209 protein-coding genes, 4 tRNA genes and 1 riboswitch (1 of these 214 only partly in view) are annotated in these 230,686 nt (G+C 60.2%); of the genes, 79 read left to right on the top strand and 134 right to left on the bottom strand.

The features are described 5' to 3' along the window. Positions 1-576 carry the 5' end (the start) of an APC family permease gene (locus ACP3TE_RS14655; protein WP_426734040.1) on the bottom strand. It extends 1,419 nt beyond the left edge of the window, so the window shows 576 of its 1,995 coding nt (coding positions 1-576); its start codon is at positions 574-576; its stop codon lies off the left edge, out of view. A gap of 145 nt (positions 577-721) precedes the next feature. On the opposite strand from ACP3TE_RS14655, the gene ACP3TE_RS14650 reads away from it, so the two are divergent. Both ACP3TE_RS14650 and ACP3TE_RS14645 read left to right on the top strand, forming a co-directional pair. Next, positions 722-1,399 carry a potassium channel family protein gene (locus tag ACP3TE_RS14650; protein WP_332731217.1) on the top strand — a complete coding sequence of 226 codons (678 nt, stop codon included), beginning with the start codon at positions 722-724 and terminating at the stop codon, positions 1,397-1,399. A gap of 16 nt (positions 1,400-1,415) precedes the next feature. Beyond that, positions 1,416-2,081, top strand: a complete 666-nt coding sequence (locus ACP3TE_RS14645) for a potassium channel family protein (protein ID WP_105656752.1) — start codon at positions 1,416-1,418, stop codon at positions 2,079-2,081. Here the strand turns inward: ACP3TE_RS14645 and ACP3TE_RS14640 are convergent. The 4 genes from ACP3TE_RS14640 to dut all read right to left on the bottom strand — a co-directional run bounded on the left by ACP3TE_RS14640 (position 2,078) and on the right by dut (position 4,447). Beyond that, a complete protein-coding gene (locus tag ACP3TE_RS14640) occupies positions 2,078-2,809 on the bottom strand; it encodes a DUF3159 domain-containing protein (RefSeq protein ID WP_426734038.1) in 732 nt (243 codons plus the stop codon). The genes ACP3TE_RS14645 and ACP3TE_RS14640 overlap by 4 nt on opposite strands. A 61-nt stretch (positions 2,810-2,870) precedes the next feature. Continuing rightward, the gene (locus tag ACP3TE_RS14635) at positions 2,871-3,245 is read right to left on the bottom strand and encodes a hypothetical protein (protein ID WP_105656753.1); all 375 of its coding nucleotides are present in this window, start codon (positions 3,243-3,245) and stop codon (positions 2,871-2,873) included. A 3-nt stretch (positions 3,246-3,248) separates the two neighbouring features. Beyond that, on the bottom strand, positions 3,249-3,950 hold the full coding sequence (locus ACP3TE_RS14630) for a DUF3710 domain-containing protein (protein WP_105656754.1): 702 nt from the start codon (positions 3,948-3,950) through the stop codon (positions 3,249-3,251). Positions 3,951-3,988: 38 nt separating this feature from the next. Next, on the bottom strand, positions 3,989-4,447 hold the full coding sequence (dut, locus tag ACP3TE_RS14625) for a dUTP diphosphatase (protein ID WP_426734036.1): 459 nt from the start codon (positions 4,445-4,447) through the stop codon (positions 3,989-3,991). A 140-nt stretch (positions 4,448-4,587) separates the two neighbouring features. On the opposite strand from dut, the gene ACP3TE_RS14620 reads away from it, so the two are divergent. Further along, positions 4,588-5,121 carry a DUF3093 domain-containing protein gene (locus tag ACP3TE_RS14620; protein ID WP_133834266.1) on the top strand — a complete coding sequence of 178 codons (534 nt, stop codon included), beginning with the start codon at positions 4,588-4,590 and terminating at the stop codon, positions 5,119-5,121. Between the two features lie 87 nt (positions 5,122-5,208). On the opposite strand, the gene ACP3TE_RS14615 is transcribed toward ACP3TE_RS14620, so the two are convergent. Continuing rightward, on the bottom strand, positions 5,209-5,508 hold the full coding sequence (locus ACP3TE_RS14615) for a DUF4193 family protein (RefSeq protein WP_105656757.1): 300 nt from the start codon (positions 5,506-5,508) through the stop codon (positions 5,209-5,211). 260 nt (positions 5,509-5,768) lie between these two features. Here ACP3TE_RS14615 and sepH point away from each other — a divergent pair, with 260 nt between their 5' ends. Further along, positions 5,769-6,836 carry a septation protein SepH gene (gene sepH / locus ACP3TE_RS14610; RefSeq protein WP_426734034.1) on the top strand — a complete coding sequence of 356 codons (1,068 nt, stop codon included), beginning with the start codon at positions 5,769-5,771 and terminating at the stop codon, positions 6,834-6,836. Positions 6,837-6,925: 89 nt separating this feature from the next. Here the strand turns inward: sepH and ACP3TE_RS14605 are convergent, their stop codons facing one another. From ACP3TE_RS14605 to ACP3TE_RS14595, 3 genes are read right to left on the bottom strand one after another with little or no spacing between them, the layout of a single operon-like run. Further along, on the bottom strand, positions 6,926-8,110 hold the full coding sequence (locus tag ACP3TE_RS14605) for an alkaline phosphatase family protein (protein WP_426734032.1): 1,185 nt from the start codon (positions 8,108-8,110) through the stop codon (positions 6,926-6,928). A 2-nt stretch (positions 8,111-8,112) separates the two neighbouring features. After that, positions 8,113-8,700 (bottom strand): DUF5998 family protein, encoded by a 588-nt coding sequence (locus tag ACP3TE_RS14600; RefSeq protein WP_105656760.1) that lies wholly within the window; start codon positions 8,698-8,700, stop codon positions 8,113-8,115. A gap of 51 nt (positions 8,701-8,751) precedes the next feature. After that, entirely contained in the window at positions 8,752-11,412 is a 2,661-nt protein-coding gene (locus tag ACP3TE_RS14595) for a GNAT family N-acetyltransferase (protein WP_332594680.1), read from the bottom strand. A 98-nt stretch (positions 11,413-11,510) separates the two neighbouring features. On the opposite strand from ACP3TE_RS14595, the gene ACP3TE_RS14590 reads away from it, so the two are divergent. Continuing rightward, positions 11,511-14,144: a DNA gyrase/topoisomerase IV subunit A gene (locus ACP3TE_RS14590; protein ID WP_426734029.1), complete on the top strand. Its 2,634-nt coding sequence runs from the start codon at positions 11,511-11,513 to the stop codon at positions 14,142-14,144. Between the two features lie 71 nt (positions 14,145-14,215). Here ACP3TE_RS14590 and cydC read toward each other — a convergent pair whose 3' ends face one another. Genes cydC through ACP3TE_RS14575 form a run of 3 tightly spaced genes read right to left on the bottom strand, consistent with a single transcriptional unit; the run spans position 14,216 to position 20,221 of the window. After that, complete coding sequence (gene cydC, locus ACP3TE_RS14585) at positions 14,216-17,545, bottom strand: thiol reductant ABC exporter subunit CydC (RefSeq protein ID WP_426734026.1); 3,330 nt, start codon at positions 17,543-17,545, stop codon at positions 14,216-14,218. 27 nt (positions 17,546-17,572) lie between these two features. After that, positions 17,573-18,598: a cytochrome d ubiquinol oxidase subunit II gene (cydB, locus tag ACP3TE_RS14580; RefSeq protein WP_105656764.1), complete on the bottom strand. Its 1,026-nt coding sequence runs from the start codon at positions 18,596-18,598 to the stop codon at positions 17,573-17,575. A gap of 24 nt (positions 18,599-18,622) precedes the next feature. After that, a complete protein-coding gene (locus ACP3TE_RS14575) occupies positions 18,623-20,221 on the bottom strand; it encodes a cytochrome ubiquinol oxidase subunit I (protein ID WP_105656765.1) in 1,599 nt (532 codons plus the stop codon). A gap of 397 nt (positions 20,222-20,618) precedes the next feature. Here ACP3TE_RS14575 and ACP3TE_RS14570 point away from each other — a divergent pair, with 397 nt between their 5' ends. Continuing rightward, positions 20,619-20,990 (top strand): BlaI/MecI/CopY family transcriptional regulator, encoded by a 372-nt coding sequence (locus ACP3TE_RS14570; RefSeq protein ID WP_066144398.1) that lies wholly within the window; start codon positions 20,619-20,621, stop codon positions 20,988-20,990. A gap of 155 nt (positions 20,991-21,145) precedes the next feature. Here the strand turns inward: ACP3TE_RS14570 and ACP3TE_RS14565 are convergent, their stop codons facing one another. Beyond that, positions 21,146-21,325 (bottom strand): hypothetical protein, encoded by a 180-nt coding sequence (locus ACP3TE_RS14565; protein ID WP_426736264.1) that lies wholly within the window; start codon positions 21,323-21,325, stop codon positions 21,146-21,148. On the opposite strand from ACP3TE_RS14565, the gene ACP3TE_RS14560 reads away from it, so the two are divergent. After that, complete coding sequence (locus tag ACP3TE_RS14560; protein WP_332727150.1) at positions 21,248-21,976, top strand: M56 family metallopeptidase; 729 nt, start codon at positions 21,248-21,250, stop codon at positions 21,974-21,976. The two genes, ACP3TE_RS14565 and ACP3TE_RS14560, sit on opposite strands and share 78 nt — an antisense overlap. Before the next feature lie 70 nt (positions 21,977-22,046). On the opposite strand, the gene ACP3TE_RS14555 is transcribed toward ACP3TE_RS14560, so the two are convergent. Then, positions 22,047-24,155: a DNA gyrase/topoisomerase IV subunit B gene (locus tag ACP3TE_RS14555; protein ID WP_105656859.1), complete on the bottom strand. Its 2,109-nt coding sequence runs from the start codon at positions 24,153-24,155 to the stop codon at positions 22,047-22,049. Between the two features lie 221 nt (positions 24,156-24,376). Here ACP3TE_RS14555 and ACP3TE_RS14550 point away from each other — a divergent pair, with 221 nt between their 5' ends. Beyond that, positions 24,377-24,601 (top strand): DUF7455 domain-containing protein, encoded by a 225-nt coding sequence (locus ACP3TE_RS14550; RefSeq protein WP_105656767.1) that lies wholly within the window; start codon positions 24,377-24,379, stop codon positions 24,599-24,601. 125 nt (positions 24,602-24,726) lie between these two features. On the opposite strand, the gene ACP3TE_RS14545 is transcribed toward ACP3TE_RS14550, so the two are convergent. The 4 genes from ACP3TE_RS14545 to ACP3TE_RS14530 form a co-directional block, all read right to left on the bottom strand. Next, the gene (locus ACP3TE_RS14545; protein WP_105656768.1) at positions 24,727-25,938 is read right to left on the bottom strand and encodes an RNA polymerase sigma factor; all 1,212 of its coding nucleotides are present in this window, start codon (positions 25,936-25,938) and stop codon (positions 24,727-24,729) included. 254 nt (positions 25,939-26,192) lie between these two features. Continuing rightward, positions 26,193-27,296, bottom strand: a complete 1,104-nt coding sequence (locus ACP3TE_RS14540) for a DUF4192 family protein (protein ID WP_105656769.1) — start codon at positions 27,294-27,296, stop codon at positions 26,193-26,195. 85 nt (positions 27,297-27,381) lie between these two features. Then, complete coding sequence (locus ACP3TE_RS14535; RefSeq protein WP_105656770.1) at positions 27,382-28,644, bottom strand: MFS transporter; 1,263 nt, start codon at positions 28,642-28,644, stop codon at positions 27,382-27,384. Continuing rightward, complete coding sequence (locus ACP3TE_RS14530) at positions 28,641-29,603, bottom strand: proteasome assembly chaperone family protein (RefSeq protein WP_105656771.1); 963 nt, start codon at positions 29,601-29,603, stop codon at positions 28,641-28,643. Before ACP3TE_RS14530 ends, ACP3TE_RS14535 begins: the two co-directional genes overlap by 4 nt. 254 nt (positions 29,604-29,857) lie before the next feature. On the opposite strand from ACP3TE_RS14530, the gene ACP3TE_RS14525 reads away from it, so the two are divergent. The 4 genes from ACP3TE_RS14525 to ACP3TE_RS14510 all read left to right on the top strand — a co-directional run bounded on the left by ACP3TE_RS14525 (position 29,858) and on the right by ACP3TE_RS14510 (position 35,348). Further along, entirely contained in the window at positions 29,858-31,372 is a 1,515-nt protein-coding gene (locus ACP3TE_RS14525; protein WP_105656772.1) for a leucyl aminopeptidase, read from the top strand. A 283-nt stretch (positions 31,373-31,655) separates the two neighbouring features. Beyond that, on the top strand, positions 31,656-33,035 hold the full coding sequence (gene lpdA, locus ACP3TE_RS14520) for a dihydrolipoyl dehydrogenase (protein WP_105656773.1): 1,380 nt from the start codon (positions 31,656-31,658) through the stop codon (positions 33,033-33,035). Between the two features lie 117 nt (positions 33,036-33,152). Beyond that, positions 33,153-34,886, top strand: coding sequence for a 2-oxoglutarate dehydrogenase, E2 component, dihydrolipoamide succinyltransferase (sucB, locus tag ACP3TE_RS14515; protein ID WP_426734022.1), 1,734 nt, complete (start codon positions 33,153-33,155; stop codon positions 34,884-34,886). Between the two features lie 111 nt (positions 34,887-34,997). Then, the gene (locus ACP3TE_RS14510; RefSeq protein WP_105656775.1) at positions 34,998-35,348 is read left to right on the top strand and encodes a hypothetical protein; all 351 of its coding nucleotides are present in this window, start codon (positions 34,998-35,000) and stop codon (positions 35,346-35,348) included. Positions 35,349-35,426: 78 nt separating this feature from the next. On the opposite strand, the gene ACP3TE_RS14505 is transcribed toward ACP3TE_RS14510, so the two are convergent. Further along, the gene (locus tag ACP3TE_RS14505) at positions 35,427-36,971 is read right to left on the bottom strand and encodes a serine/threonine-protein kinase (protein WP_426734020.1); all 1,545 of its coding nucleotides are present in this window, start codon (positions 36,969-36,971) and stop codon (positions 35,427-35,429) included. A gap of 45 nt (positions 36,972-37,016) precedes the next feature. Here ACP3TE_RS14505 and lipB point away from each other — a divergent pair, with 45 nt between their 5' ends. The 3 genes from lipB to ACP3TE_RS14490 all read left to right on the top strand — a co-directional run bounded on the left by lipB (position 37,017) and on the right by ACP3TE_RS14490 (position 39,640). Beyond that, positions 37,017-37,691 (top strand): lipoyl(octanoyl) transferase LipB, encoded by a 675-nt coding sequence (lipB, locus tag ACP3TE_RS14500; RefSeq protein WP_286134117.1) that lies wholly within the window; start codon positions 37,017-37,019, stop codon positions 37,689-37,691. A 34-nt stretch (positions 37,692-37,725) separates the two neighbouring features. Continuing rightward, entirely contained in the window at positions 37,726-38,724 is a 999-nt protein-coding gene (lipA, locus tag ACP3TE_RS14495; protein ID WP_426734018.1) for a lipoyl synthase, read from the top strand. Positions 38,725-38,890: 166 nt separating this feature from the next. Further along, a complete protein-coding gene (locus ACP3TE_RS14490; RefSeq protein WP_105656779.1) occupies positions 38,891-39,640 on the top strand; it encodes a DUF4191 domain-containing protein in 750 nt (249 codons plus the stop codon). 70 nt (positions 39,641-39,710) lie between these two features. Here ACP3TE_RS14490 and ACP3TE_RS14485 read toward each other — a convergent pair whose 3' ends face one another. Beyond that, positions 39,711-40,148: an RDD family protein gene (locus tag ACP3TE_RS14485; RefSeq protein WP_400288256.1), complete on the bottom strand. Its 438-nt coding sequence runs from the start codon at positions 40,146-40,148 to the stop codon at positions 39,711-39,713. A gap of 274 nt (positions 40,149-40,422) precedes the next feature. On the opposite strand from ACP3TE_RS14485, the gene glnA (ACP3TE_RS14480) reads away from it, so the two are divergent. After that, complete coding sequence (glnA, locus tag ACP3TE_RS14480; protein ID WP_105656780.1) at positions 40,423-41,847, top strand: type I glutamate--ammonia ligase; 1,425 nt, start codon at positions 40,423-40,425, stop codon at positions 41,845-41,847. A 162-nt stretch (positions 41,848-42,009) separates the two neighbouring features. Here the strand turns inward: glnA (ACP3TE_RS14480) and ACP3TE_RS14475 are convergent, their stop codons facing one another. The 4 genes from ACP3TE_RS14475 to glnA (ACP3TE_RS14460) form a co-directional block, all read right to left on the bottom strand. Then, complete coding sequence (locus ACP3TE_RS14475) at positions 42,010-42,480, bottom strand: nucleoside deaminase (protein WP_426734016.1); 471 nt, start codon at positions 42,478-42,480, stop codon at positions 42,010-42,012. Between the two features lie 105 nt (positions 42,481-42,585). Continuing rightward, positions 42,586-43,068 (bottom strand): DUF1990 family protein, encoded by a 483-nt coding sequence (locus tag ACP3TE_RS14470; RefSeq protein WP_332594673.1) that lies wholly within the window; start codon positions 43,066-43,068, stop codon positions 42,586-42,588. Positions 43,069-43,076: 8 nt separating this feature from the next. Next, positions 43,077-46,103, bottom strand: a complete 3,027-nt coding sequence (locus ACP3TE_RS14465) for a bifunctional [glutamine synthetase] adenylyltransferase/[glutamine synthetase]-adenylyl-L-tyrosine phosphorylase (RefSeq protein ID WP_426734014.1) — start codon at positions 46,101-46,103, stop codon at positions 43,077-43,079. A 52-nt stretch (positions 46,104-46,155) separates the two neighbouring features. Then, complete coding sequence (glnA, locus tag ACP3TE_RS14460; RefSeq protein ID WP_105656784.1) at positions 46,156-47,496, bottom strand: type I glutamate--ammonia ligase; 1,341 nt, start codon at positions 47,494-47,496, stop codon at positions 46,156-46,158. A gap of 136 nt (positions 47,497-47,632) precedes the next feature. Here glnA (ACP3TE_RS14460) and panB point away from each other — a divergent pair, with 136 nt between their 5' ends. Then, positions 47,633-48,469 (top strand): 3-methyl-2-oxobutanoate hydroxymethyltransferase, encoded by an 837-nt coding sequence (gene panB, locus ACP3TE_RS14455; RefSeq protein ID WP_133834276.1) that lies wholly within the window; start codon positions 47,633-47,635, stop codon positions 48,467-48,469. 110 nt (positions 48,470-48,579) lie between these two features. Here panB and ACP3TE_RS14450 read toward each other — a convergent pair whose 3' ends face one another. After that, the gene (locus tag ACP3TE_RS14450; RefSeq protein ID WP_105656786.1) at positions 48,580-48,774 is read right to left on the bottom strand and encodes a hypothetical protein; all 195 of its coding nucleotides are present in this window, start codon (positions 48,772-48,774) and stop codon (positions 48,580-48,582) included. A gap of 133 nt (positions 48,775-48,907) precedes the next feature. Between ACP3TE_RS14450 and map the strand changes: the two genes are divergently transcribed. Beyond that, complete coding sequence (gene map, locus ACP3TE_RS14445; protein WP_105656787.1) at positions 48,908-49,783, top strand: type I methionyl aminopeptidase; 876 nt, start codon at positions 48,908-48,910, stop codon at positions 49,781-49,783. 82 nt (positions 49,784-49,865) lie between these two features. On the opposite strand, the gene nrdR is transcribed toward map, so the two are convergent. The 24 genes from nrdR to dinB form a co-directional block, all read right to left on the bottom strand. Further along, positions 49,866-50,354 carry a transcriptional regulator NrdR gene (gene nrdR, locus ACP3TE_RS14440; protein WP_105656788.1) on the bottom strand — a complete coding sequence of 163 codons (489 nt, stop codon included), beginning with the start codon at positions 50,352-50,354 and terminating at the stop codon, positions 49,866-49,868. A gap of 84 nt (positions 50,355-50,438) precedes the next feature. After that, positions 50,439-51,791, bottom strand: coding sequence for a histidinol dehydrogenase (hisD, locus tag ACP3TE_RS14435; protein ID WP_105656789.1), 1,353 nt, complete (start codon positions 51,789-51,791; stop codon positions 50,439-50,441). A 77-nt stretch (positions 51,792-51,868) separates the two neighbouring features. Beyond that, entirely contained in the window at positions 51,869-55,432 is a 3,564-nt protein-coding gene (dnaE, locus tag ACP3TE_RS14430) for a DNA polymerase III subunit alpha (protein ID WP_105656790.1), read from the bottom strand. A gap of 106 nt (positions 55,433-55,538) precedes the next feature. After that, positions 55,539-56,483 carry an RluA family pseudouridine synthase gene (locus tag ACP3TE_RS14425; protein ID WP_105656791.1) on the bottom strand — a complete coding sequence of 315 codons (945 nt, stop codon included), beginning with the start codon at positions 56,481-56,483 and terminating at the stop codon, positions 55,539-55,541. After that, positions 56,480-57,061, bottom strand: a complete 582-nt coding sequence (gene lspA / locus ACP3TE_RS14420; protein ID WP_105661481.1) for a signal peptidase II — start codon at positions 57,059-57,061, stop codon at positions 56,480-56,482. The genes ACP3TE_RS14425 and lspA overlap by 4 nt, the downstream gene beginning before the upstream one ends. 96 nt (positions 57,062-57,157) lie before the next feature. Then, complete coding sequence (locus ACP3TE_RS14415) at positions 57,158-57,907, bottom strand: DivIVA domain-containing protein (RefSeq protein ID WP_105656793.1); 750 nt, start codon at positions 57,905-57,907, stop codon at positions 57,158-57,160. 230 nt (positions 57,908-58,137) lie between these two features. Beyond that, positions 58,138-58,434 (bottom strand): YggT family protein, encoded by a 297-nt coding sequence (locus ACP3TE_RS14410; RefSeq protein WP_105656794.1) that lies wholly within the window; start codon positions 58,432-58,434, stop codon positions 58,138-58,140. 23 nt (positions 58,435-58,457) lie between these two features. Further along, positions 58,458-59,009, bottom strand: coding sequence for a cell division protein SepF (locus ACP3TE_RS14405; RefSeq protein ID WP_105656795.1), 552 nt, complete (start codon positions 59,007-59,009; stop codon positions 58,458-58,460). Positions 59,010-59,134: 125 nt separating this feature from the next. Further along, positions 59,135-59,857, bottom strand: coding sequence for a polyphenol oxidase family protein (locus ACP3TE_RS14400; RefSeq protein ID WP_133834279.1), 723 nt, complete (start codon positions 59,855-59,857; stop codon positions 59,135-59,137). 20 nt (positions 59,858-59,877) lie between these two features. After that, the gene (ftsZ, locus tag ACP3TE_RS14395; protein ID WP_105656797.1) at positions 59,878-61,077 is read right to left on the bottom strand and encodes a cell division protein FtsZ; all 1,200 of its coding nucleotides are present in this window, start codon (positions 61,075-61,077) and stop codon (positions 59,878-59,880) included. Between the two features lie 219 nt (positions 61,078-61,296). Further along, complete coding sequence (locus tag ACP3TE_RS14390) at positions 61,297-62,031, bottom strand: cell division protein FtsQ/DivIB (protein ID WP_105656798.1); 735 nt, start codon at positions 62,029-62,031, stop codon at positions 61,297-61,299. 62 nt (positions 62,032-62,093) lie between these two features. After that, positions 62,094-63,491: a UDP-N-acetylmuramate--L-alanine ligase gene (gene murC / locus ACP3TE_RS14385; RefSeq protein WP_105661483.1), complete on the bottom strand. Its 1,398-nt coding sequence runs from the start codon at positions 63,489-63,491 to the stop codon at positions 62,094-62,096. A gap of 4 nt (positions 63,492-63,495) precedes the next feature. Then, positions 63,496-64,617 carry an undecaprenyldiphospho-muramoylpentapeptide beta-N-acetylglucosaminyltransferase gene (gene murG, locus ACP3TE_RS14380; protein WP_105656800.1) on the bottom strand — a complete coding sequence of 374 codons (1,122 nt, stop codon included), beginning with the start codon at positions 64,615-64,617 and terminating at the stop codon, positions 63,496-63,498. Between the two features lie 99 nt (positions 64,618-64,716). Next, a complete protein-coding gene (gene ftsW / locus ACP3TE_RS14375; RefSeq protein WP_388022471.1) occupies positions 64,717-65,970 on the bottom strand; it encodes a putative lipid II flippase FtsW in 1,254 nt (417 codons plus the stop codon). Between the two features lie 43 nt (positions 65,971-66,013). Further along, entirely contained in the window at positions 66,014-67,558 is a 1,545-nt protein-coding gene (murD, locus tag ACP3TE_RS14370; RefSeq protein ID WP_105656802.1) for a UDP-N-acetylmuramoyl-L-alanine--D-glutamate ligase, read from the bottom strand. Beyond that, positions 67,540-68,643, bottom strand: a complete 1,104-nt coding sequence (mraY, locus tag ACP3TE_RS14365) for a phospho-N-acetylmuramoyl-pentapeptide-transferase (RefSeq protein WP_105656803.1) — start codon at positions 68,641-68,643, stop codon at positions 67,540-67,542. Before mraY ends, murD begins: the two co-directional genes overlap by 19 nt. After that, the gene (locus ACP3TE_RS14360) at positions 68,640-70,097 is read right to left on the bottom strand and encodes a UDP-N-acetylmuramoyl-tripeptide--D-alanyl-D-alanine ligase (protein WP_426734008.1); all 1,458 of its coding nucleotides are present in this window, start codon (positions 70,095-70,097) and stop codon (positions 68,640-68,642) included. Before ACP3TE_RS14360 ends, mraY begins: the two co-directional genes overlap by 4 nt. A 50-nt stretch (positions 70,098-70,147) precedes the next feature. Next, on the bottom strand, positions 70,148-71,740 hold the full coding sequence (locus ACP3TE_RS14355; RefSeq protein ID WP_426734006.1) for a UDP-N-acetylmuramoyl-L-alanyl-D-glutamate--2,6-diaminopimelate ligase: 1,593 nt from the start codon (positions 71,738-71,740) through the stop codon (positions 70,148-70,150). Further along, complete coding sequence (locus tag ACP3TE_RS14350) at positions 71,734-73,548, bottom strand: penicillin-binding protein 2 (protein WP_332485975.1); 1,815 nt, start codon at positions 73,546-73,548, stop codon at positions 71,734-71,736. The genes ACP3TE_RS14355 and ACP3TE_RS14350 overlap by 7 nt, the downstream gene beginning before the upstream one ends. 74 nt (positions 73,549-73,622) lie before the next feature. After that, positions 73,623-74,393 carry a hypothetical protein gene (locus ACP3TE_RS14345; RefSeq protein ID WP_105656806.1) on the bottom strand — a complete coding sequence of 257 codons (771 nt, stop codon included), beginning with the start codon at positions 74,391-74,393 and terminating at the stop codon, positions 73,623-73,625. Position 74,394: 1 nt separating this feature from the next. Continuing rightward, entirely contained in the window at positions 74,395-75,387 is a 993-nt protein-coding gene (gene rsmH, locus ACP3TE_RS14340) for a 16S rRNA (cytosine(1402)-N(4))-methyltransferase RsmH (protein WP_181148802.1), read from the bottom strand. Positions 75,388-75,557: 170 nt separating this feature from the next. Beyond that, positions 75,558-75,971 (bottom strand): division/cell wall cluster transcriptional repressor MraZ, encoded by a 414-nt coding sequence (gene mraZ / locus ACP3TE_RS14335; protein WP_038990697.1) that lies wholly within the window; start codon positions 75,969-75,971, stop codon positions 75,558-75,560. A gap of 529 nt (positions 75,972-76,500) precedes the next feature. Continuing rightward, positions 76,501-76,884: a DUF3040 domain-containing protein gene (locus ACP3TE_RS14330; RefSeq protein WP_105656808.1), complete on the bottom strand. Its 384-nt coding sequence runs from the start codon at positions 76,882-76,884 to the stop codon at positions 76,501-76,503. A gap of 182 nt (positions 76,885-77,066) precedes the next feature. Beyond that, the gene (gene dinB / locus ACP3TE_RS14325) at positions 77,067-78,233 is read right to left on the bottom strand and encodes a DNA polymerase IV (RefSeq protein ID WP_426734003.1); all 1,167 of its coding nucleotides are present in this window, start codon (positions 78,231-78,233) and stop codon (positions 77,067-77,069) included. A gap of 162 nt (positions 78,234-78,395) precedes the next feature. Here dinB and ACP3TE_RS14320 point away from each other — a divergent pair, with 162 nt between their 5' ends. Next, positions 78,396-79,502 (top strand): polyprenyl synthetase family protein, encoded by a 1,107-nt coding sequence (locus ACP3TE_RS14320; protein WP_332485974.1) that lies wholly within the window; start codon positions 78,396-78,398, stop codon positions 79,500-79,502. A 100-nt stretch (positions 79,503-79,602) separates the two neighbouring features. On the opposite strand, the gene ACP3TE_RS14315 is transcribed toward ACP3TE_RS14320, so the two are convergent. Further along, positions 79,603-79,956 carry an Rv2175c family DNA-binding protein gene (locus ACP3TE_RS14315; RefSeq protein ID WP_105656811.1) on the bottom strand — a complete coding sequence of 118 codons (354 nt, stop codon included), beginning with the start codon at positions 79,954-79,956 and terminating at the stop codon, positions 79,603-79,605. A gap of 206 nt (positions 79,957-80,162) precedes the next feature. On the opposite strand from ACP3TE_RS14315, the gene ACP3TE_RS14310 reads away from it, so the two are divergent. Continuing rightward, entirely contained in the window at positions 80,163-81,890 is a 1,728-nt protein-coding gene (locus tag ACP3TE_RS14310; protein WP_426734001.1) for a LysM peptidoglycan-binding domain-containing protein, read from the top strand. 76 nt (positions 81,891-81,966) lie between these two features. On the opposite strand, the gene ACP3TE_RS14305 is transcribed toward ACP3TE_RS14310, so the two are convergent. The 5 genes from ACP3TE_RS14305 to ACP3TE_RS14285 all read right to left on the bottom strand — a co-directional run bounded on the left by ACP3TE_RS14305 (position 81,967) and on the right by ACP3TE_RS14285 (position 90,943). Beyond that, positions 81,967-83,454, bottom strand: coding sequence for a sensor histidine kinase (locus tag ACP3TE_RS14305; RefSeq protein WP_105656813.1), 1,488 nt, complete (start codon positions 83,452-83,454; stop codon positions 81,967-81,969). Positions 83,455-83,463: 9 nt separating this feature from the next. Continuing rightward, positions 83,464-88,257: an NAD-glutamate dehydrogenase gene (locus ACP3TE_RS14300; RefSeq protein ID WP_332730610.1), complete on the bottom strand. Its 4,794-nt coding sequence runs from the start codon at positions 88,255-88,257 to the stop codon at positions 83,464-83,466. A gap of 125 nt (positions 88,258-88,382) precedes the next feature. Next, positions 88,383-89,630: an AAA family ATPase gene (locus tag ACP3TE_RS14295; RefSeq protein ID WP_388022491.1), complete on the bottom strand. Its 1,248-nt coding sequence runs from the start codon at positions 89,628-89,630 to the stop codon at positions 88,383-88,385. Beyond that, positions 89,627-90,292, bottom strand: coding sequence for a hypothetical protein (locus tag ACP3TE_RS14290; RefSeq protein ID WP_426733997.1), 666 nt, complete (start codon positions 90,290-90,292; stop codon positions 89,627-89,629). Before ACP3TE_RS14290 ends, ACP3TE_RS14295 begins: the two co-directional genes overlap by 4 nt. 90 nt (positions 90,293-90,382) lie before the next feature. Further along, positions 90,383-90,943, bottom strand: coding sequence for a hypothetical protein (locus tag ACP3TE_RS14285; RefSeq protein ID WP_400288292.1), 561 nt, complete (start codon positions 90,941-90,943; stop codon positions 90,383-90,385). Between the two features lie 123 nt (positions 90,944-91,066). Here ACP3TE_RS14285 and ACP3TE_RS14280 point away from each other — a divergent pair, with 123 nt between their 5' ends. Both ACP3TE_RS14280 and ACP3TE_RS14275 read left to right on the top strand, forming a co-directional pair. Beyond that, positions 91,067-91,789 carry a hypothetical protein gene (locus ACP3TE_RS14280; protein ID WP_426733995.1) on the top strand — a complete coding sequence of 241 codons (723 nt, stop codon included), beginning with the start codon at positions 91,067-91,069 and terminating at the stop codon, positions 91,787-91,789. A gap of 40 nt (positions 91,790-91,829) precedes the next feature. Further along, the gene (locus ACP3TE_RS14275; protein ID WP_426733993.1) at positions 91,830-92,354 is read left to right on the top strand and encodes an Rv3235 family protein; all 525 of its coding nucleotides are present in this window, start codon (positions 91,830-91,832) and stop codon (positions 92,352-92,354) included. On the opposite strand, the gene secA is transcribed toward ACP3TE_RS14275, so the two are convergent. The 13 genes from secA to ACP3TE_RS14210 all read right to left on the bottom strand — a co-directional run bounded on the left by secA (position 92,351) and on the right by ACP3TE_RS14210 (position 109,477). Next, positions 92,351-94,999, bottom strand: a complete 2,649-nt coding sequence (gene secA, locus ACP3TE_RS14270) for a preprotein translocase subunit SecA (protein WP_426733990.1) — start codon at positions 94,997-94,999, stop codon at positions 92,351-92,353. The genes ACP3TE_RS14275 and secA overlap by 4 nt on opposite strands. 133 nt (positions 95,000-95,132) lie before the next feature. Further along, positions 95,133-96,305, bottom strand: coding sequence for a winged helix-turn-helix domain-containing protein (locus tag ACP3TE_RS14265; RefSeq protein WP_426733988.1), 1,173 nt, complete (start codon positions 96,303-96,305; stop codon positions 95,133-95,135). 20 nt (positions 96,306-96,325) lie between these two features. Beyond that, the gene (gene hpf, locus ACP3TE_RS14260) at positions 96,326-97,024 is read right to left on the bottom strand and encodes a ribosome hibernation-promoting factor, HPF/YfiA family (RefSeq protein WP_426733986.1); all 699 of its coding nucleotides are present in this window, start codon (positions 97,022-97,024) and stop codon (positions 96,326-96,328) included. A gap of 169 nt (positions 97,025-97,193) precedes the next feature. Then, positions 97,194-97,982, bottom strand: coding sequence for a ComF family protein (locus tag ACP3TE_RS14255; RefSeq protein ID WP_332498147.1), 789 nt, complete (start codon positions 97,980-97,982; stop codon positions 97,194-97,196). 69 nt (positions 97,983-98,051) lie between these two features. Then, positions 98,052-99,755, bottom strand: a complete 1,704-nt coding sequence (locus tag ACP3TE_RS14250; protein WP_426733984.1) for an LpqB family beta-propeller domain-containing protein — start codon at positions 99,753-99,755, stop codon at positions 98,052-98,054. Beyond that, the gene (gene mtrB / locus ACP3TE_RS14245) at positions 99,755-101,575 is read right to left on the bottom strand and encodes an MtrAB system histidine kinase MtrB (RefSeq protein WP_426733982.1); all 1,821 of its coding nucleotides are present in this window, start codon (positions 101,573-101,575) and stop codon (positions 99,755-99,757) included. Before mtrB ends, ACP3TE_RS14250 begins: the two co-directional genes overlap by 1 nt. Next, positions 101,572-102,252, bottom strand: coding sequence for an MtrAB system response regulator MtrA (gene mtrA / locus ACP3TE_RS14240; protein WP_105656824.1), 681 nt, complete (start codon positions 102,250-102,252; stop codon positions 101,572-101,574). The genes mtrB and mtrA overlap by 4 nt, the downstream gene beginning before the upstream one ends. A 136-nt stretch (positions 102,253-102,388) precedes the next feature. Beyond that, positions 102,389-103,453, bottom strand: coding sequence for a hypothetical protein (locus ACP3TE_RS14235; protein ID WP_332485962.1), 1,065 nt, complete (start codon positions 103,451-103,453; stop codon positions 102,389-102,391). Beyond that, positions 103,446-103,817, bottom strand: coding sequence for a chorismate mutase (locus ACP3TE_RS14230; RefSeq protein WP_105656864.1), 372 nt, complete (start codon positions 103,815-103,817; stop codon positions 103,446-103,448). Before ACP3TE_RS14230 ends, ACP3TE_RS14235 begins: the two co-directional genes overlap by 8 nt. 110 nt (positions 103,818-103,927) lie before the next feature. After that, on the bottom strand, positions 103,928-105,622 hold the full coding sequence (locus ACP3TE_RS14225) for a dipeptide ABC transporter ATP-binding protein (RefSeq protein ID WP_400342187.1): 1,695 nt from the start codon (positions 105,620-105,622) through the stop codon (positions 103,928-103,930). Then, complete coding sequence (locus ACP3TE_RS14220) at positions 105,619-106,605, bottom strand: ABC transporter permease (protein ID WP_426733980.1); 987 nt, start codon at positions 106,603-106,605, stop codon at positions 105,619-105,621. The genes ACP3TE_RS14225 and ACP3TE_RS14220 overlap by 4 nt, the downstream gene beginning before the upstream one ends. A 2-nt stretch (positions 106,606-106,607) precedes the next feature. Next, on the bottom strand, positions 106,608-107,699 hold the full coding sequence (locus ACP3TE_RS14215; protein ID WP_105656828.1) for an ABC transporter permease: 1,092 nt from the start codon (positions 107,697-107,699) through the stop codon (positions 106,608-106,610). 146 nt (positions 107,700-107,845) lie between these two features. After that, complete coding sequence (locus ACP3TE_RS14210) at positions 107,846-109,477, bottom strand: ABC transporter substrate-binding protein (RefSeq protein WP_332498154.1); 1,632 nt, start codon at positions 109,475-109,477, stop codon at positions 107,846-107,848. A gap of 227 nt (positions 109,478-109,704) precedes the next feature. On the opposite strand from ACP3TE_RS14210, the gene ACP3TE_RS14205 reads away from it, so the two are divergent. After that, complete coding sequence (locus tag ACP3TE_RS14205) at positions 109,705-110,064, top strand: hypothetical protein (protein ID WP_426733977.1); 360 nt, start codon at positions 109,705-109,707, stop codon at positions 110,062-110,064. 679 nt (positions 110,065-110,743) lie between these two features. On the opposite strand, the gene mnmA is transcribed toward ACP3TE_RS14205, so the two are convergent. Genes mnmA through ACP3TE_RS14190 form a run of 3 tightly spaced genes read right to left on the bottom strand, consistent with a single transcriptional unit; the run spans position 110,744 to position 113,951 of the window. Continuing rightward, the gene (mnmA, locus tag ACP3TE_RS14200; protein WP_105656831.1) at positions 110,744-111,880 is read right to left on the bottom strand and encodes a tRNA 2-thiouridine(34) synthase MnmA; all 1,137 of its coding nucleotides are present in this window, start codon (positions 111,878-111,880) and stop codon (positions 110,744-110,746) included. Beyond that, complete coding sequence (locus ACP3TE_RS14195) at positions 111,877-113,112, bottom strand: cysteine desulfurase family protein (protein WP_105656832.1); 1,236 nt, start codon at positions 113,110-113,112, stop codon at positions 111,877-111,879. Before ACP3TE_RS14195 ends, mnmA begins: the two co-directional genes overlap by 4 nt. A gap of 29 nt (positions 113,113-113,141) precedes the next feature. Then, positions 113,142-113,951, bottom strand: coding sequence for a hypothetical protein (locus tag ACP3TE_RS14190; protein WP_426733975.1), 810 nt, complete (start codon positions 113,949-113,951; stop codon positions 113,142-113,144). A 112-nt stretch (positions 113,952-114,063) separates the two neighbouring features. Between ACP3TE_RS14190 and folP the strand changes: the two genes are divergently transcribed. Then, the gene (folP, locus tag ACP3TE_RS14185; RefSeq protein WP_332503499.1) at positions 114,064-114,990 is read left to right on the top strand and encodes a dihydropteroate synthase; all 927 of its coding nucleotides are present in this window, start codon (positions 114,064-114,066) and stop codon (positions 114,988-114,990) included. 12 nt (positions 114,991-115,002) lie between these two features. Beyond that, positions 115,003-115,761 (top strand): pyrimidine reductase family protein, encoded by a 759-nt coding sequence (locus ACP3TE_RS14180; protein ID WP_105661497.1) that lies wholly within the window; start codon positions 115,003-115,005, stop codon positions 115,759-115,761. Here ACP3TE_RS14180 and ACP3TE_RS14175 read toward each other — a convergent pair. After that, the gene (locus ACP3TE_RS14175; protein WP_166650798.1) at positions 115,730-116,629 is read right to left on the bottom strand and encodes a diacylglycerol/lipid kinase family protein; all 900 of its coding nucleotides are present in this window, start codon (positions 116,627-116,629) and stop codon (positions 115,730-115,732) included. The two genes, ACP3TE_RS14180 and ACP3TE_RS14175, sit on opposite strands and share 32 nt — an antisense overlap. Positions 116,630-116,680: 51 nt before the next feature. Here ACP3TE_RS14175 and ACP3TE_RS14170 point away from each other — a divergent pair, with 51 nt between their 5' ends. The 3 genes from ACP3TE_RS14170 to ACP3TE_RS14160 all read left to right on the top strand — a co-directional run bounded on the left by ACP3TE_RS14170 (position 116,681) and on the right by ACP3TE_RS14160 (position 118,833). Beyond that, the gene (locus ACP3TE_RS14170) at positions 116,681-117,646 is read left to right on the top strand and encodes a J domain-containing protein (RefSeq protein ID WP_146112240.1); all 966 of its coding nucleotides are present in this window, start codon (positions 116,681-116,683) and stop codon (positions 117,644-117,646) included. Between the two features lie 44 nt (positions 117,647-117,690). After that, the gene (locus tag ACP3TE_RS14165; protein ID WP_105656838.1) at positions 117,691-118,152 is read left to right on the top strand and encodes a tRNA (cytidine(34)-2'-O)-methyltransferase; all 462 of its coding nucleotides are present in this window, start codon (positions 117,691-117,693) and stop codon (positions 118,150-118,152) included. A gap of 123 nt (positions 118,153-118,275) precedes the next feature. Further along, positions 118,276-118,833, top strand: a complete 558-nt coding sequence (locus ACP3TE_RS14160) for a hypothetical protein (RefSeq protein ID WP_426733971.1) — start codon at positions 118,276-118,278, stop codon at positions 118,831-118,833. Between the two features lie 91 nt (positions 118,834-118,924). On the opposite strand, the gene ACP3TE_RS14155 is transcribed toward ACP3TE_RS14160, so the two are convergent. The 4 genes from ACP3TE_RS14155 to ACP3TE_RS14140 all read right to left on the bottom strand — a co-directional run bounded on the left by ACP3TE_RS14155 (position 118,925) and on the right by ACP3TE_RS14140 (position 123,175). Beyond that, positions 118,925-119,686 carry a PIG-L deacetylase family protein gene (locus ACP3TE_RS14155; RefSeq protein WP_332728058.1) on the bottom strand — a complete coding sequence of 254 codons (762 nt, stop codon included), beginning with the start codon at positions 119,684-119,686 and terminating at the stop codon, positions 118,925-118,927. After that, positions 119,683-120,627, bottom strand: coding sequence for an electron transfer flavoprotein subunit alpha/FixB family protein (locus ACP3TE_RS14150; RefSeq protein WP_332485957.1), 945 nt, complete (start codon positions 120,625-120,627; stop codon positions 119,683-119,685). The genes ACP3TE_RS14155 and ACP3TE_RS14150 overlap by 4 nt, the downstream gene beginning before the upstream one ends. A gap of 12 nt (positions 120,628-120,639) precedes the next feature. Beyond that, a complete protein-coding gene (locus ACP3TE_RS14145; RefSeq protein WP_332498157.1) occupies positions 120,640-121,461 on the bottom strand; it encodes an electron transfer flavoprotein subunit beta/FixA family protein in 822 nt (273 codons plus the stop codon). A 190-nt stretch (positions 121,462-121,651) separates the two neighbouring features. Continuing rightward, on the bottom strand, positions 121,652-123,175 hold the full coding sequence (locus ACP3TE_RS14140) for a S1C family serine protease (RefSeq protein ID WP_105656842.1): 1,524 nt from the start codon (positions 123,173-123,175) through the stop codon (positions 121,652-121,654). Positions 123,176-123,494: 319 nt separating this feature from the next. On the opposite strand from ACP3TE_RS14140, the gene ACP3TE_RS14135 reads away from it, so the two are divergent. Further along, a complete protein-coding gene (locus ACP3TE_RS14135) occupies positions 123,495-125,480 on the top strand; it encodes a TPM domain-containing protein (RefSeq protein WP_426733968.1) in 1,986 nt (661 codons plus the stop codon). A gap of 70 nt (positions 125,481-125,550) precedes the next feature. Continuing rightward, on the top strand, positions 125,551-126,282 hold the full coding sequence (locus ACP3TE_RS14130) for a PspA/IM30 family protein (RefSeq protein WP_105656844.1): 732 nt from the start codon (positions 125,551-125,553) through the stop codon (positions 126,280-126,282). Between the two features lie 116 nt (positions 126,283-126,398). Here ACP3TE_RS14130 and ACP3TE_RS14125 read toward each other — a convergent pair. Then, positions 126,399-126,472, bottom strand: a tRNA-Met gene (locus ACP3TE_RS14125). Positions 126,473-126,830: 358 nt separating this feature from the next. Continuing rightward, a tRNA-Met gene (locus tag ACP3TE_RS14120) sits at positions 126,831-126,904 on the bottom strand. Positions 126,905-127,154: 250 nt separating this feature from the next. Between ACP3TE_RS14120 and ACP3TE_RS14115 the strand changes: the two genes are divergently transcribed. Further along, positions 127,155-128,354, top strand: coding sequence for an IS1249 family transposase (locus ACP3TE_RS14115; RefSeq protein WP_426733966.1), 1,200 nt, complete (start codon positions 127,155-127,157; stop codon positions 128,352-128,354). 161 nt (positions 128,355-128,515) lie between these two features. On the opposite strand, the gene ACP3TE_RS14110 is transcribed toward ACP3TE_RS14115, so the two are convergent. The 4 genes from ACP3TE_RS14110 to ACP3TE_RS14095 all read right to left on the bottom strand — a co-directional run bounded on the left by ACP3TE_RS14110 (position 128,516) and on the right by ACP3TE_RS14095 (position 133,397). Continuing rightward, positions 128,516-128,589, bottom strand: a tRNA-Met gene (locus tag ACP3TE_RS14110). A gap of 465 nt (positions 128,590-129,054) precedes the next feature. Continuing rightward, a tRNA-Met gene (locus tag ACP3TE_RS14105) sits at positions 129,055-129,128 on the bottom strand. Positions 129,129-129,190: 62 nt separating this feature from the next. Further along, the gene (locus tag ACP3TE_RS14100) at positions 129,191-132,226 is read right to left on the bottom strand and encodes a UPF0182 family protein (protein WP_105657496.1); all 3,036 of its coding nucleotides are present in this window, start codon (positions 132,224-132,226) and stop codon (positions 129,191-129,193) included. 130 nt (positions 132,227-132,356) lie between these two features. After that, entirely contained in the window at positions 132,357-133,397 is a 1,041-nt protein-coding gene (locus ACP3TE_RS14095; RefSeq protein ID WP_146112270.1) for a S16 family serine protease, read from the bottom strand. A 256-nt stretch (positions 133,398-133,653) separates the two neighbouring features. On the opposite strand from ACP3TE_RS14095, the gene ACP3TE_RS14090 reads away from it, so the two are divergent. Then, positions 133,654-135,081: a zinc-dependent metalloprotease gene (locus ACP3TE_RS14090; protein WP_105657498.1), complete on the top strand. Its 1,428-nt coding sequence runs from the start codon at positions 133,654-133,656 to the stop codon at positions 135,079-135,081. 61 nt (positions 135,082-135,142) lie between these two features. On the opposite strand, the gene ACP3TE_RS14085 is transcribed toward ACP3TE_RS14090, so the two are convergent. From ACP3TE_RS14085 to nudC, 3 genes are all read right to left on the bottom strand, one after another. After that, entirely contained in the window at positions 135,143-135,754 is a 612-nt protein-coding gene (locus ACP3TE_RS14085; protein ID WP_105657499.1) for a M48 family metallopeptidase, read from the bottom strand. 125 nt (positions 135,755-135,879) lie between these two features. After that, positions 135,880-138,003, bottom strand: a complete 2,124-nt coding sequence (locus ACP3TE_RS14080) for an ATP-dependent DNA helicase UvrD2 (protein WP_332489282.1) — start codon at positions 138,001-138,003, stop codon at positions 135,880-135,882. Next, positions 138,000-138,836 carry an NAD(+) diphosphatase gene (gene nudC, locus ACP3TE_RS14075; RefSeq protein ID WP_286134575.1) on the bottom strand — a complete coding sequence of 279 codons (837 nt, stop codon included), beginning with the start codon at positions 138,834-138,836 and terminating at the stop codon, positions 138,000-138,002. The genes ACP3TE_RS14080 and nudC overlap by 4 nt, the downstream gene beginning before the upstream one ends. Before the next feature lie 277 nt (positions 138,837-139,113). Here nudC and ACP3TE_RS14070 point away from each other — a divergent pair, with 277 nt between their 5' ends. Continuing rightward, a complete protein-coding gene (locus ACP3TE_RS14070) occupies positions 139,114-140,433 on the top strand; it encodes a phosphotransferase (RefSeq protein WP_332499226.1) in 1,320 nt (439 codons plus the stop codon). A gap of 23 nt (positions 140,434-140,456) precedes the next feature. Here ACP3TE_RS14070 and ACP3TE_RS14065 read toward each other — a convergent pair whose 3' ends face one another. The 3 genes from ACP3TE_RS14065 to ACP3TE_RS14055 are packed head-to-tail and all read right to left on the bottom strand — an operon-like array spanning position 140,457 to position 147,369. Beyond that, positions 140,457-143,774 carry an ATP-dependent helicase gene (locus ACP3TE_RS14065; RefSeq protein WP_105661508.1) on the bottom strand — a complete coding sequence of 1,106 codons (3,318 nt, stop codon included), beginning with the start codon at positions 143,772-143,774 and terminating at the stop codon, positions 140,457-140,459. Beyond that, the gene (locus ACP3TE_RS14060) at positions 143,771-146,983 is read right to left on the bottom strand and encodes an ATP-dependent helicase (protein ID WP_133833705.1); all 3,213 of its coding nucleotides are present in this window, start codon (positions 146,981-146,983) and stop codon (positions 143,771-143,773) included. The genes ACP3TE_RS14065 and ACP3TE_RS14060 overlap by 4 nt, the downstream gene beginning before the upstream one ends. Further along, positions 146,980-147,369, bottom strand: coding sequence for an MGMT family protein (locus tag ACP3TE_RS14055; RefSeq protein ID WP_166650728.1), 390 nt, complete (start codon positions 147,367-147,369; stop codon positions 146,980-146,982). Before ACP3TE_RS14055 ends, ACP3TE_RS14060 begins: the two co-directional genes overlap by 4 nt. Before the next feature lie 88 nt (positions 147,370-147,457). Here ACP3TE_RS14055 and ACP3TE_RS14050 point away from each other — a divergent pair, with 88 nt between their 5' ends. The 4 genes from ACP3TE_RS14050 to ACP3TE_RS14035 all read left to right on the top strand — a co-directional run bounded on the left by ACP3TE_RS14050 (position 147,458) and on the right by ACP3TE_RS14035 (position 151,001). Continuing rightward, positions 147,458-148,141: a 3'-5' exonuclease gene (locus tag ACP3TE_RS14050; RefSeq protein ID WP_105657505.1), complete on the top strand. Its 684-nt coding sequence runs from the start codon at positions 147,458-147,460 to the stop codon at positions 148,139-148,141. Positions 148,142-148,387: 246 nt separating this feature from the next. After that, entirely contained in the window at positions 148,388-149,380 is a 993-nt protein-coding gene (locus tag ACP3TE_RS14045) for a methionine ABC transporter ATP-binding protein (protein ID WP_426733962.1), read from the top strand. A gap of 3 nt (positions 149,381-149,383) precedes the next feature. Then, on the top strand, positions 149,384-150,049 hold the full coding sequence (locus ACP3TE_RS14040; protein WP_105657507.1) for a methionine ABC transporter permease: 666 nt from the start codon (positions 149,384-149,386) through the stop codon (positions 150,047-150,049). A 103-nt stretch (positions 150,050-150,152) separates the two neighbouring features. Beyond that, on the top strand, positions 150,153-151,001 hold the full coding sequence (locus ACP3TE_RS14035) for a MetQ/NlpA family ABC transporter substrate-binding protein (protein WP_105657508.1): 849 nt from the start codon (positions 150,153-150,155) through the stop codon (positions 150,999-151,001). Positions 151,002-151,177: 176 nt separating this feature from the next. Here ACP3TE_RS14035 and hemL read toward each other — a convergent pair whose 3' ends face one another. From hemL to hemE, 8 genes are all read right to left on the bottom strand, one after another. Next, complete coding sequence (hemL, locus tag ACP3TE_RS14030) at positions 151,178-152,485, bottom strand: glutamate-1-semialdehyde 2,1-aminomutase (RefSeq protein ID WP_400288341.1); 1,308 nt, start codon at positions 152,483-152,485, stop codon at positions 151,178-151,180. Positions 152,486-152,489: 4 nt separating this feature from the next. Next, the gene (hemB, locus tag ACP3TE_RS14025; RefSeq protein WP_105657510.1) at positions 152,490-153,473 is read right to left on the bottom strand and encodes a porphobilinogen synthase; all 984 of its coding nucleotides are present in this window, start codon (positions 153,471-153,473) and stop codon (positions 152,490-152,492) included. Positions 153,474-153,535: 62 nt separating this feature from the next. Then, positions 153,536-154,327 (bottom strand): uroporphyrinogen-III synthase, encoded by a 792-nt coding sequence (locus ACP3TE_RS14020; RefSeq protein WP_332498425.1) that lies wholly within the window; start codon positions 154,325-154,327, stop codon positions 153,536-153,538. A gap of 9 nt (positions 154,328-154,336) precedes the next feature. Beyond that, the gene (gene hemC, locus ACP3TE_RS14015) at positions 154,337-155,311 is read right to left on the bottom strand and encodes a hydroxymethylbilane synthase (protein ID WP_133833703.1); all 975 of its coding nucleotides are present in this window, start codon (positions 155,309-155,311) and stop codon (positions 154,337-154,339) included. Beyond that, positions 155,308-156,513: a ferrochelatase gene (locus ACP3TE_RS14010; RefSeq protein ID WP_426733959.1), complete on the bottom strand. Its 1,206-nt coding sequence runs from the start codon at positions 156,511-156,513 to the stop codon at positions 155,308-155,310. Before ACP3TE_RS14010 ends, hemC begins: the two co-directional genes overlap by 4 nt. Then, a complete protein-coding gene (hemQ, locus tag ACP3TE_RS14005) occupies positions 156,510-157,196 on the bottom strand; it encodes a hydrogen peroxide-dependent heme synthase (RefSeq protein ID WP_105657676.1) in 687 nt (228 codons plus the stop codon). The genes ACP3TE_RS14010 and hemQ overlap by 4 nt, the downstream gene beginning before the upstream one ends. A gap of 92 nt (positions 157,197-157,288) precedes the next feature. Beyond that, positions 157,289-158,881: a protoporphyrinogen oxidase gene (gene hemG / locus ACP3TE_RS14000; protein ID WP_426733957.1), complete on the bottom strand. Its 1,593-nt coding sequence runs from the start codon at positions 158,879-158,881 to the stop codon at positions 157,289-157,291. Positions 158,882-158,987: 106 nt separating this feature from the next. Then, positions 158,988-160,043, bottom strand: a complete 1,056-nt coding sequence (gene hemE, locus ACP3TE_RS13995; RefSeq protein WP_332488638.1) for a uroporphyrinogen decarboxylase — start codon at positions 160,041-160,043, stop codon at positions 158,988-158,990. Positions 160,044-160,191: 148 nt separating this feature from the next. Between hemE and ACP3TE_RS13990 the strand changes: the two genes are divergently transcribed. The 6 genes from ACP3TE_RS13990 to ACP3TE_RS13965 all read left to right on the top strand — a co-directional run bounded on the left by ACP3TE_RS13990 (position 160,192) and on the right by ACP3TE_RS13965 (position 166,980). Next, positions 160,192-161,511, top strand: coding sequence for a glutamyl-tRNA reductase (locus tag ACP3TE_RS13990; protein WP_105657516.1), 1,320 nt, complete (start codon positions 160,192-160,194; stop codon positions 161,509-161,511). A 139-nt stretch (positions 161,512-161,650) separates the two neighbouring features. Further along, entirely contained in the window at positions 161,651-162,274 is a 624-nt protein-coding gene (locus ACP3TE_RS13985; protein ID WP_105657677.1) for a TetR/AcrR family transcriptional regulator, read from the top strand. A 64-nt stretch (positions 162,275-162,338) separates the two neighbouring features. Next, positions 162,339-162,560 carry a DUF3107 domain-containing protein gene (locus ACP3TE_RS13980; RefSeq protein ID WP_105657517.1) on the top strand — a complete coding sequence of 74 codons (222 nt, stop codon included), beginning with the start codon at positions 162,339-162,341 and terminating at the stop codon, positions 162,558-162,560. 121 nt (positions 162,561-162,681) lie between these two features. Next, a complete protein-coding gene (locus ACP3TE_RS13975; RefSeq protein ID WP_105657518.1) occupies positions 162,682-164,127 on the top strand; it encodes an RNB domain-containing ribonuclease in 1,446 nt (481 codons plus the stop codon). A gap of 264 nt (positions 164,128-164,391) precedes the next feature. Next, the gene (locus ACP3TE_RS13970) at positions 164,392-166,017 is read left to right on the top strand and encodes a DEAD/DEAH box helicase (RefSeq protein ID WP_105657519.1); all 1,626 of its coding nucleotides are present in this window, start codon (positions 164,392-164,394) and stop codon (positions 166,015-166,017) included. Between the two features lie 78 nt (positions 166,018-166,095). Beyond that, positions 166,096-166,980 carry a DNA-methyltransferase gene (locus ACP3TE_RS13965; RefSeq protein ID WP_105657678.1) on the top strand — a complete coding sequence of 295 codons (885 nt, stop codon included), beginning with the start codon at positions 166,096-166,098 and terminating at the stop codon, positions 166,978-166,980. On the opposite strand, the gene ACP3TE_RS13960 is transcribed toward ACP3TE_RS13965, so the two are convergent. Continuing rightward, entirely contained in the window at positions 166,965-167,810 is an 846-nt protein-coding gene (locus ACP3TE_RS13960) for a PHP domain-containing protein (RefSeq protein WP_133833698.1), read from the bottom strand. The two genes, ACP3TE_RS13965 and ACP3TE_RS13960, sit on opposite strands and share 16 nt — an antisense overlap. A 65-nt stretch (positions 167,811-167,875) precedes the next feature. Between ACP3TE_RS13960 and ACP3TE_RS13955 the strand changes: the two genes are divergently transcribed. Continuing rightward, the gene (locus ACP3TE_RS13955; RefSeq protein ID WP_133833697.1) at positions 167,876-169,423 is read left to right on the top strand and encodes an aminopeptidase P family protein; all 1,548 of its coding nucleotides are present in this window, start codon (positions 167,876-167,878) and stop codon (positions 169,421-169,423) included. An 86-nt stretch (positions 169,424-169,509) separates the two neighbouring features. On the opposite strand, the gene ACP3TE_RS13950 is transcribed toward ACP3TE_RS13955, so the two are convergent. Continuing rightward, complete coding sequence (locus ACP3TE_RS13950; RefSeq protein ID WP_208294236.1) at positions 169,510-170,367, bottom strand: general stress protein; 858 nt, start codon at positions 170,365-170,367, stop codon at positions 169,510-169,512. 132 nt (positions 170,368-170,499) lie between these two features. Here ACP3TE_RS13950 and ACP3TE_RS13945 point away from each other — a divergent pair, with 132 nt between their 5' ends. The 3 genes from ACP3TE_RS13945 to ACP3TE_RS13935 are packed head-to-tail and all read left to right on the top strand — an operon-like array spanning position 170,500 to position 173,508. Beyond that, entirely contained in the window at positions 170,500-171,750 is a 1,251-nt protein-coding gene (locus ACP3TE_RS13945; RefSeq protein WP_105657522.1) for a magnesium transporter MgtE N-terminal domain-containing protein, read from the top strand. A gap of 42 nt (positions 171,751-171,792) precedes the next feature. Then, positions 171,793-172,401 carry a DUF1003 domain-containing protein gene (locus ACP3TE_RS13940; RefSeq protein WP_105657523.1) on the top strand — a complete coding sequence of 203 codons (609 nt, stop codon included), beginning with the start codon at positions 171,793-171,795 and terminating at the stop codon, positions 172,399-172,401. A 3-nt stretch (positions 172,402-172,404) separates the two neighbouring features. Continuing rightward, positions 172,405-173,508 (top strand): Mrp/NBP35 family ATP-binding protein, encoded by a 1,104-nt coding sequence (locus tag ACP3TE_RS13935; RefSeq protein ID WP_133833696.1) that lies wholly within the window; start codon positions 172,405-172,407, stop codon positions 173,506-173,508. A gap of 12 nt (positions 173,509-173,520) precedes the next feature. On the opposite strand, the gene ACP3TE_RS13930 is transcribed toward ACP3TE_RS13935, so the two are convergent. Both ACP3TE_RS13930 and sigE read right to left on the bottom strand, forming a co-directional pair. Then, positions 173,521-173,925 (bottom strand): sec-independent translocase, encoded by a 405-nt coding sequence (locus ACP3TE_RS13930; protein ID WP_133833695.1) that lies wholly within the window; start codon positions 173,923-173,925, stop codon positions 173,521-173,523. Positions 173,926-174,002: 77 nt separating this feature from the next. Further along, complete coding sequence (gene sigE, locus ACP3TE_RS13925) at positions 174,003-174,620, bottom strand: RNA polymerase sigma factor SigE (RefSeq protein ID WP_105657526.1); 618 nt, start codon at positions 174,618-174,620, stop codon at positions 174,003-174,005. Positions 174,621-174,758: 138 nt separating this feature from the next. Here sigE and ACP3TE_RS13920 point away from each other — a divergent pair, with 138 nt between their 5' ends. After that, positions 174,759-175,424: an O-methyltransferase gene (locus ACP3TE_RS13920; RefSeq protein WP_105657527.1), complete on the top strand. Its 666-nt coding sequence runs from the start codon at positions 174,759-174,761 to the stop codon at positions 175,422-175,424. Between the two features lie 96 nt (positions 175,425-175,520). On the opposite strand, the gene ACP3TE_RS13915 is transcribed toward ACP3TE_RS13920, so the two are convergent. The 3 genes from ACP3TE_RS13915 to ACP3TE_RS13905 form a co-directional block, all read right to left on the bottom strand. Continuing rightward, positions 175,521-175,688 (bottom strand): DUF3117 domain-containing protein, encoded by a 168-nt coding sequence (locus ACP3TE_RS13915; RefSeq protein ID WP_013349509.1) that lies wholly within the window; start codon positions 175,686-175,688, stop codon positions 175,521-175,523. A 123-nt stretch (positions 175,689-175,811) separates the two neighbouring features. Then, the gene (locus tag ACP3TE_RS13910; RefSeq protein WP_105657528.1) at positions 175,812-176,156 is read right to left on the bottom strand and encodes a DivIVA domain-containing protein; all 345 of its coding nucleotides are present in this window, start codon (positions 176,154-176,156) and stop codon (positions 175,812-175,814) included. A gap of 3 nt (positions 176,157-176,159) precedes the next feature. After that, on the bottom strand, positions 176,160-176,945 hold the full coding sequence (locus ACP3TE_RS13905) for a TIGR00730 family Rossman fold protein (RefSeq protein ID WP_105661516.1): 786 nt from the start codon (positions 176,943-176,945) through the stop codon (positions 176,160-176,162). Positions 176,946-177,122: 177 nt separating this feature from the next. On the opposite strand from ACP3TE_RS13905, the gene ACP3TE_RS13900 reads away from it, so the two are divergent. From ACP3TE_RS13900 to ACP3TE_RS13885, 4 genes are all read left to right on the top strand, one after another. Next, positions 177,123-177,854, top strand: coding sequence for an amino acid ABC transporter ATP-binding protein (locus ACP3TE_RS13900; protein ID WP_181148852.1), 732 nt, complete (start codon positions 177,123-177,125; stop codon positions 177,852-177,854). A gap of 31 nt (positions 177,855-177,885) precedes the next feature. Then, entirely contained in the window at positions 177,886-178,716 is an 831-nt protein-coding gene (locus tag ACP3TE_RS13895; RefSeq protein ID WP_105657531.1) for a glutamate ABC transporter substrate-binding protein, read from the top strand. A gap of 139 nt (positions 178,717-178,855) precedes the next feature. After that, positions 178,856-179,533 carry an amino acid ABC transporter permease gene (locus tag ACP3TE_RS13890; RefSeq protein WP_426733950.1) on the top strand — a complete coding sequence of 226 codons (678 nt, stop codon included), beginning with the start codon at positions 178,856-178,858 and terminating at the stop codon, positions 179,531-179,533. Continuing rightward, positions 179,530-180,441 (top strand): amino acid ABC transporter permease, encoded by a 912-nt coding sequence (locus tag ACP3TE_RS13885; RefSeq protein WP_105661517.1) that lies wholly within the window; start codon positions 179,530-179,532, stop codon positions 180,439-180,441. Before ACP3TE_RS13890 ends, ACP3TE_RS13885 begins: the two co-directional genes overlap by 4 nt. 87 nt (positions 180,442-180,528) lie before the next feature. Here ACP3TE_RS13885 and dapE read toward each other — a convergent pair whose 3' ends face one another. Next, positions 180,529-181,605, bottom strand: coding sequence for a succinyl-diaminopimelate desuccinylase (gene dapE, locus ACP3TE_RS13880; protein ID WP_105661518.1), 1,077 nt, complete (start codon positions 181,603-181,605; stop codon positions 180,529-180,531). An 82-nt stretch (positions 181,606-181,687) separates the two neighbouring features. On the opposite strand from dapE, the gene dapD reads away from it, so the two are divergent. Then, positions 181,688-182,641, top strand: coding sequence for a 2,3,4,5-tetrahydropyridine-2,6-dicarboxylate N-succinyltransferase (dapD, locus tag ACP3TE_RS13875; protein ID WP_105657535.1), 954 nt, complete (start codon positions 181,688-181,690; stop codon positions 182,639-182,641). A gap of 62 nt (positions 182,642-182,703) precedes the next feature. On the opposite strand, the gene ACP3TE_RS13870 is transcribed toward dapD, so the two are convergent. The 4 genes from ACP3TE_RS13870 to fdxA form a co-directional block, all read right to left on the bottom strand. Then, positions 182,704-183,252 carry a hypothetical protein gene (locus ACP3TE_RS13870; RefSeq protein ID WP_133833694.1) on the bottom strand — a complete coding sequence of 183 codons (549 nt, stop codon included), beginning with the start codon at positions 183,250-183,252 and terminating at the stop codon, positions 182,704-182,706. Between the two features lie 202 nt (positions 183,253-183,454). Continuing rightward, positions 183,455-184,741: a citrate synthase gene (locus tag ACP3TE_RS13865; protein WP_105657537.1), complete on the bottom strand. Its 1,287-nt coding sequence runs from the start codon at positions 184,739-184,741 to the stop codon at positions 183,455-183,457. A gap of 98 nt (positions 184,742-184,839) precedes the next feature. After that, positions 184,840-185,955 (bottom strand): succinyldiaminopimelate transaminase, encoded by a 1,116-nt coding sequence (dapC, locus tag ACP3TE_RS13860; protein ID WP_105661519.1) that lies wholly within the window; start codon positions 185,953-185,955, stop codon positions 184,840-184,842. Positions 185,956-185,967: 12 nt separating this feature from the next. Next, positions 185,968-186,291 carry a ferredoxin gene (fdxA, locus tag ACP3TE_RS13855; RefSeq protein ID WP_013349521.1) on the bottom strand — a complete coding sequence of 108 codons (324 nt, stop codon included), beginning with the start codon at positions 186,289-186,291 and terminating at the stop codon, positions 185,968-185,970. 214 nt (positions 186,292-186,505) lie between these two features. Between fdxA and ACP3TE_RS13850 the strand changes: the two genes are divergently transcribed. After that, entirely contained in the window at positions 186,506-186,748 is a 243-nt protein-coding gene (locus ACP3TE_RS13850) for a hypothetical protein (RefSeq protein WP_133833693.1), read from the top strand. Between the two features lie 125 nt (positions 186,749-186,873). Further along, positions 186,874-187,383 carry a helix-turn-helix domain-containing protein gene (locus ACP3TE_RS13845; RefSeq protein WP_133833692.1) on the top strand — a complete coding sequence of 170 codons (510 nt, stop codon included), beginning with the start codon at positions 186,874-186,876 and terminating at the stop codon, positions 187,381-187,383. Between the two features lie 63 nt (positions 187,384-187,446). Here ACP3TE_RS13845 and ACP3TE_RS13840 read toward each other — a convergent pair whose 3' ends face one another. The 7 genes from ACP3TE_RS13840 to thiO form a co-directional block, all read right to left on the bottom strand. Next, positions 187,447-187,884 carry a hypothetical protein gene (locus tag ACP3TE_RS13840; protein WP_105657541.1) on the bottom strand — a complete coding sequence of 146 codons (438 nt, stop codon included), beginning with the start codon at positions 187,882-187,884 and terminating at the stop codon, positions 187,447-187,449. Continuing rightward, a complete protein-coding gene (gene typA / locus ACP3TE_RS13835) occupies positions 187,865-189,772 on the bottom strand; it encodes a translational GTPase TypA (protein WP_105657542.1) in 1,908 nt (635 codons plus the stop codon). Before typA ends, ACP3TE_RS13840 begins: the two co-directional genes overlap by 20 nt. 147 nt (positions 189,773-189,919) lie before the next feature. Then, entirely contained in the window at positions 189,920-190,462 is a 543-nt protein-coding gene (locus ACP3TE_RS13830) for a GNAT family N-acetyltransferase (protein WP_426733942.1), read from the bottom strand. Between the two features lie 67 nt (positions 190,463-190,529). Next, complete coding sequence (locus tag ACP3TE_RS13825) at positions 190,530-191,675, bottom strand: ThiF family adenylyltransferase (RefSeq protein ID WP_426733940.1); 1,146 nt, start codon at positions 191,673-191,675, stop codon at positions 190,530-190,532. After that, positions 191,672-192,493, bottom strand: coding sequence for a thiazole synthase (locus ACP3TE_RS13820; RefSeq protein ID WP_426733938.1), 822 nt, complete (start codon positions 192,491-192,493; stop codon positions 191,672-191,674). The genes ACP3TE_RS13825 and ACP3TE_RS13820 overlap by 4 nt, the downstream gene beginning before the upstream one ends. Positions 192,494-192,495: 2 nt before the next feature. Next, positions 192,496-192,741, bottom strand: coding sequence for a sulfur carrier protein ThiS (thiS, locus tag ACP3TE_RS13815; RefSeq protein ID WP_105657546.1), 246 nt, complete (start codon positions 192,739-192,741; stop codon positions 192,496-192,498). A gap of 26 nt (positions 192,742-192,767) precedes the next feature. Then, complete coding sequence (gene thiO / locus ACP3TE_RS13810) at positions 192,768-193,865, bottom strand: glycine oxidase ThiO (protein ID WP_105661579.1); 1,098 nt, start codon at positions 193,863-193,865, stop codon at positions 192,768-192,770. Beyond that, positions 193,863-193,967, bottom strand: a riboswitch (TPP riboswitch). (Overlaps the previous gene by 3 nt.) Positions 193,968-193,977: 10 nt before the next feature. Here thiO and ACP3TE_RS13805 point away from each other — a divergent pair. Next, complete coding sequence (locus ACP3TE_RS13805) at positions 193,978-195,006, top strand: GNAT family N-acetyltransferase (protein WP_105661523.1); 1,029 nt, start codon at positions 193,978-193,980, stop codon at positions 195,004-195,006. 83 nt (positions 195,007-195,089) lie between these two features. On the opposite strand, the gene ACP3TE_RS13800 is transcribed toward ACP3TE_RS13805, so the two are convergent. The 6 genes from ACP3TE_RS13800 to ACP3TE_RS13775 form a co-directional block, all read right to left on the bottom strand. Further along, positions 195,090-196,310, bottom strand: a complete 1,221-nt coding sequence (locus ACP3TE_RS13800) for a mechanosensitive ion channel (protein ID WP_426733936.1) — start codon at positions 196,308-196,310, stop codon at positions 195,090-195,092. Between the two features lie 294 nt (positions 196,311-196,604). After that, positions 196,605-197,036, bottom strand: coding sequence for an OsmC family protein (locus ACP3TE_RS13795; RefSeq protein WP_105661525.1), 432 nt, complete (start codon positions 197,034-197,036; stop codon positions 196,605-196,607). Positions 197,037-197,067: 31 nt separating this feature from the next. Next, the gene (locus tag ACP3TE_RS13790; RefSeq protein WP_181149015.1) at positions 197,068-197,502 is read right to left on the bottom strand and encodes a GNAT family N-acetyltransferase; all 435 of its coding nucleotides are present in this window, start codon (positions 197,500-197,502) and stop codon (positions 197,068-197,070) included. A gap of 78 nt (positions 197,503-197,580) precedes the next feature. Beyond that, a complete protein-coding gene (locus ACP3TE_RS13785; protein ID WP_426733934.1) occupies positions 197,581-198,417 on the bottom strand; it encodes an alpha/beta fold hydrolase in 837 nt (278 codons plus the stop codon). Next, positions 198,408-199,127 (bottom strand): lysoplasmalogenase, encoded by a 720-nt coding sequence (locus ACP3TE_RS13780; RefSeq protein WP_426733932.1) that lies wholly within the window; start codon positions 199,125-199,127, stop codon positions 198,408-198,410. The genes ACP3TE_RS13785 and ACP3TE_RS13780 overlap by 10 nt, the downstream gene beginning before the upstream one ends. Before the next feature lie 60 nt (positions 199,128-199,187). Beyond that, a complete protein-coding gene (locus ACP3TE_RS13775; protein WP_105661528.1) occupies positions 199,188-199,874 on the bottom strand; it encodes a VOC family protein in 687 nt (228 codons plus the stop codon). 275 nt (positions 199,875-200,149) lie between these two features. On the opposite strand from ACP3TE_RS13775, the gene ACP3TE_RS13770 reads away from it, so the two are divergent. From ACP3TE_RS13770 to ACP3TE_RS13760, 3 genes are all read left to right on the top strand, one after another. After that, complete coding sequence (locus ACP3TE_RS13770) at positions 200,150-202,261, top strand: FAD-dependent oxidoreductase (protein WP_426733931.1); 2,112 nt, start codon at positions 200,150-200,152, stop codon at positions 202,259-202,261. Positions 202,262-202,389: 128 nt separating this feature from the next. After that, positions 202,390-203,277: a GNAT family N-acetyltransferase gene (locus ACP3TE_RS13765; RefSeq protein ID WP_402734751.1), complete on the top strand. Its 888-nt coding sequence runs from the start codon at positions 202,390-202,392 to the stop codon at positions 203,275-203,277. After that, on the top strand, positions 203,274-203,768 hold the full coding sequence (locus ACP3TE_RS13760) for a DinB family protein (RefSeq protein WP_105661530.1): 495 nt from the start codon (positions 203,274-203,276) through the stop codon (positions 203,766-203,768). The genes ACP3TE_RS13765 and ACP3TE_RS13760 overlap by 4 nt, the downstream gene beginning before the upstream one ends. Here ACP3TE_RS13760 and ACP3TE_RS13755 read toward each other — a convergent pair. Continuing rightward, positions 203,765-204,469, bottom strand: coding sequence for a hypothetical protein (locus ACP3TE_RS13755; RefSeq protein WP_105657555.1), 705 nt, complete (start codon positions 204,467-204,469; stop codon positions 203,765-203,767). The two genes, ACP3TE_RS13760 and ACP3TE_RS13755, sit on opposite strands and share 4 nt — an antisense overlap. Before the next feature lie 183 nt (positions 204,470-204,652). On the opposite strand from ACP3TE_RS13755, the gene ACP3TE_RS13750 reads away from it, so the two are divergent. Genes ACP3TE_RS13750 through ACP3TE_RS13740 form a run of 3 tightly spaced genes read left to right on the top strand, consistent with a single transcriptional unit; the run spans position 204,653 to position 206,036 of the window. Beyond that, the gene (locus ACP3TE_RS13750; protein WP_105657556.1) at positions 204,653-205,084 is read left to right on the top strand and encodes a hypothetical protein; all 432 of its coding nucleotides are present in this window, start codon (positions 204,653-204,655) and stop codon (positions 205,082-205,084) included. A gap of 5 nt (positions 205,085-205,089) precedes the next feature. Next, entirely contained in the window at positions 205,090-205,377 is a 288-nt protein-coding gene (locus ACP3TE_RS13745; protein ID WP_105657557.1) for a transcriptional regulator, read from the top strand. 41 nt (positions 205,378-205,418) lie between these two features. After that, complete coding sequence (locus ACP3TE_RS13740; protein WP_332503777.1) at positions 205,419-206,036, top strand: NAD(P)-dependent oxidoreductase; 618 nt, start codon at positions 205,419-205,421, stop codon at positions 206,034-206,036. Positions 206,037-206,263: 227 nt separating this feature from the next. On the opposite strand, the gene ACP3TE_RS13735 is transcribed toward ACP3TE_RS13740, so the two are convergent. The 4 genes from ACP3TE_RS13735 to ACP3TE_RS13720 all read right to left on the bottom strand — a co-directional run bounded on the left by ACP3TE_RS13735 (position 206,264) and on the right by ACP3TE_RS13720 (position 208,582). Next, positions 206,264-207,025 (bottom strand): isocitrate lyase/PEP mutase family protein, encoded by a 762-nt coding sequence (locus ACP3TE_RS13735; RefSeq protein ID WP_426733927.1) that lies wholly within the window; start codon positions 207,023-207,025, stop codon positions 206,264-206,266. A 129-nt stretch (positions 207,026-207,154) separates the two neighbouring features. Continuing rightward, complete coding sequence (locus tag ACP3TE_RS13730; RefSeq protein ID WP_332489190.1) at positions 207,155-207,592, bottom strand: GNAT family N-acetyltransferase; 438 nt, start codon at positions 207,590-207,592, stop codon at positions 207,155-207,157. Positions 207,593-207,659: 67 nt separating this feature from the next. Beyond that, positions 207,660-208,046, bottom strand: a complete 387-nt coding sequence (locus tag ACP3TE_RS13725; RefSeq protein ID WP_426733926.1) for a VOC family protein — start codon at positions 208,044-208,046, stop codon at positions 207,660-207,662. A 56-nt stretch (positions 208,047-208,102) separates the two neighbouring features. Then, complete coding sequence (locus ACP3TE_RS13720; RefSeq protein WP_332489188.1) at positions 208,103-208,582, bottom strand: GNAT family N-acetyltransferase; 480 nt, start codon at positions 208,580-208,582, stop codon at positions 208,103-208,105. A 235-nt stretch (positions 208,583-208,817) separates the two neighbouring features. Between ACP3TE_RS13720 and ACP3TE_RS13715 the strand changes: the two genes are divergently transcribed. Together ACP3TE_RS13715 and ACP3TE_RS13710 are read left to right on the top strand one after the other, a co-directional pair. After that, the gene (locus ACP3TE_RS13715) at positions 208,818-209,111 is read left to right on the top strand and encodes a Fe-S cluster assembly protein HesB (protein ID WP_105657563.1); all 294 of its coding nucleotides are present in this window, start codon (positions 208,818-208,820) and stop codon (positions 209,109-209,111) included. Positions 209,112-209,291: 180 nt separating this feature from the next. Further along, on the top strand, positions 209,292-209,870 hold the full coding sequence (locus ACP3TE_RS13710) for a CDP-alcohol phosphatidyltransferase family protein (RefSeq protein WP_166650721.1): 579 nt from the start codon (positions 209,292-209,294) through the stop codon (positions 209,868-209,870). On the opposite strand, the gene ACP3TE_RS13705 is transcribed toward ACP3TE_RS13710, so the two are convergent. Genes ACP3TE_RS13705 through ACP3TE_RS13695 form a run of 3 tightly spaced genes read right to left on the bottom strand, consistent with a single transcriptional unit; the run spans position 209,867 to position 211,683 of the window. Next, positions 209,867-210,394 carry a 2'-5' RNA ligase family protein gene (locus ACP3TE_RS13705; RefSeq protein ID WP_426733922.1) on the bottom strand — a complete coding sequence of 176 codons (528 nt, stop codon included), beginning with the start codon at positions 210,392-210,394 and terminating at the stop codon, positions 209,867-209,869. The genes ACP3TE_RS13710 and ACP3TE_RS13705 overlap by 4 nt on opposite strands. Then, the gene (locus ACP3TE_RS13700; protein WP_332489187.1) at positions 210,387-210,932 is read right to left on the bottom strand and encodes a GNAT family N-acetyltransferase; all 546 of its coding nucleotides are present in this window, start codon (positions 210,930-210,932) and stop codon (positions 210,387-210,389) included. Before ACP3TE_RS13700 ends, ACP3TE_RS13705 begins: the two co-directional genes overlap by 8 nt. Next, the gene (locus ACP3TE_RS13695) at positions 210,925-211,683 is read right to left on the bottom strand and encodes a class I SAM-dependent methyltransferase (RefSeq protein WP_402695940.1); all 759 of its coding nucleotides are present in this window, start codon (positions 211,681-211,683) and stop codon (positions 210,925-210,927) included. Before ACP3TE_RS13695 ends, ACP3TE_RS13700 begins: the two co-directional genes overlap by 8 nt. A 647-nt stretch (positions 211,684-212,330) precedes the next feature. Between ACP3TE_RS13695 and ACP3TE_RS13690 the strand changes: the two genes are divergently transcribed. The 4 genes from ACP3TE_RS13690 to ACP3TE_RS13675 all read left to right on the top strand — a co-directional run bounded on the left by ACP3TE_RS13690 (position 212,331) and on the right by ACP3TE_RS13675 (position 216,826). Further along, positions 212,331-213,479, top strand: coding sequence for an acetyl-CoA C-acetyltransferase (locus ACP3TE_RS13690; protein ID WP_426733919.1), 1,149 nt, complete (start codon positions 212,331-212,333; stop codon positions 213,477-213,479). A 30-nt stretch (positions 213,480-213,509) separates the two neighbouring features. After that, positions 213,510-215,102 (top strand): fatty acyl-CoA synthetase, encoded by a 1,593-nt coding sequence (locus tag ACP3TE_RS13685; protein WP_332498456.1) that lies wholly within the window; start codon positions 213,510-213,512, stop codon positions 215,100-215,102. Further along, on the top strand, positions 215,099-216,298 hold the full coding sequence (locus ACP3TE_RS13680; protein ID WP_105657569.1) for an acyl-CoA dehydrogenase family protein: 1,200 nt from the start codon (positions 215,099-215,101) through the stop codon (positions 216,296-216,298). The genes ACP3TE_RS13685 and ACP3TE_RS13680 overlap by 4 nt, the downstream gene beginning before the upstream one ends. A 63-nt stretch (positions 216,299-216,361) precedes the next feature. After that, positions 216,362-216,826 carry a phage tail protein gene (locus tag ACP3TE_RS13675; RefSeq protein ID WP_332728550.1) on the top strand — a complete coding sequence of 155 codons (465 nt, stop codon included), beginning with the start codon at positions 216,362-216,364 and terminating at the stop codon, positions 216,824-216,826. A 66-nt stretch (positions 216,827-216,892) separates the two neighbouring features. Here ACP3TE_RS13675 and ACP3TE_RS13670 read toward each other — a convergent pair whose 3' ends face one another. Beyond that, on the bottom strand, positions 216,893-217,756 hold the full coding sequence (locus tag ACP3TE_RS13670) for an MBL fold metallo-hydrolase (RefSeq protein WP_426733915.1): 864 nt from the start codon (positions 217,754-217,756) through the stop codon (positions 216,893-216,895). A gap of 29 nt (positions 217,757-217,785) precedes the next feature. Then, complete coding sequence (locus ACP3TE_RS13665) at positions 217,786-218,751, bottom strand: RluA family pseudouridine synthase (RefSeq protein WP_402695935.1); 966 nt, start codon at positions 218,749-218,751, stop codon at positions 217,786-217,788. A gap of 368 nt (positions 218,752-219,119) precedes the next feature. Between ACP3TE_RS13665 and ACP3TE_RS13660 the strand changes: the two genes are divergently transcribed. From ACP3TE_RS13660 to ACP3TE_RS13635, 6 genes are all read left to right on the top strand, one after another. Next, positions 219,120-219,803 carry an MSMEG_4193 family putative phosphomutase gene (locus ACP3TE_RS13660; protein ID WP_332727113.1) on the top strand — a complete coding sequence of 228 codons (684 nt, stop codon included), beginning with the start codon at positions 219,120-219,122 and terminating at the stop codon, positions 219,801-219,803. Positions 219,804-219,813: 10 nt separating this feature from the next. Further along, positions 219,814-220,353, top strand: a complete 540-nt coding sequence (locus ACP3TE_RS13655) for a DUF3090 domain-containing protein (RefSeq protein ID WP_133833662.1) — start codon at positions 219,814-219,816, stop codon at positions 220,351-220,353. Beyond that, complete coding sequence (locus ACP3TE_RS13650; protein WP_402695933.1) at positions 220,350-221,117, top strand: SCO1664 family protein; 768 nt, start codon at positions 220,350-220,352, stop codon at positions 221,115-221,117. The genes ACP3TE_RS13655 and ACP3TE_RS13650 overlap by 4 nt, the downstream gene beginning before the upstream one ends. A gap of 73 nt (positions 221,118-221,190) precedes the next feature. Further along, the gene (locus tag ACP3TE_RS13645) at positions 221,191-222,030 is read left to right on the top strand and encodes an alpha/beta fold hydrolase (RefSeq protein WP_332498461.1); all 840 of its coding nucleotides are present in this window, start codon (positions 221,191-221,193) and stop codon (positions 222,028-222,030) included. A 48-nt stretch (positions 222,031-222,078) separates the two neighbouring features. Beyond that, positions 222,079-222,456, top strand: a complete 378-nt coding sequence (locus ACP3TE_RS13640) for a hypothetical protein (protein WP_332489177.1) — start codon at positions 222,079-222,081, stop codon at positions 222,454-222,456. A 280-nt stretch (positions 222,457-222,736) separates the two neighbouring features. Next, complete coding sequence (locus ACP3TE_RS13635) at positions 222,737-223,030, top strand: DUF4287 domain-containing protein (protein ID WP_332489176.1); 294 nt, start codon at positions 222,737-222,739, stop codon at positions 223,028-223,030. A 397-nt stretch (positions 223,031-223,427) separates the two neighbouring features. Here the strand turns inward: ACP3TE_RS13635 and ACP3TE_RS13630 are convergent, their stop codons facing one another. Both ACP3TE_RS13630 and ACP3TE_RS13625 read right to left on the bottom strand, forming a co-directional pair. After that, entirely contained in the window at positions 223,428-224,015 is a 588-nt protein-coding gene (locus tag ACP3TE_RS13630) for a GNAT family N-acetyltransferase (RefSeq protein ID WP_332489175.1), read from the bottom strand. Positions 224,016-224,364: 349 nt separating this feature from the next. Next, positions 224,365-225,696 carry an NtaA/DmoA family FMN-dependent monooxygenase gene (locus tag ACP3TE_RS13625; protein ID WP_105657682.1) on the bottom strand — a complete coding sequence of 444 codons (1,332 nt, stop codon included), beginning with the start codon at positions 225,694-225,696 and terminating at the stop codon, positions 224,365-224,367. 155 nt (positions 225,697-225,851) lie between these two features. On the opposite strand from ACP3TE_RS13625, the gene ACP3TE_RS13620 reads away from it, so the two are divergent. The 5 genes from ACP3TE_RS13620 to ACP3TE_RS13600 all read left to right on the top strand — a co-directional run bounded on the left by ACP3TE_RS13620 (position 225,852) and on the right by ACP3TE_RS13600 (position 229,472). Continuing rightward, positions 225,852-226,244 carry a MerR family transcriptional regulator gene (locus ACP3TE_RS13620; RefSeq protein ID WP_426733908.1) on the top strand — a complete coding sequence of 131 codons (393 nt, stop codon included), beginning with the start codon at positions 225,852-225,854 and terminating at the stop codon, positions 226,242-226,244. 594 nt (positions 226,245-226,838) lie between these two features. Then, positions 226,839-227,414, top strand: a complete 576-nt coding sequence (locus ACP3TE_RS13615; protein WP_332594885.1) for a TetR/AcrR family transcriptional regulator — start codon at positions 226,839-226,841, stop codon at positions 227,412-227,414. Beyond that, positions 227,411-228,013 carry a GNAT family N-acetyltransferase gene (locus ACP3TE_RS13610; RefSeq protein WP_332594886.1) on the top strand — a complete coding sequence of 201 codons (603 nt, stop codon included), beginning with the start codon at positions 227,411-227,413 and terminating at the stop codon, positions 228,011-228,013. The genes ACP3TE_RS13615 and ACP3TE_RS13610 overlap by 4 nt, the downstream gene beginning before the upstream one ends. Positions 228,014-228,240: 227 nt before the next feature. Next, entirely contained in the window at positions 228,241-228,486 is a 246-nt protein-coding gene (locus ACP3TE_RS13605; RefSeq protein ID WP_332594887.1) for a hypothetical protein, read from the top strand. Continuing rightward, a complete protein-coding gene (locus ACP3TE_RS13600) occupies positions 228,483-229,472 on the top strand; it encodes a Clp protease N-terminal domain-containing protein (protein WP_402695929.1) in 990 nt (329 codons plus the stop codon). The genes ACP3TE_RS13605 and ACP3TE_RS13600 overlap by 4 nt, the downstream gene beginning before the upstream one ends. A gap of 102 nt (positions 229,473-229,574) precedes the next feature. On the opposite strand, the gene ychF is transcribed toward ACP3TE_RS13600, so the two are convergent. Continuing rightward, positions 229,575-230,660, bottom strand: a complete 1,086-nt coding sequence (ychF, locus tag ACP3TE_RS13595) for a redox-regulated ATPase YchF (protein ID WP_402695927.1) — start codon at positions 230,658-230,660, stop codon at positions 229,575-229,577. Between the last annotated feature and the right edge of the window lie 26 nt (positions 230,661-230,686).

The raw sequence follows: 230,686 nt of genomic DNA, 5'->3' as shown, positions 1-230,686 counted from the left end.
CCCGCCGATAGCGACCAGCAGCAGCATGCCGATCACGAAGAGGTAGACCGGAATGGCCAGGGTCCAGCGCCCTTGTCCCCTGCCGCGCAGATTACCGACCACGAGGAATGCGACAAGTCCAGCAGCCACCCAAGCCTTGTACTCGGCCACTGCAGGGAAAATGGCGGCGAGGTACAGGGCAGCTGATGAGCTGGACACAGCAACGGTGAGCACGAAGTCGACCAGCAGCGCAGCGGCGACCGCTGTTCCCGGGCGCGCACCCAGGTTCTTCTTCACGATCTCGTAGTCGCCACCGCCAGAGGGGTACTCCATGACCGATTGCCGGTAGGACAGCACCAGCACCACCAGCACGGCAAGGACAGCAAGTCCGACCATCGGCGAAAGCGCGGTGGCCGCGATGCCCGCAATGGCCAGCGTCAGCAAGATTTCGTCTGGCGCGTACGCCAAGGACGACAGGGCGCTGGACGAGAAAATCGGCAACGCGACGTTAGGTGGCAACGGCTTCTTTTTCAGCTGTTCAGTTCTGAAAGGCCGGCCCACCAAGATCCGCTTCAGACCGTCAAATAATGCAGGCACGACACAACGTTATCGCAGGGTGCAAGGCACATGGGTGCTGCACCACCGATAAACTGGGTGCGATCAGCGCTATTGTTGCATTCGGAGCACACAGCTTGTGTGCGCCACTGGACATGCAGCAAGCAGTAGACCCAAGGAGTTCTCGGTGGCACATTTCGTGATCATGGGGTGCGGACGCGTCGGTGTCTCGCTCGCCCACACGCTGGATTCAGCGGGGCATTCCGTGGCAGTCATTGACCAGGACCCGCATGCCTTCCGCCGGCTGAGCAAAGGCTTCTCAGGTTCCACGGTGACCGGCATGGGGTTCGACAAGGATACCCTGGAAGCTGCCAAAATCGATGAGGCCTATGCCTTCGCCGCCGTATCCAGCGGTGATAATTCCAACATTCTCGCCACTCGCGTATCGCGCGAAACCTATAACGTCCCCCATGTCGTGGCCCGCATCTATGATCCAGGGCGCGCCGAGATCTACCAGCGCCTGGGTATCCCCACCGTGGCCGCGGTCCGTTGGAGCACCGATCAGGTGCTGCGCCGGATCCTGCCCGACTATTCGATGCGCGGTGACTTCCGGGAGCCATCGGGGCGCCTGGTGCTTTCCGAAGTTGCCCTGCACCGCGACTGGTATGGACGGCTGGTCAAGGAGCTGGAAGCGGCCGCCGGGGTACGAGTGGCCTATCTGACCCGCTTCGGCGAAGGCACCATCCCCGAGGGCCGCACCCGATTGCAGGGCGGCGACCTGGTGCACGTGATGATGCGGCTCGATGAGTCCAAGGACATCGAAAAGATCCTTGCCAGCCCGCCGGCTGCGCAGGCCAACGAATAATCTGAGAGGCACCCCCATGAAGGTCATGATTGCCGGGGCCGGCTCGGTCGGTTCCTCCATTGCCCGCGAACTTGTGATCAACCATCACGAAGTCCTGCTTATCGACCTGCAGCCGGAAATGGCCGAGCGCGCCGACCTGGAAGCGGTGAAGTGGCTGATTGGCGATGCCTGCGAATTAGCTGTCTTGCAGCAGGCACAGCTTGAAGAGTACGACGTGGTCGTTTCGGCAACCGGCGATGACAAGGTGAACCTTGTGGTCTCGTTGCTGGCCAAGAGCGAATTCGGGATCCGTCGTACCGTAGGCCGCGTGAACAATCCGAAGAATGAGTGGATGTTCGATGACGCCTGGGGCGTAGATGTAGCGGTCAGCACCCCGCGGCTGATGACCGCGCTGGTGGAAGAAGCCGTGGAGGTGGGCGACCTGGTGCGGCTGCTGACGCTGAAGACCGGCGAGGTCTACATGGTCGAGTTCACCGTCCCGCACGATTCGGCGTTGATTGGCCGCAGCATCGGGCGCATCTCCTGGCCCGAAGACACCACCATGATGGCAGTGGTTCGCGATAAAACGCCGTTCCCGCCCAGTGCCGATGATGTGATTGAGGGTGGCGATGAAATCTTCTTCATCACCACCCCGCAAGCCGAAGCCTTGTTGCGCCGCACGCTGCGCGACGCCACCCGCTAGACGGCTTGTGCTGGAGGGCTGGTCCCGTTGCTGGCTTCTGCTGCAGGCTTCGAGACCAGCCAGGCAAACCAGAGCCCCGCTGCATACAGCGGCACCCCCATCAAGGCGCGGGCCAAGCCCAAGGCCACGACGTCATCTGCGATGTACATCGGGATCTGCACTGCAAGGCGCAGCGCGAAAACAGCAATGATGATCCAGGTGGCCACCTGGTAGCGGCGCAAGCGCGCGGGTTTCTTGCGCCACTCGGTGCCTTCATTGCGGATGAACCCGAAGAGCAGGCCGATCAGCGGCCAGCGGGCCATCACCGAAATCAGCAATCCCGCCAAGTAGGCGGCCGATACGTAGAACCCTGGAATGTAGTAGTCCTTGGCATTGCCTGAATTGCGTGCGGCGAAGGCGCAGATCAGGATGCCGATCAGCCCGGAGCCGGCCTGGATCAGCGTCGAGCGCTTGGCTAGGCGGATGATCATGAACACCACGCCAAGACTGATCGAAGCGATCAGCCCCCAGCCCAGATTGGAGGTCAGCGCGAAGACCATGATGAACACGAAACCGGGAAGCACCGTTTCCAGGATTCCGCGCACGCCACCGACGGTGGAGAGCAGATCTATCCCGCCGTCGGCATTTTGCGCGATGTTGGCGTTCGAGCCAATCATTTCCGCGAAGCTTGGATGCTTTACTTCCGGCGTGGATCCATCTTCCGGACGCGATTCGTCGTTGTTCATCATGTTTTCTTCCAGTTAGACGCCAGCATGCTCTCGTTCCCAAGACCTTGAGGGAACGCGCGGATCACCCGCGGGCCTCCGGCACGATTACGTAGCGCGGATTAAAGATCGTCGGAACTTGATCCACGGGAGCGACCATTCCCGAGTATTCCACCTTCACGCCCGGCTTGATTCCCGGAACGGATTTCTGGCCCATGAACGCCAAACGCACATGCGGTACAGTCCCGCGACGAGCAGACACCGCACCGAGCCGGTCGACCACCACCGCGGTCAGCGTGGGTGCGACGTGTGGCGCGGAATAGCTAACCGATTGGATGTAGCCCGTGTGCTCCACCCTGCCCTTGACAGGCAGCTGTTCCAAGCTGTCCAGCCGCTGGTAGCTGAGCTTTTGGCCCGAGGGGCCAAGCAGCGCAGTGACGGGTTTGTCCTTCAGCGACATGCATTAGCCGATCTGGGTGATCTCTGGTCCGCGTTCTGGACGCTTCAGCTCAGAGTTCTGCTCAGGGTTCTGCTCAGTGCCTGCCGGGCGGGCCTGCGCATTGGCCGGAACACTCAGGGGCAGGAGTTCGGCCGGTGGCAGTGGCTTGTCGCCGCGGTTGACCACGACAGTGCGCAGGATCCCGTCAACGATGCCAGCCGCTTCTTCGTCTCCAATGGCAGCGCCGCCAATGACCGCGCGCAGGAACCAGCGGTGGCCGTCGATGCCGACAAAGCGCAGGGCGACATGCCCGGCGCGACCATCAGGCAGCTGCTGCGGCACCTTGGCGAGCAGCTCCTGGCCGTAATCGCCGTCGCGGGTGAAAATTTCGCCGTTCTGGGCACTGATATCGCTCTTGATCTTGTCGCTGATGCCAGGCCACAGCGATTCGGACTTCGAGGAAGAGAAAGCCATCAGCTGGATACGCGACTCGGCGATCTCCAGCGACACCGCGATGACACGCTTGTTGGACTCTTCAACGTCCATGCGGACCTTCAAGCCTGCTACTGGCTTGATCAGGATCGAGCCGAAGTCAAGGTATTCCTGCGTATTCTCGACCTCGCTGTAGTCGAACGGGCCGTCCTTCGGCTCGGCCTCGCCCTGGCCTGCCTCAGCAGCTGGTGCGTCGACTGGCTGGTCTTGGGCTTTCTTGCGCTTGAAAATCATGGTGTCCTTAGAAAATCTCGTCTTGCACTCAAGGGTACTTACTTGGAGCTGAATCCGCCGGTCGAACCGAACCCGCCAGCGCCGCGAGCACTGCCGTCCAGCGAATCGACTTGGATGAACGCTGCCTGCTCGACTTTCTGGATTACCAGCTGGGCGATTCGGTCGCCTCGGCTGACTTCGAAAGACTCAGACGTGTCGGTATTCAGCAAGGTGACCATGATCTCACCACGGTACCCCGCGTCAACAGTACCCGGTGCATTCACAACGGTAATGCCGTGCTTAGCAGCCAAGCCGCTGCGCGGATGCACGAGACCGACATAGCCATGCGGGATGGCCAGCGCAATGCCTGTTGGAATGAGCGCGCGGGCGCCAGGCTCCAGCACCAGCGACTCGCGAGCATGCAAGTCAGCACCGGCATCTGACGGATGCGCGTAGCTGGGAACCGGCAGGTCGGTGTCAAGCATCTTGATGGCAATGGAAATTGATGGCTCACTCATCGGTGTAGGTCTTCCCCCGGAGTTATGTGAAATAGTCACTCGATAGTTTCTCGTGGCTAACTCTATCGCGCGCGCAGGGCAATCCCCTGCCGCCAGCCCCGAGGTCATGGAACCAGGAAATATTGCCTAAACTTGGAACCATGAGTAATTCCAGCCCCGAGGGTTCGAACGTCCTGTACAGCGAAAAGCTCTGGCCATCGGCCAGCACCTGGATTTGGCCGATCATCATTTCCATCACCGCAGGTATCGCAGTAGCACCGATTAACAGCATCCTTGGATGGGTTGCCGGTGGCGTAGTTTTGATTTCACTGGTCGCGGTGTTCCTGCTGCGCGTGCCAGCCATCGAAGTCACCGATGATCTGGTCACCGTTGGCCGGGCCAGCATTGAACGCAAGTACATCGGCAACGTCGTCGGCTACCGTGGCGACGAAGCTTTCAAGCAGCGTGGACAGAAGCTTCACGGCTTGGCCTACATGCTGTTGCGTGGCTGGATCGACGGTGCCGTGCGCATGGAAGTGACCGACGAGCGAGACACCACGCCGTACTGGCTGACTTCCACCCGCCGTCCCGAAGAGCTGGCTGCCGCACTCTCGGGCGTGATGTACGAATTCACCGAGGAAGGCAAGGCCGAAGCAGCCAAGCAGGAACAGGCAGAAGACGCTTCAGGCGAATAGCATTCACGGCTCCATGGAATAAAGCGATGGCGTCCTGGACCTTCCGGTCCAGGACGCCATCGCTGTCAGAACTGTTGCGTAAGCTTCCTACCCTTCGCACTCGCTGCAGAATTTCTGCCCGTTGTCTTCACGGGCCAGCTGCGTGCGGTGACGCACCATGAAGCAAGATGCGCAGGTGAACTCGTCTGCCTGCTCCGGCAGGATCTCGATGCTCGCTTCTTCCTGCGATGCTTCGCCGCCGGGCAAAACATATTCCTCAGCCAAGGGTGTTTCGGCCTCATCGACCAGGTTGGCCATGGCTGCGGTCTTGCCTGCCTTGAGCTGAGCGATTTCCTTGGCTCGTTCCGCTTCTGACATTGCCACGGGTGCAGCAGATTCATTTGCCATAATCGTTTTTCGCTCTTTCCTGCAGGTCTTCGTCCTAGCCGGCTGCTTCACAAGGTGAAAACTTATACCGGCATAGAAGTATAGCGTTATTCCGGGTCATCCATTCCCGTTCTTGCCACGCTATGCCATGGGCGGAAGGTTCAAGGAATTACTGCGTGAGGTTGATGACTAATCTTGCGCCACACCCTGCGCGGTGGTAGGAATTCAGGCCTCGAGGTGGCAGAGTTTTACACAGGAAATAGAGCGTGTGGAGGGTAGGAATGCGTCAGCTGAGACTGGTAGGAATTCATGAAAATGGTTCCAGCCTGCAGGTCAGCAGCGACGACGGGATGAGCTTCGAGCTACCTGTTGACGATGCACTGCGCAGTGCAATGGCCGAAATTGCCCGTTCGCGGGCTCCAAGGAACCGTGAGGAGTCCTCGGTCCATTCGCCGCGCGAAATTCAAGCGCGAGTGCGCGCTGGTGCTTCCGCCTACGACCTGTCTCTCGAGTGGGATATCCCAGTCGAGGACATCGTCAAGTACGAAGGTCCGGTACTGGCTGAGCGCGAGCACATCGCCGAGCTAGCACGTCGTGTCGAGGTTTCAGGACCACAAACCGATGCCGAATACCGCGAAGTATTCGGCGAAGAGCCTGCGGATCTTGGTTCCATGGTGGTCCACCGCCTGCACCAGCTGCACATCGACGCCGACTCGGCTCGATGGAACGCATGGAAAGATCCAGAAGGCCAATGGATCGTTACCGTGCAGTTCGATTCCCCGCTGCCGACCGAGAATGTCGAGTCCCTGGGCTCGGATTCCACTGAAGCTTCCTCGAACAGTGCGCGGTGGGCATTCACCCCGGCACGCAAGTCGTTGAAAAATCTGAACCGCTGGGCACAAACCTTGAGCGAACAGGTGGCCCCTGAATACTTTCGCCCGGTCTCTGCGCTGAACCAGCCAGAGCCTGAGCCGGCTCCTGCAGCCAGCACCCCGGAACCGGATGAGACCGAAGAACTGGTCACGTTGCTGAACGCTCGTCGTGGGCAGCGCACGAAGGACCAGGATCCGGAGCGCGAGTCACGCTACAACGAGATCATCGAACGCAGCATGAGCAAGTACGACGCCGACGATGAGGACTCGCTGCCGCACCTTCCGCAAGGAATTTCGGCACGCACTTCGCAGCTGGTGGTCGTCACCGATCAGGATGCCGGCGGTGCGAGCAGCGCTGAGGACAAGCCGTCCGAGCAGAATGCCGAGGAGTCCGCTCCGCGCAAGGCCAAGCGGTCTTCGGTTCCCAGCTGGGATGACATCATGTTCGGCAAACGCAAGAAGGACACCGATTCCTGACGCGCCGCCGAGCTAGAGCGCATACGGGTGCGGGAGCAGCATTGATTCAATGCTGCTCCCGCACCCGTATGCGCTCGTTCCGTTGAGAACTAGGTGGTGCGGTGCACCAGCAGCGGGATGAAGCGCTCCCCCGCAGTGAGCGATCCGTGCTGCCCTACCATGTCAAACGCCATCGGCGTAACGCGTCGGCCGTCGTAGAAAGCGATAGCTTCCGCTGCCAGAATCATCAGATCACCCAGCCGGGCTGCATGCTCTTCGTTAATGGCGCCGAAGTAGCCCAGTTCAATGGCTTCCTCGCGCGTCATCACCCAGGCTTTGGTGCCGTAGGCCTGCTGCCAGGCCTCGCGTACGCGTAACCGGCTAGCCGCGTCGGTCTGCGTGTCGAAGGTCAATTGGACTCCACGAGGTTCGCCGCTGGTCAGCTCCACGCCTTCGATAAGCTCCGGCTGCTGGCTGTAGTCGATGCGTTGGGATGCGGGGATGTCCACCATTCCATGGTCACCGGTAATCAGCACCGTGGTTTCTTCTGGCAGCTTGGACACCAGGTTTTTAATGACGTAATCCAGTTCTTCGAGCGTGTCCCGCCATTGGCTGGAGTCCACGCCGAATTTGTGTCCGACCTTGTCCAATTCATTGAAGTACGTGTAGACCAGCGAATTGCGATTCGACTCGAAGATGGTTCGGGTAGCACGCGCACGGGCCGCAGGCTGGTTCGCCGGCACGAATTTGGGGCCGCGCAACGACGCGCGAGTCAGGGCCGACTTGGCGAACATCGGAATAGACACGGTGGCCACGTGGATGCCGTGCTCGGCGACTTTCTGGAAAACGGTCGGGCGAGTCTGCCACGCTTCGGGGTCCAAGTCCCCTGGCCATCCTCCGAGCTGGTTAACTACACGGCGCTTGGCCGGATCGATGACGTCATAGCCAACCATTCCATGTTCACCGGGAGCCAGGCCCGTGGCCAGGCTGCTCAGGGAAGTCGCGGTGGTCGAGGGGAATCCCGTTCCCAGCTTCTGCCCCTTTTCGAACAAGCCGCGCAGAAAGGGTGCATGCCCGAGATGGCTTTTGAGCTGGTTCCAGCCCAGTCCGTCAACCATAATCAGTGCCACACGTTTTGTCGGGGCAAAGCCCAAAGCGTTCTCGTAGCCCGGAACGCCCATTGCAGCGGCTGCCGACGGAAGGATCTCCGACAGCGTAGCTTGGCCGTATTTCGGCGCGTCCGGGATTTTCTGTGCCGGGACAGGCAGGTTGCTGCGTTTCTGTTCCTCGATCATGCTCAGGCGATCGTGGCCAGGCGCAGGCGGACAGCGAATTCCCGGGCCTTGTTCACGGCCTGCTGGCCGTCGGCCTCGGCGCTGACGCGGATGACCAAGTCCTCAGGCTGCGAGGTGCCATTCAGCCCATGGTCGGCATCGCACTGCGGATCGGCGCAGGCGGCAGGGGCCAGATCAATCCGCTTGGTTCCGTTCCAGGACAGTCCAAAGGTCAATTCCTTGACTGGATCAGCGGCCGAGTAATGCTGCGGCTGGTGGTAGACGTAACTGGTGGCAACCGAGGCGATGCGGGCCAGGGAAATCATTTCGACGGAGACCTGCGCCATGACGTCCTTGCCGTGGTCGTCAAGCTGCTGGTCATCGACGTGCACGATGAAAAGCACCTTTTCACTCATCACCATAACGGTGATATGGCGGTGCACTTCGGTATGGTCGAAGTGAGTTTCCAGATGTACATAGTGGTCAAGCACTGGTTGGCCCATCATGGCTTCAGCCAGTACATCCTGGACCATCTGCGGATAAAAACCCGCACGGACCAGATCATGCTGAAGCTCAGCGCCAGGAGTGGTCGAATACGTTGGAGAACTCATGCCCCAATTCTACTCAGTCGCCACAGGCAATTCACGTTTCGGCGATTGCACTCAGTTACGCAATGCCCGGCGGACGCTATCGGTGCGTTGCTCAGCGTTGCTGATCTGGATGTTCACCGCCAGCACGCTCAACGAATCGGTGGCAACGGTGATCGGCGCGAATTTGGCAACGGTCACTTCAGGATGGTTGTCCTTGAACAGCGAAACGCGGGTGATGAAGTCCTTCAGGGCATCAAGATCCACCGCCGGCAATCCCTGGTAGCCGAAGAGCCGCACGCTGCTGCGCGGACGGCGGATGAGCTGTTCCAGGTCATGGGTGGAGAACGGCGCCACGCCGTGGGCCCAATCATCGAGCAGGTTTACCGGATCGCCGCTGAGCCCGAAGGAAATGACTGGACCAAGCAACGGGTCTTCCACGGCCTTGACCACGCAAGCCTGGCCAGCAGGAGCCATGCTCTGCACTTCCAGGGAGTCCACGCCGTAAACCGCCATCAGCGACTTCATATGCGTGAAGTTCGCTTCCAGGCTCTGCTTGTCCGGGATGCTCAAGCGCACGCCGCCCAAGTCCAGGCGTTGGCGCAGATCAGGGTCGTTGGCTTTCAGTGCCACCGGCCAGCCGAATTCTTCGGCCGCCGCAACAGCTTCTTCTGCGGTGTGCACCACCCGATGGGACAGGAACTTGATCCCGTAGAAGTCCAGCAGCTTCTGCACCTGCGCGTCGTCCAATTCCAGCAGGTTGGTCCCCGAGATGGTCTGCACCAATTCATCAAGGTACTCCGCGGCACCGTCCACGTCGATTCCAGCTGGATCCTTCATCGGCTCGTAGGGAACGTCAACCCACTGCTGGTATCCATAGGCCTTGGCCAGGGCGCCGATGACGGTGGTTGGCGAGGTGTATACCGGAATCCCCTGCTTCAGGCCGCCAGTAATTTTCGTATCCGCCAGGCCCGGAACCAATGCCACCACTGGTTTTGGCTGGCCAATGAACTCCTTGGCGACCTTCAGAACTGCGCTGGTATCCAGCTCCGAGTAGGGCAGGTGCGCCAGCAAGATGGTGTGGACCTGCGGGTCTTCCACCAGTTCCTTGATCCGGGCGCGCAGCACCGGAATGGCCTTGGACTGGCCAATGCTGTAGTCCAGCTCTTCGCTCTGCACGACGGTGTTCAGGTTCCTGTCCTCGGCGACGTCGCACACCACCTCTGCGATGGTCGAGGAGTTGGACAGGATCGCAACGTTCGGGCCCTTCGGCGCAGGGAAGACCGAAAGCAGGGCCGTGACATCCAGCAGCTCTTCTGATGAACGCACGCGAATCACGCCAGACTGGCGAAGAATTGCGTTCATTGCACCTGGTGGCGCTTGGCCTACGCGCACCGAGTGGCCCGGTGGAAGCCGGCGGCCCATCACATCAGATTTAGCCACGATCACAGGCTTGCTGCGGGCCAGACGCCGGGCGATGCGTGCGAACTTGCGTGGGTTGCCAAAGGATTCCAGGTACAACGCGACGACATGGGTACGCGGGTCGTCTTCAAAGAACTGCATCGCATCGTTGCCGGATACGTCAGCGCGCAGGCCTGCGGAAATGGCGCTGCTGGGGCCAACACCTTGCTGCAAGGCCACACCCTGGATGATTGTGCCCATGGCGGCCGACTGGGTGAAGAATCCGACGTTTCCGGATGGCGGAACGTGGTGGCTTCCGGTGGCATACAGCTTCACCTGCGGGTCAGTATTCATCAGCCCGGCGGAACCCGGCCCTACCACCCGCATGCCGTTGGCACGAGCCAGCGACACAAGTTCACGCTGGGCACTCAACCCTTCCGGAGTTTCGTAGCCGGTGGTCATGATGACCAGGGATTTGACCCCGTGGGTGGCGCAGTCCCCGATGGCTTCCATGACCCCTTCGCGCGGAATGCACAGGAAGGCGACATCCACCGGTCCCGGGATTTCGGTGATCTTCCCATAGGCCACCATGCCGCCCACTTCCAAGGCCGCATCGTTCACCGCATACACGGCACCGGTGTACCCGGATTCCACAATTTGTTCCAGCACGTCGTGCCCCAGCTTGCCCCAGGTGCGGCTGGCTCCGATGACGGCAACGGACCTAGGCGCCAGGAGAGCAGCAACACTGCTCGCCTCGGCGCGGTGTTCTCGCGCCTCGGTCACTTCGCGGGATTTCTCGGTGGGACTGATGGAAAATTCGAGCATGACTACGCCGTCTTCAAAATGCCGTGCGACCGCGTACCCGGCATCGGAGAAGACGGTGAGCATCTTCCGGTTCTCTGGAAGAACCTCGGCCGAGAACTTCTCGATGTCGTTTTCACGGGCCGCCGCGGCCAGATGCTCCAAGAGGATCGAGCCGATACCAGTGCCCTGGTATTCGTCCGAGACGTTGAAGGCGACTTCCGCCTCCCTCGGGTCATCCAAGCGGTCGTAGCGGCCGACGCCGATGATCCTTGCGCCACGAACCACTGTGAAGGCGACGCGATTCACATGGTCGACATTGGTGAACCGTTCGAGCTCTTTAGGGGTCAGTGACGACTTATACGTAAAATAGCGTAAGTAGACTGACGTCTCAGACTGCTGCTTGTGCATCTCCTGGAGCGCTTGGGCATCCTGCGGAGTAATCGGCCGCAGGTGTGCAGTTGTCCCATCGCGAAGCACAACATCTGCTTCCCAATGCGCCGGATATGCCGCCGAAAGTTTACGATCCACCATAGGCTTAGGATAGTCGGCAGTTCGGCGTTGCGCCCAGATGCAACACGAAGATTCGGCAGTTCCGGCCCTAAGACAGTAGATGAAGGACGAACAGAGTAATGGCTCGTAAGAAGTCTGAAGAGATTCCAGCGGATTTCGTTGAAAATATCGTCGATATAGACGTCACCAATGAAATGGAATCATCCTTCTTGGAGTATGCCTACTCGGTGATCTACTCCCGCGCGCTTCCCGATGCCCGTGATGGGCTGAAGCCAGTTCAGCGCCGCATCCTCTTCCAGATGGCGCAAATGGGCTTGCGCCCGGAGAAGGGCCATGTCAAGTCCGCCCGCGTGGTCGGCGAAGTGATGGGCAAGCTGCACCCCCATGGCGACACCGCGATCTACGACGCCATGGTCCGCCTGGCCCAAGACTTCTCCCTTCGGCTGCCATTGATCGATGGCCACGGAAACTTCGGATCGCTCGATGACGGCCCGGCAGCCCCGCGTTACACCGAGGCCCGTCTGGCAGCCTCCGCTGTTGCCATGACCGCTAATCTGGACGAAGACGTCGTGAACTTCGTCCCGAACTACGACAACCAGTTCATGCAGCCCGAAGTGCTGCCAGCAGCATTCCCCAATCTGCTGGTGAATGGCACCACCGGCATTGCCGTGGGCATGGCCACCAACATGGCTCCCCACAATCTGGGCGAAGTTGTCGCTGCTGCGCAACACCTGCTCAAGGAACCGGACGCCACCGTCGAAGAACTCATGAACTTCATTCCGGGCCCGGATTTGCCCTCGGGCGGCAGCATTACCGGTTTAGACGGCATCAAGGATGCCTACCGCACCGGTCGTGGCCTGTTCCGCACCCGAGCTACCGTGGCCCTGGAGAAGGTCTCCGCACGCAAGTCGGGCCTGGTAGTCACCGAACTGCCTTATGGCGTGGGCCCTGAAAAGGTCATCGAGAAGATCAAGGATGGCGTCAACAGCAAGAAGATCTCCGGCATCTCCGATGTTGTCGACCTGACCGACCGGCATCACGGCCTGAAGCTGGTTATCGAGCTGAAGAACGGTTTCAACCCGAACGCTGTCCTGGCCAGCCTGTACAAGTACACCCCGATGGAAGACTCCTTCGGCATCAACAACGTTGCCCTGGTCGACGGCCAGCCACGCACCATGGGGCTGGGCGAGCTGCTCACCGTGTATGTGGACCACCGGCTGGATGTTGTACGCCGTCGCACCGCGCATCGCCTGGCCAAGCGTGAAGACCGTTTGCATCTGGTGGAGGGCCTGCTGATTGCCATCGTTGATATTGACGATGTCATTGCCATTATCCGATCCTCCGAGCAGACCGCAGAAGCACGCGAACGCCTGATGACGGTCTTCGACCTGAGCGAGCCGCAGGCCAGCCACATCCTGGAACTGCGGTTGCGCCAGCTGACCAAGTACTCCACGCTGGAGCTGGAAACCGAAGCCGAGCAGCTGCGCAACGAAATCGAGGAACTGCGCGCCATTTTGGAGTCCGATGAGCTGCTGCGCACCCTGGTTTCCGATGAGCTCGGGGAAATGGCCGACACTTTCGGCACCCCGCGCCGGACCAAGCTGCTGAAGTCTGCTCAGCTGGCACCGCTGAAGGGCACCGCGTTGCCTGAAGAAGTCGGGACAGGCAAGAAGGCCAAGTTGGCCATGGAAGTCTCCGACAGCCCGTGCTGGGTATTGCTCTCGGCCACGGGGCAGCTCGCCCGGACTCCTGATCGGGACGTCGTGGACTACTCCGCGGCGCGCATCAAGCACGACGTGCTCACCTCGCAGGTTGCTTCCAGCGCCCGTGGTGAGATCGGAGCACTGACGAGTACCGGACGGATTATTCGCATCTCGCTGATCGATGTTCCGGTGCTCCCGGAATCCCATGGCTTCCCGCAGCTGGCCCATGGCGTGCCGATCTCCGAATTCCTCAAGCTGGGCAAGGGCGAAAGCGCGGTGGCCCTGGTTCCGCTGAACCAGGTGATTGCCGTGGGCACCAAGAACGGTGTGGTCAAGCGGGTCACCCCGGACTACCCGCTGAACCGTGACGAGTTCGAGGCGATCACGCTCAAGGACACCGACGTCGTGATTGCCGCGGCGCCGGCCGAGGATGCCGATGAGCTGGTGTTCATGACCAGGCAGGCTCAGCTGCTGCGTTTCAGCGCTTCGGCGGTGCGTGCCCAGGGCCGCACCGGACAAGGCATGGCCGGCATCAAGCTCGCCGCCGATGACCAGGTGATCTTCTTCGGTGTGGTTCCTGCCGGTGCTGGCGACGCGGTGGTAGCCACGATCGCTACCGGTTCGCAGACCCTTCCTGGCACCTCGGGCCAGTCGGTGAAGCTCACCGACTTCTCCGAGTTCCCGGCGAAGGGCCGCGCCACCGCGGGCGTGCGCGCTCACCGTTTCGTCAAGGGTGAGGACTACCTGCAGCTAGGCTATGCCGGCCAGGGTCCTGCGCGTGCCAGCTCCACGGCAGGCGTAGTGCGTGCTTTGCCTACCGAATATGGCAAGCGCGATGGTTCGGGCGCGCCTTTGGCCCAGTCAGTGAACATCATTGGCGGAACCATTGCCGGCGGGCACGATGCTTCTGCAGCACCTGCTGCCCAGGACCTCCAGGCAACCGCGCGGCAAGAAGCGTTGATTCCCGAGCCAACCAAGGCAAAAGCGGCCCCGGCCATCACGCCGGGCGAAGACGCGCTGCCTTTCGACGACGGCGGAGTAATCCTCTAATCCAGCAGCGCCAGAACTGAACGCGGCGTCGTTTCCACCTCCTATCCGTGGGTGGAAGCGACGCCGCAGTCCTATGCGCTGACCCTGGGCTTCTGGCTTCCCAGTTCAATGCGGTGGGTGCACTGCCCGGCAAGCATCTGGTCATGGGTGATCAAGACGACGGTTCGTCCGGCAAGGGCGAGATGCAAGGTGGAAAGCAGCTCCTGGGCTTCATCCACCCCCAGATGGGCAGTCGGTTCATCAAGCAAGATGATCTGGTGGCCGCCCACCATGGCACGGGCCACGGCGAGCTTGCACCGCTGACCGCCGGAGAGCTGGTGCCCGCCGGAACCGATGCGTGCCTCGAGGCCTTCTGGCTGTGTTGCCAACCAGTCCGACAGCCCGACTTGCTCCAGCACTTCTTCCAGCTGCGCATCGCTGCGCAGCTGGCCTTCAGTGACGCCCAGCATCAGGTTCCGGCGAATCGAAGAGTCGAAGAGGTGCGCCTCTTGCGGGCACCAGGCAACCGATGACAGGTCTGCCTGCTCTAGATCCAGCAGGTTCCCGCGGGCATCGATGCCCTTCAACTTGCCCGATTGCGCTGGCAACGCGCCCAGCAACGCGGTGAGCAACGTCGATTTGCCAGAACCCGATGGACCGGTAATGGCCGTCCATTGCCCTGCCGGGATGCGGGCGTTCAGATTCTCCAGAACTGGCGTTCCCTGCTCGTACCCGAGGCTCAGCGCTTGCGCATCGAAGCCGGCGATCCTGCTTTGCTTCACCGGCGGGTTGTGCTGCGCTGCTCGTGCGCCGTGGCTTTGCATGCCGCGTTCTTCCAGCTTCGATGACAGTACCTTCAGCGCCCGCCCCTGCTGCACCGCCAGCAGGGCATTGCCAGCGCTCTCCCCCAAGGCCAGGCCCAGGAGCACGGCCAGTGCCGTAAACGATGCGCTGCTGTGCGATAGCGCGGTGATGGCAATGGCAAGCAATACGCTGGTCAACGTGGCCAGGGCCGTGGCGCTGCCTTGGCCCAGGGCATGCCGGCGAGCGCGCTGCGTATTGCGTGCTTCGGCGTCCTGGAACCGGCCAATGGTCCGTTCCATGGCCTGATTGCTGCGCAGTGCGGACTTGTGCCGCAAGATGCCCAGCACGCTCTGGTTCATCTGCATCCGGTGGCTGAGCTGATGCACGAGGTGTTCGCCTTCAATGCGCTGCACAAGCCAACGCACCGGGAAGACCAGCACCAGCAGCGCACCGAGGGCCAGATATCCGAATTCGGGCTGGATGAAGTACAAGGCCGTTGCTGCTGCAACCCACACTACGATTGCCTGCAGCGGCGGGAACAGCACCCGGGCCAATAGGTCGCGCAGTTCATCGACCTCGGCCAGCAAGAATCGCAGGATGACCGAGGAACGGGTCAGCAAGCCCCACTGTGCGGGGTTGGCCACCATCGCGTTCCACATCTTCTCGCGCAAATCCGAGGCATAGGCCAGCACCGCGTCGTGAATCGCGAGCTGTTCCAGGTAGCGGAAGGCAGCTCGTCCGATTCCCAGGCCTCGGACCATCGCGAAGGCTACGGTCAGGTGCAAGATGGGAGGCTGGTAGCTGGCTTCAACGATCAGCCAACCGCTCAGGGCCGCGAGCGCCACGGCGCATAGCACGCTGACTGTCCCCCAGAGCACGCCCTTGGGGGCAGCTTTGTACCCGGCAAGCAAGTCGCGCATCGGGGTGAACTTGGACTTCACCGGCCGTTGGCCAGTGGCGCCAGGCTGCGTTGCCGCGGTGGCTCGCGACCGGTTGCCTGCGGATTCTTCACGGTGGGCAGGGCCAGCACCATGCGCTATGCTGCCCGCACGTTCGTCCTGCCCGAAGGCGGGGTCGTGGCTGGCGACCAGCATCGCGCAGCGGGCTGGAAGTTCACTCAGCAGTTCGCGTACTTGCTGGGCGTTGCGCTCATCGAGGTGCGCGGTAGGCTCATCGGCCAGCAGCACGGTGCAGTGGTCGTCGCTGTGAACCCGCAGCAACGCGCGCAGCACTTCCAGGCGGCGCAGCTCGCCGGGTGAATATTCACCGATCGGGCGCTCGAGCATGGACTCCATCGATAGCCGGGAGCTGAGCTCTCGGCGCAGTTCAGCCGATGCCGCGGGGGCGTCCTGGTCCAGTTGCCCGTTGCCGGTTGCTGCGTTGAATTGCGGATGCTGGCTAATCACTGCAAGCTGGCCGGCTATGAAGACCCGCCCGGTGGCCAAGGCCGGATCGAAGGTGTTGTCGCTGCTGTGCGCCTCGGCGATCAGCTTGAGCAGCGTGCTCTTGCCCGAACCGCTGGCAGTGGACAATACCAGGCGCTCCCCCGCGCGCAACTGAATATTCACGGCTTGGTGGATTGGATGCATGCCATCGTAGCTGATCCGCAGGTCCGCGACGTCCAGGACGCTATCTGCGTTCCTGGCCGTGCTGGCACGAAGCTGATGGACCGGGGTGGCAGCGGTGATGGCTGTGTACTTCTGGTAGGCAGCCAGCCCGTCATCGGCCGCATGGTAGGCAGAGCCCACTTCGCGCAGTGCCGAGAACAGCTCGGGTGCCAGAATGAGGATTATCAGCCCGGCGGCGAGATCCATATTCCCGCTGACCAGTCTCACGCCGATCATCACCGCGAGTACCGCCACCGAAAGGGTTGCGATCAGTTCCAGCCAGAAGCTGGACATGAATACGGTTTTCAGGTTGGCCATGGTGGCCGCCCGGTATTTGCTGCTGACGGCGGCGATGGCGCTGCCGTGCGCCCGTGCCCGGCCCAAGCCCAGCAGTGCGGGCAAGCCCTGGGCGAGTTCGTAGAGCTGGTGGGCAAGCCGATCCAAGGTGGCTTGGGATTCGTTGAGGGTGTCCTGGGTGTGCATGCCGATCAATGCCATGAACACCGGCACCAGCGGGATCGTCAGGAGCAGCACCACTGCGCTGATCCAGTCCAGCTGCAGAATGTAGAGGCCAAGCAGTAGCGGGACGGCCAGGGCGCCGATGAGCGCAGGAATGAATTTGGTGAAGTAGTCATCGAGCTTCTCAAGGCCATGGCTGGCCAAGGTGGCGGTGACCGGTATGGAATGCTGTTCCGCCGCGGGGACGATGGCCGGTTGCGCGGCTTGCCTGCGCACCAGGTTCAGCCGTAGCCGTTCCTTCGCGCCCAGGCCCATGCGGCGGGCGCCGGCGTTCAATCCCCATGCGCTGAGCGCTCGAAGCGCGGCGCCGGCCAGCGCCAGGATCAGCAGGTGCGATTCATTGGCCCCTCCATCGGCCATGGTGGCGATCCATTGGCCCAGCGCGTAGGCGACGAATACCAGCCCGACGACTTTGAGCGCGGAGAACAGCGCCAAAACCAGGAATTGTCGTGGCGTGATCAGTTCACGCGGCAGGAATCGCGGGGCTGGCATTACTACTTCTTTCCCTCGGAAATGCGGTTACTTGATGATGGAGACGACTCGATGAGTTTCTGGAATGTGCTCTTCGCGCAAGCGCTTGCGGAAGACCCAGTAGCTCCAGGCCTGGTACGCCAGGACCATTGGCACGCCGAAGGCGGCCACGACGCTCATGAGCTTCAGGGTGTAGGCAGTGCTGGACGCGTTAGCCACGGTCAGGTCGAAGGCCGGGTCGATGGTCGATGGCAGCACTACCGGGTAAGCGGCGGTGAAGATCGCTGCGACCCCGGCGAGCAAGGTGGCGCCCAGGGCGATGAAGGAGAGTCCCTCGCGCCCAGCGCGGCCGCTGGCTATCGAAATGGCCAGGCAGACCGCTGCCAGGCCCAACACCGCCCAGGCGATGGTGGAATCGTTGTCCAGCAGCACCAGCAGGACCCACGCAACTAAGGGCAGGATTGCTAGCGGCAGCCAGCGGCCTACGAGCTTTCCTGCTTCATGGCGGACTTTTCCGTCGGTTTTCAACCGCAGGAATGCCAACGCATGGATCCAGCAGAACGCCACCACTGCTGCGCCGCCGAGGACGGCATGCCAGTTCAGCCACGCGAAGGCCCCTCCGATTCGGTCGCCGTTCTCGTTCAAAGGCAGGCCCAAGGTGGTCAATGCCAGCATGGCACCGACACCGAAGGCGGCCACCAGCGATCCGATTCCCAAGGCCAGGTCCCAAGCTTTCCGGGTTGCTGCGGTGATCGCCTTGCCTCGGTACTCAATGGCAACGGCACGGAAAATCAACGCCAGCAGGACAAAGGTCAGCGGAATGTAGAGGGCCGAGAACAGCGAGGCGTACCAGTGCGGAAACGCTGCGAAGGTCGCACCGCCGGCGGTCAGCAGCCATACCTCATTGCCATCCCAGACCGGGCCGATGGTATTGAGCAAGAGCCGTTTGCGCTTCTCGGTGGAACGGCCGAGACCGATGAGCATGCCCACCCCGAGGTCAAAGCCTTCGAGGAAGAGATAGCCGCACCAGAGCAGCGCGATCACAATGAACCAAAGTGTTGGAAGCCAATCCATTGATGTTCTCCTTAGTCCGTGCCGCTAGTAGGCGAAGGCCAGTACGTCGTCGTCATCGTTGTCCGGGTCCGAGGGGCCGTCCGCTGGTGAATGATCTGACGGTTCAAGCTCCGGCATTGCCGATGCCACGCCGCCACGAATGTAGCGGCTGAGCAGCACCAGTTCCACGACCAGCAGCACACCGTAGATTGTCGTGAGCGCGATCAGCGAGAAGAGCAGTTCTCCTGCGCTCACTGTCGGAGAGACCGATGCTGCGGTGTACATGAACACCTGGTCCACGCCACCCATCTGCGGGTTGGGGACTACAGTGAATGGCTGCCGGCCCATTTCGGTGAAAATCCAGCCAGTGGCGTTTGCGCCGAAGGGTGCGGCAATGCCTAGCAGGGCAAGGCGCGAGAGCCATTTGTTTTCTGGGACGGTGCCCTTGCGAGTGATCCATAGCGCAACGCCAGCAGCCAATGCCGAGAGCCCGCCGAGGGTGATCATCAAGCGGAAGCCCCAGTAGGTCACTTCCATCACTGGCAAGTAGTTGATTTCCTGGCCTGCGTACTTGCCGAAGGATTCATCGTTCGGATAGTACTTGCCGTATTTTTCCTGGTATTCCGGAATCAGCGTGTTCACGCCCTTGATTTCGGTGGTGAAATCCCCATTGGCCAGATACGAGAGAATGCCCGGGATTTCGAAGACCGCTACGACGTTGTCGCAGTTGGTTGAACCCTTGGCGGTGATATCTCCCAAGGACAGCACCGAGAAGCCTGTTCCATCGTGGCAAGCTGCCTCCGCAGCAGCCATTTTCATCGGCTGCTGCTCGAACATGAGCTTTGCTTGTTCGTGCCCGCTCAGTGCCACACCGAGGAACGCGACCATTGCTACCGCGGCGCCGATGCGCAGGGACTTGATCCAGACTTGGTAGTCCACCTTGTCACGGCTTTTACCGCGGCTGGGATCTTCGCCCACGACAACATATCCGTTGGCATCCACCGAGTCGATGCCTTCTTTGCGTCGGCGGTAGAGATGGAACCATGAGATGCCCAGCAGGAAGCCGCCGGCAACGGCGAAGGCACCGAAAATAGTGTGCGGGAACGTCACTAGCGCCGTGTTGTTGGTGAACACCGCCCATGCGTCGGTCATCACGGCTCGGCCGTCAACTATTTTCGTTCCAACCGGGTGCTGCATCCATGAGTTCGCAACAAGGATGAAGTAGGCGGAAAAGATCGTTGCCAGGGATGCGCACCAGATGGTTGCCAGGTGCACGCGTTTGGGAAGCTTCTTCCAGCCGAAGATCCAGAGCCCCAGGAATGTAGATTCTACGAAAAAGGCCAGCAGTGCTTCCATGGCCAACGGCGCTCCGAATACGTCCCCTACATAGCGGCTGTATTCGCTCCAAGCCATGCCGAACTGGAACTCTTGGACAATGCCCGTGGCGATGCCCATGATGAAGTTGATCAGGAAAAGCTTGCCCCAGAATTTTGTCATTCGCAGCCAGTGCTCGTTGCCGGTGCGATGCCACATGGTTTGCAGCGTGGCCACGGTCAGGCCTAGTCCAATGGTCAGGGGCACCATCAGGAAGTGGTAGACCGTCGTAATGCCGAATTGCCAGCGGGCAATCTCTAGAGCATCCATGGATTCCTCAACTATCGTGGGATCGAAGTTCAATCACTTTTCTACGTTCCGTAGAAAAGTTCTCCAAGGCCACCATAGACGATTTCGACAGCGTGTAGAAATCGAGACGATAAGCAATTTCAGAAACTGGAAACTTCGCCAGTGCGCACGTGGGCGCAAATACTAAGCCTATTGACAGGGTTGTGTCTACGGTTCTTAAAAAACCCAAGTCAACAAGTTTCACCCGCGACATTCTCGCACCTCATTGCGAAACGGGTAAAGCATGTACTCACCCCTCTCTTTTACATGCCGTAGAAATATTGTGGAAAGATGGCTACAATTAAGAACCCAAGCAGTGTGCTTGCACTCCATGAGTCAAGCAACCGCGTCAAAACTAATGCAAGTGAGGTACGACCTAGTGGCCAGCCTTGGCGATCTGGAACGCTCCGTCATGGATCTTCTGTGGGATTCTGCAGAACCACTCACCGCGAATGACCTTCGTGATGATTTGGCGGCGCTTGGCACCGACGCGAAAGAACTCGCAGTCACTACGGTGCTGACTGTGCTAGCCCGTCTCGAAAAGAAGGGTTTGGTAGAGCGCGAGCGCACTACCCGCCCTCACCGGTACGCAGCTTCATCCTCCCGTGAGGATCACACCGTTGGACTGCTCAACGACGCCCTGGGCACCGCCCAGGACCGTGAAGCAGTCCTGGCACGATTCATCGGAGGCATCTCCCCCGACGAGGCAGCATCCCTGCGTGCTATCTTGGACTCAGTAAAGTCCGCATAATTTAGAAGAACTTCGGGGACTGAGTGCTTCTCACCTCATATTTCCTAGCGGCGTTGGCTATCGCATTGGCGTGGCCGACGCCGTTGGCTTTATCCAAGGCTAAATGGACCGCCCGCTCACCAGTGCAAGCGGTACTCCTTTGGCAAGCCATCGCATTAGGCGGTGGACTTTCCATGATCGGCTCGATGCTTGTTTGGGGCTTGGCCCCATTGGGCGATGACCTCATCTCCGCGCTTCATGGCGGCTGGCTCCTGATAATGGGAGATCCCAGTGTGCCCGACCCCGGCGAAGTGCACCTGTTCGCCTTGAGCGCAGCACTGCTCTTCGGATTTCACCTGGTATTAACCCTCATACGAGCGGCTTGGCGCATCTCTCGCCAACGAGCCAAGCACCGGCATCTGCTGCGCCTCTTGAGCAACCCGTCCCAGACGCGGCCAAATACCCTAGTGATTGATCACGACATGCCTGTTGCATATTGCGTGCCGGGGATTTCGCAATCGGTGACCGTGCTATCGCGCGGATTGCTCACCCAGCTCTCTGCCGAAGAGCAACAGGCGGTTATTGCCCATGAACGCTCCCATTTGGATCAACGGCATGATCTGCTGATCCTGGCATTCACGGCGTGGCACGAAGCGTTGCCTTGGCTACCGACTTCACGCCTTGCCCTCGACGCAGTGCGCCAACTGATAGAAATGCTCGCCGACGACAAAGCACTGGAAAAGGTCAATAGGCACACTTTGCTCAAAGCCATTGTCACTGTCGCCACCGCCGCAGCAATGGATGATTCGTCGTCAAAGAATCATTCGTCCAGTGCCGGCCTAGTTGGCATGCCAGATGGTGAAGTCTCCTCCCGCCGGCTGCAACGCTTGCTCTCCCCGCAGGATCCGCTGGGCCGCCCCCAGCGCGCACTAGTGCTCCTGAGCACCATCATGTTGCTGATCTGCCCGACAGTCCTGCTCATCGCACCGCGGTTGCTGGACTGGTAGCACTCTCTTGGCGCAAACAGCGAAGTCCCTGGACCCCGTTAGGGCCAGGGACTTCGCCGTTTGCATTGCTCTAGACGTCGATACGATCTCGTTCAAGATCGTCGGCGCCGTCGATAATGAACTTCTTGCGAGGCGCTACGTCGGAGCCCATCAGCAGATCAAAGACCTCCTCGGCTGCCTGCGCATGCTCGATGCCGACACGGCGCAGCATACGATGACGCAGGTCCATGGTGGTTTCAGCCAGCTGGTCCGCGTCCATTTCGCCTAGGCCCTTATAGCGCTGGATCGGCTCCTTGTAGCGTCGGCCTTCCTTCTCCAAGTTGGCCAGCAGCTTGGTCATTTCCGCCTCAGAGTAGGTGTAGATAACCTCATTCTGCTTCGACCCCGGATTGATCACCTCAATGCGGTGCAGCGGCGGAACCGCTGCATAGACGCGACCGTGCTCGATCATGGGACGCATGTAGCGATAGAACAACGTCAACAGCAATGTCCGAATGTGCGCACCGTCAACATCAGCATCAGTCATCAAGATGATCTTGCCGTATCGGGCTTGCTCAATGTCGAAGCTGCGCCCCGAACCGGCCCCAATCACCTGGATCATCGCTGCGCACTCCGCGTTCGAGAGCATGTCCGAAATCGAGGCTTTTTGCACGTTGAGGATCTTGCCTCGAATTGGCAGCAGCGCCTGGTACTCGCTGGAGCGCGCGAGACGGGCAGTGCCCAATGCGCTGTCGCCCTCGACGATGAACAGTTCAGACTTTCCAACTTCCTTGCTGCGGCAATCGAGCAGTTTGGTTGGCAGCGAAGAAGACTCCAAAGCGGTCTTGCGACGCTGGGTTTCCTTGTGCATACGTGCCGACACGCGAGATTTCATCTCGTTGACGACCTTCTCCAGCAGCGTGGACGCTTCAGCCTTCTCGTTGCGCTTATTGGATCCCAGTCGGTCGTTGAGTGCCTTCTCCAGCACCTTGGAAACAATCTGGCGCACCTGCGGTGTACCCAAAATTTCCTTGGTCTGCCCTTCGAACTGCGGCTCTGCCAGTCGGACGGTCAGCACGGCAGTCATGCCCGCCAGCACGTCGTCCTTCTCCAGCTTATCCTTCTGGCCGAACTTGAGCTTCCGCGCATTGGCCTCCACATTCTTGCGGAAGGACTTGAGCATGGCCTGTTCGAAGCCGGCAGTATGCGTACCGCCCTTGGGGGTCGCAATGATATTCACGAAGCTGCGCAGCGAGGTTTCGTAGCCGATTCCCCAACGCACCGCGACGTCAACTTCGCAGACACGCTGCACATCTTCAATATGGCTGCGACCACTGCCATCGATGACCGGAACCTTTTCATGGAACGATCCGCTGCCATGGAAACGCCAGATGTCCGTGACCGGCGAGTCGCTGCTCAGATAGTCGACGAACTCGCTGATGCCGCCATCATGCTGGAACACTTCCTCATGAGGCCCGTCCGCACCCGGGGTATCCGGTAATCCACGTTCATCGCGCAGGGTGATGCGCAACCCAGGAACCAAGAAGGAGGTCTGGCGCGCTCGATCCTGCAAATCCTTATAGGAGAACTTCGCATCCGGGGTGAAGATATGGTTATCCGCCCAGTAGCGAATGCGCGTTCCAGTCACGCCCCGCTTGGCTTTGCCGATAACGCCCGGAGCCGTCGCCGTCTCATGAGCCTTGAAAGAAGCGTCCGCTTTCTTGCGGCCCTTATCGGTAAATTTGCCTGGCTCTCCACGACGGAACTGCAGGCCGTAGGTCTTGCCGCCGCGGTCAACTTCGACGTCCAAACGGGCCGACAAGGCGTTGACGACCGAGGCGCCCACGCCGTGCAAACCGCCCGAAGCACTGTAGGAGCCGCCACCGAACTTGCCGCCGGCGTGCAGCTTGGTGAAGACAACTTCCAAACCGCTCAAGCCTGTCTTGGGTTCAACATCGACAGGAATGCCGCGGCCGTCATCCTGGACTTCAACGGAGCCGTCAGAGTGCAAGATGACGTCAATTGCCTGGCCGAAACCGCCCAGCGCTTCGTCAACTGAGTTATCGATGATCTCCCAGAGGCAATGCATCAAGCCACGGGAGTCGGTGGAGCCGATGTACATGCCTGGGCGCTTACGAACCGCTTCCAGGCCTTCCAAGACCGAAAGGTGCCGGGCGCTGTAATTGTCGGATGAAGCCACTGAGCTGTTGTCTCCTACTTGCATGAGAAAGTACGTCTTATTCCATATTCTAATCGTTAATGTGTTCGAATACCCGCTATTTTCCGGTGCTGCCCAGCACGCCGGTCTCCTATGACCTTATCCACATGCGCTACGCGGTGAGCGAAAGAACAGGCAAATCGGGATAAAGTCGGAGCCCAAGCTGGTTGTATAGAGTAACCATCAACTTTAGGAGGCTGGCAATGACTACTACGACCGCTAGTCGTGAACTGAACGCCCTCGACCGGTGCGACCGCTGCGGCGCACAGGCCTACGTGCGAGCCGTGCTGGCTTCGACAGGCGGTGAGTTGCTCTTCTGCGCTCACCATGCCCGCGATGTAGAACCGAAACTGCGTCCGCAGACTTCGGTCTGGCAGGATGAGTCCTCGCGACTCTATGAAAAGCCCAAGGTGGACGCCAACGACTAAACTCGTTGCCAGCCACTAATTCGAGAAGGTGACCCAATTCTGGGTCACCTTCTTCTTGCATTAACGGCAAATAAAAATGTGGCCAGCAGTTCAATGAATGAACTACTGGCCACATCCTCAGATTCTTAGTCTAGGTAATCGCGCAGTACCTGGGAACGCGATGGGTGACGAAGCTTGGACATCGTCTTGGACTCGATCTGGCGAATGCGTTCACGAGTCACACCGTAGACCTTGCCGATTTCATCCAAGGTCTTAGGCTGGCCATCGGTCAGGCCGAAGCGCATGGCCACCACGCCTGCTTCACGCTCTGAGAGCGTGTCGAGCACCGAGTGGAGCTGCTCCTGCAACAAGGTGAACGAAACTGCATCGGCTGGGACTACTGCTTCCGAGTCTTCAATGAGGTCACCGAATTCGGAGTCGCCGTCTTCACCCAATGGGGTGTGCAAGGAAATTGGTTCGCGACCATACTTCTGGACTTCGACAACCTTTTCAGGGGTCATGTCCAATTCCTTGGCCAGCTCTTCTGGGGTTGGTTCGCGGCCCAGGTCCTGGAGCATCTGGCGCTGGACACGTGCCAGCTTGTTGATGACTTCAACCATGTGCACTGGAATACGAATGGTACGTGCCTGGTCAGCCATGGCACGGGTAATTGCCTGGCGGATCCACCAGGTGGCGTAGGTCGAGAACTTGAAGCCCTTGGTGTAGTCGAATTTCTCCACTGCACGGATCAGGCCAAGGTTGCCTTCCTGGATCAGGTCCAGGAACAGCATGCCGCGGCCGGTGTAGCGCTTGGCCAGCGAAACTACGAGGCGAAGGTTGGCTTCCAGCAAGTGGTTCTTGGCGATCTTGCCGTCGTGGATGATCTGCTCATAGTCCCAGCGCAAGCGCTGGTCCATCGAGCCGTCGTCCTTTTCCAACTTGTCAGTTGCGAACAGGCCCGCTTCGATGCGCAGAGCCAAGTCAACTTCCTGCTCAGCGTTCAGCAGCGCGACCTTGCCGATCTGCTTCAGGTAATCCTTGACTGGGTCAGCGGTCGCTCCAGCGACCATGACCTGCTGCTGTGGAGCATCATCGTCACCGGTTGAAAGGGTGAAGCCCTTCGAATCATCGTCAGACTTCGAGTCCTTCGAATCGGTGCCTTGCTCAACATCGTCATCGGCGTCAGCCGACGCTCCGGTTGATTCGTCTTGCACTGCAGTTTCAGCAGCGACCTTTTTAGTCCGAGGCTTGGCCTTGGTAGCGCGCTTCTTCGCTGCAGGGGCGGCTGCCTCGACCTCGGCCGCTTCAACCTCGGCCTCAGTTGCTTTGCGATTAGCGTTCGTCTCAGAAGATGACACGAATAACCTTTCTAACGATGCGTTCCGGATGCACCTGCCGGTAACACCACTATGACCCTGTCAAGTCCGATGGCGTTTAATCATTGACTAAACACCGAGGGCTGGCACATTGATATCAACGCATCAAGCCCGCCTAATGTTCCCGAAATCCGGAGATTTCAAGACATAGGCAATTCGAACCTAACCGGGTCTGTTGTCCCATTATCCATGAATTGCCACCAGGACACCACTTGAGACACTCCGGCTGTTGCTGCTCAACTGAAACTAGCACGCCATGCCCGCAATTGGTCGGTCGCCCATTCTGGCATGATTCCATGGGACATCAGCTTTTGCAGCAGCCTGGCCAGCTCGTAATTCGGGTTTTCCTCGACCGCTCGCCCCAACAGGCACAACGCCATGGATCCCCTGCCTCGCGCCCACTCGATCCACGCAAGAATGCACAGCAGGGCCTGCCGCGCGTTGCCTTCAGCAACGCCGAGCAGGTCTCTGGCGACCAGCCACAACCGGTCAATCCTCTGCCAGTCCGGAGCATGCCAACCACGTCCCAGCAAATAGTTGGTCAACGGCGCGGCGGCAGCTTCGCGATCCCCGCGCATCACGCCGAACAGCACATCCAGTGATGCTTCAAGTCCTTGACCAGCCAGGTACGGAAGAAGGTCACGCACGATTTTCACTTCCAAGGAACCCAGTAGCAATGCGGCATGCTCATGCTCATCGTGAATCCAGGCCCGGGCTTCTGGCTCAGCTAGGTCCATGGTCTGCAGCCACGCTTCCAAGCAGTTGACGACGTTGTGCTGCTGATTCGAGATGATCTTCAGGATCTCAGCAGCCTGCGGCCATTGCGGGATTCCGCTACCGTCCCATGGAATATCCAACGGAGCCGACCCGGCGAAGACCAACGACAAATGCGTTTCGTTCGTTTCCACCGGGCGCACGGGCGTCGGCTCTGCGTAATCATCGGTCGCGTAGTTCCAGACCACACGATCCTGCCGGCACCAGCTGTGACGCAGCAAGACCTTTTTGCTTGTCAGCCCCTGCTCTAGCTGCGCGACCAGATCCGCGTAGGGAATACCGGAGCCGGCCGACGTTCCTTCGGGCGCATAGACCACCAGAACCACCCCTTGGATATGGGGCATTCGTTCTAGCAGGCTCAGCAGCTGCGCGGTCCACGTCCCAAGCTCTGCAGCCGTGTTTTCCTCGGGCAGATCAACTCGCAAGGTCGCTTCCAGATGGTCCTCGTCTATCAGCATCAGCACGGCCGAATTCTGAGGATAGAAACCTAGGGCATGGGGCACATACGCCAAGATGTCCTCGCAACTGGACAGCGAGAGAGGGTGGCGTTCCGGTGTAGTTGTCATGGCTCCACGGTGCAACGCTGCGCTTGGCGCATGAGGTCAGAGGCTGCGAGCTGTGGAGAACCTTTCGGATCGCCCCGGTGCGGGCTTACTGCTCGGCGAGGAAGCGGCGTGCCTTGCGGCGTTCAACGACCATGAACACCATACCGAGCAATGCCATGGCGAACTGGACTGACAGGGCCACGCGGAAGGCCTGAAGATTGTAGAGCTCGCCCACCGAGCCGTTGGCCTTATACAGCATGTCCATGATGAATCCGATGACGTAGATCGTGACAAAGGCACCTATGAACCCGCCGGTGTTCACCAGGCCGGTGGCCGTTCCCAGCACCTGCGGCGGGTTGAACGTTCGGGCGAAGTCGAAGCCGATTACGGAGGCCGGGCCACCGGCGGCAATGGCGATCATCAATAGCACCAGAATCCATAGCGGGGCCTGCCCTGGCCAGAATAGGACGACTGCCCACATCACCAGGATTGAGCCGACAATGCCCAGGGCAAAGTTGGAACGCTGGCTGGCATGGCGCGAGGTCAGGGCGCCGAGGATCGGTCCCACCACGATGGAAACGACAACGAACACCGCCATCAAGCCCGATGCCAGCGCACCGTCTATGCCTTGGCCTTCGACAAGGAAAGGATAGCCCCAGGTCATCATGAAGGTGTTGATCATGAATGCCGTGGAGAAGTGGGTCCAGAACCCCAAACGGGTTCCTGGCTGTTTCCAGGCCCGGGCGATCCGCGAGCCGGTCTCCTGCTCCCCCTGGCCGGACCCTTCCCAGGTCCTGCCATTGCGCACGAAAGCGATCGTGGTGATGAAGGTGGCAAAAGCGAAACCGGACATGACCGAGAACGCCGCGGACCAGCCGACGCCCAGCAAGATCATATGGAAAGGAAAGAGGCTGATGAGCTGGCCGAGCTGGCCGAAGGTACCGGTGAGCTGGGTCAGCACCGGGATTCGCGAGCCGGAGAACCATAGGGGCAACAGCTTGAGCACCGATACGAAGACCATCGCATCGCCCATGCCAACCATGACGCGCCCGGCCAACCCCATGGGGACGTTGACTGAAATCGCAAGGAACGCTTGACCTGCGGCCATCAGCAGGGCGCCGCAGGTAATCAGGATGCGCGGACCGAATTTATCCAGCAGCAGCCCTACGGGCACCTGCGCGCCGGCATAGACAACCAGCTGCACGACGGAGAAGGTCGCCAAAATCTGCGCGCTGGCATCAAATCGTTCGGTGGCTTGGATGCCAGCGACGCCGAAGCTGGTGCGCTGCGAAATTGCAGAAATGTAGGCAAGAATTGCGAAGCCGAAGACAACCCACGACTTTGGTGAATTCAGATGGGCCTGGCTCACTGGTCGTGATCACCTGGCAACGGTTCGATGTGACCGTTTTTCAACCAATCTTCAGTGCTCTCAATGGCCGCAAGGAAATGCTCGGCGCTGGCGCCCAATTCCTCGGCATCCGCCATCTGCTCGTCTTCATCCAGCAACAGCGAGCGCGGTTCATGCTCTTTGGCATGCGCATCGAACCGTTCTTCGAATCCGTCGACCATTTGGCGAACATCGCTATTGGTTTCAAGCTGTTCGGCTAGCTGCTGGTCGACCAGTCGACCTGCCTCACGCAGCTTGTCCGTTGGCAAAGCCAGCTTCAGTGCCGCTCCTACGTATTCCAGCGTCGCAACGGCAACGGCCGGGTACTCGGATTCGGCGAGGTAGTGCGGGGTGTGCAGGGAGTATCCCACGACATCACGGCCAGCTTCGCTCAGGCGAATTTCGAGCAGCGAGGCCAGACCTGCTGGCGATTCCACCGTAGGGCTCCACGTCGAGATGTTCTCGATCAGATCCTTGCGGTTTCCATGTGCGGTAACGCCTACCGGGCGGGTATGCGGCACCGGCATCGGCAACGATGCGGTCCCCACAACCAGCGATACGTTGAAGGCTTCAATGAAGGAATGCAGTTCCGCGATCACGCGTTCCCACTTCAAGTCGGGTTCTACACCGGTGAGGAACCAGAACTTGCGGTCCATCTCATCGGTCATCAGGTAGATCTCCATGCGTGGAGCCTGGTATCCAGCGAAGTGGTCACCCAGGAAAGAGACCCGCGGGCGCTGGGAGGTGTAGGCGATCAGCTCATCGGCGTCGAAAGTGGCGAAGAGCTCCGAGTCGAGGCGTCCGAAAAGCTCGTTGGAGACCTGCGAATGGTTATGCCCGGCATCGCTGATGCTCTTCAGCGAGACGAACATGCCAAGACCTTGAAGGCGCGAGTCATCCAAGTCGTCTGCGACCAGCGTCATCAACGATTCCTTGGACATTTTCTCCTCATTCAGGGTCGGCATCCGGCAAAGCGGGAGCGGCAACCATCGGCTGGGACTGCACTTCAAGTACAGATCAATGGTCCATCTTATCGCTACTTGGCTTTCGCTCGCTGTGAAGTAACGCACGATGACGCGGAACCTCGGATAACCTTGGGGTAGGAGACGCACAGCCCGCCGGCATGACCTGTTCCGGAAAACCACAGGGGCTGTCGCGACCTTAGACCCTACAAAGGCATAGAAGGAATGATTTTGTGATCAACTCCAGTGATCTCACTTTGAGCGCCATTGGCGCCGACATCAAGCGCAAGAGCGCTGACACCCTCATCCTGGGTGTACTCAAGAACGGCGAAAAGGTGTCCATCGCGGCATCCCCATTCACCGCCGAAACCACCACTTCCCTGGAGCAGTCGCTTTCAGCTTTGGGCGTTGCCGGGAAGGCCGACGAAATCACCGCGCTGCCAGGCGTAGACGGTGCCAAGACCAAGACCTTGCAGTTCATCGGCCTGGGCGTTGACGAGCTAGCTGATCTGACCGAGGAGAAGCTGCGCCGTGCCGCCGGTTCGGCTGCCCGCCAGCTGAGCAACGCCAAGAGCGCCATTTTCGCCCTGCCTGCTGACAGCGTGGAGCGCGTGGCCGCCATCGCAGAAGGCATCGCGCTGGGCAGCTACCGCTACGAGAACCACCGTTCGAAGAAGAGCGAGAAGCCGGTACTGGCCGAAGCCCAGATCGTCACCTCGGTAGCGACGTCCAAGGACCTGCCAGCAGTACTCAAGCGCGCTGCCATCCTGGGCCGCGCAGTACGCGGCACCCGCGATCTGATCAACGCCCCAGCCAACGTGCTGTACCCGGAGTCCTTCGCCGCAGCAGTGAAGGACCACTCCAAGTCCCTGCCGCTGAAGGTCACCATTTTCGACGAGAAGCGCCTTGCCAAGGACGGCTTCGGCGGCCTGATCGGTGTTGGCGGCGGTTCGGTTCGCCAGCCGCGCATGGTCAAGATCGAATACGCGCCGTCGAAGGCCGCCAAGCACATCGCCTTGATCGGCAAGGGCATTACCTTCGACACCGGTGGCACCTCGCTGAAGCCTGCTGCCGGCATGCACGCCATGAAGTCCGACATGTCCGGTGCCGCCGCGGTTTTCCAGACCGTTGCCGCAGTCGCCGAGCTTGGCCTGAATGTCAAGGTCACTGCCTGGCTGTGCCTGGCAGAAAACATGCCTGGCGGCGCCTCGACCCGTCCGGGCGATGTGCTGACCATGTTCGGCGGCAAGACCGTTGAAGTGCTCAATACCGACGCCGAAGGCCGCTTGGTCATGGCCGATGGCCTGGCAGCTGCCAGCTTGGAGAAGCCGGATGTCATGATCGACATCGCTACGCTGACCGGCGCCCAGATGCTGGCCCTGGGCCTGCGCACCGCAGGTGTCATGGGCGACAAGCAGGTCGCCAGCGACTTGGTTGCCGTCTCGGACAAGGTGGGCGAATTGGCTTGGGCCATGCCGCTTCCGGAGGAGCTGCGCCCGTCCATCGAGTCGCAGGTTGCCGATCTGGCGAACATCGGTGAGCGCATGGGCGGCATGATGACTGCCGCCGTGTTCCTCGAAGAGTTTGTCGGTGAAGTGGACGGCAAGAAGATCCCTTGGGCCCACATCGACTTCGCTGGTCCTGCGTTCAACGAAGGCAGCGCCTGGGGCTACACTCCGAAGAACGGCACCGGCTCCCAGGTACGCACCCTGGTTGCCTACGCAGAGCAGCTCGCTGCAGCAAACTAGCCGCAGCAACGCAGGACTAATGGCAGTTCCTGTGTCCTGGAACTCATCCCGGTATCGCCAGAACTATCTGCACGATGCCGGGATGAGTTTAAAAATAAGAGACATACCTGACTTTTAATGCCCCGAAGGTGACTGCAACCATTGGACGGTACTAAGGTAAGTTTTGAAACATCACCGTGGATTAATGGTGCGCGCCCGCATGTGTCACGCTCCAGGAAGTCCACACCCGATCCCCTGGTCGGCCTAAGCCGGCCTCACTAAGCGAATACGAGGGAGCGTTCACGTGGCCGATTCGGCAGCAACGCAAGAATTTGATGTCCTCATCCTCGGCGGCGGATCCGCTGGATACTCGGCAGCATTGCGCGCCATCCAGCTGGGCTACACCGTTGGATTGATCGAGAAGGAAAAGCTGGGCGGCACCTGCCTGCACACCGGCTGCATCCCAACCAAGGCTTACCTGCACGCAGCAGAGCTGGCCGAGAACGCTCGCGAGGGTGCCAAGTTCGGCATCAACTCCTCGCTGGAGTCGATCGACCTGGCTGGCGTGCGCAAGTACAAGGAAGACATTGTTGCTGGAAAGCACAAGGGTCTCCAGGGCTTGCTGAAGATGAAGAAGGTCAACGTTATCACCGGTAACGGCCGACTGGTCTCCCAGGATTCCATCGATGTTGATGGCACCGTCTACAAGGGCAAGTACATCATCCTGGCTACCGGCTCCACCTCCAAGACCATGGGTCTGGAAATCGGCGGCCGCGTACTGACCAGCACCGAAGCACTGAACATGGAAGACCTGCCAAAGAGCGCCATCGTGCTCGGCGGCGGCGTCATCGGTGTCGAGTTCGCTTCCGTATGGAAGTCTTTCGGCGTCGACGTCACCATCGTCGAGGGCCTGCCTTCGCTGGTTCCGAACGAGGACCCAGCCATCATCAAGAACCTGGAGCGCGCTTTCAAGAAGCGCGGCATCAAGTTCAACACCGGCGTCTTCTTCGAGAAGGTCGAGCAGGATGCTAATGGCGCCAAGGTCTCCCTGGCTGACGGCAAGGTCCTGGAAGCAGAGATCGTTCTGGTTGCAGTGGGTCGCGGTCCGGTCACCGAGGGCCTCGGCTTCGAAGAGCAGGGCATCACCATTGACCGCGGCTTCGTGATCACCGATGAGCGCCTGCACACCGGCGTTGGCAACATCTACGCAATCGGCGACATCGTTCCAGGCGTACAGCTTGCACACCGCGGTTACCAGCATGGCCGCTTCGTAGCCGAGGAAATCCACGGCATGAAGCCAACCATCGTCGAGGACATCAACATCCCGAAGGTGACCTTCTGCGAGCCAGAGATCGCTTCCGTGGGCTACTCCGAGCCGAAGGCCAAGGAGAAGTTCGGTGCCGACCAGATTGAAACCACCGAGTACAACTTGGCTGGCAATGGCAAGTCCTCGATCCTGGGCACCAGCGGCATCATCAAGATGGTTCGCGTCAAGAACGGCCCAATCGTTGGCGTTCACGGCATCGGCGGCCGCATTGGCGAGCAGATCGGTGAAGCCCAGCTGATCGTGAACTGGGAAGCTTACCCAGAGGACGTATCGCAGCTGATCCACGCACACCCAACCCAGAACGAGTCCCTGGGCGAAGCCGCAATGGCTTTGGCCGGCGCCCCGCTGCACGGTTAATCACGCTTTGGTCATACAGGCAGCGCGTTAGTTCAACGCGCTGCCTGTATGCACTAGGCTCGGAGGCAACGCCTCCCACCACTTTTCAAGCTTTATAAAACAAGGAGATACGGGACGATGTCTGAAACCGTAAACCTACCCGCACTGGGTGAAAGCGTTACCGAAGGTACGGTAACCCGCTGGCTGAAGCAGGTCGGCGACCGTGTAGAGGTAGACGAGCCGTTGGTGGAAGTTTCCACCGACAAGGTTGACACTGAAGTTCCTTCGCCGGTTGCCGGCATCATCGAGGAAATCTTCGTAGCCGAAGACGAGGACGCTGAAGTTGGCGCCCCACTGGTTCGCATTGGCGATGGCTCCGGCGCTGGCGAAGCTGCACCAGCAGCTCCGGCCGCTGAAGAAGCACCTGCCGAACCAGCCGCTGAAGAAGCACCTGCCGAACCAGCCGCTGAAGAAGCACCAGCAGCACCTGCAGCCGAAGAAGCTCCAGCAGCTGCACCAGCCGCCGGCGCTGCTTCAGGCACCGACGTGACCCTTCCAGCTCTGGGCGAGTCGGTTACCGAAGGTACCGTCACCCGCTGGCTGAAGGAAGTTGGCGAGGAAGTCTCCGTCGACGAGCCACTGCTTGAGGTTTCCACCGACAAGGTTGACACCGAAGTTCCTTCCCCCGTTGCAGGTACCCTGCTGGAAATTCGCGTTCCAGAAGATGAGACCGCTGAAGTTGGCGCTGTTCTGGCTGTTATCGGTGCAGCTGGCGCTGCTCCAGCTGCCGCCCCAGCCAAGGAAGAAGCACCAGCTGCTGCTCCGGCTCCTGCAAAGGAAGAGGCTCCGGCCGCTCCGGCTGCCGCTAAGGAAGAGGCACCTGCCGCTCCGGCCGCTCCCGCTCCTGCAAAGGAAGAGGCACCGGCTGCTGAGGCAACCAATGAGTCCGGCTACGTCACCCCACTGGTCCGCCGCTTGGCTAACCAGCACAGCATCGACATTGCTTCGGTGAAGGGTACCGGCGTTGGCGGTCGCATCCGCAAGCAGGATGTCTTGGACGCTGTTGCCGCCCAGGAAGCTGCTGCACCAGCTGCCGCCCCTGCTCCTGCCGCCGCGAAGCCAGCTGCTCCTGCAGTTGAGGTTTCCTCGCTGCGCGGCACCGAGGAGAAGGCTCCACGTATCCGCCAGGTCATCGCTCGCCGCATGCGCGAATCCCTGGACGTATCGACTCAGCTGACCCAGGTCCACGAGATCGATATGACCCGCATCGTGAAGCTGCGTGCTTCGGCAAAGGCCAACTTCAAGGCCACCAACGGCGTGAACCTCACTTACTTGCCATTCATCGCCAAGGCTGTTGCCGAGGGCCTGAAGGCACACCCTAAGTTGAACGCCGAGTACAACGAAGAGACCCAGAAGATCACCTACCACAATGCCGAGCACTTGGCATTCGCAGTCGACACCGACAAGGGCCTGCTGGTTCCTGTTGTATCGAACGCTGGCGATCTGAACCTGGCTGGCATGGCTTCGCGTATCGCTGATGTTGCTGCACGCACCCGCAGCAACAAGATCGGTCCGGATGAGCTCTCCGGTGGCACCTTCTCGATCACCAACATCGGTTCGGTTGGCGCACTGTTCGACACCCCGATCATCAACCAGCCACAGGTAGCCATCCTGGGCACCGGTGCGATCGTGAAGCGTCCAATGGTCGTTACCGACGCAGAGGGCAACGATTCGATTGCCATCCGCCACATGATGTACCTGTGCCTGACCTACGATCACCGTCTGGTAGACGGTGCCGATGCAGGCCGCTTCCTGCAGACCGTCAAGGCTCGCCTTGAAGGCGGCGCTTTCGAAGGCGAACTGGGACTGTAAAGATCCAGCTTTCGCTTTCGCAGCCTAGGTAGATAATCGCCCCTGTCGTTGATTCGACAGGGGCGATTCTGCGTTTTCTACGATCAGTCGAAAATAGATTAGGCTAGTATCATGACTATTCTTCTTTCAATCCTGATTTTCGTGCATATCTTGGGTGCAGCAGCTATCTTCGGCGGCTGGCTTGCTAATTTCAAGACTCCAACCGTCTCCGTATGGCAGTGGTATGGCGCTATCGTTCAGGTCGTTACGGGTCTGGCCATGGTCGGTATTCTCGAGGCTGGCGACGGTTCGCCAAACCACATGAAGATTGGAATCAAGTCGCTGATTGCAATCATTATCTTGGTGGCAGCGTTCCTTGGCCGGAAGAAGATGAAGAACGGCGAGGAAGTTCCTACGGGGATCGCTCACGCCGTGGGTGGCATGGCCTTGATCAACATCGCCATCGCGGTACTCTGGAACTAATCAGCATTAGCATTGACGGCGGGAGCCGCAACCATCAGCTTGGAGCAAGCTGTGGTTGCACCTCCCGCCATTTCGCTTTTAACGGCGCAATACCTTGCCAATTTTCCAGCGCTCGTCTTCCAGCACTAGTTCCACTTCGATGCGTTGCGGCTGCGCGGCCTGGACGGCGTGAACCGTGGCTCCGCGGGCATCCACGTAGCGGTATTCCTCTTGGGTAGAAGTGGCAGCAAGAATGACAGAGTCCCCCTGCCCACGCGCCGATACCGTGACGTCCGTGAGTCTCGTGCGCAATCCCGCAAATTCCAAACCCAATTTCCGAAGCTGATCGATTGTTTCGAGATCTCGTTGCAGCTGCTCCGCTCCTGAAGTGTAGAGCCCCTTGAGCTTCTCCCCCGCCAGCTGCCCCATCGCTTCATCGCGCTCTCTTGAAAGCGCGAGGAATGCAGAGATCACGGTGTCCCGATTCAAGGCACAAGCTGGAACGTGCGCCCCGTCTTCAATTCTGCAGCTTTGCTCTGCTGACGGTACTGCCGTAGCCGCAGTAGTTTCGGTGGCCACAGCCGCACGGAAATGATTGACGCCCACGAGGCTCCCGATAATAACCAACGAGCCCAGTGCTGCGGCACCGGCCAATTTCACGGCCCCGGGGGTCCGGCGCAATCGATGGCTATGCCAGGAGTCATCGCGGCTGGGGCTTCGCTGCCTGCTTGCGGTATCGGCCTGGCGCTTGAAGCGCTTGTGCGCAGCATTCTGTTCCGCGGATGGATGGATGGTCTCCATCAGATGAGTAGCTTCTGGAGCTACATGCCCTTCCCAGCTGATGGGCTCTGCCGGACAGCTTGCGAACAACGTTCGAGCAAACTGATCTGCGGTCGGTCGTGCTTGCGGATCTGGATTCAGCGAATCGATCAACAGTTCATGAATGATCGAAGGGATTCCGGGGAACATCACGCTTGCCGGTGGACGCATCAGTTCCTCTTCGGGAATCCGTCCGGATAGGAGAAACCACAAGCAGGCGCCCAGCGAAAACAAGTCCTGCTCTCCAACTTGGCTTTCCCGTACCCCGGCCTGCATTTCAGGGGCCATGAATCCTGGCGTACCGGAGCCGGTGAGCGCCTGCCGTGCTGAAGCTGATTCCTGGAAGTCAATGATCTTCGGCATTCCCTTGGCAGTGAGCAATATATTGGCCGGCGATAAGTCTCCATGGCGTTGGCCCTGCGCATGCATCACCGAAAGCGTCTGGGCGATGGGTGCCAGCGCGGTCACGCACTCCCCCAGGCCAAAGGCGCTTCGACTTGCCACAAGATCAGCCACGCTGCCACCGGGGCAATATTCCATAACCAGCCCCTCGCCCAATTGTGTCGACAGGGTTCCGTAGAAATCAACGACATATTTCCTTGACTGCGTTACCTGCTCTTGGCGAAGCGAAGTGATGTTTTCCATAGTCAGGCTAAGTTTTAGCGTGAGGTACAAATGGTCGCTTTCCCTCCGGATCAGCCAAACTTTACACGGTGACTTGGAACTTAGCGGCCTTACCGTGACATGCCCGGGGCTTGTCGGCCACGCTAGAACATTCGTAGAATCATCCATGACTCCGTTGTAACCCAGAATCGTAAATTGCAAGCTGGATATCCACAGATGGGTTCGACGGCTCTGAATTAGCGACCGATCGTTCAAGAGCGTAGGCTAGCCGTCATGGCGATCGAATTCGAACGAGTCGGACTAGGCTCAAAATTTGTGCCCTACATGGAAGCTTGGGATTACCAAATCCAACTGCATGATGCGGTAGCCGCGGACACGCAAACCCCAAAAGTCCTGTTCCTGGAGCACGAAGCGGTTTACACCGCAGGCAAGCGAACTGAACCTGAAGATCTCCCGATGGACGGGACCCCCGTGGTGGATGTGGACCGCGGTGGAAAGTTGACCTGGCATGGCCCGGGACAGCTCATTGGCTACCCCATCGTCAAGCTACGCAAGATCAGCGCAATCCGACTTTACGTGGAGACCTTGGAAGAAGCCCTGATTAACGTGGTCAGCGAGCTAGGCATTCCGACGGCCCAGATCAAGGGCCGCTCCGGGGTCTGGGTACCGGGCAAAGATGGCGCTCAGGACCGCAAAATCGCAGCCATTGGAATCCGCATCAACCACGGTGTCACCATGCACGGTTTCGCATTGAACTGCTCGAACGCGCTTTCCGCCTACGAACAGATCATCCCCTGCGGCATCTCCGATGCAGGTGTCACCACCATTTCCGAAGAACTCGGCCGTACCGTCACCCCCGAAGACGTCGTTGACCGCGTACAAACCGAAATAGAGCGTCTGCTCACCCCTCAAGTCGTCTAGACAGTCACGCCCTCACCAAAGAAAGAGCTGTTTAATGAGCGTCGAACCAGAAGGCCGCCGTATGCTGCGCGTAGAAAAGCGCAACGCTGCCGTACCTGTGGAGCGTAAGCCAGAATGGATCAAGGCCAAGTTGAGCATTGGCCCTGAATACGTTGGCCTGAAAAATCTCGTACAGAGCGAAGGCTTGCATACGGTCTGCGAAGAAGCAGGCTGCCCGAACATCTTCGAGTGCTGGGAAGACCGCGAGGCTTCCTTCCTGATCGGCGGTTCAGAGTGCACCCGCCGTTGCGACTTCTGCCAGATCGCCACCGGCAAGCCCTTGGCAATTGACCGCTCAGAGCCATTCAAGGTCGCCATGAGCGTGAAGAAGATGGATCTGCGCTACGCCACCGTAACTGGCGTCGCCCGTGATGACCTCGAAGACGAGGGCACCTGGCTGTATGCCGAGACTGTGCGGCAGATCCACAAGATGAATCCAAGCACCGGCGTAGAGCTGCTGATCCCCGATTTCAGCGGCAAGCCGGAGAACCTGGATACCATCTGCGATTCGGAGCCAGAAGTCTACGCCCACAACGTAGAGACTGTGCCTCGCCTGTTCAAGCGCATCCGCCCGGCTTTCCGTTACGAGCGTTCCATGGATGTGATCACCCATGGCCGCAAGCGTGGCTTGATCACCAAGTCCAACCTGATTCTGGGTATGGGCGAAACTCAAGAAGAAATTTCCGAGGCCATGCGTGATCTCCATGAGGCAGGCTGCGATCTGCTGACTTTGACCCAGTACCTGCGCCCAACCGACCTGCATCTGCCAGTCGACCGCTGGGTCACCCCGCAGGAGTTCCTGGAGCTTCAGCAAGAAGCCGAAGAACTCGGCTTTGCCGGAGTCATGGCTGGGCCGCTGGTCCGTTCTTCCTACCGCGCTGGCCGCCTGTGGGCCGGCGCCATGCGCAAGAAGGGCCGCGAAATCCCTGAGGCATTGGCACATATCGAGTCCTCGGGCAACACGCGCCAGGAAGCAGCTTCGCTGATCAAGTAGCTCGGTCCAGTGGACCCCACGGCTAAGGCCCCGGAACTCCTGATGGAATCCATCGAGGGTTCCGGGGCTTTCCCACTGCCCGTCCATGGGCAATTCAGCTGAAAATGCCGTGTTCGATCCGGCTCGGCTTAGAACTATCAACTTCATCGCGTAGAATTAAGGCACTATGGCCAAAAACTCCGACAACGACGCAGCCGCGCCTAAGCGTGGCTTGTTTTCGCGTAAACCAAAAGCTGAGAAGAAGAACAAAGAACCGGGCCGCCTGAAGCAAATTGGCCAGGTCTTCCAGATGACTCGCCGCAATGACCCGATGGTCGTGTGGTGGATGGCATTGGCAGCCTTGGCCGTCATTGCTGTCTGCTTGGTCATCGGCTTCTTGATCAAAAACTGGATCACGATGTTGATCATCGCAATCCCGCTGGCGCTCCTTGCTGCAATGTTCGTGATGTCCCGCCGCGCAGAGAAAGCTGCGTTCTCGCAGCTTGAGGGCCGCCCCGGCGCTGCCGGCGCCGCCATGAGCGTGCTGCGTCGCGGCTGGATCCTGAAGCAGGAACCAGTTGCCTACAACCGCCACCAGGATCTGGTGTTCCTCGGTATCGGTCGCCCGGGCATCGTCCTGGTCACTGAGGGACCAAAGAGCCGGGTTCGTGAGCTTGCCTCTTCCGAGCGCAAGCGCATCGCCCGCGTTCTGCCGAACGTTCCCGTGCACATCATCAACGCTGGTTCCGAAGAAGGCCAGACTCCGTTGGCTGAAGTCGGCAAGGCAATGAAGAAGCTTCCAAAGTCGATTACGAAGCTGGAAGTCAGCGCAATCGACAAGCGCTTGAGCACGTTGACCGCGAATCGTCTGCCTATCCCCAAGGGCGTAGACCCGAACCGCGTCCGTCCAAACCGCCGCGCTACGCGCGGACGCTAAAGACAACTACTAAAGAAGCCGCAACTGGAATTTCGAGTTGCGGCTTCTTTCTTGCTGTCCGGATCTATTGCTAGGAGATATTCACCAGGATGGTCTTGGGCAAACGATCATGCAGTCCACGCTGGTCCTTGTCGGTGACGAAGGCCGGAATAGCCAGGCAAAGCAGCAAGGAACGAATCAGGCCTTGCAACGGCTTGATTGCGGTTCCATCCAGCGACTGCACCTGCATTCCAAAGGTACGGTGCCCGATCGTGTGCCCGGTGAATCCGACACCGATGATCTGCCCGGCGCAGAACAGGCTCAATGTTGCCAGATCGTGGCTGTCAAACAGCCACCAGCTCAGCAGCATCGAGAGCCCCCAGTCCAAGAGCAGTGCACCGACCCGTCGCGGGAATCTGGCAATGGAGCCGGGGCCCTTCTCGGGGCGCCCCATATCCTGCCCGGGCCATTGTTGCGTATTATGCTGCGGCGGCCCTTCAAGCCACGAGCTGAAGTCTTTTCTTTCCACCAATACAGTCTATCCAGCGATTCTGTGCGCCAGTTAGAACGCGATAACCAGGTAGCAAGTATCCAAGTCAGATTGTTACAGCAGGCAATCAGCGCAGATCAGCGCGATACGACACGCCCGGATTCTCCGCTTGTAACAGGTTGGAAACAATAGAGACACCATTCAGAAATGGATTATAGGTAAGCTTGATACGTAAGCAAGAGGACCAGCCGGATCATTCCGGCTACCGGTTCCGTTTACCAAACCTTATATCTCACCAGGGAGTCACCTGCACATGTTTACCAGTCCAGAAGAAGTCTTGGCATATATTGCCGAAGAGGACATCAAGTTCGTCGATATCCGTTTCACCGACCTACCAGGTGTACAGCAGCACTTCAACGTGCCTGCCAAGTCCGTGGATGCCGACTTCTTCGTCAACGGCCAGCTCTTCGATGGTTCTTCCATCCGCGGCTTCGCCGGCATCTCTGATTCCGACATGCAGCTGATCCCGGACGTCACCACCGGCTTCATCGATCCCTTCCGCCTGGAAAAGACCCTGGCCTTCAACTTCTCGATCATCAACCCACGCACCGGTGAGCCTTACCACCGCGACCCACGTGGCGTTGCCGAACGCGCCGAGGCATACCTGGAATCGACCGGTATCGCTGACACCGCGTTCTTCGCCCCAGAAGCAGAATTCTTCATCTTCGAAGACGTTCGCTACGAATCCAAGCCACAGGGCGCGTTCTACTCGATCGATTCCGACGAGGCACCTTGGAACACCGGCCGCAAGGAAGAAGGCGGCAACCAGGGTTACAAGACCCCGTACAAGGGTGGCTACTTCCCAGTTGCACCGACTGACAAGCAGGCTGACCTGCGCGACGCGATCTGCGTCGAGCTGGACAAGGCTGGCCTTGAGGTTGAGCGCAGCCACCACGAGGTGGGCGCTGCCGGCCAGGCAGAAATCAACTACAAGTTCAACACCATGGTTCACTCCGCTGATGAACTGATGCTCTTCAAGTACATCGTGAAGAACGTCGCTGACGCGTGGGGCAAGTCCGCAACCTTCATGCCAAAGCCAGTCTTCGGCGACAACGGCTCGGGCATGCACGTGCACCAGTCGCTGTGGGCCAACGGCGAACCGCTGTTCTACGACGAAAAGGGCTACGCTGGCCTGTCCGATACCGCACGCTGGTACATCGGCGGCCTGCTGAAGCACGCAGACGCCGTGCTCGCGTTCACCAACCCAACCGTGAACTCCTACCGCCGCCTGGTCAAGGGCTACGAAGCTCCAGTGAACATGGTTTACTCGCAGGGCAACCGCTCTGCCGGTATCCGTATCCCGATCACCGGTTCGAACCCTAAGGCGAAGCGCATCGAGTTCCGCGCTCCGGATGCTTCCTCGAACCCATACCTGGCGTTCGCAGCCCAGCTGATGGCTGGCCTGGACGGCATCAAGAACCGCATTGAACCTGCAGAGCCAATCGACAAGGACCTCTACGAGCTTCCTGCCGAAGAGGCCAAGGAAATCCAGCGCGCACCTGAAAGCCTCGAAGAGGCGCTCAAGGCCCTGGAAGCTGATCACGAGTTCCTGCTCGAAGGCGGCGTCTTCACCGAGGACCTGATCCAGACTTGGGTTGAGTACAAGCGTGAAAACGAAATCAAGCCATTGAGCCTGCGCCCGAACCCATACGAGTTCGAGCTCTACTACGGTTGCTAATCAGCTGACGGGGCATCGCCCCTTGTAGTTTGCAGAGGAGTCCGCACAAAGCGCAAGAACTATGTTCTAGCACTTGTGCGGACTCCTCTGTTTAAGCATCAGTGCGGGCCCGCACATGGGCGGCCATCGCGCTCAGGGCAAGTGCCGCCCCGATAACAAGTACTAGTATTCCTGCTTGTCGCTCTTTGCTTCCCAAAGCTCAAATGCCCTGAGCGCACCGGAATCTTCAACCTTGGTAAACGGAATTTTCCGCTCGCTCATGGGAAGCTCAAGCTCGTTGTAAATGAAATCATCATCGAAGCCGATCTTCGCGGCTTCCTCGCGCGTATTCGCATAGTAGACATGCTTGAAGCGGGACCAATAGATGGCACCCAGGCACATGGGACATGGCTCGCAGCTGGTGTAGAGCTCGCATTGCGACAGATCGAAGGTTCCCAGTGCTTGTCCCGCTGCGCGGATGGCATTGATTTCGGCGTGCGCCGTTGGATCCTGGCTACCCACCACCGAGTTGTAGCCAGCGGAAACGACTTTTCCGTCAAGGACTACCACCGCGCCAAATGGTCCGCTGTCATTGGATTCCAGGGCCAGCAAGGACTGATCAATGGCAGCCTGCAGCATCTTTGGGTCCAGCATTTTCGAAGCTCCCCTGCACTCATTATTCGCGTAGAGATTACAATCCCCACCCTAGTCCCCCGCGTCCTGTTCCGGCGGGAAGCGCAGGAAATTGCCGGTTGCGGACTAAGGTTTCAGCGCACGAAGGTAACGCTGACGTGTCACCCACTGCGCCAGGAGCAGCACCTTGAAGACTCGACGCCAAGCAGGCACATCAGAAGGTTCCGTGACCGACCTGATCAGCAGGAAAACTTGCTCGTCCGCGCGTTCAAGAATGAAAGCTTCCACACCCTGAACCGGATGCCCCGGCAGCGTCCGGTAGGAAAACCCTACCCAATCACTTTCCGCAATGACGTCAACGACCTCCACAGGTTCATGGATGCGCAACGGTCCGACACCGATGGTGATCAAGGGTTGCTGGCCCACGGCGACCGGCAACTGCGGCTGGAGCCTGAACCCGCTGCGTGTCTTGACTTCCCAACGGAGCAAAGCAACGCACGCATCGTTCCACAGGGCTGCTCCCCCGCCCAGCAGCACGCGGCGTTGCCATGGCCTGGATGAAGCAGCCAGCGGGCTCCAGGAACGTTCCAGCAGCGTTTCAACGGCCACCGCGGTTCCTAGTCCTCAAAGCCGTAGAACAGCAGTTCAAAGATGCCACGCGCGTGCCGGGTTGCACGCAAGTAGTCTTCTTCGAGTTCCACGCCAAAGTGCGGCTCATAGCCGCACCACCGAGCCACGGCTTCCATATCGCGCGCCGAACTCGGCAAGACATCGCTGGAACGTCCGGACGTGATGATTTCAGCACTGCGAATCTGCGTAGCCAGCCGCCAAGCAATCGCCAGCATTTCGCTATCGTCTTGGGCAATGAGCTCCAATTTCGCCAGCTCTTCCAACGCCTGGAGCGTCGAGGTGGTGCGAAGGGATTCGTGCTTCCAGGCGTATTGCAACTGGTAGAACTGCACCAGCCATTCAATGTCCGAGAGCGAGCCTCGTCCCAGTTTCAGGTGGCGGTTGGGGTCGGCACCTCGCGGGAGCCGTTCGGATTCAACGCGGGCCTTGATCTTGCGGATATCCCGGATCTCCGACTCGTCCAGTCCCTTGCCGTAGCGCACCGGCCTAATCAATTCCATGAAATCTTCAGCCAACTGGTCATCGCCGGCAAACGGGCGTGCACGCTGCAACGCCTGGCGTTCCCAGATTTCCACCCATCGCTGGTAATAGGTGGCGTAGGCGTCGAGAGAACGGACCAGCATTCCCTGGCGGCCCTCGGGGCGCAGATCCGAATCCACTTTCAATTTCACTTCAGCTGGAATGGCCGGTTTCAACGGTTTGGCGGTCCACGACACCAGGTCGGTAACTACCCGAAGCGCTTGTTCTTGAGCAGCTTGGGCCGTGGCGCCAGGAACCGGGCGCTGCACGAACAGGACGTCCGCATCAGAGCCGTAACCGATTTCCCGACCGCCTTGGCGGCCCATGGCAATGACCGAGACGACAGCATGTTCCCCGTGCTTGGCCTGGTCAGCAGCCAAGAGGACCTTCAGCACCCCGTCAACCATGGCGGCGTCGATGTTCGAGAGTGCTACGCCAACTTCGTCAACGGTCAGCAGGCCAGCGCCGTCGGCAAGCGCGACACGCAAGAATTCGCGGCGGCGCACCATGCGGATCATGCGGATGGCAGCTTCTGGCTGCTTCGTGCGATGGATGATCGAGGTGTTCTGCTGCAGCAGGTTCTCGAATGTCTGCGGCGTCAAGGACGCGTCGGAGCCCAGCCAAGCGGCCGCCGCCGGCTCATTGGCCAGCAGGTCGGTCAAGAAGCGCGTATTGGAGAGCAAGTGGCTCAGCCGTTCGGCGGCAGCGTTGGTATCGCGCAGCATGCCGAGGAACCAATGGGACTTGCCCAGCGCTTCGCTGAGCCGGCGGAAGCCCAGCAATCCAGCATCCGGGTCCACCCCGCGGGCAAACCAGTCCAGGAGTACCGGCAGCAATTGCCGTTGCAATGACGCACTGCGCGAGACCCCACCGGTCAGGGCTTCAATGTGCCGCATCGCCGCCTTCGGGTCGAGATAGCCCAGGGCGCGCAGGCGGGCTTGCGCCGATTCGGCGGTGAGCTTGACATCATCGGCCGAGAGGTTGGAACTACTGACCAGGAGCGGACGGTAGAAAATACGCTCGTGCAGCGAACGCACCATGCGCTTGGTTTCATTCCAGCGGCGCATCAGCTTCTCCGGGCTGCTGAGCTGCAGGTCTCCGGCACCACGGATCGATCGTGCAAGCACGCGCTGGGCGCTTTCTGCCCGGGGCATCAAGTGGGTACGGCGCAATTGGCTGAGCTGTATCCGGTGCTCCAGCAAGCGCAGGAAACGGTATGAGTCATCGAAATTCGTCGCATCATCACGGCCGATGTAGCCGATATCGCTCATCGCTTGGATGGCCAGGGTGGTGGTTGGCACCTGGATGGCGGGGTCGACTCGACCATGGACGAGTTGGAGCAGCTGGACGGTGAATTCGACATCGCGCAGCCCACCGGGGCCCAGCTTGATTTGCCACGCAACATCTTGCTTGTCGATGTTGTCGCTGACGCGTCGGCGCATGGCCTGGACGGATTCAACGAAGCCCTCACGCTCGGAACTGGACCAAACCATTGGCGAAACCATCCGCTCATAAGAGCGTCCCAGTTCCTTGTCGCCGGCAATCGCGCGGGCCTTGAGCAGGGCTTGGAATTCCCATGAATGAGCCCACCGGCGGTAATACGCTTCATGGGATGAGAGCGTACGGGTCAAGGCCCCGTCCTTGCCCTCGGGGCGAAGATTCGCATCCACTTCCCAGAGCATCGGCTCAGGGCCAGGGACCATCAGGGCACGTGCCGTGTTCCCGCAGATCACCGTCGCGATCGCGGCGGCCAGGTCGTCATCGATTCCCGGCGTGGAATCGTGGACGTAAATGACATCGACGTCCGAAATATAGTTCAGTTCACGTGCACCGCACTTGCCCATGCCAATGATGGTGATCTTAACCCGATCAACGTCGCCAGCATCATATTGTTCGGCGGCTTCGGCCCGGGCAATGGCCAATGCCCCCTCCAACGCGGCACCAGCCATGTCGGCCAGTTCGGCGGCGACCAGGGGCAGAATGCGCTGCGGCTGGGTGGAACCCAAGTCCCGGTGGGCCAGCGAGAGCAAGGCCTTGCGGTAGGCGGTGCGCAAGCGCTGACGCGCTTCAGCACCGGTATGGGAAGAGACCCAGTGCCCGCCGTCTGATTGCTTGGCCTCGATCGATGCCAGCAAGTCCTCGACCAGCTGTTCCGCGGGCACGGGGACGAATTCACCGGGTGGGGCGTGGCGGACGATCTCCAGCGCCTCGGGACAACGCATAAGGAACTCCCCGAGCGCAGAAGAGCTGCCCAGAAGCCTGACGAGCCCTTGGCAGCTATCGGGCTCCAGGAAGATATCGATGACTTCCGGGTGCCGATCTACCAACCGCAGGGCCAGCAGCAGTGCCTGGTCCGGATCTGGCGCATGCGCCATCTTGCTCACGATCAGGCTGGGATCAATCCGGGACAGTTCCTCGGCCTGAAGGAATTTCTTGGCCCTTTCGATGTCGCTGAAGCCAGCGTTGAGCAATGCTCGCGAGGGTACTTCCGGCATGGTGTCTCGTGTTCTCCCGCATTTCGCCGCGCAGCTTCACGCGGCGAAGTCTCTAGAGGATTCCCAAATACTTGTTCAGTTCGTAGGGGGTAATGACCTGGCGGTACTCTTCCCATTCGGTGCGCTTGTTCGACAGGAACGAGTTGAATACCTGCTCGCCGAGGATCTCGGCCATCAGTTCCGACTCTTCCATGGCGCGCAATGCGTCGTGCAGGCTGCCAGGCAGCGGAACGTGGCCCGAGGCGCGGCGTTCTGCCGTGGACAGGCTCCAGACATCATCCTCGGTTGGCTCTTCCAGCTCGTAGCCTTCGCGGATGCCCTTCAGCCCAGCGCCCAGCAATACTGCGTAGGCCAGGTACGGATTGGCTGCCGAGTCGATACCGCGGTATTCCACGCGGGCGGACTGTCCCTTGCCTGGCTTGTACAGCGGCACGCGGACCAGTGCCGAGCGGTTGTTGTGCCCCCACGAACGGTGGCTCGGCGCCTCCCCTCCACCCCACAACCGCTTGTACGAGTTCACGTACTGGTTGGTGATGGCGGTCATTTCCGGCGCATGGTGCAAGATGCCGGCGATGAAGGACCGGGCCACATCGGAGAGCTGGTATTCGCGGCCAGCTTCGAAGAACGCGTTAGCGTCACCTTCGAACAAGGAGAAGTGGGTATGCATGCCGCTGCCCGGATGGTCGGCAAATGGCTTGGGCATGAAGGTTGCGTGGATGCCCTTTTGCATCGCCATCTCCTTGATGACGGTACGGAAGGTCATGATGTTGTCGGCGGTCTGCAAGGCATCTGCGTAGCGCAGATCGATTTCGTTCTGGCCTGGACCTGTTTCGTGGTGGGAGAACTCCACCGAAATGCCCAGCGCTTCCAGCGTGGTCACGGAAGCACGGCGGAAGTCCTGCCCAACGCCATCTGGCACGTGGTCGAAGTAGCCACCGTTGTCGATCGGCTGGGGACGGCCATTGGCATCCAGCTGATCGTTCTCCAGCAAATAGAATTCGATCTCCGGGTGGGTGTAGCAAGTGAAACCCATATTCGATGCTTCGGCCAGCTGGCGCTTGAGCACCTGGCGCGGATCTGCATTGGACGGCTGGCCCTCAGGGGTCAGGATGTCGCAGAACATGCGGGAGGTCGGTTCGACTTCGCCGCGCCACGGCAGGATCTGGAAGGTGGCAGGATCGGGCTGAAGCAACATGTCAGACTCGGAGATCCGGGACAGTCCATCAATGGAGGAACCATCGAATCCCAGACCTTCTTCGAAAGCATCTTCAACTTCAGCAGGAGCCAACGCCACCGACTTGAGCGAACCAACGACGTCAGTAAACCACATTCGCACAAATCGAACGTCGCGTTCTTCAATGGTGCGCAGTACAAATTCCTGCTGACGATCCATTTTCCACCACCTTTGGGATTCTGATATCCGGCGCTGATCACAACCGGTAAGAAAATTGACCTGTGGCAACACTATATCGGTTCAGAACCGTCCCAACGATCAGCATCGCCCTGTCCAAGTGCGATAAAGTCGATTCATGCCACAACCATACCTAGGGAACCCTGAAAAAGGCCCGTCCCGTATCCGACTTCATCATTTGCAGCAGGCCAAGGACAATGGCGAAAAATTCGCGATGTTAACTGCTTATGACGTAATGATGGCAGAGATTTTCGATTCGGCCGGGATCGAGATGCTGCTGGTTGGCGACTCCGCTGCCAATACCGTACTCGGCTACGAGTCCACGCTGCCGATTACCCTCGACGAAATGATCATGTTCACCAAAGCTGTCGCCAACGGGGCCAAACGCGCCATGGTCGTTGCCGACCTCCCGTTTGGCAGCTACGAGCAGTCCCCTGCCCAGGCCGTTGCCACTGCGGTGCGCCTGATGAAGGAGGGCCATGCCCACGCGGTCAAGATGGAGGGCACCGCGCAATACGCCGAGCATGTCCGCGCCATGGTCCTTGCCGGAGTTCCCGTTATCGGGCACATCGGATTCACTCCGCAGTCCGAGCATGCATTGGGCGGGTACCGTGTGCAGGGCCGTGGCGACGCAGTAGAGCAGATGAAGCACGACGCTGTGCAATTGCAGGATGCAGGCGCCTTCTGCATCCTGATGGAAATGGTGCCAAGCCCGGTCGCTGCCAAAATCGATGCCGCGCTGAAGGTACCGACCATCGGCATCGGCGCTGGCAATTCCACCACCGGACAGGTCCTGGTTTGGCAGGACATGCTGGGTCTTGGCGGGGGCCGCACCCCGCGCTTCGTGAAGAAGTACGCTGATCTGCGTGAGGTTGTCGGCAACGCGGTGCGCGAGTACCACCAGGACGTGGTTTCCGGCACCTTCCCCTCGGCAGAGTACGAGTTCAAGGAATAGAAGCCGGCTCACGCCATATCGCAAAGCGGTGCGCTGCCTCGATGTCATCCATCGTGGCAGCGCACCGCTTTGCCATTCGCCGCACCGGCCTGGCTCGGTGCCCTTGACTTCTACTCGTCGTCTTCCTCTGCGTCGTCCCACGCCTCATTGCGTGCCTGGACCTTCGCCATTGCCGCTTCGGCTTCAGCAACCGTGTCATATGGGCCAAGCAACTGCGACCAATCAGACTGCGGGCCATTCTCCACGGTCTTGGTCGAGACGTTGTACCAGTACTGCCCCTCGCCCGGGGTGCCAACTGAGCTCATGGAAAACTCCTCTATTCTCGATTCTTGCTGCTTCTTCCACGGTATCCCAACCGGCGGAAAATAGGTGCAACACCACCTGTTCTATCGGCTATCTCCTAGCGAAGCGGCAGATACGTGAAGCTAGAATAAAAGCATGGCTATTGCTTCAACTGCACCCCTTGGAAATCTCACCGCCGGCACGGTCTCCCCGGAACTTCCGGTACCGAAACACATTGAACGCCCCGAATACGTTGGCAAGAAGGAACCTGCCAGCAACACGGCTTCGGAAATCAAAAGCCCAGAAGTCATCGAACGCATTCGCATAGCTTCAAGGATTGCCGCTCAGGCACTGCAGGAAGTTGGCAAGGCTTGCCAGCCGGGAGCCACCACCGACCAGCTCGATCGGCTTGGCCACGAATTCCTCATGGATCACAACGCCTACCCGTCAACCTTGGGCTACCGCGGATTCCCCAAGTCGCTGTGCTCCTCGTTGAACGAGGTCATCTGCCACGGCATCCCGGACACCACCGTGTTGCAAGATGGCGACATCATCAATATCGATATCACCGCCTTCATCGGTGGCGTTCACGGAGATAACAACGCCACCTTCCTGGTCGGTGACGTGGATGAAGAATCGCGCCTGCTGGTCGAGCGCACCGAAAACTCGCTGAAGCGCGCCATCAAGGCCGTGATGCCAGGGCGTGAGATCAATGTGATCGGCCGAAGCATTGAAACCTACGCCAAGCGGTTCGGCTACGGCGTGGTCCGCGACTTCACCGGCCACGGCGTCGGCGAGGCCTTCCATTCCGGCTTGATCATCCCGCATTACGATGCGGCGCCGGCCTACAACACTCCCATCGAGCCGGGCATGGTTTTCACCATCGAGCCGATGCTCACCTTGGGCACCGTCGAATGGGACATGTGGGAAGACGACTGGACCGTGACCACCAAGGACAAGAAGCGCACCGCGCAGTTCGAGCACACCCTGCTGGTCACCGACGATGGCGCGGAAATTCTCACCCTGCCATAGCCGCTGCGACGCCTACGCCAAACGCCAGTGCCCGCGACCTCGAAAGGTCTGGGGCACTGGCGTTTGCTCTATGCGAAAACTGCTAGTCGGCCGAGAGCGGACGCTGGTTTCCCTGCGGAACCTTGCCACGGCGATCGCGCAGCCGGGCAATGGCGGTCTCGAAATCAGTCAGCGACTGGAAGTTGTGGTAGACACTGGCAAAGCGCAAGTAAGCGACCTCGTCGAGGCGCGACAATGGCTCCAAGATGGCCAAGCCCACCTGGTGGGCCGGGATTTCAGCAGCCCCGGAGGTCCGGACTGCCTCTTCGACTTCCTGGGCCAGGACGGCAAGGTCGTGATCGGTGACCGGGCGGCCCTGGCAGGCCTTGCGAACACCGTTAATGACCTTGTTGCGCGAGAACGGTTCTACGGCACCGGACTGCTTGAGCACGTTGAGGCTGGCAGTTTCGGTGGTGGTGAAACGGCGCGAACAAGCCGTGCACTGGCGTCGGCGGCGGATCGAGACGCCGTCGTCGGCAACTCGACTATCGACCACTCGGGAATCCGCATTGCGGCAATACGGGCAGTTCACGGCACCTCCATCTGTAGCCTAAGAAGCATTCTCGGTTCACCCATGGTGGCAAGAATCAACTCATGTCACCTAACAGTTTAGCGTCTATTGCGCGTTTCGCACCGCGACCGCGTCTCCATGGGCTGGCAGGTCCTCGGCATTGGCAAGATTAATCACGTGAGCGGCCACTTCGCCCAGCGCGGCCTTGTCGTAGTTGATCACCTGGATGGCTTTCAAGAAGGTATTCACGTTCAGCCCCGAGGCGTGCAGCGCGGTGCCACTGGTCGGCAGCACGTGGTTGGATCCTGCGCAGTAGTCGCCCAGCGAAACCGGGGCATAGGCGCCGACAAACACGGCGCCAGCAGCGGTGATGCGGGCCGCGGTGGATTCCGCCTCGGCCACCATGATTTCCAGGTGCTCGGCGGCGTAGGCGTTGCACACCTCGATCCCCTGCTCCAGGTCCTTGACCAAGATGACGGCCGATTGGGATCCTGACAGTGCCTCTGTCACACGGGCGGAGTGCTTGGTGGCGGCAACCTGCACCATGAGTTCCTTGCGCACGCCAGCAGCTAGTTCAGGTGAATCGGTAATCAGCACGGCCGCGGCGTTGGCATCGTGTTCTGCCTGCGAAATCATATCGGCAGCGACGAAGCCCGGGTTAGCTCCCTTGTCGGCAAGAATCGCGATTTCCGTAGGACCAGCTTCAGCGTCAATGCCTACCACGCCCTTGACCAAGCGCTTGGCGGTTGCCACGAACACGTTGCCTGGACCGGAGATCACGTCAACCGGTTCGATCCCGCCACGCTCATCGTTCGGCATGTCCACCCCGTAGGCGAACGCGGCAACAGCCTGGGCACCGCCCATGGCGTGCACCTCGTCGATGCCCAGCAGCTTGGCGGCAGCCAAGATGGTGGGGTGCGGCAGTCCGGCGAATTCCTTCTGCGGCGGGCTGGCCAGGGCTAGCGAGCTGACGCCGGCTGCCTGGGCAGGTACGGCGTTCATGATGACCGAGGACGGGTAGACGGCCAGGCCACCTGGCACGTACAGGCCGACGCGGCGCACCGGGACCCAGCGCTGGGTGACAGTTGCCCCGGTAGCGTAGCGGACTTCGGCGTCGTCCGGGCGCTGGGCCTTGGCGAATACGCGGGCGCGGTCAATGGATTCTTCCAGCGCCAGGCGGACCTGCGGGTCCAGTTCTTCCAGGGCGCGGTCCAGCTCATGCTGCGGCACACGGGTATGCTCCAGCTCAACGTGGTCAAAGCGCTGGGCCAGGTCCTTGAGTGTTTCCATGCCATGGGCGCGGACATCATCGATGATCTGCTGCACGGTTTCGGCTGCGGTCTGGGAGTTCATCTCCGGGCGCGGCAGCTTGGCTTTCAGCTGTGCGTAGCCCAGGGATTCGTTGCGCCAATCAAGGGTGGCGAGTGCTGAGAATTCGGTTTCTGGAATAGTGCTCACCTACCTAGTTTAACGCCGATGACCGGGGAAGGTTCATTAGTTACCTTCCCCGGTCATCCAAGCCGTGATCCGTTTCCCTATACGTCCAGGCAGTGCGGGCCCAGCAGCACCTTCAAATCGCCGAACAGGGCAGGATTGGGGTTCACCCTGAAGTTCATGCCCAGGCGCAGCAGCGAGGTGCCGCGGCTGCCGGTGAGCTTCACCCGCACCTCGGTGTTGCCGCTGTGGGTGCGCAGCACATCGCCCAGCTTCTGCACCAGGGTCTCGGTGGCCTTGTGTGTCGGAATGCCGATGACTACCGGTCCCCCGTTGGCATCCTCGGAAATTTCCGGGATCATCATTTCCTGCGCGTTCAGGGTGATGGAGCCGTCATCGCGGCGCTGCACGCGCCCCTTGATGACCACGATCAGGTCATCGGCCAGGATCTCGGCGATCGGCTGGTAGGCCTGGCCGAAGAACATGACCTCCATCGAACCGGAGAGGTCTTCGATCTCGCAGCGCGCATACGGGTTGCCGCTCTTCTTGGCGATGCGCCGCTGCAGACCGGAAATCATGCCGGCGATGGAAATGATGTGGCCATCCTGCGGGCCGTCATCCGAGAGCACGTGCGTGACCGGCATGTCAGCGTACTGGTCCAGGGCCGAGCCCAGTCCCTGCAGCGGGTGGTCGGAAACGTACAGGCCGAGCATGTCGCGCTCGTAGGCCAGTTTTTCCTTCTTGTCCCAATCGGGCATGTCGGGGATCGCCACGTGCATCGACTCCGAGGACTCATCCGCGCCCAGGGCGCTGAACAGGTCGAACTGGTTGGCCGCCTCGTTGCGCTTGACCTGGATCACCGAATCCACGGCTTCTTCGTGGATGGCCACCAGCGCCCGGCGTGGATGCTTCATGGAGTCGAAGGCACCGGCCTTGATCAGCGATTCAATGGTTCGCTTGTTGCAGACCACGGCCGGGACCTTGCCCAGGAAATCGTTGAAGTCGTTGTAGTTGCCCTTCTCCGTGCGGGCCTCGACCATGCCGGCCACCGCATTGGTGCCGACGTTGCGGATGGCGCCCATGCCGAAGCGGATATCCTTGCCCACTGGGGTGAAGTTCAACGCCGATTCGTTGACATCCGGCGGCAGCACGGTGATGCCGATGTGGCGGCATTCGTTCAGGTACAGTGCCAGCTTGTCCTTGTCATCGCCCACCGAGGTCAGCAGCGCGGCCATGTATTCGGCCGGGTAGTGCGCCTTGAGGTAGGCGGTCCAGTAGGAGACCACGCCGTACGCGGCCGAGTGGGCCTTGTTGAACGCGTAGTCGGAGAATGGCAGCAAGATGTCCCACAGGGTCTGCACGGCGGCGTCCGAGTAGCCGTTGTCGTTCATGCCCTGCTTGAAGCCGGCGAACTGCTTATCCAGTTCCGACTTCTTCTTCTTGCCCATGGCACGGCGCAAGATATCGGCCTGGCCCAGCGAGTAGCCGGCCAGCTTCTGCGCAATAGCCATAACCTGCTCCTGATACACGATCAGGCCGTAGGTGCCGCCGAGGATCTCTGCCAGCGGTTCAGCGAGCTCCGGGTGGATTGGGGTGACTTCCTGCAACCCGGTCTTGCGCAGGGCGTAGTTGGTGTGGGAGTTGGCGCCCATCGGGCCCGGACGGTACAGCGCGATCACTGCGGAGATGTCTTCGAAGTTATCGGGGCGCATCATCTTCAGCAGCGAGCGCATGGGACCGCCATCGAGTTGGAACACGCCCAGGGTGTCGCCGCGGGCCAGCAGGTTGTAGGCCTCGGGGTCCTCGATACTCAGGGTCTCGAGGTCGATTTTGGTGCCGGTGTTGTACTCGATGTTCTCCAGGGCATCGGAAATGATGGTGAGGTTGCGCAACCCCAGGAAGTCCATCTTGATCAGCCCCAGGCCTTCACAGGTCGGGTAGTCGAACTGGGTAATGACCTGTCCATCCTGGATGCGCCGCATGATGGGGATGACGTCGATGATCGGGTCCGAGCTCATGATCACGCCGGCGGCGTGCACGCCCCACTGGCGCTTCAGGCCTTCCAGGCCCTTGGCCGTCTCGAAGACGCGGGCCGCCTCCGGGTCATTGGCCACCAGGTTGCGGAAGTCCCCCGCCTCCGAATAGCGCTTGGATTGCGGGTTCTCGATGTCGTTCAGCGGGATGTCCTTGGCCATCACCGCCGGCGGCAGCGCCTTGGTCAGGGTCTCGCCCATGCTGAACGGGTAGCCGAGCACGCGCGATGAGTCCTTCAGCGCCTGCTTGGTCTTGATTGAACCGTAGGTCACGATCATCGATACGCGCTCATCACCGTACTTCTCGGTCACGTACTTGATGACCTCGGAACGGCGGCGATCATCGAAGTCGACATCGAAGTCGGGCATGGAAACACGTTCCGGGTTCAGGAAACGCTCGAAGATCAGGCCGTGCACCAGCGGATCGAGGTCCGTGATCCGCATGGCGTAGGCGACCATGGAGCCTGCACCCGAACCACGCCCCGGGCCAACACGGATGCCGTGGTCCTTGGACCAGTTGATGAAGTCGGCCACGACCAGGAAGTATCCCGGGAAGCCCATCTTGATGATGACGTCCAGCTCGTAGTCTGCCTGCTTGCGCGAAGCTTCTGGGATGCCGTTCGGGTAGCGGTAGTGCAGTCCCTTGTCGACTTCCTTGATCAGCCAGCTGGTTTCGTCCTCCCCCGGCGGGCAAGGGAATTTCGGCATGTAGTTGGCGTTCGTGTCGAAGGAGACCTCGACCCGGTCGGCGATCGCCAGGGTGTTGTCGCAGGCTTCAGGAAATTCCTTGAACAAATCGCGCATTTCGCGCGCCGATTTCAGGTAGTAGCCGGTGCCGGAAAAAGCGAAGCGGCTGCCGCCCTGGTCATAGGTGGGCTCGTCGAGCGTGGAGCCGGAGTTGATGGCCAGCAGCGCCTCGTGGGCCTTGGCATCGGATTCATGGGTGTAGTGCAGGTCGTTGGTAGCCACCAGCGGAATGCCCAGTTCCTTGGCCAGGCGCAGCAGGTCCTTGGTGATGCGGCGTTCGATCTCCAGACCGTGGTCCATGATCTCGCAGAAGTAGTTTTCCTTGCCGAATAAATCCTGCAGTTCAGCCGCGGCCGCCTTCGCCGCATCGTACTGGCCCAGGCGAAGCTTGGTCTGGACTTCACCCGAAGGGCAGCCGGTCGTGGCAATGAGGCCTTCGTGGTGCTCGTTGAGCAGCTCGCGGTCCCAGCGCGGGTATTTGCCGAACACGGAGTCCAGCGAGGCGCGGGACGAACCCTTGAAAAGGTTGTCCATGCCCTTGTTGTTGTACGAGAGCAGGGTCATGTGGTTGTACAGGCCGCCACCGGAAACGTCATCGCCCTTTTGCGATTCGTCGGTACGCCATTTCACGCGGGTCTTGTCGTCGCGCGCGGTGCCCGGGGTGACATAGGCTTCTACGCCGATGATCGGCTTAACGCCAGCTCCGGTGGCTTGGCGCCAGAAATCGAAGGCACCGAACAGGTAGCCATGGTCGGTAATCGCCATGGCTTCCATGCCCTGCCGGTTAGCTTCGGCGAAGAGTTCGCCTAGGCGCGCCGCACCGTCCAGCATGGAGTATTCGGTGTGGGTATGAAGATGGACAAATCCGTCACGTGTAGCACTCACCCAACCAGTCTAGCGATCAAACCCGGACTTGGGCCCACCCCGGCGCGGTGCTGTGGCTAGCACGACACAAGGTGCTGCCGGCCAGTGGCCAACAGCACCTTGGAACTCAGTATCCGCCTTCGCGCAGCAGCTCGACGGCGCCTGCCAGATCCGCAGGATATTCGCTTTCGTATTCCATCCACTGGCCGGAGACCGGATGGGAGAATCCAAGACGTTTTGCATGCAGCCACTGCCGGGTCAGGCCCAGAGCGGCACCCAGCTTGGGATCCGCTCCGTAGGTCTGGTCTCCGGCACAAGGGTGCCCGAAGGCTGAGAAGTGGACGCGGATCTGGTGGGTGCGCCCGGTTTCCAGTTGCACCTCGACCAGCGAGGCGCGGCCGAAGGCCTCGATCACCTTGTAGTGGGTGACCGAGTCCCGCCCGCCATCCAGGACAGCGAACTTCCAGTCGTGGCCCGGGTGGCGCCCGATCGGCGCGTCGATGGTGCCTTCCAGCGGGTCAGGCAGGCCCTGCACCACCGCATGGTAGATCTTCTTGGGGGTGCGTTCCTTGAAGGCGCGCTTCAGTTCGGTGTAGGCGCGTTCGGTTTTCGCCACGACCATCAGGCCGCTGGTGCCCACGTCCAAGCGGTGCACTATGCCTTGGCGTTCGGCGGCACCGGAAGTGGTGATGTTGTAGCCCTCGGCCATGAGTGCGCCGACAACTGTCGGGCCCACCCACCCCGGGGATGGATGGGCTGCGACACCCACGGGCTTGTCGATGACCACATAGTCATCGTCGTCCGCGATAATCTTCAGCTCTTCCACTTTCTCAACCTTAATTTCTAATGGGTCTGCCTGCGGCGGGATGGTGACTACCAGCTGGTCCCCCGCCTTGATCTTCAGAGATTTGGCAATGGTTCGTCCGTTGACCTGGATCTGCGAATCCTTGCAAAGGCTCGAAGCCAAGGTGCGCGGGATCTGCAGGGACCGGGAGATATAGGCGTCAAGGCGTGCGCCGGCATCGGCTGGGTCAACCAGCAGTTCGTGAATGGTGGTTTCGTTCGAGATCATGCGTTTGGTTCTGCTTCCTCCTTGTTGGACTTGTCTTTCTTTGGAGGATCGCCAATGCTGCCATCGAGGTTGCGCCCGCGGATGAGCATGTACGCCACCGCGATCATGGAACAGACGATGAAGGAGTCGGCGACGTTGAAGATAGCGAAGTGGGTGACGGAAAACATGTCTACCACATGGCCGAATCCGAAGCCCGGTTCACGGAACAGCCGGTCCACGACATTGCCCAGGACACCGCCGAGCAGGCAGCCCAGGGCTATGGCCCAGCTTCTGGACAGCACCTTGCGGAAAAACAGGTAAATGACGTAGACCGCGACTGCCGATTGCAGGATCGCGAAGACTATGGTGAAGTCTTCGCCGATGGAGAAGGCGGCACCAGGGTTCAGGATGTAGTGGATGTTGAAGAATCCGGGAATCACTTCAATCGATTGGCCAAGCCGCATGTTCTGTTCAACGGCAATTTTGACGGTTTGGTCCAGTACCAGCGCGATCAGAGCGATCACGAGGCCAAGGCCAACGTATTTCTTCGCCTTCGCGCCCGCGTTTCCGGATTGAACTGCGTCCACAGTGGTACCCATTATTTCCCTTAAACGTCAACGGTGGTGATCGGAATGTATCCGTTCACCACCGTTGATCTTACTTGATAGCTAGATCAAGTTATGAACTGTCAGCGACTAGCTGGTCTTGCCTGCCGCACCAGCATCGATCGAACCCTGGGACTCAAGGTCACGCAGCTGTCCTTCGATGTAGGTCTTCAGGCGAGCACGGTAATCGCGTTCGAAGCCACGCAACTGCTCGAGCTTGCGCTCCAGAACCGACTTCTGCTGCTCCAAGGCCGACAAGGTCTTGCGGCTCTTCTCTTCAGCGGTGGTGACCAAGGTGTTAGCTTCGGTCTTCGCTTCGGAGATGATCTTGTCGCGCTGCTCGACACCGGCAGCGACGTACTCGTCGTGCAGACGCTGAGCCATGGACAGCACGTTGGCTGCCGACTCTGCGGATTCGGAGCGAGGAGTTGCAGCTGGCGCTGCTGCTGCGGCCGGAGCTGCAGGTGCCTTCTCAGCGGCAGCTGGCTTAGCTTCTGCCTTCTTTTCCTCAGCTGGCTTGGCAGCTGGGGTTTCTGCCTTCGCTGGCTCTGCAGGCTTAGCTTCTGCCTTCTTCTCTTCAGCTGGCTTAGCAGCTGGAGCAGCAGGAGTAACTGGAGCGGCCGAAACGGGTGCAGGAACAGCCTGCTCCTTCGATACCGAACCCGCATCTTCGCCAAGTTCGGCAAGGCGGCTGCGCAGAGCCTCGTTCTCACCGGTTAGGCGACGCAGCTCCACAACGATTTCGTCGAGGAAGTCATCTACCTCGTCTTGGTCGTAGCCTTCACGGAACTTGGTCGGCTGAAACCGCTTATTGACTACGTCTTCTGGCGTCAGAGCCATTGGGTCACCTCAATACTGGGATCATTTCCGCACGACCATTGTCTTGCCTTGCGAAACACTTACCGTTTTTGTCAGTGTCGCGACCGGTGAAGTCGGAGCACCATTTCCTAAAGGATATAACGATTTGGACAATTATTACGAAATCGAGCTTACGCGCGAGTCTCTTATTCTTTGAATCTACAGCTTTTGACTGCTCAGGACAATCCCCGTGAAGCACGGAAATGCCCTAATCAGATCCCTGTCCTGAGACCCAGGTTGGCTACCACCGCTTTAAGAATGATTACGACGATGAACAACACAAGAAAGGACAGGTCAAGACGGATTCCGCCGAGATCCAGGGGTTTGATCTTCCGGCGCAACCAGCGCAGCGGAGGATCGGTAATCGACACGATTGCACTTGCGACAATCAATGCGATGCCTTTGGGTCGCCAGTGGCGAGCAAAGCTTTCCGTTACATCCAACACAATTCTCATTAAGAGCAGAATCTGGAGGATGGCTAAGGCGAGATAGATGATCCCGAACACCATTTTGTGCTTGTGCTCCTGGTGTCTTAGCTCTGATTAAAGAAGGTTGCTTGCGCTTCGGACTGCTTGCGATCTTCACCGAGGACCTCAACGGTCGCTGGTGAGAGCAAGAAGACCTTGTTCGTGACTCGCTCAATGGAGCCGTGCAGGGCGAAAACAAGACCGGCCGAGAAGTCGACGAGGCGCTTGGCATCGGTTTCACCCATGTCGGTGACATTCATAATCACCGGGATGCCGTCACGGAAGTTCTCACCGATGATCTTGGCATCGTTATAAGAACGAGGGTGGACGGTAGTAATCTGACGCAATTCGGAATCCTCATCCCGTACTGAAGGGGCACGCTTAATAGGGGTGACCGGAGCACGGTATTCCGTCTCTGGTTCTCTAGCTTGTGTTTGCGGCGCAGCCTGCCTTGCAACAGGCTGTGGGCGTGGGGCTTCGGCAGGTCGCTTTGGAGCTGTGTCCTCAACTACCCGAACCTGGGTTTTGGGCTCAGCGTGTTGTGTCTGGGTCTCTTCCTGCTCGACGGCGTCCGCCAAGCCGAGATATACCATTGCCTTACGCAGTCCGTCAGCCACGATGTTTCTCCTCGTTTATCCCATGCATGCAACCCCATTGCACGCTTCCGCTACTTCGACGCTACCGCACAAAATAATGCAGGCATCGTTCATTCGATCAATTCTTGGCGGTGTGTCGCGCACGCCTACGCGGCGGTCCAGATGAGTCCGGCAAGTCGTCCTGCACGGCTTGAACGCCGGTAGGAATAGTAGCTTTCGTCTTCCAAGGTGCAGACACCGGATTGCCGCACGTCCACCCCGAGGCCGCGCAGTTCTTGTTCGGCTGAGGCCGGAAGGTCCAGCCCATGGGTCCCCCAGCGAGTCGTGGTGCGAATCCCGGTGCGCAACTCTTCGGATTCCTGGGCCATGCTTTCTGGAACTTCATAGCATCGGCCGCAGATCGAAGGGCCGATCACGGCTTCCACTGTGTCGGCACCATGAGCCTTCAGGCCCTCGACCGTTTTTGCCAGGATCCCGTCGAGCAGCCCGCGCCGGCCGGCGTGGGTTGCGGCACTCAGGGTTTGCCCATTGCGCGTGTTTCTTCCGACAAAGAGCACCGGAAGGCAGTCGGCGACCATCACTGCCAGGGGCTGGGTGCCAGTTGGGTCCAGCAATCCATCGCAGGTTGGCGCTGCCGGCTCTAGCCACGAGGTGCGCCGCACCGGCGTGACCTCATATACATCGGCGGAGTGCACCTGGTTCATGAAGTTAAGCGAGAAGCGTCGAACCCCGATCAAGTCCTCCAATTTGGCTCGATTCTCCGCCACAAGGCGGGGATCGTCATTCACGTGCAGGGCGAGGTTTCCCTCAGCCTGCGATGTGAATGCCAGTTGGATGCTCGGATCGAGGTTCGACGCGAAATGTAGCACTGCTCAGCTTCTTGCTGTTTTTACTTCAGGAAGTCCGGGACATCCAGGTCGTCGTTCGAACCGTTCAGGTCCGAGTCGACAACATCTGGAAGGTCCTGGAAGGAGCTGGCCTGCTCTGCGGCAGCTGGCTTCTCATGAGCAACCTGGGCTGGCTTCGCAGCTTCGGTTGCAGCAGGTGCTGGTGTTTCTGGAATGCTCGCTGGCACTTGCTCAGCCGGGCGCGCGGAGACAGCTGGCTTTGCTGCGACCGGTGCCATTGGCTTGCTGGTGACATCTGGCTCGTCGAAGCCGGCTGCAATCACGGTGACACGTGCTTCGTCGCCCAAGGCGTCGTCAATGACGGCGCCGAAGATGATGTTGGCTTCCGGGTGGGCAACTTCCTGCACGAGGCGTGCAGCTTCGTTGATTTCGAACAAGCCGAGGTCGGAGCCGCCCTGGATGGAGAGCAGGACGCCGTGGGCGCCATCGATAGAAGCTTCGAGCAGTGGCGAGGCAATAGCCAGCTCCGCTGCCTTCACTGCACGGTCTTCGCCCCGCGCCGAACCGATGCCCATCAATGCCGAGCCTGCGCCCTGCATAACGGACTTCACGTCGGCGAAGTCGAGGTTGATCAGGCCCGAGGTGGTGATCAGGTCGGTAATGCCCTGCACGCCGGAGAGCAGAACCTGGTCTGCCTGGCGGAATGCATCGAGCACCGATACGTTGCGATCCGAGATCGACAGCAGTCGATCGTTCGGGATCACAATGAGGGTATCCACTTCGTCGCGCAGGGCTTCGATGCCCGACTCGGCGGAGTTAGCGCGGCGGCGACCCTCGAAGGTGAATGGACGGGTGACCACGCCGATGGTCAGCGCGCCAAGCGAGCGGGCAATGCGGGCCACGACCGGCGCGCCACCAGTACCAGTACCGCCGCCTTCGCCAGCGGTCACGAAGACCATGTCCGCGCCGCGCAGGACGTCTTCGATTTCTTCTACATGATCTTCCGCTGCCTGGCGTCCCACATCAGGGTTGGCGCCAGCGCCCAGGCCACGAGTCAGTTCGCGTCCTACGTCGAGTTTGACGTCGGCATCACTCATAAGCAGAGCCTGGGCATCGGTGTTAATGGCGATGAACTCTACGCCCTTGAGACCGACTTCGATCATTCGATTGACTGCGTTTACACCGCCACCGCCGATTCCGACGACTTTAATGACCGCGAGGTAATTCTGTGGAGCTGCCACGTCCCGCTTCCCTTGTTAGATGTGCTACATATTTCACGACTCCAGCTAAAGACCTTCACCTTTAGCCTTAAGGTTAAGATTCTGTCAAGCTGTCGTTATTAGAAACGCTATGAGTCGTGTGGTCTTTCTGCAACGACCGCCTAGGCGTGTCGCTTATTCAAAACTATCTTTCCAGAATTTCTTGGCTTATTGGTCTTCCCGCGCCCAGAGCACCGCGACTTAATAGACCACGGGATTTTCTGGGTTGGTGACGTCGATGGTCGTCTTGGCCGCGTGCTTTTTCTCAAGCTCTTTCAAGAAGATCGTCGCCACTTCATTTTTCAGGGCCGCTTTCTTGGCGTCTCCCCAAATCAAAGTGCGGTTCTTCGGCAACGCCAGTTCGGCGAACCCTGCCTTGGACAAGGATGCCGTTGAGACTTCCTTGAGCACTTTCTTGTCAACGGTGCTCAAGATTCCGGTCAGCAGCTTGAACTGCTCCGGATCAGCAGTGACGTCGGTGGCCTTGATCTTGGGCAACTGGTCCTTGTCATTCTTGCCGACGGTGCGAAGCTTCTTGCCGGTCTCGGAGACCAGGTACTGCTTCTTGCCCTCCAGCAAGATGGCCACCGGCACAGCTTCGATTACCTCAACGACCAAGGTGTTGGGCATCTGGGCCTTGACCACGATTTCGTCGATGGCCGGCTGCTCGCCGATCAGCTCCTGGACCCTCGATTCAGAGATCCGCGGCAGCGGAACGCCCTTCAATGGTTCCAGGGACTTCCCCAGCTTCTCGGAATTGACCAGCTTGGTGCCGGTTACTTCGATCTTCTTGGCAGCGATCACCGGTGAGAAGCTCAAGATCAAAACCGCAGCGAGGCTGAGCACGACGATGCATGCCGTGAGAATAATCAGGATCTTGCGCCGTTTTTTCTCCGGGCTCTCCGGAAGTTCTACGACTTTTGCTGCTTCACCCATGGATCACCTTGGTAGACGGAAGTGGACCAACTGCGATGGCCTCGGACTCGGGACGGAATTCGTCAGCTCAGCGACTTGACGATGTCTGGGCCTAGCGCTGTGACATCGCCGGCGCCAATGGTCATGATGACATCGCCCGGCTCGGACTGCTCAACCACGTGCGCTACAGCGGCTGCCGGCGAAAGTACCTGGGCAGGAACCTCGATGCGCGATGCGATCAGTTCGCTGTCCACGCCATCGATAGGTTCTTCACGTGCCGGGTAGATATCCAGCACGGCCACCGAATCGGCCAGGGACAAGGCCTGGGCGAATTGGCGGAAGAACTCTTGGGTACGGCTGAACAGGTGCGGCTGGAAGACAATGTGCAGCCGGCCGTTGCCGGCCACCGTACGGCCGGCGGTCAGCGCTGCCTGCACCTCGGTCGGGTGGTGCGCGTAGTCGTCGTAGACACGGACCTCTGCGGCTTCACCCTTGAATTCGAATCGGCGAGCTGCCCCGGAGAAACTGGAGAGCGCCTGCAGCGCTTCGTCAACGTCCACACCTGCATCAATGCCGACAGACAATGCGGCGGCAGCATTAAGCAGGTTGTGCTGGCCGGGCACTGCCAGATCCAGGATGCGGCTTTGTCCGCTGCCCCATTCGATGGTTGCGGTGAAGCGGCCGTCTTCGGTGGCGCGGGCATCGGAAAGGCGGCGGTCGGCGTGATCGCTGAAGCCGTAGGTCTGCACGCGGATTTCCGGACGCTCTGCGCGCATCTTGTGCGCCAGATCGTTGGAACCCTCATCATCTGCACAGCAGATCAGCAAGCCGTCTGCCGGCAATAGCCTGGCGAAGTCCACGAAGGCCTGGTGCACTGCTTCAGCGGTACCGTAGTGATCCAGGTGGTCGGCTTCGACGTTGGTCACGATGATGGCATCCGGCCGGTAGTTGAGGAAGGAAGCGTCGGATTCGTCCGCTTCGGCCACGAAGTAGGATCCGGCCCCGAGCTCGGCGTTGGTGCCCAGGCTTGGAATATTCGCTCCCACGGCGAAGCTCGGACGCGCGCCAATGGTCTTGAGCATATGGGCGGTCAGCGAAGTGGTGGTGGTCTTGCCGTGAGTACCGGCGATGGCCACGATCTTCTCGTGGCCGCGCATGGTAGCTTCCAGGCCTTCGGAGCGGTGCAAGATTCGCAGTCCGCGGCGCAGGGCTTCGTCGTATTCCGGGTTTCCGGCCTTGATGATCGAGGAGATCACCACGGTGTCGGCGTCGCCGAGGTTCGCTGGGTCGTAGCCTACGTGGATTCGCGCGCCGCGCTCACGCAAGCCATCGAGCACCGGGAGATCCTTGGCATCGGTGCCGGAGACAGCCAGGCCGTAGTCGAGCAGCAGCCGTGCAACCGCTGATACGCCAACCCCGCCTACACCCATCAGGTGTACCTTGCCCAGATCGGCGTTCAGTTCGTCGGCTCGCAGTGCCATGGTTCTAGCCTTCCTGACCCGCACGGCGGCGGGTTGAAACTTCATCAATAATCCGTCGCGCCATGATCTGCGCGGCGTCGCGCTGCCCCAATGAGGCAGCGGCTTGAGACATCTTTTCAATTTTATGCTGATCGGTCAGCATATTGATGACATTTTCGCTGATATAGGACTTTGTGAACTCCGCGTCGGAAACCAGGACGGCTCCCCCGGCAGCGACCAGTTCACGGGCGTTGAGCTTTTGCTCGCCGTTGCCGATGGGCAGCGGAACCAGTACCGAGGCCGTGCCAGCTACGGCCAGTTCGCAGACGGTGCCCGCGCCGGAGCGGCAGATCATCAAATCCGCGACGGCGTAGGCGTAGTCCATGCGGTCCACGTATTCGGTCTGGCTGTATCCTTCATGGGACAGCAGATTGCCCGAGGCGTCCAGAATCTGCTTTCCGCGTCCGGTGATGTGGATAGTGTGGATGCCAGCTGCGTTCAGCTCGTCCAGGGACTGCTCGATGGCGGTATTGATGCTCTGCGCTCCGGAGGATCCACCGGTGACCAGAAGTACCGGCTTCTGCCCGGTGATACCGAAGTACCCGCGTGCTTCGCCTCGCAGCGCGGCTTTGTCCATGGTGGCAACGTTGGAGCGCATCGGCATGCCCACCTGCATCTCACCGGGCAGCCCGGTGTTGGCGAAAGTAGTTCCGACGAATGCCGCGTTCTTTGCCCCGAGCTTGTTTGCCATGCCGGCAACGGAGTTGGCCTCATGCACGAAGATCGGCAGCTTCAGCTGCTTCGCGGCAAGATATGCCGGGGTGCAGACATAACCGCCGACGCCCAGGACGGCCTCGGCCTTGGTGGTGCGCAGAACGTTCTTGGCGTTGTTAATGGCCTTGATGAAACGGAAAGGGAACTTGAGCAGATCCATGTTGATGCTGCGTGGCATCGGGGCCTTGGGGATGAGTTCGAGCGGGTAGCCAGCTTCCGGCACCAGCTTGGTTTCCAGGCCACCGGGAGAACCCAGTGCTGTGACCATTGCTTCGGGATGCTCGGCCTTCACGGCATCAGCTATGGCCAGCATGGGCGAGATATGGCCGGCAGTTCCGCCGCCGGCGACGACTAGACGAAGTGCTTCGCTCATCTGTTGCTGTACTCCTTCGTCCTGCCAATGGGCAGGATCAACGTCCACCGCAGATTCAGCGATGGGCCTCTGCTTCTGATAGCGGCCGCTTGCGGCGCACTATTTGGTTTTCTTGCTCTTTGCCGGTTTCTTTTCCAGCGTTGCTTCGAATTCAAGTTTTTGCGCCCGGGCCGAGGAGAGGACATAGCCCATTGCCAGCATGATGGCGAGCATCGCCGAGCCGCCGGAGGAAATGAACGGCAGCGGAACACCGATCACGGGAAGTACGCCGGTGACGGTACCCAGATTCACGAAGGTCTGGCCGATGACCCAGGACATCAGGCAACCCATGAGCACCTTGGTGTACAAGTCCTTGGCGCGTGCTGCAATGCGATACATCGCCAAGGCCAGCAGCATGAACATGACCAGGACGAACAGCACGCCGATCAGGCCGAACTCTTCACCCAGGATGGAGAAGATGAAGTCGTTCTGCGCCTCAGGCACATAGGACCACTTCATGCGGGACTGGCCTGCGCCCACACCGAACCAGCCGCCGGAGGCGAAGGCGTGAAGGCCCATGCTGGCCTGGTAGCAAAGGTCGCTGCTCGGGCCGCAATCGGTATCAAGCCAAGCGAGGATGCGCTGGCGGCGGTTGGAGGAAGCGAAGATCGCCACGGACAGGCCCAGGACACCGACCACCGAAAACGCCGCCAGCCACTTCATCCGGATGCCGCCCAAGAACATCGCCGAGGCAATGATCATCAACAAGACCAGCGCTGTACCTACGTCCTTGCCGACCACGATGAGGCCAACAATGAAGACCCCCACCGGGGCAACCACTGGGACGACCAAATGCTTGATGTCGTGCAGCAGATGCTGCTTCTTTTCCAGCATGAACGCGGCAAAAACAGACAACGCCAGTTTGGCGAACTCGCTGGGCTGCAGGCCGAAGCCGCCGATGCGGATCCAGTTTCGGTTGCCGAGCACCGTATGGCCCAATGGCGTGAACGCCACGAGGAACAACAGGACCACTGCCGCAATAACGGAAGGCCAGGCCAGCCGCTTCAGCGTTTCCGGCTTGATCCGCTGCATGACCAGCATGCAGAGAATACCCAAGGCGGCAAAGCCACCCTGGGACAGCGCCACGGTGAAACCGTCCCTGCCCTTCGCGATCGCTTCAACCGACGCCGATGACTGGACCATGACCACACCGAAAACGGCCAGCACGATGGAGCCCACGAGCACCAGCCAGTAGTCCGTGGAGGCCATGCGGCCGCTGGAGTTCTCGACGGTTCCGAGCATCCTGCCGAATCTCACGTACCAAGGGAGTTCGGCTTTGGAACCTGCTGGCTTCTTGTTCATTTTCATCGCCATCGGTGCCTCCTGCCTCGGTGTCGTTTATTCGGTCAGCTTTCGATTACTGGTCTTCGCCAGTTTTATCCATCAGATCACTGACGGCAGCGATAAATGCGTTGCCACGCTGGGCGTAGGAACTGAATTGGTCCATCGAGGCCGCGGCGGGAGCCATGAGCACGGTATCCCCTGCTTCGGCTACTTCGGCAGCCTTGGAGACCGCACGCGTCATGACCTGGGCGCCGCTTGGAACCGAACCGTCACCGCCCTGCGCTGCCCCAGTGATGTCGATGACTTCAACCTCTGGCGCGTGGGCAGCGAGTGCTTGGCGCAAACCGGCGGTGTCGGTGCCGATGAGCAAGACCTTGGCCAGGCGCTGCGCGTGCTTGGCGATCAAGTCGCCGTATTCCACGCCCTTGGACAAGCCACCGGCAATCCAGACCACACGGGTGAATGCAGCCAACGAAGCATCGGCCGCATGCGGATTAGTGGCCTTGGAATCATTGATCCACAGGATGTCGTTCTTGCGGGCGACGGCCTGGATCCGGTGATCGCCGGAGTCGAAGTTCGCCAAACCCGCAGCGACAGCTTCTGCATTCACTCCGTACGCGCGGGTCAGCGCCGCCGCGGCAGCCGCGTTCGCGGCGGTGTGGCGCGGAACAATCTCGCCGATGTCCTTCAGGGCGATCAGTTCCACGGCACTGGTCTTGCGCTCTTCGATGAAGGCGCGGTCCACCAGCAGGCCTTCGACAACACCCACCATCGATACTGCTGGGGTATCGGTGGTGAAGCCGATAGCACGGCAGCCTTCGATGACTTCAGCGTTTTCCACCATGGTGATGGTGCGCTCATCGGCGGCGTTGAAGATCGCTGCTACCTGGGTGCGTTCGTAGATCTTGGCCTTGGCGGCCTTGTAGTTGCCGAAGCCGCCATGCCAGTCCACGTGGTCTTCGGCCAGGTTCAAGACCACCGAGGCAAGCGGAGAAATGCTATGCGTGTAGTGCAGCTGGAAGCTGGAGAGCTCGACGGCGAATACGTCATAGTCCACCGGTTCGCGTACGGCATCCAGGATCGGGGTGCCGACGTTGCCGACGGCGATGGCCTTCAGCCCATCGGCGCGCAGGATCGCCTCGGTCATGCCCACAGTGGTGGTCTTGCCGTTGGTGCCGGTAATCGCCAGCCACTGTGGTGCTGTGTGGCCGGCACGGTTCTGCACGCGCCAAGCCAGCTCGATATCGCTCCAGATCTCGATGCCCTCGGACTCGGCCTCTGCGATGACCGGATTACGGGGATTCCAGCCTGGGGAAACCATGACCAGCTGGGCCGGCTTGCCATCGACCAACGGCAGGGCTTGTACGTTCCCGTCGCCCAGCAGCACCTCATGGGCCCCGACGATCTTCAGCGTCTCGGCACGTTGCTGGTTCAGCTGGTCATCGCGGCCGTCGATGACGGTGACGATGGCACCCAGCTCGATGAGGGTGTCGGCCGCAGAGAATCCGGAGAGTCCCAGTCCGGCGACGACTACGCGCAGGCCTTTCCAATCAGCATCCCAGCTGGTTAGCGAGTCAAGAGATTTGCCAGCGTCTACGCTCACAGTGCGACAACCCATTCAGAGTAGAAGAGACCCAGGCCCGCGGCCACGAACAGGCCGGCAAGGATCCAGAATCGGATAACAACGTTTTCTTCGGACCAGCCCGAAAGCTCGAAGTGGTGCTGCAGCGGCGCCATCTTGAACACGCGCTTGCCGCCCGAGAGCTTGAAGTAGCCCACCTGGATGATCACCGACAGGGAGATGATCACGAACAGGCCGGCAATTACCACCAGCAGCAGCTGGGTGCGCGAGAGGATCGCGAAGGCAGCCACGGCGCCGCCGATGGCCAGCGATCCGGTGTCGCCCATGAAGATCTTCGCCGGCTTGGCGTTGAACCAGAGGAAGGCGATCAGCGCACCGGAGAGGGTGGCCCCCAGCAGGGCCAGGTCCTGCGGGTCGCGTACCGAGTAGCAGACGTCCAGCGAGTCCATGTTGCTGCAGGCCTGGTTCTGCTGCCAGATGCCCATCAGGGTGTAGGCGCCGAAGACCATGATCGAGGCACCGGTAGCCAGTCCGTCCAGGCCATCGGTCAAGTTCACGCCGTTGGTAGCACCGGTAACGATGAAGTTCGCCCAGAGCACGAACAGGATCATGCCCAGCATCGGGCCTGCGAAGGCCAGGTCGATGTTGGTGTCGCGCAAGAAGGAGATCGCGGTAGAGCCCGGAGTCAGGCCCTGGTCATTGGGGAACTGCAAGGCCAGCACGGCGAAGCTGATGCCGAAGAATGCCTGCAGGACAATCTTCTGCCAGGCGCGCAAGCCCAATGAGCGCTTCTTGAAGATCTTGATGAAGTCATCGAGGAATCCGACCAGCCCCATGCCGCCGAAGAGCATCAGGACCAGCATTCCGCTGGCGGTAATTCCCGAAGAAGTGCGTCCCATGAGCGAAAGGATGCCATGGGTGGCGAAGTACGCCACGAACACGGCCAGGACGAAGACCACTCCGCCCATGGTCGGGGTGCCGGACTTGATGGCGTGCGAGTTCGGCCCATCGTCGCGCACGACCTGGCCGTATTGCTTCTTGGTGAGCAGGCGGATGTACAGCGGCATGGCCACCATGGTCAGCACGAGGGCAATGCCGGCCCCCAGAATCAATGCGATCATGCGTTGTCGCCTTCCTTCGCGAATGCTGCAATGTCGTCGCCGAGGAAGCGTAGACCGGCCCCGTTAGAGGACTTGAACAAGGCGATGTCGCCTGGCTGAAGCTGCTCTTGCAGCAGCGCGCGAGCCTCATCTACGTCTTCAACGTAGAAGGCCTCGTCGCCCCAGCTGCCTTCGAGCACAGCGGAGTTGTAGGCGGGCTTTGCGCCACGGCCTACCACTACAAGTTTCTTGATGTTCATGCGAACTGCCATGCGGCCCAGCAGGTCGTGCTGGTGGATGCTGTCATCGCCCAGTTCCAGCATTTCGCCCAGGACTGCCCAGGTGCGTCGGCCCGGTGCGCCGTCGGCGCCCAGGCCCAATTCGGCCAGGGTCACCAGCGCAGCGCGCATTGATTCAGGGTTCGCGTTGTACGCGTCGTTGATGATGCTCACGCCGTCAGCGCGCTCGATGCGCTCCATGCGCCAGCGGCTGCCGGCAGCGCGGCCTTCCAGGCCTGCGGCGATCACTTCCGGGGCGATATCCAGGGCCAGTGCAGCGTTGGCCGCGGCGAGGATATTCGAGACGTGATGGCGTCCCAGAAGGCCCGAGGTGATGCGCTTGCTGTAGCCGCCAGGGAATTCAAGAGTCAGTTCTGGCTGCCCGTGGGAATTCACAACAACGTCGGTGGCCCAGACCCCAGCGTTTTCCGGCTTGTTCTTTCCGGTGCCGAAGAAGCGCACGGCTCCCCCGGAACGCAAGTCCATGCGTGCCACGCGGGGGTCTTCAGCATTCAAGATGGCCGTGCCATCGGCTGGCAGGGCTTCAACGAGTTCGCCCTTGGCCTTCTCGATGTTCTCCACCCCGCCGAATTCGCCGGCATGGGCGGTACCGACGCACAACACGACACCGACCTGCGGGTGCACCAAATCTGTCAGGTACGTCAGGTGGCCAATGCCGGTGGCCCCCATCTCGATGACAAAGTACTTGGTCTCTTCGGTGGCGCTGAATACCGTCAGCGGGACGCCGACTTCGCCATTGTATGAGCCGATTGGCGACACGGTCGGCGCCACTTGCGACAGAATACCGGCGAGCAGGTCCTTGGTGGTGGTCTTGCCGGCCGAACCGGTGATTCCCACGACCTTGGCGTCGTTCTTTTCCTTGAGAAGGGCAACGATGTGCGCGGCAATTTTGCCCATCGCTTCTACCGCGTCTTCAATGATGATCGCCGGGTGTTCCCTGCGGTCTTCATCGTGGGTAATGCGTTCGGCTAGGGCCAGCACTGCGCCGGCGGCGCGTGCACGGTCGATAAAGGCGTGCCCGTCGGAGAATTCTCCGGGCTTGGCGACGAATAAGGCACCCGGGACGACTTCGCGGGAGTCAGTGGTCACGGAAGTGATCACCGTGTCGGAGGCGGCTGTAGCAGTCGCTTTTCCGCCGGTGATTTCCAGCAGGTCGGTCAGAGACAGTTCAATCATGGCAATAAGGACTTTACACTTGAGCGGTGGCGATAGTGGACTTGTACGTTCTAGGAATTGGTCACAAATCCATGAAGATTCAGTGCTTTCGCTAGTTCCACTCGATCATCCAGTTCCACGTCAATTCCCGCGACGTCTTGGCTGACTTCATGTCCCCGCCCGGCCACGAGAATCGCGTCGTTGGCTTCGGCCAAACTCACAGCGAACTCTACGGCTTTGGCGCGTGGCGCGATGTTGTGAAGCTGCACCTGCGGACGCTCGGAATCGAGAACTTGCTGTGCTCCGGCGGCAACCTGGGCGCGGATCGGAGCCGGGTCTTCGCTGTGCGGGTCGTCGTCGGTCACAATGACGATATCCGCGTGGCGGGCTGCCACCGCTCCCATATCCGGGCGCTTGGTCTTATCGCGCTCTCCGGTGGCGCCGAAGACGACGATCCGGCGTCCCTGCTCCCCCGGACGGACGGAATCCAAAGCCTTTGCCAGCGCATCCGAATTATGGGCGAAATCGACTACGGCTACCGGAGATTCGGCTACGACCTGCATCCGCCCTGGAACGGCGACCGACAGCGGATCCTTGGAGTCCAAGGCCTGCTGCAGGGCTTCGAGGTCCGCACCGCCGGCCAGCACCATCAAGGCCGCCAGTGCTCCGTTGGCGACGTTGAACATGCCTGGAAGCAGGGTCCGGGTCCGCAGCTGGCGTCCATCCCGGTGCACCAGGGTGAAACTGTGGCCCAATCCGCAGTGCGCCAGTTCGGCAACCCTCCAGTGCGCCGAAGGGTGTTCGCCGTCGAGGCTCAGGGTCTCGGTAGGCACCAGGGCGCGCTCGGCCAGGCGCTGGCCGTATTCATCGTCTACCATGACCACTGCGCGCTCGGAGCGTTCCGCGGTGAATAGTTCGGCCTTGGTTTCGAAGTACTCGTCCATCGTGCCGTGCAGGTCCAAGTGGTCCTGGGTCAGGTTGGTGTAACCGGAAACGGCAAAGCGCAGGGCATCAACGCGGCCATAGCTCAGCGAGTGGCTGGATACCTCCATGGCCACCGACGTGACTTCCTGCTGCGCCATTCGCGAGAGCACGCCGTGCAGCTGGGTGGACTCCGGGGTGGTCAGCACGCTGGGGATGATCTGCCCGCGGGCGGACATCTCAATCGTGCCGATCAGGCCGGTTTCTTCACCCAGCGCATCCAGGATCGCGCGGATCATGAAGGTTGTGGTGGTCTTGCCGTTGGTGCCGGTGACAGCGAACAGCTTCGGGCTGCGCTGGTCGGTTCCGTAGACGCTCTGCGCGATCACGGCTGCGGATTTGCGTACATCTGCAACGACGGCCACCGGGATCGAGAGGTCATCGTTGAGGAATTCGAGTCCTGCAGTATCGGTGATCAGTGCGACAGCACCGTTGCCGATGGCGGTTTCCACGAATTCGGCACCGTGGCGCTTGGCGCCGGAAATACCCAGGAAGACGTCACCGCTCTGTACGATCTGCGGGTTGAGGCTGACGCCGAGGATTTGCGGAGCGGCATTGAGCAGCGCTCCAGTTCGCACCGCGCCAGCTGTGCCGCAGAGCTGGTCGAAGCCAAGACCGGCGATGCTCTCTGGGCGTAGGTACCGTTCTAGCTCACGCGGAGTGTCGGGGTTCTGGACTACCAAGATTTCTTCTGATCCTCACCTACAAAGACGTCATACGCCTCTGACTTTGTCGTGCTCGGTGGCACATTGAATGTGTTGAGAGTATGGCTCATAACATCGGTAAACGTGTCAGCTACCGAGAAGTCTTTCCAGTTGCCCTTTGGCCTGTACATGGTTGCCACGACGACGAACTGCGGATCTTCCAAGGGAGCGACACCTGCAAAGGAATAAGTATATCCGTCATAGCCCTTGGCGCTTGCCGCCTGGCCTGTACCGGTCTTGCCGCCCACGCGGTACCCGGGAATGCGCTCCTTGTAGCCGGTACCGTCGTCAACGACCGATTCCATGAGCTTGAGCATTTCGTCAGCGGTGCTTTTCTTGACCACGCGCTTCTTTTCCGGTGCGGGGATCTTGGTGATGGTACCGTCTTCGTTGCGGTAGCCCTCAATCAGGCTTGGCGAAAGGCGAACGCCGCCGTTGGCCAAGGACTGGAAAATTGAAGCGGTGTGCAGCACGGTCTGCGAATAGCCCTGGCCGAACATGGTGGTGTACTGCTGGCGGCGGTCCCAATTATCGGGATGCGCCAATTGGCCAGCGCTAGCGCCATTCAAGCCGACGCGGATGGGCGAACCCAATCCGAAGGCACGCATGTAGTCGTAACGGGTCTGCTTGCTCATGGTATTTCCGACCATCACGGTGCCGGTGTTGTAGGAACGAGCGAAGATGCCCGAGACCGTCATGTCGTACGTTGGGTGTTCCAACGAGTCATTGATGGTTTCCTTGGTGAACGTCTTCTTATTCGGCACACGCATCTCGGTCAGCGGATCCACTCCGCCCTGGTCGATGGCCGCCGCGAAGATCGCGGCCTTGCCGGTGGAACCTGGCTCGAAAGCACGGGTGATGGAGGTGGAGCGGCGGAACTCCGGCTTGGTAGCGCCTGGATCATTCGGGTCCAATTCAGCGGAGTCGCCGATGGCGAGGATCTTGCCGGTATCCGCTTTCATGACGACCACGGAAACCCACTCAGCGTTGAACTGAGCTTGCTTCTTTTCTGCTGCACGCTGGGCAACGTAGTTGATGTCCGAGTCGATGGTCAGGATGACGTCCTGGCCATCGACTGCAGGGGTTTCTTCGACCTCGGTGACGGGAATGCGCACGCCATCGGCGCTGATCTCGAACTTGCGGCTGCCGGCCGTACCGGCCAGGTGTTCCTCCTGGCTCAGTTCCAGGCCTTCGGCTCCCACCACGGCTGTTTGGTCTTCGGAGTTGCGCACGAACCCCAGCAGTGGTCCTGCAATTACGCCTTGCGGGTACTGGCGTTCGCTGCGCAGCAATGAGGCAAGTCGCGGAATACCGATTTCGAGGACTTCGTTGCGTACTTCCGGGGTCACGCTCTTGGCGAGCATGACGTACCCTTTGGGCTTGGCATCGCCCTGCGGGCGAACCTTCGTGGCAAGTTCCTCACGGTCCTGGTCAAGGGAATCGGCTAGTTCGTCAATGGCTTGGTCCCACGTGATGCGTTCCTGGCCATTGGTTCCATCCCGCTTCGCACGGCGAATGTTCTCACCCTGCTCGCGCTGGTCGATGACCAGATCATAGCGGTCTACTGAGACGGCGAGGGTGGTGCCATTGCGGTCTTCGATGGATCCTCGATTTGGCGCAATGTTTTCAACGCGTTCGCGGTTTTCCTGTGCAGCATTGGCAATGGTTGCCGAGTTGATGCCCTGGACCCAGACCAGCCGGCCCAGGATCACCAGCAGCAAAACCACGGAGAGGAGCAGCACAAAGCGCATTCGCTTTTTCGCAGTGTCGATTGCCGTCGAGCTCACAAAAGAACCTAACTTTCCCTCAGCGTGGTTTTCCAGCAGCGTAGGCCACCTGTATCTAGCTTAGAAAGGGCTAACTACTCTGCTGGGGATTTGATGCTTGGTGCAGGGATCGTGCCCCCGTTAAGCTCAGCGTCATTGAACACTGGGCGGCCATCACTGGCAACTTCACGTTCAGCTTTCTCCGGCTTCACCTCTGGTTCCTTGGAACCTTCAGTGGCACCGGACTCCTTCTGTGAATCTGCTGAGGCTTTACCCACAGTGGTCTTCGGCGTGTTTGATGCGTTGGCTTCAGTTTTGCTTTCACCCTTGCGGATGCTGTCGCCCGGCAGCGGAATAGTTCCGTATTCCTGCTTGCTGTTCTTTGCCTTGACCGCCTTCTCAGCGTCTTGGGCAACCTTGCCCTCAGACAGGCTGATCAGCCCTGGAGCACCTGGCGAAACCAAACCGAGGTCCTTTGCCTTGGCGGCCAGTGCCTGTGGCGCCGCCAACGACTGGGCCTCCTTCAGCAGTGCCTGATTCTCTTGGGAAAGCGCACGCTCTTGCGAACGCAAGTTCACGATGTCGTACTGCCGCTGAGCTACAGAAGTATTGAGCAGCACCAGCGTAACGATCACGCTGAATGCCAAGACAACGAGCACCGCAGACATGGTGAACATGGAGCGCTTGCTGGTTTCGTTCATCTTAGGAACCAACGAAAGAGTTACGCGCTGACGCGAATCGCCTTTAGGCAGGTTGCTAGCTGGGACGGGCTCGGGTCGCATTGCACGCGCAGTATTACCGTCGACAACAGGCTGGTTGTTCACGGCTGCGGTCTTCTGCACGCGGCGCTGGGCTCGTTGGCTCATGCTAGCTCCTCTTCAACACTCGTTCCACAGCTCGCAAGCGGGCTGAGGCTGCACGTGAATTTTCTGCTATTTCGTGGTCGCTTGGCTTCTCGGTGCCCTTGGTGAGCACCTTGTATTCAGCTTTGTGTTCGTCCAGCTCCACCGGGAATCCCGGAGGGGCCGACGAGGTAGATCCATGGACGAAGTGCCGCTTGGTGATTTTGTCTTCCAAGGAGTGGTAACTCATCACGACGACTCTTCCGCCGACGTTCAAAGCTCCCATTGCCGCCGGGATCGCACGTTCCAAGACGTCAAGTTCCTCATTCACTGCAATACGCAATGCTTGGAAGGTCCTCTTGGCCGGGTGTCCGTGGTTTCGAGCTGCCGCCGCGGGCACAACGCTGCGGATCACTTCAACTAGTTCAGCAGTGGTAGTGATGCGGCTCTTGGCGCGTGCCTCGACGATTGCCGTCGAGATGCGTCCAGCAAACTTCTCTTCGCCCCACTGTCGAATAATTCGAAGCAGTTCGTCGCGTTCCAAGTCGTTGACCAGGTCCTCGGCAGTTGGGCCAACAGAGGTGTCCATGCGCATGTCCAGCGGTGCATCATACGAATAGGCGAAACCCCGTTCACGCTCATCGAGCTGCAGCGAGGAAACGCCAAGGTCGAACAGAACGCCGTCGACCCCCGGGAACCCCAGATCTTCTACGACATCCGCAATTTCGTCATACACCGCGTGCACGAGGTCGATGCGGTCCTGGAACGGGGCGAGCCGTGCACCGGCAAGTTCGTGAGCCTGCTCGTCACGGTCTAGACCGATCAGGTGCAAATTGTCGAACCGCTTGAGGATGGCTTCGGAGTGCCCACCCATCCCGAGGGTGCAGTCAACCACAATTGCCCGACGGCCTTCAGCATTGGCTCGCTCAATACCTGGAGCTAGCAAATTAACGCATCGGTCCAGAAGTACTGGAACGTGGCGTTCGGATGCTGGTCGCTGGGAATCCTGATTTGGCACTGCGCCCCCTTTCGCTTTCGATCTGCTGTTGAGATCAGATCCCCCTCCAACCAAGTGGCGATCCAACCTTCTGGCTCCGGGGAAGTGAAGCCAGACGATTTTCTACCCCAAGGTGGCTGGAGATCTCATCTCAACAAACGTGGTGTTTTGTCGGTGTAGGGCACAAGGCCCTAATCTTCGTCAGTATCGGAGAACACGTCTTCTTGTTCATCCAAGTACTGCTGCCATGCGGTCGAATCCCAGATTTCAATACGGTTACCCGCACCGATAACTGTGACCTCCCGATCAAGGCCTCCATAAGTGCGCAGCACTTGCGGAATCGTTACGCGCCCCTGCTTATCTGGAACTTCATCCGAGGCCCCTGAGAGGAACACACGCGCATAGTCGCGTGCTCGTCGGGAGGTCAAGGATGCCTGCGCCAGCTGCTCGTGCTGCTTCTCAAATTCCCGCTGGCTGAAAACGTATATGCAACGCTCTTGGCCGCGAGTGAGAACCAGCCCATAGGACAGCTCATCTCGATATTTAGCTGGAAGAATCAACCGACCTTTTTCATCAAGACGCGGTGTGTAAGTTCCAAGGAACATGCACACCACCTTTCCCGTGAAGTGGCCAGAAGCCCCATTCTCCTCTACTTGCCTCCACTTTACTCCACTACCCTCCACTGTCAATGCAATTTCAGTGGTTTCGCGAGGGTCTGGACTTAAAAAACACCTGAATCTAGCGGATGCTCAGCCTATGTTCAGGTGGAGGGATGGGAATCGTCCCGCTGCATGATCCAGTATTTTTCAGAGATTCCACACGCAAAATCCGCGGAATATAGCTATTTTTAGGCGCGGTGGTGGGAAGTGGAGGAACCTGGGGAGGGAAGTGGGGGCCTGCCTGACCGGCGAGGTGGACGTGAACCTTGGAATCTGCAGAGAATTCAAGATCACTTGCAAAGTCGCGCGGCCCTCAGATAGGCGCACCGAATATCCAGGACATCCAACTTCCCGAATTGAACGAAACCCATGCGCCCCGGCATGAGGTGCACGGTGACCGTAGGGACGTGAGAAGCGGGGCTTAAACAAGAAAAGAGGTGCAACCCTAGGGGTCACACCTCAATATCAATGCAGATCAGCTATCGGACTGATCACGCTTTCGCTGGTTCCATTTTTCTTCCAGGCCGGAAAGGAACTGCGAATTGTTCTTGGCTGCAGATTTTGATCCCGTTCCGTTGGACGGACCAATTTTTCCAGTAGCCGATTTAGTCAGGGCAAGCAGTACACCCGCGAACATCACCGCAAATCCGAGAACGCCTACGATGATGATGTGCTGCGAGATTCCAAAGATGAGTCCCGCTAGGCCGACGATTACCAGCAAGATACCCAGAGCAATATTTCGGGTCGACAAACGTCCCGTGCCCGATGGGCCTTTCATGCTCGAAGCGAAGCGACGGTCTTCATGCAGCTGCTTTTCCAACTGCTCCAACAAACGCTGCTCGTGTTCCGATAGCGGCATCGTCTTCTCCTTCCAAAGGCAATCTCGACGGTCGTCCACCGTCTTCAAGTTCAACGTCGGGTCGAAGGGAAAAGTTCCCTGGATTCGATCGAACTTAATTCAAGGATAGTCTCTTTTGCACCCGCCCTGCTAGTTGATCTTCCCCACTGTCCAGATATCCATACGTTCTACACAGAATGTGTTTATTCCTTGGGGCGCAGAAAACGTGCTGGGGTCACGATGGACTGCGGGAATCTCTGTCCGATCTGGTCAGCGATGCGTTCCGCTTCTCGGGCTTTCTCTTCGCGGGGGTCCAAGCTAAATTGCAGACCCAACTCGTAATCTTGCAACCGTTCAGCTTTCACCCCGATCAGCCGGACCGGTTGCGGCATAGGGGTCAATTTTCGCAGAAGGGCCAGCGCGGACTCGCTAATTTTCGTTGAAGAATCTGTCGCAGCTGCGAGCGCCTTCGAACGCGTAATTCCAGAAAAGTCCTTGTACTTGATCTTGAGCCCAACACCGTTGGCTGATTTGCCGTGCCGCCGCAGCCGTTGACCGACCTTATGGCTCAGCCGCAAAAGTTCGCCCTCAAGCACCTGGGGATCGGTGATATCCACCGCAAAGGTATGTTCCGATGAAATGCTCTTCTCATCCCGGTTAACCTCCACCGGACGGTTATCGATCCCCCGCGAGAGCAAATAAAGGGCGCGGCCGTGTTCCCCCAACCGGCTAATCAATCTTGCTTCTGGCTCGCCAGCGAGTTGCCCCACGGTCTCAATCCCCAAGGAGTGAAGCTGACTAGCGGTTCGTTTTCCCACGCCCCACATTTTCGACACGGGTAATTCGTGCAGGAATTCTTCGGTTCGCTCGGGTGCAACTACCGCCATGCCGTCAGGCTTGGCGTACGTCGAAGCGAGTTTCGCAACGAATTTATTCCTTGCAATGCCCACGCTGGCCGGCAGTCCCATTTCTTTGCGTATATATTCGCGGATCTGCTGAGCGATCTGCACTGGCCCGCCAAGCATGCGCATGCTTCCAGTAACGTCTAGGAACGCTTCGTCGACACTGACTTGCTCAACCAGAGGCGTCAATGTGCGGAAGTACGCCATGATCTGGGCCGAGGCTTGCGAGTACTTGTGATGGCTCGGCTCGATCACGGTAGCTTGTGGTAGCAGCGGGATGGCTTGGCTCATCGGCATCGCCGAATGGATCCCGCGAGCTCGGCAGTCATAAGACGCAGAGAGCACCACGCTCCGGCCTGAACGGTGGCCTACAATAACTGGCTTGCCTACTAGGTCGGGGCGGTCCCGGAGTTCCACTGAAACAAAGAAGGCGTCCATATCGACATGGAGGATTGCACGATCCACCATTTCAATTCCTCTCCCCTCGTTCGGCTGCACCACCAGCTTACTCGAATGTATATTCGGATTCCGTTTGCACCCCGTGTACTTTGGGTGCCTTCTTCGCCGGGCGGGAATCACCGGTAGAGTTGTTGCTAACCACTAGTTGTTTACCCGTAGAAATGATTTTGCATGTCGATGCCTGATTCTGTGCCGGACCTCAACACTGAAGCCCAGAGCTTGAGCCGTACCTACACTTCTGACGTTGCTCAGTTATTGGAAGAATTCCTGGCTGCGAAAAGCGTTGAAGTTGGTCAGATTACTAGCAGCGCCGTCGAAATCGTCAATGCGATCACGTCACTGACTCGTGGCGGCAAGCGGCTTCGCGCCCTGTTCGCTTTCTGGGGTTACCTCGGTGCAGGTGGTCGGCCCGACGAACGCGACATCGTCCAACTCGGGGTGGCCTTGGAACTCTTCCAAGGAGCCGCGCTGATTCATGACGACATCATCGACAATTCCGATACACGACGCGGTCAGCCGAGCGTTCACAAGCGCTTCGAGGCCCAGCACCGAGAACTTGGGCTTGCGGGGAGCGCAGCGAGCTACGGCATGGCCAGCGCAATCCTTACCGGCGACCTATGCCTGTCGTTGAGCGAGGAAGTTTTCTCAGGTATTGCTTCCCTCAACGCTCGGGCGCGTACCATCTTCAATCAGATGCGCACCCAGGTGATGGCCGGGCAGTATCTTGATGTTCTAGAAGAGTCTGCGGGCCCCGCCTACGATCCGAAGGAAGCGGTCAAGCGAGCTCGCACTATCGTGCGCTTCAAGTCAGCCAAATACTCCACTGAAAACCCTTTCTTGCTTGGCGGCGCGTTGGCCGGCGCCAGCGAGGCTCTTATGGAGCGCTACTCCGCATTCGCGCTTCCGCTGGGTGAGGCATTCCAGCTACGTGACGATGTTCTGGGCGTGTTTGGCGATCCAGCAGTCACAGGGAAGCCGACCGGCGGCGATTTGCAAGAAGGCAAGCGCACGGAATTGATTGCCCACGCCCTCTTGCTATCAACTTCTGACGAACAGGACTTCATTCAGAGTCGCCTCGGCGCAGTGGATCTCAGCGAAGAAGAAGTGTTGAGACTAAGCGGTATTCTGCGCGATAGCGGCGCCCTGGCGGCCACCGAGCAGAGCATTAGTGAGTTGACCACCCAATCAGATCTCGCCCTGAACGCATTGCACGTCACGCCCCTCGCCTTAGCGGGAATGCAGCAGCTCAGTGATGCAGTGACAAAGAGAAGTAAATAGCGATTCGTTACTAAGACATAACGAAAGGTCTCAACCATCCATGCGATATGGAATACGGTTGAGACCTTTTGTTATTACTAAGGCTAGTTCGTCCGGGCCATTACCAGCCCATGGCCTGCGCCCGCCGACGGATTTCAGTTTTACGTCCGGTGCGCAGAGCATTCATTGGAGTGCCGGGCAGCGATTCATCCTCGGTGAACAGCCAAATAACCGATTCCTCATCGGAGAAGCCGGCATCCAAGAGTACCGAAAGAGTGCCCTTCAGGCTTTCCACCACTACTCCGTCTTGGAGAAAATCTGCAGGGATCGAACGGACATTGCGAGCGCCAATTCTCAACGAAACAATGGCACGCTCATCCAGCAGTCGGTGCACGCGGCGAATATCTACATCTAATTCTTCAGCCACATCGGGCAGGGTCAGCCACTGGCCGACGAGATCTACGGTTTCCTTCACTCCTTAAGGTTCCCACAAATTCCTGATCCGCGCAGAAATTTGGATGAAACTCACCTCAGCAGTTCCCATGAGTCACAGGAGTAGTGTAAATTTTCTTGTATCACTTTGATAACAATTGCATCACAGTCAACATGGGGAACCACTTCCCCTCTGTTACCTGCGGAGCAAAGCCCGTTATTTTCACCGTATAAATGAGGATTGACTCCATGCCCCACGAATCCAAACATGCTTCCAAGCATGCGTTAGGCGTTGTAGCAGGCGCGGCCATTCCCGCTGCGGTCATTGGCAGCCTCGCCTTAGCTCCCGCAGCGCAGGCAGCACCGATGACTGTTCCCAACACCTCAGGAAGCTTTGCCAAGTCGGTAACTCCGGAGACCCTCAAGGTCGCTGAAGACCAGATCAAGGCCCACCTGATCGCTTCGCGAGTATCTACGCTGGGATTGCCAGCTAAACGAGATGTTTCCGAAATCAAGATCCCGGCAGGTGCGTCCCTATGGAGCATCGCTCGGGAATATGACACAACCGTGTCAGAGCTGAAGAAGCTCAATAATCTTAAGAATGATTCAATCGTCGCCGGCAAGACACTCAAGGTCTCCGGTCATGCTTTGAAGAACAGCTCCAAGGGCAAGTCTTCGAGCTCGTCATCTTCAAGTACCGCCACTTACACCGTCAAGAACGGTGACACCCTCAGCGGCATTGCGAGCAAGCACGACATGAGCTTGTCTGATCTGTTGAAGAAGAATGACATCTCTGCAAGCAAGGTAATCTTCCCCGGCAATAAGCTGAAGGTCAAGGGTTCGGCGTCGAGCTCCAGCAATACGACGCAGACGAAGAAAACTTCTTCTTCGTCGGGTTCTTCAACCTACACTGTGAAGAACGGTGACACCCTCGGAAGCATCGCCATCAAGCACAATATGAGCTTGTCTTCGCTCCTTAGCAAGAACGATATCTCGGCCAGCAAGGTGATCTTCCCTGGCGACAAGATCAAGGTCAAGGGTTCTTCGTCCTCTGGCTCTTCGTCGAAGTCCTCCCAGAAGAAGTCCTCCTCCTCCTCCTCCGGTTCTTCAAGCTACACCGTCAAGTCCGGTGACACGCTCAGCGGCATTGCGGCCAAGCACGGCATGAGCTTGTCCGATCTGTTGAAGACCAATGACATCTCTGCCAGCAAGCCGATCTTCCCAGGCAGCAAGATCAAGGTCTCGGGTGGCACGTCGTCTTCGAGTTCCTCGCCGAAGAGCACTGCTGCGCCCAAGGCCAAGGCCAAGACGTCGACCTACTCCGTGAAGTCCGGCGATACTCTCAGTGGCATCGCGACCAGCCACGACATGAAGCTGGCCACCTTGCTGGACTTGAACCCCGAGTACAGCTCGAGCACGCCATTGAAGATCGGCGCCAAGCTGAAGGTTTCGGGCTCCTCGGTTGCACCGTCGGGTCAGGTCAAGAAGCAGAAGATCGGCAATAGCTTCGCTGGTCGTACCTACGCAGATCACGTTGTGCGAGATGCTAACTCGAACAAGGACTACCTTGACTCGATCAGCGTCCCGAGCCGCGGCGAGATGCAGGACCTCATCCGTTCCACTGCAAAGAGCATGGGCGTCGACCCGGCTCTGGCGTTGGCTCACGCGTACCAGGAGTCTGGCTTCAACATGCGTGCGGTCTCCCCTGCTAACGCCGTTGGCGCCATGCAGGTACTGCCAAGCACCGGTGACTGGATCGCATCGGTCATTGGCCAGGACCTGAACGTCCTGAACCCACGGGATAACGTTGTCGCTGGTGTCGCAGTAATTGCCTACAATTTGGACAACACCGACAACCTGGACAACGCAATCGCATCGTACTACCAGGGTCTGGCCGGTGTTCGTAACAACGGCATGTACGAAGACACCAAGCATTATGTAGCCAGCATCAAGGCTCACATGAAGAATTACCGCTAAATAGCCAAAAGGAGAGGCGCTTCCAACACGGTGTGTTGGAAGCGCCTCTTTTTTGTTGCAGCTGATCAGGCTGCTTCTAGCCTGTACGGTGGTCAAGATCCAATGGCATGTCGATTACCACCTTGGTCCCGCCCTTCTCGCTCTGTACCCAACGGATTTCACCCGATAGTTCGCTGGTAACCAGAGTGCGGACGATTTGCAGCCCAAGTCCCTCGCGGCGTGGCTCTTCTGGCAACCCGTGGCCGTCATCTTCAATGACAACCCGTAGCCAATCCTTGCTATCGGCACCCTTGTAGCGTTCGGCAACCAGCGCGACTTCACCGTTGCGATGCGCTAGTCCATGTTCCACGGCATTAGTCACCAGCTCATTGATCACCAGTGACAACGGTGTCGCCAAATCAGCGTCAAGCATGCCGAATTCGCCTTCACGACGCGTGGATACCCTTTGCTCCGGAGAAGCGATTTCCACGATCAGACGGAACTGGCGATCCATCAGATCATCAAATTTGACGGTTTCGTTCAGGCCCTTGGACAGGAAGTCGTGGACCGAAGCGATAGTGGAGACTCGTCGCATTGCCTGCTCCAGGCCCTGCTTGCCGTCCTCTGAGCTCATCCTGCGCGATTGCATGCGCAACAGCGCCGCGACAGTCTGCAAGTTGTTCTTCACGCGATGATGGATTTCACGGATCGTAGCGTCCTTGGTGACCAGTTCTTTTTCGCGACGGCGCAGTTCGGACACATCGCGGCACAGCACCAGTGCGCCCCAGCGCTTTGATTCGTTGCGCAGCGGAATGGCACGCAGGGAGAGGGTGACTCCGCGATGTTCCACCTCGGTACGCCATGGCATCTTGCCCTGGAGCACCAGCGGAAGAGTTTCGTCGACTACACGACGGTCGCTGACCAGTGCCATCGTCAGATCAGCCAGTGGCTGGCCCTGGAGGACATCAGCTGCGCCTAATCGGCGGAAAGCTGAAACAGCGTTCGGGCTGGCGAATTCGACGGCTCCATCAACGTTGAGCCGGATGAAACCATCACCGACGCGCGGCGCGCCACGGCGGGAGCCGGTAGGGCTGGCGAAGTCCGGCCACAGCCCTTGGGTACCCATCTGCAACAGGTCATCAGCGCTTTGCCGGTAGACCAATTCCAGATTGCTGGGTGTGCGGGACTGGTTCGGATCGAAGTGGGAAGTGATGACCGCAACCGGTTGGTTCTGGCGCACTAGCGGAATCGCCTGCACCGTGGTCAACCCCATGATGATATCTTTGCCGGCTTGTTCGGCCGAGCGTTGTACTTGCTTGGTTTCCCAAGCGCGGTCCACCATGATGCGCAGATCCTTGCGGATCCGTTCTCCCACGAAGTCGCTATGGAAGGCGGTATGCGAGGTGGAAGGGCGCACGTGTGCCAAAGCCGTATAGGAACCGTCCCCGGTGGGGAACCAGAGCACCAGGTCTGCGAATGCTAGATCCGAGACCAGTTGCCAGTCCCCCACCAGGAGGTGGAGCCAATCCTCATCACCGGGCGCTAGTGCAGCACGTTGACGTAATTCTTCGGTGATGAGGGCCATTGGCGGTATTTACCTTCGGACGATGGAACGCAAGAGGCGAAGTGCCACGGAAAGTGAAGCCATGTCGTCTCGTTCCAGGCTGTTCACTTCCGCGAACATAGTCTTCGCACGATCAAGGTTAGCCGCGTTTGCCTCTTCCCATGCAGCAACACGCTCTGCCGGGTCAGCAATATCGCCGTGGGCATCCAGGATGTTGCCGGTCAGGTCGATGATCGTGGTGTACAGGTCATCGCGCATTGCGGCACGAGCCAGCGCCTGCCAACGATCCGAGCGAGGAAGGTTGGTGATGCGATTCAGCAGGCTGTCCACATCGAACAAGTCGTAGAGCACGTAGTAGGTTTCTGCGACCTTGACCGGAGCGGTCCCGGTGCGGTGCACATATTCTGCCACGTCCAGCAGCGCGTAGGATTCGAACTGAGTCGCCCACATGCTGGCACGACGCTCCGGGATCCCCTGGTCCATGGCCTCTTCACGCCACTCCTGGAATCTCTGGAGGTCAGTGCCCCGAACCAAGGTTGGCAGGGCCTCACGCAGTTCGGTAACCGTCGCTTCGTAGCGTTTGACCGCTTCGGTGACCAGCAGTTCCTGATCGACGCGGTTGATGAACCAGCGGGTGGCACGGTCCAGCAGGCGGCGCATGTCGTGGTGCTGGCGGCCCCAGTGTTCCAGATCGGTTCCGGCAGGCTGTGCATTGATCGCATCGAACTGGCGGTCGAACCCGTAGATCTCACGCAGCGCGCAGAAGACCTTGGCAATCTGGACTTCGCTGGCACTGGTCTCTTCCATGGCACGGAAGACGTAGGTGATGCCGCCCATGTTCACGATGTCGTTGGCGATCACGGTCGCGATGATTTCGCGGCGCAACGGATGGCTTTCGAGCTGATCCCCGAAACGCTCTACCAACTTGGTTGGGAAGTAGCGGCGCAGGGTCCGGGTGAAGTACGGATCATCGGCGAGATCGGATTCGGTCAGCGCGTTCGCCAGCTGGATCTTCGCGTATGCGGCCAGCACCGAGAGCTCTGGGGTGGTCATCGCCTCGCCAGCGGCGCGGCGCTCTTCCAGCTGATCCGCGTTTGGCAAGAACTCCAAGCCACGGTTCAAGTCAGCATGGGCTTCCAGCCACTGCATCAGGCGCTCGTACGCTGGTGTCCAGGTCAGTGCCGCATGCTTCTCATTGAGCAGCAACACGTTCTGTTCGAAGTTGGTCGTCAGCACCAGATCACCGATGTTATCGGTCATCGAGAGCAGGAACTCCGTGCGTTCAGCCTCGGTGAGATTGCCCGCCTTGATCTGGCGGTCCACGAAAATCTTGATGTTCACTTCGCGGTCAGAAGTGTCCACGCCAGCAGAGTTGTCAATGGCATCGGTGTTCAGCAGGACGCCCTTGCGGGCTGCCTCAATACGGCCCAGCTGGGTCATGCCCAAGTTGCCGCCTTCGCCAACAACTTTCACGCGCAGATCTGCACCGTCGACGCGGATGGCGTCGTTGGCTCGGTCGCCGACCTGGCCGTGGGTTTCAGCCGCTGACTTCACGTAGGTACCAATACCGCCGTTGTAGAGCAGGTCCACTGGCGCTGAGAGGATGGCCTTGAGCAGTTCGTTAGGGCTCAACTTGGTGGTGCCGGCGTCCAAGCCCAGGACCTCGCGGACCTCGGCGCTAACCGGCACGGACTTGAGGCTGCGCGAGTACACGCCGCCTCCGGCCGAGAGCAGCTCCTTGTTGTAGTCTGCCCAGCTGGAGCGTGGCAGATCATACAGGCGCTGGCGCTCGTCAAAGGCGACCTGGGGATCCGGGTTCGGATCCAGGAAGATATCACGGTGGTCGAAGGCCGCCACCAGCTTCACGGTGGGGGTACGGCGCAAACCGTTGCCGAACACGTCTCCGGACATATCGCCCACGCCGACGGCGGTGAATTCGTCCTTCTGGGTGTCGATGCCCAACTCGAAGAAGTGGCGCTTCACCGATTCCCAGGCGCCGCGTGCGGTGATGCCCATGCCCTTGTGGTCGTAGCCCACCGAGCCGCCCGAAGCAAAGGCATCGCCCAGCCAGTGGCCCTTGTCGGCCGAGATCGAGTTGGCGATATCGGAGAAGCTCGCGGTGCCCTTGTCGGCAGCGACCACCAGGTAGGAATCATCGCCATCGCGACGAACCACGTTGGCAGGGGCTTCGATGTGCTCACCGTTTTCGTCGGTAACCATGTTGTCGGTCAGCTCCAGCAGGGTGCGGATGAAGACCTTGTACGCGCCCTTGCCTTCTTCCATCCATGCACCGCGGTCGAGAGCTGGATTGGGAAGCTGCTTGGCGTAGAAACCGCCCTTGGCACCAGTTGGCACGATGACGGAGTTCTTGACCATCTGGGCCTTGACCAGACCCAGCACTTCCGTACGGAAATCTTCTCGGCGATCGGACCAGCGCAGGCCACCGCGGGCCACGGCGCCGAAGCGGAAGTGGGTACCCTCAACACGCGGCGAGTAGACCCACAGTTCGTGCTTCGGACGCGGGAATGGCGCGAAATCGATCTCTTCCGGGGCCAGCTTGAATGCCAGTGCCTGGTGGGTGGTGAAGTAGTTGGTGCGTTTGGTCGCTTCGATCACCTTCACGAAACGGCGCAGCAAGGTGTCGGCATCCAACGTTGGCACGGATTCCAGCGCTTCGGCGACCTTTGCGTGCGCCTTCTGCCGAGCAGCTTCCGAATCCACGGAGCTCAGCTGCGGGTCGAAGGTGGCCTGGAACAGCTCCACAATGGCGTGGGTGACTGACGGGTTGCCAACCAGGGTGCTGGCGATGAAGCCAGTGGAGTTCGGAACCCCGAGCTGCAGCAGGTAGTGGGCGTAGGCACGAAGCATCGAGACTTCCTCCCACGTGAGTCCCTCGTGCAGCACCAGTGCGTTAAGGCTGTCGGATTCGGCGAGGTTGCGGACCACTGCGCAGTAGGCCTCAGCCAGCTTGGCTTCCACGGCCTGGAAGTTGATCTCCTCATCGATCTTCAGGCCCATGTCGTAGATGTAGCGTTCGCCGATTCCTTCTGGATTCAGCTCGTAGGGGCGTTCATCGACGACTTCCAGACCCAGATGCTGCAGAACTGGCAGTATGCGCGAGAGCAGCAGCGGCTTGGTCACATAGATCTTCATGCGCTTGGAAACAGCAGAATCCTCATCCTGCTTCTCGTCATCGTAGAAGGAGACAACCGGGCCATCGACTTCTGGACTGCTCAACTCGGTGAGCAGGTCAATATCCTTCAGCGCATCTTCGATTTCGAACTGCACCTTGTAGGAAGCCGGGAAAGCTTCGGCCCAAGCATTGGACAGCGTGTTGGCATCGCCCAGTTCCAGGCGCGCGCGGGCGGTGTCAACGATGGCGTCAGACCAGGAGCGCACGGCCTTGGCAATACGATTCTCCAGTGCCTTGCGGTCAACCACGGGGGCCAGTCCGTGGCGTTGCAGGCGCAGCCGGTAGAACAAGCGAACGAGCGCGCCCGCACCCAGCTGCGCTTCATATTCAACGGATTCTGCGTTGAAGCTGCGCTGCAGCTCCTGCTCCACCCGCAGGCGCACTGCGGTGGAGAAACGATCACGTGGCAGGAACACCATGGCAGTGACGAAGCGGCCGTAGTCGTCCTTGCGAAGGAAGACCGAGGTGCGGCGGCGTTCCTGCAGGCGCAGGATACCGAGGGCAATCTTGGTCAACTCATCGACGGAGATCTGGAACATCTCATCGCGTGGGTAGCTTTCCAGAATAGTGGTGATGTCCTTGCCCGAGTGGGAATCAGGCGCGAAGCCGGTGCGCTTCAGCACCGCTTCAACCTTTTCGCGTACCAGCGGGACGGTCTTCACGCTCGAGGTGTAAACACTGGAGGAGAAGAGGCCGATGAAACGGCGTTCGCCGTTGACTTCGCCATTGGCATCGAAGCTCTTGACTCCGACATAGTCCAGGTACACGCCACGGTGAACGGTGGAACGGGAGTTCGCCTTGGTCACGATCAGCGCTCGCTTGTCGCGAGCGGTGATGCGGCCGCGCTTGGTCAGGTGCTGTGGACCTTGGTCCGCCAGATCGCGCATCAGTCCCAAGCCGCTGCCTGGGCGGGCGACCAGGACGTCTTCGCCGTTGATGGTTTCCAGCGAGTAGTCGCGGTAGCCCAGGAACGTGAACTTTCCGTCAGCTAACCAGTCCAGCAGCTCCGATGCCTGCTGCACCTCGGCGATTTCCTCAGCCTTCGGAGTCTGCGGAAGGCTCTGCGCAATATCCTTGGCCCGGTCCAGCATGGCCGGCCAGTCCTTCACTGCAACACGCACATCTGCCAGAACGCTATAGAGGCGCTCAACAAATTCCTTGGCCTGCTCATCGCTGAGCTCGCGAGCGAGCTCGACTGAAATCCACGATTCGATGCGGGTTTCTGCACCGGCCGAAATCAGGGTGCTCAAATCCGAGAGCGCAGCGGTGTCACCGCTGGCAACATGCTGCAGACCAGCATGGCTGATCTTTGAAATTTCGCCGGTCTCGGTCTTGCGGGAGACAACGAACGTCGGATGCACTACCAGCTGAATTGGTGAATTCAGCTGCACTAGTGCGGCAGTTACCGAATCAACAAGGAATGGCATGTCATCGGTGACGATGTGGACCACTGAAATTCCGTTGTTGCGGGTAATGGCGACATTAGCGTTTTCAGCATCACGCTGATACCCGATTTCCAGATGTGCTGCCACGCGAGCTTCGAGTTCGTCTGGCCGGTAGGCCGCCACGTCTTCGGTCGCAATTTGGCCATAGTACTCGCTCACCAATTTCGAGGTGAGTGTCTCATCCATGAATGATTCTGACATGCTGGATTCCGACGAGTTCAAAAGAACGCCTCCAAGAACAAAGTTCGATCAACCCGCGCCTTTGCGGATCTCTAGTTTTACCCACATTACTCGGTTTTCACCTCTGGGGTTCAAGCTTCGGAGCGAAATCGACGACTATTCCATTTCTTGGGTGAATCCGTGGAATTTATGCCGGCCAAAGACCGTATTTCCATACGCAATAGGCACCGAGGTGCGATTTCGAGCAATGGGCTTCCTCCCAGCACTGCCGCGTTGCACGCGGCGTTGTCCTCGGGCAGATACCCTGCGATTTGGTGCGTCGGCCCAAACCGGTCCCACGCTTCAATCAACCTGCGCTTCGGGCTGCGCCCGGTACTGCTGGCTCCCACGCGGTTGAAGACGATTTTCGGATTCAGCCCGGGCAGTGCATCCTCCAATTCGTCGATGGCGCGAAGTGCACGCGGAATTCCCAAGCTGTCGGCACGCACGATCATGAAAAGCTCATCGGAGCACTGGAGCATCTCGACGGTGACAGCGTTTCGCTGTGGTGCTTGGGTATCGAAACTGAGCTGTTCGTCCAATTCAATGTACGGAGCCAAATCCAATACGACCAGGTCGTAGTGAACTTTGAGCAGCATGGCCGCTCGCCGCAGCGCCGAGGCCCGGACCTCGGGCCACCGGCTAGCACGCGGGATTCCGGTCGCCACGCGCATGGTCGCCTCCCCGACCTGGACCAAGGAACATGCAGCGTTGAGTCGGGCAACATCCAACGAGCCGGCGTCGATGGCACGGCACAACTGCGCGATGGATGCCGATTCGTCCATGAGCCCCAATTGAATGGCGATGCTGGCGGCGTAGGTATCTGCGTCCAGAAGCACCACGGTTTTTCCTGCTGCCGCCGTTTCCACCGCATAATTCAGCGCGACGGTACTGCGCCCGGGAGATCCAGGGGCGCTCCAGAAGCTGACGATCCTTCCGTTCCGGCCCGTAGAGTCGTCCTCCGGTTCGGGAACCGCGAGCGTTCCGTCGGTTCCAGAATGATTCAATGACTGAACTACGCCCCTGATGCGTCCTTCCAGCTCGGCCATGCCGGAATCCGCAGGCAGATGAAGCACATCAGGCAATGGCTTCCAGTCTTCGGGCCGGTCAAAGAACAGGACAACCGCTGTCTGGCGCATCAGCAACGCATCAAGTTGTTCCATGGGCGGCACCAGCTGGGCGTCGGCAACGATCAGCACATCAGCCATTCCGGTATCGCAAGCGGCAATGGCTTCGGCTATGCCGGAGCAGACGCGGGTGACCATCAGTTCCCCGCGGTACCCTTCGATTTGCCGGACGATTTTCTCCTGGTCTCCGAGCACTACGACCGAAATACTCATTGTTCGGTCCCGGCCGGGTTGTAGACGACGATAATTCTCGATTCGTTGGCCAGCGCTTGAAGCAGCGGTTCAAGCTGATTCGGTTCCAACAGCAGTTCCAGGTTGGTGCCTTGGGTTCCCACCAGTCCCCCGCCGCTTTCAACGCGTGCGGCGACTTCGACCATGGAGGAGAGCTTTTCCGGGACTCCGTAGGTGCTGCCGCTGGTTTCGCGTTTGGCAATCCATACGTCAACGAAGCTACCGGGGGTAATCGACGAAGAAAGGTCTGCCGGAAGATCGACATTGACCGGCCTGCGCGATCCCACTTCACTGTGCATTATCGAGGTGACTGGAATCAGCTGCCCTTCGCTGATAAAGGTGTTCGCTCGGGCGTCCTGGCCGAGCTGCGCATCTGTGTGCAGGTAGTTCTCGAGAGTTTCGCCAAGCTGGACTTCTTGAGTTTTCATGTTCTCGCTGGTCAGCTTTTCTCCGAGGGTGATATTGGTGCTGGCGACATACACCGTGGACGTCTGATGCAATTCGCCGACCAGGTACACGGTTCCCGCGACCGAAGCGACTACGAGCACCGCGCCGAGAGCCAGGCGTGGGTCCTTCCAACTAGGCCGTCGCACACGCGAGGCCGAGGTTGTCCGCGCGTCCTGGGCGATCTGTTCTGTGATCACGGCTTTGACCTTCCGCCAGCATAGGTGCTTATGGATGGTGAGCCTACGACAACTTGGTCCTGCTGGAAAGACCTTGCGTGCACTTGTGGATCACGAAAGAGTGATCGCTTCGACCCATCCGATAGCATCCAGTGGAATCAGCAGTTGCGTTGAGGCCTGCTGGGCTCTGGCGAATTCATCGCGAGGATGCACCAGAATAATCAAAAAATCCTTGGCTACCTGAGTCAGAGTTCCTTCAGCCATGGAGCTGCCCGCACGGCCAAAAACATGGCATCGTGCTCGGTCCCGGAGCAATCCCCGCAGAACCGAGGAAAACTTCACCGAGCGGCCCGGCGCCCGCCGTTCCACCGCAGGTGCGCGCCTCGGCGGAAGGGCAAAGGATTCAATCGCTCCACTGCGGATCACCCATTGGGCCTGCTCTGTTTCCAGGCAGATGTAATCGGTCGCGCAAGGGCCGAGCTTGGCGCGGAGTTCGGTTCCCCCGGCCAGCCGGAGGCTCAATTCGTGTCCGTAGAACCGCATCAGAGTAGGCAGCAGTTCGGCAGTTGCCCGTTCAACCCTGATGTTTTCGGCAATTTCTTCACGCAGCTGCGCCCGGCTCTGTTCTGCTAGCTGAGCCTCCAAGTCGTCGAAGAGTGAATCCCACCGCATGCGCCCACTGTACGAGAATAAACATTTTTTGCGTAACCCTATTCACAAAACGAACTCTAAGTGTCACTATGAACATCAAACAACATCAAATGACATCAAAATTCATTCAAGGAAGTGATTCGGGTGTCTCGCCAACGGCAAATATTCGTGCTGCTGCTCTTTTCGGCAGCGTCATTGGTCATTATCTATGTGGGAATCCAGTGGATATCTGATTACTTCCGGTCCCCAGTCGATGGGCGCGCCACAGCGGACCACATAAGGCTTCTCGTCAGCCTTTCGTTCCTGGCGTTACTTACGCTGTACTTGCTGCGCGTGGCCTTGGCCCAGATGATCCGCTGGGCGTTCACCCACCGCAAGCCGAAGCTAGCGCGGTTCTTCGAACGAATCGCCCCCGCACTGAGCAGGAGAATTCTAGGCTCAATGCTTGGAACCTCGATTGCCCTCTCTTCAGTCGCTGCAGCCTACGCGGGTGAACCACTGGCAGTTTCCCTGGCACAGGTCCCGGCGGAAAACGCCAGCCAAGAACTAGCCAGCCATGCAGGCCCGCAGCAAAACTCCGTACCGAGCCCGCAATGGTTCCCCGAATCCATGAGCGTTCCCCTGAGCCCACTGGTATCCCCCGGGGCCAGGAATCCAGGCCAACGTTCGGTGCAACGCACAGAAGTTGTCGTCGCTGAAGGGCAGAATCTGTGGACCATAGCGGCAGATCATCTAGGTGCCCAGGCCACCGTGGAAGAAATTTCTGCCTATTGGCCAAAGATCTATCAACGCAACAAGAAGTCCATCGGCACCGACCCGGACCTGCTGCGAGTTGGAACGGTACTTGAACTACCACCAGCCAGCTAAGCGCATTCAAGAACTTCCCCACGCCCAACTAGGAGTCATCATGAGCACCATCGCCATCAGCCCCCGTAGCGCCAACACCGGCTACTATCAACCGGACATCTACGCAGCCAACCTCCCAGACCCGAACCCGGCTGGCGCCACCTCGGCTGCCGATCCATGCCAGGCTCCGGCTCACCTGCGTCGGGCAATGGACAATATCTTCCATCGCTCTGCTGTCTACCGCAGCGAGCACCGGGCCATCGTTGAGATTTCGCATGCAGTAGCCCGCGCGGTCTTCGAAATCGTGGCTGGGTACCGCACCGTGAATCAGCTGGCATTCGTGATGGAGCCCTCTTGCATTGCCAAGCTCCGGCGCCGGGCCCTCCTGGAGACCCAGTGCTACACGCTCGAGCCGCTGCCGGGCACGGCACACGGGCAGATCATCTCATTGCACCTGGACCGGTGCATATCAGGTTCTTGGGAATGCACCGTCATCTTGGGCTTTAAATACCGCGTCCGTGCCGTGGCTCTGAAAATTCAGCCCTGGCACGGACGGTGGCAGGTGACCGATGTGGAGCTAATCTAGCTGCGCTTGGCCTTCTTGTTCTTCTTCTTGCTCGACGTTGCCTGGGCGCGAGTGGTGCTGGCTTCGCCATCTTCATCCGGGCCGGTGAACTGCAGGTTCTTCGGCTTCGCCGATTCGTCGACCGCTGGCGCGGCAACTGCTTCAGCTCCGGTGGGGATCTCCAAGTTGAAGAGGGTTCCGATGCTTTCCTCGCGGATGCCCTCCATCATGGTCTGGAACATGGTGTAGCCTTCACGCTGGTATTCCACTAGCGGGTCGCGCTGGGCCATGGCACGCAGTCCGATTCCTTCCTTGAGGTAATCCATCTCGTACAGGTGCTCCTGCCACTTGCGACCGATGGTCGAGAGCACTACACGGCGCTCCAGATCGCGCATGGTGGAAGAACCAACAAGCTTTTCCCGCTCTTCGTACTGGTACTGGGCATCCGAGAGGATTTCGCGTTCCAGGAACTGCGCGGAGAGGTGCCCCACTCCGCCGGCCTCTTCGAGAACTTCATCGATGGTGATGCCGATCGGGTACAGCTGCTTGAGGTTGGTCCACAACGACTTGAGCTCCCAATCGTCCGGATCGCCGACCTGGGTCGCTTCCAGGACCATTGCCTTGACGACATCTTCCAGGAAGTGGCCGACCTTCTCTTCGAGGTCGTCGCCTTCCAGGATGGAACGGCGGTCAGCGTAGATCGCTTCACGCTGGCGGTTCATCACGTCATCGTATTTCAGCACATTCTTGCGCTGCTCGGCGTTGACGCCTTCCACCTGTGCCTGGGCGGACTCAATGGCGCGCGAAACCATCTTGGATTCCAGCGCCACGTCATCTGGCATCGACGGGTTGTTCATGATGCGCTCGGCCATCCCGGAGTTGAACCGGCGCATCAGGTCATCGGTCATCGACAGGTAGAAACGCGATTCGCCCGGGTCGCCCTGGCGGCCGGAGCGACCACGCAGCTGGTTATCGATGCGGCGTGATTCGTGCCGTTCGGTGCCCAGCACGTACAGGCCGCCGAGCGCCGCAACTTCCTTCGATTCGTTGGCGACGGTTTCCTTCGCCTTGTCAAAGACTTCATCCCAGACCGTGTTGTACTCTTCCGGGTTGTTCTCCGCATCCAGGCCACGGCGCTCCATCTCGGCCACGGCCAGGAACTCAGCGTTGCCGCCGAGCATGATGTCGGTACCGCGGCCGGCCATGTTGGTAGAAACGGTCACCGCGTTCTTGCGGCCGGCCATCGCGACCACGGCAGCTTCGCGAGCGTGCTGCTTGGCGTTGAGCACCTCGTGGCGGATGCCCTTCTTGGAGAGCAGCCGGGAGAGGTATTCGCTCTTTTCCACGCTGGTGGTGCCCACCAGGATCGGCTGTCCCGTCGCATGGCGCTCGGCAATGTCCTCAACCACAGCATTGAACTTGGCGACTTCATTCTTGTAGATGTAGTCCGACTGGTCCATGCGGATTGCTGGCTTATTGGTAGGAATCTCCACCACGCCCAGCTTGTAGGTACCCATGAATTCCGCGGCCTCGGTCTGCGCCGTACCGGTCATGCCCGAGATCTTGGCGTACATGCGGAAGTAGTTCTGCAAGGTCACGGTGGCCAGAGTCTGGTTCTCGGCCTTGATCTCAACGTTTTCCTTGGCCTCGATGGCCTGGTGCATGCCCTCGGAGTAGCGGCGGCCAGCCAGTGCACGGCCGGTATGCTCGTCAACGATCATGACTTCGCCGTTGACAACGACGTAGTCCTTGTCCTTCTTGAACAGTTCCTTGGCCTTGATGGCGCTGTTCAGGAAGCCGATCAGCGGGGTGTTGTTCGCTTCGTAGAGGTTATCGATGCCCAGGTAGTCCTCGACCTTTTCGATGCCCGACTCCAGCACGCCGATGGTGCGCTTCTTTTCGTCGACCTCGTAATCGTCTTCACGCTTCAGTCGCGAGACGATCTTGGAGAATTCGGTGTACCAGCGGTTCACATCTCCCGAAGCCTGTCCGGAAATGATCAGCGGGGTACGCGCCTCATCGATCAGGATCGAGTCGACCTCATCGACGATGACGAAGTTGTGTCCGCGCTGGACCAGCTCGTCCTTGCTCCACGCCATGTTGTCGCGCAGGTAGTCGAATCCGAACTCGTTGTTCGTGCCGTAGGTGATATCGGCTTCATACTGCTTGCGCCGCTCGGCAGGCTTCTGACTGGAGAGAATGCAGCCGCAGGTCAGACCGAGGAAGCGGAAGACGCGACCCATCAGATCCGACTGGTACTGGGCGAGGAAGTCGTTGGTTGTCACCACGTGCACGCCGTCACCGGTCAACGCGTTCAGGTAAGCCGGTGCGGTAGCGACCAGGGTCTTGCCTTCACCGGTACGCATTTCAGCGATGTTTCCCAGATGCAGGGCAGCACCGCCCATGAGCTGGACATCGAAGTGGCGCATGCCAAGGACCCGGTCCGAGGCTTCGCGGACCACCGCAAAAGCTTCTGGGAGCAAGTCATCCAACGTCTCACCGTTAGCCAAACGTTCGCGGAACTTGTCGGTTTCACCCTTGAGCTCTTCGTCCGAAAGTTCGCGAATTTCGACTTCCAACGTATTGATCGTGTCGGCGTACTTACGAAGAGTCTTCAGAATCTTCTTGTCGCCGGTACGCAAAATACGTTCTAGCAATGATGCCACGTGGTAGCTCCCAATATCTCAAGCACAGTAATTTCTGGCGTCTTCAGTCTACGTGAGGAAAACAGCACATCTGGCTATTTCAATCCCATTTGCGCTGTTCTTATAGCGAACAGCGATTTGATCAACAGGCCCTTCACAGCCCGATTTCCACTCGTTCAAGTTCCAGCCAGCGCGCCATGCGATCCAGCTCGGCTCGCAATCCAGCCTCGACACTGGCGTCGACACCCGGCTCGTAATGCACCTGCTTTGCGTGCAGCACCGACCTGGCCCGGTCAGCTTTCAGATCCACTCGGCCCACGAACTCTTCGCCGAAAAGCATCGGGAAAACGTAGTAGCCGTAGCGGCGCTGATTTTCCGGCACGTAGATTTCGATGCGGTATTCGAACCCGAAGAACTTCTCCAGCCGGCGGCGATTGAAAACCATCGAATCAAAAGGTGACAGCAAACGCAGGTCAGGATCGATCCTGCGCGGAATCTTGGTGCCGGCCTGCAAATAGCAAGGCTCGGCAATGCCGGCAACCTGTACTTCTTCGATGAGACCAGCACGTGTCTGCTGGGCGAGCTCTTCTTTGGCCGCGCGCACCGGAAGACGGAAATACTCTGCGACGCAGTGAGCGGTGGCGATGCCAAGGGCATCCATGGCCCGGACAACCAGCCGGGCGAGGGCCTCGTGCCGCTGCGCCGCATCGAGTTCCTGTTGCCTGCCCACCACATCCGCGGCTAGTGCGTAACGGCGTTCAAACTGGGAGTTGCGTCCCAGCGTCAAGATCTTGGCTTGGGCGAAAAGGGACTCGGTGACGAACTTGGTGTCATTCCAATTCCACCCCCAATGCTTTTTCTCCCCGACCGGGGCGACGTCCAAAGCCTGGCTGATTTGCCGGGCGCTGGAGCCTGGATTATTGGACAGGTATTCAAGGACGCGATCCGAGAGGTCATGCTGTTCGGCGGAGAACCCATCTGATTTATCGATCCAGGTTCGGCGCTGCCATACCCGCAGGTCTTGAATGAGTTCCGAGCTGACCACCGAGGCCTCATGGGCCCAATATTCGGTGATAGGGCTGAGCGGTTTGGCCAGAAGCTGGTCCAGCACCTTGGTGTCATAGGCGCCGAGCCGGGCGAACATCGGCATGTAATGGGCCCTGCGAACGACGTTCACCGAGTCAATCTGCAATTGCGCGATACTGCCGATAGCGCTGACGATTTTCCGCGCGGTGACGGGTTGTACTTTCCTGCCCTTGGACAGGCCTTGGGCGGCCAACGCGATTCTTCGTGCCTGCTTGAGACTGAGAATGCGTTGGCCGCCCACGCTAGTTGTGGCTCCGATGACTAGCCTTCTGTTGCCAAGGCTTTGTCACGGTAGCCGCGAGTTTCCCTGGTGGCTTCTTCATTGGAGTTCAGTGATGGATCCAAGGAGATGACACCGAACTGGTACTGGGTGCGGCCATAGACCACAGCGTGCTCGCCGGTGGCTTCATCGATGAATAGGTAGAACGGATGGCCGACCAGTTCCATGCGGTCCACTGCGTCATCAACGCTCATCACTTCTGCAGGGAAGGACTTGCGGCGGATGACCACTGGCGAGTACTCGGCGTTGGCCTCGACTTCGGCAGCTTCCGCGGCTTTCTGGGCTTCGATGGTTTCTTCAACCAAAGACTTGCCGCTCGATGCGGTAGGCAGGCCGCCAGTTGCCTGGTGGACAGCCAGCGGGGTGTGGTTGCCGCGATGCACCTTGCGCTTGTCGCGGGCCTTGCGCAGGCGTTCAAGCAGTTTTGCGAACGCGATGTCGAAAGCCGCGAACTTGTCAGCGCCGCGAGCCTCGGCTCGAATTGCTGGGCCACGGCCAACAACGGTCAATTCAACGGACAGTGCAGTGCTCTGATCACGAGCGTGTGCTTCTTTGAGGACCTTGACGTCGATGCGCTGTATTTTGGTGGCCAGCTGGTCAACCTTGGTGATTTTCTCGTCAACATACTCACGGAAACGATCCGAAATGGTGATGTTGCGTCCGCTGTAGTTCAGCTCCATGGTGTCCTCCAATAGGGAGTCGGGTGACACAACAGTCCGAAAGTTCCATCCTTTCGGACTGAAGATGGGCTTTTAGCTGCATCTGTGATGCATCCCATACTTCACCTTATGCCACCGTGGCCAAGATTCAAGTATCCGGGCTCACAATTTCCGATCGCGGTAAGCGTAATTACTGTTCAGGTGCATTATTTGGCGGTCTCGTCAAAGCCAGTACCACAGCGCTGGTGACGTCATATCCTGCCTCATGGCAGGCCATGGCCGCGTGCCGCAACGTAGAACCGGTGGTGAGGACGTCGTCGACCAGGATGACCGGCTGGCCATTAGCGCTGGCACGCTCGGCTACGAAATGGGTCCGGCCGCCGCGCCGGTCTGAACCGCTCTTGGTTTTCTGCGCCCCGCCCAAGGCAGAACCGAGGCGGTAGTGCAGCAGCGTGCGGCACTCTAGATCTGCCGACAGCAGCCCGCGAGCGAAGCCGTGGTCGAGCATCGTCTTCACCGGAGAGTAGCCACGCTGCGCTGTTGCCTTGAGCGAACTGGGCACCGGCACCACCAGGGTAGGAAGATTCGCGCGCTGCGGGATGCATCCGGCGTTCAGCGCGGCAGCAAGATAAGGGGCGAAGAGCGAGACGAGGAAGTAGCGCTGCTTGTTCTTGAATGCCAGCAAAGCCCGAGCCAGCTCCTTGCCGTAAGCGCCGCAGGAACTAACGGCAAGCTGCTGGCCGAGCGCGGGAAGCTCGACATAGAGATGATGCGTGTCCGGCAGGGGCGGCAGGCTCAGTTGGCGTTGGATTTCACTGCGGCATTCGGGGCAAAGCCGAAAATCTGCCCGGGCGCAGACCGCGCAACAGGCCGGAAGCAGGAAGTTCGCGATTTCCCTGGTGCCGAATCCCAGCCAGCGCATGGGCCTGCTGCGGGACAGCTCATCGACGCACCGCAGCCACTCCTCGGGAATTTCCATACGGCCAGACTGGCCGATGAACCGCGTCGATCGGTCTGGTCGCCAACGAGTTGTGGAGCAAGGTCCTGCTTAGCCGGGATAGGCGACGTCCTGGGCAAAATCCTCAAGCTCGTGCCAGGAATTGCCCACGCGGGTATACAGCTTCTCGTTGGTCTCGGCATACACTTCGCGGCGGCTGCCGACACCGGTAGCGATGCCGACCATGCCCAACAGCAGCTGCAGGTGCTCGCTGCCGCCTTCGAAGGTGATCTGGGCCGCTTCAACAGCTTGGTCATCACCGAGCTCGGCAACAATAATGGATCTGTCCGAATCCCATAGCGCGGTATTCACCGGAACTTCTGGATAGATCTTCATTGGCGAATCCGTGAGTCCGCGGGGCACACCTTCAGCATCGCGGATCACGCCGGCGACGTAAACCGACGTGGTCTTGCCGATGGTTGCCACGATCAGCGCCCGCGCGCCGTCACGGGAAATCCGCAAGGAATCGATCTGGGCATCTTCCAGCCAGGCCACATCGATTGGACGGGCTTCACCCTTCATTTCGGTGTCGGCAGGGACCGCCCTGATCGGGGTAGCTGCCCCGTTATCCGCGGTCCAGGTCCAGCCGGCCAGATCCATGGACGGCTGGATGAGCTCCTCGCCCTCCAGCGAAAGGCGCAGGCTGCCCTTGTCGTCAATCCCCCACAGCTGGGTGCGGCGGCCGTTGAGGAAGGCATAGCGATTGCCGACCGGAGACATGGCCGGGTCCCGTGGGTTGTATCCGGAAATATCCGGGACGCCGCCCACCGGAATGATCGAGAGTCCCTTGACGTAGACCAAGTACTGGTCCGAAATGCCGATCAGCGTATCCTGCGTGCTGGGGTTGGACGTAGCCGGCTCGAAGTTAGTGTCTTCGGTCGAAAGGTTGACTTCGTTTTCCTCCCGCAGCAGCTTTACCGAGTCCACCGGAGCTAGGCTGGTCAGCGTGGCTTCCATCTGCTGCTTCATCAGCAAGATGCTCCGGTCGGTAGCATCTGCGAAGGTATTGGAGTTCAAATCAATGGTCGCTTCGCCATCGCGCACCGGCACCGCTGAACGCACCAGTCCGCTGGCCGTCGAGAAAGCGGAGACGACAGCATTTTGCAGGTACGGGGCTGGTCCTGCCAACAAGGCTTCCACCATCGACGTGGTGGTGCCCGAACCCGAGGTGAACCACCGTATGTCGGGAACCAAATAGGCGAAGCTCGCATCGTAGAAGTACAGGGTCTGCGCGGCAAAGATCTTGGTGAACGTCGAGGCTTCGAGCATCGTGCCGTCCGGGGCTTTGGTAATGCGCCATTCGTCGTCTACCTTGGCGACTTCGATATCCACTGCACGGGTCGAGTGATCCGGGTAGTCGGTGCGCACGCCATGCGCGTCGACTTCACCGGTGATTTCGAGCTGGATGGTGTACTTGTTCGCATCGGCCCCGTTGACCACATTGAAGGCATCGTAGATCAGCGTCTGCGTATCACCGCGCCAGGTGTTGCTCAGCTGCGCGTCCATGAATTCGCGGGAGACAGCATAATCTTCGGATACCGAACGCCCAGCCTCGACGAACCCCTCGACGATGGCCCTGGCATCAGCACCTGCTGCCGGTCCATCGGCCGCATAGCTGTAGCTTTCAGCCCCGCTGGTGTCGGTTCCGGCTTCAATCTGCTGGACGGTGGAAGTTCTGGGAATCGAGGCGCAGCCAGAGATCCCAAGCGCAGCAGCAAGGATGATTGCGAGGCTGGAAAAGAATTTCTTCCGCATCAGCTCTCCCCTTCCTTCTTCTGCTCGTTGCTGCCGAGGTTCGGATTGGTGACATCGTCAGCTGGCGAATCCGCATCCAAATCCGGATCAAGAACCAGCGGCGTGTATCCGATCTTTGGCACTTCACCGGTCAGCGGGAAGCTGTCTCCCAAAATCACCGTAGCCAGGCTTTCAGGAACTGGCGGTTCCAGTGGAAGCGGCGACGAAGCGATCTCCAGGTCCTCGCTGCGTGGCAAGGTCAGTCGGAAGACCGAGCCGACCCCCGGCTTGCCCCACGCTTCCAATCGGCCATCGTGCAACCTGGTGTCCTCCATCGAGATCGACAAGCCCAGGCCGGAACCTCCGGTGGTCCGTGCACGGGCCGGATCAGCGCGCCAGAATCGGTCGAAGACGTGGTTGCACGCCTCTTCGGACATGCCGATGCCGTAGTCGCGCACGGTGATCGCCACCGCGCTCTGGTTAGCGCCGATGGTGATATCGATTGGCTTGCTTTCACCGTGCTCCACCGCGTTGAGCACCAGATTGCGGATCACACGCTCGACGCGGCGCGGATCCACTTCTGCGACGCAACCGTCGCTGGGCGCGTTCAGGCGGATGAGCGAACCGTATTCATCAGCCACCGGGGTGGCGATATCGATAACCTTGCGGGCTATGACGTTCAAGTCCGTTGACTCACGGTCAAGCACCGCGACGCCGGCATCGAAGCGGGACACTTCCAGCAGGTCATTGAGCAGGTGCTGGAAACGCTCGATCTGGTTGTACATCAGTTCGGCGGACCGCGCGGTAAGCGGATCGAAGTCCTCGCGGGCATCGTGGATCACTTCGGCAGCCATGCGCACGGTGGTCAGCGGGGTGCGCAATTCGTGCGAGACATCGGAAACGAAGCGTTGCTGCATGGCCGAGAGATTATTCAATGCGGTGATCTGCTCTTGCAATGAGTGGGCCATGTGGTTGAAGGCCGTCCCCAATCGGGCCACCTCGTCCTTGCCGGCGACCTTCATTCTGCGGTCGAGGTCACCGGAAGCAATCCTCTCCGAAACATACGCGGCATCGGCCACCGGGCGGACCACGGTACGGGCGACCGACCACGCAACGAAGCCAACCACTGCCAGCAGAATCAGCCCGGTGAAAGCCATCGCACGATTGATGAATTCGAGGGTATCCTGCACGCTGGACAGGTCGTAGACCAGATACAGTCCGTACTCGCGTCCAGGCGGAATCAGTACCTTGGTGCCGACAATGAGACCGGGCTTGGTTGCGGTATCGGCACCCAGCTCGATGGAACGCCAATAGATGCCTTGCTCCCCTGCAACCCGCTCCGCGAGATCGCCAGGGATCACGCGGGTGGTCAGGGAACCGGAAGCCATTGGCCCAACATAAAGGCTTTGGTCACCGGCAATGGGCATCAGCACGAAATCGCGGACTACGGTTGCGCCATCGCCTTCCAGGGAAGCCAAGGTCGAATTCACCAGGGCCTGGGTGGAGGCGCGATCGGTGGTGGAAGCCGATTCGAGAATGGAGCGGGCCTGGACCAGGCCGCGTTCCGATTCCTTGGATATCTGGTTCACGCGCTCTTCGAAAAGCGTGGAGGCGATCTGGTTGGAAAGGAAGGCGCCGGCGGCAACCAAAGCCAGCGCGGTGAAAAGCAGCGTCGAAATGACGGTGCGGAACAGCAGGTGGCGTTGCCAACGCAGCTTGGCGGTGTGCCAGGGACGCTTGATCCACTGCTCGATTTTGCTCCACCGGGCGGGTTTGGACTGCGACTGGGCATGCACATCGACCGGAACCAACTCTGCACCGGTCGACGTGTGCGAACTCAACTTGCCGAACCAGCCTTGTATCCGACACCGCGAACGGTCTCGATAATCTGCGGCTTCTCCGGGTCAATTTCAATCTTCGAGCGCAGGCGCTGCACGTGCACGTTGACCAAGCGGGTATCTGCAGCGTGCCGGTAGCCCCAGACGGCTTCCAGCAGCTGCTCGCGGCTGAAGACCTGCCATGGCTTGCGGGCCATGGTGACCAGGAGGTCGAATTCCAGCGGGGTCAGCGACACGACATCGGTTCCGCGGGTCACTCGGTGCCCGGCCACGTCGATGGTCACTTCGCCAACTTGCAAAGTCTCCGCGGCGTGGGTTTCGCTTGGACGCAAACGGGCTCGCACGCGGGCCACCAGCTCGGCTGGCTTGAAAGGCTTGGGCACGTAGTCATCGGCACCGGATTCCAGCCCGCGGACAACGTCGGCAGTGTCCGACTTGGCGGTGAGCATCACGACGGGAACGTCGGATTCCGCGCGGATCTGCTTGCATACCTCGATGCCGTCAATGCCAGGCAGCATCAGGTCAAGGAGCACCAGGTCGGGGTTCGCTTCACGGAATGCTTCCAGAGCACCGGAACCGTCGTAGCAGAATGAGGCATCGAAGCCGTCATTTTGCAGGACAATGCCAATCATTTCCGACAACGCTTCGTCATCGTCAACGACTAAAATCCGTGCCTTCATCCCATGTCCCCCTGAAACCGTAGGTTTGAGGTTTCAGCCAACTGGCCAAACCGGGTAGATCCGCTACCCCACTATTCCTAAGATACATGATCAACCGCCCTTTTCGGGCTGTGACCGGCAGGAATCAGGCAGTTAGCTACGCATCGACGCGTGTCTGCTCCAACGCTTGGGCATAACTGGCCAGCCGTCGCAGGTTCTCGATGGCCTGCGCCGAGCTGCTGCGCGAGAAGTCTCCACGCGGCATCAGGGTTAGTGCACCTAGCTGCCCCAAGCCCAAGCCCAGCTGACGCCAAGGACGAAGAATGGAGTTCACCCCTTCTACAACACCTGGTGCCCGGGTTCCGGGGGCGAGCACCTGCAAGAAGACGCGGCCCCCGCCTTCGACAAGTCCCGCTACCCGCTCCCACTTGCGGTGCGTCAAGCCTCCAGGGTCGATGACCAGCGCGCCGGCACCGGCTTGGTGCAGCAGATCCACCCGTTCAATCCAGTGTTCATCCTGGGTAGGCAGATTCAGCAGCGAGGTGACCCGTTGGCCTTCGGCCTCGCCAGCGAGCACCTTGAAGAACTGCGCATAGGCGCTTCGCACTTCGGCGCGTGGGATCGAGCGCAGGGTCCGGTATCCGCTGGCGGTACTGATTGTGCCGTCGAGCACGTCGCCCAGCAGCGGCTCATCAATCTGGATAGTGAAGTCCGCCAGCGAGGTAATGCGGGCCAGTCGGTCCAGATGCTCGCGTGCTCCGTGGGCGTAGGACTCGATGATGTCGCGGCGCGCCCCATGATCGCTGATCACCCGCTCCCCGTTCGACAGGTACAGGCTGGCGGCCAAGGTCCACGGACCGAGCAAGGTGAGCTTGAGGCGCTGGGCAGGTTTCGCTTCCGCGCCGAGTACATCAGCTAGCAGATTCTCGTCACTGCGCAGGATGCTGCGGGCACGACGGGCATCGATACCGTCCTTGGCACCGATCCTCCAGCCGTGCGGCTGCAGATCGAAGCCGAGGTCTGCCAGCAAGGTGGCGCTGCGCCCTACCGCATCGGCGCCGACGCCACGATCCGGCAGCTGCGGGAAGACCGCGAGGTTGGGTTCTCCCAATTCCCCGCGCACCACTTCGTGGATGGCCGACGGGTCGCTGCCCGGGAACTGGCAGAAAGCGGTGGCGTGAACATCGCGGCGTTCAGCGGCCTCGTGTTCCTGCTCAGTCATTGTTGTGCGAGTCAGAAATGTTCTGGTGGTGGCGGATGACTTCAGAGATCACGAAATTCAGGAATTTTTCGGCGAATTCTGGATCAAGATGCGCTTCGTGGGCCAGGGCGCGCAGGCGCTCGATCTGCGCCTTCTCGCGGCTAGGGTCGCTCGGCGGCAACTGGTGCTCGGCCTTCAGGACCCCTACGCGCTGGGTCGCCTTGAAGCGTTCAGCCAACAGGAAAACCAGCTGCGCATCGAAGTTGTCGATGCTGCCGCGGATGGCGTACAGCTCTTCGAGGACTTCATTCTGGACCTCGCCCTGCAACGAGCTGGCGTGCGGGTCGAATGACTGGGTGGTCTCAGTGTTCTTCGGCTCGTTCATGATCACCAGTTTACGGGTTCGCATGACGGATTACCCACAAGGTGACATGCCCCGGACACGGTGCCTGACCGTGCCCGGGGCATGCCCGTTGTTCCTTGATTGCCAGCTGCTCAGGAGGCGTTCAGCTGTTCAATCAGTTTGCGTCGCTGCGCCTGTTCGCGCGGGTCCGGAACCGGAAGCGAGGCGATCAGGCGCTGGGTGTATTCATGCTGCGGGTTGGCCAGGACCTTGGAGCCCAAGCCTTCTTCCAGCAAGGTGCCCCGGAACAGGACGCCCACCCAGGTAGCCAGCTGGTCCACCACTGCCAGATCATGCGAGACGAACAGGGCTGCGAAGCCCAGTTCGGTCTGCAATTCGCGGAACAGCTCCAGCACCTTGGCCTGCACCGAAACGTCCAGTGCGCTGGTTGGCTCATCGGCAATCAGCAGCTTCGGCTCCAAGGCCAGTGCTCGGGCCAGCGACGCGCGCTGGCGCTGGCCGCCGGAGAGTTCGTGCGGGTAGCGGTTGGCAAAACCGGCTGGAAGCTGCACGGCCTCAAGCAGTTCGGCCACCTTGTTGCGGGTCTGCAGCGGGTTCAGATCACGGTGCACGGCCAGTGGCTCGGCCACGCATTCGCCTACGGTCAAGTGCGGATTGAAGCTTGCCGCCGGATCCTGGAACACGAAGCCGATCTGCTCACGCAGCGGCTTGAAGGTGCGTTCCTTGAAGTGGGCCATCTCGTAGCCCAGCACCTTCAGCGAGCCACCGGTGATGCGGTTCAATCCCGCGATGCTGCGGCCGATGGTGGTTTTGCCCGAACCGGACTCGCCCACCAGTCCGTAGACCTCGCCGGCGTGGATCTTCAGATCCACCTCATCGACCGCGGTGAAGCCCGGGGCCCCGAGGCGTCCCGGGAAATGCACCTTCAGGCCTTTGGCTTCCACCAGCAATTCAGCATCCTGGTTCGGACGTTCGACTAGTCCCTCCGAGGCGCTTTCGCGCCCCAGGTGCGGCACGGCAGCCAGCAGGGACTTGGTGTAGTCCTCTTGCGGTGCTTCGAAGAGCTGGATCGATGGTGCTTGCTCAACGATCTGCCCCTGGTTCATCACGATCACGCGGTCGGCGATATCGGCCACCACCCCCATATTGTGGGTGATGATGACGATGGCGGTACCCAGCTGATCACGCAGGTCGCGCAGCAGCTGGAGAATTTCAGCCTGCACCGTGACATCCAATGCGGTGGTTGGCTCATCTGCCACAATCAGTTCCGGCTTCAGGGCCAGCGCCGCGGCGATGACCACGCGCTGCTTCTGGCCACCGGAGAACTGGTGCGGGTAGTAGTCCACGCGCTGCTCTGGATCCGGGATGCCGACCTGGCGCATCGCCTCGATGGCGCGCGTCCTGGCCTCCTTCTTGGAAATCCTGTTGTGCGCGCGGATGCCCTCCATGATCTGCCACCCCACGGTGTACACCGGGTTCAGTGCCGTGGATGGTTCCTGGAAGACCATGGCCACATCCCGGCCGCGAGCCGCGCGCAGCTCGCGGCCGCGCAGGGTGAGCATGTTCTTGCCTTTGAGGTAGACCCCGCCGTGCGAGGCACCGTTCTCGGCCAGGATGCCCAGGGCGGTGCGTGCGGTGACGGACTTGCCGGATCCGGATTCGCCCACGATGGCCAGGATCTCGCCGGCCTTGACTTGCAAATCAACGCCGCGCACTGCCGGCACTGCGCCGGCGTCCGTGACGAAATCAATGTTCAGGTCTTCGATGCGCAAGACAGCGGGTGTGCCGATGTTGGCCTCGGAGTCGAGGAGAGGACTGTTGGTCATTTGCTTGCTCCTACCTGTCCGGACTGGGTGATGCGCTTGGCCTTCTTGCGGCTGAAGCGGCGCAGGCGCGGGTCATTGAGGTCATTCATGGACTCGCCAACCAGGGTCAAGCCCATCACGGTGAGCACGATGGCCAAGCCCGGGAACAGGCCGGTCCACCAGATTCCGCTAGTGGCATCTGACATCGCGCGGTTCAGGTCGTAGCCCCATTCCGAAGCACTGGTCGGTTCGATGCCGAAGCCCAGGAAGCCCAGGCCCGCCAGGGTCAGCAATGCCTCGGTGGCATTCAGCGTGAAGATCAGCGGCAAGGTGCGGGTGGCGTTGCGCAGCAGGTGCGCGAACATCACTCGCCATAGACTGGCGCCGATCACCTGTGCGGATTCCACGAAGGGTTCCGCCTTCAGCCGCATCACTTCGGCGCGGACCACGCGGAAGTACTGCGGGATGAACACCACGGTGATGGAGATGGCCGCTGCCATCACGCCGCCGAAGAGCGAAGACTGGCCCTGGGAAATCACGATGGACATCACGATGGCCAGCAGCAAGGATGGGAACGCGTAGATTGCATCGGCCAACACCACGGCGATGCGGTCGAACCAGCCGCCGAGGTAGCCGGAGATCAAGCCCAGCAATACGCCCAGGAACAGGGACATGACCACGGCCGCCAGGATCACCCAGATGGCCGTCTGCGCACCGAAGAGGGTCCGCGAGAACACGTCATAGCCGGTGGCGGTGGTGCCCCAGATGAATTTGCTGTCCGGAGCCGCCTGGCGCGGGAAGTCCCCGGATGCATCCGAGGACTGCGCGAAATCGAAAGGCGCAATCAGCGGCGCGAACAGGGCGGTAACGATGAACAGGCCGGAGAGCGCCAGACCGGCAACCAGCATGCCCCGCTGCAGGCCCGAGGACATGCGCAGGTGGGAGATGACCGGGAGCCGGTCCAGCCAGGACTTGTTCGAAGCCGGCAAGGTAGCTGTACTCATGATTAGTACCTGACTCTCGGGTCGATCAAGGCGGCCAGCACGTCAACGATGAAGTTGGTGACGGCGACGATAATGGCCAGCAGCACCACGATGCCCTGCACAGCCACGAAGTCGCGGGCGGTGAGGTATTCGGCGAGCTTGAAGCCCAATCCCGACCATTCGAAGGTGGTCTCGGTCAGCACTGCTCCACCGAGCAGCATGGCAATCTGCAGGCCCATGACAGTGATAATCGGAATCAGCGCCGGACGGTAGGCGTGCTTGGTGGTGAGGCGGAATTCGCTGACACCGCGCGAACGGCCGGCTTCCACGTATTCGCGGCCCAGCGTGCCAATTGCGTTGGTGCGCACCAGGCGCAGGAACACGCCGCCGGTGAGCAGGCCCAGTGCCAGGGCTGGCAGGATCGCATGCTCGGTGACATTCCAGAAGGCAGCGCTATTGCCGCTGCGCAGCGCATCGAGCCAGTAGATGCCCGATGGGCTCTGCAGGCCGGTCAGTTCAAGCTCGGTCTGCCAGTCGGCACGGCCGCTGATCGGCAACCAGCCTAGCCATACGCCGAAGACCAGCTTGAGCAGCAAGCCGGCGAAGAACACCGGGGTGGCGTAGGAGAGGATTGCAAGGATGCGCAACACGGCATCCGGGTAGCGGTCGCGGAACTTCGCGGCAACCAGGCCCAGCGGGATGCCGACCAGCAGTGCGACGAGGACCGCGTTGATGGCCAGTTCCAAAGTTGCTGCGCCGTAGGTGGCCAGCACCTCGGTGACCGCCCGGTTATCGCTCATGGTGCGGCCCAGGTCGCCGGTGAAGATCTGGCCCAGGTACTCGAAGTACTGGATCAGGATCGGCCGGTCGTATCCGGCTTCATGGATGCGCTGGGCCAGCTGGTCCGGGGTGAGCCGTCCGCCCAAGGCTGCGGTGATCGGGTCTCCGGTCACGCGCATCAGGAAGAACACCACTGTGATGAGGATGAAGACAGTGGGAATGATCAGCAAGAATCGGGTAATCAAGTAACGGAGGAATCCTCCGCCTTTTTGCTTTGCTGGTTTGGGTGTTGCTAGCGGGCTTGCTTCTTGGCCCGGTGGCGACGTGATAGTCATCGTCTGTCCTTATGGTTCAGGATGCGTGGCAATGCGCCGCCTTGAGCGGTCAATGACGGCGCATGCCAAGGGGATCCACCGCGCGCGCCAAGGGTTGGCGCGTGGCAGATCCCCTCAGGTTTGGTGTCTGCGAGGCGAGAGCCGAATTACTTGCTCAGCACACCGAGACGGAACTTGAACGATGCGTCCAAGGTCTTGTCAACGTCCTTGACGTCCTTGCCTGCAATGGCCACCTGGGCACCCTGCAGCAGTGGAAGCGTGGACAAGTCCTCAGCCACCATCGTCTGCAGTTCTTCGATGGCCTTGGTGCGCTCCGCAGCGTCGACCATTCCTCGCTGATCGGAGATCAGCTTGTCAACCTCGGGGTTGTCGTAGTTGTTCGAAAGGAAGTTCTCCTTGGCAAAGAACGGCGACAGGTAGTTGTCGGCATCCGAGTAGTCCGGGAACCAGCCCAGCTGGTAGGCCGGGTAATCCGTGACGCGCTGCTTCTGGTAGGTCACCCATTCGGTGGACTTCAAATCCACTTCGAACAGGCCATCGGCCTCCAGCTGCTTTTCAACCAGTGCGTATTCGTCACCGGAGTTCGGGCCATAGTGATCCGGGTTGTACTGCAGCGCGAGCTTGACCGGGGTCTTCACTCCGGCATCTTCCAGAACCTTCTTGGCCTTGGCTGCATCCGGCTTCCCGTCGGTGCCGTACATGTCCTTCAGCGGCTCGGTGGCGCCGGTGAAGCCTTGCGGCACGTACGAGTAAGCCGGGGTGTAGGTGTCCTTGTAGACGTTCTTCGCGATGGCTTCGCGGTCCACAAGGTGCGCCGCTGCCTGGCGTACGGCCAGTGACTTCGCTTCATCAGCATCATCGGTCTTGGCACCGTATGGCATGGAATCGAAGTTGAAGACGATGTAGCGCAGCTCGCCACCCGGTCCCTTGTGGACCGCCAGATTCTCATCCTTGCCCAGGTCTTCGATGTCGGTTGGGGTCAGCGAACGCCATGCGACGTCGATCTTGCCTTCTTGGACTTCGAGCTTCAGGTTATTGGCGTCCGCGTAGTACTTGATCGCTGCCTTGTCGTTGGCTGCAGGGCCCAGAACGCCCTGGTAGGACTCGTTGGCACTGAAGGAGATCAGGTTGTTCTTGTTGTACGAATCAATGACGTACTGGCCGCCGAAGGCCTTGGCCTCAACGATCTTCTGGTCGTCCATGACTGCGTCTGCAGAGAACACTTCATCATCGACGATCGGGCCGACCGGGGAGGTCAGCACCTGCGGGAAGGTCTGGTCATTGCCGACCTTCAGCTTGAAGACCACTGTGGTGGCGTCAGGAGCCTCGATGGATTCAACGTTGCCCAGCAGCGAGGATGGACCGTTAGGGTCCGCGATCTTCAGCTGGCGGTCGAAGGTGAACTTGACGTCCTTGGAGTCAAGGTCGTGGCCGTTGGCCCACTTCAAGCCCGGCTTCAGCTTGACCGTGTATTCAGTCGGGGTAGTGAACTCCGCGGACTCGGCAAGGCTCATCGATGGGTCCGGGCTGCCCGGCTCGGAGTTGAGCAGGAACGGGTAAATCTGGTTCATGACCATGAACGAACCGTTGTCGTAAGATCCGGCAGGGTCCAGGGAGGTCACTTTGTCGGTGGTGCCCAGGGTGATTGGGGCGCTGGCTTCGCCATTGCCGCCCTCTTCATTGCCGCTGTCTGCGGCTTGGGTGCAGCCGGTCAGTGCCAGGGCAGAGATACCCACAACGGCTGCTGCGAGTCGCAGCCCGTTCTTCTTGCGAGCCATGAGTCATCCTTCGTCTAGGTACATGCATGGGCTGTGATGATTAGCACATGCTTCACATATCCTAAGTGATGCAAGGCACAAAATACGAATGGGGCCGGCGGAAACTGGCAAAAGCGCGGTCTCGACGCCCGCTTTTTGTGCTTCAGCCCACACCGCTCCTTGCTCAACGGTGAGATGCGCGGGGATTCCTTCCGGCCTTTTGGCTAGATGGCATAAGCTAGATGTCAATGATGACTCGTAGAGACGCGGCAATCGCGTTGGATATCCCAGTAGAAATGGCCAAGCGCCACGGCATTCCTTCCATAATGAGCGAGGCTGAATTCCGTGAGCTGAACACCAATCCACCAGCTTGGTTGGAGCAGTCGCGCGCCAACCGTACCGGCAAACGCCCTGTGTGGATTCATCTGGTCTGCGAAGTCTGCGGCTTCAGCGAGTACGAACGTCCCAAGAAGTGGTGGCCTGCCTTCGATTTCGTGCACTGCCACACCCACTCCCCTGCACAGCTTCCGAAGCTGGAAAAGGGCAAGACCCGCGTGGAGTACCAAGATATTTCCGCTCATATGTTCGGCATTGTCGACGAAGGCTAGAAGCTGACGACAACACAACGGCGAAGGGTGCCGGACCGATATTGGTCCGGCACCCTTCGCCGTCGCGCTAGCGCGTGCTCTTCACTCGGTTCATCCCCCTGTGCGTCCTTTCCGCCACGGGAATGCATGCAGCGGGCAACCAGACAGAGTCCAGCATCGTCCAGTGCAGGGTCCACGCACCGGCCGTCGGCTGGATCTTGCGCAGGCCTTGAGTACTGCTACCCGAGCCCCTCGGGCATCTAGCTCGTGGAGGCCTTCCGGATTGGTACGAATTGGTTCTGCCGACTGGAATGACCCGTTGTTCTGGACGATGCGCCCCTATCCGCCCAGCTACCGCTGGTGAGCATTCTCGAGAACATCGCAGCGAGCGCATTGGAAGCCAGGGCATCCGGTGGCGCAACAGGGTCGGCAGCCCAATTCAATAGCGAGACCTAGAGGGTCGAACCAATGCAGTGAGCCAGCAAGCCCCAAGCGGCCCTTGAAGACAGGCCGAATCCCACACACCACCGGTAATCGCCGGCAATGCCGGGCGAATACGTGCCGGACGCCCACGGCCGAAGCGGATGGCCGCCGAGCTCCGTTGCAACCAGCCGTTCGTCTAACTTGAATCACGACGCGAAGAAACCCTTGGTCCAGTTCATTATCTTGAACTTGACCAAGGGTTTCTTTGGATGGCTAATTAATTGACCATGCTGGAGTCCCATTCGCTGGAACGAGCAGAATCGATGGTCGCTTGGCCCAGCACGCGGCTGTCCTGGTAGACGACCATGGTCTGGCCCGGCGCGACTCCACGCATGCCTTCGGGAAGGTTGACAACCAACTCGTCGCGGCCTTCTTCCGAGCGCTCCATGTGGGCTACCGCGGCGACCGGATCGCCGTGCGCGCGCACCTGCACCATGCAGTCGAACTTGTCTCCGCTGAAAACTTCAGCGATCGGCAGGCCAGCCCAGGAAATGCGGATGCCGCGCAGCTGGTCCACAGCCAGCAGGGCCTCTGGACCGACGATGACCTTGTTGTCCTTCGGACGGATTTCCAAGACGAAGCGCGGTTTGCCGTCGGCGGCCGGACGACCCAGTCGAAGACCCTTGCGCTGGCCAACCGTGAAGGCTTGGGCGCCTTCGTGCTCACCGAGCTGGTTGCCCTCGTGGTCAACGATCTCGCCTGGTTTCATCTCGATGCGTTCAGCCAGCCAACCGCGGGTATCGCCATCGGGAATGAAGCAGATGTCATAGCTATCTGGCTTGTTCGCCACGGTCAGTCCGCGCGCTGCGGCTTCGGCGCGAACTTCCGCCTTGGAGGGAGTCTCGGCTAGCGGGAACATGCAGTGTTCCAGCTGTTCGTGGGTCAGCACGCCCAAAACGTAGGACTGGTCCTTGGCCCAGTCTGCGGCTCGGTGCAGCTCCGGGTTGCCCTCGGAATCGCGCAGCACCTTGGCGTAGTGCCCGGTGCATACCGCGTCGAAGCCCAGGGCCAATGCCTTTTCCAGCAAGGCAGCGAACTTGATCTTCTCATTGCATCGCATGCAGGGATTCGGGGTGCGGCCAGCTTCGTATTCATCCACGAAGTCCTGCACCACGTCTTCTGCGAAGCGGTCCGAGAAGTCCCAGACGTAGTATGGGATGCCCAGCTTGTCGCAGGCACGCCATGCATCATTGGAGTCTTCCAAGGTGCAGCAACCGCGCGAACCGGTGCGAAGGGTCCCCGGCATGCGAGACAGGGCCAGGTGCACGCCGACCACATCATGGCCGGCTTCAACTGCGCGGGCCGCGGCTACCGCCGAGTCCACGCCTCCGGACATCGCTGCTAGTACTTTCATCGTGTAAAACCTGTTCCTGCCGTGTGGATGCTGCTTTCATCGGCTGCCATGCCAGCCTTCTTTGCCTGAGCATACGCTTGGGGCAAAGCCTCTAATAATGCGTCAACGTCGGCGCGTGTGGATGTATGCCCCAATGTGAAGCGTTGCACACTGCGCGAGGTGCGCGCATCGCGTCCCATAGCCAGCAAAACATGCGAAGGCTGCGGAACACCAGCGGTGCACGCCGAACCGGTGGATGATGCGATGCCAACCATGTCCAAGCCGAATAGCAAGGAGTCCCCCTCGCATTCCGGGAAGGTGAAGTGCAGATTGCCCGGGAGGCGCTGGCCCTCATTGCCCTGATCCCGTGGTCCGTTCAGCACCGCTTCCGGAATCAAGCCGGTGATCTTCTCAATCGCATATTCACGCAGTTCGCTCAGCCGCGCAGCTTCCTGCCGCAATCCAGAACGCACCGCGGTAGCCGCGGCGGCAAAGCCGGCCGCGTGGGCAGCATTCAAAGTTCCCGATCGCAGCTTGCGTTCGTGTCCACCGCCGTGCTGGACCGGGGTGAGCACAATATCGCGGCGAACCAGTAGCCCGCCGATGCCTACCGGGCCACCGATCTTATGCGCGCTAATCGCCATGGTGGCCAGATTCGAGGAGCCGAAGTCGACCGCGAGCGCACCAAAGGCCTGCACCGCATCCGAATGCACCGGGACCCCGTACTTGCCAGCTAGGGCAGCAAATTCACGGATCGGCTGAACGGTGCCGACTTCATTGTTGGCCCACATCAAGGTGGCCAAAGCGATCTGCTCGTGCTGCTCTTCAAATAGCTTTTCGGCCGCCTGCAGATCAACGACACCGTCTTCATCCACGGCGAGCCACAGCAAGGTGGCATTCTCATGGTCCTGCAGCCAGGTAGCCGTATCCAGGACCGCGTGGTGCTCAATGCCGGTGAGCACGATGGCACGCGCCTGCTCATTGGCCGCCACGCGGTTCCAGAACAGTCCCTTCAGCGCCAAGTTATCCGATTCGGTCCCACCAGATGTGAAGATCAATTCGCTGGAGTGCGCCCCGGCGGCCATGGCGATAGCTTGGCGGGCATCATCCACCGCACGGTTGGCGCGACGTCCGGCCCCATGCAAAGAAGACGGGTTTCCGGTGCGGGAATACTGTTCGGTGATGGCAGCCAGAGCTGCTGGATTCAGATCGGTGGTTGCCGCGTGATCCAGGTATACGGCGGAAGTTTTCATAACACTTCAATGGTACGGGGTGGGGCGCCCTAGTTTGAATGGCCGATCCGTGTGAATTGGCCAACCTCAATGGCCTCCAGCGCCGGATTGTTCAAGACCGCCTCAATCAATGAAGCAGGACCACCCAGGATGGTGCAATCATCAAACGGTTCTGTCGACAGCATCCAGGAATGGTCCGCCGCAAACGCCAGCGCCGGGCGCTGGCGTTGGGCGCCGTCGGCAGTTCTGGCCCATTCGGGCTGCGCCAGGAACTCCGCGTCCGCTTCGAACAGGTGGTAGTTCCGGTATCCGCCACCCAGGTCGAACGGATCTGCCTGGATGATCTCGGGACCAAAGGCAGGTTTCTGCGCCTCGGCGAGCGCCAACTCGTACACCCGCTGGTTCTCGTCATCGCTCAATGCAGGATCCGGCTCGCGCTCAATCTGTATGCGTTCCCCGCCCGCGATAAATGCGTAACCGGCCCACAAGCCCACCACGAACTTCTGGTCTTTGGCAGAAACCCGGACCATTTCGGCGGCTAGTGCTTGCCATTGCGATTCCGGGAGCTGGTCCAGCGGCAGGTCGGTATCTACCCAGGCGTCTTCGGTCGCAGGATTGCCTTGCGCGTCCAGTCCGGCCACGGTTTCAAAAAGATCCGCGGCGGTGATGATGTGCTTGCGGCTCTGTGCCACCGTCTCCCAGCGCACCAACTGGTCATCTTCATCCAGTGCTGGGTGAAGGATGCGGACGTAGCGTTCGTAGCCATGCGGGATCTGGGCTACTACCGTGCTGGGGTCGGCTGATGCACAAGCTGCGGCGATCCATTGCCCGTGGGCTGCGGAGAGGTGTGAAAACTGCATGGTCCAAGCCTAGCGAGAGCAGCGGGCGGATTCCTCCTCCGAACCGTGGTCGGTGGTATGAATAGAGGAACAACTGATGACGTGTCGATTCCAGCTAAGGGAGCCTTCCTGCATGTTCAAGCCTGATTTCTTGGTTCCAGTCCATGATTTCTCCCAGCGCTCCCTGGATTTCTCACAGCGGATCGCGGTGATGGCAGTGATCAACCGCACTCCGGATTCTTTCTACGATGCCGGGTCGACCTTTGGCTTGGATGATGCTGTGGCCGCTGCCATGCGTGCGGTCGAGGCAGGTGCTGACTGGGTGGATATCGGCGGAGTCCCCTTCTCTCCTGGCCCGGAGCTCCCGTGGCAGGAGGAAGCAGAGCGAATTGTGCCGGTTATCCATCAAGTGCGTAGCCGCAGTTCGGTGATTATTTCTGCAGACACTTTCCATCCACAGGTGGCGCAGGCTGCCATTGATGCCGGCGCTGATGTCATCAATGACACCACAGGCTTTTCCTATCCCGGTTTGGCTCGGGTGGTAGCCAAGAACAACGTGCATGTGGTGATCACCCATTCGCTAGCCAAGCCCCGCACCGTTTACCCGCGCCCTAGCTACGACGATGTGGTGGCCGAGATCCGCCAGTATCTGCTGGAGAAAATCCAGATTGCGTTGGACGCTGGTGTTTCTGCGGCAAAGATCATTGTTGATCCAGGGCACGACCTGAACAAGAACACCCGCCACACTCTGGATTTGACCGCTGGGTTCCAGGCCTTTGCCGATTTGGGCTATCCGGCCTTGGCAGCGGTCTCGAACAAGGACTTTATCGGTGAAACCTTGAACTTGCCGAAGGCTGAGCGCATGGTTGGTTCTATGGTGGCAGCAACGATCTGTGCCATGAACGGTGCCCGCATATTGCGGATGCACAATATTCCTGAATCGGTGCAGACAGTACGCCTGCTCGAAGCAGCCCAAGGGTGGCGGGAGCCTGCCTACCAGATACATAACATGGGGGATGTCAATCCTCCTGCTCACCCAGAACCCGAAGTCAGCAAGTAAGGAGTTTCCCAGGTGCGTGCCCTGCTTCCCCAACCAGCAGATCAGGTTGATGACCAGTTCCTGCTTGAGCGCTATTCCAGCGAGCATCGCCCATTCGTTCGTTTCAACTTCGTCAGCAGCATCGACGGAAGTGCCCAGGTTGATGGGCTCTCCAAAGCATTGGGCTCTCCTGGCGATCAGAGGGTTTTCGCACTCTTGCGCCGGCTTGCCGACGTGATCATGGTGGGTGCTGGAACGGTTCGTGCCGAGGGCTACGAAGGCCAGCTCCTGTCCGCGGAGGACATGGCGTGGCGTATCGAGCATGGCCTGCCGCCACAACCCGTGCTGGCGCTCATTTCACGAGGATTGCATCTGGAGCCAACGGCCCCGGTGTTTGCCCAATCCCCGGTTCCGGTTCTGCTTTTCACCAGCGTCCAGGTCACCGACGAACAGCGTCGGTCCTTTGGACCCAATGCCACTCTCGTGCAGGTTTCCGAAACCGAGGGCGGGTGTGATCCGACCGAAATCATCGCATATCTGCATTCCAAGGGATACGGCTTCATCCACGCTGAAGGCGGTCCTCACGTTTTTGGGCAGTTCGCCTCGGCTGGCGCGGTGGATTCGGTTTGCATCAGCTACTCCCCTGTCCTTGTGGCAGGTGATGGCATGAGAATAGCGGTTCACGATCGGCAGGGGTTCCACGCCTTCGAGCTGCATTCCTTGTTTGAAGAGGACAGCATGCTCTTCTGCGACTATCGACTTAGGAAATCAGCTGGATCCCCGCGGGAATAACAGCTAGCTCAAAGGACCCGGCCCCCATGCATTCCCCGTCAGCATAGCTGTCCCGGGATGTCTCGATGCGGGCCCGCGTGAGGTTTGCGCTGACCTTCCATGGATGCGGCGCTCCGGTGAGGATCCTTGCCAGATACGGAAGGACCCGCAGAATATTTGGTCCGCGTACGATAGCCAATTCCGCGGTACCGTCGGTGAAATCAGCATGCGGGAAGAGCTTGATGCCGCCACCAAGGGACTTGATATTCGCGACGCTGGCGGCCAGGACGCTTCCGCTGAATCGCAGCCCGTCGGCCCTCACCCCACTGGGGCATCCGCGCAGCTGGGGAAGGCACAGGATCAAACCGGCGATATACCGCAGTGCTCCCAGCTGCCGCGGCAACGCGTTGGCTTTCGCGTTGACGGTGGCTTCAAATCCCCAGGACACGGCACCCAGTGCATAGCGCGGTGTTCTGCCGGCCTGGTCAAACCGCAGCTCCAGCACGTCAATGGGCATAGTTGCTCCCGGCTGCTTGCAAAACGCAATCACCTTGGCCAAGGATTCTTCTGCATTCGCGTCCCCTGTCATGCGCCAGAAGTCGTTGCCGCTGCCTGCGGGGATGACACCGATGGGAATCGAAGTTCCCGCAACGTGCTGGATGCAGTGGTGGATGAGCCCATCACCGCCAATGATGACGATCGCCCGCGAAGCTCTGAGCTGGTCCCCCACCAGTTCCACGCTCGTCCTTGAAGTATCAACTAACCCATGTTCCAGCCCGAGCTTGCCAAGCGCGTGTGCAAGCTGCTGGGCAAGGCGCATCCCCCGGCCTCGGCCTGAGGCGGGGTGGAAGATGATGCGGATTTCTGCGGTGCGACCAAACGAGCTCATGACCATAGAGATTACCCAGCAACTTGACGCTTCTACAAAGAATTTGCTGGGTTGGATTCGCTAAACTGGGGAACACTGGCCATCCGGTCTTTTTCACCGAGAGGATTCCTCCGTTCAATGAGTACACCAAGCCCATACGAAATTCTTGGTGTCGCGCCTACTGCGAGCATGGAAGATATCAAGGTCGCTTACCGAAGGGCCGCTCGCGCGACCCATCCCGATCTCGGTGGCAGCGAAGAAAAGTTCAAAGAAGTACAGCGCGCTTTCCAGCAGCTCAGCGAGATGGCGTCTCCGCTGGGTTATGAGCAGACCTTCCAGTCTCCGGGCAACGCTCCACGCGCCGGGTTCAGCGCCCGTCCTTTTGACGAGCGCCTGCGCAAGAGCCCTCAGCAGCCCAAGGCGCAGTTGCCCACCGAATATGTTCCACCGTTCTCGGATACGTCTCCTACATTGCTGGACAGAAAAGTCTGTGAGCAGCGCGTTCATGGAGAACCCCGAAAACGCGGTCTGTTCTCCAACCGTGCACGGCTGATCCGCGAGGCGCAGACCATTAACCTGCTTTCCAAGAACGTCCTGAATATCTTGCCAGCTGCCCGTTTGGTCAACGGCCTGCGTTCGCCCGCGTCGGGGCACTACGATCATGTGCTGATTGCCGGTTACCGCATGGCGGTGATCAATACGATGACTCTGCCCGATGGCTACTATTCATTTGATGGCAATGTCTTGCGCCACGGCAATAAGCTGACGCAGCCTCCGCAGTTCTCCATCTCCGGTTTGCAACGGCAATTCATGCAGATGAACGTAGTTGCGTTCACCTTGGTGCTTTCTGCCAACGGCAATCACCACGAACCGGTCATTGAGTACCGGCGCAATGCCGATCCAACACTTGCATCGACTCCGAATGTGCTCAATGCAGCGGGATTGATTCGCGAGTTGAAACTCTTCTTGGGCTCTGGCCCATCGCCGAATGTCGTCGATCGCCTAGCCCTGGCGCAGTTACGTGAAGCGATGTACTAAGGTCAATGGCCTATTTCTTGTTGGTGAGAGCTTAAACTGGTTGAGTGTTTCGTATCGTTTTCAATGCCCCAGAGATCCCGGGTAATTCCGGCAACGCTATCCGACTAGCCGCCATCACCGGCGCAGAACTGCATTTGGTCAAGCCATTAGGCTTCAACTTCGAGGATGCCAACCTGCGTCGCGCAGGATTGGACTACCACGATCTGGCTTACGTCACGGTGCATGAAAATCTTGACGCAGCCTTTGAAGCACTGGGAGAAGGCCGGGTCTTTGCCTTCACATCCGAAGGAACTACTGTCTATTCGGATATCAGCTACGAGGCCAGCGACATCCTGCTCTTCGGCCGTGAATCGGTTGGCTTGAGCGCAGAAGACAAGAAGCATCCGCGCATCAACGACCTGGTCCGCTTGCCGATGCTTCCAGGCCGCCGATCGATGAATCTGGCCAATACCGCTTCGGTGGTAGCCTTCGAAGCTTGGCGCCAGCACGGCTTCGCTGGCGCATAAAGTACCAGCCAGCCCGCGCCACGCATACAGCTTTACCTAATCTTTATAAAGTAGGCTCGAGTCTGTACCCGCAGTTTTCGGGTATTGAACTGTGCCGACTACATTTCGGGAGAATCCAAGACAATGAACGGTAGCCATTCTCAGCACCGCGACGAGCCCCAGGACGAGAACCTGGGTCTAGATCTGGTGAGCCAAGTGGCCAGCAGTTCACGTGCAGCCAAGAAAAAGCCTAAGCGCTGGATCTTCGTTGTCACGGGACTTGCCATCATCGTTGTCCTAGCGGTGGTCATTTTCTCCCTGCTCAATGGAGGCACCAAGGCGTCCAAAGCATCCAAGGCCGATGATGCAGTCACCGAGACCGTCGAATTGAAGAGCGGCGGCCAAGCGGTGCTCAGCTCGTCGAAGTCCGAAAGCGCTGTGGGTGTCGAGCTCTCCGAGCTGCCTGCCCTGGACGGTTCGGAACAGTACGTTGCATGGGCCGTGCATGAGTCCGGCAGCGTCTCCGTGATCGTTTCCAGCACCGGTGAAGATGCCGCGGCTGGGCTGTCTCCAGCTGAAGACGTGATTGCCCTCCACATCACCATTGAGGGATCCAAGATCCCTGACGCTCCATCTGAAGATGCTGAAGCATCGGTCGACCTGCCACTGGCTCAAGACAAGGCAACGGAAGACGAGAGCTAGCAGCTCACCTCTGGCCAGCCAAAAAGTTCGGGGCGAAGATCAATTCTTGATCTTCGCCCCGAACTTTTTCCGGTCTGCTTTGCCTGGATACTCAGAACCCGGCTATCGTGTCGCGGGCGTTCACGGCAACTGCGTGGAATGCTTCGGCAAGCTTGCCCTTTCCCAGCTGGCCACGCTCGGCGTTTTCCTCGCACTGCTGCAAAACGTAGTTTTCCATGGCGGCAACATCCGGGTGCTGGGTGAAGTGCGAACGCAAGGCGTCCATCTTCTTCTCGAAGAATTCGGTGATGTCCACATAGGCGTTCTCGCGTTCCTGCGGAGCCCCGCACAACCAGAGCCAAGGCACCTTGTAGGCTTCCAGTCCTTCGCCATGCAGCAGCTCCGGGTAGGAGAACGGATTCTCCACCGCCGGGTAGATCGCACGGGTGACCGCTTCACCGCAGGCCAGATGGTCTGGGTGCGAGGCCTGTATCCGATCCCACTTGCGCTCCGGGTGCATTGCAATCACGATGGTTGGCTTCACCTGGCGCATCAGCCGGACCACCTTGCGCATGACATCGTGGTTGGCTTCCAGGAAGCCATCGCGTTCGCCAAGGAAGTGGACCGTTTTCACACCCACCTTGGCGGCGGCCTGTTTCTGCTCTTCGTGGCGCAGCTTAGCCGTTTCCTCAGGATCCCGGTCATCAAAACCGCCGGCGTCGCCGTCAGTCATGATGCAATACTGAACCTCTGCCCCCGCCGCGGTCAGGGCCGCTACCGTCCCGGCTGCCCCAAAGTCCAGATCATCGGGATGGGCGCCGAAGGCCAGGACCCGTTGGGCGCCTGCATCAATGAATTGCGCTGTATCGATCATGCCTTGCGACGTCGAATCTCTTCGGCGGCCTGCGGCAGGACCTTGGCCAGGTCACCAACGATACCCAGGTCTGCGATCTCGAACACCGGGGCGTCGACATCCTTGTTGATCGCGATGATGAACTTGCTGGTCTGCATTCCGGCCTTCTGCTGTATGGCTCCCGAGATGCCGGCAGAGATGTACAGCTGCGGTGCGACGGTGGCACCGGTCTGGCCGATCTGCGCATCGTGCGAGATCCAGCCGGCATCGGTAGCTGCACGAGAAGCGCCCACGGCAGCTCCCAGGGCATCGGCAAGGTCTTCAACCGGGCCAAAGTCTCCGTTGACACCACGACCACCAGCAACCACGACGCGCGCTTCGGTCAGGGCAGGTCGATCACTTGCGACTTTCGCCTCCGCCGCAGCAATCCGGACCTTGGCATCGTTGGAGTTCTCCAAAGCCAATTCCTCAACTGCCAAGGCGGTGCTGGAGGCCGCTGGCGTGTCTTCGATGCTGTTCGGCTTCAAGGTGGCAAACAGGGTGCCGTTGGTTGCCCTGGCCTGAACGCTGTAGCTTCCTGCCAGTTCATCCTTGGTAGCTACAAGATCCCCGCTGATGCCAATGATGTCGGTGATAATCGCACCGTTGCGGCGCACAGCCAAACGGGCACCGAGCTCACGGCTGAAATTGTCATTAGCAAGCAAGACCAGTTCGGCGGCAGTAGCCTGCACGGCTGCGTCAAGCACGGAAATTTCGTGCTGGCCGAAAACTGGGGCATCGCCGGAAGCGGTGAATAGCTTCACCACGCCATAGGAAGCGAGAACCTGCTGGGCTTCGTCGCTGACTTGGTTGGCAACGGCCACGGCCGGGTTCTCGAAACCAGAGACCAGGGTCAGCAGTTCGCGCTGGCCTTTGGAGGGAGCCGCGGAAAGCTCAGTGAAAAATACTAGTGCTGAAGGCATGTTCAATATTCCTTAGATCAGCTTCTGTTCGGCCAAGAAATCAACCAAGGCGATACCTGCCTGGCCGCTGTCGTTGATGACCGTTCCGGCTTCGCGCGCAGGGCGGGCTTCAGCTGCGATAACTTCGGTGTTCGAGCCGAGGGCGCCGACCGCGGCTGCATCCAGGCCGATAGCGGCCAGGTCCAGCTCGGTGACAGTCTTCTTCTTGGCAGCCATGATGGCCTTGAAATTCGGGTAGCGCGGCTCGTTGGCCTGGTCGGTGACCGAGAGCACTGCCGGCAGGTTCGCCTTCAGGGTCAAAGTGCGGTCCAGGTGATCGCGCTTAATGGCCAGTTCACGCTGTGCGGCATCGAACTCAACGGCCAGCGCGTGAGTCAGCTGCGCAAAGCCCAGCCGTTCTGCGAGCTGGGCTGGAACAACCGAGGTTTCAGCGTCGGTCGAGGACATCCCGGTAATAACCAGGTCCACGTTGCCGGCATGCTCAACCAGCGCCGCAAGCGCTTTCGACGTGGCGATGGTGTCGGAACCGGCCAAGGCGTCATCGTTCAGATGCAGCCCTGAGCTGGCACCCATCTGCAGGGCCTTCTTGACGGAGTTGCCCGATCCCTTGCCGCCCATGGTCGCGGCGATGACTTCATGCCCGGCGGCGAATCCGCCGTTGGCTTCCACGATGGAAACAGCAGCTTCCACGGCGTATTCGTCAAGTTCGGAGAGTACTGATTCTGCACGGTCAAGGCGCAGCGTTCCCGAATCGATATGACGGTCAAATTGAACATCTGGGACGTGTTTGACCAGGACCACTATTTTCAGTGGAGTGGTGCTTTCCTCGCTCATTCGCGCCTTCCTACGAGCTTCGATGCCCGCACCGGTGCGGGGCACCGGGGCAGGCTAATTCCTTCAGTGTCTATCGTATCGACACAATGCAGTTCACTGGGTGTTTATCGCTCTCAGATCAACAAGTGACGCGGGCTAGTCGATCACCAGCCCGCGTCACTTGTTTCACAGCGTCATCATGACGATTTGTTTAGTTATTTGACAGCGCTCCGACAGTTGCTGTTGCGGTCTGTTCCTTGCCATTGCGAAGGTAGCTGATTTCCACTTCTCCCCCGGCTGGAATCTCGCGGATGGCCGCGGTCACGGTCTGCGAGTCCTGGACTGCACGGCCGTTGACGCCGGTGATCACGTCACCGGACTTCAGTCCGGCCTTATCAGCTGCCGAGTCAGGGCTAATTTCAACAACGCGGGCACCCACCGAGAACGCCGAAGCGTTCTGCTGGTTGGATCCAGCTGCTCCCTGCGGGGTCACCGTGGCTCCGAGCAGGCCGTGGGTAGCCACGCCGTTATCGATCAGTTCCTGGGCAACACGCTTTGCATAGTCGATAGGGATCGCGAAGCCCACGCCAATCGATCCGCCTTCTTCGCTGTTGCCTGCCGAGGCAATAGCAACGTTGACACCGATGATTTCACCATTGGCGTTGACCAATGCGCCGCCGGAATTGCCGTGGTTGATCGCCGCGTCAGTCTGGATGACGTTTACGTAGATCGAACCGCTTGAACGCTGCTGCTCTTGTTCCTGTCCCGGGAACTGGAAGTTGAATTGGTTGCCATCCCCGCCCTCGCTCTGGTCGCTTTCCTTCGGAACGGCCGAAGAAGCGATGGAGATGGTGCGGTTCAAGGTGGAAATGATGCCGTCGGTGACGGTGCCGCTTAGACCCAGCGGTGCGCCGATGGCGACAGCGGTATCCCCGACATTCAGCTCGGCCGAGGAACCCACGGTGGCAGGTACTAGGCCGTCGGCCTGGATATTAATGACTGCCAGGTCCGATAGAGGATCTGTGCCTACCACGGTGGCACTATGCACCGAACCGTCGTTCATCTGGACCGAAATTTTGGGATTGGCAACTTCGCCACCCAGGGTAACCACGTGGGTGTTGGTCAGAATATTGCCCTTGTCGTCCATGACGATGCCCGATCCGGAACCGCCCGAACCGTTGCCGGAAACCTCGATGGTCACCACGCTTGGGCTTGCCTTGGCGGCAGCGGCGGTGACTTCGGTGACCTTGTCCGGGTTGTTGATCACCACGCCCTCACGCGGCGAACTGCTCACCGAGGAAGACCCCGCGTCGTCATTCATCAGGTAGGTCGTGCCAGCGGCAGTGACGCCACCTACCAAGGCCGCGGCAATCATTCCGGCGATGAGCGTGCTGCCAGAGAAGGACTTCTTGTCCTTGGAAGGCTTCTCGGGCGGGATCGGGTAATTCGCAGGCTCGTTGGACGGAGGGCCGTAAGGGGAACCGTAGGGAGAGCCGTTCTGGACTTGCTGGGCGTCGGAATGCTGTCCGTGGGAGTGGGCCGCGTTCTGCGTTCTGTCAACGGACGGCGCGGGGTAAACGCTGGTTGGATTCTCGCTGGCGCTTGGAGCCTGATTCACTCGCGGGTAGCGCACCGTAGGTTCGGCCGAAGCAATTGGGTCGTTATTGGTGTCGTTAATTGGCTCTGCTGAATCGCCCGCATCGTTCCCACGTGGCTCATTCGGTGTCTGGCTCATGGCTTGCCTCTTTCGAACTGTCGAATCTCTTGAGTTCTATTATCCAACTCTGGTCTGTGGCATCGAATTGTGGTGTCTGAGCACCGGCTGTGAGTTAACTATTCTGCCAGCTGAATGTCGTAGACGTTGTTCATTAGGGCAAATAGAATCAATCATAAGTGTGAACCCAATCTCGGGGATCACCAGATCGGGATTCTCCCGATTTTAGATTGACTGATGCATTTCAGGTGGGGAACAAGACATGCGTATGAAAGCTCGACGGCTGATTGCTGGAGCAATATTGGCAACGGTAGCCTCTTTCGGCTTATCGGCACCTGCGATGGCTGAATCGCCTGTAACGATTCCACCTGGCGACTTCGTCGTCGATTCTTCAGGCGTGCTCGGCTCCGACGAAACGCGTTTGGAATCCGAAATTAAGGAACTTCGCAGCAATACCGGACTAAACCTGTTTGCGATATTCGTCGACGAGTTCTCCAACCCAGACCAGGCAGATCAATGGGCCGCCGAAGTTGCCAACCAAAAGGGTTTGGGCAGCGCTGACTCCATCCTGGTGGTGGCAACCGAGACCCGCCAAGCATATTTTGCTGGCGCCGAAGGCGGTCCGATTGCCAAAGCCGATACTGAAATCTACAGCAGCCAAATCAGCCCGGCACTCAGTGAGAAAAACTGGGCCGGTGCAGTCGAGGGGGCCATCGCTGGCATGCGCAGCGTTGAAGGTGGAGGCAGCCCAGATGGTTCATCCTCTGGCGGTGGTTTCCTAACCGTCGTACTGGCCATTGGTGCCGTTGCTGTGGTTGGGTTCCTTTTCCTTTCACGGCGCAGCAAGAAGAAGACCGCGCAACTCGGCCAGAGCCAAGGCCAACACCCAGGACAGTACGGCGCCCCTGCTCCGCAGCAGCAACTGGTCCCCCTGGACAAGCTCCGTTTGCAGGCAGACCAATTGCTGGTGGCTGCAGATGACTCGATCCGTTCTTCGCAGCAAGAATTGGGCTTCGCCGAAGCACAATACGGCAAGCAGGCTGTCCAGGTCTATGTGGAGGATATTGAACAAGCCAAGAACCACCTGACTGAATCTTTCCGCCTGCAGCAGCAGTTGGATGACGATATCCCCGATACCGAGCAAGATCAGCGTTCATGGTTGAATGAAATCATCGACCGTTGCAAGAAGGTCAACAGTTCCCTGCAGGCCCATGCTGACGAGTTCAAGCAATTGCGCCAGCTGGAGCAGAATGCCGAGGATCGCATTACTGAGGTATCGGCGAACCAGGAACCGCTCAACCAGAGGCTGTCGGCCCGCGTGGCAGACTTGGAACGCCTTGCCGGCCAATATGACGCCAGCGCAGTATCGCAGATCAAGGACAACGCCGACCAGGCCGCCGAGCGCCTGACCTTTGCTTCTTCCGCCTTGAAGCAGGCATCAGAGAAACTGGCCACTGACCGATCCAATGCCGCGATCTTGATCCAGAATGCGGAAGAAGCCCACGACCAGGCCGATGTGCTGCTCAAGGCCATCAACAAGGCTGGCGAAGCCTTGGGGCAGGCCCAGCAAGACTTGAAGTCCGCAATCGCGCTGGCCGAACGCGACCTGGCTCAAGCGAACGCCTTCGTTGGCAACGGAGCAAATCCCCGCCTTTCCAGCGCCGCGGCCGGTGTCGAAAGCACTCTGGCGAATACCAAGCAAGCACTGAGCAGCGGCAAATACAACCCGCTGGCTTTGATCACCCAGCTCGATGAGTCCGTTCGCCCGCTTTCAGAAGCTCTTTCAAGTACGCGTAACCAGGCTCAGCAGGAACAATCAGCCCGTGCACAACTGGATTCGTTGCTGCACACCGCAGCGTCGCGCATCAGCGGTACCGACGATTACATCCGTGCCCGTCGCGGCGGCGTCCGCTCTTCAGCTCGAACCCGCCTTGCTGAGGCGCAGCGCACCTTCGATGAGGCGCGCTCGCTTTCTGGCAGCGATCCGCTGCGTGCTGTAGGTTCCGCACAGCGTGCCATTCAGCTAGCTGACCAAGCTGCGCAGATGGCCGAAAGCGACGTCAGCGGATTCGACGGCTTCGGCGACTCGCGCGGTTACGGGAACTACGGCCGTGGCCGCGGGGGCGGGATGTTTGATGGCATCGGTGGCGCGATGCTCGGAGGCATCCTGATCAATACCATCCTCGGCGGCGGAGGCCATGGCGGTCATTCCGATGGCGGCGACGGTGGAGGTTTCTTTGGCGGGGGCGGCTTCGGTGGCTTCGGCGGCGGCGGAGGCGGCTTTGGAGGAGGTGACCTCGGAGGCGGAGGAGGCGGCAACTTCTAGCTTGCCGGACCAGTTTCACCAGAAGGTTTCAAGTTCATAGTGTTTTCTTGACGGACAGAAAGGTCCAACCATGATCAAGCAGTCAATCTTCGGACGCATTTCCCAGTTGGCCAAGGCCAATATCAATGCAATGCTCGACTCAGCTGAAGATCCCCAGAAAATGATGGATCAGATGGTGCGCGACTACAACGACAATATTGCTGAAGCAGAGCAGGCGATTGCCCAGACCATCGGCAACTTGCGCATGCTGGAAGACGACTTCCGCGAAGACGAGCAGGCAGCTTCCGAGTGGGGCAACAAGGCTCTGGCAGCATCCAACAAGGCAGAAGAGTTCCGTGTTGCAGGCAATGCCGATGATGCCTCGAAGTTCGACAACTTGGCTAAGGTCGCCATCCAGCGCCAGATGCAGGCCGAGTCCGAGATGAAGACCGCCGAGCCGACGATCGCTTCGCAACGCGAGATCGTGGACAAGCTCAAAAGCGGCTTGAACATGATGAAGGAAAAGCGTACCGAACTGGCAAGCAAGCGCGACGAGCTGGTCGCCCGTTCCAAGTCGGCACACGCTCAAAACCAGGTCAATGAAGCCATCAAGTCCGTGAACATCATGGATCCGTCCAGCGAAATTGGTCGCTTCGAAGAAAAGGTTCGTCGCGAAGAAGCCCGCGTTCGCGGTGCTGCAGAATTGCAGGCATCAAGCCTGGACTCCCAGTTCGAGTCTCTGGAAGATCTGGGTGAGCAGACCGAGGTGGAAGCCCGTCTGGCCGCTCTGAAGGCCAAACAAACCGATGCTTTGGAGAGCTAAACTTTCTGCTCTCTGAACTGTGTCAATTGGCTGGCAGTGCGAAAGCATTGCCAGCCAACTTCTTTAATGCTTAAACCAAAAGCGGAGACCCTTCCGGATCTCCGCTTCCACTTTCGTGGCGGGGAGAGGATTTGAACCTCTGACCTCCGGGTTATGAGCCCGGCGAGCTACCGAACTGCTCCACCCCGCGTCGGTAAATACAACATTACCAATCAGTGAATGACTTGGCCAATCCTGGGATAGTGCATTGCGTCACCAAGAGACCCCTGGCTCATGAAGCGGGGAAATCGCCCCACTCCCCACGGCATCTCCACAGGGTCAAGCGAAAGCTTTTCAGGACCATCCGGCGGGCTCGAAACAAAATCAACGCCATGGGTCCGCTGCCTGTCCGCCTCGGCCCAGTGAATGCGGACATATTAGTTGCTCCCCCATCGGGAAGTCGATCATGTGCCTACTGGCGCTTGGCCACGCTCACCCGTTGGCGCCGTCCTGAGAAATCCAATTAAACCAAAAACGGAGACCCTTCCGGATCTCCGTTTCCACTTTCGTGGCGGGGAGAGGATTTGAACCTCTGACCTCCGGGTTATGAGCCCGGCGAGCTACCGAACTGCTCCACCCCGCGTCGGTAAATACAACATTACCAATCAGTGAATGACTTGGCCAATCCTGGGATAGTGCATTGCATCACCAGGACACCCCCGGCTCGCGAAGCGGGGGCAACCGCCCAACTCTGCACAGGCTCTCCCCCGGATGAAGGGAAAGCTTTTCAGACCCATCCGGCGAGCTTGAATAAAAATAAAGGGCTATAGGCAATAAAGTGTGTCTGAAAACCTGATCCTGCCCCGGACAGCCGGGGCAGGATCAAGGTTCACATGGGTATTGAATCCATAAGTGTGAAGCTTACTGGACAATCCCATACTTGTATTATCTGTCATTCCCGACTGAAGAAAAACGGAACCACCTCCAAAGGAACCCAGCGCTGGCGCTGCATCACCTGCAATGCCAGCACCGTTTTCAAACGCGAAGACACCACCGCCCGCAACCAACTCACCGGCTTCGTCACCTGGCTGATGAGCAAACATTCCCAAGCCGAATTCGGCGGCGGAACCGGCCGCACCTTCCGGCATCAGACCGCTTGGTGCTGGAACGTGCACCCCTACCTGCATCACACCGGCGAAGTCTTCGACGAGATCCAAGTCGACGGCATCTATCTGCGCCAAGGCTGGTGCCTGCTGATCGCCATCGCTCACGGACGTGTCATCGGATGGCAGTGGTGCGACCGCGAAAAAGCCGAGGCCTGGACCGTGTTGCTGCAGCATTTCCCCGGACCGAAAGTCGTGGTGACCGACGGCGGATCAGGCCTGATGAAAGCGCTCAAAGAGTTCTGGCCGAACGTGAAAATTCAACGCTGCTTGGTGCATATCCAGCGCAACGTGCGCACCTACCTGACCCTGAATCCGCGTTTGCCTGCAGGGAAGTCATTAAGTCGATTGAGCCTGAAACTCACGAAAATCCGGACGCAGGAAGCCGCAGCAGAATGGATTGCCGCCTTCGCTGCGTGGCATGCCGAAAACCACGAGCTGATCAATGAACGCACCTACGCTGCTGACTGGTCCGGTGCCTGGCCGCGGGGCCTGCGACGCAACCGCAAGTGGTGGTACACCCACGATCGGCTACGCAGCGCCTACGAGTCCATGAATAACGCCCTGCGACGCGGGCACCTGTTCACCTACCTGGATACAGATCTGAACGGCTTGGGGATCAACGCGACGACGAACATGATTGAAGGTGCGGTGAACTCCGGCATCCGGGCCATGATTTTCTATCACCGAGGGATGCCCATTGAGCATCGCCGGCGGGCGTGCGAGTGGTTCTGCTGGACGCATGCGGATGACGGGAACCACCCGGCCTTGCGGACACTGTTGCGCCCGGAGCATTACACTCCCGAAGCGAAGAAGAAGGCGCAGCACATAGTTGATGAAGCACCAATCGGCCCGGAGCTTTATGGCACTGGCGCCAGCACTGAGGATGGGCAATTCATTCGCAGTGAGTGGATGAGGAATATCTACTAGAGCAGGGTTTTAAGGTTGTCTGGCCCGGGAACACGCCCGGGTCAGACACACTTTATTGCCTATAGCCCAAAATAAACGCCACGGTCGCCCATTGGCGCAGGCCTGAGAAGTCCGGTTAAACCAAAAACGGAGACCCTTCCGGATCTCCGTTTCCACTTTCGTGGCGGGGAGAGGATTTGAACCTCTGACCTCCGGGTTATGAGCCCGGCGAGCTACCGAACTGCTCCACCCCGCGTCGGTAAATACAACATTACCAACTGGTGAACTCAATAGCGAATCGAAAAGAGTGTCCTTAATCGCACTACGCCTAAATGTCCGACCTGATCCGAATTATCCTTTGGTTATATCCAGATGCCTCGGCCCGGCGTTACCCGGGTTTCAAAGACCCCAGGGGTCTTCCGCCGCATGATTGCACACTCCGGCGGGTAGCCCGTCGCCACAAGGTGCCTGAGAGTCTGCTGCGATCACCCTAGCCCGCTCAGGGGAAGATTCTCGGGCCTTCCAGCGCCCGGGGCCCTGCGGTAGGCCTGGAACTGCGTCAGCCTTCGGCCCCAACTTACACATATGCCGGCGACCGCCCCCTTCCCGTACATGGGTTGACGGCAGTTCCCGCATCAATTCACGGGTACTGATCCGGCAACGGGCAACTTGCAGATTAACGCAAAATGGAGATCCGTTAGGATCTCCATTTTGCCATTCGTGGCGGGGGCAAGATTTGAACTTGCGACCTCCGGGTTATGAGCCCGGCGAGCTACCGAACTGCTCCACCCCGCGATGACTAGACAATTCTTGCATCATCGCGGAGTGAAAGCAAATCGGTCAGCTGATGCTAGTGCTTAGCCTTCAGCACCGTCCTGGGGTGCTGGCGATTGGGCTGCGTCCTGATTTTGTCCGTCGTCCAGTTTCACATCCCCGTCAACCTCGGTGCCGTTGATGGCCGCATCTGCGTCCATCGCGCGGGTCAAGGCATCCTCCAACTGCTTCTGCGATTCGCCGTAGGCTCCGAAGTCACTCTTGGCCAGCGCTTCCTGGCCATTCTTGATGGCTTCATTCGCATCAGCCAGAGCTTCGGAGAGCTTCTGGGTATCAGTCTTGGTTGGTTCCTTCTCGCCCTTTGGATCATCCTCTGGCGTAACGCCTTCGGTCTCACCAGTCACTGCACCGGACTCACCGCCGAAGACCTCATCCAGTGCTTCAGCCAAGGTATCGGCGAAGCCAACCTTGTCGCCGAAGGAAACCAGGACCTTACGCAAGGTCGGGTAGCTGGTCTGTCCCGAGGACTGAACGTAGACCGGCTGAACGTAGAGGATACCGCCGCCAACTGGCAGCGACAGCAGGTTGCCGTTCTTGACCTCCGAAGCACCCTGACGCAGCAGGTTCAATTCAGTGGTCACGCGTGTGTTGGTATCGAAGTTCTGCTGTGCTTGGCCTGGGCCAGGAACCGCAGTATCTCGTGGCAGCTCGAGCAGGCGCAGCTTGCCGTAGTCTTCGGCCTTCGCCCCAGGTTCGGAGCCGGCATCGGCGTTGGCCGAAAGGAAGCCGAAGAGCACGTTGCGCTGCTGGCCGTTGGCCGCGGCAGCAGGGATAAACGTCGAGGTCAGCGAGAACGACGCTTCATCCTGGGTCGGCATCTTCAAGGACATGAAGTATGGCGGCTGCTTCACGCCAGCGGCGGATGAGGTCGGATCATCCGGCACAGCCCACGCGTCGTTGGACTCGTAGAACGCGTCCGGGTTGTCCACGTGGTAGGTGGTTAGCACTTCGCGCTGCACCTTGAACATGTCCTCAGGGTAACGTACGTGCTCCATCAACTCAGCCGACATGTCATCCAACGGGTTCAATGCCGTAGGGAAGACCTTCTGCCAGGACTGCAGGATCGGGTCTTCGGTGTCCCAGGCGTAAAGCTTGACCGTTCCGTCATAGGCGTCGACGGTGGCCTTCACCGAGTTGCGCAGGTAGTTCACGCGGCCGGTCAAAGACAGGTCCTGCGCATTAGTCAGCGAGTCGGTCACTGCCGAGTCCAATTGCTGCTGCTGCGAATACGGGAAGTCGTTGGAGGTGGTGTAGCCATCGATGATCCACTGCACGCGGCCATCAATGATGGCAGGGTACGCCTGGGAATCCAGCGTCAGGTACGGAGCAACCTTGCTCACGCGATCGCGAGGATCACGATCGTAGAGGATCTGCGATTCGCTATTGACGTTCTGTGAGAGCAAGAGGTCAGTGGAGGCGAACTTCAGTGCGTAGACCAAGCGGTTGAACATGTTGCCAACGTTCGGACCGCCATCGCCCTGGAAGGTATAGCGGGTGTCTTGGTTCTCGCCACCGGTACCTGGACGGTCAAGTTCCTGGTCGGTCCATCCCTCATCCGGCCCGCCGACAATGGAGTAGGACGGAGAATTCTCACCGAAGTAGATCCGCGGCTCGTAATCCTCGTCGGTAATCAAATCACCGGAGGTCGGGATGCCACCGAGCATGAAGTCCGGACGACCACCGGCAGCCACGCGGTTACCATAGGCAGCCACCAGGCCGTAGCCATGGGTGTAGTTGATGTGCTGGTTCACCCACGTGTCGGTTGGGTCCACGTTCACTTCACGGGCGGCAATAACGGTATCTTCCACCTTGCCGTCGATCTCGTAACGGTCGACGTTAAGGGTCTCGGCGAAGGTGTAGTAGCCGCGGAACTGCTGCAGCTGCGCGAAAGCAGCCGAAACCAGGTTTGGATCCAGCAGGCGGATATTCGCGGTGGTTGAGGTTTCCTCGGCCAGCGCATTCTTCTCAGTCGAGATCTTCGCATCGTAGTCAGTAACTTCGACATCGTCGAGACCGAAAGCCAAGCGCGTCATTTCGATGTTGCGCTCAATATAGTCGCTCTCCAACGCCCTTTGGGAAGGGACCACCTTGTACTGCTGGATCAGGAACGGGTAGACGCCGCTGGCAACGATCATCGTTGCTACCAGCATGGCGGTGCCGATCAATGGCAAACGCCAGCGACCGTTGATTGCCGCAATCACGAAGGTGATGGCGATAAGGACTGCCACAATGGCCAGAATCATCTGTGCAGGGATGACAGCGTGGACATCCTTGTACAGTGCACCGGCGACACGGCCGGACTGGTCGGTGAGGGTCTCGTACTGGCCGATCCAGAAGTTCACAGCCTGGAAGATCAAGAAGACTCCGACAACAACTGCGGTGTGCACCCGAGCGGCCTTGCCAACGGTTATGCCGCCACGCTCTTCAACGCGGATTCCGCCGTAGAGGTAGTGGGTCAGCAGACCAGCCACGCCGCTGAGCAGCACGACCGAGATCAGGAAGCCGTTGACCAGTGCGATGAATGGAAGGGAGAAAACGAAGAAGCCCAGATCCATGTTGAACTGGGGGTCAGTGCTACCGAAACCGACCTGGTTGAAGAACAGCAAGATGGTCTGCCACTGTCCGGCCACGGCAACGGCAGCGAAAATGCCGATCACCAATGGAATGCCAACCATCAGGAATCGGCGGACTGGTTCCAGCTGGGCCTGGTAGCGCGACATGGAATCAGGTCGGGTCGAGTTTGGCGCATAGACAGGGCGGTGCTTGTAGGCACTGCGCATCGAGAACCACATTGGAACCGCCATCAGCACCAAAGCGATCAGGAAGATCACTAATTTGGAGATCCGCTCAGTCCAGTAGACCTCGGAGAAACCCAGCTGGTTGAACCAGAGGATATCAGCGTAGAAATTCGACAAGAAAACGAAGACTGCGACGAGAATGACCACCGCGAAGATGGTCAGGGTCAGCGGCGAGGCTTTCTTGCCCGAAGGGTTGGAAGGTCGTTGTGGTTCTTGGGGCCGCGGCGGACCCCCGAACGGACTATCCGATCCGAAAGACACTATCTATTCCTTACTTTGGGTTCTTCCCGTTGTTCCCAACAAGAGAACTCGTGTACCTAATTCTTGTACGGGCGTTGTGTACGAGACTGGTTTCCTTGCATCACATTCTTCCCTTGATGCCCGGCTAAATCTATTCGCATGTCGTGAAAGTCGCCGGGTCTTCACCTGCGGCGATCTTCTCCAATGCCTGGCGAGCTTCTGACAGGGTTGCAACCTTGATGACATCCAGTCCGGCAGGAATACGCCCTATGGCTTCAGCGCAGTTGTCTGATGGGGCCAAGAAGACGGTTGCTCCGGCATTCTTCGCCGCCACCATCTTCTGGGCGATTCCACCGATTGGACCGACCTTGCCATCGGCTGAAATCTCACCGGTACCTGCGATGTGGTGGTCTCCCGCCAATGAGCCTTCCGTCAGGCGGTCAATGATCGCCAAGGCAAACATCATGCCGGCGCTGGGACCGCCAACATTTTCCAACCCGAAGCTCACATCGATAGGGAACTCGTATTCGTTGCCCAGGAAGACACCCAACTGGCGTTCGCCATTCTCGGCTTCCTTGGTGTTCACAGTGACATCTACGTCGCTGTAGACGCCATGCTTATCCGGTCTGCCAACGGTCAAGATTGCTGGTTCTGCACCGCGGGAATTCAGTTCTTCCTTCAGCTGTTCCAACGAAGTGATCTTCTCTCCTTCGAATTTCAGAAGGCGATCCTTGGGCTCAAGCACTTTTTCATTCGTGCCGGTGGAGAACTCAGCGACCGTAAGCCACTCGGTAAAGCCCTGATCCAGCTCGGCCAAAGCCGCTGCCACAGCCGAGTCCTGCGATGAAGTCATCATGAAATCATTTTGTTCATTCTTCTCTTCTGAAGAGACACCACGAGAAATGATGGTTTCTTCAGGAACTAGATCCTTGGCCGGATTGACCAATGCTTCAAGTACGACAGGTATGGTGATTCGGTTCTGCCCGCCACCCTGGACGTAAATGGTCAACAGATCCAAGACGCTCTCCGAAGGGTATGACTGGGCTCCCTTGATGGAGACCACATCGTGCCCGTTGTCCTCGCCAAGAGTGTTAAACACTGGGCCAGGAGACCGGATCATGAAATTCGTCGGGAGAAACATCATGACGCCGATCAGGAGGAGCGCAACGACGCCGGAGCTGGTGCGTTTCATGGTTTTGGAACCTCGCGGAGTGCGGCTGGAATCGCCTGGCTCCAAAGTCGAGTCTTGTGGTTCCTGTACGTGCACTGATCCTGCTCCCGCCAACTGTCAAAAAATACGCGGATCCGTCCTTGCAGACATCCCCACCCTTAGCCTACTGAAGCCCTGGGTTTAAAAGCATCAGCATCAAGGCGTATTCGATGTGCCGAAAGCGAACTGAAGCCCAGATTCATGGGAACTATCAGCTACTCGCGGTAGTTTTAAAGGCATGGCACAGAACCCCCCGAATAACCGCCCTAACGGCGATGACGACGAAAACAATCCGCAGGACCCATTTTCTGCAATGTTTGGTCAGCTCTTCGGTGGCGGATTCGACCCGAATGACCTCCCGCCGCAGCTTCGTGATGCCCTTGGTGCTCAAGGCGATCCGGCTGCGATGCAGAAAATGATGCAGCAGGCCCAGGCCATGATGTCCGCGATGATGAGCAATAACGCGTCTTCCGGTCCGGTGAACTGGAAGCTTGCATCCGACACCGCTTTGCAGGCATATGCCAGCGATGATCCGGCGGTATCGGACGCGCGCAACAACGCCATCAGCGATGCGTCAAACCTTTCTGAACTGTGGCTGAACAACGCTACGGTGTTCGAGTCGAACGGCCGCTCGACCGAGGCATGGACTCGTAAACGATGGTATGACAAGACCCTGGCCACCTGGAAGCAGGTCACCGAGCCTGTTGCCGAGTCGGTAGCTAACGCAATCACCACCGCGATGAAGGATCAGATCCCCGAAGAGATGAAGGGCATGCTCGGCAATTCCGATGGCATGTTCCGCAATCTCGGAGCCAGCATGTTCGGCATGCAGCTGGGCACTGCACTGGGCGGCTTGGCAACCGATGTGCTTGGCGGCACCGATATCGGCCTGCCTTTGGCAGGAACCACTCCAGGCATTATCGCGGCCAACGTCAGCAAGTTCGGCGATGGCCTTGAAATCCCAGAGCAGGAAGTCCTGCTGTATGTGATTCTGCGGGAGAACGCACACGCACGATTGTTCAACCGGGTCCCTTGGCTAAGCTCCAAGTTGATTGGTGCCGTGGAATCCTATGCTCGGGGCATCCATATCGACATGTCGCGCATTGAAGAAGCAGTACGCGGTATCGATCCGTCCAACCCTGAAGCGCTGCAGTCGATGCTGGGTGAAGGATTGTTCACCCCGCAGCGCACCCCCGCTCAGGAGAAGGCTCTAGAAAACCTAGAACTGACGTTGGCATTGATCGAGGGCTGGGTTGATCATGTGGTCTCCTTGGCCGCCCAGAACCTTCCATTTGCTGGTCACCTGCGCGAGACGATGCGTCGCCGCCGTGCTTCGGGTGGCCCAGCTGAGACTGCCTTCGCATCTCTGGTTGGCCTTGAATTGCGCCCACGCAAGCTGCGCGAAGCGGCTGCCCTGTGGGAGCACTTGTACGACGAACGTGGAATCGAGGGCCGTGATGCCGTATGGGATCACCCAGATCTGATGCCTACCGCGGAAGACCTCACCGATCCCAAGGGCTTCACGCATCGCCGTGAAGTTGCCGCGACCGAGTTCGACGACTTTGACGCAGCACTGGGTAAACTTCTGGACGGCGGCTTCGACAACGCTGAACCCGAAGCCGAAGGCGAAGACGGTTCAGGGAATCCAGAGGATCCGAAGAACTGATTAGATCGAAACCTCGAAGGAGGGATGTGCACGAGTGCACATCCCTCCTTCGTGCATTGAGCTACTGTTCCTCGTCATGGCCGAAACCCGAAAGTTCATCCTGGGCCCGGCCCAATTCCTTGGCGTGAGCGTTGTAGCCTGCGTGGAATGCCTCCAAGAAAATATCCGCCTGCGCTCGGCGTTCGAACCGGTTCAGCAAAGCCTGGAACCTAGGTCCGTGGCCGGCCCGCGGGACCACCAGATGCGCAAGCTCGTGGACTAGAACATAGTCCTGCACCCAGCTGGGCATATGCTGCAACGTGACCGATAAGCGGATGCTGCGCTGCCGATATGAAGCCGAACCCCAACGCTTATTTTGGTTGGCTACCCAACGCACGGATTGCGGCGCGGCTTCGCCGGCGAAGTACTGCTGGTCAAGAGATGCCGCTCGGCGCTCCAGCGCATCATCGGTATGACCCGCGGTACGCGCTTGGCGTCCCTTGCGATACTTCGAGATCATCTCATCAACGAAAGCGCGTTCCGTTTTTTCGTCCAGCGCTGCAGGGACTTGGATAATCAGCCGGTTATCGCGCCACTGGGAGGAAATGGTCTTCTTGCGCTTGGCCGAGCGGAGAACCCGCACTGGAATCTCATCCGGCGCTACGAAGTCGACGGAGTTTGGAAAAGCTGGCATTGCATTGCGCCTCTTTCCTCATCTATGGCAGCGGCCGGGGACCTTCCTGTCCGCTCACTACGTGATCTCTAAGCTACGTCCTAGCCTGAACAGCTTCGGACCAATTCGCCAACTTGTGGAGAACCCTATGCGCGGCGCTCGCCAACGACCGCAAGCACCGCCTCGCCATATCGTTCAAGCTTGCTACGTCCCACCCCGGGAATCTTCGACAATCCCTGGATTGAATCCGGCTGGTGCTCCGCGATGGACATGAGGGTTGCATCGGTGAATATGACGAATGCCGGGACTGCGTTGGATTGGGCAACCTCCGATCGCCATTCACGCAAAGTCTCAAACAACGCTTCATCATAGGCAGCAGGGCACGAGGCGCAACGTTTGAGCTTTCGCTCTTTTGCACTGGTCAAGAAGGATCCACAGGTCATGCAGACTGCGGGCGTGATTTTCTGTTCGCGTTTGCGGTAGGTGGTCTGCTGCCTGCTGCTGGCTTGGCGTACCGATTTAATTCCATCGAGGAATCGTGATGGGTATCGGTGCGCGCGTCCGCCCGGGGTCCTTGCCAGCGACCAGGACAGGTACAGGTGCTTCCGTGCGCGGGTAATACCCACGTACAGCAGCCGCCGTTCTTCATCGAAGCCCGCTTGGTCCTTGGCATAGGAGATCGGGACCAGGCCTTCGTTCAATCCAACCAGGAATACAGCATCCCATTCCAGCCCCTTGGCTGCGTGGAATGATGCCAAGGTGACGCCATCCAGAGTTGGCGCGTGCTGGATCGCTGCGCGGTCTTCCAATTCCTTGACCACATCGTGCAATGTGGCATCAATGTCTTGTTCTTTTTTAAGCGCAACGACTTCGTCGGCCAGGCGAACCAGTGCCGACATCGATTCCCAACGCTGGCGCACCGCACCAGTGCCGCCGCTTGGGGCATTCGCCGAGTAGCCGTGCGAGGAGAGCACATCGCGCACCATCTGCGCAACCGGAGTATCTGCGGCGACGCTCAAGCCGGCCCGCAAGGCCAGCATCCCTTCCTTGACTTCGCGACGGGAGAAGAACCGCTCGGCACCACGCATTACGTAGGGGATGGAATACGCCGTCAGTGCTTGCTCAAAAGCCTGGGACTGCCCGTTAGTGCGGTACAAGATGGCAATCTCGGAGATGTCCTGGCCGTTTTTGAGCAGCTGCTTGATGCGCTGGGCGACTTCCTCGGCTTCATTTTCGTCATCCGTCGCTTCAAAGAATTCAGGGGCCGGACCGTGATCGCGTTGCGCGATGAGTTCCAGTGGTTCGGGCCAGGTCACGTTACGGTCAGGGACTTGGGATTCAATGCGCCGATTAGCAAGCACCTTATTCGCCAGGTTCACGACTTCAGGAGTGGAGCGGTAATCGCGTACCAGCTTCACGACCTTTGCTTCCGGAAACCGTGTGCCGAAGTTCAGCAAGAAGTCTGGGCGTGCACCGGTGAAAGAATAGATGGTCTGGGAGGCATCGCCCACCACGCACAGTTCGTTGCGCTGGCCAAGCCAGAGATCCAGGAGCCGTTGCTGCAACGGCGAAACGTCCTGGTACTCGTCGACGACGAAGTGGCGGTACTGCTGGCGTACACTGGCTGCGACTTTTTCATTGTCTTCAAGAATTGCAATGGTCAGCAGCAGTACGTCTTCAAAGTCGATAACTCCGCGGTCATCTTTGAGCTCTTCGTAGGTTTGGAAGATGCGGGCCATGCTCACTGCTTCGAGACCGTTGGGCAGTTCTCGGGAAGACGCAATCTTGGCGTAGCTTTCCGGGGTATGCATGGAGACCTTGGCCCATTCGATTTCCGCAGCCAGATCACGGACCATGGCGCGGTCGCTGGAAATGCGCAGGCGACGCGCCGCCTCCGCAATGAGCGGGGCCTTGTGTTCTACCAAGTTCGGCAGGGTACCGCCAACGGCCTGCGGCCAGAAGTACTGCAGCTGGCGCAAGGCAGCTGCGTGGAAGGTACGCGTCTGCACGCCGGGTGCGCCGAGCTGACGCAAGCGGGTACGCATCTCCGCAGCTGCACGCGTGGTGAAAGTCAGCGCGAGAACACTGGTCGGGTTGTAGATGCCAGTATGCACGCCGTGGGCGATCCGGTGGGTAATTGCTCTGGTCTTGCCGGTTCCTGCGCCCGCCAGAATACACAGTGGACCGCTGAGGGTTTCAGCTGCTTGCCGCTGTTCAGCATCCAGTCCCGCCAGCAAATTGTCTGCTGGCGGATTGTCGTATTCGGTCACTTGCTCAGGGCCTCCGGAAGGGGTTCGCCGTACCAGGTACGGATCAATGCGTGGGCTATCGAGACTCCGCGCGGTATATCTATTGTTCCTGATTCCAGAGCTTCACGCAGTTCGGCTCGTGTGAACCAGCGAAGGTCCATGATTTCTGCACCATCCGGAACCAGCTCTTCGCTCAAGGCTTCAGCAGCGAAACCGAGCATCAGCGATCGCGGCATTGGCCAGGGCTGGGAACCGCGGTAGGCGACCTCTCCAATACGCACACCGGATTCTTCAAAGATCTCGCGGCGCACAGCAGACTCTAGGGACTCCCCTGCTTCGACGAATCCTGCAAGCACCGAGTACATCCGGTGCTTGAAGGTGGCGTTGTATCCGAGCAGCAATCGATCTTGGCTGTCGATCACCGAGGCAATGATTGCCGGGTCGGTACGTGGAAAAAGCTCGTGGTCATTGTTCACGCAACGCTGGCCCCACCCGAAGGTGGCAGCCCTAACGGGTGAACCGCAGCGTGGGCAGAATTTCTCTGAACGGATCCAATTGGCGATCGCCTGCGCTTCAACGAAGAGTTCTGCATGCAGTTCATTGAGCAGGTTGAAGCCTTCACGTAGCGTCGTCCAGCGCTCGATGCCGCTGGAGGCATAGTCCTCGGCATCAACGAGAGCCAGAACGTATTCCGTGCCTGATGCACGCCCCAGGTACACCTGGCGCTCGGAGTCTTTTGCGAGGTAGTCCGTGCCGTTGAGAAAGAAGAGATCAGAGCCGATAGTTGCCGCGCCACCACCACTGATCAGCAGCACCTTGGTGCTGCGCTGCTTAAATAGGCCAGGCAAAAGCATCGGGTCTTGCTTTTCGGTCAGTGGGCGCTCAATCAGAGACTGTCCGAAGGGGCGCTCAATCAGAGACTGTCCGAAGTGAAGTCCGGTAAGTGGGGTTCGATAAGTTTCTGCCAGAGCCATACCTCTAACCTAATGCACATAGCGCTCCAGAATCTTGATGCTTGCTCAATGTGGATAGCTGTTGATCAATGAGATTCGTCGCAACTCTGAATGTTGCCGGTGAATCCCGCCATATTCCGTGCGTCATTCAACGATAGAAAAGGGAATCTCGCATACGGTGGAACTTGTGAAACGCACTGCCATGGAACTCGCCGCAATTGCCACCGCCGCCGTCCCCGGATTGACTCCGGTAGGCTTCGCGGCGCTGTCCGACGATGCAGAAGATTTTGACTCAGCATTGATCGTCGACGCACTCAAGCATCGCTGGCGCGTTCGTTCACCTCGGCATGACGAGGCAAGCATGCGTCTGGAAGCAGAGCTTTCGGCCTTGCGCGCTTTCTCCGCCAAGGTCCGCGCTTCACTGCCGTTTTCCTTGCCTGCCGTAGCCGGCACCGTGCGCCAGGGCCCACTGCGCACCTTTGTCTACAAGGATATGCCCGGACACGTTCCGACCCTCGATGAATTGGTTGATGTCGGCAGCAACCTGGCCAAGTCGCTGGGCCAATGCATGGCTGCCATCCACCAGATCCCAGATGAAGCTGTTGAAGTGGCAGGCCTGCCGACCTACACTGCCGACGAGATTCGACAGCGCAAACTCAACGAACTGGATACGGCCGCGGCTACGGGCAAGGTGCCAAGCGGTTTACTGCGCCGTTGGGAACACGCCATGGAGGACGTGGCGCTGTGGCGTTTCAACGCTGCCGTAGTTCACGGCGACTTCGATGAAGAGCAGCTGCAGATTTCCCATTCCAGCATCACTGCAGTCAAGGGCTGGACAGATTTGCACGTCGGTGATCCCGCTGATGACTTCGCTTGGCTTTCGGCCATAGAAGACCAGAGCTTCAGCGAGCGCGTTTTCACCGCCTATGTCGAAGCCCGCGGCAAGGCTGCGGATCCGCACATCATGCGTCGCGCCGCGCTGGCCGCCGAATTCGCGCTGGCGCAGTGGCTGGTGAAGTCTTTGGATTCCAAGGACTACGAGCGCATCGCCGAGGCCGAAGAGATGCTACGCGAATTGGACCAGAACATCGCGGAGTACGGTGGCCAGCCATTGTCGGTCGTGGAAGCTCCGCGCCCTTTGGCTCCCCAGCCAGAAGCACCGGCCCAGAAGGCTCCGGAAAAGCCGGCCGCCGTCGCCGCGCCAAGCATTAACACCGACAAGGTCACTCCCCTGGCAGCGGAATCGCCGAACTCCGCAACACCCCGAAGCACAGCGTCCAATGTCCAGGCCGCGCCAGAGGAGTCTGGTGACCAGCCAAAATCTGATGCTGTTCAGGCTGATGCCAAGAACAGTTCGCCTGCGAAGGATGAACCCGCCTCCAAGGCCGCCGAACACGATAGTGATGCAGCGGAGGCCGAGTCAGCTGCCGCACGGCCAATGAGCACGGCTGAGCCTGCTGAAAAGAACAACAAGCCTGTTGAGGACGCCGAGAAGTAAAGACTTCCCAGCGTCCTGAGCGGCTAGCCTTCGAGCTGTTCAAACGCGCTGCTGATCATCTGTTCCAGTTCTTGCTCATCGGAGAGATACTCCGCGTGGATCGTAATGCCCGCCGCCACATAGTAGAAGGCGGCCTTGATCTCCTCTAGCGGGATTCCGTGCAGGCGTGACCAGCCCAGACGATACACCGCGAGCTGGACCAGCTTGCTCTTCAGATCCTTGCCGCTAGGAACTCGACCGGTTTTCCAGTCCAGCATCAGCCACGTACCGTCGTCCATCCGGAAGACGGCATCAATGCGGCCACGCACAGCCACCGGACCCACACGGGTCTCCAATGGAACCTCGACATAGGCCGGCTGCAGCTTGGACCATTCGCTGCATAGGAACGCTTCCTTCATGGATTCAAGGTCCAGCGCCTCATCAAGATAGCCATCTGCCGGATCCTGCAGGTCTCCCAGATCAAGCATTGACGTCTTCTCGTAGAACTCTTCAATCCAGGCATGGAACGCGGTACCGCGCCGTGCAGCGAGCCCCGGTCGACGCGGCACCGGGCGTCGAAGGTTTTCCAGTACCCCAACCGGGTCCTCGGCCAGCTCGACAAACAATGAAGCACGCACATGCTCTGGTGCCTCGATGCTGCGCTCACGGCCAGCCAAGAACTCGCGCTGGCCTAGAAGTTTCTCGGCTTCTTCAGCCCACTGCCTCCCGAAGCTGGTCAGCGGCTCATGATCTGTTGGAACGGATTCGAGATCCTTCGCCACTTCCGCAATGACATTGCGCCGTGAATACGGGTATGGAGTCTTTTGCACTCCCCCCGTGACGACGGGGCCTTCCAATGGATCGTACGGCCACAGCGCTTCAAGGGGCGTCAAAGTGCTCGGGTTTTGTTCCGGCGCTTCTTCGTCCTTCACCCAGACCCCGATCTCCGCCTGGGGTTCCTCGCCTTCGGCCAGCGGAAGCAAACAGGTGAAGAATTCTGATGGCTCGGTTGGCTTGGTACGGGTGCTCGTCCAGACGCTGCTACTGCAAATCAGCAATGACTTGGCGCGGGTCACCGCAACATAGGCCAGGCGACGCTCTTCGGCAATGTGGTGGTCCTCTACCTGGTCCTTGAAGACCGATTCGGCTTCCAGCAGTTCCTTCAAGGCCGGCTGTTCGGTGTCCCATTGGGGCAGGTCGCGGGCGTCGCCACGGATTTCCCAGGGCAGCGCTTTGTCACCGCTGGTCCACCGGTCGGATTTGGAACCCGGGAACACCCCGTCGTTCAAGGTCATCACCGCCACGATGTCCCATTCCAATCCCTTGGACGCGTGAACCGTCAGCAATTGGACTGCCGCGGGGTCAGCATCTTCGCTTGGCAGCGGTAGTCCCTTTTCCTTTTCGGCGGCCTGTTCCAGCCACATCAAGAAGCCGGACAGTTCAACGCGTGGCGCATTGCGGCAGTATTCGCGTACCACATCGGCGAAGGCATCGAGGTTGGCTCGCGCCTTGTCTCGAGATATCCACGGACGGGCAGCCACCTCGATGTCCAGGTTCATGGCGCGTTCGGTCTCGCGAATCAGCGTTTCAAGGTCGTCATTGGCCAGCAGCCGCAGGCCGGCGAGTTCATCGCGCAGGGCCGCCAAGCGCTCGTAGCCCGCTGCGCTAATGGTCCTGCCGTCATTGCTGGTCCACCCTTCCCTGGGCAGGAAGTCCAGTGCTTCGACGAGGCTGGCCGCATCATTGAGTTCGGCGCGGGCCGCCTCGGTCACTGCTTCTTCGGGGCTCTGCGCCTCTTCGCTTTCTGCCGGGTCTGGCTGCAGCCCGCGGGCTCGCCGCCGTTCCAGCTGGCGGGACCAATCGGCGAAGGCCATCAGGTCTGCGGCACCCAGCCGCCAGCGCGCTCCAGCCAATAAGCGCATGAGCTTGTCGGAGCGCAGCGGGTCAACCAGCACGTGCAGGTACGAGACCAGGTCGGTGAGCTCAGGGGTGCTCAGCAATCCGGATAGTCCCACGAGCTGGTATTTGATGCCCCGCTCAGCGAGCACCTCGCCCATGATGCTCAACTGGGTACGATTTCGCGAGAGCACCGCACTGGTCTTCGGCTCGGAAGATGCCCTATTCTCGGCAACAATCATGTCGGCTATGGCGTCTGCCTCGTCGCGAACCGTTGCGCAACGGTTGAGCACCACACGACCTGGCTTGGCATGCGCCGAGGAATCCAAGGGCTTGACCGAGACCGGGCCTTGATGCTGCGGCCCGCCGGCAGTGATGCTATTCGCTGCCGCGAGCACGTTGACGGTATTGCGCCATGCGATGGTCAGGTGCTTCACGTGGGCGACGTCCCGGCCTGTGTCCCGAACAATCGGGAAGACTTCTGGGAATCGGAACAGCTGACCGGCACTAGCCCCGCGGAATCCGTAGATGGATTGGTTAGGGTCACCCACCGCGGTGACCGGATGGCCTTCGCCATAGAGTTGAGAGAAGAGCACCATCTGCGCGTGCGAGGTGTCCTGGAATTCATCCAGCAGCACCACCTTGTGGCTAGCCCGTTCGGCGAGCGCAGCTGCCGGCACCTCCTGGGCGATACGCGCTGCGTGGGCCACCAAGTCGCCGTAGTCCATCACCCCGAGGCGCTTCTTTTCCCGGGCGTACTCTTCAGCCAACTCAGCGATGGTGGCACGTGAAGCCAGCTTGTCGATGAGCTTGAGGGCTGCTTGGGTAGTTTTCTTGGGCTTCTCTGCGTCCATCGGCAAGGTGCGCAGGCGTGCCACCAGGTCATCAATCCACTGATGGGCCTCAGGTGCGGTGACCAAGTGCTCGGATGCTTCCGAACTGAAGGAAACGATGGCATCAATCAGTGTGCTGGTGGCACTGTTCAGGTGCTCGTAGTTGCCGGTGTATCTTTCCAGCACCGAGTGGGCCACCTGCCATGATTGGGCCGCGCCCAACAAGGCACTGTCTTCTTCAAGGCCAAGCCGCAGCCCATGGTCTTGGACCAGGGTGTTGGCGTAGGAGTGGTAGGTGGATACCGCAGGGTCAAGGAAGTCCCGGGTTTCTTCTGGGCTGAGCAGACCGGTGGCCACAAGCTGCGCGATCTTGGCACGGATACGCACGGAAAGCTCTCCCGCTGCCTTGCGGGTAAAGGTCACCCCGAGAATCTCTTCCGGCCGGACCAGCTGGTTGGCTACCAGCCAGACGACTTTATCCGCCATGGTTTTGGTCTTGCCCGAGCCGGCGCCGGCGATGACCAGCATCGGTTCCAATGGCGCAGCGACTATCTCAGCCTGCTGCGCGGTGGGCGGAAACTGCTCGCCCAGGGCTGCGGAGAGTTCTTCTGGAGTGAATCTGATATTGCTCATGGTTCGGTGACCTGTCGTCCTTGGGCGCACAAAGGGCAGATTTCAGGCAGCGTGCAGTTGCCGAGGATCCCTGCGGCTCCCGAAACGTGCCGGGTGATGAATTCACTGTTTCCCATCAGCGAGGCAGCTTCGAAGATGAGCGCGCGGGCCCAGTCCCCTTCACCAATTGATGGTTGTTCACGGACCGAGGCGCCCTTGGTGCTGGTACCGACGTAGACCAAGGATGCGCCGGCTGGCTCATCCGGGAGTCCTGCAGTTTCCTCGTGATCTTGCAACGCGCCGAGCTGGATTGCGGTTTGGTAGACGCCTAGCTGCGGGTGTTCCAAGGTTGCGTCCTTGGATGGCGCAGTGGAACCGGTTTTCAGGTCAACGACCCTCACCTTGCCGTTGGCGTCAGCTTCGACGCGGTCGATAATTCCGCGAAGCTGGATATGCGTGCCGTCAGGGGCCGGGACCTCGATCTGGAACGGCATCTCGCGAGCCACCAGTTCGCGTCCTTCTTGGCGCATGGTGACGCAGTAGGCGGCGAACTTCTTGAGCATGCTATTGGCACGGTCGAAGTCCCTTTGACCTTCCCAGTTCTCCAGTTTTTCCAGCTCTGGCCAGCGTTGCTCCAGGATCTGCTGGTATTCGCTTCCGCTTGCATCGGGATGCTCTTCGGCGATGGAGTGGATCAGCGTACCCAAGGAGGCCGCGAAATCGCGGGCAGCGGTTCCACCAGCGCTTTGCACAAACCAGTTCAGCGGCGATTTCACCAGGGTTTCCACCTTCGACGGTGACACCCGCCGAGGCTGGTCTTCCGGGATAACCGGTTCATGGGTAGTCAGTTCGCGCAACCCCCACCAGGAACTTGGATGCGCTCCTCGCACCGGGCGCTCTGCCTGAGCCAGGCGTCCAAGCACGTGGGTGGCGTCCTGGTACAGGTTAGCTGCTTCCACATCGTCCGGCGCTGGCGCTGCCCCAAGGCCGGCGGCCCTGGCTCTCTCGGCGGTGCTGCGCAGCTCTGCCACCAAGGTTGGAAGCGAACGGATGCGCGGAACCGCGGTTGGTTCCCTGCCTTCTGGCCCCGGTGGCTCGACCAGATCCAGGAAAGAGGAAGGCTGGCTGTCTTCGTTATCGACCGCCGTGCAAATCAGCTGGTCTCCAGCACGGGAGACGGCATTGCTGAAGCTGCGCAATTCGTCGTTGCGGATTTGGCGTACCAGATGCGTTGGCGTTCGGGTGGCCAGGAATTCAATGCCATGCTCCGCGGCGTCGGCGAGCGCATTGGAACCGAGCAGCTCGCCACGGAGCCGGAGGTTGGGCCAGGAGCCTTCTTGCAGCCCGGGGATAAAGACCACTGGCCATTGCTTTCCGGCAGCGGCAGCGGTAGTGAGAACCGTGACGGTTTGCCCACCGGCAGCACGGGTTGCCAAGGAGTCCATGGGCAATTCCTGCTGCAAGATGTGCTCGATGAACTGCTGGACGCTGGCGCCGGGAAGCTGATCCACAAAACGTTCTGCGGCTTGGAAAAGCGACAGGACAGCATCCAGGTCATGATCTGCGCGGCGGGCGGCAGTGCCGGTGCCCAGGGCCTCTTCGCGCCAGGCCTTTGCCCGGCCCGAGGCCTCCCACATCACCCAGAGCGCTGTTTCCGGTGTAGCGGTTCCGCTGGCCAGTTCGTCTTGCAGCGCGGAGTACATCTTCAGCAGCCGGTTCAATCCGTAACCCGGCTTGCCCAATTTCTCGGCCATTGCCGGTTCACGCAGGCAGGATTCAAGCAACTCCTGGCTGGAGCGGCGTCCGCCGGCTGCGGCTTCCTGCTGGCGCAAGAGCTGGCGGATCCGGCGGATTTCCAAGGCAGTGCTCATCCCATAACGCGACAGCAGCAGGTTCTGCATCAGGAGCGGGTCATCGGTGACAGAATCGCTGAACGCCAAATTCAACAGGTCAAGCAGCGGACGGACCGCACCTTCATCCTTCAATGGAATTTCGGCCGGCGGCACCTGCACGCCGATTCCCTGGCCTTCAAGAAAACGGCTGAAGGAGCGCACCTGTGAACCGTTGCGCACCACAATCGCAATTTCAGCGAGGCTGCGGTTCTCGTAGAGGTTCAGATGCACTATCCGCTGGGCAATGAAACGTTCTTCCAAGGTGGAATTCTCGAATACCAGTGCCTGGCATAGTTCGTGTTCCGGCACGTTCAACGGCTCAATAGCTCGTCCGCGCAAGCCTGCAGCCAGCGGCACGCGGCTGACGATCCGTTTCCATGCCTCGGTGATCTGTCCAGACATTCGATAGCCGTGGGTCAGTTCGAGGCAGGTCGCTTCGCCAGCACTCGCGTAATTCTGTGCGAAACGATGCAATTCATCGGTGCGGGCACCGCGGAATCCCTGAACTACGCTGTCGGGTGCAGCGAAAGCGACCATGGCGCGGTCCTTGCCGAGCAGAGCCAGGAGGCGGTGCTGCGACAGGGTGGCTTCTTGCAGGTCATCCACGAGGATCAGGGCCAACCGGTCCTGTTCTGCGTGCAGGAACGCTTCATTGTCTTCCAGAATTTGTGCCGCCCGGGTAATCAGCCCTGCCGGGTCGAAGGCTTCGGCGCTGCCCAAGTCCAGCAGGTCGCGGTATTCCTGGTAGAACAGCGCAGCAGCGTGCCATTCGGGGCGGTTGGCTTGCTGGCCGAGGTCAGCGATGTCTGCAGGTTCCAATCCCAGCTCTGAAACACGGTCGAAGAACTCGCGGATTTCCTTGCGGAAGCCGCGAGTCCCTACTGCCAGCGCCAGTTCGCTTGGCCACTGCGGTCCTTCGGTGAGGCCTTCGGCATGGCCTTCCAGCAGGTGGCCGATGAGGGTGTCCTGTTCCGGACCGGAGAGCAAGCGGGGAATGCGTTCGAGCTGGGGCAAGAGTCCTTCAACGCGGGCACGGCGGATCAAGTCAAAGGCATAAGCCGACCAGGTGCGAACCACCGGTTCGGTGAAAGTCCGTTCTGCTCGGCGGCTGAGCTCATCACGGATCGAGGCAGCGGTCAGTCGAGTTGGCCCGATGATCAAGAGGGCCTGCGGATCGAGCCCGGCGTCAAGGTGCGCCACCGCGGTGTCGATGAGCAGATGGGTCTTGCCGGTACCCGGAGCCCCAGTGACCAGGACCGGGCTTTCCACCGAATGCAAGTGGCCAAGGACCGAGGTGGCTTCTTCGCGGGGCTGGCTTCGGGTCTCTTCCATACTCATAGTTGATCATCCATCTCGGACATTTTGGGGTTGCCCAGCGCCGTACGCAGCGCGTCAATTTTTTCCCACGCCCAGTCGTTGGGGTTCCAGCGGTATCTATTCATGTTCACGTGACGGCCAGGTGCTGCCAGTTCTTCTGCGATCCAGTGCCGTTCTGCTGCTTCGGCAAGCGCATCGGCCATGGAACCGTTGGAGCGGATAATCCGCCACCATGGTGTCCCTTCCGGCGCGCTTGCCATCGCCTTGCCCGTTTGGCGTGCTCCCCCGCTTCCGAGAAGTTCTGCCACGTCCTTGTAGCTGAGCACCGCCCCTGCCGGGACGAGTGCTGCGAGGCGATGCACCGCCTCTGAATAGTCCAGGGGCTTTTCGGCTGCGTCAGATGTCATAGCCCTATTCTGCCAATTAGCTTGCAGGACTCCACAACACGCAATTCGCAGGGCCGTCCTGTCCCGCCTTGGCTGTAGCGTTATATCCATGACTGAATGGCACAAGGGCCTGGCAATTGGCTTTGATTTGGAAACCACTGGTGTTGATACCAATACTGCACGCATCGTTACGGCATCGGTTGTCTTGCTGGATGCCGATGGCAAAGTGGTGAACAACCGCGAGTGGCTGGTAAACCCCGGGGTCGAGATTCCAGAGGCCGCGGCCGCAGTTCACGGAATCTCCACCGAGAAAGCCCGCGCCGACGGTGCCCCGGCGAAACAGTCCGTTCAGGAGATCTTGAATTTGCTGAAGTTCGCCTCGGAGCAAGCGCCAATCGTTGCTTTTAATGCTTCGTACGATTTCTCAGTGCTCTACAGCGAAGCCGTTCGCTACGACCTTGAGCCGTTTTTCCCGGGCAATGTGATCGATCCGTTCATCATCGACAAGCAGGTTGACAAGTTCCGCAAGGGGAAGCGCACCCTTGCGGCGGCTTGCGAGTTCTACGGTGTAGTCCTCGAAAATGCGCACACCTCGTTGGCCGATGCAGTTGCCTGCGTCGAGGTCGCTCGCCAGCTGGGCGAACGCTATCCGCAGTTGCAAGTAGATCCGATGGTGCTGCACGGCTGGCAGATCGGTTGGGCGAAAGAACAGGCAGAAAGTTTCCAGAAATACTTGCGCAAGACGAAGCCTGAAGCTGTTGTCGACGGCGCTTGGCCTATCACCGAGTCGTAAAGATTGAAATAATCAGCTTCTTGTGCCCCGTTTCACATGGGGTCAACAGGCCTCGCGACCACCATGCGGAAGCCAATCGTTCATTTTCTGTCACAAATCAACAAATTATATTCGAAGGCTCCCCCATTAAGGCCTCATACTAAGAATCTTGACTGTAATTTCCCCTTGATTCGGGCGATTTTGTTCGATGATGATTCAATGGAGGGTACTCTCTACACCCTTTGAGAATCTGAAGGAACACGCCTAGTGATCACAGTCAGTGACCTGCGCAAGGTCTACCAGCAAGACGGCAAGGATGTTGTTGCCCTTGATGGTGTCAGCCTTGAAGTCCCTACCGGGAAAATTCATGGCATCGTCGGACATTCCGGAGCGGGTAAATCCACTCTCGTCCGTTGCTTGACCTTGCTCGACCAGCCCACATCCGGAACCGTTGCCGTTAACGGCAAGGAGCTGACCAACGTCAGCACCGACGAGTTACGGAATGCGCGACGTCGAATTGGCATGGTTTTCCAGCACGCGAACCTCTTCGACTCGCGCACCACCGAGCAGAATGTGGCATACCCGCTGGAGCTTGGTGGCATGCCCAAAGCCGAAATTGATGCCAAGGTCGCTGAACTCCTGGAGCTCGTGGGCCTGACCAGGTTCGCCAAAGGGTACCCATCCCAGCTTTCCGGTGGCCAGCGCCAGCGCGTTGGTATCGCCCGGGCGCTGGCCACCGATCCGGATGTCCTGCTCTGTGATGAGCCGACCAGTGCCTTGGATCCGAAGACCACCGATGAAATCCTCGATTTGGTCAAGAAGCTGCGCGATCGGTTGAACATCACCGTGCTGATCATTACCCACGAAATGCACGTCGTGAAGCAAGCCTGCGATTCCGTTTCGCTGCTGGAAAACGGCAAGATCGTGGAGCACGGCAATATCGAACAGGTCATCACCAACGCCGAAGGCACTTTGGCTTCCACGTTGCTCCCGCTTCCGGGCGACGCACCACGCATCGAGGGCGAAGGACCGATCCTGGACCTGCTCTACACCGGCGGCCAGGCGACCCAGCCTGTCATCTCTTCCATTGCCCGCTTGTTCAATACCGATGTCAATGTCTTGGCTGGTTCGGTCGAGCAGCTTGGCAACCAGCAGTACGCGCACTTGCGCCTGCAGCTGGCTCCCGACGCGGATCTGGATGCAATCGTGAACCACCTGAAGTCCACCGGCATCGCCGTAACCGTGAAGGGAGCCAAGTAAGCAATGGATTTCTTCACCCCCACCGTACTCAAGGCCGTAGGCCAAGCGACCGTCGAAACCCTGCAGATGGTCTTGATCTCAGGTGTGATCACCGTGATCATCGGACTGCTGCTGGGTATCTTGCTGCATGTCACTGGCAAAGGCGGACTGGCGCCGGTCCGCTGGCTAAACGCGATTCTCTCCACGGTGATCGTGAACATCACCCGTTCCGTCCCGTTCGCCATCTTAATGGTCGCCCTGATTCCGTTCGCCGCGATGCTCATCGGCACCGCGCTGGGCCCGATCGCTGCCTCGGTCTCTTTGACCATCGGCACGGTCCCATTTTTCGCCCGCCTGGTGGAAACCGCCTTGCGCGATGTTTCCGCTGGCAAGGTCGATGCCGCGCTGGTGATGGGTTCCACCAAGCTGCAAACCATTCGCAAGGTCCTGGTGCCTGAAGCCATGCCCGGCATCATTTCGGCCGTCACCACAACTCTGGTGACCTTGATCGGCTACTCCGCGATGGCTGGCTTGGTAGGCGGTGGCGGTTTGGGTCGTCTGGCCTACAACTACGGCTACGTCCGCTACAACATGCCCATCATGCTTGCGACCATCGTGATTATCGTGATCATGGTCCAGCTGGTGCAGGTCATCGGTGATGCGATCGCCCGCAAGGTCGATCACCGCTAGTCAAAACTTCCGCCGGTCTATCCGGCGGAGCCGTGGAACCGCTGAGGACACGGCAAATCCACTCGCATCGTGCCTCACGGCTCTACCTAAGGAAAGACAAGTTATGCGCAAGAAACTCGCACTCGCCATCACCGGTGTTGCCACCGCATTCGCCCTGACTGCTTGCGGCAGCAGCGAACCAACTGCTGATGCTGCAGCGACCCTGGATCCGGCAAACCCTACGGTTATCAAGGTAGGCGCCAGCCCGGTCCCACAGGCAGACATCCTGAACTTCATCGATGAGAACTTGGCGAAGGAAGCCGGCATCGACTTGGAAGTCATGGAGATCGATGACTACGTCACCCCGAACACCGGACTTGCCGACGGCTCGCTGGATGCCAACTACTTCCAGACCGAGGCCTACCTGGCTACCGAGATGAAGGAAAAGGGCTACGAGTTCGCGCACGGCGCTGGCGTTCATGTGGAGCCAATGACCGTCTTCTCGAAGAAGTTCAAGGACGCCAAGGACGTCGCAGAAGGCACCAAGGTACTGCTGAACAACGACCCGGTGAATCAGATCCGCGGCATGCGCGTCCTGGAAGAAGCAGGGCTGCTGCAGAACCTCAGCGATGATGATTCCCTGCTGACCGTCAACGGCAACGCGGACAAGAACCCGCTGAACCTCGAAATCACTGACGCCAACGCCGAGCAGGTCGTCCAGTACTACAAGTCCGATGATTCCATCGGCTTGGCGGTCATCAACGGCAACTACATCGTCCAGGCCAAGCTGGACAAAGCAGAGATGCTTGCCCAGGAGTCGGGCGCGAACAACCCCAACGCCAACTTCCTGACCTGGCGCGACGGCGAAGAGACCCCGGCTGTTGCGAAGCTTGAAGAGCTGTTGCACTCCGATGAGGTCCGCGATTACATCGAGAAGACCTGGACCGACGGCAGCGTTATCGCCGCTTTCTAATCCGGTTTCCAGCCACGGGGCATTCCCGAACGCTTGAACCTTGACTGCCCGAGTTCCGTATACGGAACTCGGGCAGTTCCGTTTCCCACCGTCTTTCCAGGCTTAAATGAGCCAGGGCCAGGCAAGCACCTCACGGTGCCTGCCTGGCCCTGGCTGTTGCCCTCGGGAGCCTGCAATTAGGCCGTGGCGGCCGCAGCGGCCCGGGCAGCTGCTGGGAGGGCCGCGAAGATCTTCTCCATTGCGGCATCATCATGGGCCGCCGAGACGAACCATGCTTCGAAGACGCTTGGCGGCAGGTACACCCCGGAGTCCAGCATCGAGTGGAAGAACGGTGCATAGCGGAAGGCTTCCTGCCCCTGCGCGTCAGCGTAGTTGCGCACTCCCCTTTCGGAGGTGCCGAAAGCTACCGAGAACAAGGTACCGGCGCGCTGGATCGAGTGGTCCAGGCCAGCAGCATTGAAGGATTCGGTGATGGCACCCTGCAGCGCCTCGGACTGCTTGGCCAGGTGCGCGTAGACGTCCTCGGTCGCGTGGGTCAGCTGGGCGATGCCGGCAGCCATCGCTACCGGGTTGCCCGACAGCGTGCCTGCCTGGTAGACCGGACCCAATGGTGCCAGGTAGTCCATGACCTCAGCGCGTCCGCCCAGGGCCGCGGTGGGCAAACCGCCGCCGATGACCTTGCCGAAGGTGTAGAGGTCTGCGTTCCAGCCCTCTTCCTTGCCGGTCAGGCCCCAGTAGCCCGATGAGGAAGCGCGGAAGCCGGTGAGGACCTCGTCGAGGATCAGCAGCGCGCCGTGCTTGGCGGTAGTTTCCTTCAGGAACTTGTTGAATCCGTCCTCTGGAACTACGACACCCATGTTGCACGGAGCAGATTCGGTAATCACCGCAGCGATATTCGCACCGTGCTCGGCGAAGGCCGCCTCGATGGCGGCGCGGTCGTTATAGGGCAGCACCAAGGTCTCTGCTGCCGTGGCAGCGGTCACGCCGGCGGAACCTGGCAAGGCCAGGGTGGCAACACCCGAGCCGGCGTCGGCCAGCAGGCCATCGAGGTGGCCGTGGTAGCAGCCGGAGAACTTGATGACAAGGTCACGGCCGGTGTAGCCGCGGGCCAGGCGGACGGCGGTCATGGTGGCTTCGGTGCCGGTGGAGACCATGCGCACGCGTTCCACCCCGCCCATGCGGGACTTGATCAGCGCGCCGAGCTTGGCCTCATCCGGAGTGGATGCGCCGAAGGACAAACCGCGGTCCACGGCCGCGTGCACGGCAGCCTGGATCTCCGGGTGGGCGTGGCCCAGCAGTGCCGGACCCCATGAGCACACCAGGTCGACATACTCCTTGCCGTCGGCGTCGGTCAGGTATGCGCCCTTGGCGCCGACCATGAATGGAGGAACACCGCCGACCGAACCGAAGGCGCGCACCGGGGAGTTCACGCCACCTGGCATGACTTCGCGGGCTTCGGCGAAAAGCTTTTCAGAGTTCGACATGTTATTACTTGCCTTCCTTGAGCCAGCCGGCAACTTCGGCTGCATAGTAGGTGAGGATCTGCTGGGCACCGGAGCGCTTGATCGACAGCAGCGATTCAAGCACGGACGCCTTGCGGTCAATCCAGCCGTTGGCGGCGGCGGCCTCGATCATCGAGTACTCGCCGGAAATCTGGTAGGCGGAGACTGGAACTGGGGAAATATCGGCAATATCGCGCACGATATCCAGGTAGCTCATGGCCGGCTTGACCATGATCATGTCCGCGCCTTCGGCAATATCCAGTTCAGCTTCCAGCACCGCTTCGCTGCGGTTGGCCGAATCCATCTGGTAGGTGCGGCGGTCCCCCACCAGCTGGGAGTCCACTGCCTCGCGGAACGGGCCGTAGAAGGCGCTGGCGTACTTGGCGCTGTAGGCGAGGATGGAGACATCCTGGCGCCCGGCAGCATCCAGTGCCTGGCGGATGACGCCGATCTGGCCGTCCATCATGCCCGACGGGCCCAGCATGTGGGCGCCGGCCTCGGCCTGGGCCACTGCCATCTGGCCGTAGATTTCCAAGGTGGCATCGTTATCCACGTTGCCCTGGGCATCGAGCACGCCGCAATGGCCGTGCGAGGTGAATTCATCCAGGCAGACATCGGACATGACCACCAGTTCATCGCCTACCTCGGCGCGCACCGCGGCAATGCCGCGGTTCAAGATGCCCTGCGGGTCCAGACCGGCCGAGCCGTTCTCGTCGCGTACTTCCGGGATGCCAAAGAGCATGATGCCACCCAGCCCCAGCTCGGCCGCGTACGCCGCGGCAGCCTTCAGCGAGTCCATGGTGTGCTGGTAGACCCCCGGCATGGAGGTGATCTCGTTGGGTTCGACCAGTCCCTCGCGCACGAAGGCAGGCAAGATCAGTTGGCGTGCCGAAAGCTCATTTTCTGCCACCAGGCGGCGGATGGCAGGATTCTGCCGCAACCGGCGCGGGCGATGCTGAGGGAAACCCATGGCTCCTCTTTCTCCAGTTCTCATAACTTCTTATTCCGTTGTGCACACTTCCGGTCCCGGAGTTACCGGTGCCGGAGCAAATCTTGGGCCGCACGGGCCAAGCCCTGCGGGGTGGGAGCGGAGGCCACGGCATGCACCGGCAGCCCGGCACGCTCCATAGCCCGGGCCGTTGGATGGCCAATCGCGATGGTCTGCAGCTTCCCGGGCAGCTGCGTCCCTGCCAGCTGCACGAAGCGGCGGACCACGCTGGGCGCCGAGAAGACCACCAAATCCTGTTCTTCCAGTCTGTCACCGATCCGGTTCGCCGGTAGGACGTTGAGTCCGGCTGCCGCTTCCGGCTCAGAGACCGGGGTGCCGGGCGCCGGGGCATCCACGGTTTCATAGGCAATGAATTCGTTGACCTGCACCGGGTATTTGCTCAGCCCATCAGCCAGCGTGGAGCTGGCCAGATCGCCGTGCGGATAGCAGATCCTGGCACCCGGCTCAGGGATCCATGCCGCAAGCATGCCGGCAGCCGATTGCTCTTCAGCTTCGAAGTCCACGCTGCGGCCCAAGTGCCGCTTGATGGCCTCGGTGGTCTTCTCTCCAACCGAGGCCAGACGCAGCTGCTCCGGCAGGAGCGCTCCAGCCAGCACCTGCTGCACCACCTTGACGGTATTCACCGAGGTGAAGACCAGCCAGGAGTAGTCTCCGGCGACCAGATCGCTGGCCATGCGCTGCAATGCGCTGCGGTCGGCGGGCCAAACAGTTTCGATCAGCTGGGCGCACCACGAGGTGACGCCCAGCCGATCGAATTCCTGCACGGTGGCCGCGGCACGTGCCGGGTTGCGCAGGATCAGTGCTTGATAAGCCATGGTCCGGAACTAGGCCAGCCCGGCAACTACGGCAGCGCCATCAGCGATCATCGACTGCGCCAGCGAACGGCCCAGCTGCTGTGCTGCATCCGCCGTGCTGCAGGAGATTCGCGCACTGCGGCGCATGGTCTGCGAGCCATCGGGGTTGCAGGCCACCGCTTCGAGGACCAGCTCATCGCCCTCGATATGGGCCAAGGCGCCAATCGGGGCAGCACAGCCTGCTTCCAATTCGGAGAGCAGCGCACGTTCGGCCTCCACCTGCATGCGGGTAGCGGCATCATCGAACTGCGCCAGAGCCGCATCCAATGCGCCGTGGCCGGTGCCCGCGGTACGGGTTTCCAGCGCCAAGGCGCCCTGGCCCGGGGCGGGCAGCATGATGGAGGGATCCAGGTACTCGGTGATGTGCTTGTCCAAGCCCAGGCGGCGCATCCCGGCAGCTGCCAGGATCACCGCGTCCAGGTCACCCTGGGTGCCGCGGCCCACGCTGCCATCATCCAGCGTCTTCCCGACACCCTTGACCCGGCCTAAGCGGGTGGGGACGTTGCCGCGGATATCGACAATCTCGAAGTCGCTGCGGTAGGCCAGCAGCTGGGCTGCACGGCGCGGCGAACCGGTACCGATCTTCGCACCCTGGGGCAGCTGGTCCAAGCCCAGCGAGTCGCGCGAGCACAGGGCATCGCGGACATCCTCGCGCGGCGGGATCGAGGCCAGGACCAGGCCCTCGGGCTGCGCAGTGGGCAGGTCCTTGAGCGAGTGCACGGCCAGGTCGCAGCCGGAATCGAGCAGGTGCTGGCGCAGCGCGGCGGCGAAGACGCCGGTGCCTCCGAGGGTGGCCAGCGAGCCGGTCACCACATCGCCTTCGGTCTTGACCAGCACGGTCTGCGCGGCCAACCCGGAAATCCCGGCCAGCTTCTGCGCGGCCCATCCGGTCTGGGTGGTCGCCAGCGCGCTGCCGCGCGTTCCTACGCGAAATGCTTCGGTCATGGCTGGGGTACACCAACTTCTGAATCGACTGCGCCGATGGTCGGGCGCAAGGTTCCGTCCAGGGCGCGCTTCTCGCAGCAGCCCGGACGGCAGACATCAAACCATGGGCCGCATTCGAGAACCGAGGTGCGGCCGGCGCGCAGGGCCTTGCCATCGGGGCCGGCCAGGCGTTCTTCGACCAAGTCCACCAGTCCGGAGATGAACGCCTGGTGGGTGCCCGGGGTGGCGACGCGGTCAAAGGCCAGGCCCAGTTGGGCGCAGCTGTCCTTGGCTTCGGTATCCAGATCCCACGTGACTTCCATGTGGTCCGAGATGAAGCCGATGGGCACGACCACGACGCCGGCGACACCGGCTGCGGCATCCTCTTCCAGCGCGTCGTTGATATCCGGTTCCAGCCATGGCACATGCGGTGCCCCGGAGCGGGACTGGTAGACCAGGCTGTGCTCCAGGCCCTTGGCCTCCTCCACCTGGGACAGGATGTAGTTGGCCACCGCCTGGTGCTGGCTGGTGTAGAGATTCCCGTAGCCTGCGGCCCGGATACCTTCGGGTCCTGCGGCCTCGGCGTCGGCCATCGGAATGGAGTGGGTGACGAAGACGATCTTGATCGCCCCGTCTTCCTTGCCCGCTTCGGCCAGCTGCGCACGCACATTGGCCAGCGAGGAACGCAAGGACTGCGCAAAGGGCGTCACGAAGGCAGGAGTGTCGAAGAACTGGCGCAGCTTGTCCACTTCCACCACACCGTCCAGCCCGGTGTTGACTAGGCCCATGCCCGCATCCTCGCGGTACTGGCGGCAGGCCGAGTAGCCGGAGTAGGCGCCGGTGCCCATAAGCAGCACCTTGCGGTGGCCGTCGGCAGCCAGCTGCTTGAGGGTGTCGTCGATAAACGGGTGCCAGTTGCGGTTGCCCCAGTAAATGGGCAGGTCGATGCCGCGGGTAGCCAGTTCGGCCTCCAGCGCGGCCTTCAGTGCACGGTTCTGCGCGTTGATTGGCGAGACGCCGCCGTTCTTGCGGTAGTGCACCGCAACTTCTTCCAGGCGCTCGTCAGGGATGCCGCGGCCCTCGGTGACCTTGCGCAGGAACGGGATGACATCATCCTGCCCTTCCGGTCCGCCGAAGGATGCCAGCAAGATGGCATCGTAGGACTTGGGAATCATCTGGCCGTTGCGGTCATATCCCTCGCGGGGGTCAAAGGCTTGGCTCACTTCAGTACCTCTAGCGCTTCGGCTGCCGAGATGCGGCGGCCGGTGTAGAACGGAGTCTCCTCACGCACATGGTGGCGGGCTTCGGTGTAGCGCAGGTGGCGCATCATGTCGACGAGATCGATCATGTCGTCGGCTTCGAGGCAGATCTGCCATTCGTAGTCGCCGAAGGAGAAGGCCGCTACGGTGTTGGCCAGCACGTTCGGGAATTCGCGGCCCAGGATGCCGTGGTCGCGCAGCATCTTGCCGCGGGCCGCTGGATCCAGGGTGTACCACTCGGTGGAGCGGACGAATGGGTAAACGGTCATCCATTCCTTCGGATCCAGGCCGCGCGCGAACGCTGGCGAGTGGTCCTTGGCGAATTCCGCTTCACGGTGCACGGCCATGGTGGAGTAAACGATTTCGGTGCCGGCCAGCAGGGCCGAACGGCGGATCTTGCGCATCGATGCCTGCAGCAGCTGGGCCGATGGCCCGTGCACCCAGAACATCACGTCAGCGTCCTCGCGCATGGCCGAAACGTCGTAGATGCCGCGCACGGTGGCGCCTTCGGCGGCCAGCTCGGCGACCAGCGCATCGAATTCAGCGGCAGCAGCCTCGGAACGCTCGACAATTTCCGAACGCTTGAAAATGGTCCAGAGAGTGTAGAAGAACGTCGGGTTTTCTCCTGCATTTTCGCGTTCACGAATTACTGGGGAATTATGCTCCGGTGCGTTGCTCACTTGATATTCTCCTTGATCTGGTTTCGGACAAAAGTCCAGGATAGTTGGCCCGGGTGCGGTTAGCGGGCGCTGATCGCGACGGCACTGCGGGCTTGGGCGATAACTCGCGCCAGTCCGGTGCCGGCAATCCATGCGCCAACCACATCGAGCCCTTCGAAGCCCGACAGGCTGCGCTGCAGTTGCGCGCGGCGCGCGGTAGCGGCCTGGCCCTGCAGCGGAACCATGTCGCTGAAGCGTGAAACGGTGCTGCCCAAGACATCATCAAGATGCAATTGAACACCGAGAATCTTTGAAGCATCTTTGATTGCCTGGTCGATGAGAGCTGAATCATCTCCGGATTCGACAAGTTGCTCATGTTCGCCGATTCGTCCAAAGGACAGGCGCAGTACGTGGGTGCCAGGGCCGGCCTCTGCGGCGAGCCAGGGCCACTTGGCCGTGGAATGGGTCAGCGCCTTGGCCGTCAGCGGGGCGTTCCTGGAGACCAGCACACCCGATCCGCGCGGGGCATCATCGAGTTCCGGCTTATCGACCACCAAGATCGCCAAGGCAATGGCATTGGCACCGCTTTCGCCGGCGATCCGCTCTTCTGGTGCCAGCAGGGGGTTCAGCAGGTCCAGTGCCGGCTCGGCCGGCGTCGCGAGAACTACCCGGTCAGCGAGCAGTTCATGGCCCAAGGTCGTGACTGCATACGGAGTTGGCGACTGCGCATCGTGGCGCAAGGAGGTCACCGGCGAATTGCGCACCAGCGCAACGCCAGCCTGCTCCAGCTGGGACACCAGGGCTTCGACCATGGTGTACATGCCGCCGTTGAGGCCAGCCACACGGGAACCAGCCGGAGCCGAAGCCTGCAGCCGGGTGACGGCGCGGGCCAGCGAACCGGTCTCCTGCATGGCTTGGCGCAGGCCAGGCGCGGCGGCGTCAATGGAAATCTTGGCAGGGTCGGTGGAATAGACGCCGTTGATGACCGGGGCCACCAGCTGGTCCAGTACCGTCTGTCCCATGCGGGAACGGACCACTTCAGCGATGGTCAGGTTCTCCGTGGCCCACTTCTTGTTCATTGGCGTGATCAGATCCGCTGCGGCACGCACGGTGGCCGGTCGGCCAATGATGCCGCGCACCTCGTCGGTGCGCACATTGCCCGGGATGCCCAGCATTGCGGTGGCAGGCATCTGGTGAGCATGAATTTCCTGCTCTTCCCCCTGGATCAGCCAGGCCCGCTCTCCGGAGGTCCTGGCGATCTGCCCGCCCAGATCCAGCTCGTCGAGGTAGGAGGAAACAATGCCGCCACGCAGGGCGAAGGATTCCGCGCCAGCATCAATCTCCATGCCGGCAACTTCGGTGGTACGCACGCAGCCACCGAAGTTCGCGGTTGCTTCCAGCACGGTCACTTCGTGTCCGGTCTGGCGAAGTTCACGGGCAGCGACCAGGCCGGCGATGCCGCCGCCGATCACCACCGCATGCGGGGCCAATGGCTTCTGGGCCTGATCGGCCGATTCGCTCTTCGCTAGGCGTGCTTCGCTGGCGCTGCGCACCTTTTCCAGCAGGCGCAAGGCATGCGCTGCGGCATCGTTGGCAATATCGCGTCGCGGTTTGGACGCGCCGGTGGCTTCAGCTGAATCCCCTGCGCGCAGATTGCGCTGTTCCTTGCTCACGTGCCTAGCACCTTCTACCTTCACAATATGCCGATGCCCTGTTCCCTGCCCATGGCCTCGAGGGCCAGTTGGAACACAGCGTTAAACCTAGCTTAGACCTGTTGAATTACAGCGAGTGAATGAGCTCCACCACACGGGTCAACACGGTTGGGTCGGTGGTTGGCGGAACGCCATGGCCCAGGTTCACCACATGTCCGCGGGCCTTCTTGCCTGCTGCAACCACTTCGCGCACGTGCGCCTCGAGAACTTCCCACGGGGCATCGAGCAACGCCGGGTCGATGTTGCCCTGGACCGAAACGTCCTGGCCCAAGCGTTCAATCGCGGTTTCCAGCGGGATGCGGTAATCCACGCCCACGGTATCCACGCCAGCATCGCGCATGGCGGTGAGCAGTTCGCCGGTGCCGGTGCCGAAGTGGATCAACGGCACGCCCAGGTCGCGGACGTAGTCCAGGGACTTCACCGAGTACGGGGCGACGTGCTTCTGGTAGTCCGGAAGCGAGAGCGAACCAGCCCAGGAGTCGAAGAGCTGCGCGGCCGAGGCGCCGGCTTCAACCTGCGCCCGCAGGAACTTGCCCGAGGCGTCGGCAGCCCAGGTCATCAGTCCGTCCCAGACATCCGGGTCGGTGTGCATCATGGTGCGCGGGCCCAGGTGGTCTCGGCTTGGCTTGCCCTCGACCATGTAGGCGGCCACGGTGAATGGCGCGCCGGCGAAACCGATCAGCGGGGTCTTGCCCAGCTCGGCCACGGTCAAGCGCACGGCTTCGCGGATGGGTTCCAGCGACTCGTCCGTCAGCTCCGGAAGGGCAGCTACCTGCTCCCTGGTGCGAATCGGGGTGTCCAGCACCGGGCCAACGCCTGGCACGATGTCCACGCCAATGCCTGCAAGGCGCAGCGGGATGACGATGTCCGAGAAGAAGATGCCGGCGTCCACCTTGTGGCGGCGCACCGGCTGCAAGGTGATCTCGCTGGCCATGGCAGGGTCAAGGCAGGATTCGAGCATGCTCACCCCTTCACGCAGCTTCAGGTATTCAGGCAGCGAGCGGCCAGCCTGGCGCATGAACCACACCGGGTGATGCGACGGCTTCTTGCCGGTCAAAGCGTGGATCAAAGCGGAATCTTGGGTACGTCCATCAATCAACGGATGGTTCTGCGACAGGGTCATGCCCCAATTCTGCCAACTCTTCAGATTAAAAGCCCATTTACTGCGTTCGCCCGCAGGGGAAGGTGAGCAAACTAACCCCTTGGAACCATGCGGATTTAGGCACACCTGCGTTGTCTGCCGGTATTTTCCGGCCTATTCTGGGGTCACTGTGGTTTTCTTATCTCTTGTCGCATCGCATTCCCAGCTCGATCTGGAGACCGTCGCACAAATCAGTGCTTCGGCCGACGGGCTGGCAGCTGCCTCCGTTAACGGTTCGGCGGCTATCAATGGCGCCGTCGTGCTGGCCACCTGCAACCGCTTCGAAGTCTACGCAGACGTGGACCACGTGGAGGACGCAGCAGAACATCTGGTCAACGAGCTGGCAGCAAGCACCGACCTCTCCCCCGAATTCCTGGCCCGCCGCCTCACCACGCTGGAAGGCGACCCGGTAGTTGAGCACCTCTTCTCCGTAGGCGCCGGACTGGACTCGGCCGTTGTCGGCGAACGCGAAATCGCTGGCCAGGTGCGTCGAGCACTGACCCAGGCGCAGCAAGAGAAGACCACAACCAGCAACCTCACCCGCCTGTTCCAGAACGCCACCCGCGCGGCCAAGGATGTCGGTTCGAATACCGACCTTGGCACCCAGGGCAAGTCCGTGGTTTCGGTGGCCCTCGATCTGGCCGAAGAACTGGCCACTGAAGGCCGCGACTGGTCCGAGCAGGATGTTGTGCTCTTTGGCACCGGTTCCTACGCTGGCGCCACCATGGCATTGCTCAAGGAACGCGGCGTCCAGCGCATTTCGGTTTACTCCCATTCCGGGCGCGCCGCAGATTTCACCGCGAAGCGCGGCGGCTTCCCGCTCAGCGACGAATTGCTGCCGCAGGCCCTGCGCGAAGCTGACATCATCGTCGGCTGCTCCGGCGGCGGTCACCAGTTGGCCCGTGCAGAGCTCGAAGCGCTGCGCGTGAAGAAGCACCCGCTGATCGCCATCGACATGGCGCTCACCCACGACTTCGATCCGACCATGGTCGAACTGCCCGATGTTGAACTGATTACCTTGGAATCGGTGCGCATGGCCGCCCCGACCGAGCAGGCCATGGCCGTTCACGCGGCTAGCCGCATCGTCAAGAACGCCACCGCAGAATTTGCCGCCGCTCAGCGTGAACGCGAGGCCGACTTCGCGATTGTCGCGCTGCGCCAGCACACCAAAGCCGTTCTGGATGCCGAGATCGCGAAGGTCCGTGCCCAGCACGGCTGCAGCGCCGCGGCCGAAGAAGTCGAGCTGGCCATGCGCCGCATGGTGCGCCAGCTTTTGCATGTGCCTACCGTGCGTGCCCGCGAACTGGCAGGCGAAGGCCGCACCGGCGAATATGTCTCGGCCCTGGAAACCCTCTACGGCTTGGAGCTCTCGCAGCCGGAGCCCGGGAAATCGGAGACTACGCAGGCCCTGGGCAACTGCCCGGCCGCCCCGGAAGCCAAATCAGCGTAGAAAACCTGATTTCCCCCAGCATATTTCCACTTTCCGCACAGAAGCATGGAATACTACTTCCAAGTAGATTATCCCACCCGAGAATTCCTTTGATGACTTGGGAGCTGATCACTCTGCAGCTGGAAAGGCCCCATTCGACATGACGGAACTCGAAAATATCAAAGGCACCCGCCCGCAACGGATGCCCCGTGAAGCGCGTCGTCGCCAGCTGCTGCAGGCAGCGCACCAGGTTTTCGTGGCCCATGGGTACCATGGTGCGTCCATGGACGAAATCGCTGAAGTCGCCCTGGTTTCCAAACCGGTGCTCTACCAGCATTTCCCCGGCAAACGCGAACTCTACCTCGCCTTGCTGGATTCGCACCTGGCCGACTTCAGCCGTCAGCTGGATGAAGCGATCCGCTCCACCAGCGACAATCGCGAGCGCGTCTTCGCCACCATCAACACCTACTACAGCTACATCAAGGGCGAATCCCAGGCGTACCGCCTGATCTTCGAATCCGATGTGCTCTCGGACCCGCTGATCGCCCATCGCATCGAGCAGTTCAACAGTTCGCTGGCTTCCTCCATCGCCCGCGTCGTGGTCGAAGATACCGACATGAGCGAGGAGGAAGGCCTGCTGGCAGGCCGTGCCCTGGCAGGCCTCTCCCAGGTTTCGGCGCGTTACTGGGCCACCAGCAGCTCCTCGGTGGACCAGAATGCCGCCGTGGATCTCATCTCCCGTTTAGCTTGGCGCGGAATTTCGCAGTTCCCGAAAGAAAACTAGCTAAATTAGTGTTCAGAGGCCCCATACGGGACACCTATTTCGTTCGAGAGGATCTGCGACAATCATGGAAATCCGCATTGGCATTCAGAATGTAGCCCGCGAAGTTGTACTTGAATCCGAGCTCAGCAACGCCGAAGTCAATGAGCTGGTCTCGAAGGCGATCGCCGACGGCACCGTTCTGGCACTGAAGGATCCAAAGGGCCGCGAGGTCCTGGTGCCTGCTGCTGGCATCGCTTACGTTGAGGTTGGCCCGGAAGAAGTCCGCCGCGTCGGCTTCGCACAGTAGAGCTTGTTGCGCGCCGAGGCATCGCTTCGGCAGCTGGTGGCCGGTTTCGCTTAGAAGCGAAACCGGCTATTTCTTCGCCCAAATGGTGATTTGACTCACCGAGTCATGGTATTGCTAAGGGGTGACTGAACGAAGAATCCGCAGCCCCCGCCCGGTTCCCGCCAACTCGCTGGCCCAGCTACTGCTCGGCCTTGAAGCAGAGTTCGAGGTACCGGCACCCTTCGACGAGCAAACCCTGAAAGCCGCGGAACTGGCGGTAGCCCAGGTCCAGCACCCCGAAGAAGACGCCACCGGCATCCCGTTCTTCACCATTGACCCGCTCGGCGCCACCGATCTCGACCAGGCGATGTTCCTTGAACGAAACGGCCAGGGCTATACCGTGCACTATGCGATCGCGGACGTTCCCGCGTTCGTGACCTTGGGCAGCCAGCTGGACCAGGTGGCCCGCCAACGCGGTCAGACCTATTACCTGCCGCACCGCAAGATCACCTTGCACCCGCCCCTGATTTCCGAAGACCAGGGCTCGCTGCTGCCAGACCAGGACCGGCCGGCCTTCCACTGGAAAATTTCCCTGGATGCCGATGGCGCCCTGGGCGAGGTCCAGCTGAACCGCGCGCGCATCCGTTCCCGCGCCCAGCTCGACTACGCCTCCGCCCAGGCCCGGCTGGATTCGGGGGAACCCGATGAGCAGCTGGAATTGCTCGCCGAAATCGGTGCTGCGCGCCTGCTGCAGGAGCAACTGCGCGGCGGCGCCTCATTGAACCTGCCGGACCAGGAAATTGAAGAAGCAGGCGACGGCTACAAGCTGGTCAGCCGCACCCCGCTGCCCCTGGAAGGGCACAACGCGCAGATTTCCCTGCTCACCGGCATAGCCGCGGCCCGCATCATGCTCGAGGCCGGTGTGGGCATCCTGCGCACCATGCCCGCACCGGATGAAGCGGACCAGCAGGAATTCCGCACCCAGACCCAGTTGCTGGGCACGCCGTGGGACGCAACGCAAAGCTATGGGCAGTACCTGCATGCATTGGATGTCAGCGACCCGAAGCAACTGGTGATCATGCATCGTGCCGCCGCGCTGTTCCGCGGTGCGGACTACCGGGTCATAGCCGGGCAGCCCGAAGAGGAACTGATCCAAGCGGCACTGGCGGCACCCTACGCGCACACCACCGCGCCGCTGCGCCGGCTCGTGGACCGCTTCGTGCTGCTCACCTGCCACCTGCTTTCCACCGGCCAACCGATCCCCGAGCAGCTCGCCTCGGCCCTGGAAGAGCTGCCCGGGCTGATGCGTACCAGCAGCATTGCCGCCAACCGGGTGAACAATGCGGCCGTCGACCTGCTCGAAGCCTATGTGCTCAAAACACGTGTCGGGGAAGAATTCCAAGCCATCGTGCTGAAGTCAGCCGAGCAAAAGGAAGATGGAAAGATTCGTCCCGGAGTGCTGCAGCTGGCCGATGAACCGGTCACCGGAGAGTTTTCCGGTTCCGCCCAGCCGGGCACCTTGGTGCGCGTAAAGCTGGTCCAAGCTGATCCCGTGGCCCGCAAGATCAGCTTCGAAATCGTGGCCTGAGACTCCTAAACCCGGGTTTCCGGGCAAAACCGGCTATGCTTGGCCTATTAGTAAATAGGATGCCCGATCGCAATGGGCTGATAGATGAAACAGTTTTATGGCGACTTCCCAGCGGCCGCCATCCCGCAGGTGCTTGACCAAGCCACCTAACGTGAAAGTAGCGATCGGCTCCGCTGGATTCGTGCGGTATCCGCATGCTCCTGGCTTGTTGCAAGCCGGAATGGAGCAGGTACCGTGCCCACATGAAACGAGAACAAAGACATCGTGACTGACACGACGCTTTCGGCCCCAGTGGCCGAACCACAAGACAATGAGCCAACCATCGCAGAGCCGATCAAGCAGAGCTTTGCCGATTTGAAGGTTCGCGAAGACATCGTTGCTTCGCTTTCGGAAGCCGGGATCGAGTACCCGTTCCCCATCCAGGCCCTGACCCTGCCAGTTGCCCTGGGCGGCAACGACATCATCGGCCAGGCCAAGACCGGCACCGGCAAGACCCTGGGCTTTGGCATCCCTGCCCTGCAGCGCGTGATCCGCGAAGGCGACAAGGGCTACGGGGATCTTGAATTCCCCGGTGCCCCGCAGGCACTGATCGTGGCCCCGACCCGCGAGCTGGCCATCCAGGTCGGCGCCGACCTGGCCCAGGCGTCGAAGCACTCGAACATCTCGATCACCACCATCTACGGTGGCCGCCCCTACGAAGAGCAGATCAATGCCCTGAAGGCCGGCACCGACGTGATTGTCGGCACCCCGGGCCGCTTGATCGACCTGAACCGCCAGCGCGTGCTGAACCTCAAGCAGGTTCGCACCGTGGTACTGGATGAGGCCGACGAGATGCTGGACCTGGGCTTCCTGCCCGATGTCGAGCGCATTCTGGCCGCCTTGCCGCCGGTACGCCAGGCGATGCTGTTCTCCGCCACCATGCCCGGCGCCGTGATCACCATGGCCCGCCGCTACATGACCCGTCCCACCCACATCCGCGCCCAGGATCCCGGCGATGATGACTCGCTGACCAAGCGCAACATCCGCCAGCTGGTCTACCGCGCGCACAACATGGACAAGGACGAGATGGTGGCCCGCCTGCTGCAGGCCGAGGGCCGCGGCAAGACCATCATCTTCACCCAGACCAAGCGCTCGGCTGCCAAGCTGTCCGATGAGCTGGTGGACCGCGGCTTCAACGCCGGTTCGCTGCACGGCGATCTGGGCCAGGGCGCCCGCGAGCAGGCCTTGAAGGCCTTCCGCGCCGGCAAGGTCGACATCCTGGTAGCTACCGATGTCGCGGCCCGCGGCATCGACGTGGATGACGTCACCCACGTGGTCAACCTGCAGTGCCCGGATGATGAGAACACCTATCTGCACCGCGTAGGCCGTACCGGTCGTGCCGGCAACACCGGTATTGCGGTCACCTTCGTGGATTGGGATTCGGTGCCCCGCTGGTCGCTGATCAACAAGGCGCTGGGCCTGAACGTTCCCGAGCCGGTAGAGACCTACTCGTCCTCGCCGCATTTCTTCGCCGACTTGGGAATCCCCAAGGGCACCAAGGGCCGCTTGCAGCGTGCCAAGAAGACCGCGGCAGCTGAGGGCGATGGCTCGCCACGCCGCGAGGATTCGGCGCGCACCCCGCGCCGCCGCAGCAATTCGCGTACCCGCACCCGCACCGTGAACGGCGAGCAGACCCAGCAGCGCGGTGCGCAGGACTCCGGCGCCGAGCAGGAGGGCGCACGCCACGGCCACTCCAAGGGCAAGCAGGACCGTCCGGCACGCGAAAACGAGCGCCACCGCGAAACCCATGCTTCCGGCGGGGAGCAGGAGGCGACCGAGGGCGCATCCGCTGCCCGCCGACGCCGTCCGCGCCGCCGCACCCGCAGCACCGAAGCAGGCGGCCAGGACTAATCCCCAGTCCAACCGGTCAGCCAACTTTTCCGAAAGGAACCTACACCAGCGGTGCTCGCTCTACCCGAAGAACCAGCTTTGCCCGACGCTGGAACGCAGGATGCTCCGGCATCCGTCGTTCCAGCTTCGGGTAATACCGTGTATCACGGTGATAACCTCTCCATCCTTGGCACCCTGCCCGATCAAAGCTTCACCTTGATCTATGTGGACCCGCCGTTCAACACCGGGCGCAAGCAGACCCGTGCCCAGCGCACCATGGTTCGCGCTGCCGAAGGCGAAGGCGACCGCACCGGATTCAAGGGACGCGAGTACAACACCGAGCTGGGGATCGCCCGTTCGTATCACGATACCTTCGACGACTACCTCAGCTTCATCGAGCCGCGGCTACGCGAGGCCCACCGCCTGCTGGCCGAGGACGGCACGCTCTATGTGCACCTCGACTACCGCGAGGTGCACTACGTGAAGGTGCTGCTCGATGGGATTTTCGGCCGGGACTGCTTCCTGAACGAACTGATCTGGGCCTACGACTATGGTGCCCGCGCCAAGAGCCGCTGGCCGGCCAAGCACGACACCATCCTGGTCTACGTGAAGGATCCGAAGAAGTACCACTTCGATTCGGCTGAGGTGGACCGCGAGCCGTATATGGCTCCCGGCCTGGTCACCCCGGAGAAGCGCGCCCTGGGCAAGTTGCCGACCGATGTCTGGTGGCACACCATCGTCTCGCCGACCGGCAAGGAAAAGACCGGCTACCCGACGCAGAAGCCCGAAGGCGTGCTGCGCCGGATTGTGGCCGCGTCGTCGCGCCCCGGCGATTGGGTGCTGGACTTCTTTGCCGGCTCAGGCACCACCGGTGCGGTGTCCGCGAAGCTGGGACGCCAGTATGTGCTGATTGACCAGAACCCCGAGGCCATCGAGGTGATGAAGGCTCGTTTGCCTGGAAGCACCAGCTATATCGAGGCTTGAGTTCCGGTCCCCTGGGCAATAATCCTATGCAGCATTTCCGGCTCGGTGAGATTCTCGCCGAGCCGGTTCAGCTTTCCGGTGCCGTGGTAGTCGGAAGATCCGGTGACAATCAGATCGCGATCGGCGGCCAGCTTGAGCAACCAGGCCTTTCCCTCGGCGGTATTGTCCCGGTGGTGCGCTTCGACCCCCGCTAGCCCGGCATCGATCATCTCGTAGAAGGTGGAATCGGGAACTACCCGTCCGCGTGCAGAGGCCTTGGGATGCGCGAACACCGGAACGCCACCGGCTTCCCGCACCAATTGCACCGCAGTGGCAGGATTCACCGCTGGATGCGAAACGTAGTAGCGCGAACGCGAGGAGAGGATGTTGGCGAACGCTTCATTGCGGTTATCCACCACCCCCGCAGTCACCAGCGCATCGGCAATATGCGGGCGGCCCACGGTTGAACCCGGCAGGCAATGCTCCCCCACCAGATCCCAGCTGATCGGATAGTCCTCGGCCAGCAGGTCGACAATGCGGCGGGCACGAACGATCCGCGAGTTCAGCGCAATATCCAGCTCATCGAGCAGCGGCTGGTAGGTGGGGTCATGCAGGTAGCTGAGCAGATGCACGCTGATGCCGTGGGTATCCTGGCAGGTGATTTCCATGCCCGGTATGAATCCCAGTCCCAGCTTCCCGGCTTGCGCCGCGGCTTCGGCCCAACCGGTGGTCTGGTCATGATCTGTCAACGCCACGACATCCAGGCCCGCAACCGAAGCGGCGCGCATGAGCTCGGCCGGAGTTTCAGTTCCGTCGGACACATTGGAGTGGGTGTGCAGGTCGATTCGCATATGCCTAGGTTATCCCCTGCGCTGATTCTTTGCTGGGATACAGCTGATGGTGACACACTTGGAACATGACCAATCAAGATTCATCTGCACCAAGCACTGATCAGCCGTTGGAAGACCGCGTGAACAACCGTTCCCAGCGTCCAACGTCCAAGGCATTCCAGGACTTCATGGCCTCCTCGTGGGCGCAAGACACTTCTGATCTGCCAGAACAAGATGCCGCTGCCAGCTACGCAGCCGCTCGCCGTGCCAAGCTCTCGGAGAATTTCCCCGGTGAGCGCATCGTCATTCCGGCAGGCCCGCTCAAGGTCCGCTCCAACGACACGGACTACCGTTTCCGCCCTCATTCTGCGTTCGCCCACCTGACCGGCCTGGGCGTCGACCACGAGCCCGATGCCGTACTGGTCATGGAACCGACCGATGACGGCGTGGGCGAGCACGGCTCCAACCACGTTTCCACCCTGTATTTCGCGCCGATGGCCGGCCGCGACACCACCGATTTCTATTTGAATTCGCGTTCCGGCGAATTCTGGGTGGGCCCGCGCCCAACCCTGTCCTCGCTGTCGGCGCGCACCGGGATGCCCACCGATTCGTTGGAACAGCTGGAAATCGCGATCACCAAGAATTCCGGCCCGCAGGCCCTGGGCGGCATCCGCATCCGTCTGGTGCGCGAGGTGGATCTGAACATCGAGGCGCTGGTGGATACCTCGCGCATCAACACCGGCCAGGACCTGGAAGCCAGCGATGCCCTGGATACCGAGCTGGCCGAGTTCGTTTCCGAGCTTCGTCTGGTCAAGGACGCGTACGAAATCGCCGAACTGCGCAAGTCGGTTGCCGCGACCATCAACGGCTTCGAAGACGTGGTGCGCAACCTGGACAAGGCCGTCGCGCACGAACGCGGCGAACGCGTTGTCGAAGGCGCGTTCTTCGCCCGCGCCCGGCTTGAAGGCAACGAGCTGGGCTACGACACCATCGCCGCCTCGGGCAACAACGCCACCATCTTGCACTGGATCCGCAACACCGGAACCGTCAAGCAGGGCGAGGTGCTGCTGCTGGATGCAGGTGTCGAGGCCGAATCCCTGTACACCGCAGACATCACCCGCTCGCTGCCGGTGTCCGGCAAGTACACCGAGGTGCAGCGCAAGGTCTACCAGGCCGTGCTGGATGCCGCCGATGCCGCCTTCGCTGCGGCCAAGCCGGGCCTGAAGTTCCGCGACCTGCATCTGGTGGCTACCCGCGTTTTGGCTGAGCGGCTCTCCGAGTGGGGCATCTTGCCGGTATCTGTGGAAGAAGCCATGGATCCAGAGGGGCAGCATCACCGCCGCTGGATGCCGCATGGCACCAGCCACCATCTCGGTCTGGACGTGCACGACTGCGCCCAGGCACGCGCCGAGCTGTACCTGGATGCCGAGCTGGAGGAGGGCATGGTCTTCACCATCGAGCCCGGACTCTACTTCAAGGACGAGGATCTGGCGATCCCCGAGGAGTACCGCGGCCTGGGCGTGCGCATCGAGGATGACATCCTGGTCACCGCCGATGGCGCCGAGAACTTGAGCGTTGCCCTGCCACGCAAGCCTGAGGAAGTTGAAGCGTGGATGGCTAGGTTGCGCGGCTAATTCGTCCCGCAGCGTTAACCAGCGAAAGGCATGGGCGCAGTTACCGAGGTAACTGCGCCCATGCCTTTCTTTGGCCTAGCTGGTCCCTATGCTTCAGGATCCTTGCGAGGCGCTGGTTCCTGGACCGGGGCCTGAGGCTGCTGCGAAGTATCCACTCGCGGCTCTACCTGCGACAGGTCCTGCGTGTCCTTGGCCTCGGCGGCCGGTGCTTGCGCTTCGTCCTTGGCTGGCTGCTCGACCGGCTCAACTGGCGCAGCTGGCTTGGCTTCGTTGACGCGCACGCCATAGCGGGGACGCCCATCGGGCAGGTCGGGGAACTGCGAGCTGCGCTCTTCCTCGGCGGCCGGCTGCGCAGGCGTGGCCGGCACTGCGGCGGCTGCCTGGGCCGACGGTGCGGCAGCTGCGGCAGGCTGCTGCTGCGGGGCTTGGGCAACTGGTTGCGCAGGTGCCTGCTGCGGACGCATGGGCAGCTTGGAGGCCAGGATGCGGGCCGACTGCGCATGCTCGAAATCCACCACCACGTCAAAGCTGGTGGCCACGAACTGGCTGGAGGACGCGAAATCGCGCTTGCCGCGACGGGTCGAATAGCTGATCACGCCGGCGATCATCCAAATAGCCATGCCCAGGCCGATGGCGGAGAGAATCTGGTACAGCCCGTTGCCGCCACCGCCGAAGAGGGTCAGGAGCAGGCCGACAAACAGGCCCATCATGCCGCCCTGGGCCGCGCCAGCCAGCGCCACGCGCGGGTAGGAAAGTTTCGCGGTGACTCGCTCCACGGTGCGTACGTCATTGCCGACGATGCTTACCGCGGCGACCGGGAAATCATTATCGGCCAGGTAATCCACGAGCTTCTGCGCGTCGAGATAGCTGGTGTAACGTCCAAGCAGTTCTCCGCGCGGCAGGCCGCTGGTGCTAATCGAATTTACTCCATGAGGCGAGGTCATAACTATATTGTGCACAGGTTTACTGTGAGCCTGCCTAGTTGTGAAGCAACTATCGCTGAGGGTGAAAGAAACAGCACTGGCCCTGTGGCTTTGCACACCGGGAACGGGGCTGAAACGCGATAGTCTAGGAGGGTGAGCGCACAAGTGTCTAAAATCTTCGTCGCCCGGCTGCTCGGGCTTGATGTCTTTGACCCCTTGGGCGACCGCTTAGGCCGCTTGCGCGATGTCGTGGTGGTCTCCCGCGGCCCCAAGAAACCCGCCGCCTGCGTGGGCTTGGTCGTCGAGGTCCCCGGCAAACGGCGGGTGTTCGTTCCGATGACCCGCATCCAGTCCATGGAAGCCAACCAGGTGATCTGCAACGGCCTGGTGAACATGCGCCGCTTCCAGCAGCGCGGCCAGGAAATTCTGGTTGTCGCCGAAATGTTCGACCGCACCATCACCTTCGTTGATGGTTCCGGTCGCGGTGTCATCGAGGACATCGGTTTGGCGCAGACCCGTCGCGGGGACTGGGAAATCAACGAATACTATGTCCAGCGTGGAGAACCGACGGCCAATTTGCTGGGACTGCGTTCGCGCCGCCGCAACAAGGTGCTGGTCTCCTGGGACGAGGTCAGCCACGGTTCGAAGAATGAACCGCAGTCCGCTGACACCTTCGTGGCCGCCCACGATGAGATGAAGCCTGCCGACTTTGCTGACGCCCTGCATGAAATGAATGAGAAGCGCCGCCTGGAAATCGCGGCCCATCTGCAAGATGAGCGCCTGGCCGACGTGCTCCAGGAACTTCCGGACCGCGAGCAGGTGGAGATCCTCTCCGCCCTGGGCCTGGAACGTGCCGCGGACGTGCTTGAGGAAATGGACCCGGATGACGCGGCCGACCTTCTGGCTGAAGTCAGCGAAGAGACCAAGCACCAGCTGCTGGATCTGATGAACGAGGAAGAGGCCAAGGATGTCCGCCGCTTGCTCGCCTACCCGGAAGGTACCGCCGGGTCGATCATGACCCCGGTTCCGGTGATTCTCACCCCTGAATCCACGGTCGCTGAAGCCCTGGCCTCGGTGCGCCTGGAGGAATTGAGCCCGGCGCTTGCTTCGACCGTATATGTGGTGCGCCCGCCGCTGGAGACGCCCACGGGACGCTACCTGGGCCAAGTCCACATCCAGGCGCTGCTGCGTGCCGCTCCCCCGGAGCCGCTGGGCGATATCCTTGATACGGAGCTGGAGCCCATGTCGGATCTGGCCAACATCACCGAAGTGGTTCGCCATTTGGCCACCTACAACCTCACCAGCGTAGGCGTGACCAACAAGGAAGGCCGGCTTGTAGGGGCCATCACCGTGGATGACGTGCTGGACCACATCCTCCCGGATGACTGGCGTTCCCAAGACTAGCCAACGCCCCACCCACCCATCAGCAGCAAAGGAGTTCCAGCTATGGCTGAGCAGCGCAAGAGTAACGGCCTGGATACCCCGCTTGCAGCACGACAACGCTTCTGGCCCCGGTTCTCCCCGAACCCCGACCTCTTTGGTTCGGCCACGGAGAAGTTCGCCCGCTTCATGGGCACCCCTACCTTCCTGCTGTACATGACGGTGTTCTGCGCCTTCTGGCTGATCTGGAACTCGGTCGCCCCGATCAATTGGCGTTTTGACGATGCCACCATCGGCTTCACCGCGCTGACCTTGATGCTCTCCTTGCAGGCCTCCTACGCGGCTCCGCTGCTCCTGCTGGCGCAGAACCGCCAGGATGACCGCGACCGCGTCTCGCTGACCGAGGACCGCGCCCGTGCTGAACGCAATCTGTACGACACCGAGTACCTGACCCGCGAGCTGGCTTCCCTGCGCTTGGCACTGCGCGATGTTGCCACCCGCGACTACGTGCGTTCCGAACTGCGCAATGTGCTTGAAGAGCTGCTGGAAACCTCTGATGGCGAAGAGCTGCACCTGCGCGCGAAGAAAAAGGGCGGCAATAAGAATTCGCACCCGCAAACCGGGATGATCGAAACCGTCAAGCCCCAGCAGGGCCAGCACCGGAAGAGCAAATAAGCATTGAGCACCACGCCAGAACTCCTAGCCGCCCTCGCAAAGGTCAACGACCCGGAGCTTCGCCGGCCGATCACCGAATTGGGCATGGTGGAATCAGCTGTCCTGGCCGATGGCACCGCCAAGGTCAAGATCTTGCTGACCATCGCCGGTTGCCCTATGCGCTCCACCATCGAGGAAGAGGCCACCGCGGCCCTGCTGACCGTAGCAGCGGTGCAGCGCGTTGAGGTGAGCCTGGGCGTCATGGATCCGCAGCAGCGCGCGGAGCTGCGCGAGTCACTGGCCAGCCGCCGCACCCCGTTCTCCGATCCTGCTTCCCTGACCCGGGTGATCGCTGTGGCCAGCGGCAAGGGCGGCGTGGGCAAGTCGTCGATTACCGCGAATCTGGCCTGCCAGCTAGCCTCCCAGGGTTTGAAGGTCGGCCTGATCGACGCCGATGTCCATGGTTTCTCCATTCCCTCGCTGATGGGTATTTCGCAGAACCCCACCCGGGTTGATGACATGATCCTGCCGCCGGTGGCGCACGGAGTGAAGGTCATTTCCATTGGCATGTTCCTGGATTCCAACCAGCCGGTGATCTGGCGCGGCCCAATGCTGCACCGGGCCCTGGAGCAGTTCCTCTCGGATGTCTACTTCGGGGACCTGGACTACTTGTTGCTGGACCTGCCGCCAGGCACCGGGGACATGGCCATCTCCGTGTCCCAGCTGCTGCCCAATAGCGAGCTGCTGGTGGTCACGACTCCGCAGTCCACGGCTACCGAGGTTGCCGAACGCGCCGGCACCATCGCCTTGCAGACCCATCAGAAGGTGATCGGGGTGGTTGAGAACATGAGCTTCCTGCAGCTGCCCGACGGGTCGCGCATGGAGGTCTTCGGTTCCGGTGGCGGTGCCAAGCTCAGCGAATCGCTGAGCCAGCAGCTGGGCTACCCTGTTGGGATGCTGGCCCAGATTCCGCTGGAAGAGTCCGTACGCGTGGGTTCGGATCATGGCCAGCCGGTAGTGCTCAGCACCCCGGGGGCACCGGCCGCGGCAGCGATGCGTGAATTGGCCGGGAAATTGGAACAGCGACCGCGCGGGCTTGCCGGGCGATCGCTGCCGATGTCTTTCTGAGGACTTCTGGGCCTAGGTGGCTTCTGAGTCGAAGGGTGCCGGTTCGTTGGCGCCCAGCTGCAGCTGCTGCGCGGTAGCCGAAGGGACCGCGGTGCGCACCGGTGCTGGGGCCACGGTCTTGGCTGGAGAACCCTTTGCGGCATTCACGGCGTCGTCGAATTCATCGACAAGCGCCTCCTTGATGATTCGACGTGGATCATACTGGCGCGGGTCCAGCTTCTTCCAGTCGATGTCGGCAACCTCGTCGCCTACTTCCTCGCGCAGCTGCTCCTTGGCGCCATTGGCCATGCGCCGCACTTCCTTGACCAGGTTCGCTAGCTTTTTGGCGTACTCAGGAAGCTTTTCGGGGCCCAGAATAACGACCGCCAGCACGGCGAGAACGATAAACTCGCCACCATTAATACCAAAAAGATCCACGTAAGAAGATTACCTTGTTCCAGTGCCACTAACGAAGTCACCGCGCCACGCCAACGGTGAACACGCGATGAACGGGGTTAGCTGGCGGCGCGCAAGCCTCGCGGGATGCGCGGCAACGACATGGTCTTTGCAGGGCGGTTGGCTGGATTGCGGTGAGCGAGCGCATCACGAAGCATGGCGCGGCCACGGTGGATGCGAGAACGCACGGTCCCGAGCTTGACATCCAGGATGCGTGAGACTTCCTCGTAGGAGAAGCCTTCCATATCGCACAGGACAATAGCGGCACGGAACTCCGGCGACAACGCACGCAGGGCTTCTTGCACGTCGACATCCAAGTTGTTGAATTCGAAATAGCGTTCCGGGGTTACCGCGGTACCGGGCATCCGGTCTTCGGATCCCTCGGCGAAACGGTCGAAGCGGATCTTGCTCTTGCGCCGAGCCTGGTCCAGGAACAGGTTGGTGGTAATGCGGTGCAGCCATCCGCCCATGGTTCCGGGGGTGTAATTTTCCAAGGCTTTGAATGCGCGAACGAATGCCTCCTGCGAGAGGTCCTCGGCATCTTGGCGGTTACCAGTCAAACGGTAGGACAAACGGAAGACCCGTTGCCCATGTTCTTGGACCATCTGATCCCATGTCGGAGTCGTGGTTTCGGCAGTCACCGTAGAAGAAACTGTTTCACTTCGTGCATTGTTCACACTCCAAGTATGAAATGGGAAGCTGAGCTGAAGCTAAGAATACCCTGCGCGAGAACCTCCAAGTTCAACAACTTCAGGTAACGACGTAGGTACGATGGGAACTGGCCCCGCCAATTCAACCCTTGAGGACCTCCGCCGATGCCATCGATGAATCCAGAACTCTTCGCGAGCTGGACCTACACCCAGAACCACGTCAACGAACCAGAGCATGTCGCCCCGGTTCGCGAACGTGCGGAAGACCTGGGCGTGCGCTGCATCGATCAGGCCGGCCGCTCGATGCTGCAGATGCTCTGCACCCTGCGCCAGCCGCGCAATATCGTGGAGATCGGATCCGGTGTGGGTGTCGCATCGCTGGCGATGCTCGAGGTCATGGGCAACGCCATGACGTTGACCGCGATTGAATCGGATCTGGAGCACGCCAACGCGATGCGCCAGGGCCTGCGCGATTCAGGCATCCCCACGGCCCGCGCCCGCATTATCAATGAGCGCGCAGAGAACGTGCTCTCGCGCTTGGCCGACCACGCCTACGACCTGGTACTCATCGACGCCGGCGCTGAGCTGCTGCTCGAGTACGTGGCCGAGGCCAAGCGGCTGGTCGGAACCGGCGGAGTGATCATAGTGAACAACGCCTACGACGAGCACCGCCTGGCCAAGCCCGCGGTTCGCCGCCCCTCCACCGTCACGACCCGAGATGCGCTGCGCATGCTGCGCGAGGACCCGCGCTTGCAGACCCACCTGTTCCCTACCGAGCAGGGCCTGTTTGTGGCCACTGTCCTTCCTGCCAAGGCCGCGACCCGCCTCTAGCCGCTGATTTCAGGAAAGACAAAGGACCGACATTTCTGTCGGTCCTCGATTGCCGCACCAGCAACCCGTGCGGCCAAAGCTAGAACTTGGGCAAGCTTACTCAGTTACCTTGAGCAGGCACTCACGCAATTCGGTTGCCTCGTCGTTGTTCAACTCGACTACCAGTCGTCCGCCTCCGTCGATTGGCAGGCGCAAGATGAGGCTGCGGCCTTCCTTAGCGACTTCCATTGGTCCATCACCGGTGCGTGGCTTCATAGCAGCCATTAAGCTGTTCCCTTCGTCTGTGGCTAACGCATGCACTGGCGCTTGCCGTGCATACAACCGAATGCCTAGTCCATCCTCAGCAAGGATTCCCTGCTGAGTTGGGACACTTATCTTTTATTATTACTAATTTTCGCCCGTGTCGCTAATCACACGCCGTGACTCAAGGTCACGAACCGTATTCTCCAGCTCGGTAATTTCTGCCGCGAGGACATCGAGCACCTCATCCACCTGGTCGCAGCGGTAACCGCGCAAGCCCAAGGAGAAGCGAACTTTCTCCACATCTTCAGCGCGCGGATTCTTGGCCAGCAGCACCGGCGGCAACGAAGCCTGGTGCTCTACCAATCCCGTGATGGGCTCCCCAGTGGATTCGAAGTGGCGACCTGCCGGTACATTCTTCCGCTGGCTGGACAGCAGCAGCGCAACAGCACCCACCAGCAATACTGCGATGGCAACAAGGAGGAACGGCATCGCCTACTGCCCCTTCGCCAGGTCGCCGACCTTCAGGTTTTCTTTATGCGCACGCAGCACCAGATCCACCGCTTCATCAGGATCATCGGTGATAGTGAACAAGTCCAGATCACCGGGCGAAATGGTGCCTTCAGCAACGAGCGTCTTGGTCATCCAGTCCACCAGGCCGCCCCAGTATTCGGTGCCCACAAGCACAATCGGGAAGCTGGTGATCTTCTTGGTCTGGACCAAGGTCAATGCTTCGAACAGTTCGTCCAGGGTGCCAAAACCCCCGGGGAGCACGATGAAGCCCTGCGAGTACTTCACGAACATCGTCTTGCGCACGAAGAAGTAGCGGAAGTTCAGGCCCTTGTTGACCCAGGCATTCAGTCCGGTTTCAAAAGGCAGCTCAATGCCCAGGCCTACGGAAACGCCGTCCTTGTCAGCAGCTCCCTTGTTGGCCGCTTCCATGGCGCCGGGGCCGCCACCGGTGATGGTAGTGATGCCTTCCTCGGCCAAGCGGCTGCCGACACGCTGGGCCATCGCATAGTACGGGCTGCCTGGATCCGTGCGCGCGGAACCGAAAACCGCGATGGCAGGACCGGTGCCGGCCATATTTCCAAAGCCGGAGACGAATTCCGATTGGATTCGCAACACGCGCCACACGTCGCTATGCGTGACATCGACCTGCGGGCTTTCCAGAAGATGGTGGTCAAGCTGATCTTCCGGTTGCTTTCCTGGCCAGCTCGCTTCGATGTGGCGCTTTTGCCCGACCCGGGCATTTTCTTCACTCTTACGCTGATGAACCATAGCTTCACTCTATCGGTTACTCCTGCGCATCTTCGGATGTGACCTACCGCGGATTGGAGAACAGTTTGATAACAACTAGGTGTGACATGGTCGACGGGTCGCGTAGTCGCCGTCACATCAAGTAATGTCTACAACATGAAAAGCGATCATCAGGCTCAAGCTTCTTCTGAAGGCCCTATCGTCCAGCTGACTGGGGTCAATAAGCACTACGGTGCGCTGCATGTGCTCAACGGCATCAATCTCGAAGTGACCAAGGGCGAGGTCGTTGTGATCCTCGGCCCGTCGGGCTCGGGCAAGTCCACGCTGTGCCGCGCCATCAACCGACTGGAAACCATCGACGAAGGCACCATCAAGATTGATGGCAAGACCCTTCCCGAAGAGGGCAAGGCACTGGCCAATCTCCGGGCCGATGTCGGCATGGTCTTCCAGTCCTTCAACCTCTTTGCCCACAAGTCGATCTTGGAGAACGTGACCCTCGGTCCGATGAAGGTCAAGGGCATGAAGAAGGATGAGGCCAAGAAATTGGCGATGCAGCTGCTGGAGCGTGTGGGCGTGGCCAATCAGGCCGGCAAACTGCCCGCACAGCTTTCTGGCGGCCAGCAGCAGCGTGTGGCGATCGCCCGCGCACTGGCCATGAAGCCGAAGGTGATGCTTTTCGACGAGCCAACCAGTGCCCTGGACCCGGAAATGATCAACGAGGTCCTGGACACCATGGTGGGTCTTGCCAAGGAAGGCATGACCATGCTCGTGGTCACCCACGAGATGGGCTTCGCCCGCAAGGCGGCGGACCGCGTGATCTTCATGGCCGACGGCCAGATCGTCGAGCAGGCCACTCCTGAGGAATTCTTCACCAATCCCAAATCCGACCGTGCCAAGGATTTCCTTGGCAAGTTGATCACCAACCACTAATTTCATCATCACGCATCCAATAGGAGGAACAATGCGCAAGACTCGTTTCGGCACTGTAGCCGCAATGGCCGCCGTCGCAGCCCTGGCCCTGACTTCATGTGGCGGCTCCGGCGACAGCGAAGCCGACGGCGACAAGATCCGCATCGGCATCAAGTACGACCAGCCGGGACTCGGCTTCAAGGACGGCGATAACTACACCGGTTTCGACGTTGACGTCGCCAAGTACGTAGCCAGCGAACTGGGCTACACCGAGGACAAGATCGAATTCATTTCGGCACCGTCGGCCAACCGCGAGACCATGCTGCAGAACAACCAGGTTGACATGATCTTCGCAACCTACTCGATCACCGATGAGCGCAACAAGGTTGTCGACTTCGCTGGTCCATACTTTGTCGCCGGCCAGGACCTGCTGGTTCCATCCGACTCGGATATCGCCGGCCCAGAAGACCTCGATGGCAAGAACCTGTGCTCGGTCACCGGTTCCACCTCGGCCCAGAAGGTCAAGGACAACTACGCCCAGAACACCAACCTGCAGGAACTTCCGGGCTATGCAGAGTGCACCACCCAGATGAGTGGCGGCACCATTGACGCGGTTACCACCGATGACATCATCCTTGCCGGCCTGGCTGCGCAGCCTGCCTACAAGGGCAAGTTCAAGGTTGTCGGCGCGCCATTCACCGAAGAGAACTACGGCGTGGGCCTGCCTGATGGCACCGACAAGTGCGGCGACATCAATGCGGCAATCACCAAGATGATCGAGTCCGGCGAGTGGCAGAAGGCCCTGGACAAGAACACCGAAGGCACCGGTTACAAGCCGAACGCTGAAACCAACCCGCCAACCCTTTCGGATTCCTGCGCCTAGCAGCATCTGATGCGATGGGGGCCAAACGCAGCGTGTTTGGCCCCCATCTGCAATCTGCGTTTCCCAGGTACCAGCTAATGCAGGTACCGGACCCATAGCCGCTTGGCCGGTTTTCCGGCCATCGAGACAGAGGCTTGCAGTGGAGAATTACTTATCCATATTCACTGAGTACGACATTCCCGGAGCTTTCTGGGTCAATATCCAACTAACTTTCTGGGCTGCCATTGGCGCCCTCGTGCTGGGCACCATCTTGGCCTTGCTGCGCATCTCCCCCGTGGGGAGCTTCCAGGCCCTGGGCACCAGCTACGTTAACCTGATTCGCAATACCCCGCTGACCATCATCATCCTGTTCTGCGTGCTGGCCCTCTACGGCCAGCTCGGATTCCTGCTCAGCAGCGATTTCCAGGGAAACTTCTTCCGCCTCGCCGTCCTTGGCCTTGCGGTTTACCACGCGGCGTTCGTGTGCGAAGCGATCCGCTCGGGCGTGAACACGGTTCCCCTGGGACAGGCAGAAGCTGCTCGTGCCATCGGCCTGAGCTTCTTGCCCGCAGCGCGCTTGGTGATTCTGCCGCAGGCCTTCCGCGGCGCGATTGTCCCCTTGGGCAACACCTTGATCGCCTTGATCAAGAACTCCACCGTCGCAGCGGTCGGTTCGGTTGCCACGGAATCCTCCTCGGTCATGAAGACCATGATTGAGTTCCGCGCAGATATCGTGATCCCGATCTTCTTGACCTTCGCAGTGGGCTTCGTGATCATCGTCATTCCGGTGGGCCTGTTGACTACTTGGGCTTCTAAGAAACTGGCGGTGGCACGATGAGCGCGTCGATTCTTTTTGATACTCCCGGGCCAAAGGCCCGCCGCCGCATCTTGGCGGTAAACATAGTCGGCGCCTTGATTGCCTTGGGCATCGTGGCGTGGATCGTCCTCGGCCTGGCCGCCAAGGACCAGATGCAGCCTTCGCAATGGGATGACTTCATCGAAGGCAGCACCTGGAAGAACTACCTGCTTCCGGGCTTGTGGAACACCACCAAGGCAGCAGTCCTGGGCATCATCGGCTCGGTGATCTTCGGCCTGATCTTCGGTGTCGGCCGCTTGGCGCAGAATAAGCTGATCAACGGAATCTCCACCGTGATTGTCGAATTCTTCCGCGCGGTACCAGTGCTGCTGATGATCGTGTTCTTCAACGTCTTCTTCTCCCGTTCCCTGCAGCTGTCAGGTGATACGGCGATGTGGGCCGTGGTCGCGGCGCTGATCTTCTACAACGGCTCGGTCGTTGCGGAGCTGGTCCGTTCCGGCGTTCACAATCTGCCCAAGGGACAGCGCGAGGCAGGCATAGCGATCGGCCTGACCCGTGGCATGTCGCTGCGCCACATCGAGATTCCGCAGGCGCTGGTCGCCATGCTGCCGGCGTTGATCGGCCAGTTCGTTGTGATCTTGAAGGACTCGGCTTTGGGCTACATCATCAGCTTCAACGAGTTGCTGTTCTTCGCCCGCACCTACTCCTCGCCTAACGGCAACGTCCTGCAGGCGCTGATTGTGGCGGCAGCCATCTTCATCATCATCAACTTCACCTTGAGCAAGATTGCCGTGATTGTCTCGCGCCGGCTGAGCAGCCGGGTGAAGAAGGAGAAGAATGCCCCGGCCGGCCCGGCCGCAGCCATAGTCGGCGCCCCAGCCGGCCTCGACGTGCCAGCGCCACAGGATCCTTCCGATCCCAAGGCCTAGCAGCTGAAACAAAAAAATCTCCGTACCGCATGATTCGCGCGGTACGGAGATTTTTTGTCTCTTCAAAGGCTGATCATCCCAGCCTCGCTAGCCCAACCAAGTACGCAGGGTCTGCAGGCAATCGCGGATGGCCTGCTGCGGCACATGCTCATCATCGCTGTGCGCCAGCAGCGCATCGCCCGGGCCGAAGTTCACGGCAGAGATGCCCAGGGCGGAGAAGCGGGAAACATCGGTCCATCCGTACTTCGGCTTCGGTTCCTGGCCCAGTACCTTGATCAGGTCTGCGGCGATCTCCTGGTCCAAACCGGGTTTGGCGCCATCAGCGCCATCGGTGCGTTCAATGTCGAAGCCGTCGAAAAGCTCAAGGACCACGGCTTCAGCTTGGGCCAGTGTCTTGTCCGGAGCGAAGCGGTAGTTCACTTCCACCTCGCAGTAATCGGGAATCACGTTGCCGGCAATGCCGCCGGCAACACGGACCGCGTTCATGCCTTCACGGTAGTCCAAGCCCTCAACGGTGATGGTCCGGGGCTGGTAGGCAGCCAAGCGCTGCAGGATCTCCCCCGCATCGTGGATCGCGTTATGCCCCATCCATGCACGTCCCGAGTGGGCTGCCTTGCCGCGGGTGCGGATGACGAAGCGGCTGGTTCCGTTGCAGCCGCCTTCGACGGTGCCGTCGGTCGGTTCCAGCAGGATCGCGAAGTCGGCCTCCAAGAGTTCCGGGCTGTTCTTGGCCAGGCGGCCCAGACCGGATTTGGCTGCTTCTACTTCCTCGTGGTCGTAGAAGACGTAGGTGATATCGTATTTGGCCTCGGTCAGTTCTGCAGCCAGCGCAAGCTGCACGGCGACCCCGCCTTTCATGTCCGTGGCACCACGGCCATAGAGCACCCCGTCGATGACTTCTGCGGGCACGGTGCCCTTGGCGCCCTCGGTGCGCGGCAAAGGCACGGTATCGAGGTGCCCGGCCAGCACGACGCGGCGTTCGCGGCCGAAGTTGGTGCGCGCTACGATGGCGTCCTGGTCCCGGTGCACATCAAGGTGCGCCTGCTTCCGCAGCGCCTGGTGCACCTTGTCGGCCAGCTCTTGCTCGTTGCCGGAAACGGATTCAATGTTCATGATCTGCTCGGTAAGCAGGGCAACGTCTTGCTGCAGGTCCAATTCGTTCACGGCTGGCTACGTCCTGAGTCTCTAGCTTCACTTTTTTGTCATTTATCAACGTTACTCCGGGCAACAAAGATACGATCAGTGTATGACTTCAGAATCTGTGACATCCAGCGAATCATCTGTCCGTTTAGCCTCAGCCCATGGCCTGGCAACGGTCGCATCCGATGGAACGATCCTTGATGTTTGGTACCCGGCTCCAGTCTTGGGCGAACTCGCCAAGGCTGAAGGGCTCTCCGGTGAACTCGCTGCCGCCGCGCAGGACGATGCAGCCCGCGGCACCACCCAGAAGGTCGTTTCACTGACCATTAATCTTGATGTAGCACCAGCTGACACCGCCGATGTGTGGCTGCGCCTGCACCTGCTCTCGCACCGTCTGGTCCAGCCGAACAGCATCAACCTCGACGGCATCTTCGGCCACCTCGCCAATGTCGTGTGGACCAACTTCGGGCCTTGCCAGGTAGAGGGCTTCGAGGTGACGCGCTTGAAGCTGCGCGCCCGTGGAGCGGTCACCGTGTACGGCGTGGACAAGTTCCCGCGCATGGTCGACTACGTGGTCCCAGCCGGCGTACGCATTGCCGACGCTGGCCGCGTGCGCCTCGGCGCACACCTGGCCGAAGGCACCACCGTCATGCATGAAGGATTCGTCAATTTCAACGCCGGCACCTTGGGCACTTCGATGGTGGAAGGCCGCGTGTCCGCTTCGGTCGTTGTCGGCGATGGTTCGGATGTCGGTGGCGGCGCCTCGATCATGGGCACCCTCTCCGGTGGCGGCAAGGAGCGCATTGTCATTGGCGAACGCGTACTGCTGGGCGCCAACGCCGGTGTAGGCATTTCCATCGGTGACGACTCGGTAGTGGAAGCTGGCCTGTACGTGACTGCCGGCACCCGAGTGGTTCTGGGCGAGAAGCAGGTCAAGGCGCTGGAGCTTTCCGGCGTGCCGAACCTGCTCTTCCGCCGCAATTCGATCACCGGCGCCGTTGAGGCGTTGCCGCGCGCCGGCCAGACCGTAGAGCTGAACAGCGCACTGCACGCCAACTAGTTCTTGCCCTGCAATCCAACTGGCAGATCACGGAAGTGATCTGCCAGTTTTTTATTGCTCGGCTATCCGCCGGGGAAGATGATGGTCACCATCGGCTGGATGAAGCCGTGGAAGGCCTTGGAGTCGCGTAGCAGCGACGTACTGGCAACGATGGTAGCCGTGCCGGTCAGCCATGCCCTGGGCTCGTCCAGGGGCACGTCAATGAGCTGGATTTCCTGGCGGGTGGATTGCATGCCGTGCTCCACCCCGTGGTCGATGAGGATTCTTTCCAGCTCATCCATGCGGTGCGGCACGTACTTGCCACTGTTTTCTGCAAAGTCCTGGGCATGCTGCTGGGCAAAAACCGTGGCCTGGCCGTAGTGCGCGCGGGCCAGCCGGGCCAGGGCCGGGTAGCCGTCGTCTTGAAGCCGTTCAATCAGTGCATCGCTGGCCGCCGGCTCCTTGGCCGGCGCTATTGCGGTCAGCGAATCCCACCAGGAGCTCCATTCCTGCTTGAGCTGTCCATGCGAGTCGTCGATCTTGTTGCGGTTCTTGATATTGGAAGCCAGCCGGCTATTGGGTCCGGCCTCCGCGGGGTGGACGCCTGACAGTTCGCGCAGGTACAACGCCATCAGCATATTCTGATTGGTATTTATGGCTAGCGACCAATTATTTCCACGACGTTGGTACATGCATACCACCTGACTCTTCGGCACACTTGTCGTTCCCTCTGCCTCATAGGATACTCCCGAAGTACCGCTTAAAACAGGGAAGGACCTGTCGCCCCACTTGTGTGGGAAGACAGGTCCTGCCGCCGGGATCCGGAAACTCGCCCTAGGCCTGGTAGCCGGGATAGTCGCGAGCGGTTTCACCCATGTACAGCTGGCGTGGGCGGCCGATCTTCAGCTCTGGGTCCTTGATCATTTCGCGCCACTGTGCGATCCAGCCTGGCAGACGGCCGATGGCGAACAGCACGGTGAACATCTTCTCCGGGAAGCCCATTGCGGTGTAGATCAAGCCGGTGTAGAAGTCCACGTTCGGGTAGAGCTTGCGCGAGATGAAGTACTCATCATTCAGCGCAGTTTCTTCCAGCTTCATCGCGATCTCAAGCAGCTCGTTCTTGCCCTGCTTTGCCAGCAGGTCGTGAGCGGTCTTCTTGATGATCTTGGCGCGTGGATCGTAGTTCTTGTACACACGGTGGCCGAAGCCCATCAGGCGTACGCCGTCTTCCTTGTTCTTGACCTTCTGCATGAAGTCTTCTGGGGAGATGCCGGAGGACTGGATCTCGCGCAGCATCTTCAGCACGGCTTCGTTGGCGCCGCCGTGGGCTGGGCCGGACAGTGCATGGATACCTGCAGAAACCGAAGCGAACATGTTGGCTTCGGAGGAACCGACCAGGCGCACGGTGGAGGTGGAGCAGTTCTGCTCGTGGTCAGCGTGCAGGATCAGCAGCAAGTCGAGGGCCTTGACCACATCCGGATCCGCAAGGTAAGGCTCGGCAGCGGTGCCGAAGCACAGGCGCAGGAAGTTCTCGACCATGTTCATCGAGTTGTCCGGGTACAGCAATGCCTGGCCGATGGACTTCTTGTGCGCGTACGCAGCCAATACCGGCAGCTTTGCCAGCAGGCGCAGGGTCGAACGCTCAACCTGTGCGTCATCCTTCGGATCCAGCGAATCCTGGTACCAGGTCGACAGGGCCGAAACAGCCGAGGACAAGACCGGCATCGGGTGCGCGTCGCGCGGGAAGCCGCCGAAGAAGCCCTTGAGCTCTTCGTGCAGCAGGGTATGGCGGCGCAGCGAATTGTCGAACTCGGCCAGCTGATCAGCAGTCGGCAGTTCGCCGTAGATCAGCAGGTAGGTTACCTCGATGAAGCTGGACTTCTCGGCCAGCTGCTCGATTGGGTAACCGCGGTAGCGCAGGATGCCCGCGTCGCCGTCGATGTAGGTAATCGCGGACTTGGTAGCCGCGGTGTTCATGAAGCCGGGATCGTAGGTCACGTTCCCGGTAGTCTTCAAAAGTGGGGCTACGCCAAATCCGTCATTGCCCTCTGCTGCCTGAATTACTGGCAGCTCGAGGTTGGATTCTCCAAAGTGTAGCTGTGCAGATGTGGTATCTGTCATTGCATCTCCTAACCGGAAAGCGTGTAGTTCCGAAAGGTCAGTCGTCACCGTAGAACATACCGCGATTTGACCCATTCAAGCTAATTAGGGTGTCATCTTCACCGGTTGGCGGAAGAATTCAACCGTTCAACGGCAGCCGCGATCCGCTCATCGGAGGCGGTCAAGGCCACGCGTACATGGCGTTCCCCCGCGGTGCCGTAGAAGACGCCAGGACCGGCAACGATGCCCAGTTCCGCCAGCGCCCCGATGGTTTCGAAGCTTGGCCGCCCAGCGGTGCACCACAGGTACAGTCCTGCCACCGAATCATCGATGGCCAAGCCGAAGTTCTCCAGCGCTGGCCGCAGCATGGCCCGGCGTGCCCGGTACAGCTCGCGCTGCGCCGCAACATGCTCGTCGTCATTCAATGCCACCACCATGGCGTGCTGGATTGGACCGGGCACGATCATGCCCGCATGCTTTCGGCTGTTGACCAGAGTTGGCATCAGGTTCGGGGCGCCGGCAACGAAAGCGGCGCGGTATCCGGCGAGGTTCGACTGCTTGGACAGCGAGTACAGGGCGAACAGGTCATCGAGGTTTCCTCCGTTGACCGCCGGGTCCAGGATGCTTGGCACCTGGCCCTCGTATTCATCCCATCCCAGTTCGGCGTAGCACTCATCGGAGGCCACGACGGCACCCATCTCACGCGCCTGGGCCACGATGCTTGCCAGCTCGGCAGTAGCACGGACCTTGCCGGTCGGGTTGCCTGGCGAGTTGACCCAGATGAGCTTCACGCGTTCACGCTGCTCAGCAGTCAAATCCGAAAGGTCGTCGGTGGCGATGGGGGTCGCGCCAACCAGCTGGGCGCCGATGTCATAGGTGGGGTAGGCGATCTCTGGACGTACCACTATGTCGCCGGCACCCAGGCCCAGGAACAGCGGCAGCCATGCCACCATTTCCTTGGAACCGACCGTTGGCATGACATCATCGGTGCTCAAACCGGTGACATTGCGGCGACGGGCGAACCAGTCGACGATGGCCTCGCGAACTTCAATGGTGCCGTGCGTGGTCGGGTATCCGTGCGAGTTCGCCGCCTCGGCCAGCGCCTGCTGGATCAGTTGCGGCGTGCCATCGATCGGCGTGCCGATCGACAGGTCCACGACTCCCCCCGGATGCGTGGATGCTTGCTCGCGGTATGGGGCGAGCTGGTTCCAGGGGTAATCGGGGAGCTCAAGCATAAAAGTGAAAACCTAGCCTTGGTTCTGTGGTGGCAAGGCGCTGATCAGTGGGTGGTCAGTGCCGGTGTTACCAATTTTAGCGGCGCCGCCCGGGGATCCAAGTTCGTCGAAAAAGTCGACGTTTGCCTTGTAATAGTCGGCCCATTCATCCGGCACGTCATCTTCGTAGTAGATGGCTTCAACGGGGCAGACAGGTTCGCAGGCGCCGCAGTCAACGCATTCATCCGGGTGAATGTAGAGCGAGCGCTCACCTTCATAGATACAATCTACCGGGCACTCTTCGACGCACGCCTTGTCTTTAACGTCGACGCACGGCTGAGCGATGATGTAAGTCACGAGGGCCGAGACCTTTCCTTGCACTGGGTGGTTTCAACAGGAGCTAGTGGTTTCCTCAGATGCTCTTTGAATCCTTTACCAGCTCAAACTACAGTCTAGTCCTGATACCCATGCATCGGACCGCCCATTGGCTCGCTGTGACGTAATCGACCATTCACATTTCAGCTTCCCGGGGTCCAGATGAATTCTTCTTACGAAAAGATGACGCTTCCAAATGCTTAATTTCAGTGATGTGACGCCCGGTGAACGGCTTGTTGTCCGCTACCGCTTGGCCGACGGCCGGGCCGGTGAGCATTTTTCCGATGCACTGGGCGAGCTGCAGGAAGTGACGGAGGAATCGGTGAGCATCCAAACCCGGGCTGAACTGGTATGCATCCCCCGCGCGGCGATCACTCACGCCAAGCGGGTACCGCCGGCTCCGGCGCGCCGCAGGCCCCGTGCCCCTCGCACCGAGTAGCAGCCTGCAAGCCGTGCAATTTTCCTGCTTCCAGGTGTTGCTGCCGCGGGCACACCCATACCGCTTGGGACGACATGTGATTTGAAACTGCCAATCACTCAGCGCTTTTCGCGTATGCTGTTTCCATGCCCTCCGATAAACTTGTCCAATCGCGAGCACGAGCCCTCAGCTCCCCGCTGAGGCTTCGCATCTTGCGCTTGTGCCTGCATGAGTCACGAACGAACAAGGAAATTGCGGACATTCTCGATTTGAATCCCGCCACCTCCTTGCATCACGTGCGAACCCTGGTCAGCAACGGTTACCTCGCGGCAGAAGAATCACGCCGAGGCAACCGTGGCGCCAAAGAAGTGCCCTACCGCAGCACCAAGCAGTCCTGGGGCACGCGCATTCCCGACGCGGCCCCCATGCTGGTGGACACCTTCCTGCAGGAAATCGCGGGACTTGATCCCCAGGAGATACAGGTAATCCGCTTGGGCCTGAAGCTCAATGAAGAAAGCCAGAAGGATCTCATGAGCCGGCTGCGCGCTGTGATTGAGGACTACGCGATGCGAGATCCGGATCCAGATGGCGTTGCCACCTCGTTGTTCTTGGCCCACCACCTGGATATCACCGGCAATGCGCGCAAAGACCAGTAGCCTGCGTTTCGCCTAGTTAAACACAGAAGGAGCTCTTCCCGTTGGGAAGAGCTCCTTCTGTTTTCAGTTCTGGCGTTGTTGCTTGCGTAGCACTCGCAAGGAGCACAGCAGGGCAATCACCGATGGAATAACCATTCCATACATCCACAAGGCCGAGGCCAGCGTTGGCCCGGGCAGGTACTTGTAGTACTCCATGCCCAAGATCAGCTGGTCATCGCCCACATAGGAAATCAGGCCAACGGTCACATAGCAACCGATGAACCCCAGCGCACCGGCCCACAGCTTCGATGAAGAAACCGCAGCCCAGTACACCAGAACTCCGAGCAGGAGCCAGGCCAGACCCACACCCCAAACCAGCGGGATGTCGTTTCCGACATAGCTGATGGAGGCGTGGATTGCGGTCCCGAATAATCCTGCTGCCACGGCGGCAACAACACCGCGCCAGAGCGCGGAGAAGTTGCTGCCGAGGGATTTGCGCTTATTAGGAGCGAGCGCGTGCACGGGTAGCCTTGGCACGGTCGTTGGCGTTCAGCAGAACCTTGCGGATGCGGATGGCTTCCGGGGTAACCTCAACGCACTCGTCTTCGCGAGCGAATTCGAGCGACTCTTCCAGGGTCAAGTTACGTGGTGGGGTCAGGTTCTCGAACGAGTCCGAGGAAGCAGCACGCATGTTGGTGAGCTTCTTTTCCTTGGTGATGTTCACGTCCATGTCGTCGGCGCGGGAGTTCTCGCCGACGATCATGCCCTCGTAAACCTCTTCGGTTGGCTTCACGAAGAAGTTCATGCGCTCCTGCAGGTTGATCATCGCGAATGGAGTCACAACGCCTGAACGGTCGGCAACGATCGAACCGTTGATGCGGTATTCGATTGGGCCTGCCCATGGCTCGTAGCCTTCAGCCAGCGAGGCAGCAATGCCGGCGCCGCGGGTTTCGGTCATGAAGCGGGTACGGAAGCCGATCAGGCCACGTGCTGGAACCATGAATTCCATGCGAACCCAGCCGGTGCCGTGGTTAGCCATGTCGGTCATGCGGCCCTTGCGCGATGCCATCAGCTGGGTGATAGCACCCAGGTACTCTTCAGGTACGTCGATGGTCATGCGTTCCATTGGCTCGTGAACCTTGCCGTCAACCATCTTGGTAACAACCTGTGGCTTGCCAACGGTCAGCTCGAAGCCTTCACGGCGCATCTGCTCAACGAGGATGGCCAGTGCCAATTCGCCACGGCCCTGGACTTCCCAAGCATCTGGACGCTCGGTAGGCAGGATGTTCAGCGAAACGTTGCCGATCAGTTCCTTGTCCAGGCGATCCTTGACCTGTCGTGCGGTGACCTTGGCGCCCTTGACCTTGCCAGCCAGTGGCGAGGTGTTGATACCGATGGTCATCGAGATCGCAGGTGGATCAACGGTGATCAGTGGCAGCGGCTTAGGGTTCTCAAGGTCGGTGAGGGTCTCGCCGATCATGATGTCTTCGATACCGGCAACTGCAACGATCTCGCCTGGACCAGCTTCGTCAGCTGGAACGCGGGTCAGGCCCTGGGTGGCCAGCAGTTCGGTGATCTTGACCTGCTTCATGGTGCCATCCTGGCGGGCCCAGTTAACCTGCTGGCCCTTGCGCAAGGTGCCGTTGATCATGCGCAGCAGCGCCAGGCGGCCAAGGAATGGCGAAGCGTCAAGGTTGGTGACGTGGGCCTGCAGGACTTCACCTTCGGTGTAGGTCGGTGCAGGAACGTGCTTGATGATGGTCTCGAACAGTGGCTCAAGATCTTCGTTATCCGGCAAGGTGCCATCGCCAGGCTGGTTCATCGAAGCGTAGCCGGCCTTGCCCGAGGCGAAGACGACAGGAACGTTCAAGATTGCGTCCAGGTCCAGATCCGGAGCTTCGTCAGCCAAGTCCGAAGCCAAGCCCAGCAGCAGGTCCATGGAGTCGGAGATGACGCCATCGATGCGGGAGTCGGGACGGTCGGTCTTGTTGACCACGATGATCACTGGCAGGTTGGCGCTCAATGCCTTGCGCAGCACGAAGCGGGTCTGCGGGAGCGGGCCCTCGGATGCGTCAACGAGCAGAACCACGCCGTCAACCATGGACAGGCCGCGTTCCACCTCGCCACCGAAGTCGGCGTGGCCTGGGGTGTCAATGACGTTGATGGTCATCTTCTTGCCCTCGGCTGCTGGGCCGTTGTAGAACACGGTGGTGTTCTTAGCAAGAATGGTGATGCCCTTCTCGCGTTCCAGCTCACCTGAGTCCATCACGCGATCTTCGGTTTCACCATGGCTGTCGAATGCGCCAGTCTGCTGGAGCATGGCGTTGACGAGGGTGGTCTTGCCGTGGTCAACGTGCGCAACGATGGCTACATTGCGAAGTTCATCGCGAGTAATGGTGTTTGCTGACATGCGTGAAGGCTCACTTCCGCTCGAAAATTTGGGTCTGTGGAGTCGGGGCCAAAGTCGACCCAACAATCCAGTTTACGCGCTCGAGACTCATAGTCTGTTGATCTGTGTCAGAACATACAGGAATTTCATGTATCTGTCGCAAAGAATTCAGCGGATTAACCGCGTTGGCATCCAAAAACGCAGCTTGCTAGGCCCAAAGTTGACTTCAATTTCCGGGAGTTCAGCGTCAAGCAAGCCGCCGCATTTTTCTATGGTGGATTTTGAACCGATGTTATCGGAATCACAGGTAACCAGCGCATGTTCAATTCCTGATTCGCGAAGTTCCTGCAACCCGAATTTGCACAGTTCCTGTGCCGCACCACGGCGACGATACTCGGGAACTACACCATAGCCGATATGTCCGCCGACCTGAAACAGGCTCTCGTTGATTTCATATCTGACGGAAACCCGGCCAACCAGGTCCCCCTCGTCAAAGGCGGCGAACAGCGCCGAGCGAACCCAGCCTTCTGGAATGTGCTCGCCTCGGCGCCCTGCCTTCATCCGGTAGATATAGTCCTCCCAGTCCTCGGCTGCAGACCAAGTCGGCAAGAACTCGAAGTCTTCGCGAAGCATCAAGTGGTGGGCGTCGATTGCCTGCTGTTCGTCCTGGCTTTCCAATTCACGGATCTCCAGCGTCTTTCCCAACGTCATAGCGCCAGTATGCCAGAGCGCCTCCACTTCCCACCGGTGAATTGCGCGCCAAAGATGCGCCTGAGCCCTAGTAGGCCACCTGCTGGCCCCGCACTTGCCTGGCCCATTCCACGGTTCCGCCGCTGAGGCTGTAGACGGCAATGCCTGCATCCCGACCGGACATGGTGATCCGCGCTGCCTGCTGCGAACGGGCACCGGTTTTGCACACGAATACGACCGCCGAAGCGCTGTGCGCGAGCTTTCCCAGTCCCCGTTCTTTGAGCTGCGCGAGCGGAAGGTGCTGGCTGTGCGGGATCGCTATGATGTCGCGTTCCCAGGATTCGCGCACATCCACCAGCAATACCGGTTCTTCCGTTTCCAGCTCCGCTAGCTGCTGAACCGTGAGCTCCGGGACATGCCCTTCGGCAGCGCAGGAAACCGGCTGGTACTCCCCCAGCCCGGTCACCGGCTCACGTTGCGGATCCCTGGCGAATTCGAGGGTCCGCACAGTGGCTTCCAGCGCATCATAGAGCCAGAGCTTGCCGCTCAGGGTGGTCCCGATTCCGGTAATGAACTTCAGGGCTTCGGCGCACATCACCGAACCGATAACGCCGCACAGTGCGCCGAAGACTCCTCCTTCGGCGCAGCTGGGCACGGAGTCCGCGTCGGGGATTTCCGGAAAAAGATCACGCAGCATCGGGCCGGTGCGCGGATCGAAGACGGACACCTGCCCGGAGAACTGGAAGAGGGTTCCCCACACCAGCGGGGTGCCGGTGATTTCCGCGGCATCATTGGACAGGTACCGCGTGGCAAAGTTGTCGCTGCCGTCGATGACCAAGTCATATTCACTGAAAAGTGCCACGGCGTTGGATTCATCCAGCTTTTCATCCACGGTGATGATCTGGACGTTCCGGTTCTGCTCGTGGGCCATCCGCCGCACCGAATCCACTTTCAAGCGCCCTGCATCCTGTTGCCGGTGCATGGTTTGTCGTTGCAGATTGGACAGCTCGACGGTGTCATCGTCGATGACCCCGAGGGTGCCGATTCCCGCAGCGACCAGGTAGCTGGCAATGGGACTGCCCAGGCCCCCGGCTCCGATAACCAGCACCTTGGCGTTGGCGATGCGGCGTTGCCCTTCTTCTCCCACCCCGGGCAGGGACAAGTGCCGGGAGTAGCGCGCCAGCTCTTCCGGTTCCAGCTCCGCGCCGGGTGCGACCAGGGCTTCCCGGCTCACGAGAAGTCACCGACCAGGGTTTGCATCATGCCTTCGGCCGGCGATGAGGCCAGTGCGGTATCGCGGCGCGGGATCCGGCCAGCGAGCCGCGCGGCGCGCCCGGCACGCACAGCATCCTTCATGGCCCTGGCCATGAGCGGCGCGTTGTGCGCCCGGGTCACCGCACTGGCCAGCAGCACCGCGTCGCAGCCGAGCTCCATGGCCAGGGCCGCATCCGAGGCGGTGCCCACCCCGGCGTCAAGGATCACCGGTACCTGCGCGCGGGAGACGATGGTGGAAATATTGTGCGGATTCAGGATCCCCAGGCCCGAGCCGATCGGCGCTCCGGCCGGCATGATTGCCGCAACCCCGGCGTCTTGCAGGCGTTGGGCAAGTGCCGGATCATCATTGGTGTAGGCGAAGACCTGGAACCCGTCGGCCACTAGTTGCTCGGTGGCCGCATGCAGTTCCAGCGGGTCCGGCAGCAGCGTGTGCTCATCGGCAATTACTTCGAGCTTGATCCAATTGGTTTCCAGAGCTTCACGGGCCAGGTGCGCGGTGAGGATCGCATCGCGGGCGGTGAAGCATCCAGCAGTGTTGGGCAGCGCAATCACGTTGTTGCGCTGCAGCAGTTCATACACGTTGCCTGCGCCGGCCGCCGAAAAGTGGCGGATGGCCACGGTGGTCAGTTCCGTTCCGGAGGCCCGCAGGGCGCTTTCCAGGGTGGTCAGCGAACTCGCTCCCCCGGTGCCGAGGATCAAGCGCGAGGACAAGGTGCGTCCGGCGATTTGGAATGGGTCGCTGTGGATGTCCAGCTCGGTGATGTTGCGCGTTTCCATGCCTAGCCTCCCTGGGCCGCGGTAACGAGTTCAATGCTGTGCCCTTCGGCCAGCAGGTAGCTATTCCAGGCGCTGCGTGGAACGACAGCGCCATTGACGGCGGCGGCAACTCCGAGCTTGCTGCCGTCAGCGGCCACCGAGTTGGCGTCCAGTTCCTTGCCGATTTGCGTGCTGATGAATTCGCGAAGGGTGGTTCCTTCGTCCAGGTTCAGTTGCCGTGAATTGAAATTGATGCCGATGCTTGTCATGGTTGCTGCTCCGTTCGGTGAGCGGTCTAGGTTGCGTTGGCAAAGCGGTGGGGATCCACAGCCTGGTGCAAGGGGTGGGATTGGTGGCCGTGGGCGAGATCCGCAGTGAGCGTTGCGCCCAGCGGAGCCAGCAGCACGCCGTGCCGGGAGTACCCGGTGCAGAGCAGCAGCCCTGGATCAAGGCGTCCAAGCAGCGGCCGGTCATCTGGCGTGGCGGGACGTGCCCGGGCCGTTGCTTCGTTCAGCGTGCAGTCGCTGATGCCGGGGACCAGCTTTCTCGCGTTGTCCAGCAGCAGGTGCATCGCGCCAATGTTCACCGCTTGTTGCCGGTCTTCACGGACGCTGGCGCCAAGGACGAGGCTGCCGTCCCTTCTCGGCACCAGATACACCTGTTCCCGGTGCACGATGCCGCGGATGGTGCGGGTGATGAGCGGCGGGCCTGCTGGTCCCTGGATCCGGAGGATGTCCCCGTAGACCGGGCGCAGCGGAAGTTCGTTCAAGCCATCGAGGGTGCCAAGACCGGTGGCCACGATGGTCTGCTCCGCTTCGAGGATTCGGCCCGATGCGGTCCGCACAGCGGTGGTCCGCTTCCCGTCGGTCACCAGTGCCTGCGCCCGTTCCTCGACCAGGTGCGGACGCAGATGCTCCAACAGGATCTTGACGATGGATCGAGGGTCGACCTGGTGGTCATCTTGGCACAGGACCGCGCCGGCAATATTGGCGGCCAAGGCTGGTTCGAGCTTGCGGGCTTGGCTGGGCAGCAGCTTTTGCGCTGACAGGCCGAGGGATATCTGCAGTTCGGCCAGCTCGTGCAGGGCTTCGCGGTCCGCAGGCTCTGCGGCGACAACGAGCGTGGAGTTCTGCAAGTAGTCCGGGCGTTGCCCGGTGGCCGATTCGATGCGCTCGATGAACTGCGGATAGGCGGCATTCGAGGCGGCAAGCAGCTGGTGCAGCGGGCCATTGCCCCAGACCGTTTCAGCTGCCGGGGCCAGCATTCCTGCTGCCGCGTAGCTTGCACCTTGGCCGGGTGCCGGATCGATGAGGGTGACGGTGTGTGCGCGTGATTCCAGCTCGAACGCGACGGCCAGGCCGATTATCCCGGCGCCAACAATGTTGACATGCACAAGGGCACGCTTCCTTCCTACGGCGGCATGACCCGCATCAGGTGTAGCGGTCGGCTCGGTGCCCTCTCAGCCTGGTCGATTCAGGCTCCCGCGGATTACAGCGATTATAAGCATGATGCAGCTCATAAAGTCGAACTTCATTGAACGCAGTTCCGTCATCTTCTGTGATGTACTTGCTGACATGGCATTCCATGACTTCCCTATCGTGCTTCCCCAAGGTTCTGCGCTATCCAGCACCATCATCTCGTTGGAGCAAGAACTCTTGGAATCCAGCCAACGCCATAGCCAGGAGCAATTGCAGCGGCGCTTGCATCCTCGGTTCGCCGAGGTGGGAGCCAGCGGGCGAGTCTATGATCGCGAGGCCATCATTGCCCAGCTGGCCCGGGAGCCGGCACGGGATGCCGGGGCGTTGAAAGTCGAAAGCCCGGTGGCTCTCCAGCTTTCAGACCAGCTGGTGCTGCTGCGCTGGAAGCTGCTCGCCGGTTCCCCCAGCGAACGCAGTTCACTGTGGATCCATGAGCAGGGCCGCTGGCAGCTGCTCTTCCACCAGGGCACGGCCGCCGCTCATCCGCAGCCATCTGCAGGACCGGAGGAAGCCGTGCATGCCGACGGTGAATTCTCGGTGCGCCGGCTGCGCCTTTCGGATGCCGAAGCGGTCTACGAGGCATTTTCCTCGAACCCCGACATGTTGCGCCAAGGCGACGCCGATTCCCCGCAAAAGGCTGAGTCGTATGTGCGCGCACTGCTGGAGGCCGGGGAACGCCAGCAGGCGTTGGCCGTCGCATATCGGGATCGGCTGGTGGGACTGGTGTGCGGTACGGTAGACCCGGCCAATCGGAACGCGTGGATTTGGTATTGGATGAACCAGAATTACCGGGGCCGGTCGCTGGCCACCCGCGCCGTGGCAACCTTAGTGGATTACCTGTTCGACGAGCTGGGACTGTACCGCTTGGAGCTGGGCTTGCGGGCAAATAATCCCGGGTCGAAGCATGTGGCAGAAAGCAACGCCTTCCTGCACGAAGGTGTCGAACGGGGCAAATTCCTGGTTGCCGGAGAACGCATCGATGTGCACACCTACGCACGGTTGCGTACCGATGGCGGCTCTGCGGTCATGCCCTTGCCGTGGGGCACGCAGCAGTAGCTTGGCGGGCATCAAAAAAGTCGCGGAATCCGGTCTTGGATTCCGCGACTTCTTATCTGTCCCTCAGGTTTTGTGATGCGTGGTTAGATGCCTGGGTTCGATGCCGGTGGCGTCGAGTCCGGGCCATTGGTGGCCTGTTGGGCCTCCATCTTTTTCAGCGTGCGGGCCGCAGCATCACGACCGCCGAGGCCAAAGGCCAGAGCCGCTGCCAATGCTGCGCCAATGACGATTGCGCCGAAGGCCATGTTGATGATCGAATCGGCGATACCCATGTACTTCAGGCCCATCGCCACGAACAGCGCAATTGCCGTGTAGCGGATGATCTTCGAAGCAGTAGTGTCACCCAAGAAGCGGCCAATCACATTGGCGATGACGAAACCTGCGGCGATAATTGCTGCGCCGAAGAGGATCTTGCCGCCCAAGGCCAGGATCTCATTGAGGATATTGGTGATCGCTGGGAAGTTCAGCATCTGGGCCGCCATCACACCGAAGAACAGCACGATAGCAATCTTGACGATGCCAGCGATGATTCCCGAAGCGCTCTTGCCCTCGGGAACTACGCCCCACTGGGCAACAACAGTGTCGGTACCCACGCCGTGGAGGGAGGATTCAAGTAGCTGCCCGACGAACTTGGCAATCAGGATACCCACGGCCAAGAGCACCAAGGCCATGATGACCTGCGGGATTGCGGTGAAGACCAGCTGCAGCATCTGCTGAGCAGGTACCGAAATTGCCGCGATGCCCAGAACCTGCAGGGCTGATATTGCGACGACTAGCAGGATCAAGGCGAAGACGATGTTGGCAATGATGTCAACGATCTTCGCTTGGGATTCGCGAGACTGAACTTCATCTACTGGTTCGTTGCCTGGGGTGACCTTGCGGACCAGTCCGCTAAAATCGACAGTTCCCAAACCGGTCCTCAGCAGCTGGCGAACAATATTCGCGATGACGTAGCCAATGAAGAAGATGAAGCCCGCACCGATGAGGTTGGGGATGAAGGCCATGACGCCGCCGAGCATGCCCTGCACCGGCGATAGCACTTCGGATAGAGCGAAGACTTGCAGGATTGCCACGAGGCCGAAGAGCCAGACAATCAACCCCGCGACCTTGCCCAGGGATTGGCCTATTTGTTCTCCGTCATTGCCCTGCCTTTGCAGGAACTTCACCCTGTTCACCAGTTTGGCGGCAGCCCAACGAACTATGCGTGCAACTAGCCACGTAATGATGAGGATGATTAGCGCGATGCCAACCTTTTGTAGCATCGACGCCCAGTCGATATTGCCTAAAACGTTCTCAGACTGCATTGCTGCTCCTTCAACGTAGGGACAATCCGACCCTACGATGAAGGTTCTCCGCTGACTAGGGCAAAGACCCATGCTCCCAGCTTGAATCATTGGACTTTCACAGCTCGAATTGCGAAAAGCTGACTATATCCCGATGGATTCAACGAATTCCGAACAATAAGGCCCTACCGACAACCGATCCACGCAATATTAGAAAGTTCGCGGCTGCGTCCAAACCCGTGAATTGCCATGGAAGCTATTGCGGATTCAGCCATTGATCTTTATCAATCCGGCAATTACCGGAAGTCCCGCTACCTAGTTGATGACTTCGCTCCGCACGGAAGCACCCAGTTCAACGGTGCGGGAGACGGTGCAGTATTTGTCATGCGAAAGCTTGACGATGCGCTCCACCATGCTGGCTGCCTTGCGGCCTTCCTCGGTGTCGGGGAACTTCAAATCGAAACCAAGATGAATGTCCTCCATCCGGCTCGCCGAGTTCTCAGAGACCTTGTAGCCGCCCGCTTTGACTTCGAATTTCTCAGGCTCGCTTCTCCTGGTGGTCGCCACATCAACATCAATTGCGGAACACCCTGCGATGGCAGCAAGCAGCAACTCCACCGGGGTTAGCAACCCTTCGCCCTGGCCGAATTCTAGGCTGGCTCCCGATTCGAGGCTGGTGGCCTTGTACTTGCGTGCCTCGACGCGTTCGATGCTGACTTCACGGATCTCACGGCTATTTTCACTCATGAAACTATCGTGCCACGATCCAGGCTGAAGACTACACGTGGCGCAATACGACTCGTTGCGGCGACGATGCAGTTTCCCCGGGCACAGGCACGAATCCGCAGTCGCCAAAGAACGCAATGGCAGGCTGGCGCTGGCAATCGAGATGAACGCTGATCCCGGGAATGCTGGCGATGATTTCATCCAGCAGTATGCGGCCCACACCCTTCTGGCGATCAGTGTGCCTCACCCAGAGCAGTTCGATGCGTGTACTGCTCCATGCCGCAAAGCCAACAATGCGTCGACCATGCTGGGCAATCCTGACTGAGACCGATTGGCTATAGACAGCTTCCAGGGCGACGGCCACCGCATCAATATCAGCAGCCGAGAGGAAGTCTCCCCGGCGTTCCACCGAACTGCGCCAAATGTCGAGCAGGTCAGGCACTTCATCTACGCTCGACAGCTCGCGCAGCAGGAGAGTCTCTTCCATGCCATATTCCTTCATGCTCAAGCGAATCCGTACTTGCTGATTCGAAATGTAGCCGGGTGCCAGCGATTCCTCAAGTTTTCATGGATCGTTGCGGCACACCAGCATGCGGTTTTTCCCCGGCTTAGCCGGCTCGTTCATGCGGCCCGTGCGGTGGGCCCAGTCCCGCAATTCGGCCGCGGCCTGCTCGGGCTGCTCAAGGTGCACGTTATGCCCTGCAGAATCAAGCACGCGGATCCTCATCGAGGGGTACCGGCGCGATAGCTGCTCGGGATCCCGGTATCCGGTGATGTGGTCTTGTTTCCCGCACAGGATGGTTACCGGAATATCCAGCTGGCGTTTACGCTCCACGGGCAGAGGATCCAGGAAGTAGCGCTTGGATAGCTTGGCCATAGAGCGCAAGTTCGCGCAGTCCAGCCCGGGCAGCACCCACTGCGCGAAGCTCTGCCACGCCTGCTGCGATTGCACCACGGCAATATCGGAGAATTGCTGTGCTTGGCGGGGATCTATCCGGGCCAACAGCCCGGGATCCTCTACGACTACCTGCGCTTCGGGCACAGTGCGCCGCGAGGCATCGGGAAAGACCACTGGGGCCAGGAGGAATAGTCCTTGGGTCTGGCCGGGAAACCTGTCGGCCATCTCCTGGCAGAGCAAGGCGCCAAGAGAGTTGCCCAGCAGTGCGAACGGCCCCTCTCCCGCGGTTTGCCTGATCAGTTCCTCCAACCAGTTTGCAAGTTCTGGCAGTCCCCCGGGATTCCCTAGCGGTGGACAGGTTCCGAAGCCGGGCAAGTCGACGTAGTGCAAGTCGAAGATCTGCGCGTTGGCCAGCTCTGCTTCCAGCGGCTTGAGGATACGGTGGTCTACCCCGTTGCCATGCACCATGAACAACGGGATCCTGCTCTTTGGCGCTACTCGCATTTCACCGTGCTCTTCTCCTGTGCCTCGCGCTGGCTCGCAGCGTAGCTGATCATCCATTGGCCAGCTACGTAGGTGAGCATAATCCAGAATCCCATTCCGGGGACATCGATATCCGCAAATGAGCGCAGTGCGATCAAGGAATCGGAGAGGAAGAATATTGCGCCGCCGAAGCCTGCGATCGGACCCAGCCCGGTACTGAGGATGGACATCATCATCAATGCCAAGCCATAGATGATCACCGGGGCGAGCAGCACTCCCGCACCGGGTGAGCAGAGGACCAGCAGCAGGGCAAATGCGGCAAGATAAGGAAGCGGCATCCACCAATGGCGCAGTATCGAAGATTTCCAGTATCTTGCCAGAGCGGCGATGTAGAAGAACTGCGCAACCAGGAATGCGCTAACCATGGCCAGGAATGCAGAATCGCCGTCCATGAACCGGGGCAAGGTGTCACCGACCCAGGAGAAGAAAAGGGCTATGAGCACCAGCCGGATCAGTGTGCCACGCGGCGAGGTGGTGAGGGCGAGAACCGTTCCTGCCAACAGCGGCATCAGCAGGATCTGCGTGGCGTCCGCCAGCAGCCCCGAAGGCCAGAACAGTTGTGCCAGCAAATGGGTGGCAGTTGCGAGCAGGAGCGCCAGAGCCGCGATCCCGCGGCGTGACTGCCCCGGGATCACCGCAACGGTGTGCTCATTGCCTAGGTGTGGTTGCACTTTCTTCCTTGGGTAGTGCCGATAATTGCGTTTAGCGGCCTCGGGGCGTTGCCGGATCCGTCACCGGTTGGAAGCCGACGGGGCCAGGACGCAAAATTCATTGCCCGAGCGGTCCTGGAATACCCGCCATGGCAGCGTACCCCACGGACGGTCCAGTTCCTTGCCGCCCAATGCGCAGATGATTCCCAACGCGTCCTCCATGCTCTCGGCCTGTTCGAGACGCAGGTCCAGATGGATCGCATTCTTCCCCGCAGTCTTGGGTGAAGCTTCCCGGACAAGGACCAGCCGCGGGCCCGCGCCTGATGGATGAGCCAGAACCACTGGAGACCGCGCAACGATGTCCCATCCCAGCAGCTGCTTCCAGAATTCTGCATCTCCGGCCGGGTCAACGCAGGCCAGTTGCAGGGCTTCAAGCACCAAGCCGCTTGCGTCCTGATCGTGGGCACGGAGCAGAAATTCGTTGCCTGCGGCATCGAGCCTGGACTCCATGGCATCCCGGTGCCGATCGCCAAGGCGTTCGCTGAAATGGGTGCCGGATCCGAGGATCAGGTGCACGCGCTGTTGAGCACGGTCCGGGTTCCGGACAGCGGGGAAGCACAAATCCAGGTATCGCGGTCCGGCCAGCTGCAGTCGGGTTTCATAGCCGTCGGCGTTATCGGTCAGCATCTGGCACTTGAGCAGGACCTCCCAGAATTCCCCTTGCTGTTTCGGGCTTTCGGCATCGAAGACGATATTTTCCCAGTACATGCTTCCAGCTTACCGCTGGGGTGATTCCGGTCACTTCGCGCATTCGTTGAACCGGCCAATAATATCCACATATGGAAATTGATTATCGTTGACTTAGGCAATGGAAACAAGAATTCTTTTCGCAGGATTTCCATAAGAATTAGTTGCAATGCTAATTTCTAACACCATGATGACATGCTTGAATTTGAGCAAGTTGTTTATCTTAGTGCCATTAATTCCAATTCCAAGATTCTCCTGGCGGAAATTGGAGCATTTTCCGCCGGTATTATGTTGCCATGAGCAACACGGATTTTCCCCACCTGATGTCAGAAGGCCGGATCGGGCCTATGAGCACCGCCAACCGCATTGTCCTTCCCGCTATGGACATGAACGTTTCCGAAGGCGGTGAAATCGAGCAGTCGGAAATCGACCACTATGTCGCGCGTGCCGCCGGCGGAGCCGGACTTGTCATCACCGGCGCATGCGCTATCGCCTTCCCTTACGGAGCGGCCTCGATGAAAGAACCGGGACTGTCAGAGGACAAATACATCCCGGGCATCAAGGCACTGGCCGACGCCATCCACGCTGCAGGCTCCAAGCTGTGCATCCAGTCCACCCACCATGGCAAGGTAGCGCGCGTAGACACCGCCAACGGACGTCCAGTCATGGCGCCGAACAAGCCGGACTACAGCTACTCCATGAGCGCGCTGGCCGACTGCACCCCCGAGGAACTCGCGAAGATGGGTGCTGCCACCAAGGGCAAGCAAGCCAGCTACCACGAGATGGCCCAAGAGGACATCGACTGGCTGATCGCCGCATGGGCCGACGCGGCAGAACGCGTAGCCAAGGGCGGAGCAGACGCCATCGAGATCCACGCGGCGCACGGATACATCCTTGGCGTCTTCTTGAACCAGCGCGATAATCTGCGCACCGACCAGTACGGCGGCTCGCTGGAGAACCGTGCCCGCCTGGCCTGCCAGGTCATCGCCGCCGTCAAGGAACGTGTGGGAGATTCCTTGGCGATCCTGGTGCGCGTAGCCGGAGAGGAATACGGCCAGGAAGGCGCGTTGAACCTTGCCGAATCCATCGAGGCGTCCAAGATGTTCGAAGCCGCAGGCGCTGACGGCATCCACGTGACCGGTTGGGGACGCAACCCCTTCGACAACTTCACCGACGGGCCGCTGCCGAACAAGGTCGGGGCCTACCTGGAGAATGCCGCAGAGATCAAGAAGCATGTTTCCATTCCGGTGATCGCCGTGGGCCGCATGCTCCCGGACATTTCCGAGAAGGCGATCGCCCAGAACAAGGTGGACTTCGCCGCCATGGGACGCCAGCTGCTGGCCGACCCGGAGCTTCCCAACAAGCTGCGCGACGGAAAGCTTGACCAGGTGCGCCCATGCATCAATTGCTACCTGTGCGTGGCGGAGAACTTCTTCGATGACACCCCGTTCTGCGCAGTGAACCCGGCCCTGGGTAACGAGAAGCTGCTGCCGTTGAAGCCGGCAAGCGCCTCGAAGCATGTGGTTGTCGTTGGCGCGGGCCCTGCGGGCATGGAGAGCGCACGCGTGCTCACCGAGCGCGGGCACCGGGTGACCATCGTCGACAAGGCCGACCGCTTGGGCGGAACCATGTGGTTCTCCACCATGACCACCCCGGATAACGAGCGTCTGCTGCGCTGGTTGAAATCCGAGCTCAAGCGCCTGCGGGTTGCGGTGAAGCTCAATACCCCAGCCACCGCGGAAACCATCCGCGGGCTGAACCCCGACCACGTCATTGTAGCTACCGGCGCCGTGCGCCCGAAGCCGGACATGCCAGGTGGCGACCTGCCCAACGTGCAGACCGGCGACACCCTGCGCGCCATGATGCTGGGTACCGCTACAGCCGAGGAAGCCGGACTGGTGCTGAGCACCATGGGCAAGCTCGGACGGCTCTCGGGCTTGACCAAGTCCCCGGAATTCGTCCGCCAGTTCACCAAGTTCTGGCTGCCGATGGGCAAGGACGTTGTAGTCATCGGCGGCTCGCTGGTGGGACTGGAACTGGCCGAGTTCCTGGCCGAGCGCGGCCGCAACGTCACTCTGGTCCATGAGAGCCAGCAGCTGGGCTTGCCGCTGGCCATGCCGCGCCGCTGGACCGCCGTCAAGGAGAATCTCGCGCATGGCGTCAAGATCCACCGCAATGTCTCGGTCACCCGCATCACCGAGAAGACCGTGGAATGGACCGAAGGCGAAGAGCAGTTCAGCGCCCCGGCCGACATGGTCATCTACGCCGATGGCACCACGAGTGCCGCGCCGGTAGCCGATCAGCTGCGCGGTGCCGGATTCAGCGTCGATGTCATCGGCGATGCCAGTGCGGTCAACTACATCCACGGTGCCGTGCATTCTGCGTGGAAGGCCACCGCCGACCTGTAGTCCGATGCAACTTGCACGCCCATAGGCAGCGGGCCAGCAGCATCCGGCGGATGCTGCTGGCCCGCTGCCTGTCGCGAACCCTTGTCCCATGGCAGGCCCAGTGCTTGAATGGGGCAATGGGCCTTAGAATGCTTACCCCCGCCGCGGCGCAGGTTGCCGACCTCGTCGATGAGCTCGCCAGCTGGCAACGCGATGGCCTGCCCCTGCAGCTGCATCCCGGGGATGTGGGCTGGTACGCAATGCGGGGTCTGGAAATCACTGCGCAAAGCCTGCGGGTCTGGGCGGATCGCGAATCGATTTATGCCATTGGCCTGCTCGATGGCCCGGATCTCATGCGAATGGCCCTGCATCCGGACTACGTCGGCATCCAGCCGCTGGCCGAGCAGATCCACACCGACCTCCTCTCGCCGCAACAGCGGATCTTCCCTTCCTCATCCGCCAGCATCGAAGCCCGCGGCGCGACGGCCTTGGGCCAGGTCCTGCAGGCCAACGGGTGGGTTCCGGGCGAAGCATGGACTCCCTTGCGCCGTTCGCTGGACACTCCGGTGCATCTGCCGGAGCTTACCTTTCGGCGGGTCGATTCCGCCCAAGCCAGCCAATGGATGGAAGTCCACCTCAATGCCTTTCGCGGCGCCGATTTCTCAGCAGAAGACTTGGCGCGTGCGGTGCAGCGCTGGCATACCATGGCCAGTACTCCCATCTATGCCCAGGGGCAATGCCTGACCGCCTATGACAGCGACATGAACCCGCTGGCTGTCGCAGCGGTCTGGTCTGCTGGTCCCGGACGGCCAGGGCTGCTGGAGCCCATCGCGGTGCATCCGGCATCCCGCGGCCAGGGGTACGGCACGGCGATCAGCCTGGCGGCCGCTGCAGAACTGCGATCCATGGGAGCATCCAGCGCCTTGGTATGCACTGCCAGCGACAACACTGCCGCCGTTGCCACCTATCTCGCCGCCGAATTCATTGCCGATAACGAATCCTGCGACTGGCATCGCGGGAAGAACGAGGAATCATGAAAGTCTCCGAGCTCCTGTCAGACTTGGCCCAGCGGACAATTGACGCGGCACGCGCGCTTCCGCAGCTGGGCAATGAACAGCTCAACGCGCACCCGGGCAACCACCCCAACTCCATTGCATGGCTTCTCTGGCATTCAGGGCGCGAAGCAGATATCCAGCTCTCGGCGCTGAGCGGTCAGCCTGAACTCTGGGAGCAGTTCCGGGACCGCTTCAATTTGGGCGAGCTCGGCGATTCGATGGGCTTCGGGCACAGCGCCGAGCAGGCTCGCTCGATCATCGTCAACGACCAGCAGCTGCTCCTGGACTATTTGGAGGCGTGCTTTTCCGCGCTCGGCGGCTACGCCTCAAGACTGCGCGAGGACGAACTCGACGAAATCATTGATCGAAGCTGGGACCCGGCGGTTACCCGTGGGGTGCGCTTGGTATCGATCATTGACGACGCCTCGGTCCATGTCGGGCAGGCTGCCTATGCCGCTGGCGCCTTGGGCTAGGCTGCAGGCAGGCTTTTGGCCCTCTTGGCGATCCACCAGAAGATCACCAGCTGGAGCACCAGTACGATAGCCGAGATGCCGGCATCGCCCCATCCCATCGAATACCCAGCCTGCAAGGTCCCGATTCCACTGGCTACTGGGTAGAACAGCGGCCACAACACCGCGAGGTTGCGCATCATGGCAAAGGCAATCGCGAACAAGATCGCGAAAACACCGAATCCTGCTGCAGCTGCCACCGGAACCGAACCGAGGTGCTGAACCATGAAGCCGAGGCCAGTCAGCGCAATAGCTGGCAACCATCCGAAAGCGCGTTCCCACCGCAGATACAACCATCCAAAGACAAAGAACGGTTCCCACAAGACCAAGAAGTTCGCCGCCAGATGGCTTGCGATATCGGCGCCACTGGCGTTGGCCAAGGTGACCAGCTGGTAGGCGGACCCGGCACCCAGCACCAGGGAAATAGCGAGGGATGCCAGCAGGAGTTTTCTCGTGATCCCCACCCCTGCAAGAGTCTCTCGGCGCCGGTGCAGCACCGTCCAGAGAGGGACAAAGGTTCCGAAGACCAAAATGCCGAGCCAGAGAAAAAGGCTATCAATCGCGGTCCCCGCGTAGTAGCACAGGGAAAACGCCAGCAACGTGGCCAAGGCAATGAGCGTATCGGCTTCAGGTCGCCACGCGAATGCACTCCGACGGTGATCCATGGCTGTTTCAGATCGAGCAGAAAAAGCATTCATGTTGACGTGCCTCGGTGCCGTGGGTGGTTTAGCTGGCTCCGTCCGAGAATAGCAGTTCCTCAACCGTCCGATCATAAAAAGCATGAACAGATACGGAATTGAAACAAAATACTACTTGCAAATATTGCAACTAGTTGCAAAGATTGAGGCATGAGCCAAGATTCCAGTTCATCCACCCCGCTATCGCCCGGCAAGGCGCAGCAACTGCTGGGCTCGGTCCCCCACCGCCCCCGCCGCGAACTCAAGGCCGTCGATCACGCGATAGCGATCTTGGTTGTTGCCGCATCATTGGCGGCAGGACTACTGGCACTGTCCGGATACGGTTGGATCTCCATAGCGCCAGCAATTATTGCCTTTTTGTCAGCGAATCACTGGTTCGCTGCGCGGCAGCGCCGCATCAATGAACCGCGTTATCCCGGTGCCCGCACGATCCTGGCCATTTTTGCCACCTGGTTGCTCCTGCCTATTTGGCGAAGCATCGTCCATCATGAAACCGCACCTTGGCCTGAAGCGCTGCTGCTGGGAGGCTTCGCACCGATGCTGTGGCTTGGCTACTATCTCTTCCTGTTAATTCGGCGCTGAGCTCCATGAATTACCAAGAACTTGATCCCTTGCTTCTGGCGCCCAAAAGATTCGTTACGCTGGCGCATCTGAGCCAAGTAGAACAGGCGGATTTCGCTGGACTCCAAGCAGCCACGGGGCTGTCCACCGCCGACCTTTCAAAGATCCTCAAGGATCTGGAAAATCGTGAACTAATCCACCTGTCAAAGGAACGCAAAGACCGCTACGGCATCACCCTCGTGTGCCTGTCGGAGAGTGGCCAGCGCACCTTCAAGAAACTGATGAAAACTCTCAACCGTATTGCGGGAGAATAGTGCGGGGCACCTGATGCCTTCACGCTTCAAGGAAAGAACTCATGAAACTCGTTATTATCGGTGGCAACAGCGGAACCGGCGCTGCGCTGGCTAAACTTGCTCGCCAGGCATCCCATGAAGTTACCGTCGTCTCGCGAAGCGGTTCCCGCACCGCGCATGGGCAAATAAATCAGCTCAACGGCGATGCCTCTGATCCTGAATTCGCGGTGCAGGCGATTGCCGGCGCCGACGCCGTAGCTATCACCGTGGGTGGCAGCAAGGGAAAGAAAAATGCCCGCACCAGCGTGACACGCAGTGTTATCCACGCGATGCAGGCGAACGGTCCCCAGCGCCTGCTGATCCAGTCTTCCCTGGGCGCCGGAAACTCCGGTTCGCAACTTCCCGGCGTCATCGGTCTCATCTCCAAAATGCTATTGGCCAAGCCTTTGGCCGACCACACCGAGCAGGAAAAGCTAGTGGAAGATTCTGGCTTGGATTGGAGCATTGTGCGCCCCACCGGATTGGGCAGCAAGCCTGCCCTCGGCAAGTGGACCGCACTGCAAGTTGGTGAACCAGGCCGGCTGGGTGGAAGCATCACGCGTGATGATCTTGCCGCGTTCATGCTCGAAACACTTCAAAGCAACCAGAGCATCAGCAAGGCCTACGGCATCAGCAACTAATTCGGCTGCGGAAAGCCAGGGGCCCCTGACGCCCGTTTGGTGCGGGCCAGTCCCGGCAATGCCGGAGCCTGCCGCCAAGGCGAAATACCCTGACGGCAGATTTTCCAAGTATTCACAGAACTGAAATGTCCTGGGAGGTGCCGGACTGTGCCCGGGTTGCCGTTCCTCGTTGCAACCAGCGTGCGGCCGTCGCCCGCCTGGCGCGCACTGCCTGATCCGGGGAAGGCCTAGAGCCAAGCTCCGAGCTGCTTGCCGGACATCTCCGCCAACCACATTTGCCACAGCGGTCCGAAGCTCACGCGACGAACCCCTAGCTCACGCAAGGCTGCGAGGTCACCGGCCGGGTGCGCGTTGACTGGGTGGGCCGTCACGTTCACCGGAATGCTGACTGCTTGCACGACCTGAGCAACCTGATCGTCATTGGCCAGGGCCACCGGATACACGCTACGCGCACCAGCCTGCTCCATCAGCTTGATGCGCTCGATTGCCTCGCCCAGCGGGTCTGCGAACTTATCGGCCAGCTTCACTGCATCGGTGCGTCCGTTGATCACGAATTCGATGCCTGCTGCATCTGCTGCTTGGCGGACGCCGTTAATGTAGTCCGCATGCTCATGGCGTTCACGGACACGGCCGCCTTCACTGTGGAGAACATCTTCGATATTCACGCCGACAGCGCCCGCTGCCGCAACGCGTTCGAAGAGTTCCTTCGGATCCAGGCCGTAGCCGGATTCAACGTCAGCGCTGACCGGCACATCGACACTGCTGGTGATTCGCTGAACCGCGGCCAGATAGTCTGCGAAGTCCATCTTCTCGCCATCTTCACTGCCCAAGGCATCGGCGACGGGGTGGCTTCCGACAGTCAGCGAGGCGAAGCCAGCGGATGCCGCGATGTTGGCGCTGAAGGCATCCCACACGGTTGGCATGACCAGCAGTTCACCTGAGGCGTGCTGCTTGGCGAGGTTCTGGGCGAGAGCTGAAATTTCAGTCAAGGATATCTCCTAGAGTCGTGACGGAATCCACCCAGTCTACGGCTCGGAGTCCACGATGGAAACAACTGGAAGATGAACTCCCAGGATTCGGCATGAGCGCTGGAACCAGGCATCATTTCAATCCTATTGCTACTTGCCAGGTAGCGGTTTAACCATGGTCAAGCAGGGCGTCCCAGCTCCCCAGAGGCTAGTTTCCTCCAGGGGAAGGAAGCCCTGCTTTTCATAGAATCGCCGAGTTTTCGCGTAGCCGGCATCCGGGTGCGAAGGACCCAGGGTCTTGACCTGCAAGAGCTGCACTCCGCCGGCGAGCGCCTCGGCTTCAATGGCTGCGCACAAAGCCGAACCGATTCCACCGCCGTGGTATCCACGGTCGACCACCATCAGATGGATCTCAACGGAGTGGTGGTAGTGCCGTTCTGCCAAGAGCACACCGAGCACTGCGCCTTGGGCATTGCGAACGGTCCAGGTTTCCTTGGTCCGCGCGGACTGGATGTACTCTGCGTTTGATTCAGGTTGGCCAAACCATTCAGGAACGGTGGCAAGCAACCGCGCAACGTCGTCTGGCACGGGATGGTCCCTGGTTGCTGCAAAGCTGGATTGTTCCACGATGGCTCCTGACCGGATAGTACTTGCGCTAGCTAGATGGGGTCATGATTTCCAGACGATTCCCGAACCCGTCGCGGGCATGGAACCGCAGATATCCTTCAAAGGTTTCGCGCTCTGCCCAAGACAGTTCATAGCCCATGGAATCGATACGGCCAGCGAGGGTTTCCCACTCCTCTACCGAGTCGCAGACCATTCCAGGATGCGCTTTCTTGGCTGGAATGAATGGATCGTCTATGCCCAGATGGATTTCCACCACAACGGCATCTGCTTTGAAAGCGCGGAACCAGCAACCTCCCCTGCCGGCAAGGGAAGGCGGCTTGGGGACTTCGATTAGCCCCAGGGCTTCACCGTAGAACCGGCGGGCTTCAGCTTCCTGGCCGCGTGGCATCGGCAACTGAACGTGATGGAGTCTCATCTGGTCCCTCCTCGTCGCTGTTGCTGCCAATATACCTGCAAGGAGACTGCCCAGGGCTAGGTTCGGCCAATATTGAAGATCAGGGTTTCAGCCCGTGCGGCGTCGCTGTCTGGATCTTCAACCCGGCGTCCTTCCGGCTTGAATCCGGTCTTTTCAAGGACTCGGATGGAAGCTGCGTTTCTCGCATCGCAGGTTGCACTGATCCGTTCCAAACCAAGATCCTCGAATCCCCGACGGAGCAGGAGTCCAGCAGTTTCGGTGGCGTATCCGTTTCCCCAGTATTCTCGATTCAGGGTGTAGCCGATCTCCCCTGCCTTGGCTTTCCGGTCGGTGACCCACACCGAAGCCGAACCGATGAGAACATCACCGAGCATGACCGCCTGCAGGACCCTATGCGGTTGCTCGAGCAGTGCATCGGCGAGAAATTCCCGGGTGTCGGCCAGTTGGTTGGGTCCCCATGTCGAGTACTGGCACACCACTGGGTCAGCGGCAAAGGCATGGATTGCAGGCAAGTCCTGCGGTTGAAAATCAGCCAAGCGTATTCCGTGCCCAGCGGTACTCCTGCCGCTGGCTGCCTGAGCATCGCGCATTATTTCTCCTTTGCAGGGCAACGCCAGTCTATGTGTTGGGGCGGACCCTATCGGGCTGGCGGGGTTCAAGTCCAAGCATGTTGCGCAGCTGTTAAGCGGTGTTGAGATTCGTTGCGTTTTTTGGAATCGTGGCACCCACATGCCCTGAACTTGGTATGTCCTCAACCGGAAGGAGAGCCTCGTGCTCGCACTGACCGACCAAGCAGCATCGATCGTGACCGCGATCGTCACCAACCAGGCCGAGGAAGAAACCGCTGGTCTGCGCATCATGCAGGCAGACAGCACCCACCCGGAAGATGCCGCTTTCGGCCTGCAGATTGTCCCCGCTCCCGAAAGCACCGACGGCGTCGTGGCTTCCGAAGGCAGCCCAGTCTACGTGGATGAAGCGATTGCCGACGCTTTGGAGGGCAAAGTACTCGACGCGGCGGTGGATGAGCAGGGTGGCGTAAGCTTCCAGCTCCTTGAGCAGGGCTAATTCTGCACCCTGCCCTTTAGCTTTGGCTGCGGGGGTCGTCCTTCGGGACGGCCCCGCAGTTCGTTAACAATCTCCCTGCACCGGTACGCTGGACGGATCATATTTGCAGGCCAGATGCCCCGCACCCTTGTATATTGCGACGCAGTGCGTCATCGTTCAACTAAGGGAAAGGGGAAAGCAGTGGAAACGCGCGCGGTACGCAAGCATGAGTGGGCGACGATTCCGAACGCCATCACGATTATTCGCTTTCTCCTGGTGGTTCCCATCGTCGGCTATTTGCTGGCCGATACCGAACCGGCACTGACAGCGGTTCTGCTTCTCGCCTTCGGCCTGAGCGACTGGGTTGACGGGTTTATTGCCCGCAAGTTCAATCAGGTTTCGCATCTGGGCGTCCTGCTGGATCCCATAGCTGATCGTTTGGGCATCGTGGCTATCGCGATCGCCCTGGTGGCCAATGGGGCGATCCCCTTATGGGTTGGCCTGGCCATTTTCATCACCGACCTGATCCTGCTGTGCACCTATTTCTTCTTGCGCCTGGGCTCCCCGCCAGCTTCCACGTGGCTGGGAAAGATCCGCACCGCCATCATGATGCTGGGGCTGGCCTGCGTGGCGTGTGGCAGGATCCCCGATTTTTCGGTGCTGGCAACCCCGGGCGTAGCCATTTTGACTGCCGGTACGGTGCTGCATTTATTTGTCGGGTTCGGCTATCTGCGCATCATGCGTGCTTCTGCCAAAGAGCAAGCTGCATCGGCCAGCTAGTCGCGGTTTTCCTGCTGCATTGCTCCGGCCAGGAGCGTCAGTTCGGGTATTCGCGGCTTCCACAAGGCTGCCCGGCAGGCAGTCAGTTCCCTGAGCTGCGTTGAGGCCAGCTCTTCAAGTGCCCGGATATAGTCGGGAACAATTTCGCGTGGCAGCCGCAACCCCATGGTCAGGTGCGGGGTCCACCGCGGTCCCCGCCCATCGGGATTCAGCGCGCTGATTTCCCGGGCTGCCATTTCCAAGGCATCCGTGGTTTCCAGCAGCCACGCAACCGTCTGCTTGCGCTTTGTGCCAAAGACAATAGTGCCCACCCGTTGGAAGCTCGCGGGGATGAGCGCAGGCAGTAATTCTGCCGCCCGCTGCGTCACGACCTCGCTCATGCTGGGCGAAAAGGTAATGGTGATATGCGGAGTCTGGTGTTGGGTGGGGAAGCCGCGCATCTCCAACTGGGCAAAGACCTCCTGCACTTGCTGCTCCTGCCCTGCTGGAAGGTGCAGCAAAATGTTGTCCGGGGACCTACTCATCAAGGTTCTCCTTCCTCATGCTGGTGATCTGGCGCGACCACGTGCGCGCCCATGACTGCTTGTCCCCCACCGCGTAGGTGCTGATTTCTCCGGTCGGCGCATAACCAAGGCTCTTCCAGAACGGTTCAACTTCAGCAGCATTTGCATCGACTATCGAAATCCGGCAGGCGGTGATCAACGGATGATCCTGGATCACATCGAGCACCGCTTCATGGATCTGCTTCCCCAGGCCCCGTCCGTGCCTGGCACCATCGACCATGAGCAATCCGATGTGGACCGTATCTGGTCTGGGCCAGCCGACGATCAGATCCGCGAATCCGGCCAGTTCTTCGCCTTCCCATAGGCCAAGATCAATTTTCTGCTCGGATTGCGCCTTCGGTGGCAGGGCGCTCAATGCCTGAACTGCGGCGTCGGATGCGGGGCCGGCGCCGGTGACACGTTGGGAATATCCCGGGTTGCTTTCCATCAGCCGTTGCAGGCACGCTGAATGCTTGATGGAAAGCAGGGTAACCGGCAACTTGGAAGGTTGCCTATCCATGAGCAGTTTCCCCGTCCACTCCCCTGATCGCTTCAGCTTCGAAGATCATCAGTGGTTGCTCTCCGTTGAAGCGGTTCTTCTGCCAGTCACCCCAAATTGCGCGAATATTGAACCCTGCGGCAACTAGATCTGCACTGATCTGCTCGGCGCTGCGGAAAGCCAGGTCCAGCTTTTCGACCAGTACTTCCTGCGAGTGCTCAATCTTGACATAGGACGTCAAGCGCACGAGTCCCACGCTGGTTTCTTCCGCATCGCACCATTCGGTCAGCGGACCGAATTGCGTGTCCCGGGTTACTGCTTCTTCGTCATTCCATGTCTCCCAGGCGCGAGTCGATGGGTTCCTGCTTTCAAAGGCCAGCACGGCCCCGGTCGCCGCGGCAGCGCGGAGTTGTTTCAGGGTTTGCGCCCACTGCGGATCCGGGATGTGCTGGGCTACGTTGCCGGTCATCACCATCAGGTCAAAGGGCCCGCCGTCAATTGCCGAAGCGTCGCCGTCAATCCATGTGACTCGCTCAGCGTTGGGCCGTTGCCTGGCGTAGTCCATCATTACCGGTGAGCGGTCAACTCCAACGACAGTTCTTTGCGCAATGGCAAGCGTAACCGTCAAAAGGCCGGTGCCGCAGCCCAGATCCAGAATCCGGTGCGCTTTGGTTTCAGCCGCTAAGGCACGGTAATAGTCATGATCCGGTCCGTCGGGATTATCCGTATCGTAGAGCGCAATGATTCGTGGATCGTAGTCAGCGAAGCTCACTTGGGCCTATTCCGTTCTCAAAATTTCCGTCGAGGTGCAGTGTGCTCCATCAATTCTTGCATTGCCTAGATGCAGCCCGCCCATTGGCAAGTACTTCCATCAGGCGTGTTCAATTCGCCGGACACCACGCCGAGTACTCGCGCCAACACCGAGGGCACCGCGCTCCTGCTTTGACCTTCCAGGACTCCAGCCTTGGCAAAGCGCGGAACCGAATTGGCTGCCTTCCATGCCCTGTCTCCACCTGGCAGCACCCGGAATCACGCCACGAGTTGACCGCGGCCTTGGGCACCGCAGGTCCAGCGGAGGCCGGATGAGTCCCGGCAATGGTTGCAGGCTTCCCGAAGCAAAAACGATCAGACGGTCTTGTGCCCGTGACTCGGCGACGTTTAGCAGGTCCGGGTTGGGGTCGCTGAACCTGGACTGGGCGCTATTCCGGTCGCAGGCAATTTCCCGGCTCGCTTCGCCCGCGCATCCGTTTTCCGTTCTGGAGCATATTCCCCAGCCAAGCCGCGCCTATCGGTAGCGAATTTGGAGCTAGTGGCATTTTCCCAAGCCAAGCGTGGCAATTGTGACCTAGACAACCGTTGATGAATTGGGCATTGTTGGTTCAGCAGACGTTTCCTGTCAAAAACTTCCTGGAGGAGCCCATGCCCGAGGCCTACATCATCGATGCGCTGCGTACACCTGTCGGACGCCGGGGAAAGTCTCTGGCGCATATGCATCCGCTGGACCTCGCCGCCGCGCCGCTGGCCGAACTGGTGAACCGCAACAACATTGATTCCGAGCAATACGATGAGGTCATCCTCGGTTGCATCGACCAGCTGGGACCCCAGGCAATGGACATCGCCCGCAACGCATGGTTGGCCGCCGGCCTTTCCGAACATGTCCCCGGGACAACGGTAGAACGCCAGTGCGGCTCCGGGCAGCAGGCGATCTCCTACGCGGCCCAAGCGGTCATGAGCGGAAGCAGCGACCTCGTGGTTGCCGGTGGCGTCCAGTCCATGTCGAGCATTCCGCTGTCCTATTCCAACTCCGCCGCCAAGGACTTCGGCTTCCCCAATCCCTACACCGGCTCCACGCTGTGGGCGTCCCGCTACGGCAAGCAGGAAATCTCGCAGTTTCGCGGCGCAGAGATGATGGCAGAACGCTGGAGCCTCACCCGCACCCAGCTGGAGGATTTTGCTGTGGCCTCCCATCAGCGGGCATTGAACGCCCAGGCGCAAGGCTACTTCGACCGCGAGATCCTCGCTTTGGATTCCCTGGCTGCAGATGAGGGGCCACGCCCCGTGGACCGCGCCAAGATGCAGTCATTGGCACCGATTGCCGAAGGCGGTGCGCATACGGCAGCCACAGCATCGCAGATGTCTGACGGCGCCGCGATGCTGCTCATTGCTTCCGAGGCCGCGGTCAAACGCTATGGGCTGAAACCCCGCGCCCGCATCCACCACATCTCGGCCCGAGGCGATGACCCGGTCATGATGCTTTCGGCCCCGATCCGCGCCACCAAGCATGCCCTGGCACGCGCCGGGATGGGCATCGAAGACATGGACCGCATTGAAATCAATGAGGCCTTCGCCGCGGTAGTGCTTGCCTGGCAGCAGGAAACCGGCGCCGACATGTCCAAGGTCAACGTCAATGGCGGCGCCATCGCCCTGGGCCACCCCATCGGTGCCACCGGTGCACGGCTGATGACCTCCTTGCTCCATGAGCTGGAACGCAGCGATACCCGCTTCGGCCTGCAGACCATGTGCGAGGGCGGCGGCCAAGCCAACGTCACCATCATCGAACGCCTCTAGCTACCCGCACCCGCCGCAAAGGAAACTACCATGAGTGCATTGCGAGCCACCTCGGCGATGAATTCCGATGACCAGAACACCATTGGCGCGCTGCTGCGCCGCTCGGTGGCCCGCTGCCCCGCGGACAATGCTCTGGCCTTCGGGGAACGGAACTGGACCTACAGCCAGCTGGCCGACGGGGTGAATCGGGTGACTGCCCGGTTGCGGCAGGCAGGCCTGCCGGCCGGTTCGCGAGTTGCTGCCTATGCAGCGAACAGCGACGCCTATGCCATCTTGTTCCTCGCCTGCGCCAGTGCCGGGTTGGTCCACGTGCCGGTGAACTTCGCGCTCAGGGGCGACGAGTTGCGCTACCTGCTGCATGATTCCGGGGCCGCACTGGTCATCGCCGATGAGTCACGCCTCGAACTGGTCCAGGAACTGCGCGATGCCGGCGGCCTGCAGGCAGTCAAGGATGTTTGGCCGCTGCTGCCCGGAACCGGAAACAGCACCAGCGTGCTGGAAACGGCGATGGATGAAAGCGTGGAGGCCGCGCCGCCTGGAGCTGCGGTGGCCGGCACGGATCTGGCCCAGCTGCTCTATACCTCCGGAACCACCTCGGCACCCAAGGGCGCAATGATGACCCATTCGGCGCTGGTGGCCCAGTACGTCTCAGCCATTATCGCCCTGGATCTGGAGGGCACGGACCGGCCCCTGATCGCGATGCCGCTCTACCACTCGGCGGCCATGCACGTGTTCCTGCTTCCCTATCTGTCATTGGGTGCCAGCATCCGCTTGCTCGCCAAACCCGATATCGGCGAAATCCTGGAACGCGTCGAATCCGAACGCATCGGCTCGCTGTTCTTGGCCCCCACCGTCTGGGTGCCTCTGAGCAATCACCCGGATCTGGACACCCGCGACCTGGGCTCGCTGGCCAAGGCGCAGTACGGTGCCTCGATCATGCCGGTAACCGTGCTGGCCCGCTTGCGCGACCGCTATCCGCAGATCGGGTTCTACAACTGCTTTGGCCAGTCCGAGCTCGGCCCGTTGTGCACGGTGCTGCGCCCCGAGGAGCACGATGCACGCCCCGCGTCCTGCGGCCGCCCGGTGTTCTTCATCGAAGCGCGCGTGATGACCGCCGAGGGGAAGCTCGCCGATGCCGGTGAGCCCGGAGAGATCCAATACCGTTCTGCACAGGTCATGAGCGGCTACTGGAACAAGCCGGCGGAAACCGAGCAGGCATTTGCCGACGGCTGGTTCCGCTCCGGGGACCAAGTGGTCAAGGACCAGGGCGGCTACATCCAGGTGGTGGATCGCATCAAGGACGTCATCAATACCGGTGGGGTGCTGGTAGCCCCGCGCGAAGTGGAGGACTGCATCTACGAATTGCCCGAAATTGCGGAAGTCGCGGTGGTGGGCATCGATGATGAACGCTGGATCGAGGCGGTGACCGCGGTCATTGTGCTCAAGGCCGGCGCCACGCTCACCGCCGAAGAGGTGCGCGAGCACGTCAAGTCCAAGCTGGCGCACTACAAGGTTCCCAAGCGGGTGGACTTTGCCGCACAGCTGCCCCGCAACCAATCGGGCAAATTGCTCAAGCGCCAGCTGCGTGCCGAACGCAACAAGACTTCGGGCGGCACCCATTGACCCGGGACCCATGGGCACCCTACGACCTGGCCTCGGCTTTGGACATCGATTATCTATCCGCTTTCGATGCTGCCACCGACGAGGATCGCAAGCATTGGGCCCGCGCCCGGCACTACGGAGTAGAGATCCTGCCCAGCATCAACCAGCATTGGGAGAACGCGCATTATCCGCTGGATCTGGTTCGCCGCATGGGCGAACTCGATTTGTTCACCGACGGTCTTCGGATTCCAGGCCACGCCCACTTCTCCCCGCTGGCCGCGGGCCTAGTGGCCATGGAGCTTTCGCGCGCAGACGGTTCGATGGCCGCGGCCGCCGCGGTGCAGGGCGGCCTGGTGCTGCGCAGCCTGAAATTCTTCGGCAGCCCCGAACAGCAGGAGAAGTATCTGGAACCCGTGGCCTCCGGTGAGCTGCTCGGTGGTTTCGCCCTCAGCGAGCCGCATCATGGCTCGGACTCTGTTGGCCTGGATTCCAGTGCCCGGCGCGACGGGGATCACTGGATCATCAATGGCCATAAGAAATGGATCGGCAATGGAGCCGCCGGAGGCATCACCATTGTGTGGGCACGCGACGTCGCCGACTCCCGGGTCAAGGGGTTCATTCTCGACCAGCAGGCCCCTGGCTACGAGGCTTCCCCGGTGCGCGGCAAGGGCGTGCTTCGCGCGATCGAACAGGCAGAGATCCGGCTCACGGACGTTCGCGTTCCTGAATCCGCCAGGCTCACCGGGGCCGGCGCATTCAAGGATGTCTCGCGGGCACTGGTTGAAACCCGGGTGAATGTTGGTTGGTCGGCGCTAGGCCATGCCCAGTTCGTCTTCGAAGCGGCCCTGCAGTACGCCAAGCAGCGCACGCAGTTCGGCAAACCCCTGGGCGCGCACCAGATGGTGCAGGAACGGCTGGCGCAAATGCTCGCCGAAATCACCAATATGCAGTTGCAGTGCGTGGCCGTGGCCGGCGCCCAGGCTGCCGGCCGGTTGAAAGACACGCAAGCTTCGCTGCTGAAGTACCACAACACCCGGGCTGCCCGCCGGGTGGCAGCCACCGCCCGCGACCTGCTCGGCGGCAATGGAATCTTGCTGGAAAATCACGTGATTCGCCATTTCGGCGATATCGAAGCCTTGCATACCTATGAGGGAACCGAGTCTGTGCAGGCATTGATCCTCGGCAGGGACCTGACCGGATTCAGTGCCTTCGGCTAGTTTCGCGGAGTACGATAACAACGAATTACCGAATCCACGGGGCCAACGCCCGAAGGGATGCCCATGCCATACCTTGTTGATTTCAAAGACGTATCCACCCAGGGTCTTGAGACTTCGCCTGTTGCTGACGCGCTGGCAGGCTTGCGCGCCAACGAAGCGCGCTATCTGAAGAACAAGTTCAACCACGACTTTGCCGTGGAGCAAGCAGACGACGCAAGGGAAGCCATAGCTTGGGTGCACACGATTCTGGCGCAGGAACGCGACTTGCACATCGCATCGAAGCCATTGCAGGCAGCTGTGTTCGAGGCGGTTGGCGCCAAGCGCGCCTACGTCTTCTACGCGTCCGGCTTGTCCATCAATGTTCTCTACGGCCTGGATCCCGGCGAGAAGCGCGCCGTGGGCTTCAAGCTTTCCGATGGCATGGCTGTGCCCAGCGAGCTGGAAGGGAAGTTCAAGTTCGCTCGCCAGAAGTCCAAGCTTGCAGGGACCATCCGCGGCTCGTACTTCGTGATCAAGAACGAATACTGACATTTCGCCCATTCCGCCGCTGCCCTCAGTCGAGTGCCGGCCATGAGGTCATTTCGTGCTCTGGCTTCATGCGCCGCGCTTTCCTGGTTCCTTCGCGTTACCCGGCAGCTGCGCGTAGGCATCTTTGGCAGCTTCGAGAAGGAAATCGGCAGGCCACAGTTCTTGCAGCTCTGCAGGGAACGCAATGTCCTTGATTGCCGCACCCTTCTCATGAGCCGAACCCAGGGTCGTGGCGAGCAGCTCGAAGCAGTGCATTTGCCGAACGACGAATTCCCGGTCGACGGGCTCTCCATGGCCTGGAACAATCACGTCTCCCGGCTGGATGCGCGCTAGCAGGGATTGGAGCACCACAGGCCACTTCATCGGATAGGCGCCCGAGCCGAACATCGGTGGACCAGACTGCTCGATGACGTCGCCAAGGAACCACGCCTTGGCATCAGGAATATGGATCGCAAGGTCGGTGTCGGTATGCCCGGCACCCAGCGGGATCAGTTCAACTTCCCGTCCGCCTAGATTTGCCGTGCAGGGTTCGGCCAGCAAGTGGCTAGGCGGCGTCAGCGTTACACCGCTCCAATTCATTTCAGGTTCGAGTTCCGGCGAGCGCTGCACCATTTCAAGCCGGGGCTTCTCGAACTGCTCGAAGTGCGCGGGTATCCGGTGATGGCCGTAAATCGGGATTCCCCGCTGGGCAAAGAGCTGGTTGCCGAAGGTGTGGTCATAATGCGCGTGGGTGTTGATCACGGCAACGATTGGCAGTCCGAATTGCGTTGTGGCTTCGTCAAGGATTTCTTGTGCTTCGGGTGCGTTGTTGCGGGTATCGATGATCGCCACGCCTTGCCCGCCGAGCACCGCGCCCACGGTAATATCCAACGGTTCATATCTGCGCTGGAATACTCCCTCGGCAACGTGCTTCCAGGGTCCTTCAGCCATCTTTTCCCCTCGTGCCAGCCTTGCTTGGGCTATAGCCCCGCCTTCAGCAACTGCTTCCAGCGCTGCGGCATGGGTGCCTCGATCACCAGTTCCTGGCCATCGGGCTTGGGAATCACCAGCTTAGTCGCATGCAGGAACAGCCCGCGACCCCCAAGCTGTTCGACGCGGCGGTTGAACTTCGCGAAGCCATACCGGTCGTCTCCTGCAATCGGATGGCCTTCGCTTTGCAGGTGGACCCGGATCTGGTGCTTGCGCCCGGTCATCAGTTGCACATCCAGAATGGTGGCGCGCTGGCCTACGCGCTGCTTCACGGTGACATGTGTTTCGGCTCGCTGCCCGTTCGGATCAACCACGACCTTGTCGGCACGGCGCAGCAGCGGCGAGTGGATCGATTCGGTCTTTTCGCTCCAATGCCCTGCAACGAGCGCAAGGTAGTGGCGTTCTATCTCCTCTTCGCTCTCCCGAAGCATCTCATGCAGGTAGCGCAGCATGCTCGGGGTCTTCGCCAACACCAGCAGCCCGGAAGTATCGCGATCCAGCCGGTGGCTCAATTCCAGGTCCGGCAGCTCGGGGCGCAACTGGCGGAAAGCTTCGATAACCCCCGCAGGAATATCGGTTCCCCGGTGCACGGCGACGCCGGCAGGTTTGTCAATCACCAGGACGTCTTGGTCTTCGTGCAGGACGCAGTTGCGTAGCCGCTTGAGCAAGGGTGCCGGGACATCGAAGGCTGGTGCCACGCCCTGTTCTGCATATAGCGCCGGCAGCGTGATCTGGTCGTTTACGGCTAGCCGGTACCCTTCCTGGACTTTCCTGCCGTTGACACGCAGTTGCCCTTTGCGCATCAGCCGGAAAAGCTGCCCGGCGGGCACCGTCTTGAGCTGGACCCGGAGGAACTTCTCGATCCGCCGGCCAGCATGCCCGCCGTCGACAAGGATGGTGCGTGTCTTGGAATCAGACTGCTGTTCTGACGCTGGCTGCTGGAGGACTCCAGACAAGAATTATCACTCCGTTTATAAGGCCACATCCAGTGGTGGATCATGGCGTCGCCGCTTTCGACGAGTCATTTGCAAGGGACTTCCGGGAGCTGCCGCCCCCGAATTGGCCAACTTTCATGGTACCCCGATGCCGTGAGCCGGTACGAGCAAAGGCGCTGTTATGAGGACTGAACTCACACCTCGCCCGGCGCTCATCGAGCCATAGCGTTCGCTCGGCGAACCAATGAACAGCCCTGGCCCTCGCGTTGCAGCAAGGGTGCAACGGGTGAAGGTACCGCACCTCCAGAACCTGCCGGGCTCTTCGAAGCCCCGGACCTGTTTTCAGCCCAGGAGTCGCTTGCCACCATCTCCATGACTAGGCTGGGTTCATGGCCACAGTAATCCTTGTGCGGCACGGACGCACTACCGCCAACGCCACCGGCGTACTGGCCGGACGCACCCCCTCAGTATTCCTCGACCAAACCGGCGAAGAACAGGCGATTCGTACCGCCGAACGCCTAGCAGCGCTCCCCTTGGCTGGCGTTGTCTCAAGCCCGCTGGAACGCTGTGTGCAGACGGCGGAGTTCGCCATGCAACGGCAAAGCCCAGCGGCGCAATTGCTGATTGAACCCGAACTCTCGGAATGCGACTACGGCCAGTGGCAAGGCCGCACGCTGCAGGACTTGGCCGCCGAAGACCTATGGAAAGCAGTGCAGTCAGCTCCGTCCTCGGTGACCTTCCCGGATGGCGAATCCATGGCCGGGATGCAATCCCGGGCAGTAGCAGCCATCAGGCGCCATGACGCGGCCATCGAGGCCGAGCATGGTGCCGGAGCGGTATGGGCGGCCTTCAGCCATGGCGATATCATCAAGTCGGTACTGGCTGACGCGCTGGGAATGCATTTGGATCTGTTCCAGCGACTGAATGTGGGCCCGGCTTCCGCATCAATTGTGCACTACGGGACCGGTGCGCCTCGCGTGTATTCCATCAACACCGACGCCGGAGACCTCTCCTGGCTAGCCCCAGGAATCAAGACAACCGATGCCCCAGTCGGCGGCGGAGCAGGACACTAAGGAGAGCGAAATGACGGCAACAGTCAACGAATTCAATTGGCCAGACCGCATTGTCATTGGCACCATCGGCGAGCCCGGGTCCCGCACCTTCTACCTCCAGGCAAGAGCAGGCAAGGAACTGTCCAGCATCGCCTTGGAAAAACAGCAGGCCGCGGTGGTTGCCGAGATGATTGACGAGATTCTCGATCAGCTCTCCACTGTCAAGGGCAATCCCTTCAGTGTTCCCGAACATACTCCGGTGGAACTGGTTGACAACGATCCGCTGGAAGAAGTCAACGAGTCCTTCCGGGTGGGTTCCATGAATCTCGGCTGGGATGCCACCGTAGCGCAGGTAGTTCTGGAAGCCTTCTCCTTGAACGAAGAAGATGAAGCCGACTTTGATCCAGATGGACCGGGCGCGCTGCTGCGCGTGCGCATGCCCGTAGGCACTGCACGCGCTTTCGCCATGCGCACCCATGAGATCGTGGCTGCTGGGCGGCCTATGTGCGCCAACTGCGGTTATCCGATTGATCCGGATGGGCATACTTGCAAAGATGAGAATGGCGAATGAGCTCGCCCGATCTGCTGACCGCGCGGCTGGAACTCACCGGCCGCATTACCACCGCCTCCAATGCAACTTTCCTGGGCAGCATCGGCGAGAACAGCGTGGTCTACAAGCCCATTGCTGGCGAGAAACCCCTCTGGGATTTTCCCCATGGCACCCTCGCATACCGCGAAGTTGCCGCCTTCCTCGTATCTGAAGCCCTAGGCTGGAACCTCGTCCCGCGCACTTGGCTGCGCGAAGGGCAGTTTGGCAAAGGCATGGTGCAGCTATGGCAAGAAGTTGATCGAGGACAGCACCCAGTAGACATCGTAGCCGCGGACATGGTGCCAGCTGGCGGTTGGAAGACCATTCTGCATGGGCAGGATGAATCGGGGCGGCAGATGACCTTGATCCACGAGGATACACCTGCGCTGCGGCGCATGGCGGTCTTCGATGCACTGGTCAACAACGCAGACCGCAAGGGCGACCACGTTCTAGCCATGCCCGGTGGCCACCGCTACGGAGTCGATCATGGGCTCTGCTTCAACGCAGAGCACAAGCTGCGCACCGTGCTTTGGGGTTGGGTTGGCCAACCGCTGGGTGAAGAAGAACTGGCCGGCCTCCGGACGGTCAGCGAAGCCCTGCACGCAGAACTTGGCCAAGAACTGACCAACCTGCTAGACGATGAAGAAATCGCGGCGCTCGCCGAGCGCTGCGCTACCCTGTGCAGCGAAGGGCACTTCCCTGCTCATAGGGGGCAGATGCCCGCCGTGCCCTGGCCGCTCTTCTAGAACTCCGATTCCTATTGACCCCAGGACGGCAGGCAAGCCATCCTTGGATTCTGATAGCAAAGGCAGGTCGCGCATGGGAACGGTTGAAGCCAACGGTGTGGAGCTCGGTGCCGAATCCTTCGGCAGCAAAAGTGATCCATTGGTTCTCCTCATCGGCGGAACCACCATGCTTGCTTGGCCAGATGCCCTGTGCCAGGCTCTGGCCGCTGGCGGGCGCCATGTGGTTCGCTACGACCTGCGGGATTGCGGTGAATCAACGGCCGGGAACCCGATGAAACCCGATTACAACCTGCGCGATCTGGCCTCGGATGCCGCAGCGCTGGCCAGATTACTGGATAACCGTCCAGCGCATGTAGCCGGTATCGGAGTCAGCGGCATGATCGCGCAGATTGCGGCGCTGGATCATCCCAAATCATTTGGCGCCCTGACGCTGATAGGCACACGACCAGTAGCTCCCGGTCCGGTAGACAAAGATTTGCCAGATCATGACCAGGCAACCATGGGCAAGCTGTTGTCCCGCCCTATGCCGGATTGGGCAGACCGCGCGGCCGTTGCCCAATTCTCCGCCGAGGGTTCGCAAATTCTAGGCAATGATCCAGAAGTTGCCATGGACTTGGCCTCCCGCATCTGGGACCGTACGGCCAGCGCAGAGCCCGAAGCCCATCTGGCAAACCAGATCGGGATCGTCTTTTCCAAGCTGGACTGCACTCCGCGCTGGCGCGAGCGGCTGTCCGAGCTCGATATCCCCACCTTGGTGGTTCACGGTGCAAAGGATCCGTTTTTCCCCGTCGGCAACGGCATAGTGCTAGCCGAAGAAATCCCGAACGCTTCCTTGCTCGTCCTTGAAAACGCTTCAACTGCCATTCCGTCTTCGGCGATCTCCGAGGTAGCTTCTTCGATGCTGCTGCTCTAGGAACGTAGCGATGCAATTCCTAGTCACAGGGCAATATAGGCTGTCCCCATGGATAACCGACCTAAGCGAGTCCCAGGCGGAGAACTTCGACCTGCTGAACTAGAGCTGCTGGCCTTGCTCTGCAGCGGCACAGATGCTGAATCAGCAAAGGCTCGACAGCAACTGAAGTTTGCGCGTTGGGGCGGCTACCAGTTCAAAGAATGCGAGTGCTTCTCGATTTCCTTCACAAGCAAACTCGATTGCCAAAGCGTCCGGCATGGTGGTGGCCCATTCTCCACTGTTCTCGTTTCAAAAGATGGCAAGGAGCTGGGGCATCTGGATCTCTGGGTTGTTGCCGGATACCTGCATTCAGTCGATTACATGCCGTTTGAAGACGATCCCGGGCACCTGCCAACGGCGGAGAATTACACGTTGGAATTCAGCTGACGGAACTAGGCTTCAGCACTTGCGGGCAGCCGTTCTCCACTGTCCCGAGGCATGCGTCTTTACTTGCCTGCGGGTCATTTCAACCAGCCTGGTTGCTGCTGATCAGGGCGCCATCACTGGTGGCGATTAGACGCGGAAGGCCGCAAGGATGCCAGTCGTGGAGCACACCGTGGTTCTCGTGCGCTAGCCGCGTGGCATCCTCCGGCTACTACTTCTATGCGCGGCGTGGGATTAGGTCTAGTATTCGAGGCACCTATTCATGCCTTCGAGAGGTTTCTCCATGTCATTTCAAGCCTATCTGGACACCATAGAAATGAAGACCGGGCTCACTGCTCGCCAGTTGATCGAGATCGCCCGTGAGAAAGGCCTTAGCCAAGAAGGGGTCAAAGCAGCAGAGATTCTGGCATGGCTCAAGGAGGACTACCAGCTGGGCCGGGGCCACGGCATGGCGATGGTCCATGTCATTCAAAAGGGACCGACTATCGCTAGCAAGCACGTTGGATCCGGAGGCAAGCACAATGACGAATCAGATGTTCTGTGGCTCGACGGCATCGCAACTAAGCCTTCCAACTGAACCAGCCGAAAGGCAGGGGCTATAGTTCCGGCTCGGAATACTCGGTTCCAGTGTCTTGCCGTTGGTCGCGTACCGCAGTGATAGCGGATGTAGCAAGAGCAATTGCTATCGCGATCCAGAAGCTGCCAAGAGCCTCGGCGAGCGACCGGCCGGAAATCATGCAATAGCACGCAAGGAACAAGGCCAGCCCCAAAATCGAGATGCCAAGGTACACCGAGACTCGTAGCCAGGCTACCTTGGGAAGTTTCCTCATTCGATCTGCCTCCACTTCCCTAGCGCTCGATCCTTTTTCTTCCAACGGTATGTTGAGCTGTGGGGATATACAACATCGACCGTGAAAAATAGCCCGGGCTATCGCCAAGCCCGGTCATAGCCTGCGTAGGATATCGCTTGGGCGTCACCACGCCCGCCCGCGAAGGTCGACTTCACCTTCTGGCCAGGAAGCAAGCTGGGACTCGATGGGCAAAATAAGCAGAGGTTGGCCCGGCGGGTCGTAAATTGCGTGGCCTCCACGGCTAATCGAACGCTCGGCAGCGGAAATCCGAGTCCATCCGCACGAGCTGTAGAAAGCGGCCACCTCCTCGCGACAACCGAGATAGCCGAACGCAATACCGCCGGCATCAACCATCGATGAAGCCACGAGATTCATCAGGATCCCGCCTAGGCCGCGGCCCCGCGCGCGCTCGGAAACCAACACTCCACCCACACCTGCAACGACAAGGTCGCGGCCTCCCACACCGATCGTGCGTCGCGCCCACCCGACATGGCCGACAACCTCGCCTTTGCACCGGGCCATGATGTGGAAATCATGCGGGGCATAGCCATATGGCAGATCCGGATCCCAGATGCCGGCATCCCGCAGGTACTCGGCATCGAACAGTCTGCGAAGCTCCGCGGCATCTTGCTCTGCCAGTTCTGCGTGCGCAACAATCTCCAGCGCAGTTTCAAGTATCGTGGCTTCGCTCGAATCGTCTGCTCGCGTCAACGACAGGCCTCCTTTTGGATTCCGGTAACTGCTTCAAGTATCAGGGGTATGCGTGGGATATGGATTACTGTCTCCTGCCATATTTCCCTTGCCAGTATCCCGCACCTTCCGAGCTTCCGGGATGGCTGAGTCCAACGAAAAAGAGCCGGACCCGCACCAACGTGCGGATCCTGCCCTCTGTCTGGCGCAGCTCATCCAGTAATCAGCGTGGAACGCGACTATGCATTATCCCTGGACTCCACGAGGTTCCGGCACAGGCCAGCCTCTGCTCTCGCGACCTGCAATCAGACGAGCGGCGCGACCAGCGGCACCCGCACGAGCGAGTTCGCAGGCATCCGATCAGGCGTGATCACTTCAGCCAGTCGCCGAGTCCGTACTGGCCGGGGACGCCGAGGTTCTCGCGCAACGTGGAGCCCACGTAGTCCTCGGGATAGAGGCCGCGTTCGCGCAGGATCGGCACGACCTCGTCGACGAACGCGTCAACGCCGTCCTCATAGACATCGGGCGACAGCCAGAAGCCGTCGGCAGCACCGGCCTCGAACCATTCCTGCAGGTGATCGGCGTGCACCGTTCCCGGCCCCACGGTCACGGGATGGTAGTCGATCACGCCGTGCGCGAGGATGTCGCGCGGCGACCACCCCTCGCGCGCCACCTTGAGCGCGATCCCGGAGCGCGGGTCCTGCGGCGAGGCGTGAGCGCTGGCCAGCTGTTCGGGCGTGAGCGGCTTGTCGATGCGCTCGGACAGGATCGGCACACCGATCATCGCGCTGAGGTGCGGCAGGCGCGCCTCCATGACCTCGCCTGACATCGACAGGCGCCGGTCGAGCCCTTCGCGCACCGTTGGGGACACTGTGGTCATGATGCCGACGATGAACTTCACGTCGTCGGGGTTGCGGCCAGCTTCCTCGGCGGCCCGGCGCAGCGCCCTGCGCGCAGCGCGAGCCTCGTCGATCGTCCACACCTCCGTGATGAAGCCGCTCGCATAGCGCCCCGCCAGCTCGAGCAGATGCGGGCTCGGTCCTCCCGAGGTGAAGACGACGGGCTGCCCTTGCTCCGACGGCGGCAACGCGAGCGGCCCGCGGGATGCGACGTACTCGCCGCTGAGGTTGATCGGCTGCAGCTTCGCGGGGTCGATGAAGCGGCCCGATTCCTGGTCCTTGATCCAGGCATCCATCTCCCAGCTGCCCCAGAGCGACTGCACGATCTGGATCGATTCATGGGCGCGCTGGTATCGCTCGGCCCGGTCCGCGACGGGCTTGCCGTAGTTCGACGCGACGAGCTGGTCGCTCGTCGTGACGGCGTTCCAGCCGGCGCGGCCACGGCTCATGATGTCCAGCGTCTTGAACTGCCGGGCCGTGTTGAACGGTTCCTGGAACGTTGTGGACCCCGTGAGCACGAAACCGATGTTGTTCGTCGCTTGCGAGATCGCGGCCGCCTCCATGAGCGGATCCATGATGTTGCTGACGGTCGAATGCTCCAGGCTGCCCCGCACGGCCGGGAAGTCGGGCGTGAATACGAACGAGAAGCCACCGCGCTCGGCGGCTTGGGCGTAGCGAATGTTCGCCTCGACCTTCGAGTAGTTTCCGGGGTCGACGTGCGGTGCCCGCCAGGCACCGGGCAGGGTGCCGTAGCCGTCAGTCAGCGCCAAGCCGAGAATCATCTTGCGTTGTTCCTTGTCCATGGAACCATCATCGAACATTGACATCCATGTAAAGGTCAAATTACCTTGCCTGCAGGTCCGCGGACTCTGGCGTCAAGGCCGATTGCGCGCAGCCTGCGGGCGGATTCGATGAGGGCTGCCGTGGCCGGGAGGCGGTTCCGACCCGTATCCTTGACATGGATGTGAAGGAGAACGGGAATGCGGATCGGCGAGCTGGCCAATCGAACTGGGGTGCCCACGCGCATGCTCCGGTACTACGAGGAGCAGGGACTCATCACGCCGCTGCGCTGGAGAACGGGTACCGCGACTACGACGAGTATCTCGTGGAGCGCGTGCTGAAGATCCGCAGGCTGCTCGACTCAGGGGTCCCCACCCGGATCATCCGCGACATGCTGCCGTGCCTGAACGACATTGGCAGCACGATCGTTGCCGATCCCGATCCCGAACTGCGCGCGATGCTCGTCGAACAGCGCGACAAGCTGGCCGAGCGCATCGTCCTGCTCCAGCAGAACCGCGACGCGCTGACGCGATACATCGACGCGATGGATCGCGTCCTCTGCGGGGCATGATCGGCAGGTCAGCTCCTTGCGCGCCGCGGGCAGTGGCCGCAGGGAGCTCAGACCGATACTTGAGTGCCCATGAACTCAACAGGTCCCTAATCGCGCTTCGGGGCTCCACCCAAGTAAGAGCTCTAGAGCGCACGGCGGAGTCCGACCGGAATGCCTCGCGGATCCGGCTCCCAGACAGTCGGTTAGATCGCCGTAACGCGGGGCCTGGTGCCTTAGCCTGCTTGCGGCGTTGCCCCATAAGGGAAATGGCCCATGCACCTTGAACGGCATCGCTAATGTGGAGGAGCTTTCCTTCCGGCGCTACTTCGTGATGAATCAAGGGCACGATGCAAAAAATCGCCCCCGGCTCCAAGAGAATCCGAGGGCGATTGAGACATGAGAATTGCACGTTGAAGCGGAACTCCACCGAGTTCCGGCACTACCAACCGCTGGGTGCCGAACCGGTGCCACGAATCAATCCACCGACCACCTGGCACCTCGCGGGCACCAGCCCAGGTCGAGCACAGAGTTGTGCCGTCTGCGATCGAAGCATAAAATGAACAGAAATTCATTGAAAGGATCTTCGTGCCGCGGACGACGGAACAGAATGAAGCGTTGCGTTCAGCCACACGCGCTGCTGTGGAGACGGCCGCCGTCCGGGTCTTCGCGCACCGTGGTTTCGCGGCCACGAACATGCGTCAGATCGCCGTCGAGGCGGGGATCAGCACTGGGTCGATCTACCGGCACTATGCGAGCAAGGAAGAACTGTTCGATGAACTAATCGATCAGGCCTCACGCGGGCTCGAGGCTGTCGCCGTTCAGCTCTCGACCGAAGGGGATCCGCTCTCCATGATCCGATCCTTCACCGAGGTATACGTGGCAGACCTCGCAGCGAACAACGGCGCGGCCGAGTTCTACATGGTGATCAACCAGGGCTTCTCGACGGACACTCCTGAGGGGACTGCGGCGCGACTGGCCGCAACGCAGGGGACGCTCTGGCGGGCCTTCGCCTTGCTCATCGGTCGAGGCCAGGCCGCAGGCCAAATCACCGCGGGAGACCCAACCCGAATGACTTCTCACTACTTCGCCATGCTTGCCGGTATAACGACGATGCACGTTGCTCTTCGGGAGGGATTTGCGGAGCCCGATGTCGAGCTGATCCTACGAATGTTCACAGGAGGACCCCGATGAAGATCGAAGTCGCGCGCGCAGACGAACTGGGTGAGGGGTATCGGCACAGGATCGCTGAAGTTCTCACGCAAGGGTTCGCCGAGGATTTCGCGTTCTTCTCCAAGGACCCCAGTGTGCTTGCCGACGCGTTCGCCCCGATGCTCATCCTGGAGCGCTTCCACGTCGCGCTCGTCGACGGCGAGCCCGCCGCGGTCGCGGTCGTCACCGAAGGCGAGCAGGAGTGCTTCGAGCCGGATCGGCGCGAGCTCCAGCGCGTGCTCGGTCCAATACACGGCATGATCAGCTATCGGATCATCCGCAGTCAATTCATGGGGGCCTATGGCGGTGCCCGCACCGGTCTGACGGAGATTGCGTTCGTCACGACAGCGCCGCAGCATCAGGGCAAAGGCGTAGCCACTGCGCTGATGCGCCGACTCCTGGAACTGCCCTCCGACGAGTTCGTGCTGCGCGACATCAAGGACACCAACACCCCCGCCCTCGGGCTGTACGCCAAGCTCGGCTTCACCGAAACACAGCGGCGACGCATCAAGTTCGCGAAGCGAGCGGGGTTCTCCGCGTATGTCTCCATGGGGCTCAACCGCGCTCAGGCTGATGCTTGAAGAGCGTCCGGGCTCGACAGGCCCGGAAGCGCGCTTCTGGGCTGTCCTCAAGTCCGCACTCTAGTTCGAAAATCTAAACTCCACCACGTCGCCGCACTTACCAACCTCTCAGTACCCGGCGAATCCCCGAAGCGTCGACCCTCTCCTGGCCCAGCGAACACCAAACTCGCCGAGCAATTAGGCAACCCAGGTTGACATCCGGCCACTTAGCAACATAGGTTGACGACATGGAGTCTCCGCGGATCACAGCAGTAGCAGCCGATACCAGCGACCCGAAAGCAGGATTGCGGGCCGTAGCGTCCTTGCGCGTGCTCGCTGACACCTTGGAACTCCGGCAGGTCGAGGCCGCGTTGCGTTCGGGCATGAGTTGGCAGGAGATCGCCGACGCGCTCGGAGTGACGCGACAAGCTGCCCACAAGAAGCACTCCAAAAGAATTGACCCCGCGATCTCGACACCCAGGAGGAACAGATGAACAAACTCGTCCGCGCCGCTCAGACCAGCCAATCGCTTTCCCTGGCCGCCATGGAGGAAGCATCCCGGCTCGGGCTCCGCGAAGCCGACATCGACCACCTGTTCCTCGCATTGGTCATCAACGACCAGTCTGCCGGCCGCGCACTGCGCGAGCTGGGTATCGACATTGACAGCGCCCGTCTCGCCGTCGAGGACCAACGTGATGCACAGCTGACTTCACTCGGCATCGAGGCGTCGTTCCCCGAGGCCGGGCGCATCGTGTTCCATGAGACGGATGGGTACGAGTGGACTCGTCGCGCTCGGGACCTCATCGCGAAATCCAGCAGCAAAGGCAAGTCGGGCGACGCTGCCGCCGTTCTCCGGGAACTCGTCGCAGAGCCCAGCGGCCTGATCACGGATATCCTCGGCCGCCTTGGCACGACATCCGAAGCGCTCATCGAACGCCTCGATTGGGCCGACTCGCCATCCATGAAGTCCATGCCCCTCGCAGCGAAAGTGAAGGGGCGGACCACGGGAACGATTGAGACTTTCGTATCCGCACCACTGGACGAAGTGTGGGCGTTCCTCACAGATCCCGCACGTATCCCCGAGTGGGAACCGAGCATCGGCACCCTCGACCAGACCGGTCAAGAAGCGACGCCGGGTACGGTCTGGGAGGGCACGGCACCCGCAATCTATCCAGACGGCAAACCTGTGAAGATCAAGCCTCAGTTTCGTCGACGCAGTGTTGAGCTCATCGCAATTCACCAACCGGACAGGATCGCATGGAGCTTTGGCTATCCCGACGTCGCGCAGGGTAATTCGATTCTGACTGAATTCACCTTGGCGAACGCGACCAGTGGCACACAGCTGCGGATCAGCAGGTGCTGGTCGCGACGCCAAGGGTGGCGAGGACTTGTCGCATGGCCGCTGCGTCCAGTCCAGAAGTTCCTGGTGTGGATCACCCTGTTCCAGACCGGCAGCGCGATCAGCCGAACATTTCGGTAGTCCCAGGCACGGCGACTCGCCTGCTGGTCGCACATAGATCAAGTGCCCGGATCTCCACAGGGAGATCCGGGCACTCGAGCGGGACATTGAAGCGGAACGCGACTACACGTTGAAGCGGAACTCCACGACGTCGCCGTCCTTCATGATGTATTCCTTGCCTTCGATGCGGGCCTTGCCCGCAGACTTGGCATTAGCCACGGAACCGGCGGCAATGAGGTCGTCGAAGCCGATGACCTCGGCCTTGATGAAGCCACGCTGGAAGTCGGTGTGGATCACTCCGGCAGCCTCAGGTGCGGTGGCGCCCTTGGCGATAGTCCAGGCGCGGGTTTCCTTCGGACCGGCGGTCAGGTAGGTCTGCAGGCCCAGGGTGTCGAAGCCGACGCGGGCCAGCTTGCCCAGGCCGGACTCGACGATGCCGGCATCTTCCATCATTTCCTCGGCTTCGTCCTCTTCCAGCTCGGCGAGCTCGGATTCGAACTGTGCGTCCAGGAAGATCGCCTCGGCAGGGGCAACCAGCTCGGAGAGCTTGGCCTGCATCTCGGTATCGGCCAGGCCAGCCTCATCGGTGTTGAACACGTAGATGAATGGCTTGGTGGTCATCAGCTGCATCGGCGCGAGCTCTTCAAGGTCCACGCCCTTGGTCTTCGCGGCGGCGAACAAGGTGATGCCTTCTTCGAGCACCTTCTGCGCGTTGAGCACTGCGTCCAGGAACGACTTCTCGATCTTCTTGGTGCGCAGTTCCTTTTCCAGGCGAGGCAGCTGGTTCTCGATGGTCTGCAGGTCCGCGAGGATCAGCTCGGTAGCGATGGTCTCGATATCCGAGGCCGGGTCCACCTTGCCGTTCACATGGATCACGTCGTCATTCACGAATGCGCGGGTGACCTGGCAGATCGCATCAGCTTCGCGGATGGTCGCCAGGAACTTATTGCCCAGGCCTTCGCCTTCCGAAGCGCCCTTGACGATGCCGGCGATATCCACGAAGGAGACGGTCGCAGGCAGGATGCGCTCGGAATTGAAGATTCCGGCGAGCACCTTCAGCCGCGAGTCAGGCAACGGCACGACACCCACATTGGGTTCGATGGTTGCGAACGGGTAGTTGGCTGCCAGCACCTGGGCACGGGTCAGCGCGTTGAACATGGTGGACTTGCCGACGTTGGGCAGTCCGACGATTCCGATAGTAAGAGCCACGGGAGGAAATTCTACCTTTTACTAGT

The sequence above is a fragment of the Glutamicibacter sp. 2E12 genome (assembly GCF_050030965.1).
Lineage (GTDB): Bacteria > Actinomycetota > Actinomycetes > Actinomycetales > Micrococcaceae > Glutamicibacter.
The sequence above is the reverse complement of the archived record's forward strand: the minus strand, read 5'-3'. Positions and strand labels throughout refer to the sequence as shown.

Bases quoted from the DNA above. Each gene is read 5' to 3' on its own strand.
- ACP3TE_RS14230 (WP_105656864.1), bottom strand. From the start codon at position 103,817: ATGAACGAGCCGAAGAACACTGAGACCACCCAGTCATTCGACCCGCAC.
- hemC (WP_133833703.1), bottom strand. From the start codon at position 155,311: ATGACCGAAGCATTTCGCGTAGGAACGCGCGGCAGCGCGCTGGCGACC.
- ACP3TE_RS14095 (WP_146112270.1), bottom strand. From the start codon at position 133,397: ATGAAACGCACCAGCTCCGGCGTCGTTGCGCTCCTCCTGATCGGCGTC.
- ACP3TE_RS13605 (WP_332594887.1), top strand. From the start codon at position 228,241: ATGGAGTCTCCGCGGATCACAGCAGTAGCAGCCGATACCAGCGACCCG.
- ACP3TE_RS13820 (WP_426733938.1), bottom strand. From the start codon at position 192,493: ATGGAAACGCGCAACATCACCGAGCTGGACATCCACAGCGACCCATTC.
- ACP3TE_RS14640 (WP_426734038.1), bottom strand. From the start codon at position 2,809: ATGATGAACAACGACGAATCGCGTCCGGAAGATGGATCCACGCCGGAA.
- typA (WP_105657542.1), bottom strand. From the start codon at position 189,772: ATGTCAGCAAACACCATTACTCGCGATGAACTTCGCAATGTAGCCATC.
- ACP3TE_RS13940 (WP_105657523.1), top strand. From the start codon at position 171,793: ATGGCTGAGCAGCGCAAGAGTAACGGCCTGGATACCCCGCTTGCAGCA.
- murG (WP_105656800.1), bottom strand. From the start codon at position 64,617: ATGAGCGAAGCACTTCGTCTAGTCGTCGCCGGCGGCGGAACTGCCGGC.
- ACP3TE_RS14450 (WP_105656786.1), bottom strand. From the start codon at position 48,774: ATGAGCTCAGTTGGCACCCCGGGCGAGGGGCAGTACTGGTACAACGTC.
- ACP3TE_RS14475 (WP_426734016.1), bottom strand. From the start codon at position 42,480: ATGCTGGACCCAAAGATGCTGCAGGCTGCCATTGATCAGTCCTTGCTG.
- ACP3TE_RS14465 (WP_426734014.1), bottom strand. From the start codon at position 46,103: ATGCCGGAAGTACCCTCGCGAGCATTGCTCAACGCTGGCTTCAGCGAC.
- ACP3TE_RS14255 (WP_332498147.1), bottom strand. From the start codon at position 97,982: ATGGAAATTCCCGAGGAGTGGCTGCGGTGCGTCGATGAGCTGTCCCGC.
- ACP3TE_RS14415 (WP_105656793.1), bottom strand. From the start codon at position 57,907: ATGGCTCTGACGCCAGAAGACGTAGTCAATAAGCGGTTTCAGCCGACC.
- cydB (WP_105656764.1), bottom strand. From the start codon at position 18,598: ATGGATTGGCTTCCAACACTTTGGTTCATTGTGATCGCGCTGCTCTGG.
- ACP3TE_RS14210 (WP_332498154.1), bottom strand. From the start codon at position 109,477: ATGGCTCGCAAGAAGAACGGGCTGCGACTCGCAGCAGCCGTTGTGGGT.
- ACP3TE_RS13980 (WP_105657517.1), top strand. From the start codon at position 162,339: ATGGAAATCCGCATTGGCATTCAGAATGTAGCCCGCGAAGTTGTACTT.
- ACP3TE_RS14345 (WP_105656806.1), bottom strand. From the start codon at position 74,393: ATGAGCCAACGAGCCCAGCGCCGCGTGCAGAAGACCGCAGCCGTGAAC.
- ACP3TE_RS13950 (WP_208294236.1), bottom strand. From the start codon at position 170,367: ATGACCTCGCCTCATGGAGTAAATTCGATTAGCACCAGCGGCCTGCCG.
- ACP3TE_RS14195 (WP_105656832.1), bottom strand. From the start codon at position 113,112: ATGAAAACTTCCGCCGTATACCTGGATCACGCGGCAACCACCGATCTG.
- ACP3TE_RS14040 (WP_105657507.1), top strand. From the start codon at position 149,384: ATGGATTTCTTCACCCCCACCGTACTCAAGGCCGTAGGCCAAGCGACC.
- ACP3TE_RS13635 (WP_332489176.1), top strand. From the start codon at position 222,737: ATGTCATTTCAAGCCTATCTGGACACCATAGAAATGAAGACCGGGCTC.
- ACP3TE_RS14035 (WP_105657508.1), top strand. From the start codon at position 150,153: ATGCGCAAGAAACTCGCACTCGCCATCACCGGTGTTGCCACCGCATTC.
- ACP3TE_RS14225 (WP_400342187.1), bottom strand. From the start codon at position 105,622: ATGACCAACAGTCCTCTCCTCGACTCCGAGGCCAACATCGGCACACCC.
- ACP3TE_RS14065 (WP_105661508.1), bottom strand. From the start codon at position 143,774: ATGAGCAATATCAGATTCACTCCAGAAGAACTCTCCGCAGCCCTGGGC.
- glnA (WP_105656784.1), bottom strand. From the start codon at position 47,496: ATGGATCGTCAGCAGGAATTTGTACTGCGCACCATTGAAGAACGCGAC.
- ACP3TE_RS14320 (WP_332485974.1), top strand. From the start codon at position 78,396: ATGTCGATGCCTGATTCTGTGCCGGACCTCAACACTGAAGCCCAGAGC.
- ACP3TE_RS13750 (WP_105657556.1), top strand. From the start codon at position 204,653: ATGAGCCAAGATTCCAGTTCATCCACCCCGCTATCGCCCGGCAAGGCG.
- glnA (WP_105656780.1), top strand. From the start codon at position 40,423: ATGTTTACCAGTCCAGAAGAAGTCTTGGCATATATTGCCGAAGAGGAC.
- ACP3TE_RS13650 (WP_402695933.1), top strand. From the start codon at position 220,350: ATGAGCTCGCCCGATCTGCTGACCGCGCGGCTGGAACTCACCGGCCGC.
- ACP3TE_RS13800 (WP_426733936.1), bottom strand. From the start codon at position 196,310: ATGCAGTCTGAGAACGTTTTAGGCAATATCGACTGGGCGTCGATGCTA.
- ACP3TE_RS13700 (WP_332489187.1), bottom strand. From the start codon at position 210,932: ATGGATAGGCAACCTTCCAAGTTGCCGGTTACCCTGCTTTCCATCAAG.
- lspA (WP_105661481.1), bottom strand. From the start codon at position 57,061: ATGGGTACCACTGTGGACGCAGTTCAATCCGGAAACGCGGGCGCGAAG.
- ACP3TE_RS13795 (WP_105661525.1), bottom strand. From the start codon at position 197,036: ATGAGTGAAAATAGCCGTGAGATCCGTGAAGTCAGCATCGAACGCGTC.
- dapC (WP_105661519.1), bottom strand. From the start codon at position 185,955: ATGCTTGAGCTCCCCGATTACCCCTGGAACCAGCTCGCCCCATACCGC.
- ACP3TE_RS14575 (WP_105656765.1), bottom strand. From the start codon at position 20,221: ATGGATGCTCTAGAGATTGCCCGCTGGCAATTCGGCATTACGACGGTC.
- ACP3TE_RS13660 (WP_332727113.1), top strand. From the start codon at position 219,120: ATGGCCACAGTAATCCTTGTGCGGCACGGACGCACTACCGCCAACGCC.
- mraY (WP_105656803.1), bottom strand. From the start codon at position 68,643: ATGATCGCATTGATTCTGGGGGCCGGCATTGCCCTCGTGCTGACCATG.
- ftsW (WP_388022471.1), bottom strand. From the start codon at position 65,970: ATGGCGATGAAAATGAACAAGAAGCCAGCAGGTTCCAAAGCCGAACTC.
- ACP3TE_RS13745 (WP_105657557.1), top strand. From the start codon at position 205,090: ATGAATTACCAAGAACTTGATCCCTTGCTTCTGGCGCCCAAAAGATTC.
- ACP3TE_RS14205 (WP_426733977.1), top strand. From the start codon at position 109,705: ATGATGACTCGTAGAGACGCGGCAATCGCGTTGGATATCCCAGTAGAA.
- ACP3TE_RS14250 (WP_426733984.1), bottom strand. From the start codon at position 99,755: ATGCGGAAGAAATTCTTTTCCAGCCTCGCAATCATCCTTGCTGCTGCG.
- murC (WP_105661483.1), bottom strand. From the start codon at position 63,491: ATGGCACTGCGAGCCGACGAACTGAACGCCGATCTGGGCAAGGTACAC.
- ACP3TE_RS13955 (WP_133833697.1), top strand. From the start codon at position 167,876: ATGACCAATCAAGATTCATCTGCACCAAGCACTGATCAGCCGTTGGAA.
- ACP3TE_RS14130 (WP_105656844.1), top strand. From the start codon at position 125,551: ATGATCAAGCAGTCAATCTTCGGACGCATTTCCCAGTTGGCCAAGGCC.
- ACP3TE_RS13845 (WP_133833692.1), top strand. From the start codon at position 186,874: ATGCCCTCCGATAAACTTGTCCAATCGCGAGCACGAGCCCTCAGCTCC.
- ACP3TE_RS13805 (WP_105661523.1), top strand. From the start codon at position 193,978: ATGATGCAGCTCATAAAGTCGAACTTCATTGAACGCAGTTCCGTCATC.
- mnmA (WP_105656831.1), bottom strand. From the start codon at position 111,880: ATGAAAGTACTAGCAGCGATGTCCGGAGGCGTGGACTCGGCGGTAGCC.
- map (WP_105656787.1), top strand. From the start codon at position 48,908: ATGGCTATTGCTTCAACTGCACCCCTTGGAAATCTCACCGCCGGCACG.
- ACP3TE_RS14160 (WP_426733971.1), top strand. From the start codon at position 118,276: ATGAACGGTAGCCATTCTCAGCACCGCGACGAGCCCCAGGACGAGAAC.
- mraZ (WP_038990697.1), bottom strand. From the start codon at position 75,971: ATGTTCCTTGGAACTTACACACCGCGTCTTGATGAAAAAGGTCGGTTG.
- ACP3TE_RS13895 (WP_105657531.1), top strand. From the start codon at position 177,886: ATGCGCAAGACTCGTTTCGGCACTGTAGCCGCAATGGCCGCCGTCGCA.
- ACP3TE_RS14285 (WP_400288292.1), bottom strand. From the start codon at position 90,943: ATGCGGTGGGATTCACTCTTCGACGACTTGGAGGCTCAGCTAGCAGAA.
- ACP3TE_RS13870 (WP_133833694.1), bottom strand. From the start codon at position 183,252: ATGGCGTTGTACCTGCGCGAACTGTCAGGCGTCCACCCCGCGGAGGCC.
- ACP3TE_RS13685 (WP_332498456.1), top strand. From the start codon at position 213,510: ATGAGTGCATTGCGAGCCACCTCGGCGATGAATTCCGATGACCAGAAC.
- hemL (WP_400288341.1), bottom strand. From the start codon at position 152,485: ATGTCGAACTCTGAAAAGCTTTTCGCCGAAGCCCGCGAAGTCATGCCA.
- ACP3TE_RS14510 (WP_105656775.1), top strand. From the start codon at position 34,998: ATGACTATTCTTCTTTCAATCCTGATTTTCGTGCATATCTTGGGTGCA.
- dinB (WP_426734003.1), bottom strand. From the start codon at position 78,233: ATGGTGGATCGTGCAATCCTCCATGTCGATATGGACGCCTTCTTTGTT.
- ACP3TE_RS14115 (WP_426733966.1), top strand. From the start codon at position 127,155: ATGGGTATTGAATCCATAAGTGTGAAGCTTACTGGACAATCCCATACT.
- ACP3TE_RS13915 (WP_013349509.1), bottom strand. From the start codon at position 175,688: ATGGCTGCTATGAAGCCACGCACCGGTGATGGACCAATGGAAGTCGCT.
- ACP3TE_RS13770 (WP_426733931.1), top strand. From the start codon at position 200,150: ATGAGCAACACGGATTTTCCCCACCTGATGTCAGAAGGCCGGATCGGG.
- panB (WP_133834276.1), top strand. From the start codon at position 47,633: ATGCCACAACCATACCTAGGGAACCCTGAAAAAGGCCCGTCCCGTATC.
- ACP3TE_RS14155 (WP_332728058.1), bottom strand. From the start codon at position 119,686: ATGATCGATACAGCGCAATTCATTGATGCAGGCGCCCAACGGGTCCTG.
- ACP3TE_RS13690 (WP_426733919.1), top strand. From the start codon at position 212,331: ATGCCCGAGGCCTACATCATCGATGCGCTGCGTACACCTGTCGGACGC.
- ACP3TE_RS13640 (WP_332489177.1), top strand. From the start codon at position 222,079: ATGGATAACCGACCTAAGCGAGTCCCAGGCGGAGAACTTCGACCTGCT.
- ACP3TE_RS13785 (WP_426733934.1), bottom strand. From the start codon at position 198,417: ATGCGAGTAGCGCCAAAGAGCAGGATCCCGTTGTTCATGGTGCATGGC.
- ACP3TE_RS13905 (WP_105661516.1), bottom strand. From the start codon at position 176,945: ATGGTTCATCAGCGTAAGAGTGAAGAAAATGCCCGGGTCGGGCAAAAG.
- ACP3TE_RS14275 (WP_426733993.1), top strand. From the start codon at position 91,830: ATGAGCACCATCGCCATCAGCCCCCGTAGCGCCAACACCGGCTACTAT.
- ACP3TE_RS14540 (WP_105656769.1), bottom strand. From the start codon at position 27,296: ATGACAACTACACCGGAACGCCACCCTCTCTCGCTGTCCAGTTGCGAG.
- ACP3TE_RS13985 (WP_105657677.1), top strand. From the start codon at position 161,651: ATGACGGAACTCGAAAATATCAAAGGCACCCGCCCGCAACGGATGCCC.
- ACP3TE_RS13675 (WP_332728550.1), top strand. From the start codon at position 216,362: ATGCCATACCTTGTTGATTTCAAAGACGTATCCACCCAGGGTCTTGAG.
- ACP3TE_RS14635 (WP_105656753.1), bottom strand. From the start codon at position 3,245: ATGTCGCTGAAGGACAAACCCGTCACTGCGCTGCTTGGCCCCTCGGGC.
- sucB (WP_426734022.1), top strand. From the start codon at position 33,153: ATGTCTGAAACCGTAAACCTACCCGCACTGGGTGAAAGCGTTACCGAA.
- ACP3TE_RS13960 (WP_133833698.1), bottom strand. From the start codon at position 167,810: ATGCGAATCGACCTGCACACCCACTCCAATGTGTCCGACGGAACTGAA.
- ACP3TE_RS13705 (WP_426733922.1), bottom strand. From the start codon at position 210,394: ATGAGTAGGTCCCCGGACAACATTTTGCTGCACCTTCCAGCAGGGCAG.
- dut (WP_426734036.1), bottom strand. From the start codon at position 4,447: ATGAGTGAGCCATCAATTTCCATTGCCATCAAGATGCTTGACACCGAC.
- ACP3TE_RS13760 (WP_105661530.1), top strand. From the start codon at position 203,274: ATGAAAGTCTCCGAGCTCCTGTCAGACTTGGCCCAGCGGACAATTGAC.
- ACP3TE_RS13740 (WP_332503777.1), top strand. From the start codon at position 205,419: ATGAAACTCGTTATTATCGGTGGCAACAGCGGAACCGGCGCTGCGCTG.
- murD (WP_105656802.1), bottom strand. From the start codon at position 67,558: ATGGGTTGTCGCACTGTGAGCGTAGACGCTGGCAAATCTCTTGACTCG.
- ACP3TE_RS14060 (WP_133833705.1), bottom strand. From the start codon at position 146,983: ATGAGTATGGAAGAGACCCGAAGCCAGCCCCGCGAAGAAGCCACCTCG.
- ACP3TE_RS14090 (WP_105657498.1), top strand. From the start codon at position 133,654: ATGGCACAGAACCCCCCGAATAACCGCCCTAACGGCGATGACGACGAA.
- thiS (WP_105657546.1), bottom strand. From the start codon at position 192,741: ATGACAAGCATCGGCATCAATTTCAATTCACGGCAACTGAACCTGGAC.
- dapD (WP_105657535.1), top strand. From the start codon at position 181,688: ATGACTTCAGAATCTGTGACATCCAGCGAATCATCTGTCCGTTTAGCC.
- hemE (WP_332488638.1), bottom strand. From the start codon at position 160,043: ATGACCCTGTCGCAGAACCATCCGTTGATTGATGGACGTACCCAAGAT.
- ACP3TE_RS13625 (WP_105657682.1), bottom strand. From the start codon at position 225,696: ATGGACAAGGAACAACGCAAGATGATTCTCGGCTTGGCGCTGACTGAC.
- ACP3TE_RS14145 (WP_332498157.1), bottom strand. From the start codon at position 121,461: ATGAGCGAGGAAAGCACCACTCCACTGAAAATAGTGGTCCTGGTCAAA.
- ACP3TE_RS13655 (WP_133833662.1), top strand. From the start codon at position 219,814: ATGACGGCAACAGTCAACGAATTCAATTGGCCAGACCGCATTGTCATT.
- ACP3TE_RS14595 (WP_332594680.1), bottom strand. From the start codon at position 11,412: ATGGTGGATCGTAAACTTTCGGCGGCATATCCGGCGCATTGGGAAGCA.
- ACP3TE_RS14630 (WP_105656754.1), bottom strand. From the start codon at position 3,950: ATGATTTTCAAGCGCAAGAAAGCCCAAGACCAGCCAGTCGACGCACCA.
- ACP3TE_RS14645 (WP_105656752.1), top strand. From the start codon at position 1,416: ATGAAGGTCATGATTGCCGGGGCCGGCTCGGTCGGTTCCTCCATTGCC.
- ACP3TE_RS14085 (WP_105657499.1), bottom strand. From the start codon at position 135,754: ATGCCAGCTTTTCCAAACTCCGTCGACTTCGTAGCGCCGGATGAGATT.
- ACP3TE_RS14140 (WP_105656842.1), bottom strand. From the start codon at position 123,175: ATGAGCCAGACACCGAATGAGCCACGTGGGAACGATGCGGGCGATTCA.
- ACP3TE_RS14425 (WP_105656791.1), bottom strand. From the start codon at position 56,483: ATGATCTCGAACGAAACCACCATTCACGAACTGCTGGTTGACCCAGCC.
- ACP3TE_RS13775 (WP_105661528.1), bottom strand. From the start codon at position 199,874: ATGTACTGGGAAAATATCGTCTTCGATGCCGAAAGCCCGAAACAGCAA.
- ACP3TE_RS14135 (WP_426733968.1), top strand. From the start codon at position 123,495: ATGGCTGAATCGCCTGTAACGATTCCACCTGGCGACTTCGTCGTCGAT.
- ACP3TE_RS14055 (WP_166650728.1), bottom strand. From the start codon at position 147,369: ATGACATCTGACGCAGCCGAAAAGCCCCTGGACTATTCAGAGGCGGTG.
- ACP3TE_RS13620 (WP_426733908.1), top strand. From the start codon at position 225,852: ATGGATGTGAAGGAGAACGGGAATGCGGATCGGCGAGCTGGCCAATCG.
- ACP3TE_RS14310 (WP_426734001.1), top strand. From the start codon at position 80,163: ATGCCCCACGAATCCAAACATGCTTCCAAGCATGCGTTAGGCGTTGTA.
- ACP3TE_RS14490 (WP_105656779.1), top strand. From the start codon at position 38,891: ATGGCCAAAAACTCCGACAACGACGCAGCCGCGCCTAAGCGTGGCTTG.
- mtrA (WP_105656824.1), bottom strand. From the start codon at position 102,252: ATGAAGGCACGGATTTTAGTCGTTGACGATGACGAAGCGTTGTCGGAA.
- hpf (WP_426733986.1), bottom strand. From the start codon at position 97,024: ATGGAGCTGAACTACAGCGGACGCAACATCACCATTTCGGATCGTTTC.
- ACP3TE_RS14410 (WP_105656794.1), bottom strand. From the start codon at position 58,434: ATGGTGTTCGGGATCATCTATCTCGCCTTAGCCATCCTCCAGATTCTG.
- ACP3TE_RS14220 (WP_426733980.1), bottom strand. From the start codon at position 106,605: ATGAGTACAGCTACCTTGCCGGCTTCGAACAAGTCCTGGCTGGACCGG.
- ACP3TE_RS13790 (WP_181149015.1), bottom strand. From the start codon at position 197,502: ATGGAAGAGACTCTCCTGCTGCGCGAGCTGTCGAGCGTAGATGAAGTG.
- ACP3TE_RS13610 (WP_332594886.1), top strand. From the start codon at position 227,411: ATGAAGATCGAAGTCGCGCGCGCAGACGAACTGGGTGAGGGGTATCGG.
- ACP3TE_RS14190 (WP_426733975.1), bottom strand. From the start codon at position 113,951: ATGCAGTTTTCACACCTCTCCGCAGCCCACGGGCAATGGATCGCCGCA.
- ACP3TE_RS14050 (WP_105657505.1), top strand. From the start codon at position 147,458: ATGACTGAATGGCACAAGGGCCTGGCAATTGGCTTTGATTTGGAAACC.
- ACP3TE_RS14560 (WP_332727150.1), top strand. From the start codon at position 21,248: ATGGGAGATCCCAGTGTGCCCGACCCCGGCGAAGTGCACCTGTTCGCC.
- ACP3TE_RS14295 (WP_388022491.1), bottom strand. From the start codon at position 89,630: ATGAGTATTTCGGTCGTAGTGCTCGGAGACCAGGAGAAAATCGTCCGG.
- lipA (WP_426734018.1), top strand. From the start codon at position 37,726: ATGAGCGTCGAACCAGAAGGCCGCCGTATGCTGCGCGTAGAAAAGCGC.
- ACP3TE_RS14150 (WP_332485957.1), bottom strand. From the start codon at position 120,627: ATGCCTTCAGCACTAGTATTTTTCACTGAGCTTTCCGCGGCTCCCTCC.
- ACP3TE_RS13830 (WP_426733942.1), bottom strand. From the start codon at position 190,462: ATGACGTTGGGAAAGACGCTGGAGATCCGTGAATTGGAAAGCCAGGAC.
- folP (WP_332503499.1), top strand. From the start codon at position 114,064: ATGTTCAAGCCTGATTTCTTGGTTCCAGTCCATGATTTCTCCCAGCGC.
- ACP3TE_RS14600 (WP_105656760.1), bottom strand. From the start codon at position 8,700: ATGAGTTCTCCAACGTATTCGACCACTCCTGGCGCTGAGCTTCAGCAT.
- ACP3TE_RS13645 (WP_332498461.1), top strand. From the start codon at position 221,191: ATGGGAACGGTTGAAGCCAACGGTGTGGAGCTCGGTGCCGAATCCTTC.
- ACP3TE_RS13600 (WP_402695929.1), top strand. From the start codon at position 228,483: ATGAACAAACTCGTCCGCGCCGCTCAGACCAGCCAATCGCTTTCCCTG.
- ACP3TE_RS14550 (WP_105656767.1), top strand. From the start codon at position 24,377: ATGACTACTACGACCGCTAGTCGTGAACTGAACGCCCTCGACCGGTGC.
- ACP3TE_RS14390 (WP_105656798.1), bottom strand. From the start codon at position 62,031: ATGGGTGAAGCAGCAAAAGTCGTAGAACTTCCGGAGAGCCCGGAGAAA.
- ACP3TE_RS13670 (WP_426733915.1), bottom strand. From the start codon at position 217,756: ATGGCTGAAGGACCCTGGAAGCACGTTGCCGAGGGAGTATTCCAGCGC.
- ACP3TE_RS13920 (WP_105657527.1), top strand. From the start codon at position 174,759: ATGCCATCGATGAATCCAGAACTCTTCGCGAGCTGGACCTACACCCAG.
- ACP3TE_RS13865 (WP_105657537.1), bottom strand. From the start codon at position 184,741: ATGACAGATACCACATCTGCACAGCTACACTTTGGAGAATCCAACCTC.
- ACP3TE_RS14615 (WP_105656757.1), bottom strand. From the start codon at position 5,508: ATGGCAAATGAATCTGCTGCACCCGTGGCAATGTCAGAAGCGGAACGA.
- ACP3TE_RS14605 (WP_426734032.1), bottom strand. From the start codon at position 8,110: ATGATCGAGGAACAGAAACGCAGCAACCTGCCTGTCCCGGCACAGAAA.
- nudC (WP_286134575.1), bottom strand. From the start codon at position 138,836: ATGCTTTTGCCTGGCCTATTTAAGCAGCGCAGCACCAAGGTGCTGCTG.
- ACP3TE_RS14305 (WP_105656813.1), bottom strand. From the start codon at position 83,454: ATGGCCCTCATCACCGAAGAATTACGTCAACGTGCTGCACTAGCGCCC.
- ACP3TE_RS13850 (WP_133833693.1), top strand. From the start codon at position 186,506: ATGCTTAATTTCAGTGATGTGACGCCCGGTGAACGGCTTGTTGTCCGC.
- ACP3TE_RS13755 (WP_105657555.1), bottom strand. From the start codon at position 204,469: ATGGATCACCGTCGGAGTGCATTCGCGTGGCGACCTGAAGCCGATACG.
- ACP3TE_RS13765 (WP_402734751.1), top strand. From the start codon at position 202,390: ATGCTTACCCCCGCCGCGGCGCAGGTTGCCGACCTCGTCGATGAGCTC.
- hemB (WP_105657510.1), bottom strand. From the start codon at position 153,473: ATGGGTTTCCCTCAGCATCGCCCGCGCCGGTTGCGGCAGAATCCTGCC.
- ACP3TE_RS14590 (WP_426734029.1), top strand. From the start codon at position 11,511: ATGGCTCGTAAGAAGTCTGAAGAGATTCCAGCGGATTTCGTTGAAAAT.
- ACP3TE_RS13885 (WP_105661517.1), top strand. From the start codon at position 179,530: ATGAGCGCGTCGATTCTTTTTGATACTCCCGGGCCAAAGGCCCGCCGC.
- ACP3TE_RS14235 (WP_332485962.1), bottom strand. From the start codon at position 103,453: ATGACTGAGCAGGAACACGAGGCCGCTGAACGCCGCGATGTTCACGCC.
- cydC (WP_426734026.1), bottom strand. From the start codon at position 17,545: ATGCCAGCCCCGCGATTCCTGCCGCGTGAACTGATCACGCCACGACAA.
- ACP3TE_RS13725 (WP_426733926.1), bottom strand. From the start codon at position 208,046: ATGAGACTCCATCACGTTCAGTTGCCGATGCCACGCGGCCAGGAAGCT.
- ACP3TE_RS14530 (WP_105656771.1), bottom strand. From the start codon at position 29,603: ATGTCCAAGGAATCGTTGATGACGCTGGTCGCAGACGACTTGGATGAC.
- ACP3TE_RS14620 (WP_133834266.1), top strand. From the start codon at position 4,588: ATGAGTAATTCCAGCCCCGAGGGTTCGAACGTCCTGTACAGCGAAAAG.
- ACP3TE_RS14360 (WP_426734008.1), bottom strand. From the start codon at position 70,097: ATGATTGAACTGTCTCTGACCGACCTGCTGGAAATCACCGGCGGAAAA.
- ACP3TE_RS14215 (WP_105656828.1), bottom strand. From the start codon at position 107,699: ATGACTATCACGTCGCCACCGGGCCAAGAAGCAAGCCCGCTAGCAACA.
- ACP3TE_RS14330 (WP_105656808.1), bottom strand. From the start codon at position 76,884: ATGCCGCTATCGGAACACGAGCAGCGTTTGTTGGAGCAGTTGGAAAAG.
- sepH (WP_426734034.1), top strand. From the start codon at position 5,769: ATGCGTCAGCTGAGACTGGTAGGAATTCATGAAAATGGTTCCAGCCTG.
- ACP3TE_RS14175 (WP_166650798.1), bottom strand. From the start codon at position 116,629: ATGAGCTCGTTTGGTCGCACCGCAGAAATCCGCATCATCTTCCACCCC.
- ACP3TE_RS14300 (WP_332730610.1), bottom strand. From the start codon at position 88,257: ATGGATGAGACACTCACCTCGAAATTGGTGAGCGAGTACTATGGCCAA.
- ACP3TE_RS13910 (WP_105657528.1), bottom strand. From the start codon at position 176,156: ATGCCGTTCCTCCTTGTTGCCATCGCAGTATTGCTGGTGGGTGCTGTT.
- ACP3TE_RS14020 (WP_332498425.1), bottom strand. From the start codon at position 154,327: ATGGCTTATCAAGCACTGATCCTGCGCAACCCGGCACGTGCCGCGGCC.